Source organism: Aeromonas sp. WP2-W18-CRE-05, from assembly GCF_014168615.1.
In the GTDB taxonomy this organism is placed as follows: Bacteria; Pseudomonadota; Gammaproteobacteria; order Enterobacterales; family Aeromonadaceae; genus Aeromonas; species Aeromonas caviae.
In genome coordinates this window covers 2893700-3124385 of record NZ_AP021917.1, presented here as the reverse complement: position 1 = coordinate 3124385, position 230686 = coordinate 2893700, and the positions used below count along the sequence as shown (strand labels likewise).

At 60.6% G+C, this 230686-nt stretch carries 202 protein-coding genes, 3 tRNA genes, 2 other RNA genes and 4 pseudogenes (1 of these 211 only partly in view); 133 read left to right on the top strand and 78 right to left on the bottom strand.

What is annotated here, in order from left to right:
* The 12 genes from H7R73_RS14535 to H7R73_RS14485 all read right to left on the bottom strand — a co-directional run.
* A protein-coding gene (locus H7R73_RS14535; protein ID WP_182951300.1) for a YncE family protein crosses the window boundary here: on the bottom strand, positions 1-1527 show its 5' portion. Its footprint begins 1434 nt before the window's first position; the window shows 1527 of its 2961 coding nt (coding positions 1-1527); its start codon is at positions 1525-1527; the stop codon falls past the left edge of the window.
* A gap of 4 nt (positions 1528-1531) precedes the next feature.
* Positions 1532-1981 carry a hypothetical protein gene (locus tag H7R73_RS14530; protein ID WP_039038940.1) on the bottom strand — a complete coding sequence of 150 codons (450 nt, stop codon included), beginning with the start codon at positions 1979-1981 and terminating at the stop codon, positions 1532-1534.
* 118 nt (positions 1982-2099) lie between these two features.
* Positions 2100-2585 (bottom strand): YqhA family protein, encoded by a 486-nt coding sequence (locus tag H7R73_RS14525; protein ID WP_010674393.1) that lies wholly within the window; start codon positions 2583-2585, stop codon positions 2100-2102.
* Between the two features lie 82 nt (positions 2586-2667).
* Positions 2668-3369: a peptidase gene (locus H7R73_RS14520; RefSeq protein WP_039038939.1), complete on the bottom strand. Its 702-nt coding sequence runs from the start codon at positions 3367-3369 to the stop codon at positions 2668-2670.
* 31 nt (positions 3370-3400) lie between these two features.
* The gene (locus H7R73_RS14515) at positions 3401-4201 is read right to left on the bottom strand and encodes a transglutaminase family protein (RefSeq protein ID WP_103259930.1); all 801 of its coding nucleotides are present in this window, start codon (positions 4199-4201) and stop codon (positions 3401-3403) included.
* The gene (locus H7R73_RS14510) at positions 4198-5124 is read right to left on the bottom strand and encodes an alpha-E domain-containing protein (protein ID WP_103259931.1); all 927 of its coding nucleotides are present in this window, start codon (positions 5122-5124) and stop codon (positions 4198-4200) included. The genes H7R73_RS14515 and H7R73_RS14510 overlap by 4 nt, the downstream gene beginning before the upstream one ends.
* Positions 5118-6554, bottom strand: coding sequence for a circularly permuted type 2 ATP-grasp protein (locus H7R73_RS14505; protein WP_103259932.1), 1437 nt, complete (start codon positions 6552-6554; stop codon positions 5118-5120). The genes H7R73_RS14510 and H7R73_RS14505 overlap by 7 nt, the downstream gene beginning before the upstream one ends.
* 351 nt (positions 6555-6905) lie before the next feature.
* On the bottom strand, positions 6906-7745 hold the full coding sequence (locus H7R73_RS14500) for an oxidoreductase (RefSeq protein WP_103259933.1): 840 nt from the start codon (positions 7743-7745) through the stop codon (positions 6906-6908).
* Positions 7742-7876, bottom strand: a complete 135-nt coding sequence (locus H7R73_RS24410; protein WP_257707510.1) for a hypothetical protein — start codon at positions 7874-7876, stop codon at positions 7742-7744. The genes H7R73_RS14500 and H7R73_RS24410 overlap by 4 nt, the downstream gene beginning before the upstream one ends.
* Before the next feature lie 178 nt (positions 7877-8054).
* Positions 8055-9065 carry an AraC family transcriptional regulator gene (locus H7R73_RS14495; RefSeq protein WP_182951299.1) on the bottom strand — a complete coding sequence of 337 codons (1011 nt, stop codon included), beginning with the start codon at positions 9063-9065 and terminating at the stop codon, positions 8055-8057.
* A gap of 173 nt (positions 9066-9238) precedes the next feature.
* Positions 9239-9314, bottom strand: a tRNA-Asn gene (locus H7R73_RS14490).
* Positions 9315-9316: 2 nt separating this feature from the next.
* Positions 9317-9392, bottom strand: a tRNA-Asn gene (locus H7R73_RS14485).
* A 675-nt stretch (positions 9393-10067) separates the two neighbouring features.
* On the opposite strand from H7R73_RS14485, the gene dauA reads away from it, so the two are divergent.
* The 5 genes from dauA to H7R73_RS14460 all read left to right on the top strand — a co-directional run bounded on the left by dauA (position 10068) and on the right by H7R73_RS14460 (position 16459).
* Positions 10068-11804 carry a C4-dicarboxylic acid transporter DauA gene (gene dauA / locus H7R73_RS14480; RefSeq protein WP_103259936.1) on the top strand — a complete coding sequence of 579 codons (1737 nt, stop codon included), beginning with the start codon at positions 10068-10070 and terminating at the stop codon, positions 11802-11804.
* 270 nt (positions 11805-12074) lie between these two features.
* Positions 12075-12162: transfer RNA gene (locus H7R73_RS14475), tRNA-Ser, on the top strand.
* Positions 12163-12245: 83 nt separating this feature from the next.
* A complete protein-coding gene (locus tag H7R73_RS14470) occupies positions 12246-13553 on the top strand; it encodes a site-specific integrase (RefSeq protein ID WP_223953347.1) in 1308 nt (435 codons plus the stop codon).
* Positions 13554-14264: 711 nt separating this feature from the next.
* On the top strand, positions 14265-15461 hold the full coding sequence (locus tag H7R73_RS14465; RefSeq protein WP_232092697.1) for a tyrosine-type recombinase/integrase: 1197 nt from the start codon (positions 14265-14267) through the stop codon (positions 15459-15461).
* A gap of 137 nt (positions 15462-15598) precedes the next feature.
* The gene (locus H7R73_RS14460; RefSeq protein ID WP_182951297.1) at positions 15599-16459 is read left to right on the top strand and encodes a site-specific integrase; all 861 of its coding nucleotides are present in this window, start codon (positions 15599-15601) and stop codon (positions 16457-16459) included.
* On the opposite strand, the gene H7R73_RS14455 is transcribed toward H7R73_RS14460, so the two are convergent.
* Positions 16440-17714, bottom strand: coding sequence for an IS4-like element ISApu2 family transposase (locus H7R73_RS14455; RefSeq protein WP_011191341.1), 1275 nt, complete (start codon positions 17712-17714; stop codon positions 16440-16442). The genes H7R73_RS14460 and H7R73_RS14455 overlap by 20 nt on opposite strands.
* Positions 17715-18015: 301 nt before the next feature.
* A pseudogene (locus tag H7R73_RS14450) lies at positions 18016-19289 on the bottom strand (IS4-like element ISApu2 family transposase).
* Positions 19290-19445: 156 nt separating this feature from the next.
* On the opposite strand from H7R73_RS14450, the gene H7R73_RS14445 reads away from it, so the two are divergent.
* Together H7R73_RS14445 and H7R73_RS14440 are read left to right on the top strand one after the other, a co-directional pair.
* Positions 19446-19817: a hypothetical protein gene (locus H7R73_RS14445; RefSeq protein WP_004099020.1), complete on the top strand. Its 372-nt coding sequence runs from the start codon at positions 19446-19448 to the stop codon at positions 19815-19817.
* Between the two features lie 317 nt (positions 19818-20134).
* On the top strand, positions 20135-21403 hold the full coding sequence (locus tag H7R73_RS14440) for an IS4-like element ISApu1 family transposase (RefSeq protein ID WP_011191342.1): 1269 nt from the start codon (positions 20135-20137) through the stop codon (positions 21401-21403).
* A gap of 279 nt (positions 21404-21682) precedes the next feature.
* Here H7R73_RS14440 and H7R73_RS14430 read toward each other — a convergent pair whose 3' ends face one another.
* Together H7R73_RS14430 and H7R73_RS14425 are read right to left on the bottom strand one after the other, a co-directional pair.
* A complete protein-coding gene (locus H7R73_RS14430) occupies positions 21683-23206 on the bottom strand; it encodes a type I restriction-modification system subunit M (protein WP_182951295.1) in 1524 nt (507 codons plus the stop codon).
* 50 nt (positions 23207-23256) lie between these two features.
* On the bottom strand, positions 23257-23847 hold the full coding sequence (locus H7R73_RS14425; protein WP_182951294.1) for a restriction endonuclease subunit S: 591 nt from the start codon (positions 23845-23847) through the stop codon (positions 23257-23259).
* A gap of 702 nt (positions 23848-24549) precedes the next feature.
* Between H7R73_RS14425 and H7R73_RS14420 the strand changes: the two genes are divergently transcribed.
* The 8 genes and pseudogenes from H7R73_RS14420 to H7R73_RS14385 all read left to right on the top strand — a co-directional run.
* A non-coding RNA gene (locus H7R73_RS14420) (RtT sRNA) lies at positions 24550-24679 on the top strand.
* A gap of 200 nt (positions 24680-24879) precedes the next feature.
* Positions 24880-25008, top strand: a non-coding RNA gene (locus tag H7R73_RS14415) — RtT sRNA.
* Between the two features lie 368 nt (positions 25009-25376).
* The gene (gene hcp1 / locus H7R73_RS14410; protein WP_042015720.1) at positions 25377-25895 is read left to right on the top strand and encodes a type VI secretion system effector Hcp1; all 519 of its coding nucleotides are present in this window, start codon (positions 25377-25379) and stop codon (positions 25893-25895) included.
* Between the two features lie 283 nt (positions 25896-26178).
* Complete coding sequence (locus tag H7R73_RS14405; protein ID WP_182951293.1) at positions 26179-28224, top strand: type VI secretion system Vgr family protein; 2046 nt, start codon at positions 26179-26181, stop codon at positions 28222-28224.
* Positions 28214-28942: a DUF4123 domain-containing protein gene (locus tag H7R73_RS14400; protein ID WP_048207456.1), complete on the top strand. Its 729-nt coding sequence runs from the start codon at positions 28214-28216 to the stop codon at positions 28940-28942. Before H7R73_RS14405 ends, H7R73_RS14400 begins: the two co-directional genes overlap by 11 nt.
* Complete coding sequence (locus H7R73_RS14395) at positions 28939-33807, top strand: RHS repeat-associated core domain-containing protein (protein WP_182951292.1); 4869 nt, start codon at positions 28939-28941, stop codon at positions 33805-33807. The genes H7R73_RS14400 and H7R73_RS14395 overlap by 4 nt, the downstream gene beginning before the upstream one ends.
* A gap of 2 nt (positions 33808-33809) precedes the next feature.
* Positions 33810-34166, top strand: a complete 357-nt coding sequence (locus tag H7R73_RS14390; RefSeq protein ID WP_158657311.1) for a hypothetical protein — start codon at positions 33810-33812, stop codon at positions 34164-34166.
* Between the two features lie 297 nt (positions 34167-34463).
* Positions 34464-34712: pseudogene (locus tag H7R73_RS14385) on the top strand (helix-turn-helix domain-containing protein); the annotation flags it as partial.
* On the opposite strand, the gene H7R73_RS14380 reads toward H7R73_RS14385, so the two are convergent.
* Complete coding sequence (locus tag H7R73_RS14380; protein ID WP_011191341.1) at positions 34712-35986, bottom strand: IS4-like element ISApu2 family transposase; 1275 nt, start codon at positions 35984-35986, stop codon at positions 34712-34714. The pseudogene H7R73_RS14385 and the gene H7R73_RS14380 overlap by 1 nt on opposite strands.
* 101 nt (positions 35987-36087) lie before the next feature.
* Between H7R73_RS14380 and H7R73_RS14375 the strand changes: the two are divergent.
* From H7R73_RS14375 to H7R73_RS14215, 33 genes and pseudogenes are all read left to right on the top strand, one after another.
* A pseudogene (locus H7R73_RS14375) lies at positions 36088-36912 on the top strand (integrase core domain-containing protein); the annotation flags it as partial.
* 92 nt (positions 36913-37004) lie between these two features.
* Complete coding sequence (locus H7R73_RS14370; protein WP_103259947.1) at positions 37005-37388, top strand: hypothetical protein; 384 nt, start codon at positions 37005-37007, stop codon at positions 37386-37388.
* Positions 37389-37611: 223 nt separating this feature from the next.
* A complete protein-coding gene (locus H7R73_RS14365; protein WP_232092696.1) occupies positions 37612-38973 on the top strand; it encodes a tetratricopeptide repeat protein in 1362 nt (453 codons plus the stop codon).
* 662 nt (positions 38974-39635) lie between these two features.
* Positions 39636-40139: a type VI secretion system contractile sheath small subunit gene (gene tssB, locus H7R73_RS14360; protein WP_041215379.1), complete on the top strand. Its 504-nt coding sequence runs from the start codon at positions 39636-39638 to the stop codon at positions 40137-40139.
* Between the two features lie 36 nt (positions 40140-40175).
* Positions 40176-41654: a type VI secretion system contractile sheath large subunit gene (gene tssC, locus H7R73_RS14355; RefSeq protein WP_042015701.1), complete on the top strand. Its 1479-nt coding sequence runs from the start codon at positions 40176-40178 to the stop codon at positions 41652-41654.
* A gap of 6 nt (positions 41655-41660) precedes the next feature.
* Complete coding sequence (tssE, locus tag H7R73_RS14350) at positions 41661-42092, top strand: type VI secretion system baseplate subunit TssE (protein WP_042015698.1); 432 nt, start codon at positions 41661-41663, stop codon at positions 42090-42092.
* A 3-nt stretch (positions 42093-42095) separates the two neighbouring features.
* Entirely contained in the window at positions 42096-43862 is a 1767-nt protein-coding gene (gene tssF, locus H7R73_RS14345; RefSeq protein WP_103259949.1) for a type VI secretion system baseplate subunit TssF, read from the top strand.
* On the top strand, positions 43826-44824 hold the full coding sequence (gene tssG / locus H7R73_RS14340) for a type VI secretion system baseplate subunit TssG (protein WP_103261119.1): 999 nt from the start codon (positions 43826-43828) through the stop codon (positions 44822-44824). Before tssF ends, tssG begins: the two co-directional genes overlap by 37 nt.
* A 56-nt stretch (positions 44825-44880) precedes the next feature.
* Positions 44881-46134 (top strand): type VI secretion system-associated FHA domain protein TagH, encoded by a 1254-nt coding sequence (gene tagH, locus H7R73_RS14335; RefSeq protein ID WP_103259950.1) that lies wholly within the window; start codon positions 44881-44883, stop codon positions 46132-46134.
* On the top strand, positions 46131-46646 hold the full coding sequence (tssJ, locus tag H7R73_RS14330) for a type VI secretion system lipoprotein TssJ (protein WP_041215374.1): 516 nt from the start codon (positions 46131-46133) through the stop codon (positions 46644-46646). Before tagH ends, tssJ begins: the two co-directional genes overlap by 4 nt.
* Before the next feature lie 2 nt (positions 46647-46648).
* Positions 46649-47983, top strand: a complete 1335-nt coding sequence (tssK, locus tag H7R73_RS14325) for a type VI secretion system baseplate subunit TssK (protein ID WP_029301183.1) — start codon at positions 46649-46651, stop codon at positions 47981-47983.
* A 22-nt stretch (positions 47984-48005) separates the two neighbouring features.
* Positions 48006-48785 carry a type IVB secretion system protein IcmH/DotU gene (icmH, locus tag H7R73_RS14320; protein ID WP_010634228.1) on the top strand — a complete coding sequence of 260 codons (780 nt, stop codon included), beginning with the start codon at positions 48006-48008 and terminating at the stop codon, positions 48783-48785.
* A 20-nt stretch (positions 48786-48805) separates the two neighbouring features.
* A complete protein-coding gene (tssH, locus tag H7R73_RS14315) occupies positions 48806-51448 on the top strand; it encodes a type VI secretion system ATPase TssH (protein WP_103259951.1) in 2643 nt (880 codons plus the stop codon).
* 2 nt (positions 51449-51450) lie between these two features.
* A complete protein-coding gene (vasH, locus tag H7R73_RS14310) occupies positions 51451-52989 on the top strand; it encodes a sigma-54-dependent transcriptional regulator VasH (protein WP_103259952.1) in 1539 nt (512 codons plus the stop codon).
* Positions 52989-53594: a type VI secretion system-associated protein VasI gene (gene vasI, locus H7R73_RS14305; RefSeq protein WP_042015688.1), complete on the top strand. Its 606-nt coding sequence runs from the start codon at positions 52989-52991 to the stop codon at positions 53592-53594. Before vasH ends, vasI begins: the two co-directional genes overlap by 1 nt.
* Before the next feature lie 8 nt (positions 53595-53602).
* Complete coding sequence (gene tssA, locus H7R73_RS14300) at positions 53603-55048, top strand: type VI secretion system protein TssA (RefSeq protein WP_103259953.1); 1446 nt, start codon at positions 53603-53605, stop codon at positions 55046-55048.
* Positions 55049-55089: 41 nt separating this feature from the next.
* The gene (tssM, locus tag H7R73_RS14295; RefSeq protein WP_103259954.1) at positions 55090-58575 is read left to right on the top strand and encodes a type VI secretion system membrane subunit TssM; all 3486 of its coding nucleotides are present in this window, start codon (positions 55090-55092) and stop codon (positions 58573-58575) included.
* 46 nt (positions 58576-58621) lie between these two features.
* Complete coding sequence (locus H7R73_RS14290; RefSeq protein ID WP_103259955.1) at positions 58622-60052, top strand: VasL domain-containing protein; 1431 nt, start codon at positions 58622-58624, stop codon at positions 60050-60052.
* A gap of 257 nt (positions 60053-60309) precedes the next feature.
* The gene (locus H7R73_RS14285) at positions 60310-60597 is read left to right on the top strand and encodes a type VI secretion system PAAR protein (protein WP_005300007.1); all 288 of its coding nucleotides are present in this window, start codon (positions 60310-60312) and stop codon (positions 60595-60597) included.
* A gap of 10 nt (positions 60598-60607) precedes the next feature.
* Positions 60608-62653, top strand: coding sequence for a type VI secretion system Vgr family protein (gene tssI / locus H7R73_RS14280; RefSeq protein WP_103259956.1), 2046 nt, complete (start codon positions 60608-60610; stop codon positions 62651-62653).
* Positions 62654-62662: 9 nt separating this feature from the next.
* Positions 62663-65254, top strand: a complete 2592-nt coding sequence (locus H7R73_RS14275; protein ID WP_182951291.1) for a hypothetical protein — start codon at positions 62663-62665, stop codon at positions 65252-65254.
* Positions 65247-66059 carry a hypothetical protein gene (locus tag H7R73_RS14270; protein ID WP_182951289.1) on the top strand — a complete coding sequence of 271 codons (813 nt, stop codon included), beginning with the start codon at positions 65247-65249 and terminating at the stop codon, positions 66057-66059. The genes H7R73_RS14275 and H7R73_RS14270 overlap by 8 nt, the downstream gene beginning before the upstream one ends.
* 620 nt (positions 66060-66679) lie before the next feature.
* Positions 66680-67813 (top strand): hydrogenase 2 small subunit, encoded by a 1134-nt coding sequence (gene hybO, locus H7R73_RS14265; RefSeq protein WP_042008183.1) that lies wholly within the window; start codon positions 66680-66682, stop codon positions 67811-67813.
* 2 nt (positions 67814-67815) lie between these two features.
* Positions 67816-68841 (top strand): hydrogenase 2 operon protein HybA, encoded by a 1026-nt coding sequence (gene hybA / locus H7R73_RS14260; RefSeq protein WP_103259958.1) that lies wholly within the window; start codon positions 67816-67818, stop codon positions 68839-68841.
* Positions 68834-70021, top strand: a complete 1188-nt coding sequence (hybB, locus tag H7R73_RS14255) for a Ni/Fe-hydrogenase cytochrome b subunit (RefSeq protein ID WP_182951287.1) — start codon at positions 68834-68836, stop codon at positions 70019-70021. The genes hybA and hybB overlap by 8 nt, the downstream gene beginning before the upstream one ends.
* Positions 70018-71721 carry a hydrogenase 2 large subunit gene (gene hybC, locus H7R73_RS14250; RefSeq protein WP_103259959.1) on the top strand — a complete coding sequence of 568 codons (1704 nt, stop codon included), beginning with the start codon at positions 70018-70020 and terminating at the stop codon, positions 71719-71721. The genes hybB and hybC overlap by 4 nt, the downstream gene beginning before the upstream one ends.
* Complete coding sequence (locus H7R73_RS14245) at positions 71721-72251, top strand: HyaD/HybD family hydrogenase maturation endopeptidase (RefSeq protein WP_103259960.1); 531 nt, start codon at positions 71721-71723, stop codon at positions 72249-72251. The genes hybC and H7R73_RS14245 overlap by 1 nt, the downstream gene beginning before the upstream one ends.
* A complete protein-coding gene (gene hybE / locus H7R73_RS14240) occupies positions 72233-72769 on the top strand; it encodes a hydrogenase-2 assembly chaperone (RefSeq protein ID WP_103259961.1) in 537 nt (178 codons plus the stop codon). The genes H7R73_RS14245 and hybE overlap by 19 nt, the downstream gene beginning before the upstream one ends.
* Positions 72770-72890: 121 nt before the next feature.
* Positions 72891-74510 (top strand): ABC transporter substrate-binding protein, encoded by a 1620-nt coding sequence (locus tag H7R73_RS14235; protein ID WP_103259962.1) that lies wholly within the window; start codon positions 72891-72893, stop codon positions 74508-74510.
* Positions 74495-75505: an ABC transporter permease gene (locus H7R73_RS14230; protein ID WP_103259963.1), complete on the top strand. Its 1011-nt coding sequence runs from the start codon at positions 74495-74497 to the stop codon at positions 75503-75505. Before H7R73_RS14235 ends, H7R73_RS14230 begins: the two co-directional genes overlap by 16 nt.
* Complete coding sequence (locus tag H7R73_RS14225; RefSeq protein ID WP_103259964.1) at positions 75495-76307, top strand: ABC transporter permease; 813 nt, start codon at positions 75495-75497, stop codon at positions 76305-76307. Before H7R73_RS14230 ends, H7R73_RS14225 begins: the two co-directional genes overlap by 11 nt.
* Positions 76301-77089 carry an ATP-binding cassette domain-containing protein gene (locus H7R73_RS14220; RefSeq protein ID WP_103259965.1) on the top strand — a complete coding sequence of 263 codons (789 nt, stop codon included), beginning with the start codon at positions 76301-76303 and terminating at the stop codon, positions 77087-77089. The genes H7R73_RS14225 and H7R73_RS14220 overlap by 7 nt, the downstream gene beginning before the upstream one ends.
* Entirely contained in the window at positions 77089-77730 is a 642-nt protein-coding gene (locus H7R73_RS14215) for an ATP-binding cassette domain-containing protein (protein ID WP_103259966.1), read from the top strand. The genes H7R73_RS14220 and H7R73_RS14215 overlap by 1 nt, the downstream gene beginning before the upstream one ends.
* Before the next feature lie 335 nt (positions 77731-78065).
* Here the strand turns inward: H7R73_RS14215 and hypB are convergent, their stop codons facing one another.
* Positions 78066-78938: a hydrogenase nickel incorporation protein HypB gene (gene hypB, locus H7R73_RS14210; protein ID WP_197971195.1), complete on the bottom strand. Its 873-nt coding sequence runs from the start codon at positions 78936-78938 to the stop codon at positions 78066-78068.
* On the opposite strand from hypB, the gene H7R73_RS24205 reads away from it, so the two are divergent.
* Positions 78825-79199, top strand: coding sequence for a hypothetical protein (locus H7R73_RS24205; protein WP_235621348.1), 375 nt, complete (start codon positions 78825-78827; stop codon positions 79197-79199). The two genes, hypB and H7R73_RS24205, sit on opposite strands and share 114 nt — an antisense overlap.
* On the opposite strand, the gene hypA is transcribed toward H7R73_RS24205, so the two are convergent.
* From hypA to H7R73_RS14175, 7 genes are all read right to left on the bottom strand, one after another.
* Positions 79177-79518, bottom strand: a complete 342-nt coding sequence (hypA, locus tag H7R73_RS14205; protein WP_103259968.1) for a hydrogenase maturation nickel metallochaperone HypA — start codon at positions 79516-79518, stop codon at positions 79177-79179. The two genes, H7R73_RS24205 and hypA, sit on opposite strands and share 23 nt — an antisense overlap.
* A gap of 69 nt (positions 79519-79587) precedes the next feature.
* Positions 79588-80592 carry a hydrogenase expression/formation protein HypE gene (gene hypE / locus H7R73_RS14200; protein WP_103259969.1) on the bottom strand — a complete coding sequence of 335 codons (1005 nt, stop codon included), beginning with the start codon at positions 80590-80592 and terminating at the stop codon, positions 79588-79590.
* A gap of 85 nt (positions 80593-80677) precedes the next feature.
* A complete protein-coding gene (hypD, locus tag H7R73_RS14195; RefSeq protein WP_182951283.1) occupies positions 80678-81790 on the bottom strand; it encodes a hydrogenase formation protein HypD in 1113 nt (370 codons plus the stop codon).
* Positions 81784-82035, bottom strand: coding sequence for a HypC/HybG/HupF family hydrogenase formation chaperone (locus H7R73_RS14190; RefSeq protein ID WP_042648489.1), 252 nt, complete (start codon positions 82033-82035; stop codon positions 81784-81786). The genes hypD and H7R73_RS14190 overlap by 7 nt, the downstream gene beginning before the upstream one ends.
* 5 nt (positions 82036-82040) lie before the next feature.
* Positions 82041-84440, bottom strand: coding sequence for a carbamoyltransferase HypF (gene hypF, locus H7R73_RS14185; RefSeq protein ID WP_103259971.1), 2400 nt, complete (start codon positions 84438-84440; stop codon positions 82041-82043).
* A gap of 472 nt (positions 84441-84912) precedes the next feature.
* Complete coding sequence (gene kup / locus H7R73_RS14180; protein ID WP_103259973.1) at positions 84913-86781, bottom strand: low affinity potassium transporter Kup; 1869 nt, start codon at positions 86779-86781, stop codon at positions 84913-84915.
* Positions 86782-87377: 596 nt separating this feature from the next.
* The gene (locus H7R73_RS14175; RefSeq protein WP_158657314.1) at positions 87378-88457 is read right to left on the bottom strand and encodes a phospholipase D family protein; all 1080 of its coding nucleotides are present in this window, start codon (positions 88455-88457) and stop codon (positions 87378-87380) included.
* 658 nt (positions 88458-89115) lie between these two features.
* Here H7R73_RS14175 and recR point away from each other — a divergent pair.
* The 9 genes from recR (at position 89116) to H7R73_RS14130 (ending at position 99045) form a co-directional block, all read left to right on the top strand.
* Positions 89116-89718 (top strand): recombination mediator RecR, encoded by a 603-nt coding sequence (recR, locus tag H7R73_RS14170; protein WP_103259974.1) that lies wholly within the window; start codon positions 89116-89118, stop codon positions 89716-89718.
* A 580-nt stretch (positions 89719-90298) separates the two neighbouring features.
* Positions 90299-92212 (top strand): molecular chaperone HtpG, encoded by a 1914-nt coding sequence (htpG, locus tag H7R73_RS14165; protein WP_069784832.1) that lies wholly within the window; start codon positions 90299-90301, stop codon positions 92210-92212.
* Positions 92213-92450: 238 nt separating this feature from the next.
* A complete protein-coding gene (adk, locus tag H7R73_RS14160) occupies positions 92451-93095 on the top strand; it encodes an adenylate kinase (RefSeq protein ID WP_010674422.1) in 645 nt (214 codons plus the stop codon).
* Between the two features lie 119 nt (positions 93096-93214).
* Positions 93215-94189: a ferrochelatase gene (gene hemH, locus H7R73_RS14155; RefSeq protein WP_042882436.1), complete on the top strand. Its 975-nt coding sequence runs from the start codon at positions 93215-93217 to the stop codon at positions 94187-94189.
* A 64-nt stretch (positions 94190-94253) separates the two neighbouring features.
* The gene (locus H7R73_RS14150) at positions 94254-94646 is read left to right on the top strand and encodes an MAPEG family protein (protein WP_010674424.1); all 393 of its coding nucleotides are present in this window, start codon (positions 94254-94256) and stop codon (positions 94644-94646) included.
* 175 nt (positions 94647-94821) lie between these two features.
* A complete protein-coding gene (locus tag H7R73_RS14145) occupies positions 94822-96126 on the top strand; it encodes an inosine/guanosine kinase (RefSeq protein WP_010674425.1) in 1305 nt (434 codons plus the stop codon).
* 162 nt (positions 96127-96288) lie between these two features.
* The gene (locus H7R73_RS14140) at positions 96289-97917 is read left to right on the top strand and encodes a methyl-accepting chemotaxis protein (RefSeq protein ID WP_039038910.1); all 1629 of its coding nucleotides are present in this window, start codon (positions 96289-96291) and stop codon (positions 97915-97917) included.
* Positions 97918-98040: 123 nt separating this feature from the next.
* Positions 98041-98403: a DUF2750 domain-containing protein gene (locus tag H7R73_RS14135; RefSeq protein ID WP_010674427.1), complete on the top strand. Its 363-nt coding sequence runs from the start codon at positions 98041-98043 to the stop codon at positions 98401-98403.
* 147 nt (positions 98404-98550) lie between these two features.
* Positions 98551-99045, top strand: coding sequence for a hypothetical protein (locus H7R73_RS14130; RefSeq protein ID WP_010674428.1), 495 nt, complete (start codon positions 98551-98553; stop codon positions 99043-99045).
* Here the strand turns inward: H7R73_RS14130 and H7R73_RS14125 are convergent.
* The gene (locus tag H7R73_RS14125) at positions 99008-100645 is read right to left on the bottom strand and encodes an EAL domain-containing protein (RefSeq protein WP_103254841.1); all 1638 of its coding nucleotides are present in this window, start codon (positions 100643-100645) and stop codon (positions 99008-99010) included. The two genes, H7R73_RS14130 and H7R73_RS14125, sit on opposite strands and share 38 nt — an antisense overlap.
* 189 nt (positions 100646-100834) lie before the next feature.
* On the opposite strand from H7R73_RS14125, the gene glgC reads away from it, so the two are divergent.
* Positions 100835-102109: a glucose-1-phosphate adenylyltransferase gene (glgC, locus tag H7R73_RS14120; protein ID WP_039038908.1), complete on the top strand. Its 1275-nt coding sequence runs from the start codon at positions 100835-100837 to the stop codon at positions 102107-102109.
* A gap of 58 nt (positions 102110-102167) precedes the next feature.
* Here the strand turns inward: glgC and H7R73_RS14115 are convergent, their stop codons facing one another.
* Together H7R73_RS14115 and H7R73_RS14110 are read right to left on the bottom strand one after the other, a co-directional pair.
* On the bottom strand, positions 102168-104168 hold the full coding sequence (locus tag H7R73_RS14115) for a hypothetical protein (protein WP_042863724.1): 2001 nt from the start codon (positions 104166-104168) through the stop codon (positions 102168-102170).
* Between the two features lie 146 nt (positions 104169-104314).
* Positions 104315-104866: a lipoprotein gene (locus H7R73_RS14110; protein WP_039038906.1), complete on the bottom strand. Its 552-nt coding sequence runs from the start codon at positions 104864-104866 to the stop codon at positions 104315-104317.
* Between the two features lie 320 nt (positions 104867-105186).
* On the opposite strand from H7R73_RS14110, the gene H7R73_RS14105 reads away from it, so the two are divergent.
* From H7R73_RS14105 to amoH, 7 genes are read left to right on the top strand one after another with little or no spacing between them, the layout of a single operon-like run.
* A complete protein-coding gene (locus tag H7R73_RS14105; RefSeq protein ID WP_103259975.1) occupies positions 105187-106380 on the top strand; it encodes an isochorismate synthase in 1194 nt (397 codons plus the stop codon).
* Complete coding sequence (locus H7R73_RS14100) at positions 106377-108056, top strand: (2,3-dihydroxybenzoyl)adenylate synthase (protein WP_103259976.1); 1680 nt, start codon at positions 106377-106379, stop codon at positions 108054-108056. Before H7R73_RS14105 ends, H7R73_RS14100 begins: the two co-directional genes overlap by 4 nt.
* 17 nt (positions 108057-108073) lie before the next feature.
* Entirely contained in the window at positions 108074-108982 is a 909-nt protein-coding gene (gene amoB, locus H7R73_RS14095; RefSeq protein WP_041212928.1) for an amonabactin biosynthesis bifunctional protein AmoB, read from the top strand.
* The gene (amoF, locus tag H7R73_RS14090) at positions 108979-112080 is read left to right on the top strand and encodes an amonabactin biosynthesis non-ribosomal peptide synthetase AmoF (RefSeq protein ID WP_103259977.1); all 3102 of its coding nucleotides are present in this window, start codon (positions 108979-108981) and stop codon (positions 112078-112080) included. The genes amoB and amoF overlap by 4 nt, the downstream gene beginning before the upstream one ends.
* A 20-nt stretch (positions 112081-112100) precedes the next feature.
* Positions 112101-112850 carry an amonabactin biosynthesis protein AmoA gene (gene amoA, locus H7R73_RS14085; RefSeq protein ID WP_103259978.1) on the top strand — a complete coding sequence of 250 codons (750 nt, stop codon included), beginning with the start codon at positions 112101-112103 and terminating at the stop codon, positions 112848-112850.
* A 14-nt stretch (positions 112851-112864) separates the two neighbouring features.
* Positions 112865-119128 carry an amonabactin biosynthesis non-ribosomal peptide synthetase AmoG gene (gene amoG, locus H7R73_RS14080; protein WP_182951281.1) on the top strand — a complete coding sequence of 2088 codons (6264 nt, stop codon included), beginning with the start codon at positions 112865-112867 and terminating at the stop codon, positions 119126-119128.
* Complete coding sequence (gene amoH, locus H7R73_RS14075) at positions 119125-120669, top strand: amonabactin biosynthesis glycine adenylation protein AmoH (protein WP_103259979.1); 1545 nt, start codon at positions 119125-119127, stop codon at positions 120667-120669. The genes amoG and amoH overlap by 4 nt, the downstream gene beginning before the upstream one ends.
* A 205-nt stretch (positions 120670-120874) precedes the next feature.
* Here amoH and H7R73_RS14070 read toward each other — a convergent pair whose 3' ends face one another.
* Positions 120875-121813 carry an ABC transporter substrate-binding protein gene (locus tag H7R73_RS14070; protein ID WP_182951279.1) on the bottom strand — a complete coding sequence of 313 codons (939 nt, stop codon included), beginning with the start codon at positions 121811-121813 and terminating at the stop codon, positions 120875-120877.
* A 185-nt stretch (positions 121814-121998) separates the two neighbouring features.
* Here H7R73_RS14070 and H7R73_RS14065 point away from each other — a divergent pair, with 185 nt between their 5' ends.
* A complete protein-coding gene (locus H7R73_RS14065; RefSeq protein ID WP_103259981.1) occupies positions 121999-122730 on the top strand; it encodes a 4'-phosphopantetheinyl transferase family protein in 732 nt (243 codons plus the stop codon).
* Positions 122731-122820: 90 nt separating this feature from the next.
* Here the strand turns inward: H7R73_RS14065 and H7R73_RS14060 are convergent, their stop codons facing one another.
* The 5 genes from H7R73_RS14060 to H7R73_RS14040 all read right to left on the bottom strand — a co-directional run bounded on the left by H7R73_RS14060 (position 122821) and on the right by H7R73_RS14040 (position 129109).
* Complete coding sequence (locus tag H7R73_RS14060; protein ID WP_103259982.1) at positions 122821-123639, bottom strand: amonabactin ABC transporter ATP-binding protein; 819 nt, start codon at positions 123637-123639, stop codon at positions 122821-122823.
* A 43-nt stretch (positions 123640-123682) separates the two neighbouring features.
* Positions 123683-124732: an amonabactin ABC transporter permease subunit 1 gene (locus tag H7R73_RS14055; protein WP_182951277.1), complete on the bottom strand. Its 1050-nt coding sequence runs from the start codon at positions 124730-124732 to the stop codon at positions 123683-123685.
* 12 nt (positions 124733-124744) lie between these two features.
* Entirely contained in the window at positions 124745-125761 is a 1017-nt protein-coding gene (locus H7R73_RS14050; RefSeq protein ID WP_103259984.1) for an amonabactin ABC transporter permease subunit 2, read from the bottom strand.
* A 78-nt stretch (positions 125762-125839) separates the two neighbouring features.
* Positions 125840-127813 (bottom strand): siderophore amonabactin TonB-dependent receptor, encoded by a 1974-nt coding sequence (locus tag H7R73_RS14045; protein WP_010674445.1) that lies wholly within the window; start codon positions 127811-127813, stop codon positions 125840-125842.
* A gap of 60 nt (positions 127814-127873) precedes the next feature.
* Positions 127874-129109 (bottom strand): MFS transporter, encoded by a 1236-nt coding sequence (locus H7R73_RS14040; protein WP_103259985.1) that lies wholly within the window; start codon positions 129107-129109, stop codon positions 127874-127876.
* A gap of 215 nt (positions 129110-129324) precedes the next feature.
* On the opposite strand from H7R73_RS14040, the gene H7R73_RS14035 reads away from it, so the two are divergent.
* Entirely contained in the window at positions 129325-130074 is a 750-nt protein-coding gene (locus H7R73_RS14035) for a hypothetical protein (RefSeq protein ID WP_103259986.1), read from the top strand.
* Positions 130075-130083: 9 nt separating this feature from the next.
* Here H7R73_RS14035 and H7R73_RS14030 read toward each other — a convergent pair whose 3' ends face one another.
* From H7R73_RS14030 to H7R73_RS14020, 3 genes are all read right to left on the bottom strand, one after another.
* Positions 130084-130545 carry a DUF2919 domain-containing protein gene (locus H7R73_RS14030; protein ID WP_041215334.1) on the bottom strand — a complete coding sequence of 154 codons (462 nt, stop codon included), beginning with the start codon at positions 130543-130545 and terminating at the stop codon, positions 130084-130086.
* A gap of 144 nt (positions 130546-130689) precedes the next feature.
* The gene (gene corA, locus H7R73_RS14025; protein ID WP_005301617.1) at positions 130690-131637 is read right to left on the bottom strand and encodes a magnesium/cobalt transporter CorA; all 948 of its coding nucleotides are present in this window, start codon (positions 131635-131637) and stop codon (positions 130690-130692) included.
* Between the two features lie 415 nt (positions 131638-132052).
* Entirely contained in the window at positions 132053-133696 is a 1644-nt protein-coding gene (locus tag H7R73_RS14020) for an electron transfer flavoprotein-ubiquinone oxidoreductase (protein ID WP_103259987.1), read from the bottom strand.
* A gap of 126 nt (positions 133697-133822) precedes the next feature.
* Here H7R73_RS14020 and H7R73_RS14015 point away from each other — a divergent pair, with 126 nt between their 5' ends.
* The 5 genes from H7R73_RS14015 (at position 133823) to aroG (ending at position 139622) form a co-directional block, all read left to right on the top strand.
* Positions 133823-134572, top strand: coding sequence for an electron transfer flavoprotein subunit beta/FixA family protein (locus H7R73_RS14015; RefSeq protein WP_182951275.1), 750 nt, complete (start codon positions 133823-133825; stop codon positions 134570-134572).
* 103 nt (positions 134573-134675) lie between these two features.
* Entirely contained in the window at positions 134676-135605 is a 930-nt protein-coding gene (locus tag H7R73_RS14010; RefSeq protein WP_103259989.1) for an electron transfer flavoprotein subunit alpha/FixB family protein, read from the top strand.
* A gap of 224 nt (positions 135606-135829) precedes the next feature.
* Positions 135830-136918 carry a 3-phosphoserine/phosphohydroxythreonine transaminase gene (gene serC / locus H7R73_RS14005; protein ID WP_010674452.1) on the top strand — a complete coding sequence of 363 codons (1089 nt, stop codon included), beginning with the start codon at positions 135830-135832 and terminating at the stop codon, positions 136916-136918.
* Positions 136919-137088: 170 nt separating this feature from the next.
* Positions 137089-138369 carry a 3-phosphoshikimate 1-carboxyvinyltransferase gene (aroA, locus tag H7R73_RS14000; protein WP_041212941.1) on the top strand — a complete coding sequence of 427 codons (1281 nt, stop codon included), beginning with the start codon at positions 137089-137091 and terminating at the stop codon, positions 138367-138369.
* A gap of 197 nt (positions 138370-138566) precedes the next feature.
* The gene (gene aroG, locus H7R73_RS13995) at positions 138567-139622 is read left to right on the top strand and encodes a 3-deoxy-7-phosphoheptulonate synthase AroG (protein ID WP_041212942.1); all 1056 of its coding nucleotides are present in this window, start codon (positions 138567-138569) and stop codon (positions 139620-139622) included.
* An 86-nt stretch (positions 139623-139708) separates the two neighbouring features.
* On the opposite strand, the gene H7R73_RS13990 is transcribed toward aroG, so the two are convergent.
* Positions 139709-140431, bottom strand: a complete 723-nt coding sequence (locus H7R73_RS13990) for a TerC family protein (RefSeq protein ID WP_103259990.1) — start codon at positions 140429-140431, stop codon at positions 139709-139711.
* 117 nt (positions 140432-140548) lie between these two features.
* Between H7R73_RS13990 and H7R73_RS13985 the strand changes: the two genes are divergently transcribed.
* The 3 genes from H7R73_RS13985 to H7R73_RS13975 all read left to right on the top strand — a co-directional run bounded on the left by H7R73_RS13985 (position 140549) and on the right by H7R73_RS13975 (position 143814).
* Positions 140549-141664 (top strand): ATP-NAD kinase family protein, encoded by a 1116-nt coding sequence (locus tag H7R73_RS13985; RefSeq protein WP_042881832.1) that lies wholly within the window; start codon positions 140549-140551, stop codon positions 141662-141664.
* A 107-nt stretch (positions 141665-141771) separates the two neighbouring features.
* Positions 141772-142050, top strand: a complete 279-nt coding sequence (locus H7R73_RS13980) for a YfcL family protein (protein WP_010674457.1) — start codon at positions 141772-141774, stop codon at positions 142048-142050.
* Between the two features lie 99 nt (positions 142051-142149).
* The gene (locus H7R73_RS13975) at positions 142150-143814 is read left to right on the top strand and encodes an AMP-binding protein (RefSeq protein WP_182951272.1); all 1665 of its coding nucleotides are present in this window, start codon (positions 142150-142152) and stop codon (positions 143812-143814) included.
* Positions 143815-144593: 779 nt separating this feature from the next.
* On the opposite strand, the gene cdd is transcribed toward H7R73_RS13975, so the two are convergent.
* The 3 genes from cdd to H7R73_RS13960 form a co-directional block, all read right to left on the bottom strand.
* Positions 144594-145475, bottom strand: coding sequence for a cytidine deaminase (gene cdd, locus H7R73_RS13970; RefSeq protein WP_010674459.1), 882 nt, complete (start codon positions 145473-145475; stop codon positions 144594-144596).
* A 226-nt stretch (positions 145476-145701) separates the two neighbouring features.
* Positions 145702-146388 carry an LrgB family protein gene (locus tag H7R73_RS13965; RefSeq protein ID WP_041212945.1) on the bottom strand — a complete coding sequence of 229 codons (687 nt, stop codon included), beginning with the start codon at positions 146386-146388 and terminating at the stop codon, positions 145702-145704.
* A complete protein-coding gene (locus H7R73_RS13960) occupies positions 146385-146744 on the bottom strand; it encodes a CidA/LrgA family protein (protein WP_103259992.1) in 360 nt (119 codons plus the stop codon). Before H7R73_RS13960 ends, H7R73_RS13965 begins: the two co-directional genes overlap by 4 nt.
* 130 nt (positions 146745-146874) lie before the next feature.
* Here H7R73_RS13960 and H7R73_RS13955 point away from each other — a divergent pair, with 130 nt between their 5' ends.
* Positions 146875-148590, top strand: a complete 1716-nt coding sequence (locus tag H7R73_RS13955; RefSeq protein ID WP_103259993.1) for a glycoside hydrolase family 36 protein — start codon at positions 146875-146877, stop codon at positions 148588-148590.
* Positions 148591-148647: 57 nt separating this feature from the next.
* On the opposite strand, the gene H7R73_RS13950 is transcribed toward H7R73_RS13955, so the two are convergent.
* Together H7R73_RS13950 and sbcB are read right to left on the bottom strand one after the other, a co-directional pair.
* On the bottom strand, positions 148648-149154 hold the full coding sequence (locus H7R73_RS13950) for a hypothetical protein (RefSeq protein WP_039038881.1): 507 nt from the start codon (positions 149152-149154) through the stop codon (positions 148648-148650).
* A gap of 148 nt (positions 149155-149302) precedes the next feature.
* Entirely contained in the window at positions 149303-150730 is a 1428-nt protein-coding gene (gene sbcB, locus H7R73_RS13945) for an exodeoxyribonuclease I (RefSeq protein WP_182951270.1), read from the bottom strand.
* 182 nt (positions 150731-150912) lie between these two features.
* Between sbcB and H7R73_RS13940 the strand changes: the two genes are divergently transcribed.
* Complete coding sequence (locus H7R73_RS13940) at positions 150913-152106, top strand: tyrosine-type recombinase/integrase (RefSeq protein ID WP_182951268.1); 1194 nt, start codon at positions 150913-150915, stop codon at positions 152104-152106.
* A gap of 158 nt (positions 152107-152264) precedes the next feature.
* Here H7R73_RS13940 and ssb read toward each other — a convergent pair.
* The 9 genes and pseudogenes from ssb to H7R73_RS13895 form a co-directional block, all read right to left on the bottom strand.
* Positions 152265-152735, bottom strand: a pseudogene (gene ssb, locus H7R73_RS13935) (single-stranded DNA-binding protein).
* Positions 152732-152992 (bottom strand): hypothetical protein, encoded by a 261-nt coding sequence (locus tag H7R73_RS13930; protein ID WP_182951267.1) that lies wholly within the window; start codon positions 152990-152992, stop codon positions 152732-152734. The pseudogene ssb and the gene H7R73_RS13930 overlap by 4 nt, the downstream one beginning before the upstream one ends.
* A 9-nt stretch (positions 152993-153001) precedes the next feature.
* Positions 153002-153421, bottom strand: a complete 420-nt coding sequence (locus tag H7R73_RS13925; protein ID WP_182951265.1) for a hypothetical protein — start codon at positions 153419-153421, stop codon at positions 153002-153004.
* Complete coding sequence (locus tag H7R73_RS13920; RefSeq protein ID WP_182951263.1) at positions 153418-153891, bottom strand: hypothetical protein; 474 nt, start codon at positions 153889-153891, stop codon at positions 153418-153420. The genes H7R73_RS13925 and H7R73_RS13920 overlap by 4 nt, the downstream gene beginning before the upstream one ends.
* Positions 153888-155699 (bottom strand): DNA cytosine methyltransferase, encoded by a 1812-nt coding sequence (locus tag H7R73_RS13915; RefSeq protein ID WP_182951261.1) that lies wholly within the window; start codon positions 155697-155699, stop codon positions 153888-153890. Before H7R73_RS13915 ends, H7R73_RS13920 begins: the two co-directional genes overlap by 4 nt.
* A complete protein-coding gene (locus H7R73_RS24200; protein ID WP_232092694.1) occupies positions 155696-157390 on the bottom strand; it encodes a phage N-6-adenine-methyltransferase in 1695 nt (564 codons plus the stop codon). Before H7R73_RS24200 ends, H7R73_RS13915 begins: the two co-directional genes overlap by 4 nt.
* A complete protein-coding gene (locus H7R73_RS13905; RefSeq protein WP_171275978.1) occupies positions 157387-157629 on the bottom strand; it encodes a helix-turn-helix transcriptional regulator in 243 nt (80 codons plus the stop codon). Before H7R73_RS13905 ends, H7R73_RS24200 begins: the two co-directional genes overlap by 4 nt.
* Positions 157626-158204: a 3'-5' exonuclease gene (locus H7R73_RS13900; RefSeq protein WP_180911631.1), complete on the bottom strand. Its 579-nt coding sequence runs from the start codon at positions 158202-158204 to the stop codon at positions 157626-157628. The genes H7R73_RS13905 and H7R73_RS13900 overlap by 4 nt, the downstream gene beginning before the upstream one ends.
* A complete protein-coding gene (locus tag H7R73_RS13895) occupies positions 158201-158542 on the bottom strand; it encodes a DUF4406 domain-containing protein (RefSeq protein WP_182951258.1) in 342 nt (113 codons plus the stop codon). The genes H7R73_RS13900 and H7R73_RS13895 overlap by 4 nt, the downstream gene beginning before the upstream one ends.
* Positions 158543-158798: 256 nt before the next feature.
* On the opposite strand from H7R73_RS13895, the gene H7R73_RS13890 reads away from it, so the two are divergent.
* Positions 158799-159305, top strand: a complete 507-nt coding sequence (locus H7R73_RS13890) for a hypothetical protein (protein WP_182951255.1) — start codon at positions 158799-158801, stop codon at positions 159303-159305.
* Positions 159306-159360: 55 nt separating this feature from the next.
* Here the strand turns inward: H7R73_RS13890 and H7R73_RS13885 are convergent, their stop codons facing one another.
* The 6 genes from H7R73_RS13885 to H7R73_RS13860 all read right to left on the bottom strand — a co-directional run bounded on the left by H7R73_RS13885 (position 159361) and on the right by H7R73_RS13860 (position 163012).
* Positions 159361-159657: a TM2 domain-containing protein gene (locus H7R73_RS13885; RefSeq protein WP_182951251.1), complete on the bottom strand. Its 297-nt coding sequence runs from the start codon at positions 159655-159657 to the stop codon at positions 159361-159363.
* Positions 159658-159938: 281 nt separating this feature from the next.
* Complete coding sequence (locus H7R73_RS13880) at positions 159939-160256, bottom strand: hypothetical protein (RefSeq protein ID WP_182951248.1); 318 nt, start codon at positions 160254-160256, stop codon at positions 159939-159941.
* Between the two features lie 66 nt (positions 160257-160322).
* The gene (locus H7R73_RS13875; RefSeq protein ID WP_182951246.1) at positions 160323-160688 is read right to left on the bottom strand and encodes a hypothetical protein; all 366 of its coding nucleotides are present in this window, start codon (positions 160686-160688) and stop codon (positions 160323-160325) included.
* Positions 160689-160742: 54 nt separating this feature from the next.
* Positions 160743-161573: a DUF3037 domain-containing protein gene (locus H7R73_RS13870; RefSeq protein WP_182951243.1), complete on the bottom strand. Its 831-nt coding sequence runs from the start codon at positions 161571-161573 to the stop codon at positions 160743-160745.
* Entirely contained in the window at positions 161570-162343 is a 774-nt protein-coding gene (locus tag H7R73_RS13865) for a HipA family kinase (RefSeq protein WP_232092693.1), read from the bottom strand. The genes H7R73_RS13870 and H7R73_RS13865 overlap by 4 nt, the downstream gene beginning before the upstream one ends.
* A gap of 15 nt (positions 162344-162358) precedes the next feature.
* The gene (locus H7R73_RS13860) at positions 162359-163012 is read right to left on the bottom strand and encodes a helix-turn-helix domain-containing protein (protein WP_182951239.1); all 654 of its coding nucleotides are present in this window, start codon (positions 163010-163012) and stop codon (positions 162359-162361) included.
* 97 nt (positions 163013-163109) lie between these two features.
* On the opposite strand from H7R73_RS13860, the gene H7R73_RS13855 reads away from it, so the two are divergent.
* The 42 genes from H7R73_RS13855 to H7R73_RS13650 all read left to right on the top strand — a co-directional run bounded on the left by H7R73_RS13855 (position 163110) and on the right by H7R73_RS13650 (position 195696).
* Positions 163110-163316 (top strand): helix-turn-helix domain-containing protein, encoded by a 207-nt coding sequence (locus tag H7R73_RS13855; RefSeq protein ID WP_182951238.1) that lies wholly within the window; start codon positions 163110-163112, stop codon positions 163314-163316.
* An 18-nt stretch (positions 163317-163334) separates the two neighbouring features.
* Positions 163335-163868, top strand: a complete 534-nt coding sequence (locus H7R73_RS13850; RefSeq protein ID WP_232092691.1) for a phage regulatory CII family protein — start codon at positions 163335-163337, stop codon at positions 163866-163868.
* 77 nt (positions 163869-163945) lie between these two features.
* On the top strand, positions 163946-164158 hold the full coding sequence (locus H7R73_RS13845) for a hypothetical protein (RefSeq protein ID WP_182951237.1): 213 nt from the start codon (positions 163946-163948) through the stop codon (positions 164156-164158).
* On the top strand, positions 164151-165242 hold the full coding sequence (locus tag H7R73_RS13840) for a hypothetical protein (RefSeq protein WP_182951236.1): 1092 nt from the start codon (positions 164151-164153) through the stop codon (positions 165240-165242). The genes H7R73_RS13845 and H7R73_RS13840 overlap by 8 nt, the downstream gene beginning before the upstream one ends.
* Complete coding sequence (locus H7R73_RS13835) at positions 165220-165708, top strand: hypothetical protein (RefSeq protein ID WP_232092690.1); 489 nt, start codon at positions 165220-165222, stop codon at positions 165706-165708. Before H7R73_RS13840 ends, H7R73_RS13835 begins: the two co-directional genes overlap by 23 nt.
* Positions 165708-165989, top strand: coding sequence for a hypothetical protein (locus H7R73_RS13830; RefSeq protein ID WP_182951235.1), 282 nt, complete (start codon positions 165708-165710; stop codon positions 165987-165989). The genes H7R73_RS13835 and H7R73_RS13830 overlap by 1 nt, the downstream gene beginning before the upstream one ends.
* A 76-nt stretch (positions 165990-166065) precedes the next feature.
* On the top strand, positions 166066-166443 hold the full coding sequence (locus tag H7R73_RS13825) for a phage protein NinX family protein (RefSeq protein WP_182951234.1): 378 nt from the start codon (positions 166066-166068) through the stop codon (positions 166441-166443).
* Positions 166440-167162: a phage regulatory protein/antirepressor Ant gene (locus H7R73_RS13820; RefSeq protein WP_182951230.1), complete on the top strand. Its 723-nt coding sequence runs from the start codon at positions 166440-166442 to the stop codon at positions 167160-167162. The genes H7R73_RS13825 and H7R73_RS13820 overlap by 4 nt, the downstream gene beginning before the upstream one ends.
* Positions 167134-167808: a DUF968 domain-containing protein gene (locus tag H7R73_RS13815; protein ID WP_182951749.1), complete on the top strand. Its 675-nt coding sequence runs from the start codon at positions 167134-167136 to the stop codon at positions 167806-167808. Before H7R73_RS13820 ends, H7R73_RS13815 begins: the two co-directional genes overlap by 29 nt.
* A complete protein-coding gene (locus H7R73_RS13810) occupies positions 167795-168181 on the top strand; it encodes a RusA family crossover junction endodeoxyribonuclease (RefSeq protein WP_182951229.1) in 387 nt (128 codons plus the stop codon). The genes H7R73_RS13815 and H7R73_RS13810 overlap by 14 nt, the downstream gene beginning before the upstream one ends.
* Positions 168178-168681, top strand: coding sequence for a hypothetical protein (locus H7R73_RS13805; RefSeq protein ID WP_182951228.1), 504 nt, complete (start codon positions 168178-168180; stop codon positions 168679-168681). The genes H7R73_RS13810 and H7R73_RS13805 overlap by 4 nt, the downstream gene beginning before the upstream one ends.
* Before the next feature lie 56 nt (positions 168682-168737).
* Positions 168738-168998 (top strand): hypothetical protein, encoded by a 261-nt coding sequence (locus H7R73_RS13800; RefSeq protein WP_197971161.1) that lies wholly within the window; start codon positions 168738-168740, stop codon positions 168996-168998.
* On the top strand, positions 168995-169285 hold the full coding sequence (locus H7R73_RS13795; protein WP_182951226.1) for a hypothetical protein: 291 nt from the start codon (positions 168995-168997) through the stop codon (positions 169283-169285). Before H7R73_RS13800 ends, H7R73_RS13795 begins: the two co-directional genes overlap by 4 nt.
* A gap of 5 nt (positions 169286-169290) precedes the next feature.
* Positions 169291-169773: a lysozyme gene (locus tag H7R73_RS13790; protein WP_182951225.1), complete on the top strand. Its 483-nt coding sequence runs from the start codon at positions 169291-169293 to the stop codon at positions 169771-169773.
* Entirely contained in the window at positions 169770-169997 is a 228-nt protein-coding gene (locus tag H7R73_RS13785; RefSeq protein ID WP_182951223.1) for a hypothetical protein, read from the top strand. The genes H7R73_RS13790 and H7R73_RS13785 overlap by 4 nt, the downstream gene beginning before the upstream one ends.
* Positions 169982-170530 (top strand): DUF2514 domain-containing protein, encoded by a 549-nt coding sequence (locus tag H7R73_RS13780; RefSeq protein ID WP_182951218.1) that lies wholly within the window; start codon positions 169982-169984, stop codon positions 170528-170530. The genes H7R73_RS13785 and H7R73_RS13780 overlap by 16 nt, the downstream gene beginning before the upstream one ends.
* Before the next feature lie 127 nt (positions 170531-170657).
* A complete protein-coding gene (locus H7R73_RS13775) occupies positions 170658-171179 on the top strand; it encodes a terminase small subunit (protein ID WP_043851878.1) in 522 nt (173 codons plus the stop codon).
* Entirely contained in the window at positions 171172-173214 is a 2043-nt protein-coding gene (locus H7R73_RS13770; RefSeq protein ID WP_182951217.1) for a phage terminase large subunit family protein, read from the top strand. The genes H7R73_RS13775 and H7R73_RS13770 overlap by 8 nt, the downstream gene beginning before the upstream one ends.
* 122 nt (positions 173215-173336) lie before the next feature.
* Positions 173337-173753 carry a hypothetical protein gene (locus H7R73_RS13765; protein ID WP_182951214.1) on the top strand — a complete coding sequence of 139 codons (417 nt, stop codon included), beginning with the start codon at positions 173337-173339 and terminating at the stop codon, positions 173751-173753.
* Complete coding sequence (locus tag H7R73_RS13760; RefSeq protein WP_182951211.1) at positions 173753-175312, top strand: phage portal protein; 1560 nt, start codon at positions 173753-173755, stop codon at positions 175310-175312. Before H7R73_RS13765 ends, H7R73_RS13760 begins: the two co-directional genes overlap by 1 nt.
* A complete protein-coding gene (locus H7R73_RS13755) occupies positions 175299-177359 on the top strand; it encodes a phage major capsid protein (RefSeq protein ID WP_197971160.1) in 2061 nt (686 codons plus the stop codon). The genes H7R73_RS13760 and H7R73_RS13755 overlap by 14 nt, the downstream gene beginning before the upstream one ends.
* Positions 177360-177420: 61 nt before the next feature.
* On the top strand, positions 177421-177750 hold the full coding sequence (locus tag H7R73_RS13750) for a hypothetical protein (RefSeq protein WP_182951208.1): 330 nt from the start codon (positions 177421-177423) through the stop codon (positions 177748-177750).
* Entirely contained in the window at positions 177751-178107 is a 357-nt protein-coding gene (locus H7R73_RS13745; RefSeq protein ID WP_182951206.1) for a hypothetical protein, read from the top strand.
* Positions 178107-178448 carry a head-tail joining protein gene (locus H7R73_RS13740; RefSeq protein WP_182951204.1) on the top strand — a complete coding sequence of 114 codons (342 nt, stop codon included), beginning with the start codon at positions 178107-178109 and terminating at the stop codon, positions 178446-178448. The genes H7R73_RS13745 and H7R73_RS13740 overlap by 1 nt, the downstream gene beginning before the upstream one ends.
* Positions 178435-178986, top strand: a complete 552-nt coding sequence (locus tag H7R73_RS13735; RefSeq protein WP_182951202.1) for a hypothetical protein — start codon at positions 178435-178437, stop codon at positions 178984-178986. The genes H7R73_RS13740 and H7R73_RS13735 overlap by 14 nt, the downstream gene beginning before the upstream one ends.
* Positions 178983-179576 carry a hypothetical protein gene (locus H7R73_RS13730; protein WP_182951200.1) on the top strand — a complete coding sequence of 198 codons (594 nt, stop codon included), beginning with the start codon at positions 178983-178985 and terminating at the stop codon, positions 179574-179576. Before H7R73_RS13735 ends, H7R73_RS13730 begins: the two co-directional genes overlap by 4 nt.
* Positions 179573-180136, top strand: a complete 564-nt coding sequence (locus H7R73_RS13725; RefSeq protein WP_182951198.1) for a phage baseplate assembly protein V — start codon at positions 179573-179575, stop codon at positions 180134-180136. The genes H7R73_RS13730 and H7R73_RS13725 overlap by 4 nt, the downstream gene beginning before the upstream one ends.
* 17 nt (positions 180137-180153) lie before the next feature.
* The gene (locus tag H7R73_RS13720) at positions 180154-180525 is read left to right on the top strand and encodes a GPW/gp25 family protein (protein ID WP_232092689.1); all 372 of its coding nucleotides are present in this window, start codon (positions 180154-180156) and stop codon (positions 180523-180525) included.
* Positions 180522-181421: a baseplate assembly protein gene (locus tag H7R73_RS13715; RefSeq protein ID WP_182951194.1), complete on the top strand. Its 900-nt coding sequence runs from the start codon at positions 180522-180524 to the stop codon at positions 181419-181421. The genes H7R73_RS13720 and H7R73_RS13715 overlap by 4 nt, the downstream gene beginning before the upstream one ends.
* Positions 181414-181980, top strand: a complete 567-nt coding sequence (locus H7R73_RS13710) for a phage tail protein I (protein WP_182951192.1) — start codon at positions 181414-181416, stop codon at positions 181978-181980. The genes H7R73_RS13715 and H7R73_RS13710 overlap by 8 nt, the downstream gene beginning before the upstream one ends.
* Complete coding sequence (locus H7R73_RS13705) at positions 181980-183101, top strand: phage tail protein (RefSeq protein WP_182951189.1); 1122 nt, start codon at positions 181980-181982, stop codon at positions 183099-183101. The genes H7R73_RS13710 and H7R73_RS13705 overlap by 1 nt, the downstream gene beginning before the upstream one ends.
* Positions 183101-183709: a tail fiber assembly protein gene (locus tag H7R73_RS13700; protein ID WP_182951187.1), complete on the top strand. Its 609-nt coding sequence runs from the start codon at positions 183101-183103 to the stop codon at positions 183707-183709. The genes H7R73_RS13705 and H7R73_RS13700 overlap by 1 nt, the downstream gene beginning before the upstream one ends.
* Positions 183710-183827: 118 nt before the next feature.
* Positions 183828-185261, top strand: a complete 1434-nt coding sequence (locus H7R73_RS13695; protein ID WP_182951185.1) for a phage tail sheath C-terminal domain-containing protein — start codon at positions 183828-183830, stop codon at positions 185259-185261.
* Positions 185262-185768: a phage major tail tube protein gene (locus tag H7R73_RS13690; RefSeq protein ID WP_182951184.1), complete on the top strand. Its 507-nt coding sequence runs from the start codon at positions 185262-185264 to the stop codon at positions 185766-185768.
* Between the two features lie 51 nt (positions 185769-185819).
* A complete protein-coding gene (locus tag H7R73_RS13685; protein WP_182951183.1) occupies positions 185820-186104 on the top strand; it encodes a phage tail assembly protein in 285 nt (94 codons plus the stop codon).
* 123 nt (positions 186105-186227) lie between these two features.
* Positions 186228-188639 carry a phage tail tape measure protein gene (locus H7R73_RS13680; protein ID WP_182951182.1) on the top strand — a complete coding sequence of 804 codons (2412 nt, stop codon included), beginning with the start codon at positions 186228-186230 and terminating at the stop codon, positions 188637-188639.
* Positions 188636-189544, top strand: coding sequence for a phage tail protein (locus tag H7R73_RS13675; RefSeq protein ID WP_197971159.1), 909 nt, complete (start codon positions 188636-188638; stop codon positions 189542-189544). Before H7R73_RS13680 ends, H7R73_RS13675 begins: the two co-directional genes overlap by 4 nt.
* Entirely contained in the window at positions 189541-189753 is a 213-nt protein-coding gene (locus H7R73_RS13670) for a tail protein X (protein WP_442859277.1), read from the top strand. The genes H7R73_RS13675 and H7R73_RS13670 overlap by 4 nt, the downstream gene beginning before the upstream one ends.
* A complete protein-coding gene (locus tag H7R73_RS13665) occupies positions 189744-190787 on the top strand; it encodes a contractile injection system protein, VgrG/Pvc8 family (protein ID WP_197971158.1) in 1044 nt (347 codons plus the stop codon). The genes H7R73_RS13670 and H7R73_RS13665 overlap by 10 nt, the downstream gene beginning before the upstream one ends.
* Before the next feature lie 531 nt (positions 190788-191318).
* Complete coding sequence (locus H7R73_RS13660) at positions 191319-193727, top strand: dynamin family protein (RefSeq protein WP_182951181.1); 2409 nt, start codon at positions 191319-191321, stop codon at positions 193725-193727.
* Positions 193724-194641: a diguanylate cyclase regulator RdcB family protein gene (locus tag H7R73_RS13655; protein ID WP_182951180.1), complete on the top strand. Its 918-nt coding sequence runs from the start codon at positions 193724-193726 to the stop codon at positions 194639-194641. Before H7R73_RS13660 ends, H7R73_RS13655 begins: the two co-directional genes overlap by 4 nt.
* A complete protein-coding gene (locus H7R73_RS13650; protein ID WP_042863747.1) occupies positions 194626-195696 on the top strand; it encodes a patatin-like phospholipase family protein in 1071 nt (356 codons plus the stop codon). Before H7R73_RS13655 ends, H7R73_RS13650 begins: the two co-directional genes overlap by 16 nt.
* Before the next feature lie 104 nt (positions 195697-195800).
* Here H7R73_RS13650 and H7R73_RS13645 read toward each other — a convergent pair whose 3' ends face one another.
* The gene (locus H7R73_RS13645; RefSeq protein WP_042863748.1) at positions 195801-196709 is read right to left on the bottom strand and encodes a WYL domain-containing protein; all 909 of its coding nucleotides are present in this window, start codon (positions 196707-196709) and stop codon (positions 195801-195803) included.
* A 100-nt stretch (positions 196710-196809) separates the two neighbouring features.
* On the opposite strand from H7R73_RS13645, the gene H7R73_RS13640 reads away from it, so the two are divergent.
* Positions 196810-197031 carry a hypothetical protein gene (locus H7R73_RS13640; protein ID WP_042863749.1) on the top strand — a complete coding sequence of 74 codons (222 nt, stop codon included), beginning with the start codon at positions 196810-196812 and terminating at the stop codon, positions 197029-197031.
* A gap of 74 nt (positions 197032-197105) precedes the next feature.
* Positions 197106-197765: an ADP-ribosylglycohydrolase gene (locus H7R73_RS24195; RefSeq protein ID WP_232092688.1), complete on the top strand. Its 660-nt coding sequence runs from the start codon at positions 197106-197108 to the stop codon at positions 197763-197765.
* Between the two features lie 28 nt (positions 197766-197793).
* On the opposite strand, the gene H7R73_RS13630 is transcribed toward H7R73_RS24195, so the two are convergent.
* Positions 197794-198450 (bottom strand): HEPN domain-containing protein, encoded by a 657-nt coding sequence (locus H7R73_RS13630; RefSeq protein WP_042863750.1) that lies wholly within the window; start codon positions 198448-198450, stop codon positions 197794-197796.
* A gap of 499 nt (positions 198451-198949) precedes the next feature.
* Positions 198950-199669: a metallophosphoesterase gene (locus H7R73_RS13625; protein WP_182951179.1), complete on the bottom strand. Its 720-nt coding sequence runs from the start codon at positions 199667-199669 to the stop codon at positions 198950-198952.
* A 219-nt stretch (positions 199670-199888) separates the two neighbouring features.
* On the opposite strand from H7R73_RS13625, the gene mprF reads away from it, so the two are divergent.
* Positions 199889-202444 (top strand): bifunctional lysylphosphatidylglycerol flippase/synthetase MprF, encoded by a 2556-nt coding sequence (gene mprF, locus H7R73_RS13620; RefSeq protein ID WP_182951176.1) that lies wholly within the window; start codon positions 199889-199891, stop codon positions 202442-202444.
* 10 nt (positions 202445-202454) lie between these two features.
* The gene (locus H7R73_RS13615) at positions 202455-203168 is read left to right on the top strand and encodes an AcvB/VirJ family lysyl-phosphatidylglycerol hydrolase (RefSeq protein ID WP_182951174.1); all 714 of its coding nucleotides are present in this window, start codon (positions 202455-202457) and stop codon (positions 203166-203168) included.
* Between the two features lie 92 nt (positions 203169-203260).
* Here the strand turns inward: H7R73_RS13615 and H7R73_RS13610 are convergent, their stop codons facing one another.
* The 3 genes from H7R73_RS13610 to H7R73_RS13600 are packed head-to-tail and all read right to left on the bottom strand — an operon-like array spanning position 203261 to position 206060.
* On the bottom strand, positions 203261-204031 hold the full coding sequence (locus H7R73_RS13610) for an ABC transporter substrate-binding protein (protein ID WP_041211345.1): 771 nt from the start codon (positions 204029-204031) through the stop codon (positions 203261-203263).
* Between the two features lie 53 nt (positions 204032-204084).
* Entirely contained in the window at positions 204085-204900 is an 816-nt protein-coding gene (locus H7R73_RS13605) for a carbon-nitrogen hydrolase family protein (protein ID WP_042865278.1), read from the bottom strand.
* An 8-nt stretch (positions 204901-204908) separates the two neighbouring features.
* Complete coding sequence (locus H7R73_RS13600; RefSeq protein ID WP_103254853.1) at positions 204909-206060, bottom strand: methionine aminotransferase; 1152 nt, start codon at positions 206058-206060, stop codon at positions 204909-204911.
* A gap of 115 nt (positions 206061-206175) precedes the next feature.
* On the opposite strand from H7R73_RS13600, the gene H7R73_RS13595 reads away from it, so the two are divergent.
* Positions 206176-207066 (top strand): LysR family transcriptional regulator, encoded by an 891-nt coding sequence (locus H7R73_RS13595; protein WP_103254854.1) that lies wholly within the window; start codon positions 206176-206178, stop codon positions 207064-207066.
* Positions 207067-207137: 71 nt separating this feature from the next.
* Here H7R73_RS13595 and araA read toward each other — a convergent pair whose 3' ends face one another.
* Genes araA through H7R73_RS13580 form a run of 3 tightly spaced genes read right to left on the bottom strand, consistent with a single transcriptional unit; the run spans position 207138 to position 211023 of the window.
* The gene (gene araA, locus H7R73_RS13590) at positions 207138-208637 is read right to left on the bottom strand and encodes an L-arabinose isomerase (protein ID WP_103254855.1); all 1500 of its coding nucleotides are present in this window, start codon (positions 208635-208637) and stop codon (positions 207138-207140) included.
* 14 nt (positions 208638-208651) lie between these two features.
* Entirely contained in the window at positions 208652-209350 is a 699-nt protein-coding gene (locus H7R73_RS13585) for an L-ribulose-5-phosphate 4-epimerase (RefSeq protein WP_042863753.1), read from the bottom strand.
* Positions 209347-211023, bottom strand: coding sequence for a ribulokinase (locus H7R73_RS13580; protein ID WP_182951172.1), 1677 nt, complete (start codon positions 211021-211023; stop codon positions 209347-209349). The genes H7R73_RS13585 and H7R73_RS13580 overlap by 4 nt, the downstream gene beginning before the upstream one ends.
* A 360-nt stretch (positions 211024-211383) precedes the next feature.
* On the opposite strand from H7R73_RS13580, the gene H7R73_RS13575 reads away from it, so the two are divergent.
* From H7R73_RS13575 to araC, 4 genes are all read left to right on the top strand, one after another.
* Positions 211384-212367: an arabinose ABC transporter substrate-binding protein gene (locus H7R73_RS13575; RefSeq protein ID WP_039040094.1), complete on the top strand. Its 984-nt coding sequence runs from the start codon at positions 211384-211386 to the stop codon at positions 212365-212367.
* Between the two features lie 66 nt (positions 212368-212433).
* On the top strand, positions 212434-213930 hold the full coding sequence (gene araG / locus H7R73_RS13570; RefSeq protein ID WP_182934977.1) for an L-arabinose ABC transporter ATP-binding protein AraG: 1497 nt from the start codon (positions 212434-212436) through the stop codon (positions 213928-213930).
* Between the two features lie 48 nt (positions 213931-213978).
* Positions 213979-214980 carry an L-arabinose ABC transporter permease AraH gene (gene araH / locus H7R73_RS13565; protein ID WP_010674477.1) on the top strand — a complete coding sequence of 334 codons (1002 nt, stop codon included), beginning with the start codon at positions 213979-213981 and terminating at the stop codon, positions 214978-214980.
* A 132-nt stretch (positions 214981-215112) separates the two neighbouring features.
* Positions 215113-216024, top strand: a complete 912-nt coding sequence (araC, locus tag H7R73_RS13560; protein WP_104452871.1) for an arabinose operon transcriptional regulator AraC — start codon at positions 215113-215115, stop codon at positions 216022-216024.
* A 69-nt stretch (positions 216025-216093) separates the two neighbouring features.
* On the opposite strand, the gene ykgO is transcribed toward araC, so the two are convergent.
* Entirely contained in the window at positions 216094-216219 is a 126-nt protein-coding gene (gene ykgO, locus H7R73_RS13555) for a type B 50S ribosomal protein L36 (protein WP_010674479.1), read from the bottom strand.
* On the bottom strand, positions 216216-216485 hold the full coding sequence (locus H7R73_RS13550; RefSeq protein ID WP_039040091.1) for a type B 50S ribosomal protein L31: 270 nt from the start codon (positions 216483-216485) through the stop codon (positions 216216-216218). Before H7R73_RS13550 ends, ykgO begins: the two co-directional genes overlap by 4 nt.
* 225 nt (positions 216486-216710) lie before the next feature.
* Here H7R73_RS13550 and H7R73_RS13545 point away from each other — a divergent pair, with 225 nt between their 5' ends.
* On the top strand, positions 216711-216965 hold the full coding sequence (locus H7R73_RS13545; RefSeq protein WP_010674481.1) for a DinI family protein: 255 nt from the start codon (positions 216711-216713) through the stop codon (positions 216963-216965).
* A 382-nt stretch (positions 216966-217347) separates the two neighbouring features.
* Here the strand turns inward: H7R73_RS13545 and H7R73_RS13540 are convergent, their stop codons facing one another.
* From H7R73_RS13540 to dcuC, 5 genes are all read right to left on the bottom strand, one after another.
* Positions 217348-218097 (bottom strand): DUF2927 domain-containing protein, encoded by a 750-nt coding sequence (locus H7R73_RS13540; RefSeq protein ID WP_103261120.1) that lies wholly within the window; start codon positions 218095-218097, stop codon positions 217348-217350.
* 83 nt (positions 218098-218180) lie between these two features.
* A complete protein-coding gene (locus H7R73_RS13535; protein ID WP_042881073.1) occupies positions 218181-218684 on the bottom strand; it encodes a M48 family metallopeptidase in 504 nt (167 codons plus the stop codon).
* A gap of 132 nt (positions 218685-218816) precedes the next feature.
* Positions 218817-220460, bottom strand: a complete 1644-nt coding sequence (locus H7R73_RS13530; protein WP_103259997.1) for a hypothetical protein — start codon at positions 220458-220460, stop codon at positions 218817-218819.
* Between the two features lie 279 nt (positions 220461-220739).
* Positions 220740-222389, bottom strand: a complete 1650-nt coding sequence (locus H7R73_RS13525) for a bifunctional metallophosphatase/5'-nucleotidase (protein ID WP_103259998.1) — start codon at positions 222387-222389, stop codon at positions 220740-220742.
* Positions 222390-222479: 90 nt separating this feature from the next.
* Positions 222480-223832 (bottom strand): anaerobic C4-dicarboxylate transporter DcuC, encoded by a 1353-nt coding sequence (dcuC, locus tag H7R73_RS13520; RefSeq protein ID WP_182951170.1) that lies wholly within the window; start codon positions 223830-223832, stop codon positions 222480-222482.
* Between the two features lie 323 nt (positions 223833-224155).
* Between dcuC and H7R73_RS13515 the strand changes: the two genes are divergently transcribed.
* Positions 224156-224761: a DUF922 domain-containing protein gene (locus H7R73_RS13515; protein WP_103259999.1), complete on the top strand. Its 606-nt coding sequence runs from the start codon at positions 224156-224158 to the stop codon at positions 224759-224761.
* Positions 224762-224879: 118 nt separating this feature from the next.
* Here the strand turns inward: H7R73_RS13515 and mnmC are convergent, their stop codons facing one another.
* On the bottom strand, positions 224880-226895 hold the full coding sequence (gene mnmC / locus H7R73_RS13510) for a bifunctional tRNA (5-methylaminomethyl-2-thiouridine)(34)-methyltransferase MnmD/FAD-dependent 5-carboxymethylaminomethyl-2-thiouridine(34) oxidoreductase MnmC (RefSeq protein ID WP_182951168.1): 2016 nt from the start codon (positions 226893-226895) through the stop codon (positions 224880-224882).
* Between the two features lie 90 nt (positions 226896-226985).
* On the opposite strand from mnmC, the gene fabB reads away from it, so the two are divergent.
* Positions 226986-228197: a beta-ketoacyl-ACP synthase I gene (fabB, locus tag H7R73_RS13505; protein WP_029314417.1), complete on the top strand. Its 1212-nt coding sequence runs from the start codon at positions 226986-226988 to the stop codon at positions 228195-228197.
* A 69-nt stretch (positions 228198-228266) separates the two neighbouring features.
* Here the strand turns inward: fabB and H7R73_RS13500 are convergent, their stop codons facing one another.
* From H7R73_RS13500 to H7R73_RS13490, 3 genes are all read right to left on the bottom strand, one after another.
* Positions 228267-228791: a GNAT family N-acetyltransferase gene (locus H7R73_RS13500; RefSeq protein WP_052816293.1), complete on the bottom strand. Its 525-nt coding sequence runs from the start codon at positions 228789-228791 to the stop codon at positions 228267-228269.
* Positions 228792-228877: 86 nt separating this feature from the next.
* Positions 228878-229192 (bottom strand): DUF4377 domain-containing protein, encoded by a 315-nt coding sequence (locus tag H7R73_RS13495; RefSeq protein ID WP_103260001.1) that lies wholly within the window; start codon positions 229190-229192, stop codon positions 228878-228880.
* Between the two features lie 93 nt (positions 229193-229285).
* The gene (locus H7R73_RS13490) at positions 229286-230572 is read right to left on the bottom strand and encodes a citrate synthase (RefSeq protein WP_010674492.1); all 1287 of its coding nucleotides are present in this window, start codon (positions 230570-230572) and stop codon (positions 229286-229288) included.
* Positions 230573-230686 lie beyond the last annotated feature (114 nt).

Genomic DNA, 230686 nt, shown 5'->3' with positions numbered 1-230686 from the left:
CAGATCCTCCATCATCGCCTGCACCTCGGGCTGGGGCCTCGCGGGGTCGACCGACTCGGCCCCATCACGGGTGTCATGGCCCATGCCGCCCTGGGTCTGCTGGGTCATGCGCAGGTATTCGCCGATAAAGTCCCCCGCCACCATGTTGGCGAGGTTGGCGTGGCCGTTGATGGCGTTGTCGCCGCTCTGCTGGCGATGGGCCGCCATCAGATAGCGGTTGGTGAAGTTGAACCCGTCCAGATGGCAGGAGTTGCAGCTCATCCAGTTGTCCCCCGCCATGGGGAAGCGGCTATTGGCGGCAGTATTACCCAGGTTGAACAATCGTTCACCGCGCTTGAGGGCTTTGGGGCGGGGATCGGTCTCTACCAGCTTGGCGAAGTGGGGCACATCGACGGTGACCCGGGCAAACGGGCCGCTGCCGCCGCTATTGAGGCGGGTGAGATCCTGCCCCATGGCGTTGTGCACCAGAATGTGGTCACCATCGATCAGCAGATCCCGCGGATTCTGGCCCGGCAGGTGACGCAAGAGCTGGGTCGCCTTGGCGCCCCCCTGAAACTTCTTGCGGCGGTGGCGGTTGCTGTTTTGCTTGCCGCTGCGCGACAGGTCGAACACCAGCAGATCCTCCGAGCCCGCCAGGGTCAGGTAGACCCGCTTGCCATCGGCGGCGAAGCGCGCCGTGAACGGGTTGGAGACGATCTGGCTGCGGTTGCCGACGCTGGGCAGGTTGATCTGCAAGAAGAGCTGTTTTCTTTCATCGACCCGCTCCTTCTCTTCATCGAGATCGATGATGGAGACGGCCGGGAAGACGGTGCTCTGAAACTGGAAGGGGTGATCGAAGCTCCAGAGCACGTGGGGCAGCCAGGCTTCGCTGCCATCGGGGGAGAGGGCGATGCCGTCCAGCAGGCGCGGCAATCCCTGGGAGTCGCTCGGGGTATCGCTGTGGGTTTCCGCCAGGGTGATGAGCTTGGGCTTGGGGAGGGTAGCGCCCTTCTCAAGTTTGGCGAGATCATATATGGCGAGCTGGCCTGTCATGGCGTGGGTGAGCAGCAGGCGATCGTCGTCGGTCAATGCCAGCCCGCGGGGAGTCTCGGCGGTTTTTGCATCCAGCTGGAGGTTGCCCGCCCTGTCATAAGCCTGAAGGCGCCCTCCCTCGAACAGCGTGACCCAGAACCAGCGCCGCTTGGGATCGAAGATAACGCCATAGGGTCTATGGCCGGTGGGGATCGCCTTTTCCTGCTCGAGATCATCATCCAAGAGCAGCAGGCGATCGCCGCTGTAATCGGTGACCAGCAGGGTGCCGTCATCGGCGCGGGCCAGCTGGCGCAGATCGCCCCCCAGTTGTGCCTCTTTAAGTCGCTTGCCGCTATCGCGCTCAAGCAGGGTGACCGAGCCGGCACTCTGGTTGGCGGTGACCAGGCGCGGGGCGCTCCCCTCGTCATAGGCAATCATGGCGGCGCCCATCTCCCGGGCCGAGGCGGTCCCCAGCAGCAGGGCGGCCAACATCAGGGATAACAACAACTTCAACATAAGATCAGGTGCGCCATTTCAAGATGGTCCAGCGCCAGGCGTGGCGCAGCACCAGGGGCGTCAACGCGAGGGCGCTCAGCCAGTGGGCCCAGCTGGCAAGGTTGCCGAGGCTATCCCCCGGGGTGCCGTGCAGCACCAGCACCAGTCCGCTGGCCAGACAGATCAGCAGCAAGGCTTCGATGATGCGCCCGGTGGTGCGCAGAAAAGGCTTGCGGCTCTTGCGCAGCAGGCTGCGATGGGAGAGCCAGAAGGCGCCAAACAGCAAGGGGAACAGGGTGAGCGAGAGGGCGACGTGCAAAAACAGGTTCCAGCGCGCCAGGGACCAGGTCGGCGTCAGGGGTTCCCACAGCAGCAGACCGGAGAAAAACATCAGATAAAGGGCACCCTCGGCCGCCTGATGGTGATAGGCCAGCCACTGCCAGCAGTGTCGTGGTGAGAGGGAAAGACTCGTCATGGGTGCTCCAGCTCCCGGGCGGTTCAGCCCGGGGCGAGCAAGTTTACAATGCAGTAAGGGTAATGAAAAGAGTTATCAATTCGGCTCTTGATGAATAGACCCTGAATGGCGCCGGGCCCTATTTGTGCTCCGCCAGCCGCTCGGTCACCGCATAGATAAGTGCCGCGGTGGAGAAGGCGAGGAAGACGATGACCGACCACTTCATCTCGATCTCGTTGCCGGTGCCGTCGTCGAGGAAGGCTTTGAGCACCTCGATGCCAGCGATGGTCACCAGGGAGTTGATGACGATGAGCTTGAGGGACGCGAAGTTGATCTTGCTGAGCCAGTTATCGCCAAGGGCCGCTCGCTGCTCCGGGGTCTTGATGAACTGCACGTAGCCGCAGATGGCCACCAGGATCAGCATCTGGGCCACCAGCACGAAGTCCACCAGGGTGAGTACCCCCGTGATGAGATCCAGATAGTGGATGTCGATGATGTCGCGGCACAGCACATAGAGCTGCATGGCGAACTTCACCATCAGGAGGGCGACACAGATAAGGATGCAGACATAGAAGGGGAACATCATCAACCGGCTGCCGTTGAGCATGACGTTGAAGCGGCGCATGGGAAACTCCATCGAAAAGGAAGGCAGCCAGAATATCCGGAAAGAAAGGAGCGGGAAAGCGCCTTGGCGCCTCCCGCCCGGCCTAGAGGGGGAAAGTGGGCAGGCCCTGGAACAACTGCTGCAACCCCTCGCCCCAGGCCTTTCGCAGCGCCACGAAATGGGGGTTCTGTTCGGTGATGCGGTGCTGGTTCGTCGCCGAGAAGCTGCCCTCGTGATAGACCAGGGCATCCAGGGGCAAGCCCACCGACAGATTGCTGCGCAGGGTCGAGTCGATGGAGATGAGGGCGCACTGCAATGCGGTCTGAAGCGGCGTCTCATGGCTGATGATGCGATCTATGATGGGCTTGCCGTACTTGCTCTCACCAATCTGGAAATAGGGGGTGTCGGCGCTCGCCTCGATGAAGTTGCCCTCCGGATAGATGTGGAACAGGCGGTGGCGCTCCCCCCGGATCTGCCCCCCCAGCAGGATGTTGCAGCCGAAGTTGATATGGCCCTGCTGCTGACCCCCATCCCGGCTGATGACGGTGCGTATGGTCTGGCCGATGAGGGCGGCAGCCTCGTAGAGGCTGGGGAGGGCAAGGAGCTCCTGCCCCTCCGTCAGCAGGCTGATGACGCTCTGGGTGGTGGCCAGATTGCCCGCGCTTTGCAGCACTATCACCCTGTCCTCCCGGGTGAAGAGGTGCAATTTGCGAAAGGTGGCGATGTGATCCACCCCCGCATTGGTGCGCGAATCGGACGCAAACACCATGCCGTCTTGCAGGCACATGGCGACGCAATAGGTCATGACCGCACTCCCGCCAGGACTCTCCCGGTCTTCATTGCTGCTGTCCATCCAGGCGGGTCACCTGCGCCTGGCTCTGCAACTGTTCGCACCCGCCGCCATAGCGCACGCCGCGCACCGGACAGGCATCCAGATAATCCATGCCGACTGCGAGCTTGAGGTGCTCGCTGGTGGAGCTGGTGAGGTTGGTGACGTCGAACGTGTGCCAGCGCTCCTCGATCCACACCTCGGCCCAGGCGTGCATCGCCACGTGGCTGTTGTCCTGGCTGTAAAGGTAACCGCTCACGTACCGGGCCGGCAGGCCGGCGTGGCGGCAGCAGGTCAGGAAGACATGGGTATGGTCCTGACAGACGCCGCTGCCCGAAGCAAGTGCCTCGTCGGCGCTGAAGGTGGCATCCGTGCTGCCGGGCTGATAGGGCATCAGCACCAGGATGCGTGCCATCAGGCTCTGCAAGTCGGCCAGGGTCGGCGCCTCTGGCAGGCAGGCCTTCGCGAGATCCTGCAGGGCCGGGGTCGGGCGGGTGAGGGGGGTGGGCCTCAGGTAGCTCAGGGGAGAGATGAGGGAGGACTCCTCATCTTCCGGGGCGTCGTCGCAGATCTCCACTTCCCCGTGGGCGCGGATCAGGATCCCCTCGTGGGGGGACTCCAGGCTCAGCACGTGCAGTATGTTGCCGTAACCGTCCGTGGTGCAGGTGGCCTCCCCCGGCAGCTCCAGCTCCCAGGAGAGGATCTGCTGGCGAGCCGTGCTGTGGGGAGTCAGGCGCAGGTACTGGGTGCTGCGGCGCACCACGTCGGCATAGTGGTAGCGGGTCTGGTGATCGATGATGAGTCTCATAATACCTCCAGGTAGGCGGCGTGGATGCTCTGGCCGATGGCGCCGATGTCGCTGAGGAAATCACTCAGGTACGCCTGCATGCCGAGGGCAAAGACATCGTCGATGGCGCCATAGGTCAGATGGGCGTTGAGTATGGTGGTCAGGCGCCGGGGCGTCTGACCGGCGTTGCCCTCGATCTGGGCCAGGATCAGCTCCATCTCGTCGAGACAGGCCCGCAGGGAGCGCGGCACGTCATTGCGCAGGATCAGCAGCTCGGCGATGGAGGCATGGGAGAGCGTCTTGTAGAGGGTCTGGTGGGCCTCGTAAGCGCCCACTGACCGCAACAGGGCGTTCCAGCGGTAGAACTCGCGCACGCTGTCCTCGTCCTCCCGGATCACCTGATACTTCACGGTCAGGATGCGTGCCGTGTTGTCGGCCCGCTCGATGAAGGTACCAAGGCGCAGGAACCAGAGCACGTCACCGCGCATGATGGTGCCATAGGTGGCGCCGCGAAACTGGTGGGAGCGCTCCTTGATCCAGTCGAAGAACTCCTGGGCCTGACCGCTGGAGAGCCCCGCCTGGCGGCGCCGGCGGATCTCTATCCAGGCGGCGTTGATGCTCTCCCACACCTCACCGGGGATCTTGCCCCGCACGGCGTGGGCGTTGTCCCTGGCCATGCGCAGACAGCTGAAGATGCTGCTCGGGTTCTCCTCGTCGAAGCAGAAAAATTGCAGCAGGTTCTCCATGTTCACCTGGCCGTAGCGGGCCAGGAAGGGCTCATGGGTACCGCTGATGGTGAGGGGCGCCACCAGCTCGCTGTGATCGGCGTCGATGGAGGGCATCAGCGACATGGTCTGGGTGACGTCCAGCATGCGCGCCGTGTTCTCCGCCCGCTCCAGGTGGCGGGACATCCAGTAAAGTTCGCTTGCGGTGCGGCTCAGCATGGGCTGCCCTCCATGACCCAGGTGTCCTTGGTGCCACCACCCTGGGAGGAGTTGACCACCAGGGAGCCTTCGGTGAGGGCGACCCGGGTCAGGCCGCCCGGCACCAGGCGCAGCTCCTGCCCCGTGAGGACGAAGGGGCGCAGGTCGATGTGGCGAGGGGCGATGCCGGCGTCGACGAAGGTAGGGCAGGTGGAGAGGGAGAGGGTCGGCTGGGCGATGTAGTTGTCGGGCCGCGCCTTGAGCAGTTCGCGAAAACGGGCCAGCTCCTCGCGACTGGCGCAGGGGCCGATAAGCATGCCGTAGCCGCCGGCGCCATGGACCTCCTTGACCACCAGCTCCTCCAGATTGGCCAGCACGTGGGAGAGGGCAGCCGGCTCGCGGCACTGCCAGGTGGGCACGTTGTTGAGAATGGGATCTTCCCCCAGATAGAAGCGGATCATCTCCGGCACATAGGGGTAGATGGACTTGTCATCCGCCACCCCGGTGCCGATGGCATTGGCCAGCACCACGCCGCCGGCGCGGTAGACCGAGAGCAGCCCGGGCACGCCGATGAGGGAGTCCGGGTTGAAGGCGAGGGGATCGAGGAAGTCGTCGTCGATGCGGCGATAGATGACATCCACCCTTTTCAGCCCCGTGGTGGTGCGCATCAGCACCTGACCATCCTTGACCACCAGATCCGCGCTCTCCACCAGCTCCACCCCCATCTGCTGGGCGAGGAAGCTGTGCTCGAAGTAGGCGCTGTTGAAGCGTCCTGGAGTCATCACCACCACGCAGGGGTTGTCCACCGGGCTGCTCTCGCGCAGGGTCTGGAGCAACAGGGCCGGGTAGCGCTCCACCGGGGCGATGGGCTGGTTGTGAAACAGCTCCGGGAAGAGGCGCATCATCATCTTGCGGTTCTCCAGCATGTAGGAGACCCCGGAGGGGGTGCGCAGGTTGTCCTCCAGCACATAGTACTCACCGTCGTGGTTGCGGATGATGTCGACCCCGGTGATGTGGACATAGGTGTCCCGGTGCAGGTCGACCCCCTGCATGCAGGGCTGGTACTGGGCATTGGTGAGGATCTGGGCAGCCGGGATCACCCCCGCCTTCAGGATGCGCTGATCGTGATAGATGTCGTGCAGAAAGGCATTGAGGGCGGTGACGCGCTGGCGGATCCCCTTGTCCAGATGTTGCCACTCCCGGGCGGGAATGATGCGGGGAATGCTGTCGAACGGGATGAGGCGCTCGGCGCCGTCCCCGTCTCCGTAGACGTTGAAGGTGATGCCGACCCGGCGAAACAGCAGGTCGGCCTCTTCACGCTTGCGCTCTATGCTCTTCTCGTCGGTCTGGTGCAGCCACGCCAGGTAGGCGTGGTAATGATCGCGAAACTGGTTGTCGGTGAGCAGCATCTCGTCGTAACAACCGGGTCCGGGGGGCTTGATGGGCAGCATAGGCAACTCCTTGTGACGTCCCTGCGTACATCACAAAGTGCAAGGGCTGTGCCAGCCAATTGAGTCGCTATCGAGGCCAGTGTCAGTAATTTTTTATTGAAAAATCATATGGATGACTTTTATGTCATCAAGGGGCAAGGCAGGGCGCACCAGAGTGGTACCCCATAGAGGGTAAGCCTGCGCCATCTTGTGGCAACAGGCCATGAGGGCAAGGGACGGGCGCATCGGGATGCGGGGCCGGAAGGCGAGCGCCCTTGCCCCGAGGTGGGGCAGGGGGATAAGAAAGAACCCGACCGATGGCCGGGCTTTCAGGCGCAAGCCTATCCTGGGTGAGGTGTCGGTGGACTGGGGTCAGCCGCGTTGGTGCGGGATCCCTGTAGCAAGGCGCATGAAGCGGTCAAATGCACGATCCGGCAACAAGCGGCGCAGGAAGATCATCGGCCTGGCACCAAAACCAACGGCATAGCGGGTCTTGGGGCGACGGGTCTGGACCGCCTTGGCGATGGTATCCGCGATGAGTTCCGGCGGGGACTGGCGCTGGCGGCTGGCGCGTCCGATCATGGACTCCGCCATGGGGAGGGCCTGGTGACCATAAGGCCCCTCGCCGGAGACCTCGCGCAGTTTTTGCGCGGCAATGTCGGCCCACTCGGTCTTGATGCCACCCGGTTCTACCACTACTACATTGATGCCAAAGGGTTCCACCTCCATGCGAAGGCAATCGCTGATGGCCTCCAGTGCGAACTTGGTTCCGTGGTACCAGGCTCCTAGCGGGGTGTGGATCTTGCCGCCCATGGAGGTGATGTTGACTATGGTGCCAGTCTGTCGGGCGCGCATGTGGGGCAGCACCAGCTGGATGAGGCGAACGGCGCCAAACACATTGACGTCAAACTGGGTGCGACCCTCCTCGAGAGAGACTTCTTCAACCGAGCCGTAGGAGCCATACCCGGCATTGTTGACCAGTACGTCGATCTTGCCGGTTTCGGTGATGATTCTCTCAACTCCTGCCTGCATAGATGCATCCTGGGTCACATCCATGGCGATGACGCGGATCCCCGCGTCTGTCAGGCATTGCATGCGTTCGATGCGCCGCGCTGCGGCATACACGGTGAATCCTAGAGCCTTCAGTTTCATGGCGGTGGCCGCTCCGATACCGGAGGAGGCGCCGGTGACGAGCACAACGTTTGAGTTCATATGGAAGATCCTTGAGCAAAATGAATCGCATGCGAGTCCAGAATCGGCTTGCCTGCGGTATCGATACCATACCCGACCCGTGATGCCATGGTTCTGGCAAACGGCGCCATGACGCCATCGAACTGCGCCATCCCTATTGCTTTCGAGTCAGCCTGTGCGGCGATCACCGTCCTTGACCGCGGCCCTGGCGGCGGCCAGATTGGCCGTGAAGTCGACGGCGCTAAATGCCTCCCGGCTGCCAGCGACGGCGAAGGTGGCCCCGGCGAGCAGCACGCGACGGGATTGATATGGGTGGTCATGAGGCTGACCTCAGTTGAATCGATATGACTGGCGAGTGCTTTCCAGCGTCCGCCCGGTCCAATCCTGGAATGCGCGGTAGAAGGAGTTGGGATCTTCGAAGCCAAGCAGAAAGGCTATCTCCCCTCCAGACAGGGTGGTGTGCTCAAGGTAGTGGCAGGCGAGCCTTCTTCGCGTCTCGCTGACCAGGGCTCGAAAGTTTTCCCCTTCCTCTTCCAGCCGGCGTTGCAGGGTTCTCTTGCTCATGCCCAGGCGACTTGCCGCCACCTCAATGGTGGCCGAGTTGCTTGGCAAGAGCTCGAGCAGAACGGCATGCACCCGCTCCGCCGTGGTGGCGGCAGAGTCCATTTCGCACAACTGGCGACGCAGCTCGGGCTCGAAGGCTCGCCACATCCCCTCGTTGCTCGTGAGAAAGGGGCGCAGCACGTCCACGGCAGAAAACGTAATGCTGGCATGGGTTCCAAGTGTGATGGCGGTGCCGAAGAAGCGCTCGTAGCGCTGCAGTGCCTTTCCAGCAGGGAGCGCAGGCAGTGTCACTCGCACGGCACAGATCGCCTCACGTGTGGCGATCTGTGCCAGTCGGACAAAGAAGGCGAGTTCCACCACCTGCAGGGAGACCGGGACCTCGGTGTGCCCTCCTTGCCAGCGAGGGGAGAGCGTCATATCTCCCCAGGAGCCTACCGAGATCTCGAGGCTCATGGGGGCAACGAGCGCCTTGTATTTGGCCAGCCGCTGGACAGCCCGCATCAGATCCGGGCTGCACAGGGCGGCAAACAAGGGGGGACTGAAGACTTCGCTGGAAACGGTCTCGATGAGCCGCAAGGGAAACAGGAGGTCATTGGCTTCCTGCTCCAGCGCCCGCCAGAAACGGAAATACTCATCGGTGGTCAACCCATGATTCTCGCGCGACAACGTGTCTTCCGGCAGCAGTGCCCTGCGCAAGACATGCCTGGATGGCAGGCCAAGGTCTTTGAGCTGTAGCTGCCATCCGACGTCCAGGGAAAAGTGAGATTTGTGTGCCATGCGTGCGCCTTTGCCGTGCGAGGTGAAGTCAGTGCTAGCGGAATGAGGACCAGTATAGGGGGCAGGGCGAGAGCATTGACATGCAAAAGGCGCCAATGTGGTGGCATTGGATGCCAGAGACAGGCAAAACAAAAAGGCCCGATCTTGCGATCGGGCCTTTGAGGCATGGAATATGGCTCCCTCGACAGGACTTGAACCTGTGACATACGGATTAACAGTCCGCCGTTCTACCGACTGAACTACGAGGGAATTGGCTCCTCCTACTGGACTTGAACCAGTGACATACGGATTAACAGTCCGCCGTTCTACCGACTGAACTAAGGAGGAATTGCCTGTCTCGTCGAGACGCAGCGGATATTAATGATCCCCCGGACGGGTGTCAACCCGCCACTCCACGGAAAAAGGGCTTTTCGGCCCGTTTGCCCAAAACTTGGGCGCTGTGGACTATTTTCAGCACAATCAGCAGCTTGAGATGCTTCCGCCTGCGGCCACGGTCGGGCTGGCGATGAAGGTGCCATCGGCCTGGATAGGGCGAGGCAATGGATAAGCCGATCATGGCGGGAACCGATGAAAATCGGCGATGTCGCCCCTGTCGATGGGCTTGCCTCTGAGGTGGTGGGGGGATGCGAGGGAGGTGACGGTTCGCGATGACCGGGGATCTATTAAGGGAATGGCAGGGAAAATCGGCGATATCCCGGTTGTCGATGGGTTTGCCTCCGAGGTGATGGGCGAGGGATTCGAGGGAGGTGCCGGTTCGCGATGAGCAGAGAGATGAGCAGAGAAATGAAGGGATGGCTGGGAAAATCGGCGATATGCGAGCTATCGATGACAATAATGCGGGGTAATGGCCATTTCTTGATCCTGCCCATCGAATTATCGGGCCGGCTCGGGTATGGTTGCTCTGGATACCATCGCCGCGTCGACAGCTCTGCCGGCCCTTGATGATGATCGGGTGCCGGTTCACCCCGGCCTTTGTCTCCCTCTTCTGGTATTACCCTAGACATGCACAATCAAGCTTCCTTACAAGGCGTGAAGCTGGCCATCGCATTGCGCCAATCCTGCATCGACGAACCCTACAGCGTGGCGCGCTTTGGCCGCGACCTCATCGCTGGCATCACGGTCGGCATCATCGCCATTCCGCTCGCCATGGCGCTGGCCATCGCCAGTGGGGTGCCGCCCCAGCACGGCCTTTACACCGCCATCATCGCCGGCATCGTCATCGCCGTGGCGGGGGGATCCCGCTTCTCCATCTCGGGCCCCACTGCCGCCTTCGTGGTGATCCTCTATCCGGTGGCCCAGCAATTCGGGGTGGGGGGTCTCTTGATGGCGACCCTCATCTCCGGCTGCTTCCTGGTGGCCATGGGGATGGCACGCCTCGGTCGCCTCATCGAATACATTCCGCCCTCTGTGACCCTGGGTTTCACCGGCGGTATCGCCATCGTGATCGCCACCTTGCAGATCAAGGACTTCTTTGGCCTGCAGGTGCCCGAGATGCCGGAGACCTATGTCGGCAAGGTGCAGGCGCTGGTCCATGCCCTGCCGAGCTGGCAGTGGGGTGATACCCTGGTGGGGGTGGCGACCCTGGCGGTGCTGCTGCTCTGGCCCAGATTGCGGCTGCCGGTGCCGGGTCACCTGCCGGCCGTGCTGGTGGGGGTGGGCCTGGCGTTTGGTCTGCACCAGTTCGGGGTGGAGGTGGCCACCATCGGCAGCAAGTTCAGCTATACCCTGGCCGATGGTACCCAGGGCATGGGGATCCCCCCCATAGCCCCGACCCTGGTGATGCCCTGGGCCCTGCCCGGGCCGGACGGCGCCCCCGTGGTCTGGGATCTGGCGGCCATCGAGGGGCTGCTGCCCGCCGCCTTTTCCATGGCCATGCTGGGGGCCATCGAATCCCTGCTCTGCGCCGTGGTGCTGGACGGCATGACGGGGCGCAAGCACAGCTCCAACGGCGAGCTGGTGGGGCAGGGGCTTGGCAACATCCTCGCCCCCTTCTTCGGCGGCATCACGGCGACGGCCGCCATCGCCCGTTCCGCCGCCAACGTGCGGGCCGGTGCCACCTCGCCCATCTCCGGCATAGTCCATGCGCTGGTGGTGCTGGCCGCCATTCTGGTGCTGGCCCCCTGGCTCTCCTGGCTGCCGCTCTCTGCCATGGCCGCCCTGCTGCTGCTGGTGGCCTGGAACATGAGCGAGGCCCACAAGGTGGTGGATCTGGTGCGCCGGGCGCCTAAATCCGATGTACTGGTGCTGCTGGTCTGCCTGTCGCTGACCGTCATCTTCGACATGGTCATCGCCATCACCTTCGGGGTGATCCTGGCCTCTTTGCTGTTCATGCGCGAGATAGCCAAGATGACCAGGCTGCACAACCTGGCGGATCACAAACGCTATGCCAGCGAGGTGTCCCCCTCGACCCTTGTCTACAAGATCAACGGGCCACTGTTCTTTGCCGCCGCCGAGCGGGTCTTTGACGAGTTGCTTGCCCAGGTGAAGGACCACAAGGAGTTGATCCTGCAAATGGAGGCGGTCTCCATCCTGGATGCTGGCGGTCTCACCGCCTTCCAGCAGTTCGCAAAACGCATGGCCAAGGCGGGGATCCGTCTCAAGGTGGCTGAATTGCAATTCCAGCCCCTCAAGACCCTGGCGCGGGCCAAGCTGCGTCCGGTGCCGGGAGAGCTGGAGTTCTACGGTTCGCTGGAAGAGGCAATTCGAGGAGAACATTTGCACGAAGCGGTTGAAAATTGATGGAAAGGGATAGGAAATGGCATATTTTTAGTCACTTGGTTCGCTTATTGAGCAAACAGTGGCAAAAGATAAAAAATTGCATTGACCGCCTCGCGCCTATCCCTTACATTACGCCCCGTTCCAGCGCAACGGCGCAGCGAATTCGTGTTGGCTGAACACGTTAAAGCACAGACCAAAATTGGGTGAGGTGTCCGAGTGGCTGCCCACCGACGAAGTCGGCAAGATGCACGCGCAGCGTGCTCCGAAAGCCACTTCAAGCAGTGAAAATTTGGTGAGGTGTCCGAGTGGCTGAAGGAGCACGCCTGGAAAGTGTGTATACGGCAACGTATCGAGGGTTCGAATCCCTCCCTCACCGCCAAATATAACCCGTTGAATTTCAACGGGTTTTTTCATTTCTAGACTTACGTGATTTTTTTCCTGGATCAACTGGGTGGAACAATCATGTATCTGAGTAAAAATGCCTCCGGCACCTACTACACTCGTCTCCCGCTGCCTAAGTCATTACGTGACCGTGGCTTGCCCTTCGCTATCCGTACTTCCCTTTGCACCAAAGATAGGCAGCTCGCTGTAGACCGAAACCTGGCTGTGGCAGCTCGCACTCGCGCACTGATCGCGGCTACCCCTGCGGATACTGCTCCCCGCAGCTTCTATCGCTGGATCCGCGCCGATCTAGACGCGTTCAAAGCAGCGGGGTTCATCCCTCCTCAAACACCTTCCACACCTCGTGAACCTTCTGTTGATGCCCCAGCTTGCCCCAGCAGTGGGATCATGCTCACCCACGCATTGGCGAGATTCATCGAGACTAAAACCAGTGAGGGGATCCAGCATAGGTCGGTGGGCCAGCTCCAACTTCGGATCAACGCCTTCGTCACCTGGGCCAAAGGGGTTAAAGTCGATGAGGTGACGCCCGCTCTGGCGCAGGAGTACCGCAACAGCTTGCTGCGCAAGACCAACCTCAGTTTCAAAACCAAAGGAGATTACCTCGCCGCCCTGAAACAGTTCTTCCGTTGGTGCGTGGCGCTGGACTATTGCAGCCGTAACCCTTTTGATGGGTTGACGGCAGGCAAGAAGCCGCACAAACGGGCGGATGAGGAGCGAGTGCGCTGGCATCGCCCTCAACTGGCTCAGCTGTTTGCCAGCCTGCGCAGCAAACAATCCCAGAAAGGCAAAAAATTGAGAGTTCAAGACTGGTGGGTGCCCCTGCTGTGCCTGTATGCCGGGCTGCGACCCTCTGAGGCCTGTCAGCTCAAAACTCTGAACGTCAAACAGGTCGAGGGGATTTGGTGTCTGATGGTTGATGCGGGAGAGGTGGATCAGCAGCTCAAGAGTGCCAATGCGTACCGTACCGTGCCGCTACATAGTGCGTTGATCGGACATCAATTCCTGGACTATGTGGAGAGTCGTCGCGGTCAGGGGCAGGTATTTTTGTTCGACGACAAACCATCAGGCAAAGACGACGACTGGGCGCATAACATCACCTGTCGCTTCCAACGCCACCTCAATGAGGCTGGCATCGTAGGTCAGGGCCGTCCCACGCTTTACGGGCTGCGGCATACCTTCATCGATGAGTTACAGCAGGCGGATGTCGCTGAGCATGTTGTAGCCGAACTTGCGGGACACAGTAAAAACGGCCTGACGTTTGGCCGCTATGGCAAACGTGTGAACATTAGGCTGCTGAATGAGAAAATCCAATCCCTTCCTACCGACCTGATACCCCACCACCTGCTGTCAGGGGGAAAATCACCGTAAAGATGACGCATATTTTTTGGGTAACAGGGCTGTCTCCCCCCCATGAAAAAACCAATATGAGGCATTTCTCGGCGGTTTAATGGGGCGGGTATGGCCCTATCTTCATGATTTATAATGATTTTAAGCACATTGGAAAATATTTAAAAAACCTAATAAAAATATGTTGACATTTCTTTTTCTTTGTGGGTTATTTTCATTGACGAGTGGTCCTCAATCGTTGTAGTATGCTGATAAAGCTGCTAACAAGGACATAACAACGACAGTAAACACGAAGGATCGAAACGAAATGAATATGGCGTAGAACACACCGACACGTTTATCTCGTTCAAACAAGGGTTATCACCCCTTCAGATTTAAAAAATACCACCAATATCACAGCTATCTTCGATACGCTGAACGGGTTTTTATTACCCAAATTCGGGTGAAGTGAATAACACATGGTATTTGCTTGATGCAATGTTGAGTAAAAATCTGACGGGAACATTTGATTATATCGATTAAATGACATCAGCTATCGCTAATGTATACTTGGCATTTGACAAATTAACAGGATTTTGAGGTGAAACTTATCTGTTTATAGCGTCACAGAGTAATTTATATCGCTGTTTTTAGGTGCACTATTACCCTCTCGGTATCGATGCGTGAGCATCACGTTTTGCTATTGCTGTTTTTGTAATTGAAGGAGTATTTATAACTGTAATGAGGGTAATTATGAACAAACAAACCAATAAAAGGACCGTTCAAAAACAAAAAACTAAACACAACACTGTGCGTTCAGTCATTGTTGATGAGCATTCACTGGCGGCAGCCATTCGTCAGCACCTGGAAATCAAAAAATACCAGTATGCGCAGACAACCTATGACATTTCGAAGCGTAAAGCAGAACAGTTGATAAAATGGATTGGTGATAAACCGCTGACGTCATATCGTGCGAGTGACATTGAACTACTCGTAGTGAAATTTTGCAACAAAAAATATAAAGGAAATACCATTAACCAATATTTGGATATATTGAGACAAGTCTTTGCACGAGCTGTCAGCGATGGTGTTATTCATACCAGTCCAATGGATGGCATTAAAAAATGTAAATTTGAGGTGGACGAACCTGATCCATTTTATCAATACGAAATTAAGGCATTTCTCGCCCTGAAAAGCACCCATTTGCTGGAGGTGTCACTCATCCAACTCGGTATCTCTACGGGTCTGCGCATCAGTGAGTTAATGGCGGTCAGTGCGGAGGCGGTCAATCTCGACAAGCAGACCTTATTGGCTGACCTTGCGTTGGTTGATGGGCAGTACAAAACGCCCAAAACCAGGGGATCTATTCGCACGATAGAGCTGTCAGAACAGGCTGTTGGATCTCTCAAGACCCTGATGAGGCTAGCGGAGCATCGTAAGGCTAAGAAGATTACGGTCACGAGGTCGGACAATCGCACTCAGATGAGTGAACAACGCACCCTGCTGGCTTACTACAGCGCCAAAAGGCGCAGTTATGCCTCGGTTGATGAGTTCCGTGAGCGGTTTTTCAGGCCGTTCTGTCAGGCTGCTGGGGTGCGTTATCGGGGGCCATCTCAATTTCGGCACACCTATGCAAGCCAACTGCTCTCGGCGGGGATCAGCATCGAGTGGATAGCCCGTCAGATGGGGCACACCGGTACAGAAATGGTGGTACGCCATTATGGCAAGTGGTTGATGGAGGACGCCCCTGATTATAGGGGTAGGGCTGACACGGTATTTAATGCCTGTATGGCTGGTCAGCAGGCTCAAGTTACTGTGCCGAGCTGTAATCAAAAAACTGAAGATAAAAACACAGAAAGCGAATTCGATGTCGACGCATTACTGGCAACTCCTGCTGTCATGCAGAGATTGATGAGTGTTTTAATGCAGCGAATTTCTGTGGCGCAGTAAATCACTGTCTACATCACGCATTCAGCATTAATTTAAAACTAAATCGCACCTTTAATAAAGGGATCCACGTCGTGGGTGGGGAAATCCTGCCCACTATCTAAAGAAGGCGTTATTCAAGCGCTCTGGGAGATGACCGAATGGCTACACAGGCAACGGAAAAGGAATATGAAAGACTGGCAAAAAATCATTATGAAATCCTAAAGGAAAAGGGCCTTAATATCACAGCAAAAAACATTGCGGATGAATTGTTGGCTCGCGCTTCAAAATGCAGTCCTGGCTATTGGCGAAAACTGCGCTGTGCACTGGTATATCATCAACAATTGTTGAATTTTCCCGACGCGGCCGAGCGAATTCAGGCCCTGAGTAGGCCAGATATACCGGTTAAGGCAAAACAAAAAAGAGTTAAAAAGGTCGATAATGATGATCTCGTTGCACTGATTCAGTATTTTAAGGCGCGTAATGACAGCGCTATGTTGGCGGCCATATTGTTGTTTATGCGCGCGGGGATAAGACCTGCTGAACTAGCCACCATAACTGCGCAGGGTAATCGGCTCACCGTTATCGGAGCCAAAAAAAGTCATGATGGCAAACGTGGTGCAGATAGGGTCTTACAGTTTGACACGCTGTCGCCAGAGAAATTGCAACTCATGGTGACCGAGGCAAAGAAAGCAAAAATTGGCTCATTGCAGGACAGGCTGCGTGCGGCGGGCAAAAACCTCTGGCCGGCGCGAAAATCGCTGCCGACCTTTTACAGCTGGCGCCATCAGATGGGCTCTGAGCTCAAAGCGTCTGGGCTCGACCGGCAGCGCATTGCCTACATCATGGGTCATCAGGCAACGTCTTCTGTGGACAAATACGGCAATCGTAAATCCGCTAATGGTAACGTGTTACCCACTTGCCCAGCGGATGCTGACCTGAGCCATATCAGGACAACGCACGCCGAGCTTTCTGTGGATAACAAAACTCATGTACAGAACCTTAAGCGGCAAGCGAATTAATAATACCGTCTAACGTGTTGTTTTGCTTGGATTTTCTCTGCCTACTCTTTTTGCCGTTTTTGGATAAATACACCATTGCCCACTCCAACTTCTCTGTTATTTCCTGCCACGCACCATGGATGATGCTCGCCAATATCGGCATTAACCAAAGCGCGCTGTTTTTGGCAATCTTCAGCATCGATAACTCCGCGCTGCCAATCAGCGTCAGCGCCAGCCGACGTTTGACCAGCAAGGCCAGCAAACTAGCCCAGATCAAGCCTTCCGCTATCGCTTTTTGTCGTGTCGCGAACGCCTTCAACCGGTTATGTGATTTCAGCTCTTTGAACAACAGTTCGATCTGCCAACGGCAACGATACAATGCCATCACCTTCTCGGCTGGCCATCGCTCACGCGGAAGATTGGTCATCCATATACAGAACCGTTTTTCCTCTGCAAACCAACGTCTTATGAGTCGATATTTATACTTTCCCGAACTCACATCCAGATCCAGAACCTCGGCTCTGCAGCTTCTCCGATCGATATCCTTGAGCTTTTTTCCGAGTAACTTGGGCATTTCCCTGCCGTCCTGTCGGTAAGCTGCCTGTACTTTGGGATTGAGATTTTGACTCCCTCTGACCAGATAGCTTCCTTTGGCTTTGGTCACATCAGCAAAGTACTCGCGGCTGATGTAACCGGCATCCGCCAATAACAGTTTGTTATTTAACGAATTTGCGGCCGGAAGATGCTTGCGCTCCGATTCGGTATCCGCCGTGATACTCATCGATATCGGCGACTGGTCCAGCAAGGACATGGTCATATGACACTCTACCGCAGCGGGGCTGTGCTTATTGAATCGGCCCGGGAAATGTTCTGCCAATTGCGGATGTAACGCGAATGACGACCCGTCCTGCAGCAGTACCTGCTCAAAGCCTGCCAGTCCGTGGGCGTCCGGTAGACACTCCTTGAGGCGTAAGGCGATGGCTCGTTCAACCAGTGCGCGCATGAACAAGGGAAAACCCTGCTTGCGTAACTGGTTGTGAAAGGGTTTATACGCTATTTGGTCAGTATCATGGAGCTGCAACGCATTGAAATGGCGATGCAAACCAGCAATACCATCCACCTTGTCGCAACCAAGCCCTGAGAGCAGAGCCGGGAGTAGTCTCGCAGGCTGGATATCCCGGAGTCGCTGACAAAAACCGGTAAATTTACCGATCCGGTTGAGTTCAGAAGAGCTAAGAAGTTGCTTGAGGTACTGGGTTGCATTGATAATAGTCATGGCTTCGGGCGTGTCGGTTTTTTTTTGCGATTAAATCAGATCACAAACGAAGCCTTTTTTCTATCTATTTCAATTGGTTGTAGCTAAAGATCCTGTACATGTAACAAAACTCATCGCCAGGTAGCTACACCCACAACAGTGGCTGAGCCTTCGCCGAGCGCAGATTCAACTGCCCCAACAACGCCGAGAGGCATGGCGGCATTCATCAATCGGCATCGCGATGCCGATGACGACTTATCCCGATAAGGGAGCGGCTACAGGGGGACAGCCTTGCTGCTATCACTGCATCATGTACAGAACCTTAAGCGGCAAGCGAATTAATAATACCGTCTAACGTGTTGTTTTGCTTGGATTTTCTCTGCCTACTCTTTTTGCCGTTTTTGGATAAATACACCATTGCCCACTCCAACTTCTCTGTTATTTCCTGCCACGCACCATGGATGATGCTCGCCAATATCGGCATTAACCAAAGCGCGCTGTTTTTGGCAATCTTCAGCATCGATAACTCCGCGCTGCCAATCAGCGTCAGCGCCAGCCGACGTTTGACCAGCAAGGCCAGCAAACTAGCCCAGATCAAGCCTTCCGCTATCGCTTTTTGTCGTGTCGCGAACGCCTTCAACCGGTTATGTGATTTCAGCTCTTTGAACAACAGTTCGATCTGCCAACGGCAACGATACAATGCCATCACCTTCTCGGCTGGCCATCGCTCACGCGGAAGATTGGTCATCCATATACAGAACCGTTTTTCCTCTGCAAACCAACGTCTTATGAGTCGATATTTATACTTTCCCGAACTCACATCCAGATCCAGAACCTCGGCTCTGCAGCTTCTCCGATCGATATCCTTGAGCTTTTTTCCGAGTAACTTGGGCATTTCCCTGCCGTCCTGTCGGTAAGCTGCCTGTACTTTGGGATTGAGATTTTGACTCCCTCTGACCAGATAGCTTCCTTTGGCTTTGGTCACATCAGCAAAGTACTCGCGGCTGATGTAACCGGCATCCGCCAATAACAGTTTGTTATTTAACGAATTTGCGGCCGGAAGATGCTTGCGCTCCGATTCGGTATCCGCCGTGATACTCATCGATATCGGCGACTGGTCCAGCAAGGACATGGTCATATGACACTCTACCGCAGCGGGGCTGTGCTTATTGAATCGGCCCGGGAAATGTTCTGCCAATTGCGGATGTAACGCGAATGACGACCCGTCCTGCAGCAGTACCTGCTCAAAGCCTGCCAGTCCGTGGGCGTCCGGTAGACACTCCTTGAGGCGTAAGGCGATGGCTCGTTCAACCAGTGCGCGCATGAACAAGGGAAAACCCTGCTTGCGTAACTGGTTGTGAAAGGGTTTATACGCTATTTGGTCAGTATCATGGAGCTGCAACGCATTGAAATGGCGATGCAAACCAGCAATACCATCCACCTTGTCGCAACCAAGCCCTGAGAGCAGAGCCGGGAGTAGTCTCGCAGGCTGGATATCCCGGAGTCGCTGACAAAACCGGTAAATTTACCGATCCGGTTGAGTTCAGAAGAGCTAAGAAGTTGCTTGAGGTACTGGGTTGCATTGATAATAGTCATGGCTTCGGGCGTGTCGGTTTTTTTTTGCGATTAAATCAGATCACAAACGAAGCCTTTTTTCTATCTATTTCAATTGGTTGTAGCTAAAGATCCTGTACATGACAGGTCACTGCAGCGGCCAAACTGTTGCCACATCTCAGTTCAGGAGGAAACGCAATGACTCAGGAAAGGATCCAGACCCGCTACCCACTCGGCGGCCCCTTCGCCACCCAGGCTGAGCTGGAGCAGGCCATCACCCAGGCCATAACGACCCACAGACAAGATTTCTTCCCTCTGCTGGAACGGCTGGTGGACGTGGGGGACACCCGGGTCAACCTCAGTCAGGAGAACCCGCTGCGGGTGCTCAGCATCGAACTCGCTGACGGCCGTGAAGGAGTGGCCCATATCAACTACGAGTCCAACTTCGCCGAGAGCTGCCTGATTATCAACGAATACGACCAGCACCAGACCAGCCTGGCCTTTCGCCTCGACGGGGATGCACTTATCTTCGACGTCGAACTGCCGATCGCGTGGAATTTCAATAACTGAAGATTCAGCGGTGTAATGCCGCCTGGTTGCTACACCCGGTCAGCCAGCTCCCCTCACCCTAACCCTCTCCCAAAGGGAGAGGGGATCAGCCCGTGCCAACCTCCAGCCGTGGTAGTCACTCCATACTCTGCTGTTATTTCAGGCGCCTGTAATCTTCCCCATATGGCTGTCATCTGAATAGCAATATCCAGCATATAGCCACCATAACCCTCACTCATGTACAGGATCTTTAGCGGCAACCAATTGAAATAGATATAAAAAAGGCTTCGTTTGTGATCTGATTTTATCGCCAAACAAAATCAACACGCGCGAAGCCTATGACTATTATCAACGCTAATTACTATCTGGAGCAACTCTTGGCTCCCGCCGCACTCGAGCGCATTGCTCGGCTCTGCAAGTTTTGTCTGCGTCAGCGTGCCATTACCCCAGCCATGCTCGTACCTGCACTGCTGCGGGCCATGGGAGGCGACCAGGTCAATGACATTGCCGGTTTACACCGCCATTTCAATGCCTTGCAACTGGTAAACACCCATCAGGTTTCTTACAAACCGTTTCACAATCAGCTGCGCAAAGAGAGCTTTGCCCTGTTTATGAAAGCCCTGGTCGAGCGGGCCATCGCCTTGCGTATCGACCATCAACTCAAAGCAGCCTCCCTCGGCGCGTTCAAGCAGGTGTTACTGCACGATGGCACCTCCTTTGCGGTGCATCGGCGCCTTGCTGCTGATTTTCCCGGCCGGTTCAAGACCATCAGTCCGGCAGCTATCGAGTGCCATATGACCATGTCACTGTCGGAGCAGAGCCCGTTGTGCATGAGTGTGTCTGCCGATACCGCAGGGGAACGGCAATTTCTGCCTGAAGCCCACACGCTGACCAACTGCCTGCTGCTGGCTGACGCAGGTTACATTGACAGGGCTTGGTTTGAGCAGGTGAACGACGCTGGCGGATTTTATCTGGTGCGCGGCACGAAAAGCCTGAACCCCAAGATAATCCAAGCCTGGCGCGGTGATGGACGGGAAGTACCCAAGCTGGCGGGACTATCTCTGAGAGAGGCCGGACGGCGACGCTGTCGGGCCGAGGTACTGGATATGGTGGTGAAGTCCGGCCAGGTCGAGTACCGGTTGATCCGGCGCTGGTTTGCTGAGGAAAAGCGGTTCTGTCTGTGGATGACGAACCTACCGCGAGCAGCATGGTCAGCAGAGCAGGTGATGAGCCTGTATCGCTGCCGTTGGCAGGTGGAGTTGTTATTTAAAGAGTGGAAATCGCACAACCGGCTCAAGGGGTTTGTGACGGGCGAGAAAGCGATTGCCGAGGGGTTGGTGTGGACGAGCCTGCTGTCGCTGGTGATGAAGAGACGGGTCGCGCAGAGTGTGATGAGTGGGGCGCTATCGATGCTGAAAGCGTCGAAGAACAGTGCGACGTGGTGGCTACCGCTATTGGAAGCAGTGGCCCATAGGGCGCTGACAGAAATAAGGGAAAGATTGGAATGGGCTGCCGATTATTTGGCCAAGAACGCCTGCCGAACCAAGCAGAGAAAGTCGATACAGAACAGGACCTTGGAAGGCGTTTTAAATGGACTCGCCGCTTAAGGTCCTGTACATGTAACAGCTTTACCTACCATTGAGTCCAAGAGATGTGGCCGTGAACCCACGGTAGAAAGAAGTATGTCGTTTTCACCTAGAATGTATTGCTCCAAGCCAAGAGCGTCTTGTTCACATAAATAGACTGGATTTTCAGAATGAATTGAGTTTCGAGTTGTATCCGAAATCCGCACAATACGTATACCCTGATTCTTGTAAGAACCAGAGTTAAAAGCAAAACCCTTCTTGTGGCTAACTACATCCCCCAAGTGAATCTCTTGCCATCCCTTAGGCACCATAACCGAGCTCCTCAAGATAGTTGGCCATCTCGCTTTCCAGCGCGGCAAGTTGGGTTTTCAGTTGTTCGCGCTCGGCACGCACAGCCAGCAGATCGATCTCCTCCTCTTCTTCGAAGGTATCCACATAGCGGGGGATATTGAGGTTGTAGTCGTTCTCCTTGATCTCTTTGAGCGAGGCAAGGTAGGCGTATTTATCAACATTGCCGCCATTGCGATAGGTGGCAACGATCTTGGCGATATTGTCCGCACTTAGCAGGTTCTGGTTTTTACCCGCCTTGAACTCGCGGCTGGCGTCGATAAACAGCACATTGTCATCCACCTTCTGCTTTTTAAAGATCAGGATGGCGGCGGGGATGCCGGTGCCGTAGAAGAGTTTCTCCGGCAGGCCGATCACCGCATCGAGCAGGTTCTCGTCGATCAACTGCTGACGAATCTTGCCCTCGCTGGAACCCCGGAATAACACGCCGTGGGGCACCACGACCCCCATGCGGCCGCTCTTGGGTTTCAGGGTCTCAATCATATGGAGGATAAAGGCGTAATCCCCCTTGGTTTTGGGCGGGATCCCGCGCTTGAAGCGACCGAACTTATCGTTGCCCGCCTCCTCATAACCCCATTTATCCAGCGAAAAGGGCGGGTTGGCGGTCACGATATCGAAGCGCATCAGATCGCCGTTTTTATCGAGCAACTTGGGGTTGCGGATGGTATCGCCCCACTCAATCTTGTGGTTGTCTTCCCCGTGCAGGAACATGTTCATCTTGGCCAGCGACCAGGTCGAACCGATGGCCTCCTGCCCGTAGAGGGCGTAGTGCTTCTCGCCATGGTTTGCCACCACCTTGCGGCCGCACTTCATCAACAGTGACCCGGAGCCACAGGCCGGATCGCAGATGGTGTCGCCCGGCATCGGCTCCAGCAACTCGGCGATAAGATCGGAAACTTCGGGCGGGGTATAGAACTCCCCCGCCTTCTGGCCGCCGCTGGCGGCGAAGTTCTTGATGAGATACTCGTAGGCGTTGCCGATCACATCCAGGGTGCCGACCCGGCTCGGTTTGAGGTTGAGCTCATCCTTGGCAAAGTCTTCCATCAAATGGCGCAGTATGGTGTTCTTCTGCTTCTCTTCGCCGAGGCGGTCGGTGTTGAAGCTGATGTCCTGAAACACGCTCTTGCCCGCGTCTTTGAGCTTGGTGCCATTGGCCTCTTCGATGGCGTGCAGCGCCTGATCGATCCGCTCGCCGTTGCCCGGCTCGTGACGACGCTCGAACAGGCTGTAGAAGCTGGCCTGTTTGGGCAGCACGAAGCGCTCGTTTTTGAGCATCTCTTCAATGAGCTCCGGCTCATCGCCATATTCGGCCTTGTAGCCATCGTAGTGATCCTGCCAGACATCGGAGATGTATTTCAGGAACAGCATGGTGAGCACGAAATCTTTATAGGTATCGGCACTGATGGTGCCCCGGAAGGTATCACAGGCAGACCAGAGGGCCTTGTTGATATCGTCCTGGTTTATCGAGGTAGTCATAAGTCACAATTCCTTGGGTATTTCTTGGAAAAATGGGCTGCTCAGCGAAACTATTTCGCTGGCTGATCGGATTGTTCGAGCAGGTTGGCAGCGATGGCCTGCATCATCTGCTCGCCGTTACGTTGCAGTTGTTGCATCAGGCTCCGTTCTTCACGCAGGCTGTGGGCCAGCTTCATGATGGCGGCCTGTCTCGCAAGAGATGGGATGCCGATAGGGGCCTCCTCCAACACCTGACGGCGAATACTTTTTGCCGCGCTGCCTTCGGCGTGCAGTTCGAAGTAGCGTTGGCAAGGGGACTGATTGAGCTGCCAGGCCAGAAATTCGGGACTGAGCGCCTCGCTATGCAACCGCACCACATAGAAGTGGGGGGCGGCTACGGCGGGCAATGATGCAAGCCCGGTATCAACCAGCACGGCATAGTTAGTACTGCCACGGGCAGCCACCAAGATATCGCCGGTTTGCAGCCAGTCAGGCTCCTTCTTGCTGGTAGGCTCAGAACGAAGGCAGGCAGACCAGTCAACCCCCCCTTCTGGCGAGGCATCTCTCATCTGCACCACGGCCATGCAGCCGGAATCGATCTCCGGGATCTTGCCGCGATAGGGGTGCCCAGCACTGATGGTGGCAATTTGGTTCAGCTTCACAAAAATCTCTTCATCGTTAATGATGCAGTTACAGTGTGTCGCATCTGACGCTACTGAGTCAATATCAATGCCCGTCATTTTGCATCAATAGGAATGATGCTTTTATGTGTGCCATTGACAAGAGGTAGACCCTGACCTGCCTGAAAGATCCAACCGAGATCATTTTGTAATTTAATTACAGTTAATCACCGCAAAAAATAAAAAGGCCCTGCTGTTGCAGGGCCGTTGAGTTTCCAACTCAATTGTCGGTTTCCAACTTAATTGTCCGTGATCAACAACGCAGTGAATTGCCACAACCTATGTGGTTGACATTTAATTAATTTTCTATATAAAAGTACAATAAGTCTCATAGCAATTACCTGAGACAATTACATAGCTTTTATAGCTACCGATAATTGCGTAAGTTATTGAAATTGAAGGTTATATTTGTGCTGCAACATGTGAGAATGAGGGTTCGAATCCCTCCCTCACCGCCAAATAAAACAAAAAGCCCCGTCGAAAGACGGGGCTTTTTGTTTTATCCGGTGACGGGCGGCTTGGTTCGGGCCCTGGTTCGACAGGCGGGCAGGATAGCCCGCATGGACGGCCAGAGGCCGCCCGCAGGGCGAGCGCCAGGGACGGCGCGAGTCAATCCCGACCCATCCTCAGATGTTAAAACCGACCTCATGGTCGGTTTTTTGCTTTGGGGAAGCGTCATCAGCTCATCTCGAAGAGGGGGGGGGGGTGAGAATCCTCGCCGGGTTCGAGCAGAGCAGCTTGCCGGGATGAACGGCCGCAGGCCGCCCCGAAGGGGTGAGCCACGCAGTGGCGAATCATCCCTCCCTCACCGCCAAATAAAACAAAAGGCCCCGTCGAAAGACGGGGCCTTTTGTTTTATCCGGTGATGGGCGGCTCGGTTCGGGCCCTGGTTCGACAGGCGGGCAGGATAGCCCGCAGGGCGATCGCCAGGGATGGCGCGAGTCAATCCCGACCCATTCTCAGATGTCAGAACCGGCCAGATGGTCGGTTTTTTGCTTTGGGGAAAAGTCATCAGCTCATGTCGAAGAGGGAAGGTGAGAATCCTTGCCTGGTTCAAGCAGAGCAGCTTGCTGCGATGAACGGCCGCAGGCCGCCCCGAAGGGGTGAGCCACGCAGCGGTGAATCATCCCGCCCATACAGCCAACTAAAACAAAAGGGCCGTCGCGAGACAGGCCCTTTTGTTTTAGTTGCCGACAATCTGATCTTGCCTGTGATGGGGGTGGCTCGCAGGCGAAGCGGAGATGCCGCTGGTCTGGTTTGGGGAAGCAGCTTGGAGGCAGAGATAAACTCCGCCACGCGCAATATGTTGCATTCATACCAGTCATTTATGCTGCATGTGCAAGGTTTAATGGGTAAATGCATTGATTGCGCAACTTGTTGCGTCATGGTGTAGGTGCGCGAATCGGTTTTCTATTCAACTATTTGTTTTAAAACAAAAAAATGTATTGGCATGGTCACTGCTAACGGATTCGGACGAGTGTCATAACCGTTCAACCATCAGGAGCAATTCCATGCCAACTCCATGTTATATCAGCATCGAAGGTCAAACCCAGGGCAACATCACTGCCGGTGCTTTCACCTCCGATTCCGTCGGCAACATCTTCGTGCAGGGCCATGAAGACGAGATGCTGGTACAAGAGTTCCAGCACGTCGTCACCGTACCGACCGATCCGCAATCCGGCCAGCCGGCGGGTCAACGTGTCCACAAGCCGTTCAAGTTCACCGTTGCCCTGAACAAGGCCGTGCCGCTGATGTACAACTCCCTGGCCTCCGGCGAGATGCTGCCGAAAGTGACCCTGAAGTGGTACCGCACCTCCGTCGAGGGCAAGCAGGAGCACTTCTTCAGCACTGTGCTGACCGATGCCACCATCGTCGACATCGACTGCCAGATGCCCCACTGCCAGGATCCGGCGAAGTCCGACTTCACCCAGCTGATCCAGGTCTCCATGGCCTACCGCAAGATCGACTGGGAGCACACCGTTGCCGGCACCTCTGGTGCGGATGACTGGCGTGCGCCGATCGAAGCGTAATTCCGAGCCAAAGGGCACTGCTTGCGGTGCCCTTTTATCGTCTCTGCAAGGACAACCTGCCCGGAGACCGTATTTCCGATTTTTCAACCCACGCATTTTTTCTTCTGTCCGTTTGCCTGGTGTGAGCGGGTGCAAGAAAAAATCCGAGTTTACGTCTTGCCGCACGCCGTCAAGGGCGTGCGGCAGCCATGGTGAAAGAAAAATCCAGGCGATGGCGAAGCTCTCACACGGCTTGATGTGCCCCACCTGATGGGGCCGCACGATATTTCAGGGGCGCGCAGCGATGGCAGACAGCACAGGATTACAATTTACCGTCAAGGTGGGGGCCCTGCCCGAGAGCACCTTCGTGGTGGCCGAGTTTGCGCTGGATGAAGCGCTCAACCGGCCGTTCAATCTGCGCCTGGAGCTGGCGAGTGCCCAGCCCGACATCGACGTTGGCGCCGTGCTGGACCAGCCGTGCGAGCTGATGGTGTGGTACAACGGCGAGCTGCAGCGCCGGGTGTGCGGGGTGGTGAGTGACTTAGCGCAGGGTGACAGCGGCTTTCGCCGCACCCGCTATCAGCTCATGGTGCAACCGGCCCTGTGGCGTCTGTCACTTCGCCAGAACTCCCGCATCTTCCAGGCACAAAAGCCCGATGAAATCCTCAGTATTCTTTTGCAAGAGCATGGCATCACCGACTATGCCTTTGCGCTCAAAAACGAGCATGCCCAGCGGGAATACTGTGTTCAGTACCGGGAAACCGACCTCGACTTTGTGAACCGCCTCGCCGCCGAAGAGGGGATGTTCTACTTCCACGAGTTTGAAGCGGGCAAGCACCGTATCGTGTTTGCAGACGACGCGGCTGCCCTGACTGCCGGCCCCGAGCTCTTCTTCAACCTCGGCAACCGCTCGCTGGAGCAGGGCCCCTATGTGCGCCAGTTCCACTACCGCGAAGCGGTGCGTCCCTCGGATGTGGAGCTCAAGGACTACAGCTTCAAGACCCCGGCCTATGGTCTCTCTCACAAGAAGCAGGGCACAGAGCTCGAGCACCAACGGGATACCTACCAGCACTTCGATTTCCCGGGCCGCTACAAACAGGATGGCAGCGGCAAGGCCTTTGCCCAGCATCGGCTCGATGCCCTGCGCAACGATGCTGTGGAGGGCCAGGCTAAGTCCAACTGCGCGGCCTTGCAGCCGGGGCAGACCTTCTCGCTCACCGAGCACCCTAACGGCAGCCTCCACACCGACTGGCAAATCGTGCGCATCCAGCACACCGGCTTGCAGCCGCAGGCGCTGGAAGAGGAGGGGGGCAGCGGCCCCACCGTCTATCACAACGAATTCGGCGTAGTGAAAGCCAGCACTACCTGGCGGGCACGCATCGGCAGCCCGGAGGCCCCTCACAAGCCGATGGTGGACGGCCCGCAAATCGCCATGGTGGTGGGTCCCGAGGGGGAGGAGATTTACTGCGACGAGCACGGCCGGGTGAAGCTGCAATTCCCGTGGGACAGATATGGCAGCTCCAACGACCAGAGTTCCTGCTGGGTGCGCGTATCCCAGGGCTGGGCCGGCGGTCAGTACGGCATGATGGCCATCCCGCGTATCGGCCACGAAGTTATCGTCTCATTCCTGGAGGGGGACCCCGACCAACCCATCGTGACCGGTCGCACCTATCACGCCACCAACCGGCCGCCATACGAGTTGCCTGCCAACAAGACCCGCACCGTGCTGCGCACCGAGACCCACCAGGGGGAGGGTTTCAACGAGCTGCGTTTTGAAGACCAGGCGGGTCAGGAAGAGATTTATATCCACGGTCAGAAAGACCTGAACGTGCTTATCGAGAACGACGCCGCCTGGCACATCAAGCACGACGAACACAGGGACATCGACAATGAGCGGGTGACCCGCATCAAGGCCAATGATCACCTCACTGTGAACGGTGAAAAACGGGATCACATCAAGGGGGACTACTCACTCGGCGTTGACACCTCCATGCATCAAAAACTCGGTCAGCGCTGGCTCACCCAGGCGGGGCAGGAAGTGCACGTCAAAGCCGGTGCCAAGGTGGTGCTGGAGGCGGGCTCAGACATTACCGTCAAGGTGGGCGGCTGCTTCATCAGGGTCGATGGCGGCGGCGTCACCCTGGTGGGGCCCACCATCAAGATGAACTCGGGCGGCAGCCCGGGTGCCGGCTCGGGATGGGGCGGCAAGTCACCATTGGGCCCTCTGGGTGTCAGTGTTCCCCCCAAACCCAAGGTACCGCTCACGCCTGCCCAACTGGCCACCATGAAGAGTGCCGCCCCTTTCTGTGAAGAGTGTGAAAAATGCAAGGAGGGTGGCTGTGAGATTTGAGAGCACACCGCTGGAAGCGTGGATACAGAGGCAATCAGCCCCTCTTTATGCCGTGCTGGCGGGGGCCTGCGATGCGGCTCCCTTGCAGCACTACTACCAGCTCGATGGCCGCGAAACGCCACGCGGGCTCTATCTCGGCACCCCTTATGAAGACTGGCATCCCGTCATGCCCTATCTGGTGGCCCTCGACAAGGAGAGCCCCTTTATCGAGTGGGCGCAGGGCGCCGAGGCGAGAGACTGGGGCTGGATAGTGGCGAGCGAGCAGCCTGTCGATGCCCTCTATGCCCATCTGCAGGGGCTGACCCAGATCTGGCACCAGGGGGAGGCGGTCTTCTTCCGTTACTGGGATGGCGTGTATCTGAAACGCATTCTGGTCCAGCTGGGAGAGGGCTTCACCGCCCTGCTGCCTGGAGTGAACGGGATCTGGGTCGGGGGGGACGGCTTCGAATGGGCTGCGTCAGAAGCCGCAGCATCACGCGCATTCCCCTGGTGGGAGCTGCCCCCTGCCATTGCCGCGACCTTGGCGAGACAGGATCCCGCCCCTCTTATCAACAACCTGATGCAGCAGTTGGCGGATCACAACGGTCAGCTCTACTGGGCGTTTCCCGAGGCGAACCTGCGCTGCAAGGTCGCCCGCTTTGTTTCCCGTCATCCATCCCCCGATATCGATCTGTTTCCGGCGCTGGAAGCGGCGCTGATCAATGAGGTTCAAGCATGAGCAATGTCGGCCAGGCCGTCTTCAACGAAGTGATCGCCGATTATCGCAACGTCCTAAGTGCCTATCGCAAGGATGCCGAGAGTTTCTTCCTGGGTGACATGCTCAGCATGGACATGGAGCAGACCATCAAGGTGGGCGACAAGACCATCACGGCATCGTCCGGCAGCAAGAAGGCGCAGTCCGTGGTGACGCAGTGCCCGCTAAGCGGCACGCTGCGGTTGGTTCATCTGTTCGAATCCGTCAGGTTTATTCCCATCGGCAATACCCCGTACAAGGTGGAGGCGGGGAAACTGGTGCGCGGACGTTTTGTCAGCGAGGCGGTAGCCAAGGAGGGAACCCTGGATGCCAAGGGTATTGCCGAGGTTGGTAAGCTGACCCCGGGCAAGTCCTATCGGGTGACCTTCTACCCCAATGTGAAGAAGAGCGACCTGGATACGCTGTTTGCCTCTTATGCCCCGGTTCAAAAAGATCTGGAGGCATGGCTTACCAAGGAGTGGAACAGTGAGCACAAGGCGGCCTGGGCCCGTTACAGCGGCACTGGTGGCGGGTTTGGCGGCCATGCGCTGGCGGCGGCAAGCGGTATCGGCAAGGCACTGGTCGGGGTGTGGGACGATCTTAAAACCATCTACAACCTGCTGGCCGATCCGGTAGGCAACGCCAAAAAGCTGGCCGAGTTCGGCGTGGACGCAGCGGCCATGGCCAAGGCCGGAGCCTCCCAGATGGAAGCTGCCATGCTGGTACTGCAAGATGAGGCGCTGCTTTATCTTTATGCCTATGCCCTGGTGTGCTGGGTCAAGATGCTGCCCCCGGATCAGCAGACCGAGTTTGGTGCTCAGGTAATTTCGTCGGTACTGATTGACGTGATCATCGGGGTGGTGCTGACCGGCGGGGCAGGCCTGGCTGCACGCTATGGTGCCAAGGCTGCCACCATGGCCAAGAACAGTGACCGTGTCATGCGACTGGTCACCTCCCTGGTCAATCTCTCCAAAAAGCACAATTTGGCCCTGCACGCCCAGCAGGCGAAGAAGGTGCTGGTCGCCGGGGCTGCACCGTTGAGCCCGGCCAAAAAAGCGGATCTCAAGCTGGTCGATGGCAATGCCAACACGCTGGTGGAAAAAGGCACGGCGGCCAAACGCCGATTCCAGGGGCACACCGAGATCAAACAGGTGAACAAGACACCTGATGCCTCCAAGCAAGCAGTTACCCCGAATAACCGGCCCCATCAACCGGAAGCCAGCACCTGCAAGAACAACTGCCCGGTCTCCATGGTGACGGGGGAAGAGTTGCTGGCACTGCAAGATGGCGAACTGCCGGGTCTGCTTCCCTTTGTCTTCGGGCGCCTCTATCGCACCTCTGCCGTCGCGCAATCCTGCGGCATGGGGCTTGGCTGGACGCATGCCCTTGCGCACCGACTTGAACGTCACGGCGATACCCTGACCTGGTGGGATGAGGAGTCCCTGGCAACGGAACTGCCGTTGCCATCAGCCGCCAGACCCATGGTGACCAATCTGCTGTCGGAGGCGGCGGTCTACCTCGGTGACGAGGCTGATGAAGTGATCCTGGCCAAGGCCGGTTCGCCATTCCTGCATTTTACCTGGCATGGCGAGATTGGACGGCTGACCGGTTTTTCCGATCCCTACGGCAATCGACTGACAGTGCGTTCTGACCGTCAAGGGCGCCCCGCCTGGGTTGAAAATGACGCTGGGCTGGCCCTTCGTCTCGCTTACGAGGGCGACCACATCATGGCGCTCGAGTTGCAGCGCTTTGATGGCATTGCCTGGCAGCCCCAGGCCACGCTGCAACGCTACCACTACGATGACCATGGTCACCTGGTGGCGGCCGAGAATGGGGCCGGGGAGTGCGAGCGGTATCGCTATCGTGATGATGGGGTCATTGTTGAGCGCCGTCTGGCTGGCGGTGCCTGTTTCTTCTGGGAGTGGGAAGGGGAAGGCAAGGCTGCCCGCGCCATCCGCCACTGGAGCGATGTGGCGGGTTTTGATGTCACCTATGGCTGGGATGATGACAAGGGCGAGGTGACGGTACTCAATGCCGATGGCAGTCAGGAGGTGTATCAGCACGACAGCCAGGCACGTCTTGTCCGCCAGCAGGATCCGGATGGGGCTATAACCGAGTTTACCTACAACGACAAGGGTCAGAAAGTACTGGCCCGTGATCCGCTGGGGGCCGAGACCCATTATCACTACGACGAAGAGGGGATGTTGGCCCTCGAAGTGGCTCCCGACGGCAGTCAGACTGCCTATCACTACTGGGATGGCCGGGTTCGCAAGGTAGTGCAGGGGGAGCGCGAATGGCGCTTTGAGCACAATCCGCAAGGGGATCTGATTGCCAGGCGGGATCCCCTGGGGAACGAAACCCGTTATGGCTATACCCCTCAGGGCAAGCTGTGCTCTGTGGTTCACCCGGACAGCACCCGCACCGAATTGGTATGGAACCGCCTTGGCCAACTGATCGAAGAAAAAGGGGTCGATGGCGGGATAAGCCGCTGGCGCTATGACGAGCGGGGCCGCCAGACCGTGCGGCAAGACCCGCGTGGCGCAATCACACGCTATGAATGGGACGCGGCAGATCGCCTCAGTGCCGTCCATTTGCCCGGGGGCGGCGTTCGCCGCTATGAGTACAACGCCTATGGCAAGGTCACGGCGCAGTGGGACGAGCTGGGTCGCGAGACACGTTTCGAATATCACCCCGGCCTGCATCTGGTGAGTCGGCGCATCAACCCCGATGGCAGCGAGCTCAAATACCGCTACGACAACGCCAAGCTCTTTCTCAGCGAGATCGAGAACGAGCATGGTGAACAGCATCGTATCCATTACCATCCCAACGGGCTGGTGGCACGGGAAACCGGCTTTGATGGTCGTACCACCGCCTACCGATATGATCTCAACGGACGCCTGAGCGAAAAAGTGGAGTTCGGCAAGCAGGGGACCGAACTGGTCACCCGCTATGAGCGCGACCCCATGGGGCGCTTGCTGAAAAAATTCCTGCCAGATGGTCGCGAGATCGCCTTCGAGTATGACGGCCACGGTCAGCTCATCCGGGTCGACGATGGTGCCTGGCCCCTGGCATTTGACTACGATGGTGCTGGTCATCTGGTGGCCGAGCATCAGGGGTGGGCCTCAAGCCATTTCCGATACGATGCCATGGGACGGTTGTCACACTGGCAACTGCCCGACGGCAACTGGCTTGGCTATCACTATCAGCACGGCGCGCTTGGCGGCATTGATCTCAACGGCGCCGAACTCACGCGCCACCAGGTGGTGGGTGGGCTTGAGCTGCGCAGGCAGCAAGGGGCACTGACCCAGCAGTACGAATATGACGAGCAGGGGCGCCTCTCGGCACTGCGTCTGCAGCGGGGCAAGCAGGTCGCCCGCGAGCGGCGCTATGGCTATGACAGAACAGGCAACCTGCTGCGCATCGATGACAGCGTGCAGGGGGAGCAGCACTACCGCTACGATCCGCTGGACCGCTTGCTGGAGGTGCGGGGCGAGCTGACCGAGCGCTTCTTGCATGATCCGGCCGGCAACCTCCTGGGTGAGCGTTCGGGTGGTCAGTTCGATGGGGCTCGCACCCAGGGGAATCGGCTGCTGTTGAGTGGCGATCGCCACTTCGAGTACGACGAATTTGGCCGCTTGGCGCTGGAGCGGCGCGGCAAGGGTCAGCAACTGGTGACCCGCTATCACTACGACTGCCAGCACCAGCTGGTGAGGGCCGAACTGCCCGATGGCAACACTGCCTGTTATGACTACGATGCCTTTGGTCGCCGCATTCGCAAGACGGTAAAGGGAGCAAAAGGCGAGCAGGTTACCGAATTCCTGTGGCAGGCCAACAACCTGATTGCCGAGAGCAGCTATCAGCTAGGTGATGATCTGCGCCGTACTGACGAGCGGTACCGCAGTTTTATCTATGAACCCGGCAGTTTCAAACCCCTGGCACAGCTGGAAGGGGAAGGACAGGAGGCCGAGGTATTCCACTACCAGCTTGACCACCTGGGCACTCCCTTGGCACTGACCCGCACAAGCGGGGCCACCGCCTGGCAGGTGCGCTATCGAGCCTATGGCAATGTCTGGCGTGAAGAAATTGCCGAGGTGGCAACGCCCTTGCGTTTCCAGGGGCAGTATTTTGACGCCGAGACGGGGCTTCACTATAACCGCCACCGCTACTACCAGCCCGATACGGGTAGATTTATCACCCCTGACCCGATAGGTTTGGCCGGTGGCCTTAACAATTATCAGTATGCTCCTAACCCGACTGGCTGGGTGGATCCACTGGGGCTAAGCAATGTGCCGGGACAGTGTCCATTGGATACACCTAGAGCTCGGATCCCAGTTGAGCAGCAAGATGTATTCAAACAATTTGAGCAGCATCATACTGGCCAGTTTAACGATGACCATGCATTGGTTAGCGCATTTGAGAATGTGAGGGACAATGAGTCCCCATGGCCTGTTGGGTTTACTCCTAAGACGCGAATTATTCAGCCTGGAGAACGTTTTAATATGATCACTAATGAGGGCAGAGCTCAGTTTCCAGGTCAATTTGGTACTCAAAGTGAGATCCCTAACTCTAGCTTTGGTAGAGCAAATCTCGCAATCAAAGAAGAATGGAAAGGAACACTTGATAGAAGAGTTACCTATGAAGTACAACGTCCATTTGACATAGAATATGGTCCCGTTGGACCACAAATAGAAAAAATGTCTGATGGTTCATACAAGTATTATCCAGGGGGAGGAGAACAGATTAGACTTCTTTACAAAGATTTCGAAAATGCTGTTCCCAGTAAGAAAAATAATTATACAGATAACGCTTACCTAAAAATAATCTCTGATATAGCTTTGCCACAGGAGTGAAAATGAGGGTTGACTTAAATGAGAATGATATTTCTTGGATTTATGATGGTAAAGAAATAAAAGTGATAGGTGATTATGTTGACGCTGCTTATGATAAGAGGTTAGATGGTGTGGCGGCTTTAAATGCCTCTGGCATTAGTTTTTTTGATAAGGAGGGAGATTTACTTTTCATTACCCGTTTTTCATTTAAAGAACCTGGTAGTTGCATATATTGCTTAGCAAACCAATCAGCTTCCGCAGAAAAAACAGTGAGAGTTGTTCTTGCACATGAACCGTCATTTAAAGGTGAGCGTTTTTGGCAACATGATATTAATATTGAAAATGGAACTATTTCAGAGCCACTTGCAAAATGGCGATGAATGAAAGAGTAGCTCCCCTCCGGGGATACATAATGCAAGGATGAGGTGATAGTCGGTTTAAATATAAAGTGCTACTGGTAATGAACCAGGGGCAATTTCTGGTGAGTGGGTTCCTGGCGGGAAAACTAAAGGTGGGGCAAAATAAGCCGCATTGCATGGTGCGGAAAACATAAAACATGATGGATATATTGTATGGAGATGGTATTCACCTGACAGTTGCCCACAAAAGGGAGTGGTCATACGGCTTCAAACCGGATAACAAAACGGTACCCCTACCGTGTTATCTGGAGTCACCGTATGACCACCAACGAGAAAGTAGCACGTCGTAAACTCAGCTTGCTAGAGCTCGCCAAAGAGCTCAATAACGTCAGCACAGCCTGCAAGCTCATCGGCTACAGCCGCCAGCAGTTCTATGAGATTCGCCGTAACTACCAGACCTATGGGGCTGAAGGCTTGCTCGACAAACTCCCCGGCTGTAAAGGGGCGCATCCCAACCGGGTCACTCCCGAGATTGAACAGGCTATCCTCGATTCATGTACAGAACCTTAAGCGGCAAGCGAATTAATAATACCGTCTAACGTGTTGTTTTGCTTGGATTTTCTCTGCCTACTCTTTTTGCCGTTTTTGGATAAATACACCATTGCCCACTCCAACTTCTCTGTTATTTCCTGCCACGCACCATGGATGATGCTCGCCAATATCGGCATTAACCAAAGCGCGCTGTTTTTGGCAATCTTCAGCATCGATAACTCCGCGCTGCCAATCAGCGTCAGCGCCAGCCGACGTTTGACCAGCAAGGCCAGCAAACTAGCCCAGATCAAGCCTTCCGCTATCGCTTTTTGTCGTGTCGCGAACGCCTTCAACCGGTTATGTGATTTCAGCTCTTTGAACAACAGTTCGATCTGCCAACGGCAACGATACAATGCCATCACCTTCTCGGCTGGCCATCGCTCACGCGGAAGATTGGTCATCCATATACAGAACCGTTTTTCCTCTGCAAACCAACGTCTTATGAGTCGATATTTATACTTTCCCGAACTCACATCCAGATCCAGAACCTCGGCTCTGCAGCTTCTCCGATCGATATCCTTGAGCTTTTTTCCGAGTAACTTGGGCATTTCCCTGCCGTCCTGTCGGTAAGCTGCCTGTACTTTGGGATTGAGATTTTGACTCCCTCTGACCAGATAGCTTCCTTTGGCTTTGGTCACATCAGCAAAGTACTCGCGGCTGATGTAACCGGCATCCGCCAATAACAGTTTGTTATTTAACGAATTTGCGGCCGGAAGATGCTTGCGCTCCGATTCGGTATCCGCCGTGATACTCATCGATATCGGCGACTGGTCCAGCAAGGACATGGTCATATGACACTCTACCGCAGCGGGGCTGTGCTTATTGAATCGGCCCGGGAAATGTTCTGCCAATTGCGGATGTAACGCGAATGACGACCCGTCCTGCAGCAGTACCTGCTCAAAGCCTGCCAGTCCGTGGGCGTCCGGTAGACACTCCTTGAGGCGTAAGGCGATGGCTCGTTCAACCAGTGCGCGCATGAACAAGGGAAAACCCTGCTTGCGTAACTGGTTGTGAAAGGGTTTATACGCTATTTGGTCAGTATCATGGAGCTGCAACGCATTGAAATGGCGATGCAAACCAGCAATACCATCCACCTTGTCGCAACCAAGCCCTGAGAGCAGAGCCGGGAGTAGTCTCGCAGGCTGGATATCCCGGAGTCGCTGACAAAAACCGGTAAATTTACCGATCCGGTTGAGTTCAGAAGAGCTAAGAAGTTGCTTGAGGTACTGGGTTGCATTGATAATAGTCATGGCTTCGGGCGTGTCGGTTTTTTTTTGCGATTAAATCAGATCACAAACGAAGCCTTTTTTCTATCTATTTCAATTGGTTGTAGCTAAAGATCCTGTACATGATCCTCGATTACTCTCTCACCAGACCAACCCATGGCCCGCAGCGGGTCGCGCAAGAACTGGCTCTGCAAGGCATCAACGTCAGTGCGGGCGGTGTGCGTGGCGTGTGGCAACGTCACGACTTGCTCTCCAAGCATGACCGCTTGTTGCGCCTCGAGAAAACCCACAGGGAACAGACGATTGAGCTCAATGACGAGCAGATCCGCCTGCTCGAGCGCTTCAGCCCCGAGTTCCGAGAACGTCAGATAGAGGTCCACTACACCGGGGAACTGGTGGCGGTCGACACCTTCTTCGTCGGCGCACTCAAGGGGGTGGGCAAGGTGTATCTGCAAACCGTACTGGACTGCTACAGCCGCCACGCCTGGGGACGGCTCTATATCAGCAAGCTGCCGGTGACCTCGGTCCATGTGCTCAACGAAACGGTCCTGCCGTTCTTCGAGGCTCACGAGGCTCACGAGGCGCGGGTCTATACCATCCTGTCGGACAACGGGCGCGAGTTCTGCGGACGCCCTGACCATCACCCCTACGAGCTGTTCCTGCAACTGGAGGGGATTGAGCACCGGACCACCAAGGTACGCAGGCCGCAGAGCAACGGCTTTATCGAGCGGCTACATCGCACCCTGCTGGATGAACATTTCCGTATCAAGGGGAGGACAACCTGGTATGAGTCGGTAGAGCAGATGCAGACAGACCTGGACAGCTATCTGGATCACTACAACACCCAGCGGCCACATCAGGGCAGGATGATGGAAGGACAGACTCCCTACAGCATGTTCAAAAAGGGTCTGAAATTGATACCGAAGGAAGTGCGCACTAAAGTAGCGTAAACAAGACACCGGTTTGAGGCCGGTGTCAGGTGATAACTAGATCTGTACAGATATATCGAAAATCTGCTTAGTTATTTTGATGAAACGATGAGATGGCAATAATGAAGCCATATAGTGAAATTGAGTTCATATCAGAGTTCAAAACAAAACCATGGAATTTCTTTAGAGGAAATGAGGGATTCTTGATTATGGACCGAGATTGGGGAGAGCATGGCCATTATCGTTCAACTGGGCGTCTTCTAACCTATATTGAACGGGGGATTCTATCACTAGAAGATCTTACGAAAGGAATGAATGCGTTTATCGGCACGCTAGATAAAGATAGTAAAGAAGATTTCTTTCAATTTACCGCTAGTGCTTGCTACATCTATTGCTCCATATATGATGTGGATTGTTATCCATATAAAATAGAAGATGACTTTTTTTACCAGGTCATGCTTGCCACAGTATTTCAAAAGAATATATTGATGGTATAACTTTTGACTACCATGTTCAACATTATGCATCTTTGATAAAAAAGGAATGCCCTAAATCAGGCTTGGCAAATCTTTTGCTGTGATACGTTTAATTTTATCTAGATTATAGTTGAGTGTTTTTTATTATGTGCTTTTGGTATTTTGGGTGTCTCTACTAAATTTCTTATTATCCTCTTGTTTAAAACTGCGGGTGTTATAGATGGTATATCGAGCTTTACTATCGATGTTATTAGCTAGTTTGCTTATTGCATGTTCTACAACTACACGACTCACCGAGTCTGAACTCTCCCAAGCCGCCCAGCAGGGCCAGGGCAAGGCGCAATATGAGCTGGCCAACCGTCTGGCGGCCAAGCCGGATTATCCTGAGGCGATGCGCTGGATGAAGCAGGTGGTCGAGCAGACGGGCCCCATGGCGGCAGATGCCGATATTCGGGGCAAGGCTGCACTACAGGTGGGAAGTTGGTATCAGGCGGGGTTGGGAGAGCCCAAAAATCCTGTACTGGCCAGGCAGTGGTGGCAGCGCTCCGCCAAGTTGGGCAATGCGGAGGCCAGCTATCAACTGGGTCAGGAGTGCCGGCAACGGCACAAGGGCAAGCTTACCAGTGAGTGCCTCGACTGGTTCGAGCAGGCCGCCAAGCGGGATCATGGAAATGCCCAACTGGTTCTGGGGCAGTGGTATGCAGGTCAGGCGGGGGCCGATGAAGAGGCCGTCAAGTGGCTGGAGAAAGCCGCTGAACAGGGTAATCGTGATGCACAATTCCAGCTTGGCGCTCGCTATGAGCAAGGGAAAGGGGTGATCAAGCGCGCCGATCTTGCCCTGCGCTGGTATGAGAAAGCCGCAGCCCAGCAACAGCCGGACGCTTTGCTGGTACTGGCGAGCAAGGCGCCCTCTGAAGAGGCATTCAGCCTCTATCAGCGCGCCGCCAATGCAGGGGCTGCTCCTGCCCAGCTGTGGTTGGGGCAGGGCTATCTGAGGGGGGATCTGGTTGCCCAGGATCTGGCGCTTGGCCGTTATTGGCTGGAGATGGCGGCAGGCAATGGTTCCCATGAAGCCGAATATCAATTGAGCCTGCAGCAAAGCGATATCACCGCACGGGAGCACTGGCTGAACCTGGCTGCTGCGGGGGGTGTGAGTCAGGCCCAGCTTGAACTGGCGACCCTGCAACAGGAACGGGGGGAGTTGAAAGCTGCGCGCAAGAGCCTCTCTCTGGCGGCCTCGCAGGGCAATGTCGAGGCTCGATATGCCTACGGCGAGATGCTGCGACTGGGGCAGGGTGGTGAGGCTGATTATACCGAAGCCATGAAACAGTATCGGGCAGCAGCAAACGCCAATCATCGGCAAGCACAATATCGCATGGGCATCATGCGTGAGCAGGGATGGGGAGCCCCCCGCAATAGATTGCATGCTTATGCATGGTATTTATTGGCCGCAACGGATGGCAATATTGATGCAACCGCCGCCAGCCGTGAACTTGAAAAAGGCATGACGGCACAAGAAAAAAGTGCCGGTCAAAAACTGGCGCAGCACTGGTTCATCAGACTGGATAAACACGGTGAAATGGGGCAGACGTCAGAGGACATATGATGTCATTCCCATAACATGAATGAGACATAGTGATAAAAATAACAGTGAGTGGATAAAGCCATTTCCCACTTATTATCGCCATCCAATACCGCCTTGATAATACATCCTGGCGGTTTTTTTGACAAAAATAACATCGGATGTTGTCAGAAAAATCTCTTTTTGTGTTCGGAAAGTGAGCACGGGTTATGGCTTATCATGAGAGGTCATGAAGATTTAAAATCAGATTTTTCCTATTTAACTCTTCACTAAATACAACTTTCCTACACTTCTTGTCTCAAGTTTACATTTTGATGGGTTGATTCTATCTCGTTGTTTTTATTGATATTTGTGCATTTATTTTCATTTTGATACATTTGCATATATATTTGTCGTTGACGTTATCATCATCAAAAATATACCATTCGCTACAAATGGCTCTTAAGCCAGATATGATCTCTAACGAAGAGTAGAGACGTAATCGGATTGTATTGAATAACAAGCTGAATGCTGCCTTTTGGATATCCAGGCTCTCTCCTGGAATATATCGAAAAGGCGTGGTTGGTTGGTGCTTTTTTGTTCATTTTCGTCCTGAGCACGTCAACTGTCATTTTTTACAGTTGCCGACAAAAGCATTGGCTATAAGCTTTTGGGTCTTCATGGATCCTCAACTTGGTATCTAGAGCATGGGAAAAGGGATTGATGGCGCCACTGTTGCGCCCAAAGAACGTATCAATATCAAATATGTGCCGGCAACCGGTGGCCAACAGGCGGAAATAGAGCTTCCGTTGACCATGATGGTGGTCGGAAATATGAAAGGGCGCTCTGAAGAAACCCCCATCGAGGAGCGTCAGACCGTCTCTATCGACAAGAATAATTTTTCTTCCGTCATGAAAGAATCTGCACTGGAGCTGAATTTTTCGGTTCCCAACCGCCTGGAGGAGAACAGCCAGGACGAGTTGCCCGTGTCGATCAAAATCCAGTCCCTGGAAGACTTCACCCCTGACAGCGTTGCCCAGCAAGTGCCCGAGCTGCGCAAGCTGCTAGAGCTGCGTGAGGCGCTGGTTGCCCTGAAGGGGCCGCTTGGCAATATCCCCGCCTTCCGCAACCGTCTGCAGGATCTGCTGTCCAGTGACGACGCTCGCGAGCAATTGCTCAAGGAGCTGGATTTGATTAAGCCTGCCGAGTGATCAGCAGATTAATTGACTGACTTATAAGGAAAAATTATGTCTCTGGTCGAAGAACAGGTTCAAGCGGGGGCGAGTGCAGCCTCCTCGTCCCTGCTGGACGAAATCATGGCGCAGGCCCGCATCACCCCGGTGGATGAGGGTTATAGCGTCGCCAAGCAGGGCGTTGCAGCCCTGATTGCCAACATTCTGGACAGCGGCACCACCACAGAGCCGGTGAACAAGGCGCTGGTGGACAGCATGATCGTCGAGCTCGACAAGAAGCTCGGCAAGCAGATGGACGTCATCCTGCACGCCAAGGAGCTGCAAGAGCTGGAGTCCTCCTGGCGCTCCCTGAAGCTCCTGGTGGATCGCACCGATTTTCGCGAGAACATCAAGATCCAGGTGCTGCACGCCACTAAGGAAGAGCTGCTGGAAGATTTTGAATTTTCTCCTGAAATCACCCAGTCCGGCCTCTACAAGCACGTCTATTCCAGCGGTTATGGCCAGTTTGGCGGACAGCCGGTCGGCGCCGTGATTGGTGACTACGCCTTCACCCACAGCTCCCCTGACATCAAGCTGATGCAGTATGTCAGTGCAGTGGGCGCCATGGCCCATGCCCCCTTCATCTCTTCCGTCGCCCCCGCCTTCTTCGGGGTCGACAGCTTCACCGATCTGCCCTCCATCAAGGACCTGAAATCGGTATTCGAAGGGCCGGCCTACACCAAGTGGCGCTCCCTGCGCGAGTCGGAAGATGCCCGCTATCTGGGTCTGACTGCACCGCGCTTCCTGGCGCGTCTGCCCTATGATCCGACCGAAAACCCCATCAAGGGCTTCAACTATCAGGAAGAGATCAGCTCGAACCATGATCACTACCTGTGGGGCAACACCGCCTATCTGATGGGCACCTCCCTGACCGACAGTTTCGCCAAGTACCGCTGGTGCCCGAACATCATTGGTCCGCAGAGTGGTGGCGCCATTCACGACCTGCCGGTGCACGTCTATGAGGCCATGGGTCAGTTGCAGGCGAAGATCCCGACCGAAGTGCTCATCACGGATCGTCGTGAATACGAGCTGTCGGAAGAGGGCTTCATCACCCTGACCATGCGCAAGGACAGCGACAACGCCGCCTTCTTCTCCGCCAACTCGGTGCAAAAGCCCAAGGTGTTCCCGAACACCAAGGAAGGCAAGGAAGCGGAGACCAACTACAAGCTGGGTACCCAGCTGCCCTACATGTTCATCATCAACCGCCTGGCCCACTACATCAAAGTGCTGCAGCGCGAGCAGATCGGTTCCTGGAAGGAACGCCAGGATCTGGAACGGGAACTCAACAACTGGATCCGTCAGTTCGTGGCCGACCAGGAGAACCCCCCTGCGGACGTGCGCAGCCGTCGTCCCCTGCGTGCCGCCCAGATCAAGGTGCTGGACGTGGAAGGGGAGCCGGGCTGGTATCAGGTCGCCATGGCCGTGCGCCCGCACTTCAAGTACATGGGAGCGAGCTTCGAGCTCTCTCTGGTAGGTCGTCTGGACAAGGAATAAAGCCCGATGCCGCATCTCTCATCCTGGGATAGAGGCAATGCGGCCAGTCTGTTTGATCGCATCCGGGGGGAGGGGCTTGGCTCCTCCCCCCGTTCGGAAGTGGATGAACTGGTGGACTCTGTCAAACGGCAGCTCGATCAGATCCTCAACACCCGTCCCGGCAACTGTCGCAGTGCCCCCGAACTTGGCGTCATCGATCTCAATGACGCCACCCAGGGGAGTGCCGACATCAAGGGGCGGATCCGGGAGGCGATCCGGCAATGCATCCGCCGCTATGAGCCGCGGATCGTGCATGTGGAAGTCCGTTCACCCGACTATCAGGCGAGCCCGCTTGAGATGACGTTTCAGGTGACGGCCCACGTGCGGCTGGAGCAGCTCGAGCAAGTTACCTCGTTCAACGTCCACATGGACAGTCACCGTCACTACCGCATGGTCTGATCAATGTCGCTGGAACATTACTTCAGGGATGAGCTGGCTTTTTTGCGCCTGCAAGGGCGCGAATTTGCCGACGCCTATCCCGAGCTCACCCGCTTTCTGTCGGAGCAGAACACCGATCCGGACGTGGAGCGCCTGCTGGAGGGGTTCGCCTTTCTCACGGGCAACCTGCGCGCCAAGATTGAGGATGAGTTTCCCGAGCTGACCCATGGTCTGCTCAACATGCTCTGGCCCAACTACCTGCGTCCCGTGCCCAGCATGACCATCATGCAGTTTTCGGTCATTCCGGGGGCCATCGCCCAGCCGGCGCTGGTCAGTCAAGGTTGTCAGCTCGACAGTCTGCCCCTGGACGAGGTGACCTGTCATTTCCAGACCTGTCACGATACCTGGGTCTATCCGGCCGATATCCGCCACATCGCCGCCCAGAGCGGTAACGACCTCTCCACCATCTCGCTGGATATCGCCCTGCATGCCCCTCTGCCGCTTAGCGAGCTGCAGCTGGACAAGCTGCGCTTCTTCCTTGGTGGTGACAGCTACACCGCCTATGAGCTCTACTTCTGGCTCTCCAACCAGCTCTCCCATATCGAGCTGGAGATCGACGGCAAGCGCTTTCGCCAGGAGGCCAAGGCCCTCAAACCGGTCGGCTTCGAGCGCGGCGATGCGCTCTTGCCCTACCCGAACAACGTCTATTCCGGCTACCGGATCCTGCAGGAGTACTTCTGCTTCCCGGAAAGCTTTCTCTTCTTTGATCTCTCCGGTGGCGACTGGCCCAAGCAGCCGTTGCCGGTGAACGAATTCAAGGTGCACTTCTGCTTCGATCGGCCGTTGCCGGCGGAGCTCAAGATCCGTCCCGACTCCTTCATGCTCAACTGCGTGCCGGCCATCAACCTGTTCCAGCACGACAGCGAGCCGGTCAACCTCAATGGCCGTCAGGCGGAGTATCCCCTCAAGGCAAGTTATCGCCACGCCGACAGCTTCGAGATCTTCTCGGTGGATCAAGTGGAAGGCTGGGTCGAGGGGAACCTCGGTCGCTCCCGCGGCACGCCGCGCATCTATCAGCCATTCGAGAGCTTTCAGCACCAGATCGAGCGGGCCAAGCAGCGGCTGGCGCTCTACTACCGGGTGCGGGTCAAGGAGGCGGTGAGCGGGGATGGTTTCGAACACAGCCTCTCGTTCGTGCGTGGGGATGAAACCACAACGGTCGAACTGGATGAATCCATTTCGGTGACGCTCACCTGCACCAACCGCTCCCGCGCCGCCCGCCTCAAGGTGGGCAGCGTCTGCGTACCCACCGGCAGCTCGCCCTCGTTTGCCACCTTTCGCAACCTGATCCGGCCGACTCGGCCGCTGCGCCCGGCCCTGGACGGCAGTCTGCACTGGACGCTGATATCCAACCTGTCGCTCAACTATGTCTCCCTGCTGCGCCGCGATGCCCTGGTGCAGGTGCTGCGCACCTACGATTTTCCGGCGCTGCACGACAAGCAGGCGGAGCAGGCCTCGCGCAAGCGGCTGGCGGGGATCGAGGAGATCGAAACCAGTCCGGTGGACCGGCTGGTGCGCGGCATGCCGGTGCGGGGGCTCAAGTCGGTGCTCTCCATCCGCCAGTCCGCCTTTGGCAGCGAAGGGGAGCTCTATCTGTTCAGTACCGTGCTGGCCCACTTCTTCTCGCTCTATGCCAGCGTCAACGCCTTCCACCTGCTTGAGGTGGTCAATCTCGACAACAAGGAGCGCTACCAATGGCCAGTCCAGATCGGTCAGCACTCCCTGATGTGAGCGCCGCCCGGGAGGCGCCCCGTTTCAACTTCTTCCAGCTGGTTGAGCTGCTCAACCGGCTCGATGGCGCCGATCAGGAGCGAGGGCTCGACTACCTCCCCGGTGACGAGAACATCCGCTTCAAGGCGACCGCCTCCTTGGGGTTTCCCACCAGCGACGTGCTGCAGATTGGCCGGGACGGGCAGGGGCGCCACGAGCTGGAGGTGGCCTTCCTCGGCCTGCACGGCAGCCAGTCGCCGATGCCCGGTTATTACCTCGATTCGTTGGCGTGGGAGTACGCCCAGGGGGAGCAGAAGCTCGGCCTGTTTCTGGACTTCTTCCACCACCGTCTGCTGACCCTGCTGCACCGGATCTGGCGCAAGTATCGCTACCACGTGCGGTTTCAGGACAACGGCGAGGATGGTTTCTCCCGCCTGATGTTCGCCCTGGTGGGGCTCGGCAATGAGTCGGTCTGCCAGAGCCTGCCGGTCAACCGGGCCAAGATGCTCTCTTATGCGGGCATGCTGGCCAGCCCCAGCCGCTCCCCCGAGGTGGTGGCCGGTCTGGTGGCCCACTGCTTCGATCTGGCCGACGTGCAGGTGAGCGCCTGGCAGTGGCGCAAGGTGCCTATTCATGAGGATCAGCAAAATCGCCTCGGCGGCGCCTGCGCCACCTTGGGGAGCGATTTTGTCATCGGTGACAAGGTGAATGACTGTGCCGGCAAGTTCTTGTTGAAGATCAACAACCTGAGCTTTGGCCAGTTTCTCGGCTTTCTGCCGAACGGGGAGCACTTCCAGGCTTTGGTGACCTTCGTCTCCTTCATCCTGCGCGATCAGCTGGCCTGGGATCTGCGCCTGGGTTTCGGCCAGGAGCAGGCGAGGGGACTGAGGCTCGGTGAAGAGCAGAGTGCCCGCCTGGGGTGGAGTACCTTTCTCGGCCAGCCGCCGAGTGATCCGTTCGTGACCATCTGCGTGCAGGAATAAGTGCAGAGATCAGCAGCGCAGAAAATTTAACTACAGGAATCAGTGCAGGAGTAACTGTGGACGATTTTAACCAGCAACTTTCCCTGGTGGTGCTCAACAGCGAACAGCTCGATGGCAGCCAGCAGGTGCAGTACCGCTTCGACGAGATGGGGGGGACCCTGGGGGCCTCCGAACAGGATGACTGGCAGCTGCGCGACAGGCTGGGGGCCGTCATGCCCGCCCACGCCCGCATCGAGCTCAACGACGGTCGCTTCTGCCTGTGCGATCTGAGCGGCCAGACCTATATCAACGGTGCCACCTCGCCCATCGGGCGGGCCCGCAAGGTGCATCTGGAGCAGGGGGACGAGCTCGTGGTCGGCCCGTTCCGGCTGCGCGCCTACCTGGGGGCCATCACCCCCGAGCAGAGCCTGCAACAGGTGCTGGGCAACCGCCCCACCGAGCAGCTTGACGAGTGGCTGACCAGCGATGAGCCCGTTGCGCCCGCAGACGATCCGCGCACCCTGGCGGCCGATCCCTTGCTGGCATTGCAGCAGGAGCGCAGGGCGCCCAATCCGTTGATGGATGGCCCGCTGGCGGACGGTCGCCTGCAGGCTTCACTGCGTTCACAACCGGATGTGGACGCCCCCCCTCTTGCCCCTTTTTCTGCTGTCGAGAACACCATGAACCAAGAATTTCTGGATATGCCCGCCATCGAGAACCATCCCGATTATCAGCTGTCGCTGGACGGCGTCGATCACGTCGCCCTGACCCCGCTGATGCGTGGCCTAGGTCAACCCTTGCAATTGCAGGACACCCAGCAGGCCCACGACATGCTCGAAGAGATGGGCAAGACGGTGCGAGCCATGGTGGAGGGGCTGCTGCAGTTGCAAAACGAACAGGCGGCGCTGGCGGACAAGCACCTGCGTCCCATCGAGGACAACCCGCTGCGCCTGGGCCTTGATTATGACGAGACCCTGGCGGTGCTATTTGCCGAGCAGAAGAGCCCGGTCCACCTGAGTGCGCCGGCGGCGGTGGCCGAGAGCCTGCACAACGTGCGCATCCACCATGTGGCGAACCAGCAGGCCATCGGCGCGGCGCTTGACAGCATCCTGCAGGCGTTTTCGCCGCAGGCGCTGCTGGGGCGCTTCGAGCAATACCGCCGCAGCGGTGCACCGGGCACGGCCGACGAAGGCTGGGCCTGGGACATGTACCAGCACTACTACCGCGAGCTCACCTCCGCCCGTCAGCAGGGGTTCGACAAGCTGTTCCACCAGGTGTATGCCCAGGCCTATGACCAGGCCGTGCGTCAGCAACAGGGACTGATTGGATGATACGAGCGCTGATGCTGGGCGCCGCGCTGCTGGCCCTGGCAGGTTGTACCACCATGGGCAAGATGGCCGATGTGGCCATGAACCCGGATATCCAGGTGGGCAGCAACAATGATCAGCCCTCTACCCTGGGGCTGAGTCTGCTGGCGGAGCCTGACGTCAACCCCAACGAGAGCGGGGAGGCGGCGCCCATCGAGTTTCAGGTGGTGCTGCTGGCGGAAGATTCCAAGCTGCTCGCCACCGACTATGACCAGGTGACTGCGGACGTGGAGAAGGCCCTTGGCAAGAACTACCTGGACCATCAGGACTACACCCTGCTGCCGGGCCAGTTCAAATACCTGCCCCCCATCAAGCTCGACGAGAAGACCCGTTACATCGGGGTGATCGCACGCTACGCCGACCCCGACAGCGCCGAGTGGCGCAAGGTCATCAAGATCAAGAGCAAGGGAACGGCTTATCAAATCCTGGTGCACCTGCGCCTGGATGAAGTGGAACTGCAAAAAGAAGAAGAATAACCATGTCGAGTCGAAATCGGGTTATCTGGCGTGAGGGGCTGTTCATCAAGCCCCAGCACTTCCAGCAACAACAAAGACATTCGGATTACGCGCTGCACGCTCGCCTGAGCGCGCTGTCCGACTATTTCTATGGCTTGCAGTCGCTCGCCATCAACGAGGACTACCTGGGGTTTGGTCGCATCGCCCTGGTGGGGGCCACCGGCATCCTGCCGGACGGTACCGTATTCAACATCCCCAATGACGACGTGCTACCGACCCCGCTGGAAGTCACCGACGCCTCGGTGGCCAACCAGAAGGTCTATCTGGCGCTGCCGCTCTCGGTGAGCGGCGTCAACGAGGTCAATCAGGGCGGTCAGGTGGCCACCCGGTTGCAGGCCCATCGCCACGACGTGCGCGATCTGCACAGCGAAGGGGGGGACGTGGTCTCCCTCGAAGTGGGGCGGGTCAGCCTGCGGCTGATGCTGGAGCGGGAAGATCGCAGTGCTTATGCCTCTTTGGCGATTGCCCGCATTCTGGACAAGCGTCCGGATGGCGGCCTGGTGCTGGATCCCAACTTCATGCCCTGCAGCATCAGCGTCTCCGCCATCCCGACCCTCAAGCGCTTCCTCGGCGAGTCGGCCGGCCTCGTGGCCGAGCGGGCCCGCAGCCTCTCCCAGCGCATCGCCGCGCCGGGTCAGCAGGGGGTGGCCGACGTGGCCGAGTTCATGATGCTGCAACTGCTCAACCGGGCCCAGCCCCAGCTCTCCCATCTGGCGCGCCTTGGCACCCTGCACCCCGAGCGGCTGCATGAGGCGCTGGTGCAGCTGTGCGGCGAGCTGATGACCTTTACCGACGAGTCCCGCCTGCCGCCCGAGTTCCCCGCCTATCGCCACGACGATCAGCAGGTGAGCTTCGAGCCGGTGATGCTGGCCCTGCGCCAGGCGCTCAGCACAGTGCTGTCGCCGCGCGCCGTCTCCATCCAGCTGCGCAAGCACCAGTACGGCATCATGGTGGCCATGGTCAACGAGAGCGAGCTGATGACAAGTGCCGACTTCGTGCTGGCGGTGCGTGCCCGCATGCCGCAGGAGCAGCTGCGCAAACAGCTGCTGCAGCAGACCAAGGTGGCCTCCAGCGACAAGATCCGCGAGCTCATCAGCCTGCAACTGCCCGGCATTCCGCTGCTGCCGCTGCCGGTGGCGCCGCGCCAGCTGCCCTACCACGCCGGTTACAGCTACTTCCAGCTCGACCGGCAGAGCCCGGCCTGGCAGATGCTGGCGGTGGGCAACACCCTTGCCTTCCACATCGCCGGCGACTTCCCCGAGCTCGACATGCAGCTCTGGGCCATTCGCAGCCAGTGATCGCACCAAGGAATAAGCAGAGATGACCACGGACATTATCAAGAACGAGCAACTCAGCGACCTGCTGTTCGATCATGCCGAGCAGCTGGACATGGATTCGGACTACTGGTTCCGCCTGCGCGGCCAGAGCATCAACCCGATGATCGATGCGGTGACCCCCTTGCTGGGGCTGGTGCAGCGGGTGCGCCTGCTGTCCCGTTACGACCGGGTGCCCGAGCTCTACCAGCGGGTGGTGACCGAGATCCAGGCGATCGAACAGGAGCTGATGGCCCAGGGCTACGAGAACGGGGTGGTGCTGTCGTTTCGCTACATCCTCTGCACCTTCATCGACGAGGCCGTGATGGGCCGCGACTGGGGCAGCCAGAGCGAATGGTCCGAGCACTCCCTGCTGACCCGCTTTCACAACGAGACCTGGGGCGGCGAGAAGGTGTTCGTGCTGCTGGCCCGCCTGCAGGAAGACCCGGTGCGTTATCGCGACATTCTGGAGTTCATCTACCTCTGTCTGTGCCTCGGTTTCGAGGGGCGTTACAAGGTGATGAGCAAGGGACAAGGGGAGTTCGAGCGCATCGTGCGCCAGCTGCACAAGCAGTTGGCCCCCGAGGCCGGTGGCGAGGCGCCCAGCGTGTTTCACCTCGATCTGGGCCAGCAGGCCTCCCGCTACCAGCTGCGCAAGCAGGTCTCCCTGCGCAGCCTGTTCATGGGCGGCGCGCTGATCCTGGCGCTGATCTTTGGCCTCTATCACCACCAACTCAATAACCAGACCCAGGACGTACTGCGTCAACTGGGCGAATTATTAAAATAAATACCTAAGGAGAGCACGCCTTGATTCGTATAGAGCTACCGGTACTGGTGGAAAGACTCAACCCCATCTGCCGTCACATGCTGGAGGAGGCCGCGGCCCTCTGTGTCAATCACCAGGGAGCTGAGATCCGCATCGAGCACCTGCTGCTCAAGATGCTGGAGACCCCGCTGAGCGACGTGCGCCAGATCCTGAAGGTGGCCGAGGTGGAGGTGGAAGAGCTCAAGACCCTGCTGCAACCGTCCGCTGCCGACGGCAGCTATGGCCAGGGTTACCCCTCCTTCTCGCCCATGCTGGTGGAGTGGCTGCAAGACAGCTGGCTGCTCGCCTCTGCCGAGCTGCAACACGCCCAGCTGCGCAGCGGCGTCATGCTGCTGGTGCTGCTGATGACCCCCCAGCGCTATTTGCCGGGCTCGGTGACCCGCCTGCTCGCCAAGGTCAATCGCGAGCTGCTGCGCCAGCAGTTTGACGAGTGGGTCAAGGAGTCTGCCGAGACACAAGTCACCACTACCCCCGGCGGCAAGACGGCCCAGGCCTCGCTGCCGGCCGATGCCAGTCTGCTGGCCCGCTTTACCGTCAATGTGACTGAACAGGCCCGCCAGGGCAGCCTGGATCCCGTGCTCTGCCGGGATCACGAGATCGATCTGATGATCGACATCCTCTCCCGTCGTCGCAAGAACAACCCCATAGTCGTGGGGGAGGCCGGTGTCGGCAAGAGCGCCCTCATCGAGGGGCTGGCTCTGCGCATGGTGGCGGGCCAGGTGCCCGAAAAGCTGCGCGGGGTCGAGCTGATGACCCTGGATCTGGGTGCCATGCAGGCCGGCGCCTCGGTCAAGGGGGAGTTCGAGAAGCGCTTCAAGGGGGTGATGCAGGAGGTCAAGGACGCCGTGCAACCGGTCATCCTGTTCATCGACGAGGCGCACACCCTGATCGGGGCCGGCAACCAGGCCGGCGGACTGGATGTTTCAAACCTCATCAAGCCGGCGCTGGCCCGGGGCGAGCTGCGCACCATCGCCGCCACCACCTGGGGCGAGTACAAGAAATACGTGGAAAAAGACGCGGCCCTGTCGCGCCGCTTCCAGCTGGTGAAGGTCGGTGAACCCGATGCCGACGAGGCCACCGTGATCCTGCGCGGCCTGCGCAGCATCTACGAGAAGGCCCACGGGGTGCTGATCGATGAGGAGGCGCTGCAGGCTGCCGCCCAGCTCTCCGCCCGTTACATCTCCGGCCGTCAGCTGCCGGACAAGGCGATTGACGTGCTCGATACCGCCTGTGCCCGGGTGGCCATCAACCTCACCACGCCGCCGCGCGCGGTCAGCCACCTGCAAAATGCGCTGCGCCAGCGCGAGCTGGAGATCCGCCAGCTGGAGCGCCAGAGCCTGATTGGTCTTGGTGACAACGCAGAGCGCCTGGCCGAGTTGCAGGCGGCCCAGCAGGCTTGCCGTGAAGAGCTGGCCGAGCAGGAGGCCCGGTGGCAGCAACAGCAAGGGTTGGTGCACCAGATTGTCGAGCTGCGCGCAGCTCTCTTGGCCGATCAGCAGGATGAGATGCTGGCCAGAGAGGCGCTGGATCTCGCCGATGCGCCCCTCGATCCGCAGGCCGCTGCCGAGCAGCTGGCTACCCTCGAGCGCGAGCTGGCCGAGCTGCAGCAAGGAGAAGTGCTGGTCTCCGCCCACGTCGACAAGACCCAGATTGCCGCCGTCATCGCCGAGTGGACTGGGGTGCCCCTCAATCGCATCTCCCAGGGGGAGCTCGATGTGGTGACCCGTCTGCCGGAGTATCTCGGCGAGCTCATCAAGGGGCAGGATGTGGCGGTGGCCCACCTGCACAAGCACCTGCTCACCGCCCGCGCCGATCTGCGTCGTCCCGGCCGTCCGCTGGGGGCCTTCCTGCTGGTGGGCCCGAGCGGGGTCGGCAAGACTGAAACCGTGCTGCAGATTGCCGAGCTGATGTTCGGTGGTCGCCAGTACCTGACCACCATCAACATGTCCGAGTATCAGGAGAAGCACACCGTCTCCCGCCTGATCGGCTCGCCGCCCGGCTACGTCGGTTTCGGCGAGGGGGGCGTGCTGACAGAAGCCATTCGCCAGAAGCCCTACTCGGTGGTGCTGCTGGATGAAGTGGAAAAAGCGCACCCGGATGTGCTCAACCTCTTCTATCAGGCGTTCGACAAGGGCGAGCTGGCGGATGGGGAAGGGCGCATCATCGACTGCAAGAACGTGGTCTTCTTCCTCACTTCCAACCTCGGTTTCCAGACCATCGTCGACCATGCCGAGCAGCCCGACGTGCTGCTCGATGCCCTCTATCCGGAGCTCGCCGCTTTCTTCAAACCGGCCCTGCTGGCGCGCATGGAGGTGATCCCCTATCTGCCGCTGGGTCACGACACGCTAGTACAGATTGTGGGCGGCAAGCTCAACCGGCTGGTCAAGCTGCTCAAGGAGCGCTTTGGCGCCGAGGTGGTGCTGGACGACGAGGTGGCCGAGGAGATCCTGCTGCGGGCCAATCGCAGCGAGAACGGCGCCCGCATGCTCGAATCCGTCATCGACGGCGCCCTGCTGCCGCCGGTCTCCCTGCAACTGCTGCAGCGCCTCTCGGCCGGTGACCCCATCAAGCGCGTCCACTTTTCCGTGGCCGATCACCAGTTCGTGGCCGAGGTGGGGGCTTGAGTATGGAGCAAGCCCTCGCATTTGCCCTGGCCCTCACCGCTCAGCGCGATGAGCTGCACCTGTGCCACTGGTGGAGCTCGACCCTTCATGCCAGCTTCCAGCCCAAGGGGCTGCTGCTCGGCATGCTGGATGTGAGCGGCCGTCAGCTGGAGTGCCAAGGCTGGGTCAGGGGGAAGGAGGTGGCGCTGGGGCTGGCGGTGGACGATTTTTCCCACCCCCTTGCCTATGTGCTGCACAAGGCCCAGTCCCGCACCTGGGACTCCCTCTACGGCGGTGCCCGCATCGAGCACGCCGGCTTTCGCGCACTGCTGGCCAACCTTGGCCAGCAGTGCGGGCTGCACGCGTATCCGCTGCTGGATGGCAACGGCAAGCCGTTTGCCGTGCTGGCCCTGATGGATGAAGGGGAGGTGCTGCGGGCCTGGGCCGACGGCCCCGAGCTGGCCCAGCTCTCCCAGGTCTTTTGCAACCAGCTCACCCTCATTCGCGATCTCGGTCGCAGCCGGCGGGATCAGGGTGTACTGCGCGACTCCCTGCGCCAGATAAAGGGGGAGGGGGAGCGGCTGCGTCAACACGAGAAGCTGCTCGGCGATCAGCTGGTCGGCCAGTCGGCGGTGATCCGCGGGCTGCGCGAGCAGATAAGCCAAGCCGGCCAACACAAGCTGACCGTGCTGATCCAGGGGGAAACCGGCAGTGGCAAGGAGGTGGTGGCCCGGCTGGTGCACCAGTGTTCCGATCGCGCCAACAAGCCCTTTGTGGCCATCAACTGCGCCGCCATTCCGGAGAACCTCATCGAGAGCGAGCTGTTCGGTTACCAGAAAGGAGCCTTCTCCGGCGCCCTTGCCAACAAGACCGGGCTGGTGGCCCAGGCCAACGGCGGCACCCTGTTTCTGGACGAGGTGGGGGACATGCCCGCCGCCATGCAGGCCAAGCTGCTGCGGGTGCTGGAAACCCGCAGTTACCGGCCGCTTGGGGCCGAGCAGGAGTATCACTCCGATTTTCGCCTCATCGCCGCTACCCATCAGCCGCTCACCCGCCATGTGGAGGAGGGGCAGTTTCGGGCGGACCTCTATCACCGCCTCTGTCAGTGCCTGCTGCTGATCGCCCCCCTGCGCGAGCACATGGATGACGTGCCGCTGCTCTGTCAGCACTTCATGGCCCAGTTTGCCGCCCAGGATGGCAAGACGCTCGCCGGCTTACAGCGCAAGTTCTTGAAACAGCTGCAGACCTATGACTTTCCCGGCAACGTGCGCGAGCTGCGCAACCTGCTGGAGGTGGCCTGTGCCCATACCCGTCACGGGGAAGAGGTGGTGCTGGAGGCGCTGCCGCCGGAGCTGCGCGAGCGGGTCTGCGTCGAGTTGCCCAGCACCATGGACGATTACAACCACATCCGCGATCTGCGCCGGGCCATGCAGCAGTACGAGGCCTCGGTCATCGAGGCGCGGCTGCGCCACTTCCAGGGCAATCGGATGCTGGTGGCCGAGAGCCTCAACATTCCCAAGCGCACCCTGGATCACAAGTGCCAGAAACTGGAGGTGAACTGATGAGCATCCTCGGCTTGTTACCGCTGCTGCTGGCCACCAGTGCGGCCGAGGTCCCGCTGGACATGGCGCGCTGGCAGGTCTGCCGGCAGGAACCCTCACCGCTGGTGCGGCTCGCCTGCTACGACGCCATCGGCAATGGCGCGGCCAGTGTCGCCGAGGGAACTGCCCCCAAGTCGGCGGCCTGGCAGGCCATCTGGGCTCAGGAGCAGGCCCGCACGCCAGCGAGCGCCCCCTTCCTGCTGCAGAGCGACGCTGGCCGTGGCAGTGAAACCCTGACCCGCCCGGCACTGCGCGGGGCGACCCTCTCCATCGGCTGCGTCGACAGCATCACCCATATCCGGCTGCGGCTGGATCAGCCCTGGAGTGGCGAGAAAGTGCAGGTCGAGCTGGATGGTCAGCCGAGTGCCGGCTCCCAGAGCTGGTTTATCCGGGATCAGGGTCTGTTGCTGGAATATGGCCGCGGTCTGCCCGCCATCGAGGAGCTCAAGCGCTGGCTGGGCCATCGCGAGCTGCAGGTGCGGGCCGACAACGGCGCCCTCTTGCGGGTTGACTTGAGCGGCCTGAAAGAGGCGCTGGCACCGCTGCGTCAGCAGTGCCGCTGGTAGGGGGGACGATGAGCTATCAACACCCCTGGTGTGCACGCCTGCTCACCAGCCTGCCGGATGAACAGATAAGAGGCGCGGTGCTGGCTGACGAGCCGCGCTGGGACTACGTGGAGACCGAGCTGGTCAAGCTGGGATCCCTCGCTCACAGCCAGGTGGATCTCAATGCGGTAGCCGAGGCCTGCCTCGGCTTGCTGGAGAGCCGCACCAAGGACATGCGGGTGCTGGCCCAGCTGCTGCGCTGCCTGCAGCACCCGGCCAAGGCGACCCCGCTGGGGGCGGCGATCAGCCTGCTGGAGGCCTGGATCCAGGCTTACTGGCTGCTGGCCTGGCCCGGCAATGCCAGCCAGAAACAGCGGCTGATGGTGCAGATCGTCAGGCGCTTTGAAGGGGCCCTGCCGCGCATTTGCGAGAGCGCCTCGGCGGCCGAGCTGGCCCAACTGCTGGCCCAGGCAGAGCAACTGGAGCGGGTCTGGCTGGCCCAGTGTCCCGACAAGGGGGAGCTGCTCGACCCGCTGGTGATGGGTCTGAAGCGGGCCCAGCGCCAGCAGGTGGCACAGGCCGAGGCCAATGCCGCCGGGCAGCCCCAGAGCAGCGGTGCGGCGGCAGCGGGCTCCCCGGCCTCGGTGGCGTCGACCGCCAGCGGTGCCGGCGCCATGGTGCTCAGCGGCGGTGGCAGCAGTGCCGGCGTCGACATCGACAGTTCCAACGATCGCGCTTGGCGCCAGACCCAGCTCAAGGTGGCGGAGCTCCTGATCGAGCGTCAGCCTGATGCCGCGGTTGGCTATCGGCTGCGCCGTCACGCCGTCTGGGCCGGGATCACGGCGGTCCCCATGAGCGGGGCGGGCAATAAAACCCCGCTGGCACCCATGTCGGCGGACATGGTGGACGAGTACCGCGCCGCCATGAACGCCCCTGATCAGGGGCTCTGGCAGCGCATCGAGCAGAGCCTGACCCTGGCGCCTTACTGGTTTGAAGGACACAGGCTCTCGGCCGAGGTGGCCCAGAAGCTCGGCTTTGGGGCGGTGGCCCAGGCGATCGCCGAGGAGCTCGGCGCTTTTCTGCAGCGTCTGCCGGCCCTGCGGGACCTCGCTTTTAGCGACGGCTCGCCGTTTCTCTCCCCCGAGTGCAGCTGCTGGCTGCAACCGGCCAAGGGCGGCAGTGCCGGCAGTGGCGAGGCGGGGCTGGCCGAGGAGGTAGCCCAGCGCCACGGCGAGCAGGGGGTCGCGGCGGCACTTGCCCTGCTCGATGAGCGGATTGCGCAGTTGAAAGAGCCAAGAGATCGCTTCCACGCCTTGCTGGTGCAGGCGGAGCTGTTGGCGCAGGAAGGCATGGAGGCGCTTGCGCGCCAGCACTATCAACACTTGTGGCAAGAGGCCAGTCGCCTTGGGTTGTCGCACTGGGAGCCCGGGCTGGTCAACCGCCTGGAGAGCCTGGCGGCGCCGTTGTCGAAATGAGTGCCGAAATGAGTCATTGAGTCGGAGTTGGATCACATTTTATGTTCAAAACCATTTTTACTTTTCTGCGGCAACAGCTGCCGAAATTGAAACCCTCCTGGCCCCTGCTCGGTGCTGTGCTCTGGGTGCTCGCTCTCATCCTGGTGTGGTGGCTGGCCCCTCGTCTCGAGCTGCGCGGCGCCAAGCCGTTCGCGCCGCTGTGGGGGCGGGTGGTGTTCACCCTGCTCTGGCTCTGGCTGCTGCTGGGAGTGGTCTCCTGGCGGGTGTGGCGCAAGATGCAGCAGCTCAAGGCCGAGCGCCAGCACGAGGTGGTGCTGGAGCAGGATCCGGTCAAGGGGCTCATCGACAGGCAGGCGCTGTTCCTCGATCGCTGGCTGCAGGCGTTGAATACCCATCTGGGCAAGGGGGCGCTCTACGCCATGCCCTGGTATCTGGTACTGGGCCTGCCCGGCAGCGGCAAGAGCAGCCTCATTCACCGCGCCAACCCGGCCAACAAGCTCAACCCGAGACTCGATACCGAGCTGCGGGACGTGGCGCAGGATCAGCTGGTGGATTGCTGGCTGGGGGAACAGGCGGTGATGCTGGATCCCGCCGGTGTGCTGCTCTCCCAGAGCGAAGCCGAACTGGATCCGCAGGCGCGCAAGCATGAGCGGCTCTGGCTGCATCTGCTTGGCTGGCTCAATGAACACCGTCGTCGCCAGCCCCTCAACGGCCTGGTGCTGACCGTGGATCTGGCCTGGCTCTCCCACGCCAGCGTGGCCGAGCGCAAGGCTTATGCCCAGCTGATGCGCTCACGCCTGCAGGAGGTGTCGGCCACCATGAATACCCGGTTGCCGCTCTATGTCACCTTCACCAAGCTCGATCTGCTGCGCGGCTTTGAGGTGATCTACCAGCAGCTCGACAAGGAGGCCCGGGAGGCCGTGCTGGGGGTGACCTTCAAGCCGGGCGCCGACTGGCAGCAGGATCTGGCCCTGTTCTGGGATCAGTGGGTGGACAACCTCAACCAGAATCTGCCCGAACTGATGCTGAGCCGGCTCGATGCCGCCCAGCGCAACGCGCTGTTCTCGTTCGTGCGCCAGCTGGCGGGCCTCAAGGATTACGTGACCAGCCTGCTGGCCGAGACCCTGGCCATCGAGGAGAGCAAGCCACTATTGGTGCGCGGGGTCTATGTCAGCTCCGTCTATCAGCAAGGGGTGCCGTTCGATGCGTTTGCCCAGGCGGCCTCCCGTCGCTACAACCTGCCAGAGCCCATCCACTCGGCCCTGCGCGGGGAGTCCAACACCTATTTCGTGCGCCAGCTTTTCTCCTCCATCATCTTCCCGGAGGCCCATCTGGCTGGCGAAAACCGGCTGCACACCCTCTATCGCCGGCGCCGCATGGCCATCGGCCTCAGCTGCCTGTCGCTCTTCTCGGCCGCCCTCATCGGTGGCTGGCACTACTTCTACCGGGTCAACGAGGAGGCGGGCCGCAACGTATTGACCAAGGCCCAGGCCTTCATGGAGACCAACGAGGTGGCCGATGCCCACGCCTTCGGGGTGAGCCAGCTGCCGCGCCTCAACCTCATTCGCGAGGCGACCCTCTCCTTTGGCAACTACCGCGAGCGGATGCCGCTGGTGGCGGACCTCGGCCTCTACCAGGGGGACCAGATTGGTCCTTATGTGGAAGGCTCCTACCTGCAACTGTTGAGCCTGCGCTTCCTGCCGGCCCAGATGCAGGGGTTGCTTGAGGATCTCAACCAGGCACCTGCCGGCAGCGAGGAGAAGCTTGCCATCCTGCGGGTGATGCGGATGCTGGACGATGCGTCCGGTCGCAACAAGGAGCTGGTGGCGCAGTACATGGCGAGCCGCTGGCAGAAGGCCTTCCCGGGGCAGGGGGCGGTGCAGGAGCAGCTGATGGGGCACCTGGACTATGCCCTCGACCACACCAACTGGTATGGCGCCAGGGCCGAGCGGGATCAGGCCGCCATCACCGCCTTCGTGCCGTTCAAGGAGCCGGTTTACGGTGCCCAGCGCGAGCTCGGCAAGCTGCCCATGTATCAGCGGGTCTACCAGAATCTGGTGGTGAAGGCCGGTGATGTGTTGCCGCCGGATCTCAACGTCCGTGACGAGGTGGGCCCCACCTTCGACACAGTGTTTGCCCTGCGCAGCGACAACGCCGGCCAGGTGCCGCGGCTGCTCACCTGGCCCGGTTTCAACGACTTCTTCCTGAAACAGGACAAGGCGCTCATCGATCTCACCGCGATGGATGCCTGGGTGCTGGGCCAGCGCAAGCTGAGCCAGCTGAGCGAGGCGGATCGCAAGGAGATCACCCGTCAGGTCAACGACCGTTACGTCACCGATTACGTCAACCAGTGGCAAAAACTGCTGACCAATCTGGACGTGCAGACCCTGGAGAGCCCGGTGCAGGCGCTGGACGTGCTCGCCGCCATCACCGGCAACGATCAGCCGTTCCAGCGGGTGCTGGCCTCGCTGGATGACAACACCCGCATTCGCAAGATCTCCGATGTGGAAGGGGACCCGGCCCAGGCCATCAGCGCCCGCATCGGTCGTCCCTTTATGGCCACGAATGGAGTATTGGCTGGACGTGGTGAGCAGGGGCCGCTCATTCAGGAGGTCAACCAGAAGCTGGTGGAGCTGCAGCACTATCTCGAGCTCATCGTCAACGCCACCGAGCCGGGCCAGTCCGCCTTGAAAGCGGTGCAGCTGCGCATGACCAACAAGTACGCCGATCCGGTGTTCGCCCTGCAGCAATATGCCCGCAGTCTGCCGGCCCCGCTCGATCGCTGGGTGGGTCAGCTCTCCGAGCAGAGCTCGCGACTGGTGATCGACCTGGCTATGTCCTCCCTCAACCAGGAGTGGCAGGACAAGGTGCTGACCCCCTTCAACAGCCAGCTGGCCGGCCGTTATCCGTTTGATCCAAGCTCGAACAAGGACGTGCCCCTCTCCGAGATGGAGCGTTTCTTCGCACCCAATGGGACGCTGGACAGCTTCTATCAGGTCAACCTCAAACCCATGGTGGAGAGCGGCCTGATGGAAGGGGAGTTCAGCTCGCCCATCCAGGCCGAGCTGGTGAAGCAACTGGACCGTGCTGCCCGCATCCGTCAGATCTTCTTCAGTCAGCAGGGCAACCTGGAGGTACAGTTCGCCCTCGAGCCCATCGAGCTCACCGCCAACAAGCGGCGCAGTGTGCTGAACCTGGACGGCCAGCTGCTGGAGTACGCCCATGGCCGCCGTACCAAGATCCCGTTGGTGTGGCCCAACACCATGCGCGACGGGGCCGAGAGCAAGATCACCCTGGTGCCGGCCGCCCGCGAGCGCTCACCGCGCAGCGAAGGCTTCGTCGGCCCCTGGGCCATGTTCCGCCTGATGGACAAGGGGGAGCTGACCCAGGTCAATGACGCCACTTTCGATGTGCGCTTCCCGGTGGATCAGGGGGCCATGACCTATCGCGTCTACACCGACAGCGCGCAAAACCCCTTCACCGGCGGCCTGTTCAGTCAGTTCAGACTGCCCGAATCCCTCTATTGATCGCGTCGGGGGCACGTTGTGCCCCCTTCCTGCGTTGGAAGTTCATATGTCACAGAATCAGCAAGGTCAGCAGGCCCTGAAAGTGGGGCGCGACCCCAGGATGTTGCCGGAGTACGAGGCGCTGCGGGCCGAGATCAACAAGCTCAGCCACGCTTCGCGCCCCGAGGTGGACTGGCAGCGGATCCATCAGCTTGCCAGCCTTATCTTCGAAAAACACGGGGTGGATCTGCAGACCGCCATCTACTTCACCCTGGCCCGTTCGCGCCTGCAGGGGCTGAGCGGTTTTACCGAAGGGTGCGAGTTTCTCGCCAACCTTATCGTCACCCAGTGGGAGAGCTTCTGGCCGCCGGTCCATCAGGAGCGGGCCCGCATCGAGATGCTCGACTGGTTCATTGCCCGCATCAGCGACGTCATTCGCCAGTACCAGATCAGCCACGAGGACAAGCGGCTGATCTATCGCTGCGAGCGGGCGCTGCAGCTCATCAGCGAGAAGCTGCACAACGCGGATCTGAGCCGCATTCCCCGGGTCGAGAATCTGGTGCACTTCATCGAGGGGTATACCCACCTGTTCGATGAGACCGAGATCGTCATCGTCTCCGACGAGCCGGGCCTCAAGGAGGATCTGCAGATCCCGCCCATGGTGTTCTTCAAGTCAGACATGGAGAGTGATCACGGCGGCACGGTTTCGGCATCGACCCCGCACCTGCCCCAGGGCAGCATTCTGGTGGGGCGCGAGAAGGGGCAGGTCAAGCCCACCGTGCTGAAGATTGAGCAGCACCGAAGGCAGCGTCCCGCCTGGTTCTGGTTTGGGTGCGGCCTGCTCAGCTGTGCCCTGCCGGTGATGGGCTGGCTCGGCTGGCAGCAACATCAGCAGGAGAAAACCGTGGCGGCCCAGCGTCTGGTGCAGCCGGCCGCCGAGCTGCCCCGAGCCCTCAGCTATGACGACATTCGCCAGGCCCGCATCGTGCTGGGGGAGCAGACCCTGCAGAACATGGAGAGCGATCTGGTGGCCCGCTATCAGAACCAGTTGACCCGGCTCGAGCAGACGTCGCCGCTCTACTGGTATCGCTACGGCGAGGGGCTGCGCAACTCGCTCTTGATGCTCTATCCCGACTCGTTGGCGGTCAAGGCGATGGACAAGCAGTGGCAGGCGCAGCTTGGCGGCCAGCAGGGGGATGTCATCAGCGTGCCCACCTACCTGGATGCCCGCGCCGGGGTGGATGCCCTGCTCGATCAGCTGCTGGAGCTGGAGCGCCAGCGCAAGACGGTGACCATCTCCTACCTCAAATCCCAGCTCTACGAAGTGCAGAAGAACCTGATGCAGAACATCCCGTTCAGTCTGCGCCTCGGTGAACTGGAGGCGAGAAAAGCCTCCCAGGAGCCCATCACGGCTGCCGAGCTCAAGAGCCTGGAAAATGATCTGAAAGCGCTCAATATCCGCCTCTATCAGCTGCAGCAGGGCGCTTCCGGTAGCTGAACGTGCTGCTATGAGCAAAAAATTGCGCAAGACGTGGTGGGTTTGACTGGCAAGGCAAAGTTTGACGGGAAACTTGCCCTGTCTTGCGCAATGGATTGCAGCAGATTGGTCAGGCTCAACGAGATTGAATCGTAATTGACTGATTTTTAATGTGATTGTGGGCGACTTTGCCATGGCATGGAGGCTGCTGGGTCGCCGTTCCAACTGTCTCTGCACCAGGCTGCGCTTGCACCATGGTTGCCCCACGGAGAATCCAGATGTGTCCTTCTATTGCATTGCTCGGTGATATCGGCACCGACCACGAGGGTTTCCACCCATCCCCCGTGATTGCCGCCAGCCCCGATGTGTTCCTCGATGGCAAGCCGGTGGCCCGGCAGGGTGATCCGCTGGCTCCCCACGACAAACCCAACAATCCACCTCATCCGCGCAGCATCTCGGGCGGCGTCGGCTCTGTGCTGGTGAACGGCAAACCCATCGCCGTGACCGGCACCGCCGTCGGCTGCGGCGGCGTGGTGATTGGTTCAGGCAGCGGACAGGCAGGTTAAGGAGCGCTTCATGGCAGACAGCACAGGATTACAATTTACCGTCAAGGTGGAGGCCCTGCCCGAGAGCACCTTCGTGGTGGCCGAGTTTGCGCTGGATGAAGCGCTCAACCGGCCGTTCAACCTGCGCCTGGAGCTGGCAAGCGCTCAGCCCGACATCGACGTTGGCGCCGTGTTGGACCAGCCGTGCGAGCTGCTGGTGTGGTACAACGGCGAGCTGCAGCGTCGGGTGTGCGGGGTGGTCAGTGACTTCGCGCAAGGGGATAGCGGCTTTCGCCGCACCCGCTATCAACTCATGGTGCAGCCGGCCCTGTGGCGGCTGTCACTTCGCCAGAATTCCCGCATCTTCCAGGCGCAGAAGCCCGATGAAATCCTCAGTATTCTTTTGCAAGAGCATGGCATCACCGACTATGCCTTTGCGCTCAAGAATGAGCACGCCAAGCGGGAGTATTGCGTCCAGTATCGGGAAACCGACCTCGATTTCGTGAATCGCCTCGCCGCCGAAGAGGGGATGTTCTACTTCCACGAATTCGAGCAGGGCAAGCACCGCATCGTCTTTGCCGATGACTCAGCCGCCCTGACCGCTGGCCCCGAACTCTTCTTCAACCTCGGCAACCGCTCGCTGGAACAAGGGCCCTATGTGCGCCAGTTCCACTATCGGGAGGCAGTGCGCCCCTCGGATGTAGAGCTCAAGGACTACAGCTTCAAGACTCCCGCTTATGGTCTCTCTCACAAGAAGCAGGGCACAGAGCTCGAACACCAGCGCGATACCTACCAGCACTTCGACTATCCGGGCCGCTACAAAGCGGACCCGAGCGGTAAGGCGTTTGCCCAACATCGGCTGGATGCGCTGCGCAATGACGCGGTGGCGGGCCAGGCTAAGTCCAACTGCGCCGCCTTGCTGCCGGGGCAGAGCTTCTCGCTCACTGAACATCCCAACGGCAGCCTCAACACCGACTGGCAAATCGTGCGTATCCAGCACACCGGCTTGCAGCCCCAGGCGCTGGAAGAGGAGGGGGGCAGCGGCCCCACCATCTACCACAACGAATTTGGGGTGGTGAAAGCGAGCACCACCTGGCGAGCGCGCATCGGCAGCCCGGAAGTCCCTCATAAGCCGATGGTGGATGGCCCGCAAATTGCCATGGTGGTGGGCCCCGACGGTGAGGAGATTTACTGCGACGAGCACGGCCGGGTGAAGCTGCAATTCCCGTGGGACCGCTACGGCAGCTCCAACGACCAGAGCTCCTGCTGGGTGCGGGTCTCCCAAGGCTGGGCCGGCGGTCAGTACGGCATGATGGCCATCCCGCGCATCGGCCACGAGGTCATTGTCTCGTTCCTGGAGGGGGACCCCGACCAGCCCATCGTGACCGGTCGCACCTACCACGCCACCAATCGGCCGCCCTACGAGCTGCCGGCCAACAAGACCCGCACCGTGCTGCGCACCGAAACCCACCAGGGTGAAGGCTTCAACGAGCTGCGCTTTGAAGACCAGGCGGGGCAGGAAGAGATTTACATCCACGGTCAGAAAGACCTGAACGTGCTTATCGAGAACGATGCCGCCTGGCACATCAAGCACGACCTGCACACCGATATCGACAATGAGCGGGTGACCCGCATCAAGGCCAACGACCACCTGACGGTGGAGGGCGAGAAGCGCGACCAGATAAAAGCCGACTACTCGCTGACGGTGGATGCCAGCCTGCACCAAAAGCTGGGGCAGTCCCTGCTGGTGGAAGCCGGTCAGGAAGTGCATATCAAGGTGGGTGACAAACTGGTGCTGGAGGCGGGTTCTGAAATAACCCTCAAGGGAGGCGGCAGCTTTGTGAAAGTGGATCCTAGCGGCATCAAGCTGGTGGGCCCCGCCATCAAACTCAACGCCGGCGGCAGCGCAGGCTCAGGCTCTGGCTGGGGTGGCAAGGCCCCCGTGGTTCCCAAGGGGGTAGAAGTGGTCAAGGCTCCCGAACTGGTTGAACTCATCAAGGCCATTCCCACCGAGAAGGCGATGGAGGCGCTCTTGAAAGAAGAGAAGCCTGGCGCGTTTTACCTCTTTTCTGAATAAGGAAACAGCATGAAGTTTGCATTTCCCATCCTCACTGCCAAAGGGGAAGAGTTCAAGGACGTCAAGGCACTGACGGCGCTGATCAATGGCGAGCAATCGGGTCACTATCTTCTTGGCAATCACAACAAATGGCATGGCGGCATTCATATCAGCGACAAGAGTGCTCCTTGGTGCAAGGATAAGTACCCTGTCAGAGCCATGGCCGATGGCAAGGTGGTGGCCTTCCGGATGATGAAGGATTACCTGACCTCTGAATTTCAGGGGGAGTCCTTGCGTTATTCCAACTGTTTCTGCCTGGTACAGCATGAATATTGTGAAGTGAATGCAGAGACCAAGGCGAAAAATGAGTTCACCTTCTACTCGCTCTATATGCATCTGCTGCCTTGGGATCAGTACCAAAGCACCGAGAAGCTGGTACTGAAGAAGGGGTGGAATGCGCGCAATTCCGTTCCCCATGCCAATCCCGATGCCGAGCAGCAGCGTGTTGATGCCGCCTTGCCGCGCTTCACGCTACCTAAAGATACCGAACTGGAAATGGACAGCAGTGTACCATCCCAAAAGGGGAATGTCGGGGGCAAGGTGTATGACTTCATCAAGGTGATCATCAAGAGTCAGCTGTCCAATACCCAGATGAAAGAGGCTGAGAAGGCCGGTGTTGTGGTCAGTCAAGGGAGTTCGGTCTGGATCGCCAATAGCCCGGAAGCAGTGACCTTTATCAAGCCCAATGTGCCAACCTGGCTATTCGATCAGATAGAGGCGGAACTGCTGACTAATATGGTTGGTCGTGCGGATCCTGTTTTCAATGGGCCTACAGGTCGTCTGAGGGCAGGAGACCGAAGCGTTTCTCTGCCCGCAGGAACAAAAGTGACGTATGATGCCCACCAACTCGAATTCCATTGGGTGGGTGACAAAGCACGCAAGATGGCCAAATGCGAATATGTGACACCGAATGCAGATGGTGCTGCGGGTAGTTGCGGTATGGCCTGGGTGTGCGTCGAAGATGAATTTATCAAGGTAAATGCGCGTACACCTTCTCATCTTGGTGAGCTATATGTGTTGCCATCTCCCGTGGCTATTGCCGCAGGTGAGACCATCGGCTATCTCGGCCTGGTGGAAACGCCTGGCTCTTTGATTGGTGGCAAGAAGAGCAAGCATCAAGTCCATCTTGAAATCTTCACCCAGGATCCCAGACTGGACGAAGTATTGGCCAACAAAGCGGGAACAAAAGGTGGTGCCACCTATGCCAAGGTCCCGGCGGGACTCATCTTGCACGAGAAGAAAAAGCAGGATGGTAAAGATCTCTGGGTGGCAACCGGTGACAAGAGTCTGGAAGCGCTGGTTGAATCACCAACGTTTGAAAAAGATGCCACCAAGCAGGAGTGGGTCAGCATTTCGTCAGGAAAATATGTCAAGAAAGAGCAAGTGGAGCTATTGAGCCAGCATGACTGGCTTAAGATTGGCTTTAAAAAGGTCGATGGTTCAGGATCAGATGGTTATCTGGACCCGGATGCGCCGCCTACTTTCTTTACCGAATTGGTAAACAGTTTCGATACCGACAAGAGCGGTGAACTTAGCAGTGAAGAAATACAGACCGCGCTGCAAAATAGCAGCAATGCAGAGCAACTTCACAAGCTTATTGTCAAGCATCCCAGCGAGTGGTATGAAAAATCGTCGGCCAGCAGTTATCTGTGGCTGGAAAAACTGATGGCTAAAATTGGCTTGCCTGATTTTGACCTGCTGGTGGATCACGAGAAACAGCGTATCGATAAGCTGGAGTGGATGCAGAGTGCAGCGAAGCTAAAGCTTGATAAGGCAGTTTGGCATATTCAGCCATTAACATTATCACGGCTAAATGGCAATCAGTGTTTGTGTGGTCGAGATATTGAACTGAAACATTTAGAAAGTGCAATCGAAGGGAAGGCTTCAGTGGGAAATTTATTTTCACGGTCATCATATGCTGGTATTACAAGTATTTCTGCAGATATCTTCCTCAAAGAGCTTAATGCGGCTATGAATTTCTATGGTGTTTCAACATGCCTTGATAAAATGCATTTCTTGGCACAATGTCTTGTTGAGACTGACTTTTTCAGAACAACGGAAGAATATAAGAATAAAGACGGCACCACTCCATCTAAATGGGACGAATATGGTGGTGGAAGTTTCTATCATGGTCGAGGACTAATACAGATAACACATAAAAAAAATTACGAGAAATATTTGGCGTCAATTGATTTACTGCCTATTGATAGTGATAAGGTCGAGATGCTTGCAAGTAAAATCCATCATGCAGTGTACTCTGCTGTATGGTATTGGGTTTCTGGCTCGGCATGGGGCGATATAAGAGGTTTCACGAAAAATAACGATTTCTTGAAAGTAACTATTGCTGTAAATGGTGGTTTTAATCATGTAAAAGAGCGAAATGAGTCACTGCTGAGATTAAGCAAGAGCATAGATTGTAGAAATGTAGACTTTTCCAAATTGAAATTTAAAAAGTTTGAGTTTTCTGAAAGTGCTCTTAAAGACTCTAAATGGTATAGCGCGTATAAAGATGGTTCAATGGTTAGGAAAGCGAATCAAGATCTGGAGTCTGTTAATGAATAATCCACCTCTCTTTTTTTTATTGACTATTTGTGGTCTTTTACCTTCATGGGTAAACGCTATTGAAGGCTGCTCAGATGAAATATCTCATCAAGTTGAAACTAAAACTGAAAACGGTGAGCCGATTAGCATGCTTTCTATAAAATATAATGAGGAGGTGGAATCATTTACGGTACCTTTTACATCGGAAAATAGTTCATGTAAAAAAGTAAGCGATAATGGAGTTATAAAAATTTCAGTTGTTGCTGATAGGCCTAATGTGAGCGCAGTATATTATTTTGATATTACTGGGAAAATTAATTATATAGGTAGTGCATCTATATTTACAAGCGCTGGCGAGGAGCGAGTAAGTGGTATTGGTGAGATAAATAAAGGTAATGATATTACTAAAATAAATTTGGAAGGGGTGGCAAATGAGGATTCTGCCATCATAAGCAAAATAATAGATGTCCCATATATTCATGTAAATAGTGAAGTGCCTGACTTATACAGTAAAATGCGATATATTGAGATAGATGAACTGTCAGAAAGCACAGGAAGCAAAATTTGTGACAGTGGAGACCGCGTTTTTTATTATTGTAAGACCACGTCAGGGCGTTATTTAAATTTATGTTACTCTCCATTTTCAGGAGATATAACCTATGCTTATGGTAAGCAGAAAAAAGAAATATCTCTCAATGACTACTCCTTAGTTGGTGATAGGTTTATTTTCAAAAATAAAAATACTAGCTACAATGTATCTCCTGAAAAGGGCGAAATTTCAGTCACACAGAATGGAAAAGAATTGGCTGTTATTTCATGCAGGTGAAGATTAATATTAAATTATTATGCGTGACACCGGCTTAAGGCCGGTGCTTTTACAAAATTACAAAAAATCTATTATAACATTACCTCTATTTTTTTCCTGAGACAGGGGGCCGATCTTGGCAGCATTTATCTCCTGAGGGTCATTGGACATGGTGGTAGAAACTCAGTGAAATGTGGTATTTGCAAACGAGGTTGTCGGATGCGATCACCTGCAACTTATGTTCAGTAATCTAGCATGATGATTAATTTTTCATGTCTTGCTACATTTCCGCTTGTTTCCCAAGCAAGCAATGATCATAATTTCATGAGCCGCCTTATCATTCATGGGGTAAGGATTCTGTGACAATGCTTTCATTTTTATAATTTCATGCCGAAAACAAAGACGTAATTTATATGGTGTTAATTAGGTATTTTCTTGAAATACCTCTTTGTGGGGGTTTTCGGGGCTCAGCAAATAATAAATGCATGTGGCATATAGCTTTTTTAATTTCATTCTCCAGTTCGACAGAGGCATTAATAGGGTTCAACTTGATGGAGATCAACATAAAGGGGGAAGGGGAGGCATAGCATTCCCGCAATTAAGCATTTGTCAAACAATGCTCACTGACGGGAATAAGAAGAATGGTCGAGGATACTTTTTTATCGGCTCATGGAATTAATCGCCGTGACTTTATGAAATTGTGCGCCGGGATGGCCGCAACCCTTGGATTAAGCCAACACGCCGTCGCCAAGATGGCCACGGCGCTCACCAGCCCCGAGCGGCCACCGGTGATCTGGATAGGGGCGCAGGAGTGTACCGGTTGCACCGAGTCGCTGCTGCGCGCCACCCACCCCACCATCGAGAACCTGATCCTCAACACCATTTCGCTGGAGTACCACGAGGTGCTCTCGGCGGCCTTCGGCCATCAGGCCGAAGAGAACAAGCACAATGCCATCGAACGCTACAAGGGCAAGTATGTGCTGGTGGTGGACGGATCCATCCCGCTTAAAGATGGCGGCATCTACTGCATGGTGGCGGGGGAACCCATCGTCGACCATATTCGCCGCGCGGCTGCCGATGCGGCTGCCGTCATCGCCATCGGCTCCTGCGCCGCCTGGGGCGGGGTGCCTGCCAGTGGTGGCAACCCGACCGGTGCCGTCAGCCTGGAAGAGGCCCTCGGCAACCTCGGCACGCCGATTATCAATATCCCGGGCTGCCCGCCCAATCCCCACAACTTCCTCACCACGGTCGCCTACTACATCACCTACGGCAAGCTGCCGGCGCTCGATGCCAAAAAGCGGCCGCTGTTTGCCTATGAGCGGCTCATCCACGAAAACTGCGAGCGTCGCCCGCACTTCGACGCCGGCCGTTTCGCCAAGGAGTTTGGCGACGAGGGCCACCGTCAGGGCTGGTGTCTCTACCATCTGGGCTGCAAGGGGCCGGAGACCTACGGCAACTGCTCGACCCTGGAGTTCTGCGACGTGGGCGGCGGCATCTGGCCGGTGGGCATCGGCCATCCCTGCTACGGCTGCAACGAGCAGGGGGTGGGTTTCAGCAAGGGGATCTTCCAGCTCGCCAAGGTGGAGAATCCCACCCCGCGGGTGAACAAGCCCGACGTGGCCATTCAAGAGGGGGGGCACATGTCGCCCACCGCCACCGGCCTTATCGGTGGGGCGCTCGGGGTGCTGGTCGGGGTGAGTCTGATGACGGTGCGCGAGCTCGGTCGCCAGCAGAAGCGCCATGAAGCCGGACAGCACTCATCACGGGAGGAGTGACCGTGAACAGACGCAACTTCCTCAAATTCGCCTCCGTCGGTGCGCTGGCGGCGGGCACCACCGTCTCCGGCACTGCCCTGGCAGCGGCCGAGAACAAGCCGCCCATTCCCGGCGCGCTCGGCATGCTCTACGACTCCACCCTCTGCATCGGCTGCCAGGCCTGTGTGGCGGAGTGTCAGCGCCTCAACGGCAACCCGGCCAATCCGGCCGGGGAAGCGACCTGGTCCAACAACGACAAGCTGAGCCCCTACACCAACAACATCATTCAGGTGTGGAAGAGCGGCACGGGTGAGCACAAGGATCAGCTGGTGGATGGCTATGCCTACATCAAGAAGCAGTGCATGCACTGCGTCGATCCCAACTGCGTCTCCGTCTGCCCGGTGCAGGCGCTGACCAAGGATCCCAGGACCGGCATCGTCCATTACGACCCGGACGTCTGCACCGGCTGCCGCTACTGCATGGTGGGCTGCCCGTTCGACGTGCCCAAATATGACTACGACAACCCGTTCGGGGCGATCCACAAGTGCGAGCTCTGCAACCAGAAGGGGCTTGAGCGGATCGATCAGGGCAAGTTACCTGGTTGTGTACAGGTCTGCCCGACCGGCGCGGTGATTTTTGGTACCCGCGAGGAGCTGATGGCCGAGGCCAAGCGCCGGCTGCTGGCGACCCCGGGCAGCGAATACGCCTACCCGCGCCAGACCTTCAGCGCCAACGATCCCTATCTGCACGAGGTGCCCAACTACCAGCCTTACGTCTATGGCGAGAAGGAGGGGGGCGGCACCCAGGTGCTGGTGCTGGCCGGGGTGCCCTACACCAAGCTAGACATGCCTGACTTGCCGGAGCTCTCCTCCGGGGCGCGCTCCGAGCACACCCAGCACACCCTCTACAAGGGGATGGTGCTGCCGCTGGTGGTGCTGACCGGGCTCTCGGTGCTCATTCGCCGCAACACCAAGGACCATCAGGATGGCGACGATCATGACTCGCACGCGGGCCATGACAAGCAATCGGGAGGCAAGGATCATGAGTAATCACAAGGCACATCCGCTGGGGGGCAGGCTGGTCAGCTGGCCGGTCATGGTGCTGGCGCCGTTCGTCATCCTGTGCGGCATGCTGATCCTCAAACGCCTCATCTTCGGGCTGGGCTCGGTCACCGATCTCAACGGCGGCTACCCTTGGGGGCTCTGGATCTCGTTCGATCTGCTGATCGGCACCGGTTTCGCCTGCGGCGGCTGGGCGCTGGCCTGGGCGGTCTACGTCTTCAACCGGGGGGAGTATCACCCCCTGGTAAGGCCGGCCCTGCTGGCGAGTCTGTTCGGCTATTCGTTGGGCGGCCTCTCCATCACCATCGACGTCGGCCGTTACTGGAACTTACCCTACTTCTACATTCCGGGTTTCTTCAACACCTCCTCGGTGCTGTCCGAGACGGCGGTCTGCATGACTATCTACATCGGGGTGATGGCGCTGGAGTTTGCCCCCGTGCTGCTGGAGAAGTTCGGCTGGAAGGCCTCCATGGCACGACTCAACAAGATCATGTTCTTCATCCTGGCACTGGGGGCCCTGCTGCCCACCATGCACCAATCCTCGATGGGCTCTTTGATGATAGTGGCGGGGGAGAAGATCCATCCGCTCTGGCAAAGCTACGAGCTGCTGCCGGTCTTTTCGCTTCTGACCGCCTTCATCATGGGCTTCTCCATCGTGGTGTTTGAAGGCTCCCTGGTGCAGGCAGGGCTGGCGGGGCGCGGCCCCAACGAGAAGTCGCTGTTCTACAAGCTGACCCAGGTGATCGACATCTTCCTGATCCTGTTCGTGGCGCTGCGCTTTGCCGAGATCGTCATCAACGACAAGTCGGAATATCTCTCCCAGTGGAACCGCTACGCCTTGATGTTCTGGAGCGAGATCGCGCTGATGATCTTCCCGCTGCTGGTGTTCCACTGGGACAAGAGCCGCCGCGATTCGCGCATGTTGTTCCTGGGGGCCCTCAGCATGCTGCTGGGCGCCGCCCTCTGGCGACTGGACTACTCCCTGCTCGCCTTCAACCCCGGCAATGGCTACCACTACTTCCCCTCTGCGGCGGAAGTGCTGATCTCCCTGGGCTTCGTCGCCATCGAGGTGTGTGCCTATTTGCTGCTGATCCGGCTGCTGCCGGTACTGCCATCACTTGAACGTGTTCACCAAGATTATCAGGCCCGAGGGAAAGCCAACGTATGAGCCAACGTATCACCATAGACCCAATCACCCGCATCGAGGGTCACCTGCGTATCGACTGTGAAATCGAAGGCGGCGTCGTCACCAAGGCCTGGTCGTCCGGCACCATGTGGCGCGGGATGGAGGAGATCGTCAAGGGCAACGACCCGCGCGATGCCTGGATGATAGTGCAGCGCATCTGCGGGGTATGTACCTCCATTCACGCCATCGCCTCGGTGCGGGCGGTGGAGAACGCCATCGGCGCCAAGGTGCCGGTCAACGCCCAGTACATCCGCAACCTCATCATCGCGGCCCACAACATCCACGATCACATCGTCCACTTCTACCAGCTCTCCGCGCTGGACTGGGTGGACATCACCGCGGCCCTTGAGGCCAATCCGCAAAAAGCGGCGGACATGCTCAAGGGGGCATCGACCTGGTCCCTCAACAGTGCCGACGAGCTGACCAAGGTGCAGGATAAAATCCGCGCGTTGGTAGCCAGCGGCCAGCTCGGCATCTTTGCCAACGGCTACTGGGGTCACAAGGCGATGAAGCTGAGCCCGGAGGTGAACCTCATCGCCGTGGCCCACTACCTGCAGGCACTGGAGTGCCAGCGCGATGCCAACCGCATCGTCGCCATCCTCGGTGGCAAGACCCCCCACATCCAGAACCTGGCGGTGGGCGGCGTGGCCAACCCCATCAACCTGGATGCACCAAGTGTGCTCAACCTGGAGCGGTTGCTCTACGTGAAGAGCTTTATCGATCGGCTCGGCGAGTTCATCGAGCAGGTCTACAAGGTGGATGCCGCCATCATAGCCGCCCACTACCCCGAGTGGCTGAACCTGGGGCAGGGGGCCAAGCACTACCTGAGCGTGCCGGAGCTGCCCACCGACGGTGACGGCGGCAGCTTCCTGATGCCGGGTGGCTACATCGAGAACGGCGATCTGGCCGGCTATCGTCCCATCGAGAGCCATCAGGATGCCTGGTTGATGGATGGCATCGCCGAGAGCAACAAGCACGCCTGGTACAAGGATGACGCCCCCCTCAAGCCCTGGGAGGGCAAGACCGAGCCCAACTACACCGGCTGGCAGGATGACGGCAAGTACTCCTGGGTCAAATCCCCCACCTTCTACGGCAAGGTGGTGGAGGTGGGGCCGCTTGCCGACTTGCTGGTCAAGCTCGCCGCCAAGCACCCGGAGACGGTGGCGCATTTCGATCAGCTGAACGGTCTCTACAAAACGCTCACCGGTTCAGCCATCAAGACCGAGCAGCTGCACTCCACCCTGGGCCGCATCATCGGCCGGGCGGTGCGCTGTTGCGTGCTCAAAGACACCCTGTCTCACCAGTGGAAGGCGCTGGTGGACAATATCGGCAAGGGGGATGTCAGCGCCTACATCAAGACCGAGATCCCGGCGGACAAGGAGTTTCGCGGGGTGGGCTTTGAAGAGGCGCCGCGCGGCATGCTCTCCCACTGGATCGTCATCAAGGGTGGCAAGATCGAGAATTATCAGGCGGTGGTGCCATCGACCTGGAACTCGGGCCCGCGCAACTTCAACGACGAGCCCGGCCCCTACGAGCAATCTCTGGTAGGCACCCCGGTGGCGGATCCTGCCAAGCCGCTGGAGGTGGTGCGCACCATCCACTCGTTCGACCCCTGCATGTCCTGCGCGGTGCACGTGGTGGATACCCAGAGCGGTGAAACGACTCAAGTGAAGGTGCTGTGATGAACACCCTGATCCTGGGCGTGGGCAACCTGCTCTTGAGTGACGAGGCCGTCGGCGTGCGCATCGTCGAGGGGCTGGAGCGCGACTACCGCTTCGCCCCCGGCATCGAGCTGCTCGATGGCGGCACCGCCGGCATGGAGCTGCTCGAAGCGATGGCCAGTCGCGACCACATCATACTGGCGGACGCGGTGCGCAGCGGCAATCCACCGGGTACCGTGGTGACCCTGAAGGATGAGGCGATCCCGACCCTGTTCGGTCGCAAGATCTCCCCCCATCAGCTGGGGCTGGCGGACGTGCTCTCGGCGCTGCACATGACGGGGGAATCCCCCAGGCGGCTCACCCTGATCGGGGTCGAGCCCGCATCCCTCGAACCCCGCATCGGCCTCACTCCCGTGGTGGCGGCGGCGTTGGGGGAGGCGACGGATCGGATCCTGACCCTGTTGGCCAGTGTCGGTGCCCCAGCCATCCCGCTCTCTGAGCAGGAGAAGGCCGAGCGAGCGCGGGAGGGCCTATGGCGCAATCCATTGTGAATGAGGTAGTGAACAAGACAGTGAACGAAGCCGCGACAGAGCCGGCGCAGGAATTTGCCGGTTTTGCCACCAATCCCGCGCCCCTGCTGGTAGCCCAGTACGAGCGGATCGCTCGCGAAGAGATGCAGGCGTTGCCCTTCTATCACCCGGCCATGCCCATCGTGGCCGAGTGCACCCTGTTTGAAGGGCAGTGGCTTGGCTGCGTGCTCACCCCCTGGATGTTGAGCCTGGTGGTGCTGCCGGGGCCGGATCAGCTCTGGCCGGTGCGCAGCAGCAGCGATCGGCTCGCCCTGCAGCTCCCCTGCGGCAACCTGACCTTTATGGTGGGGGCATTGCCCGAGACGGGGCAGTTGCTGGCCTGCTCGCTCATGTCCCCCATCGACCCGCATCTGGGGGCCGACGAGGGCCGGGCGCTGGTGAGCAGCACCCTCAAGATGCTGCTTTCGCTTCCGGTGCAGCAGGGGGAGGGCGGCGTGGATCTGGGGCGCCGACGACTGTTCGGGGGACGAAAGTCCTGAGACCAAGGCGTGCCGACAACCGGGCGCGTCAGTTTGACACAGGGGCCGGCATGGGCCCCTCACTCGCCTCATTGAGGTGGCGTTGCATCTCTGCGAGTGAATCCTGGGAACAAGGATCATGATGAAGATTGAACATGGCCGTATCGATGGCCTGCTTGGTGCGCCAGTCTTGGTGCGGGCACTACCCCTGCTGGCCCTGCTATCGGGCGGTTTCTCTACCATGGCGCTGGCTGCCCAGCCCGTCCCCGCCGAACTCAAGCTCGCCATCGGCAGTGAGCCCACCGAAGGGTTTGACCCGCTGCTTGGTTGGAGCCACGGCAGCTATCTGCTGCTGCACAGCCCGCTGCTCAAGCAAAACGCCGACCTCAGCTGGCAGAACGTGCTCACCCAATCGGTGACCCCGAGCAAGGATGGCAAGGGGTGGCTTATCCGCCTCAAGCCGGATCTGACATTCTCCAACGGTGCACCGCTTACCGCAGAGGATGTGGCCTTCACCTACAACAGCGCAGCCCAGGGCGGCGGCAAGATCGACATGGGCAACTTTGTCTCGGCCAAGGTGCTCTCGCCCACCGAGGTTGCCATCACCTTGAGTGCTCCCCAGAGCACCTTCGTCAACGTGCTGGGATCTTTGGGGATAGTGTCGAAGCGGGATTACGACGCAAAAGCTTACGCCCAAAAGCCGGTCGGTGCCGGCCCTTACCGGTTGGTGAGCTTCCTGCCCGGCCAGCAACTGGTGGTGGAGGCGAACCCCTATTACGCCGGTGGCAACAATGACTTCAAACGGCTGGTCTTTGTCTTTATCGATGAAGAGAGCGCCTATGCCGCCGCCCAGAGCAGCCAGCTCGATGTGGTGCGCATCGCCCCGTCGCTGGCGCCTACCGTGCCTGCCTCCCTCAAGCTGTGGGTGCGCCCGAGTGTCGAGAACCGCGGTATTGTCTTCCCCATTCCGCCTGCGGGCGGCAAGGATGCCAAGGGCTATCCCATCGGCAACGACGTGACCTCGGATGTTGCGGTGCGCCGCGCCATCAACTACGCCATCGACCGCAAGTTGCTGGCCGACCAGCTGCTGGAGGGGCACGCCATCCCCGCCTACAGCGCGGTAGAAGGCTTGCCCTGGCTGAACAAAGCCACCGCCTTCAAGGATGGGGATGCTGCCCATGCCAACGCCCTGCTCGACGAGGCCGGTTGGAAGATGGGCAGTGACGGCATTCGCCACAAGGGCTCCCTGCGCGCTGCCTTTACCCTCTGGTACACCAGTGGCGACAGCACCCGCCGGGATTTGGCGGAAGCGGTGCGAGCCATGCTGGGGCCCATTGGCCTTGAGGTGAGCCTCAAGTCCGGCAGCTGGGAGCAGGTGGAGCGGGAGATGCACGCCAATCCGGTGCTGATGGGGTGGGGGAGTCTGGATCCCATGGAGCTCTATCACCACTACCAGAGCGGCTCCGGTGGCGTGGAGTTCTACAATCCGGGCTACTACAGCAATCCGGTGGTGGATAGCCACCTCAAGCAGGCGCTGGATGCCCCGAACTGGCAGGCGGCCGTGCCGTTCTGGCAGCAGGTGGAGTGGGATGGCAAGACCGGCGCCGGAGTGCAGGGAGATGCCGCCTGGGCCTGGCTGCTCAACGTGCAGCATACCTATCTCGCCAACCGCTGCATCGACCTTGGCAAGGGGGCGCCGGAAATCCACGGTAGCTGGTCCCTGCTCAACAACCTGCAGGATTGGCGGTGGACGTGCCGTTAAGTTCGCCCTTGAGTCACTCTGGTTATTTGTTGCTAAAAGCCCTGCTGCGTCTGGCAGGGCTGTTATGTCTGGTCTCGGTCGCCACCTTTGTGCTGCTGAGCTACTCCCCTATCGACCCCATCAAGGCCTATATCGGCAACGATCTGCTCCATGTGCCGCCGGAGCAGTACGCCCACATCGCCGCCCGCTGGGGGCTGGATCAGCCGCTCTGGCTGCGTTACTGGCACTGGTTCAGCCAGGTGCTGCAAGGAGATCTCGGTTACTCCATGCTCTACAACGCGCCGGTGAGCGAGGTGATTGGCCAACGCTTTGCCGCCTCCTTCCTGCTGCTGGCGGGGGCCTGGCTGCTCTCCGGCTGTTTCGGGATTTTGCTGGGCCTCTGCGCCGGTCGCTATCTCAATCACTGGCCCGATCGCCTGATTTGCCGCTTTGCCTACCTGCTTGCCTCCCTTCCCACCTTCTGGGTCGGCCTGTTGCTGCTCGCCCTGTTTGCGGTGCACTGGCCTTGGCTTCCGGTCTGCTGCGCCTGGACGCCGGGGCTCGCTGCCGATGAGGCGGATTGGGCCATGCGGTTGCGTCATCTGTTGCTGCCGGTCACAACCCTAGCCCTGCTGGGGCTTGGCAATATCGCCCTGCACACCCGGGCGCGGGTAGCCGAGGTGCTGGCGAGCGACTTTATTCGCTATGCCCGCGCCCAGGGGGATGGCGGCTGGCCCATGCTGCGCTTTCACGTGCTGCGCCATGCCCTGACCCCGGCACTCTGCCTGCAGTTTGCCTCGCTGGGTGAGTTGATTGGCGGATCGCTCTTGGCAGAAAAGGTCTTCTCCTATCCGGGGCTCGGTCAGGCCACCGTGGATGCAGGGCTGCGGGGCGATATCCCCCTGCTGATGGGAATCGTGCTCTTCTGTACCCTGCTGGTCTTTATTGGCAACACGGTGGCGCGGGTGCTGCTGGCCCGCATCAACCGCGGCTGGGAGGGCGATCATGATGTTTAATCCGCTCCCCTCCTTGCTGCGGCTGGGCTTTGCGCTGATCTGCCTGCTGCTGCTGGCCAGCTACGGCTGGAGCCTCTCTCATCAGGATGTGCCGATGGATCTGCTGGCCCGCCAGCAGCCCCCCTCGCTGGTGCACTGGTTCGGGACCGATCAGATGGGACGGGATCTCTGGCTGCGGGCCTTTCAGGGCACCCTCACCAGTCTGGAGCTGGGCATCAGCACGGCCCTGTGCAGTGGCCTGCTGGCCATGGCGGCGGCAAGCGTGTCGCTCATTCATCCCAGGTGCGATGGGGCGGTGCGCCTGGTGATCGACGCCATGCTGGCGCTGCCCCATATGCTGCTGTTGATCCTGATCTGCTTCACCGCAGGGGGCGGCATGCGTGGGGTGATCCTGGCGGTGGCGCTGACCCACTGGCCCAAGCTGGCGCTCATTCTCTGCGCCGAGGCGCGGCGGATCGCCAGCAGCGACTACGTGGTGCTGGCCCGCTGTCAGGGGATGGGAGCGCTGCGCCGCTGGCGCACCCACCTGTTGCCGGGGCTGTTGCCCCAGTGGTTTATCGGCACCCTGCTGATGTTCCCCCATGCGGTGCTGCACAGCGCGGCGCTGAGCTTTCTCGGCTTTGGGCTGGCGGCCCACGAGGCTTCGCTGGGTCTGCTGCTGGCCGATGCCCTGCGTTATCTGGCCGGCGGCGGCTGGTGGCTGGCCCTCTTCCCCGGTCTGATGCTGCTGACCTTGGTTTTACTGTTTGATCAGGCTACCCGTGCCCTGCAACAACTCTGGTTTGGGGGAGAACCATGCTGAGCTTCGACCAGTTGACCATAGAAGCGGCCCACTACTCCTGGCTGGGTCGGCGCAGCTGGCGGCCGCTCTTGACCGATATCAGCCTGCAACTGGCGCCGGGGGAGATAGTGGCGCTGGTGGGGGGGAGCGGCGAGGGCAAGAGCCTGTTGCTGCAAAGTGCCCTGACCCTGCTGCCGGACAACCTGCGGATGCGCGGCACCATCTTCCTCGATGGCGTGCCCCTGTGCGACGCCAGCCGGGCCGGACTGCGCGGCCACACCCTCTGCTATGTGCCGCAGGGGGTGAGCGCTCTCAACCCGCTGCTGACGGTGGAGCGCCAGCTGGGGCGTGCGGCGCGTCTCTGCGGTCAGAGCGGTTCTCGCGAGCGGCTCGGCCAGCAACTGCTGCGCTACCAGTTGCCCGCCACCACCCTGGACAGCTATCCGCGCCAGCTCTCCGGCGGCATGGCCAAGCGTATTCTGGCCTGCACAGCGGCGCTCGGCGGTGCCCGCTACATTCTGGCGGACGAGATCACCGCCTGGCTCGACGAGGGGCTGGCCTGCCAGCTGCTCGGCCAGTTGCGTGAATTGGCCAATCAGGGCAGCGGCATCCTCTGGGTGACCCACGATCTGGCACTGGCGGCCCGTTTTGCCGATCGCATCGTGGCGCTGCATCAGGGGCAGGTGAGCGACACCTTGAGCTGCCACCATCTGCGCCAGGGGCAGGGGAGCGAGATGCTCCGTGCCCACTGGCAGGCGCTGCCGGAGTTCAACGCGCTCTTCTCTGTGCCGGAGGTTTCCTGATGTTGGAAGTACAAAACCTCACTATCGCCCAGGGGGAACGTCCCGTTTGGCAGGGTTTATCGCTGACGGTGAAAGCGGGGGAGCGGCTCGGCATCTCCGCCCCCAGCGGCCATGGTAAGACCACGCTGGGGCGGGTATTGGCCGGTTGGCAACCGGTTGGGGCCGGCGGGCAGATCCTGCTGGATGGGCAGCCGGTGCCTGAACAGGTAAAAGGTTATAACCCTATCCAGCTGGTGCCTCAGCACCCGGAACTCACCTTCAATCCCTATCGCACCACCGGGCAGGCGCTCTGGGACGTATGGCGCCCCGATGACGCCATGCTGGCCCGCTTTATGGTCAAGCCTGAATGGCTCGGTCGTAAACCCGGCCAGCTCTCCGGTGGTGAGCTGGCCCGTATCGCGCTGCTGCGCGCCCTCGATCCTCGCACTCGTCTGCTGATTGCCGACGAGGTGACAGCCCAGCTGGATCCGCAGATTCAGCGCCAGCTCTGGCGGGAGTTGATGATTGAGTGCGAACAGCGCGGGCTTGGTATGCTTGTCTTCAGTCACCAGCAGGCACTGCTGCGCCAGATCTGCCATCGGGTGCTGCGCTTTGGTGAGATGCCTGCGGAGCAGGAGGCGATGGCCCGTAGCGTGGCCTGAGGATTGGCTTCCCCCTCATCCCCAGCCTTTCTCCCGCAAGGGGAGAAGGGAGCAGAAGGTGCCATTTCGCCAGGCTCGGGGTTTAGGGTTTGGAGAACCTCTGGGTTTGAAAATATGGCTGGTTGTTATGCTCGAAGCTCCCCTGAGGGGTTTGAGGGCGTCGTATAGTCGCGGCATCCACGAACCGGTCCCCTCTCCCTGGGGAGAGGGCCAGGGTGAGGGGACGCTGGCTACTCCGAACAGATAGCACGGCCGACAAGGTTCATAGACAAAAGAGAGGGAGGCATCAGCCTCCCTCTCTTGTTTTCTACCGTTATCAGCGGCGTTTAACCGGTTCAGGCACTGGCCAGCCAGTTAAGCCAGGCATCCATCCCTTCACCCGTGGTGGCGCTGACCTGGATCACCTGAATATAGGGGTTGACCCGTTTGGCGTTCTCGATGCAGCGGGCCACGTCAAAGCTGACGTAGGGCAGCAGATCGATCTTGTTGATCACCATCAGCTGGGCGGCGGCGAACATATCCGGATATTTCAGCGGCTTCTCTTCCCCCTCGGTGACAGAGAGGATCGCTACCTTGTACTTCTCGCCGAGATCGAAGCTGGCGGGGCAGACCAGATTGCCCACGTTCTCGATAAAGAGGATGCCCCCTTGATGGGCGGGCAGCTGGTGGCAGGCGTCGTGAACCATTTTGGCGTCCAGATGGCAGCCCTTGCCGGTGTTGATCTGCACGGCAGGGACGCCAGTAGCACGGATGCGATCCGCATCGGCGCTGGTCTGCTGATCCCCTTCGATCACGGCGCAGGGGCGTTTTTCGGCCAGCAGGCGCAGGGTTTCGCACAGCAAAGTGGTCTTGCCTGACCCCGGGCTAGAGACGAGATTGAGCACCAGTTGGTCGGCAGCTGTGAAGTGCTCACGGTTGTGGGCCGCCAGCGCGTTGTTCTTGGTCAGCACATCCATCTCGATGGCGATCAGCTGGCGCTGCCCCATACCGGGCACCGACAACCCCGCTTCCCCTTTGCCGTAGTGCAGATCACCCTGCTGGTGGTCATGGTCATGGTCATGGTCATGGTCATGGTCATGGTCGTGGCTGTGATCATGGGGATGTGCGTGAGAATGGCCGTGGTCATGAGAGTGGACATGATCATGATGATGGTCGTGGGGGTGATCATGGTGGTGCTCATGGGGGTGATCATGCCCCTCATGGCTTATGGGAGCCCGCACCCCGTGGTAGTGGTGATGGACATCCCCCTGATGGTGATAGTGGTGGTGAATGATCAGGGTGCGCGGCGCGCTCTGCTCGTGATCATGATGGTGATGGGCGTCATGAGCATGATGATGGTCGTGTTCATGACCATGTTCATGGTGATGTTCATGTTCGTGATGATGCTCATGATCGTGCTCATGGCCGGCGATCCGCGCCTGGCCGCATCCGCATACGCTACACATATCAACTTACCTCGATGTCGGTGATGCGCAGGCTGTTCCCTTGCGCGACTCGTAATTTGTATCCGCCACACTCGGGGCAGGCTTGCCCGCGCTCGGTGAGGGTGACCGTCTGGTTGCAGTCGTAACACCAGGCCTCTGCCGCCTGGTGCAGGAAGTGAAGTTGGGCGCCTTGGGCCACAGTGCCCTTGGCGGCCGCCTCGAAACAGAAGGCAATGGTGTCCGGGTCGACGCAGGAGAAGCTGCCAACCTCGAGCCAGAGGGCGGTCACCTTGGTAAACCCCCGCTGGGTGGCCTGCTCGGCCGCCAGATCGATGGCTGCCATGGCCAGAGACATTTCGTGCATGGTGGCTCCTTAACCGATATGGGGAGGAGCAGTGACTCCTCCCTGTCATTGACGGAACGGCATGGCCGCTCAGCAGATCCGCGGCAGCAGCTCCCCTTGCGGCAGCTCCAGATAGCGGCGGCTGCCCCAGGGGTTGTTCAGGATCACCTTGTGGCGATCGCTCGCCTGCACCACGCCGATCTGGCTGGCTGAGGGGTTGAATTGCCGCAAGATGCCCAGTGCGTCCTGTGCCTGTTCGGCAGGCAGGGCCAGCACCATGGTTCCCTCGTTGGCGAGATCATGGGGCTCGAAACCGTAGAGCTCGCACAGGCCGCGCACCGGATCGCACACCGGAATGGCGGACTCCTCCAGCTCGATGGCCACTTGGGAGGCACTGCTCCACTCGTTGAGCACGGCGGCAAGGCCACCGCGGGTGGCGTCGCGCAGGGCGTGAGGGGTAATCCCCGCTTTTAGCAGCGCTTCTACCAGCGGCCAGAGGGTGGTGCAGTCGCTCTTGAGATCGGAGCCCAGTTGCAGGGCGTCGCGGGCCATCAGGATGCAGGCGCCGTGGCTGCCGATATCCCGCGACACCAGAATGGCGTCACCGGCTTTGAGGCTCCGCACCGAGATGCCCCGGCTCTGCTCAGGCAGCGGGAAGGTGCCGACCCCGCTGGTGTTGATAAAGATCTTGTCGGCGGCCCCCTTGGGCACCACCTTGGTGTCGCCGCAGACGATGCGGGCACCGCTGTTGGCAAGTTCGGCGGCCATCGACTCGACGATGCGGGCCAGATCGGCGTAGGGAAAGCCCTCCTCGATGATAAAGCTGCAGCTCAGATACTCGGGCTGGGCACCCATCATGGCGAGATCGTTGACCGTACCGGCGATGGCCAGCTTGCCGATATCGCCCCCCTCGAAGAAGAGCGGCGAGACGGTAAAGCTGTCGGTGGTGAAGGCGACGGGGCCCTCTACCGGCAGCAGGGCGGCATCTTCACCGCGCAGCAGGATCTCGTTGCCAAAGTGGCGAAAGAAGAGGTGGCTTATCAGCTGGTTCATTTCCACGCCGCCGCCACCGTGGCTAAGTTGGATTTCTCTCATCGTGATTGGATCTCCACAAGGTTGCCGAAGCAGACTGATTCATCTCCACTCATCACCCGACCACCGTGGCTTAACTGAATTTCTCTCATTGGATCCCCATATATCGGTAGTAGGCATTGCAGGCCCCTTCGGAGCTGACCATGCAGCTGCCCATGGGCTGGGTCGGGGTGCAGCCCCGGCCAAAGACGTTGCACTGGTTCGGCTTGGCCAGCCCACGCAGGATATCGGCGCACTGGCACGCCTTGTGGTCATCGATGGGAGTCTGATTGAGTTGAAAGTGACGTTCCGCATCGCGCTTGGCAAAGGTATCGCGCAGGCGCAGGGCCGAGGCGTTGATGTCCCCAAGGCCTCGCCAGCGAAAGTGCTCGCGGGTCTCGAAAAAGCGCTCGACCAGCCGCTGAGCGGCTTTATTGCCACAGGCGGTGACGGCGCGGCTGTATTGCACCTCCAGCGCGTAGCGACCCTCCACCTTCTGGCGCACCATCATCAAGAGCGCCTCCATCACATCCACTGGCTCGAAGCCGCTCACCACCACCGGCACCTGATAACGATCGACGATGGGCAGGTAGATATCGGCGCCAGTGATGACGCTGACGTGGGAGGGGCCGATAAAGGCGTTCACCTTGGCCACTCCGTCGGCCATCACCGCATGAATGGCGGGGGGCACCAGCACATGGTTGATATGAAACAGCAGATTCTCGACCTCTTGCTCTTCAGCGGCAGCCAGCAAGGCGGCCGTCATGGGGGTGGAGGTCTCGAAACCGATGGCGAAGAAGACCACGGTTTTCTCAGGGTTCTCACGGGCGATACGCAGGGCGTCGAGGGGGTCATAGACCGGGCGGATATCGCTCCCCTTGGCCCGTTGCTGGGCCAGCGTGCCCCTGGAGCCCGGCACCCGGATCATGTCCCCCAGGGTGACCAGAATGACGTTCGGTTGGCGGGCGAGCTCAATGGCCTGATCGATGCGCTCTTTGGGCATGATGCAGACCGGGCAGCCGGGGCCGTGGACAAACTCGATGCTGGCCGGCAGCAGCTGGTGCAGGCCGTATTTCATGATGGTGTGGGTATGGCCGCCACACACCTCCATCACCCGCAGCGGCTCGGGGAGTAATTTGGCCTGTTCGGTGATCTGGGCGGCGAGGGCGCGGATAACCTCGGGCTGGCGAAAGCCCTGAAAGAGATCATTCAAGGTCAGCATGGCAAGATATCCTGCGCAGGGATAAGGGCCACCATCTGGCGGAAGCTCTCGAGGCTGGCCTGCGCCTCCTCTTCGTCAATCTTGCTCATCACAAAGCCGATATGGAGCAGCACATAGTCGCCCACCTGGAGAGGCTCTTCGAGCAGCATGCAGCTGACGCGCCGCTGCACTCCCAGGGTGTCGACGGTGACGCAGTTATCTTCGGGGTGCAGCTGCACCACCTGAGAGGGGATGGATAGACACATGAATTTCAGGACTCCGACAAGGTGGCACAACCGGTGGTGACAGGCTGGTGTGTGGCAAGATGGTGGATGGCAAACCAGAGCTGACCGGCGGCGATGCCACCGTCATTGAGCGGCAGGGTTTCAGAGGTGAGTACCTGCCGGCCGGCGGCTTCGAGAGCGGGCACCAGCTGGTCCATCTGCACCCGGTTTTGAAAAACGCCGCCCCCGAGCGCCACCGGATAGCCGGGGAAGCGCTCGGCCAGGGCAACCACCAGATTGCTGATGGCGCGGATAAAACCGGCGGCCAGGCGGGCGGTGGAGGTGCCTTTGCGCCGCTCGCTGACAAGGGTATTGATGAGCTCTGCCCACTGGATCTGCAGTGGTCCCTCTGTTGCTTGGCTGAGATCAAAGGCAAGGGGGAAGGGATGTTCATCGGGGGTCAGCTGCAAGGCGGCTGCCTCCAGCAATAGCCCCGCTTCGCCCTCGTAATCGGGGGTGTCGATCACTCCCAAGAGCGCCGCCACCGCATCGAACAGCCGGCCGATGGAGCTGGTGTAAGGGGCGTTGCGACCCAACTGCCAGAGCTGGTGCAGGTTGCTGATCCGCTCAGCGGGCAGTTGTTTGATCGCCGGAATATCGAGGGCGCTGATCTCCTCCACGCCATAGGATTCAAACAGTAGCCCCAGCAGCTGGCGCACCGGCTCGCGAATGGCCGCTTCGCCGCCGATCAGCTTGAAGGGGGCAAGGTGGGCAACCCGCTCAAATCCCTGAACGTCTGCGATCAGCAGCTCGCCGCCCCAGAGGGTGCCGTCATCGCCAAGGCCGGTGCCATCGAAGGCAACCCCCAGCACCGGGCCCGTGATGTCATGTTCGGTCATCACTGCCAGCAGGTGGGCGTGATGGTGCTGCACCTCGAGGTGGGTGGCACCCTGATGGCGGCAATAGCTTTTGGCCCACTGGTGGCTGAGATAGCCCGGGTGGCGATCCGACACCAGCACTTCGGGCTTGAGATCGTAGAGATCGCGAAAGGTCGCCAGGGTCTGCTCGAAGTGCTCCTGCATCGGCAGGCTGTGCAGAGCGCCGATATAGGGGCTGTAGATGCGCTGGCGGCCGAAAGCCAGCGCCAGCTGGTTCTTCTGCTGCGCCCCGACCGCCAAGAGCGGCACCCTGACCGCCTCTTGCAGGCTGGGGGTGCAGGGGGCATAGCCCCGGGCCAGCCGCAAAGTCTGGCGTCGCCCACCGGCCCACTGCACCAGACTGTCGTCGCACGGGTGCAGTATGGGGCGGTTGTGATCCAGGATGCCGTCAATCTCGCTGCCGAGTTCCCTGACTACTGCCTCGCACTCGATCAGGATCGGGCTGCCGCGACCATTGGCGCTGGTGGCTACCAGCGGCATGGCGCAGGCGTCCAGCAGCAGCTGGTGGAGCGGGGTATAGGGGAGCATGACGCCAAGGTAGGGGATGCCGGGGGCGATCCCCTCGGCCAGCGGCGCGGTTGTCAGTTGGGATTCTGAGTGCCGATCATCGTTCTTTCGCTTGCGCAGCAAGGTGATGGGTCTGGCCTGAGAGGCGAGCAGTTGCCACTCGTCTTCGCTGCCGGTGACATACAGTTTGGCCTCGGCAAGGGAGCCCATCATCACCGCCAGCGGCTTGCGCGCGCGTCGCTTGAGCTGGCGAAGCCGCGCCACGGCGGACTCACAGCGGGCATCACATATCAGGTGATACCCCCCCATCCCCTTGACCGCAATCAGGGCCCCCGCTTGCAGGGCGCGAGCAGCTGCTTGCAAGGCATCCTCGCGCTCGGCCAGGGCATCGCCGTGGCCGCTGCGCCAGGTCAGATGGGGCCCGCACTCGGGGCAGCTCACCGGCTGGGCGTGGTAGCGTCTGTCCAGCGGGTTTTCATAGGCCGCAGCGCAGGTCGGGCACATGGCAAAGCCCGCCATGGCGGTATGGGGTCTGTCGTAGGGGAGGCGGCGGATGATGGTGTAGCGCGGGCCGCAGTGGGTGCAGTTGGTAAAGGGGTAGCGATGGTGGCGATCGTTGGGGTTGGCCACATCGTTGGCACATGCCTCGCACATTCCCTGATCCGGCGAGATGGCGACCGTGGCGGCGCTCTGCTGCTGGCTCGCTTTAATTCGAAACTGGCCATCGAAGTCGGGATCCTGATCTCGGGGCAGTTCCCGCTCGCTGACATGATCGATACGGCTCAAGGGCGGCGCCAGTTCCCGCAGTTGGCGGGCAAAGCTGGCCAGCTGCTCAGGGGATCCTTCGGCACCGATGGTGACGCCGCTCGCGTCGTTCAACACATAACCGGCAAGGCTGTGGCGCAGCGCCAGCCCATAGACGAAGGGGCGAAAGCCGACCCCCTGCACGATACCGTCGATATGAAATTCCCGGCGCAGTCGAAGGCGTGTCGACGTGGTCATGGCGCCATCCAAAGAGGGGCCAGCGCCCCTCCCTGATAAACGGGGGGCAGGGAACCCTCCCTCATGACAGGGGGGCTGGGGAGGGCCGACAGGGGCGGCCATCCGGCGATCATCCTGGGGGATGTCATGCGATATCGAACTCCCATCTGCTGGCCTGCCGCCACGGCATGGGCCATCGGGTGCAACGAACGGGGGGCAACGGGCTGCGTCGCGATAGAAGGGGCGTAGCCTTGACAGGCAGAGGAGGCCCTCGCCCTGTCACGGGGGCCAAGTTTACCGGGGCCCCGGTCCCCAATACCTTGATCTCGCCCCGGTTTGAGTGCCAGATGCGGCGCTTCTTTGCGATCCTGTGAGGGGCGCCACGTCTCCTGGCGGCTCGAGATCCCGTGGGAAAACCCAGGCTTCCAGACACGCAAGAGGGAGGCGGTTGCCTCCCTCTTGCGTTCCATGACCTTGGGCCCAGCGCCCGCCATCAGATATCCACCTGGGATCCCAGCTCGATGACCCGGTTGGGCGGGATCTCGAACTGATCCGGCGCCCGCAGGGCGTTGCGCTGCAGCAGCATGAAGAGCTTGCCCCGCAGATAGAGGTACCAGGGGCGCTCCTTCATGATGAGGGACTCGTGGGCCATGAAGAAGGAGGTCTCCATCATACGGCAGCTCAGCCCCTCGGCGTTGCAGCGGTGGAAGATCTCCTCCACGTTGGGGGTCTCGCGCCAACCGTAGCTCGCCACCACCCGCCAGAAGGTGGGGGAGAGCTGCTCGATGCAGACCCGACGCACGTTGTGGACATAGGGCACATCCTCCACCTTCAGGGTGAGCAGGATGACGCGCTCGTGCAGCACCTTGTTGTGCTTGAGGTTGTGCAAGAGCGCATGGGGGATGACGTTGACCACCCGCGACAGATAGACGGCGGTGCCCGCCACCCGGGTCGGCGGGGATTTTTCGAGGGACGCTATCATGGGCTCCAGGGAGTTGCCGTGCTCGTTGAGGCGGCGAATAAGCTGGAAGCGCTCGCTCTTCCAGCTGGTCATCAGGGTGAACATGACGGCCCCCAGGGTGAGCGGCAGCCAGCCGCCGGAGAAGATCTTGGCGAGGTTGGCGGCAAACAGCGGGACGTCGATGGCGAGCAGCAGGGCGAAGAGGGTGGCCACCAGCGGCTTGCGCCAGTGCCAGCTGTGGCGGGCCACCGAGCACGACAGTATGGAGGTGAGCACCATGGTGCCGGTGACGGCGATGCCATAGGCCGCCGCCAGGTTGCTGGAGTGCTCGAAGCTCATGATGACGATCACCACAGAGAGATAGAGCAGCCAGTTGATGACCGGAATATAGATCTGGCCGGACTCCTGCTCCGAGGTGTGCACGATGCGGATGGGGGAGAGATAGCCGAGCCGCACCGCCTGCCGGGTGAGGGAGAAGACCCCGGAGATGACCGCCTGGGAGGCGATGACGGTGGCGAGCGTCGCGAGCAGCAAGAGCGGTAGCAACGCCCACTTGGGCGCGAGCAGGAAGAAGGGATTGGCGATGGCCTCGGGATTGCCGAGCAGCAAGGCCCCCTGACCGAAGTAGTTGAGCACTAGCGATGGCAGCACCACCATGAACCAGGCGCGGCGAATGGGGCTCTTGCCAAAATGGCCCATGTCCGCATAGAGCGCCTCCACCCCCGTGATGGCCAGCACCACGGCGCCCAGGGCAAAGAAGGAGGCGCTCTGATAGGTCATGAAGAAGCGCAGCGCCCAGACCGGGTTGAGCGCCCCCAGCACCTCGGGGTGCTGGAGGATGCTATTCAGGCCAAGCACCGCCAGGGTCAGGAACCAGATCAGCATGATGGGGGCAAACAGCTTGCCCACGGCGGCGGTGCCGTGTTTCTGGATGGCAAACAGCAGGGTCAGCACCAGCACCGAGAGCGGCACTATGTAGGCGTCCAGGGAAGGCGCCACTATCTTCAGGCCCTCGATGGCCGACATCACCGACATGGCCGGGGTGATCACCACCTCGCCATAGAAGAAGCTGCCGCCAATCAGCCCCAGGATGATCAGCACCGGCGTCCATTTTTCCGGGGTGTTGCGGGTCGCGAGCGACATCAGGGTGAGTATGCCCCCTTCGCCCGCGTTGTCCGCCCGCATCACGAAGGAGAGGTACTTGACCGAGACCACCAGGATCAGCAGCCAGAAGATAAGCGAAAGAAAGCCCAGGATGGAGGCGGGCTCCACCCCGAAACCGAACTGGCCGGAGAGGCACTCGCGCAGGGTATAGAGCGGGCTGGTGCCGATGTCGCCATAGACCACGCCGATCGCCGCCAGCATGACGCCGGACAGGGCGGGTTTGTTAGTACAGTTCATGAAATTATCTTGTCAGATTGCCGGTGGCATGGCTGCCAACACAGGGGCCCCGTACTACCGGGAGTTCACGGATAGTCGTTCGGGAGGATCTTCAGGATTGCGATGGGAGCGGGGGTTAGCTGGATATAAATAGGAGGCTCATCATGGACACAGTCTGTTTATCTGCGATTCAGCTTATGATGACACAGAGTCTGTGGGAGTATGTTCAGGTATAAATAATCAAAAAAGACTTTTGAACGAGGTTATTAATTACTCCTTGATTGAAATAGACCCCCGTGCAGCGAGCAAGTGTTTGTTTTTGCTAAGCAGCCATTTTTAGCCAGTTTTTTCAATCAAACGGGTTGAAAAACGAGCGATAAAATGTTGACCAATAAATTATCGGCAGGAGCGACAGAGAGGGAAGGCTTGGGTAGCAATGGAGTCTTTATTTCATCGGCTGGATGGAGAATGGTCGGGAAGAGAAGTGACCGCAGTAAAGACAGCCACTATAAAGTGAGGGCATAAATAGAGGGTGGGAATGTAGGGGGCAATGAACGAAGTGAAATGCACCATTATTAGCGCTGAAATGAAATTCACTTATTACACTCCCAAAAACATCAATTATTATACTCTTCAATCTTAGATATCAAGAATTTTGCAAATACTTCAGAAAGCTGAACCTTATCACTACCCATGTTAATAGTTCCAAGAGTTAATCCTCCAGCGTAAGTTACAGACTTTCCTGGGTATTTATCATGGAATTCGGATAACATATCTTGTCTTCTTAAATTATACTCCCACCATTTTCTTCCAAAATTAACGCTGTTGTTTTTCCCCTCTAGGTACCATGGCCAGCGTTCCATCCATGGATTAATTTTAACCTGAGAGTCAGTTACACTTTGCAAGCCGCTAGTAACTTTAAAATAGGACAATAATGATCCAGCTCCGATAGCTGTTGTAATGATGACATCACCTTTCTTTATTCCTTTGGGTTTCTTTTTTGAAAAGTGTAAATTTTGATGTAAATCTGAAAAATCACGTCTGTCATCCAACGTGATTGGGGAATCTTTATGGCCGATAGGTTTCAGATAGTATTTTGTTTCGTAGTTATTTGAATCGGAATCTGAGTATACAGAGCTTAATATATCATAGCTAATACTATCTTTTTCTATCCAATGAGGATTGTTTCCTAAATACACATCTGCAAATTGGCATGCTCGTTCAACTTGGAAACGAGTAACATCGGGGTATTCAATCAAATCGAATACTTGGTTCAATGCGTCTTCTATTAGGCTAGCATCTTTAATAAGCACTCCCCATTCATGGTTGTTAAATATACCGTTAGTGGTGAAGTTTCCTGATGTTAGTATTAGTTCTTTATTTATGCCAAGTGAAAAATATAATTTACCATGTAGATTGTTATCAATATGTACTTTGCAGGTAATATTCGGATGTTTCTCATCGAAAAAACTATAGAAGTCTCTTAGTTGAAATGGTTTTTTTATTTGTTCGATATCTCTTGGCTTGAATGTGGTTATTAATTCTATTTTTTTGGTTGATGAAAAATCAAAATGGTTGAGAAATGACTTCATGTCATCTGCAAGATATGGCGAAACGATAATAACTCGGTCACCACAGTTTTGAATGATACGTTTTAGATGCTCCGCTTGAAGATTATTTGTATTTGATAACAGCAATTTTCGTTTCCTTATTAAATATTTTTAATGGTTGTATATTATGAAGAAAGGAAGTAATGATGGTGTCCAATTTTTACTATTGCTCCTAAGTTCATTCCCACAGCCCGCGCCTTTAGTCTGCACTGCAAAATCTTGCCGTTCCCTAGTAACGGCCTCAACGGAGCTGGTTGTCGTGTGAGTCATACTAATCGGCCGGTGAAAAAACAGAAGGGGGAGCCGTTGAAAACCGGCGCAACGTCATAAATCGGGACCTCAAGAGGGCATTTATTGTTTGGTTTTGTTAAACGATAACTGGTTTTTCGAATAGAAAAACCAAACAATGTGGGCCTGGTTTCTGGCCGTGCTGGCTTGTCTGGAGGCTGGTGGGGAGTGAGTTGGGGCAATCTGGGAGGGTTTCCCGGTTTCCCCGGAATTGGTTTGGCAATCATGGCGTGATCTGGGTTGTGGGAAGAGGGGAAAGGGAGGTTGCCGCTCAGTGCTGCGCCCCGACCGGGGTGATGTTGGGCCGTCAGGCACTGTGGCGGGATCGGCCATTGGCGCCCGGGGCCGGCTCGGGTATAGTCCTGCGCCAACAAGATAGGTTCGGATGGAGGAGTCGGTACCGCTTCAGGCAAGCGGGCCGAATCACTCCTTCGGCGCGGCGTTAAAGGATATCCCCATGAAATTCAGTCCCCTGCTCGATGAGATGATGAAGGCGCTGCAGGTCTTGCCGGGCGTGGGCCCGAAATCGGCCCAGCGCATGGCGTTCACCCTGCTGGAGCGCGAGCGCAGCGGCGGTCTGCGTCTGGCCTCCCTGCTCAACCGGGCGCTCACCGAAATAGGTCATTGCAGCCACTGCCGCACCTTTACCGAGAACGATCGCTGCGATATTTGCGCCAATCCCAAGCGAGAGGAGAACGGCCTGCTCTGCGTGGTGGAGAGTCCCGCGGACGTGGCCGCCATCGAGCAGACCGGCCAGTTCTCCGGCCGTTATTTCGTGCTGATGGGCCACCTGTCGCCCCTTGACGGTATCGGCCCCGAGGAGCTGGGGCTCGATATCCTGGAGCGCCGCCTGCAAGAGGAGCAGATCAAGGAGCTGATCCTCGCCACCAACCCCACCATCGAGGGGGATGCCACCGCCTGGTACATCGCCGACATGGCCCGCACCGCCGGGGTGGAGGTGAGCCGCATCGCCCACGGTGTGCCGGTGGGCGGGGAGCTGGAGCTGGTGGATGGCACCACGCTCTCCCACTCCCTGATGGGGCGCCAGCGTCTGAGCTAAAGAGGCCACGGACCCCACCCCGGCCCTCCCCTTGGCAGGGGAGGGAGCAATGGATCTTGCCCCACTCCTCCCTTTGGCAGGGGAGAAAGCAAGAACCCCACCCCGGCCCTCCCTTTGATAGGGGAGGGAGCAATGGATCTTGCCCCACTCCTCCCTTTGGCAAGGGAGAAAGCAACGAACCCCACCCCGGCCCTCCCCTTGGCAGGGGAGGGAGCAATGGATCTTGCCCCACTCCTCCCTTTGGCAGGGAAGAAAGCAACGAACCCACCCCGGCCCTCCCCTTGGCAGGGGAGGGATCAATGGACCCCACCCCAGCCCTCCCCTTGGCAGGGGAGAGCAAGGCTGACCCCGCTATATGTCACCCCTCTTGATTCCAGTCTGACCCCTTCGCCAGACAGGGGATGGCAGTGCACCTCCCCCTTGTGAAGGGGGAGGCCGGGAGGGGGTTGCCTGTGTGGGCCAAGCGAGGGGCCGGTGTGCAAATTTGCTCTCAAGTTTGCACGCAAGCCCCTTGATATTTGAAAGGCCAACCCCATCTAGCTTGGGAATCTGTTCAACCCGACGTTTTGAGGACTGGTCGATGACCCAAAGTGTTCACGCCGAAACCCACGGCTTTCAGACTGAAGTCAAACAACTGCTGAGCCTGATGGCTCACAGCCTCTACTCCAACAAAGAAGTATTCCTGCGCGAGCTGATCTCCAACGCCTCCGATGCGGCGGACAAGCTGCGCTTCAAGGCGCTTTCCGATGCCTCTTTGTTCGAAAACGACGGCCAGTTGCGCGTGCGCCTGGTGGTGGACAAAGAGAACAAGACCCTGACCATTTCGGACAACGGCATCGGCATGACCCGTGACCAGGTGATCGAGCACCTGGGCACCATCGCCAAGTCCGGCACCGCCGAGTTCTTCAAGAACCTCTCCGGTGACCAGGGCAAGGATTCCCAGCTGATCGGCCAGTTCGGGGTGGGCTTCTACTCCGCCTTCATCGTGGCCGACAAGGTGACCGTGGTCTCCCGCGCCGCCGGCACCGCGCCGGAGCAGGGCGTGCAGTGGGAATCACAAGGGGAAGGCTCCTTCACCGTGGCTGACGTGACCAAAGCCGGTCGCGGCACCGACGTCATCCTGCACCTGCGCAGCGATGAAGAGGAGTTCCTGGACGACTGGCGCCTGCGCTCCGTGGTCAGCAAATATTCCGACCACATCAGCGTGCCGGTGGAGATGTTCAAGGAGGGCACGCCGGATCGGGAAGAAGACGGTGAAACCATCGTCGGCACCCCGGGGGAGTGGGAGCAGGTCAACCGCGCCACCGCGCTCTGGACCCGCAACCCGAAGGACATCAAGGACGAGGAGTACCAGGAGTTCTACAAGCACGTCGCCCACGACTTCGAAGATCCGCTCCTGTGGGGTCACAACCGGGTGGAAGGGGCCCAGGAGTACACCAGCCTGCTCTACATCCCGGCCCGCGCGCCGTTCGATCTCTACAACCGCGAACAGAAGCACGGCCTGAAACTCTATGTGCAGCGCGTCTTCATCATGGACGACGCCGAGCAGTTCATGCCGACCTACCTGCGCTTCGTGAAAGGGGTGCTGGACTCCAATGATCTGCCGCTCAACGTCAGCCGTGAAATTCTGCAGGACAACAAGGTGACCGCCTCCCTGCGCAAGGCCTGCTCCAAGCGCGTGCTCACCATGCTCAACAAGCTGGCGAAAGAGGATGGCGAGAAGTACGCCAAGTTCTGGAGCGAGTTCGGCAATGTGCTCAAAGAGGGCCCGGCCGAGGATTACGCCAACCGGGAAGAGATCGCGAAGCTCTTGCGCTTTGCCAGCACCGCCGGCGAGGGCGAAGCCCAGACCGTGTCGCTGGAGGATTACGTTGGCCGCATGAAGGAAGGTCAGCAGAAGATTTACTACATCACCGCCGACTCTTATGCCGCTGCCAAGAACAGCCCGCACCTCGAGATCTTCCGCAAGAAGGGCGTCGAAGTGCTGCTGATGTGGGAGCGGGTGGACGAGTGGCTGATGAGCCACCTGACCGAGTTCGACGGCAAGCAGCTGGTCTCCGTCACCCGTGGCGAACTGGATCTCGGGGATCTGGAAGACGACGCCTCCAAGCAGGCGCAAGAAGAGGCCGAAAAAGCCAACGCCGGTCTGGTTGAGCGGGTCAAGAAGAGCCTCGGGGAGGCGGTGAAAGAGGTGCGCGTCACCCACCGTCTGACCGACTCGCCGTCCTGCATCGTCACCGACGCCCACGGCATGAGCACCCAGATGATCAAGCTGATGCGCGCCGCCGGTCAGCCGGTGCCGGAGCAGAAGTACATCCTGGAGCTCAACCCCGACCATGCCCTGGTGAAGAAGCTCGGCACCATCGAGGATGAGAGCCTGTTTGGCGAGTGGGTCTCCCTCCTGCACGAGCAGGCCCAGCTGGCGGAGCAGGGTGGCCTCAATGATCCGGCGAGCTTCGTCTCCCGTATCAACCGTCTGCTACTCCAGGCGTGATGTGATTGTGATTGGCCCACTGCATGACAGTGGGCTTTTTTTTGGCCGTTCCCCTCTGGTGCGCTGCTGCATTTTCAATCATTTTTCGTGGTCGTCGTCTGCGTCTTTGGTCGCAGAGACGGGGCGGGAGTGTGGTGATAATCTGGCCACTCACACGGGGCGAGCTTGTTAATACGGGCGAAAACGTGTAGTTTTTTGCCTTCTCAAGAATTGAATAACCAATCAACTAGGAGCGTGTATGCGCATTGTTCTGTTGGGAGCTCCGGGCGCCGGCAAGGGTACCCAGGCTCAGTTCATCATGGAAAAACACGGTATTCCGCAGATCTCCACCGGCGACATGCTGCGTGCGGCGATCAAGGCGGGTACCGAGCTGGGCCTCAAGGCCAAAGCCGTGATGGACGCAGGTCAGCTCGTCTCCGACGACATCATCATCGGCCTGGTCAAAGAACGCATCGCGCAACCGGATTGCGCCAACGGCTTCCTGCTGGACGGCTTCCCCCGCACCATTCCCCAGGCGCAAGCCATGAAGGATGCCGGTGTGACCGTGGACTTCGTGCTGGAGTTCGACGTGCCGGACGAAGAGATCGTCAAGCGCATGAGCGGCCGCCGCGTGCACTCCGGCTCCGGCCGTACCTACCACGTGGTGTTCAACCCGCCGAAAGTGGAAGGCAAGGATGACGTGACCGGCGAGGATCTGGTGATCCGTGCCGACGACGAAGAGACCACAGTGCGCAAGCGTCTGGATGTCTACCATCAGCAGACCGCGCCGCTTATCGGTTTCTACGGCAAGGAAGCGGAAGCGGGCAACACCCGTTACGTCAAGATCGACGGCACCCAGCCGGTGGATCTGGTCAGCCAGCAACTGGCCGCCATTCTCGGTTAAGCCATTCAGGGCCGGCAGGACGCAGCCGTTCGCCGGCTGGCTACGAGAGTGAGAAAAGGGTCCATACCGGGCCCTTTCTTGCATTCCATTCCCACGACACAGAACGACAGGATGCTAACGTGACCACGAAAACCGGGATCTTGCTGGTCAATCTGGGTACCCCGGCCGCGCCGACCACGGCGGCGGTCAAGGCGTTTCTCAGCCAGTTTCTGCACGATCAGCGGGTCGTCGACCTGCCGCGCTACCTCTGGTGCCCCCTGCTTCACTTCATCATCCTGCCGACCCGCTCCCCCAAGGTGGCCAAGCTCTATCAGCAGGTATGGACCGAGCAGGGCTCCCCCCTGATGGTCATCAGCCAGCAGCAGCGCGCGGCCCTGGAGCACGAGCTCAAGCGGGAAGGGGTCGAAGTGCCGGTGGCGCTCGCCATGACCTATGGCGCTCCGTCGCTGGCCGATGGCTGGCAGGCCCTCAAGGCCCAGGGGGTCAACCGGGTGATCCTGCTGCCGCTCTATCCCCAGTATTCGGTCAGTACCACCGCCTCGGTGTTCGACGCCTGGGCCAGGGCGATGAAAACCGAGCGCAATCTGCCGGTGGTGCGGCTCATCCGCGATTACCATGCCCACCCGGAGTACATCCAGGCGCTGGCCATGAGCGTGCGTCGCCACTGGGAGCAGCACGGCCAGGGGGAACATCTGCTGATGTCCTTCCACGGCATTCCCGAGCGCTACGAGCGGGAAGGGGATCCTTATGGTCATCAGTGCAGGCGCACCGCCGCCCTGCTGGCGGAGGCGCTGGGGCTGGCCCCGGAGCAGTGGACCGCGAGCTTCCAGTCCCGCTTTGGCAAGGAGGAGTGGCTCAAGCCCTACACGGACCTGACCGTGGGCGACTTGCCCTCTCGCGGCGTCAAGCGGCTCGATGTGATCTGCCCGGCCTTCTCGGCGGATTGCCTCGAGACCCTGGAGGAGATCCAGGTGCAGAACCGGGAGATCTTCATGGCCGCCGGTGGCGAGCAGTTTGAATACATCCCGGCCCTCAACAGCGATCAGGCCCATATCCGCATGATGGTTTCCCTCATCTGTCGCGAGCTGGCATGATGGCCGTTCTCATCCGGTGCCCGACGTGGCGGACGTTCGGATTCAACGATAAAGGAGTGTCCTGATGATGCATATCACGCTGATTTACGCCGGCCTGCTCGGGCTCTTGTTCCTGCTGCTCTCCTTCTGGGTGGTCAAGCGTCGCGCCCAGTTCAGGGTGATGATAGGGGAGGGGGAAGCCCCCGAGATGCTGGCCGCGATCCGCGCCCACGGCAACTTTGCCGAGTACGTGCCCCTCACTCTGCTGCTGATGGCCCTGTGCGAACTGGCGGGGGTCGGGGCGCTCTGGCTGCACCTGGGCGGTGTGCTGCTGCTGGTGGGGCGCATCCTGCATGCCATCGGCATCCAGATCCCCAGGGCTCCCAACATGCCGCGCCTCTTCGGCACCCTCTTCTTCTGGCTGTCGCTGGGGATTTTCTCGGTGCTGGCCCTGGTGCAGGGGCTCTCGGCAAGCTGAATGTCATCCCGCAACACCACCCCGCCAAGGGGTGGTTTTTTATGGCAGACAAGTCAAACGTTTTCCTCGCAAACCCTTGTCTATACTGACCTCAAAATTCAATCGTGCGACTTTTCGGCGTGGTGGATTGTGTTAAAATCCCGCCCCTCTTTTCCCCAGAGCACAGAAGATTGCCATGAAATTTCCCGGTCAGCGCAAGTCCAAACACTACTTCCCGGTCGACAGACGTGATCCCCTGATCCCGCAGAATTCCCAGCTCACCGAACTGGGCAAGGCCTATGTAGTGGGCATCGATCAGACTCTGGTGGATATCGAAGCCCATGTGGACGAAGACTTCCTGAACCGGTACGGCCTGAGCAAGGGCCACTCCATGCTCATCTCCGACGAGGTGGCGGAGCTGGTCTACGACGAGCTCAAGGCCAACAACATGGTGGTGAGCGAATTTGCCGGCGGCACCATCGGTAACACCATGCACAACTACTCCGTGCTGGCGGACTCCCACTCCATCCTGCTTGGCGTCATGAGCCAGGACATCCGCATCGGCAGCTATGCCTACCGCTATCTGTGCAACACCTCCTCCCGGGTCAACCTCGACTACCTGCAGCCGGTGGACGGCCCGGTCGGGCGCTGCTTCACCTTCATCACCGAAGGGGGAGAGCGCAGCTTTGGCATCAACGCCGGCAAGATGGATCACCTGGATGTGGACCACATCCCCGAGACCATCATCAAGGAGGCCTCGGCCCTGGTGATCACCGCCTACCTGGTGCGCGGCGCCGACGGCACCCCCATGAAGGAGGCCGCCATGGCCGCGGTGCGCTATGCCCGCGAGGCCGGGGTGCCTGTGGTGCTGACCCTGGGCACCCGCTTCGTCATCGACGAGAATCCCCAGTGGTGGCGCGATTTCATCAGCGAGAACGTGACCGTGCTCGCCATGAACGAGGACGAGGCGGAGGCCCTGACCGGGATAAAGGATCCCCTCGGCGCGGCCGACAAGGCGCTGGACTGGGCGGACATGGTGCTCTGCACCGCCGGCCCCATCGGCCTCTACATGGCGAGCTACACCGACGAGGACTACAAGCGCGAGACCACCCACACCCTGCTGCCCGGCGTCATCCCCGAGTTCAACATGTACGAGTTCAGCCGCCCCATGGCCCGGGACAAGTGCCGCAAGCCTGCGCGTATCTACTCCCACATCTCCCCCTACATGGGCGGCCCGGAGAAGATCAAGAACACCAACGGGGCAGGGGACGGGGCGCTGTCCGCCGTGCTGCACGACATGGTGGCGAACGCCTACCACCGCATGAACGTGCCGAACTCCGCCAAGCATCTCTCGGAATTCCTGACCTACTCCTCTCTGGCCCAGGTGTGCAAGTACGCCAACCGGGTGAGCTACGAGGTGCTGGCCCAGAGCAGCCCGCGCCTCTCCCGCGGGTTGCCGGAGAAGGAAGACAGCCTGGAAGAGGTGTACTGGGAGCGGTGATACCTCTTCCTGTCGACCACAAGAAAGGGTGCCACTGGGCACCCTTTCTTGTTTTTAGGGCTGGATCATGTTTTTGGCATCGCTTTTGCTGACATCGTGGACAGCCCGCGTCGCGGCGGCATACCTTGTGTTAAGGATATGTAGCTGCTGCGGGGCGAGGGTATGTTGAGACAATGGAGTATCGGTCGGCGTCTGTCGCTGGTGACCCTGATGGTGCTGGCGCTGCTGGGACTGCTGCTGTTCTTCTGCCTGCAGATCTATCAGCAGGGGCTGATGGGTGAGAAGAGCCGCCAGACCCAGGCCCAGGTGGAGACCGCCTACAGCCTGGTGGCGGGGCTGGAAGCCAGGGTGCGCAAGGGGGAGCTGGACGAGGCGAGCGCCAAGGCCGAGGCGCTGGCGCTGATCAAGGGGTTGCGTTACGGCAACGATGACTACTTCTGGATCAACGACAGCCACCCCACCATGGTGATGCACCCCATGAAACCCGAGCTGGACGGCAAGGATCTCTCCGGGGTGGAGGACAAGCAGGGGCTCAGGCTGTTCGTCGCCTTTGCCGATCTGGCCCGGGCCCAGGGCGCGGGGGAGGTGGCCTACTACTGGCCCAAGCCGGGGGTGGACGAACCGGTACGCAAGATCTCCTACATCAAGCGCTTCGCCCCCTGGGACTGGATCATCGGCACCGGCGTCTATGTGGACGACGTCGAGGCCCAGTACCGGGAGGTGCTGCACACCCTGCTGGGGATCGGGCTGGTGCTGGCCCTCCTGCTGTTTGCCGTGGTTGGCCTCATTGTGCGCAGCATCGTCGTGCCCCTCTCCCGCTCGGTCTCGGCCCTTGGCAACATCGCCAGGGGGGAGGGTGATCTGCGGGTACGTCTGCCGGAGTCGGGGCGTGACGAGCTGAGCCAGCTCAGCATCAACTTCAACCTCTTCGCCAGCCAGATGGCGCAGCTGGTGGCCCGCAGCCAGCAGATAGCGGATCAGAACCGGGTGCATGCCCACCAGCTGGCCGAGGTGGTGGAGCGTACCGGCGCCATCGTCACCGGCCAGGAGCAGGATACCCTGCGGGTGGCCAGCGCCATGGAGCAGATGACGGTGAGCAGCCGCGAAGTGGGCCAGCACGCGGCCCAGGCCGCCGACGCGGCGGACTCGGCCCTCAATCTGGCCCAGCATGGCCGCGAGGTGGTGGTCCAGACCCGGGAGTCCATCAGCCAGTTGGCGGACGAGATGGTGGAGACTGTGCAGGCGGTGAGCCGCCTCGAGCAGGAGACTCAGCAGATTGGCTCCGTGCTCGACGTCATTCGCGGGGTGGCGGAGCAGACCAACCTGCTGGCCCTCAACGCCGCCATTGAAGCGGCACGGGCCGGGGAGCAGGGGCGCGGCTTTGCGGTGGTCGCCGACGAGGTGCGTACCCTGGCGACCCGCACCCACAGCTCCACCGACGAGATCCGGCAGATGATCCAGCGGCTGCAGGAGGGGGCCGGCAAGGTGGTCAGCGGCATCAGCCAGTTGCAGCAGCTCTCCCGCGCGACGGCGGACAGGGCCGGCGATGCGGATGTCGCCATCAATGCCATCGATGGATCCGTCCACACCATTACTGCTATGAATGGGCAGATTGCCACGGCGGCGGCGGAGCAGAGCCGGGCGGCGGAGGAGATCAACCAGCGGCTGGTGGCCATCACCCAGCTGGCGGCGGATGCCCTGGCCCAGAACCGGCTGACCGAGCAGGCATCCGGGCAACTGGCGCTGGCCTGCGACGAGCTGGGGGCCCTGGTGGCGAAATATCGCATCTGACGGCCTTTATCCCCGCTTTTTCGGGATAAGGCTTGAGTCTGGGGGGCTTTTGGGACACCATCTGCCCCATTCTCGGCCAGCCCTGGCCGACAGCCTGCCATTGCTTTGCAAGAGAGAGACCCCATGAGCAAACTAACTGACAATCTTGACGCCAATTTCCAGCTGTTCATCGAAGAAGTCCGCGAGTCGGGTCAGGTGTGGGGTCTGCGCTACGGTGAAGACTGGGTGGTGTGCCGCTCCGCCGAGTTCGAAGATGCGGACGTGATGCCGCTCTGGTCTGCCGAAGGGGATGCCCGCCTGCACTGCGTGGACGAGTGGGCGGATTACGAGCCGGAAGTGATCGAGCTCGAAGAGTTCCTGGACATCTGGATCAACGATCTGGACGAGGACGACGTGCTGGTCGGCCCGAACTGGAACGCCGATCTGGAAGGCCAGGAGCTCGAGCCCATCGAGCTGGCCAAGGCGCTGGTGGAACTGGACGCCTGAGTCTGCCGTCCTGCCGGATTGTGATGAACCGGCCCCCTTCGGGGGGCCGGTTTTTTTATGGCCGCCATGGGCCATGAAAAGGCGATTTGCCTTTGCACCCGTCCCGGGGATGGGTCATCATCAACCCTTTGCCGATCGGGAGGTGCCATGTTTGTCTTTGACGTGACCACGAAGGCGGGGGCGCAGGGGAGGATCCAGGTGCAGGCGCTGGACTGGAGCCAGAGCGGCCCGGTGAGCTTTCAGTGTGACAGCGACGAGCTGGCCCTGGTGCTGCTGAGCGGGTGCCGCTGCGATGCCGTGGGGTACTTCAATCTACTGGGGGGCTGCAAGCCGCTTTACGTGGAGCAGTGGCTCACCTATTTGCAGGAGCGTGGCCAGCTGGAGAAGGTCACGGCCCGCCAGGAGAGCCCGTCCCAACCCGATTACCTGACCCGGGCCGGGCTGGCGGACGACGAGCTCAATGCCCTGCTCGGCCAGATCTACAAGGTGGCCGGGTTCAACCGCCTGCAGATCAACCGCTACCTCAAGCATCGCCACAACCCGACCATGCTGGCGACCCGTTACGATCAGAAGGAGCTGGAGCGCTATCGCCAGCTCAACGACATCATTCTGACCCTGTTGAAGCTGAAACCGTCTCCGTGAAGATCCCCATCTGACCGATCTCCGGCCCCAGCTCCTGGGGCCGGGCGATGAGGTAGCCCTGCAAGCCGTCCACATACATGCTCTGCAGCATCTGCTTCTGGCCTATCTGTTCCACCCCTTCCGCGATCACCAGGCAGCCCATGCGATGGGAGACGTCGACGATCATCCGCACGAACTGCTGATTGGTGAGATCCTGCTCCAGCTCGGTGATGAGACCGGGGTCCAGCTTGATGTAGTCGGGTTTGAGCTCGCGAAACAGGCTGAAGGAGCCGATCCCCTTGCCGAAGTTGCAGATGGCCGAGCGGCTGCCGTGGCGCCTGAGCAGCTCGAACAGCCGCCTGGACCCGGTCAGGTTGCGCTCCAGGTGCTCCTCGTCGAGCTCGAACACCAGATTGGCCCCGATGTCGGGGTCTTTTTGCAACTGGTGATCCAGCCAGATGAGAAAGGCGCTGTTTTGCAGCAGGGAGCCCGGCAGATTGAGACCCCATCGGCTGTTGTGGCCTCCGAAGGCGCGGTATTGGCGGATGACATGGCGGATCACCATCTGGGTCAGGCGCAGTACCATGTCCAGCCGCTGCGCCATGGCGAGCAGGGTATCGCTTGGCAGCACGGTGCCGTCGCTGCTGCTGAAACGGGGATAGATCTCGTGGTAGGCGAGCATGCCGCGATGCAGGGGCTGGATGGGCTGGCAGGTGAAGCTGATGCTCTCCTGCTCCAGCAGATCGGTCAGCACCTGGGTCCAGTGACGCTGACCCTGCACCTCGACCACCTCGTCGTTCTGCTGGATGGCCCAGCCATTGACCACCTCTGTCTGGGCACGGGCCAGCGCGAGATCCGCCCGGGCCAGAATGGCCTCTATCTTCTGCTCGCTGCTTAAGCGGGTCATGCCCGAGTAGGCGGCACTCTCGAGCTCGTGATCGTGCTGATAGCGATCGAAGGCGAGCTTCAGATCCCGTCCCAGCAGATGGGGCGGGATCTGGGCCAGGGGGGGCAGCAGGACGGCAAAATCGGCCCCCGAGATGCGATAGACCCGGTGGCCCGGGAAGCGGCTGACGGTGTGGCTGATGAGGGCGGCGATGTCCCGGATGTAGGCATCCCCGGACTGGAAGCCGCGCTGGGCGTTGAGGGTCCCGAGCTCGGTGGCGCGGATGAGCACCAGGATGGCGGTCTGGGTATTTTCCTGTTGCAGCAGCTCGGTCAGATCGCGCCGGAAGGCGTGGCGGTTGCCAAGGCCCGTCATCTCGTCCCGGGTCGCCTGATTGTGCAATTCGGTGATCTGGCGGTGGGCATCGATCTCGGCCTCATTGAAGGACGCAAGGAGCTGGCGCAGAGCCGTTTGTGCCTGTACGCTGTCGAGCATGGCGGGATCCCGCTGCTGCAGCGCCAGCAGCCAGCGTTGCTCCTGCCTTGCCTTTTCCCCACGGCGCACGCTGTGGGTGAGAAAGAGCAGCAGGGCGAATCCCGTCAGGGTGGTCATCAGGACCAGCAGCAGGGTGAGCGGTGAGGCGGGGGGGGCGAGCAGCACTCCCTGCAACAGCAGCATGGGAATGCAGACCAGTGCGCTGACCAGCAGCAGGTTTCCCTCATGTTTATTCAACATCGTTTCATCCTTGATGATGTTCATGATGTAGAAATTCTAACCAAGTCGCTGGCGCAAAACATGAGTACTCACGCAACTCCACGATAAAGCGCCGGCGGAATGCAACTAAATGTGAGTGAAAACACTTTCATGGTCTGTAAAAAAAAGCGAAGATGGGTTGAAAACAGCCCCAACAGAGCAGAGGTAGATATGTTGCTAGAACCCGTAGACACCGCCAAAGCACGGCAACTATTGAATCAGAGTATGGCCTTGGTGCTCGCAGGGGGACGGGGCAGCCGCCTGAAGCAGTTGACCGATAACCGCGCCAAGCCCGCCGTCCACTTTGGCGGCAAATTCCGTATCATCGACTTCGTGCTCTCCAACTGCATCAACTCCGGCATCCGCCGGGTGGGTGTGGTGACCCAGTACAAGTCCCACAGCCTGTTGCGCCACCTGCAATCGGGCTGGTCTTTCCTGCGCTACCAGATGAACGAGTTCATCGACTTGCTGCCCGCCCAGCAGCGGGTGGACGAGGTGCACTGGTATCGCGGCACCGCAGACGCCATCTACCAGAACGTCGACATCATCCGTGACTACGGTCCCAAGTACATCGTGGTGCTGGCAGGGGATCACATCTACAAGATGGACTACGCCGCCATGCTGCTGGATCACGTGCGCCTCGGTGCCAAGGTGACGGTGGCCTGTATCGAGGTACCGCGCTGCGAGGCATCGGCCTTCGGCGTGATGGACATCGACGAGCAACGCAAGATCCGCGCCTTCGTGGAGAAACCGGCCAATCCGCCCGCCATGCCGGGCTGTGAGGATCGCTCGCTGGCCTCCATGGGCATCTACATCTTCGAGGCGGAGTACCTCTACCAGTTGCTGGAAGAGGACATCCACAACCAGGAGTCCAAGCACGACTTCGGCATGGACGTGATCCCGCGCATCGTGGGGGAGGGCAAGGCCTTTGCCCACCCGTTCAACATGTCCTGTGTCGGGGCCAAGGAGGGGCAAAAACCCTACTGGCGCGACGTGGGGACCCTGGATTCGTTCTGGGAGGCGAACATGGACCTGGCCTCCGTGGTGCCCGAGCTCGACATCTATGACGAGAACTGGCCCATCTGGACCAGCCAGAACATGTCGCCCCCGGCCAAGTTCGTGCAGGACAGAAACGGCCAGCACGGTATGACCATCAACTCCATGTTCGCGGGGGGCTCCATCGTGAGCGGCTCCTTCGTGCTCAACTCGGTGCTGTTCACCAACGTGCGGGTGCACTCCTTCTGTACCCTGGATCAGGCGGTGATCTTCCCCGGGGTCGAGATCGGGGCTGGTTGCCGCTTGCGCCGGGTGGTGGTGGACAAGGGGTGCAAGCTGCCAGACGGCCTGGTGGTGGGGGAGAACGCGGACGAGGATGCACGCCGCTTCTACCGCTCCGAGCAGGGCATCGTGCTGGTGACCAAGCCGATGCTGGCCAAGCTCGGCTAACCTTGTCGACACAGACAAAAAAAGGGAGCCCTGGGCTCCCTTTCTATTGGTGGTCGATTTATTTCTCGCTGACCAGGGCCTTGCCGGCCATCACCATGGCGGTGCCATGCTTGCCACCGGCGGCGGTCACTTGCGGGACGCCATCTTCGTCGGTGTCGCTGCCGGCACCCTCGATGACGTTCTCGCCGGAGTCGCCGATCCACTCGGCCATCTGCATGCCGCCGTTGACGGTGCCGCGGAACCAGCTCACGTAGCGCTGGGTCAGCTGGGCCAGCTCCAGCTCGGGTGCCTTCTCGGCCCCTTCGTTGCGCAGGTTCAGCATGGCAGAGCGCAGGGCGCCGGAGATGGCGGCCTGGGTCCAGGGGGTGTATTCACCCTGCTTGCCGGCGAGCCAGGTTCCGGCCTTGGCATTGAAGTAGGCCTTGTCGGCGGCGATGAAGAGCTCGCGCGCCGCGGTGCGGTACTTGGCATCCGAGGTGGCCAGGAAGGCGGCGGTCAAGCCGCGGATGGCGGCGAACTGCGCGTCGATGGACTGACCGGCGTCAAGCTTGCCGCCCAGGGTCAGACCGTCATGGACCAGGCCATTCTTGCCCTTGAGGTTGGCGAGGATGAAATCGGCCTGCTTGCGGACCAGTGCGATCGCCTGCTCACCCTGTGGGGTCTTGAGGTTCAGCTCGCCATTGTCACCGGCGGCGTAACCCACCGGCAGCGCATCCTGGGCGCGCTGGAAGATCTGCAGGGCGACCAGGGCGTAGGCGGCGTCGAAGGTAGTGACGTGCCCGGCCTGTTTGCCAGCTTGCCAGCTGTCGACCAGGGTGCCGGCCTTGGGCTCGAAGTGCAGGGCCTGCAGGTTTTTGAAGGTGAGGTTGGAGAGGTTCAGGGCCAGGGAGAAGGCATCGCTGCCCGCCACCGCCTTGCCCAGATCGTTGGTCTGGTTGGCAGCCGGAGCGGCGGCGAACGGAGCACCGTCAAACACGGCGTGGAAGGCCGGGTTCTGATTGGTGTTGGCCGTGCGCTGATCGCTGAAGGCGTAGAACTCGGAGAGGGGCCACAGCAGCATCCAGGCGTCGCGCAACTGGGCGGAGCCGTCCACGACCTCCAGCTTGCCGATGGCACCGGCGTCGTTCTTGCTGGTCTCGGTCACCTTCACCTGATGAGGGAAGTAGACAACCCCCTTGGCCGGATCGTACTGCGGGGTGATTTTGGCGCCCAGGGTCTTGCCGTCAAAGCCGAGCTGACCCTGCAGGATGGCGAGCTTGTCGATGGACTGCTCGGTCAGCATCATGCCGTTGAAGCCGTCGGCGGCAGAAACCCCCAGCTTGTGCTTGCCGTCCTGATCCATGGTGGCGGACGCGGCTTCCACCTCTTCATCGGTCTCGGCCACGTGCATGCCCCCCAGGAAATCCTGGGACCACATCACTTCCTTGAGCAGGATGCCGCCCACGGCGGCCGGGACCAGCAGGTTGTCACTGCCGCTCCAGCGCAGGGTGGCGTAGTCGCGGAAGTAGGCGGGGACCTGGGTCTTGACGCTCTTCTCGTTGCCCTTGGCGGTCTTGATGGTGATCTGGTCACCGTTGACCGGGGTGGCGTTCACGGCCTGGGCGAACTCCGGGTTGGCGGAGGCGTAGGGCAGGGAGAGGGGATACATGCCCTGGGGAATTTCATCGGCGGGGAAGCCGACGGCCTCGGCCATGGCCAGTACCCGTTTGCCCAGGTCGGCCAGGGTGCCGCCACGGGCCTGGTTTTGCGGCCCGTTGACCAGATGGGGGCCCATGCCGGACTGGTAGTTGAGGGCGTACATTGCCTCTTCGGAGTATTCATAGGATTCGATGCCGGCGGCGAAGTCGAACGGGGTCGGCTCGTCGGCGCGGTTGGCGTCCAGCACATCCAGATCCAGACCGAGGGCCTCGGCCAGCGGCTCGCCGGAGAGCTCGAATTCGGTGTAGGCCAGCATGTTGGCGGCGGTGTTGAACGTCTTGTCCTCCACCTTGACGGCAGCCTGTGCGGCGCTGCTGAGGAGTGCGCAGGCGATCGCCTGCACCAGTACGGTTTTTCTCATGTCCTTCTCACCATATTGTTGATTTTATTATGACGCTTCTCATGAATCTAAATGAGAATGGTGTGCATTATGGGGCAAAGGGCGGGGCTTGAGAAGAAAAAAACCGCGCCCCGGTGGGGTGAAGAGGAGAAGCGCGGCGGCAGGTGTCACATCAGTTTGAAGGGGATGACCAGTCGGCCCGGCTCCACCTTGAGGGCTTCGACCTTCTCCTTGATCCGCGCCTCGTTCTGGCGGCTGCCATCGAGCCGGTAGACGGGGGTCTGGGAGAGGAACAGGGAGAGGGACTGGTTGAAGGTGGGCAAGAGCGGGGAGAGGGCGGTGCCCACGTCCGCCGGCTCGGTCTTGACGGAGAGCAGCTCGAGATCGCGCAGATAGATGGCGCCTTGCTCCGCCACATAGTCCGGGCGTGCCCGCAGGGAGAGGCGGATCTTCATCTGCTGGCTGCCAAGGGGGCTCGCCACCTGCAGCTCGCCGGCGGCATCCAGCTCGACCTTGTCGGCCTGGCTGCGGCCGATGCGGCTTTGCATGTCATCGAGTCGGATCTTGCTCGACATGATGCCGGGGATCCCCAGCTGTTTCTCGAAGGCGACTCGCTCCTTGAGGTACTGGTTGATCTCCCCTTCGCTGACGCTGTACTGGGTCAGCGAGCAGGCCGCCAGCAGCAGGGCGAAGGGAAGCAGAAGCAGGTGTTTCAACATGGGAGGGTTCCATTTTCGGGGCTGTCACAAGAGGTGGCGCCATCTTAGAGGCAAAGCGGGTTGGCCGCCAGTGGGGCCGCCCTGACCGGTTTCTGTCGCATCCCCCATATGGGGATGGCAATCCGTTTTCATTCGAGTAGCTATTTCCCTTCACCGCCAGCAGGCCCGCCCTGGCGTCATCCCCGACATACCCACAGACAAGCTCCTGTTTTAACGATGCAAAATCCCATTGACCCCGCGATTTCAAAGCGAGTATTTTACCGCCGCACAAAGTCAAACTGATAATCATTATCATTTTGAATCTTTTTTGAGGGTGTTACGTGAAGACTCGAGTAATGGACAATGGCACACCTGCCGAGGCGAAGATGTCGCCTGATTTCTTGTTTACCTCGTGTCAGGGCACGATCAGTGCCACTGACCTGGGGCAACCCATCACCACCCCCGCCTGCGAGTGGCCCCTGCTGGCACAGCAGATAACCCTGGCCCTCGATGCCGCCAGGGCTGCCGGCCAGACCAACCCTCTGCTGATCGGTGCTTTTGCGTTCGACCCGGCAGAGGCTTCCTGCCTCTATGTGCCCGGCCACTATGAGCGGGGCGATCGCCCCATCCCGGCAGCACAGGCGCCGGCGACAGCGGCGATGGCAGAGCAGGCCGTCGAGGCCAACCGGGTCATCTCGGTGCAGAGCACCCCGCCGGCCAGCGAATTCCAGGCCTCGGTCAGTGCGGCGCTGGATGCGTTTGCACAAGGTCGTCTCGCCAAGGTGGTGTTGTCGCGCAAACTCACCCTTACCCTGCACCAGCCTGCCGACCCTAAGCAGGTGATGGCCCGTTTGATGGCCCAGAATCCCCACGCCTTCCACTTCTCTCTACCGCTCGGCCAGGACCGCCGCCTGCTGGGCGCCAGTCCGGAGCTGCTGCTGCGGGTCAGCGGGGGAGAGGTGTTCACCCACCCGCTGGCGGGCTCCGCCAGACGGGCGAGCGAGCCGGCGCAAGACGAGATGGTGGCTCGGGATCTGCTGGCCTCTCGCAAGGATCAGCATGAACACAAGTTGGTGATCGACGAGATCCGCCGGGTGCTGACCCCCCACTGCCGCGAGCTGGCGATCCCCGCTCATCCCTCGCTGATGAGCACGGATACCCTCTGGCATCTGGGCACCCCCATCGCCGGGCGGCTCAATGGCGGCGAGGCATCGGTGCTCTCCTTGGCCTGCCAGCTTCATCCCACCCCGGCCCTGTGCGGCTATCCCACCGAACTCGCCCGCCAGTTTATTCGCGAGCAGGAGCCCTTCCGGCGCGCCCTGTTCAGCGGCATCGTCGGCTGGTGCGACAGCCAGGGCAACGGCGAGTGGGCCGTGGTGATCCGTTGTGGCGTGCTCGATGGCCATCAAGTGGAGCTGTTTGCCGGCGCCGGCATCGTCGCGGGCTCGGATCCCGCCATGGAGTGGGCCGAGACCGGCACCAAGCTGGGCACCATGCTCAAAGCTCTGGGCCTGGATTTGGAGGTGGCGCAATGAGCGATACCAACCGCTTCCTGCCCTATACCCGCTGGCCCGACGAATTGGCCCAGCAGTACCGCGCCAAGGGCTATTGGCGCGGCGAGCCGCTGACCGCCATGCTGGCGCGTCAGTGCGAGCTGGCCCCCGACGCCGAGGCCATTCTCTGCGGCGGGCGTCGCTTCAGTTATGGCGAGCTGGACGCCGCCTCGAGCCGGCTGGCCGCAAATCTGGCCCGCCACGGCCTGGGGGTGGGGGATACCGCGCTGGTGCAGCTCCCCAATGTGGCCGAGTTCTATCTGGTGTTCTTTGCCCTGCTCAAGGCTGGCATTGCGCCGGTCAACGCGCTCTTTAGCCACAACCGACTGGAGCTCCTCTCTTATGCCGAGCAGATCACACCGCGCCTCTTTATCGGCTCGCTGGCTCATCCGCTGTTTGCGAGCAAGGGACGCGAGAGCGAGCTGCTGACAAGCATCGGCACCGAGCTGGTGCTGCTGGATGGTGACGCGGGGGGGCTGGGGCTGACCCGCTGGCTTGGCGAGGGGGATGAGGGGGATGAGGGGGTCACCCCATCCGTCTCCTTTGCCCCGACTCCGGCAGACGAGGTGGCCTTCTTCCAGCTCTCCGGCGGCAGCACCGGCACTCCCAAGCTTATCCCGCGCACCCATGACGACTATTACTACAGCGTGCGCCGCAGCAATGAGATCTGTGGCCTCGGCTCCCATACCCGCTATCTGTGCGCCCTGCCGGCGCCCCACAACTTCCCCCTGAGCTCCCCGGGCGCCCTGGGGGTGTTCGAGGCGGGCGGTACCGTGGTGCTGGCGCCCGATCCCAGCCCCATCAGCTGTTTCCCGCTGATTGCCCGCCACCGGGTCAATCTCACCTCGCTGGTGCCGCCGGCGGTCTCCCTCTGGCTGCAGGCCGCGGAAGCGGATCCCACAGCGCGCACCCAGCTCGAGAGCCTCGACTTGCTGCAAGTGGGCGGCGCCAAGCTGGGGGAGGCGGTGGCCAGCAAGATTGGGCCGCTGCTCGGTTGCCGGCTGCAGCAGGTGTTCGGCATGGCGGAAGGGCTGGTCAACTACACCCGGCTGGACGACCCCGACGAGAAGGTGATCCATACCCAGGGCCGCCCCATGAGCCCGGACGACGAGGTGCGCATCCTCGATGAGGCGGGCAATCCGGTTGCCCCCGGCGAGCCTGGCGCCCTGCACACCCGTGGCCCCTATACCTTCCGCGGTTACTACCAGAGCCCGGCCCACAACGCCCGGGTGTTCGATGTCGAGGGTTTCTACTGTTCCGGCGATCTGGTGGTACAGGATGCCGATGGTTACCTCACCGTGGTGGGGCGACAGAAGGATCAGATCAACCGGGGCGGCGAGAAGATCGCGGCGGAAGAGGTGGAAAACCAGCTGCTGCACCATCCGGCCATTACCCATGCGGCCCTGGTCTCCATGCCCGACAGCGCCATGGGGGAGAAGAGCTGCGCCTTCATCGTCAGCACGGATCCCGCCTTGAAGCCGCTGGCCTTGCGCAAGTTTCTGCGCGAGCGCGGGGTGGCGGACTTCAAGCTGCCCGACCGCTTCGAAACCCTGGACGCCCTGCCCATGACGGCGGTGGGCAAGATTGACAAGCAGGGGCTGCGGGCACGCATTGCGCACGCCATCGCCGCCAACCAGCCTCTACAGCATAAAAACTAGTAAGGAATCATGACGTTATGGCTATCCCAACCCTGAACAATTACGCCATGCCCAGCCAGTGGAAGGCCAACAAGGTCAACTGGTCTCTGGATCCCAAACGTGCCGCCCTGCTGATCCACGACATGCAGGAGTACTTCACCGCCTTCTATGGCGAAAACAGCCCGCTGATCGCGGCGCTCACCGAGCGCCTGGCCGCCGTGCGCAAGCAGTGCAAGGCCCTCGGCATCCCGGTCTTCTACACCGCCCAGCCCAAGGATCAATCCCCTGAGGATCGCGCCCTGCTCAACGACATGTGGGGCCCGGGGCTCAACAAACGGCCCGAGCAGCAGCAGGTGGTGGCAGCCCTGCGCCCGGAGCGGGACGACACCGTGCTGGTCAAGTGGCGCTACAGCGCCTTCCAGCGCTCCGAGCTCGAGCAGATGCTCAAAGCGCTGGGGCGGGATCAGCTGATCATCGGCGGCATCTACGGCCATATCGGTTGCATGATGACCGCCTGCGACGCCTTCATGCGCGACATCCAGCCCTTCTTCCTGGCGGACGGGGTGGCGGACTTCTCCCTGGCCGACCACCAGATGGCGCTCGACTACGTGGCGACCCGCTGCGGCAAGGTGATCCGCTGCGAGGAGGTGCTGGCCCTTGCGCCGGTTGCCGCTTCTGCCGTCCAGAGCAATCCGTTGCTGACGTATGAGGGGCTCAAGGCGCGGCTGCTGAGTCATATCGACGAGGACGAAGATGAGTTTGACCCCGATGAGAACCTCATCGACTACGGTCTGGATTCGGTGCGGATCATGGCCCTGCTCACCGAGTGGCGCGCCGCCGGGGTCGAGCTCGGCTTCGTGGATCTCGCCAAGTTGCCGACCCTCAACGGCTGGTGGCGCCTGATCGAGGCCAGGCTGGCAGCCCAGGCGCTGGAGGTGACCCCATGAACCGCTTCCCCTTGACCATACCTCAGCAGGGGCTCTGGTCCGGACATCTGCTCAACGACGACAAGGCGATGTTCAACACCGCCGAGTGCATCGCCTTCGACGGCAAGGTCGAGGCGGCCGTGCTGGCCGCGGCCCTTGCCAAGGCGGTAGGGGAGTGCGAGGCGCTCAAGGGCCACTTCGAAGACGATAAGGAGGCGGTCTGCTTCGTCTCGCATGAGCTGCCCCTGGCCTATGAAGAAATCTCCCTCGAGCACGATGACGAGACGCTGGCCCGCGCCTGGGCCTGGGCCGATCTGCGCCGCCCGTTCGAGCTGACCCAAGAGGCACCCTGCCGTTTCGCCCTGCTGCGCGGCCCCGGCCGCGATTATCTCTACAGCTGCGTGCACCACATCGCCCTCGACGGCTTTGGCACCACCTTGCTGTTCCAGCGCATCGCCGAACTGTATGCAGAGGGGCTGGCCGGTGAGATGAACTCCCCATCCCCCTTCGGCTCGTTGGCTGAAGTGCTGGCAGAAGAGGCGAGCCGCGAGCAGAGCGGCAAGAACGACGCCGCCCGCGCCTTCTGGCAGGAGCAGCTGCAAGGCTGGCCCGAGGTGAAGTCCTTTGGCGAGACCCGCGCACCCATCGCGGCCGAATTTATCCGCGAGAGCCGCCCACTGCCGGCGGCGCTCTGGCAATCCCTGACCGGCTTTGCCGACGAGCACAAGCTGGGTTGGCCCGATCTGCTGCTGGCCGGTATCTCTGCCCAGCTGTCGCTGTCGAGCGGCCAGGATAAGACCCTGCTCGGCCTGATGATGATGAACCGCATCGGTTCGGCGTCGCTGACCGTGCCCTGCATGCAGATGAACATCACCCCCCTTGCTCTGGAACTCGAAGAGGGGTTGAGTCTGGCGGGGGCCGCCGGCGCCGTGGCCAAGGCCAAGCGCGGGGTGCGCAAACACCAGCACTACCGCTACGAGCTGTTGCGCCGCGACCTTGGCCTGGTGGGGGGCGACAAACGCCTGTTCGGCCCGCTGGTCAACATCATGCCGTTCGATCACGCTCGCCGCTTCGGGCCGCTATCTGCCCATATTCTCAACATCAGCGCCGGCCCGGTGGAGGATCTCACCATCGAAGTGCAGGTCGGCGTCGATGGCCAGCCCAGACTGGATCTGGACGCCAACCCCGGCTGCTACCAGCAGGGAGAGCTGGCGGTCATCGCCGATACCCTGTTTGCCCTGCTGGGCCGCTGGCTGGCCGAGCCTGCTCAGACCCTGGGAACGCTCAAGGCCGACTGGCTGGCCGAGCAGCGAGCCAGGGCCCTGATCGCCGGCCCCTCCCATGAAGTGATCAAGGCACGGCCTGTGCTGGAGGCGATCTGCCACTTCGCCGCCCAGACACCGGACAAGATTGCCTTGATTCAGAGCACGGCGCAGGGAGAGGCCCGCTTCAGCTACGAGGCGCTGCTGGCCAGATCCGAACAGATGGCGGCTGCCCTGCAGGCCGCAGGCGTCGCCCCCGGCGACAAGGTGGGGGTCATGCTGGCCCGCACCCCCCAGGCCATCTTCGCCCAGCTGGCTGTGCTGCTGGCGGGCGCCGTCTATGTGCCGCTCGATCCCGAGCAGCCGCTGGAGCGCCAGGGCCATATCCTGCGACTGGGGGAGGTCAAGACCCTGATCACCCAGGCCGAGTACCGCCACAAGCTGGCCAGCCTGTTTGAGGGGCGCACCCTGCTGGCGGGGGATCTGGTGAGCGGTGATCGGCTCAACCAGCCGGCCGCCGGCCGCGCCGTCGCCTACCTGATGTTCACCTCGGGCTCGACCGGTCTGCCCAAAGGGGTGGCGGTGAGCCACGGCGCGCTGGATCACTTCGCCGCCGCCGCCCGCTGCCGTTATCACCTGGATGAAGAGGCGCGGATGCTGCAATTCGCCCCCTTCAACTTCGACGCCAGCATCGAGGAGGTGTTCGCTACCTTGAGCGCCGGCGCCACCCTGGTACTGCGCACCGACGCCCTGCTCGAATCCATGCCCGCCTTTGCGGCCGGGGTGGAGCAGATGGGGATCACCCACCTCGACCTGCCCACCGCGTTCTGGAACGAGTGGGTGGTGGCGCTGACGGCGGGTCAGGCCCACATTCCTGCCGAGCTTACCACTGTCATCATCGGCGGCGAGGCGGTCTATCCCGAGCAGCTGGCCCAGTGGCAGCGTCAGGGCCGCTCCGATGTGCGCCTGTTCAACACCTACGGCCCCACCGAGACCACAGTGGTGGTGACCACTCAGGAGCTGCAGCAGGAAGATCCGAGCCAGGCCCAGCTACCCATCGGCCTGCCGCTGCCCGGCATGCAGGCGCTCATTCTGGGGGCGGGGGAGCAACCCGCCAACGAGGGGGAGCTGGTGCTGCTCGGCCCGCAGCTGGCCAATGGCTATGTAAGGGGCGTGCAAGGGAGCTTTGGCACCCTGCGGGTTGGCGCGGAGCTGATGCCCGTCTATCGCACCGGCGATCGGGTGCGCCTGGTGGATGGCCGGCTGGTCTATCTGGGTCGGCGCGACAACGAGTTCAAGATAAGTGGCTATCGCATCCAGCCCGGCGAAGTGGAGGCCCAGCTGCTGGCCCTGCCGGGGGTGGACGAGGCCTGCGTGCAGGGGGTGAGCATCGGCAGCGTGCGCCGGCTGGTGGCCTTCGTGGCGGGGCCGGAGCGCGACAGCAGGGTCATCAAGGCGCAGCTGGCCAGGGTGCTGCCTGCCGCCATGATCCCCACCGACTATCGCCACTATGACCAGCTGCCCCGCACCGGCTCCAACAAGCTGGATCGCAAGGCCCTGCTGGCCGCCTACCAGGCGGGCGGCGAAGCCCTGACCCTGGGCAGCGAGACCGAGAACCGGGTCGGCGCTATCTGGCAGCAGATCCTGGGGCTCGCCACCATGGCGCCCACGGACAACTTCTTCGAACTGGGGGGCCAGTCCCTGCAGACCATCCAGATAGTCAACCGGCTCGGCGCCGAGTTCGGGGTGCAGGTCAAGGTCTCCGACGTGTTCGATCACCCGCGCCTGGATGATTTCTGCCGCTTCCTCGACGGCCTGCTTGCCGAGGACGAAGAGAGCGTGGAGATGGTGTGGTGATGGATAAGGAGCAACAAGCAATGGCCTTTGATTTCACTGGCAAGCGGGTCTGGGTGACCGGGGCCGGGCGCGGTATCGGCCGCGAGGTGGCGACGCAGTTCGTGGCGGCCGGTGCATCCGTGGTGGGGCTGGATCTGGCGTTTCCCGAAGCCGACTACCCCTATGCCACCCGGCGGCTCGATATCGGCGACTCGAAGGCGGTCAACGCCTGCTGCGCAGCGCTGCTGGCGGACGGCGGGCTCGATGTGCTGGTGAACGGGGCCGGAGTGCTGCGCCTCGGCCCCACCGAGACCTTAAGCGATGATGACTGGCACGACTGCATGACGGTCAACGCCAGCGGCGTCTTCTATCTGCTGCGGGCCCTGGTGCCCCACTTCAAGGGGCAGCGGCGCGGCGCCATCGTCACCATAGGCTCCAACGCGGCCCATGTGCCGCGCATGCAGATGGCGGCCTATTGCGCCTCCAAGGCGGCGGTCACCAGCCTGACCCAGACAGTGGGGCTGGAGCTGGCCCCCTTCGGCGTGCGCGCCAACCTGGTGTCGCCGGGCTCGACGGATACCCCCATGCTGCGCGGCATGCTGCCAAGCGAGGAGGCCATGGCCCGCACCATTGCCGGGTTGCCGGAGCAGTTCAAGCTCGGTATCCCCCTGCGCAAGGTCGCCACCCCGGCGGAGATCGCCCATACCGTCCTCTTCCTGGCCTCGGATCTGGCCAGCCACATCACGCTGCAGGATCTGGTCGTCGACGGCGGCGCCACCCTGAGTGCCTGAGGCTTGAGATACAGATGAACAATATGATTTTGCTGTTGAAACAGCTGGAACGGCAGGGAGTGAAGCTGGCTTTGAACGAGAAAGGCCAGCTTATCTCCCAGTCGAGCAAGGAGGCGGTGACGCCGTCCATCGGCGCCACCATCAAGGCCCACAAGGATGAGCTGGTGCGCTGCCTGGCGGCCCGTGCCGCCTTTGAGGCCCCTATCGCCTCAGAGGGGGCCTTGCAGGGGCCGCTCTCGTCGTCCCAGAGCGGACTCTGGTTTATCGAGCAATACGAGGAGGCCTCCCACCTCTACAACATGCCGGTCTATTTTCGCGTCAAGGGAGAGCTGGACACGGCGGCACTGGAGTTTGCCTTCGACCACCTGTTTGCCCGCCACCCGAGCATGCGCACCCGCTTCATCAAGGACGAGGCGGGCAGGGGGGCCCAGGAGATCCTGCCCCACACGCCCTTCAAGCTGCAGATAGAGGATGTCAGCGCAGAGCCCATTGCTGAGCGCGAGGCCTATGTGGCTCGCCGGGTGCGCGAGGAGATTGGACGTCCCTTCTCCCTGACCCAGGGGGATCTGAGCCGAGTGCATCTTATTCGGCTGGGCAGCCGCGAGCACGTGCTGCTGATCACCCAGCACCACATCATCTCCGACGGCTGGTCGGTCAAGAACATGTTTGCGGATCTCAAGCGCGCCTTTCTTGCCCATCAGAACCGCGAGCCCTTGCAGGTGAGCGAGCTGCCGCTCACCTACATCGACTATGCCCGCTGGTTCAACTCACCGCGTTTTCTCGATTATCACGCCGAGTTCAAGCCGTTCTGGGTCGACCGGCTCGGTGGCAGCCCCGAGGTGCACGGTCTGCCGCTCGACAAGCCGCGCCCGGCCCATCAGGACAGCGGCGGCGAGCTGGTCTTCTCCACCATCGAGAGCGATCTGTGGGAGAGCTTCAAGCGCCTCTGCCAGCGCCACAGCACCTCCAACTTCATCGGTCTGCACGCCCTGTTTGCCCTGCTGATGGTGCGCCAGAGCGGCGAGAAGGAAGTGGTGATCGGCACCCCGCTCGCCTATCGCGAGCGCCACGAGATCGAGTCGCTGGTGGGCTTTTTCGTCAATACGCTTGTGCTGCGCACTCAACTCAGCGGCAAGCCCAGCTTTGTCGACTATCTGCAGCAGTGCCGGGAGGAGGATCTGGCGGCCTTCGATCACCAGCTCTACCGCTTCGAGGCGCTGGCCGAGGCCATCGGCGCGGATCGCACCACCGCCATCAACCCCATCTTCCAGATCATGCTGGTCTATCAGGCCAAGGTGGACTTCAACGATCTCATCCCCGGCTGCCAGCTGGTGGAGGAGACCTCGCCTGTGTTGCCGGCCAAGACCGACATCTCGGTCAAGGTGACCGAGCTGATGGATTCGGTCAGGGTGGACTGGCTGTTTGCCACCGCCCTGTTCGAGCGAGAGACCATCCAGGCTTATGCCGATCGCCTGCTGCACCTGATGCGCGCCGTGGTGGCGGCCCCCGAGACCGACATCTGGCAACTGCCGCTGGAGGCGGGCACCGACCAGGCCGCCCTGGCCGCCGAGCTTGCCGACTTGCCGCCTGACTACCCGAGCCGCGACACCCTGCTCTGTCATATCGAGCGGCGCGCGATTCAGTTGCCGGACGCGCTGGCGGTGAGCGACGGCGCGCAATCGTTGACCTATGGCGAGCTGGAGGTGCGTGCCAATCGGTTGGCTCACTGGCTGCTGGCTCAGGGCGTTACCCCGGGCGCCGCCATCGGCATCCAGGCCAGACGGGATGTCGCCTTCGTGGTTGCCCTGCTCGCCTGCTGGAAGGCGGGGGCGGCCTACGTACCGCTGGATCCTGCCTATCCCGCCGAGCGGCTGGCCCATATCCTGGGCGATGCATCCATCAGCCTGGTGCTGGGCGGCGTGCCGGACCCGCGCCTTGGCGAGGCCCTGGCGGGCACGACGGCCGCGTATCACGATCTGCACGGGCTTGCGCTGGACAAGATGCCAGCCAGCACGCCCGCACTGCTCCGGGACGCCGCCATGCTGGCGCAGATCATCTACACCTCCGGCAGCACCGGCCTGCCCAAGGGGGTCATGGTGGAGCAGGGCAGCCTGGTCAACCTGATGGCGGATCACGGCGAGCGCATCGCCCTTGGGAAGGGTGGCGCCATGTTCAACTGCATGTCCCTCTCGTTCGATGCAGGCAACATGACCAGCTTGCTGCCGCTCTACTGCGGCGCGGCCCTGCACTTCGGCGAGCCGGGCGAGGGGGCGATCGGTGCCGCGATCGCTCGGGGCGCCAGCCACATGATTTTGCCGACCGCCTTGCTGGCGAACCTGCTGCCACCGGCGGATCTCGGCTCCCTCAAGGCCATCGGTTTTGGCGGTGAGGCGTGCCCGAGCAGCCTGGTGGAGCGTTGGGGGGAGCGGGTGGCGCTGTTCAACATGTACGGCCCGACCGAGTGCACCGTCACCGCGCTCTGCGCGCGGCTCACCCCGGGGGCGCCCATCACCATAGGTCGTCCCGTCAACCACCTGAAGGCGCTGATCCTGGACGAGGCGGGCAACCTCTGCCCGGTGGGGGTGCCCGGCGAGCTCTGCCTGGCGGGGCTGGGGCTGGCCCGCGGCTACCTCAATCTGCCGGAGCGCACTCAGGAGGCCTTTATCGAGCTGGCGCTGGCGGCACGAACCCATCGCCTCTATCGCACCGGCGATCGGGCCCTGCTGCGCCGCGATGGCAACATCCAGTATCTGGGTCGGATAGACGAGCAGATCAAGCTGCGCGGCTATCGCATCGAGCCGGGGGAGATAGAGACCCGGCTTGCCGAATTGTGCCCGGCTATTCGCCAGATCAAGGTGGTGGTGCAGGAGGGGCGCCTGCTCGCTTACGCCTGTTTGCAGGCCGGGGCAAGGGAGCCCGACGGCGATGCCCTGCTGCAGCGGGCCGGCGAGTGCCTGCCCGAATACATGGTGCCGGCGCGCCTGTGCTGGCTGCCCGAGATGCCACTCACCCCCAACGGCAAGCTGGACTTGCGCCGACTGCCCGCCATCGTCTGGCAGCAGAGCAAGGGCGAGCCACAAAACGAACTGGAGCAGACCGTGCTCGCCATCTGGCAAGGGGTGCTCAAGCAGCCCCTCGGGGTGGAGGATGATTTCTTCCGGTTGGGCGGTGACTCCATCCTCAGCATCCAGCTCACCACCCGGTTGCGGGATGCGGGATTGCACTGCAGCGTGAAGGACGTGTTCGAAGCCAAGACGGTGCGCCGCCTCTGCCGCCAGCTCGGCCAGCAGCAGGCGGTCAGCCACAGGAGCGAGCAGGGCAGCCTGACCGGCGAGTTCCCGCTCCACCCCATCCAGCACTGGTTCTTCGAGCAGGGCTTTGCCAAATCCGGTCACTGGAACCAGGGGGTGATCCTGCGCCTGCCGGCCGGGGTGGACGATGAGGACCTGCGCGGCTGGCTGAATGCCCTGCGCCAGCACCACGATGCCCTGCGCTTGGCGGTGACCCCGACCGGCCAGCGCTACCTGGCCGAACTGCCATTGCCGCCGCTGCCGACCCTGGATGCCGCCAATCTCGATGAGGCTGAGCTGCAAGCCCGCCTGACCGAGCTGCAGGGAGATCTGGATCCTGCCAGCGGCCACACCCTGGCCTGGGCCCGCCTGCGCAATCTCTCCTTGGAGGGGGATCGGGAGGGCGAGACGGTGGAGGGGCTCTTCCTTGCCTTCCACCACCTGGTCATCGATGCGGTCTCCTGGCGCATCCTGGCCGAGGATCTGGCCCGGGTGAGCAGGGGTGAGCCGCTGCCCGCCAAGGGCAGCAGCTATCGCCAGTGGGGTGAGGGGCTCGCGGCCTACGCCAAACGGGAAGAGGATCAGCTTGGCTTCTGGCTGGCGCAGGGGGAAGGCAGCCAGGGTCACCTGCTGATCGCTGCGCGCGCCACCGATGGCCGTGCCGCCGCCAGCCTGCTGCAACTGAGTCAGGAGACCACGGCTCGTCTTATCGACGCCGCCAACCAGGCCTACTTTACCCGGGTGCCCGACCTGCTGCTGGCGGCCCTGACCCGTACCCTGAGCGAGCTGGGTTACGGCAGCCGTCACTGCGTGATGCTGGAAGGACACGGCCGCGAGGCCATCGATGCTGAACTGGACGTGAGCCGTACCCTCGGCTGGTTTACCAGCACCTACCCGCTGGCGCTGGCGGATGCCAAGGAGTGGGATGCGCTGGTGTGCGCCACCAAGGAACAGCTGCGCGCCGTGCCGGACAAGGGGGTGGGCTTCAACGCCCTGCGACTGCACCACCCCCGTGGTTGGGCACTGCCCGAAGCCCTGATCGTCTTCAACTACCTGGGGGTCAGCCATCAGGGCGAGGCCGCTCAGCCCTGGCAGCCCCTGCCGCTGGCGCCGGGGGCACCTACGTCCCCTGACAACCTGCCGCGGGAACTGGTCAGTCTGCATGGGGGCGTGTTTGATGGCCGCCTCACCCTGCGCCAGGTGGGCGCCCTCAACCAGCAAGGGAGCGACGCTCTGATGGCGCGGCTGGCGGACAACCTGACGGCGCTGGTGGAGCACTGCTGCAACCTGAAGGCGCCGCGCCATACCCCGAGCGACTTCCCGGGGCTTGACCTCTCGCAAGCTGGGCTCGATCGGGTGCTGGCCAGGCGCGAGGTGGAGACCCTGCTGCCCATGACCTCGCTTCAGCAGAGCATGTTCCATCACAGGGCGCTGCTGCCCCGGGATCACGCCTATCACCTGCAGACCGAAATCGACTATCACCAGCCGCTGGACGTGGCGGTCTACCGTCAGGCCTGGCAGGGGCAGATTGCCCGCTGGCCGGCCCTTCGCAGCGAACTGGTACTGGCGGACGGGGTGGCGCTGCAGCGCATTCTCAAGCACGCCGAGTTGCCATTCCACTATGAGGACTTGTCCGAGGTGGGAAATGCAGAGACACGGGTCCAGGCATACCGCGAGCAGGATCTGGCCCGCCCGATCCCGCTGGAGCAGGCCCCCCTGCTGCGCCTTGCCTGTTTCAAATTGGCCCCCGATCACCACAAGGTGATCTTCAGCGCCCATCACGGCGTGCTGGATGGCTGGAGCGGTCCCGTGTTGCTGGGCTCCCTGCATCGCGCCTATCAGGCGCTGATGAACGGCCTGCTGCCACAAGCCGAGCCGGATACCGCCTGGCTCGAATTTGGCGGCCATATCGCCAGCCAAGCCCGCAGCGCCGAGGCTTACTGGCAGGGGCGTGGCGAGCTGCTAACAAAGCCTAACGATCTCGCCTGCCTGTTCGGGGTGACGCTGGACGCTCGCGCAAGCGGGCGCCATACCCAGCAGCGACCGGCGGTGTGCGCCACGGCGTTGTCGGCCGAGGTGGCGACCTTGCTCGCGCGCCGTGCCCGCGACCTTGGCGTGACTGCAGGCCTGTTGGCCCAATATGCCTGGCACCGTCTGCTGGCACGCCGCTCTGGCGATGCCGTCACCCTGGTGGGCAACGTGACCCCGGGCCGGGATTACCCCATCGAGGGGATCACCGCGAGCGTCGGGCTCTATATCAACAGCCTGCCGTTGGCCCTGGCGTGGCGCACCGAGCTGACCCTGGCCGAGCATATCGCCCGGTTGCAGGCCGATCTGATGGCACTCAACGAGCACGGCACCCAGTCGCTGGCGGCACTGACCAAAGGCCGGGCGCGTCTGTTTCAGAGTCTGTTCGTGTTCGAGAACTACCCCATACCGGCGGCCCCTGTCGCCCCCGAACCCCACCAGCTGGTGCCACGCTTTGGCACCGTGGTGGAGAAGGTGGAGCTGCCGCTCTCCTTGGTGGTCAGCAGCCGGGGTGAGACGCTCCAGCTGCGCCTCGAGTTCGATGGCGAGCAGATCCCCGAGGCACGGGCAGAGGCGGTGCTGGCTGACTGGCTGGTCGAGCTCGGCTGGCTGGCGCAGGCGGATCTGAGCCAACCGGCCAGTGTGGTGGCGACGGCACTGCCCCCGGTGATGCCGCAGGTGGCCGCCACCAGGGCGGAGCCCAGCCTGGCTCAGCCGCCGGCCGAGGCCCGCGTGCTGGTGGCTCTGTGGGAGCGTCTGTGCGGCGTGCCCGGCATCTGGCAGCAGACCCTGTGTGAACTCGGGGTGGATTCGGTGCAGCAGCTCGCCCTGCTGGCGGCCCTCAACGAGGCGTTTGGCCAGGAGCGGGCGCCGCTCACCCTGCAGATGCTCAAGGCCCATCCATCCCCCAGCCGGCTCTACCGACACTGGCTGGTGCGCCAAACGGAGGCCGCGCTATGACCGTGACCATCAAGCATAAGGCTCCGCTCGTGCAAACCCGGCCTGCCCCCCGTGAGGGGGCGGCCAACCTGGGGGCGCGGCTGGCGGCCTGTCTGGCCGCCAGCCCGCTGGCCCCCGCCACCCGTATGGGCGGGGAGGGCATCAGTGAGGGTGGATCAGATGAGCAGTGGCTCAGCTACGGCGCGCTCAATGCCAGGGTCGGCGAGATTGCCGCCCGCTTGCAGGGGCTGGCTGTAGGGGAGCGGGTCGGCCTCTATCTTTCCCGCAGCCCCGATCTGGTGGCCAGCCTGCTGGCCTGCCTGCGGCTCGGCCTCACCTTCGTGCCCCTTGAGCCGGACTTTCCGGTGGAGCGGCTGCAGGGGATCGCCCGCCAGGCGCGCCTGTCGGCGGTGATCTGCGACGGCGACAGGCCGGCTCCCGCCTTCGGCTGTCCGCTGCGTACCCTCGATGGCCCGGCAGCGGCAGGGCTCGTCTCCTGGCCCCAGGTGGATGATGCCCTGGCCGCCTACATGATGTTCACCTCGGGCTCCACCGGCGAGCCCAAGGGGGTGGTCATCAGCCGGCGGGCCCTGCTCTGCTTCCTCGACGGGATCCGCGAGCGGCTCGGGCTTTCACCTGGCTGCCACTGGCTCTTCATCACCACCCCGGCCTTCGACATCTCCCTGCTGGAGATGCTGGGGCCGCTCTGGGGCGGTGGCCGGCTGACGGTGGCCGGCGGTGAGCACAACAAGGATCCCCTGGGGATGCTGGCCCTGCTCGAGGCCGACCCCTCCATCAACTGGCTGCAGGCCACCCCGGCCTGCTGGCGCATGCTGCTCAAGGCGGGCTGGCAGGGGCGCAATACCCTCACCGCCCTGTGCGGTGGCGAGGCGCTGGACCCAGGTCTGGCCGAGCAGCTCTGTGCCCGCACCCGGCGGCTGTGGAACTGCTACGGGCCGACCGAGGCCACCGTCTGGTCCCTGGTGAGCGAGGTGCGCTGGCCGCCGGTTGGCGGGCAGATCACCATCAGCCACAGCCTGCCCGGCTATCGTCACTGGGTGCTGGACGAGGCGGGGCAGCGGGTGGCAGAGGGGGAGTGCGGCGAGCTCTGCATCGAGAGCCCGGCCCTGTGCGAGGGGTACTGGCGCAAGCCGGCCTTGACCAGCGCCGCCTTCCTGCGCCTTGCCACCCATCGCCTCTATCGCACTGGCGATCGGGTGCGCCTCCTTGGGGCGGACCGCTTCCTCTATCTGGGACGGCGCGACGATCAGATCAAGCTGCGGGGCTTTCGCATCGAGCTCGGCGAAGTGGAGGCGGGACTGCGCCGCCAGGCCGGGGTGCAGGAGGCGGCGGTGCGTCTGGTGGGCGAGGGGGACGAGGCCATGCTGGTGGGCTACGTGGAGGCGAAAAGCGGGGTGACCCTCAATCGCCTCGCTCTGCGCAAGGGGCTGCAGGCGACGCTGCCACACTACATGGTGCCGGCGCGGCTCATCCTGCTGGATGCCCTGCCCAAGACTGGCAGCGGCAAGCTCGACAGAAAGGCGCTGCCATTACCGGGGTGACAAAGGGCTTGCAGGCTCGATGCCTCAATAACAGGGTGCTGGCACGGATCCTCTTGCTGGATGCCCTGCCAAAGACTGGCAGCGGCAAACTGGACAGAAAGGCGCTGCCATTGCCCGAGTAGTCGCCTTGCCGGATGGTAAGAGCGATGGATAAAAAGAAGCCCGCATCATGCGGGCTTCTTGTTGGCCGTAAACCGAGGGGGGATTAGTGAGCGATGGGGGCGGCATCCGGTTTGGTCAGCAGGCGCTCGACGTCGTCGATCACCTTGAGGGCCGCCTGGGGACCGCCGGTGGAGGTCCAGAGCGACCCGTCCACGGCGCCGAAGCGCTTGCTCTTGATGGCGCCGAGCTGCTGGAAGGCCGGGGTCTGCTCGGCTTGCTTCATGGCATCCACCGCATCCCCGCTGGTGCTGAGGGTGCCGATCACCAGCCAGTCACCGTCCAGCAGGTTCAGGGATTCGAGGCTCAGGGCCGGGGAGTGGGGGCTCTTGTCGCCAATCTGGTGGGAGGGGCGGGTGAGCCCCATCTCGGTGACCACGCTGCTGGCAAAGGTGCCGCCGTGCATGTAGCTCGGCCCCTTGGGGTTCCAGCGCACTATGCTCATCTGTTCCCCCTGATGCTGGGCGAGCTTGCTGCGGGCCTCTGCCAGGCGGGCCTCATACCGGGTGAGGAACGCCTTGGCCTCGGCCCCCCGGTTCATCGCGTCGGCACTGCGACCGAACACGGTTTTCCAGGGCTCGCCCCAGTTGCCGGTGACGACGGTGGGGGCGATCTCCTTGAGCAGGGCGAGCAGCTCGGGCTTGGTCTGGCCGGTGAGGATGAGGTCCGGCTCCAGATCGATGAGGGTCTCCAGATTGGGGTTGTCCAGATCCCCGACCACGGCGATCTCCTTGCCCGCCTTGTCCAGCAGATAGCGGGGCAGGGTGGACTGGCCGCGCCCATTGACGGTGCCCACCGGCTGCACCCCCAGAGTCAGGGCGCTGTCGAGATCGAGTTCGCTCAACACGACGACCCGCCGGGGCGCATCGGGGACGCTCTGGGGCTGGCCGTTGGCATCGATGACCTGGCGGCTGCCCGCCTGGGCCTGGAAGCCCGTCAGGCTGGCCAGCATGAGCAAGGTGGCCAGCGGGGAGAAGATCTTCATGGTGACATCCTTATGGGTGAAATCGGTGGGCCGGAGTCTTTGGAAAGTGCCTGAGAGCCGCCCGGCCAGCCCCGAATGGGCGGGGACATGCTACCACAAAGCAAGTGAGAAGCGTTGTCATTTGTATTTGTGGCATGGCCTCGGCTTGCTTTGGTACCATCGCAGGCCCCTGTCAGGAGCCTTGCATGTTGCCTCGTTGTCCCTCACTCGATGGATCCTTTGTCCGTCAATTCGATGCCTTGTACCTGCCGGGCCTGGAGACGCTGCCTCTTCATCGGGTCTGTTTTGAGCCCGCCGCCTTCTCGCCGGAGTGCTTTGGGGCCCAGGGCATCATCCTGCCTGCTTCATTGCAGGGGGCTGCCCCCAAGCGCCTCGGGGAGTTTCTGGCAGGGCGTCTCGCAGCCCGTGAGGCCCTGCGTCCCTTCGGTCTTGCAGGATGCAGCGTGGCCATCGGAGCGGCCCGGGAGCCACTCTGGCCTGAGGGGGTGGAGGGGAGCATCAGCCACAGCCGGCTGGCGGGAGAGGGGGTGGCCCTGTGTGCGGTGCGTCCGGGCCAGGAGGGAATAGGGCTGGATCTGGAGGCCTGGCTCGATGGCGACCAAGGGGCGCAGCTCTGGCCCGGCATCATGGATGGGGAGGAGTGGGGACGGCTGGAGGCTGGGGCTCACGACGCCCAGCTGAGCCTGGCAGAGGGACTGACTCTGGTGTTTTCCGCCAAGGAGAGCCTCTTCAAGGGGCTCTATCCCCGGGTGGGGCGCTACTTTGACTTTCTCGATGCCCGCTGGCTCGCCATGACGGCGCAGACTCTCACTCTGGAGCTCAAATGCCCGCTGACGCCGACCCTGCCCGCCGGCTGGCGCGCCACCCTGCACTGGCAAGCCCTGCCGGGGGGCGTGCTTACCGTCTTGCTGCTGTGAGCACGATACCAGCGCCCGGATAACGCCAACGCAAAGCCCAGAGAAAGAAACCGCCATCAGGCGGTTTCTTTCTCTGGCACAGGGTCTTGCTCAGGCCGACACGTCATGGTCGGTGCGCAGGCGGGGCACTTCGTCAGCGCGTCGGCGGGGCACGATGACAGGGGCCCCGTCGCCGGGGGCGTGCAGTATGTCCACATCGGTCTGGTAGAGGCGATCGATGAGGGGCTTGGTCACCACCTCCCGGGCCGGGCCCATGGCCTGGATGGCGCCATCCCCCAGGGCAATCAGCTCGTCGCAGTAGCGGGCGGCGGTGGCGAGATCGTGGATGACGATAAGCACCGTCTTGCCCTCGGCGGCGACCCGATGGATGGCCTCCATCACCTCGGTCTGGTGGCCGATGTCCAGCGCGCTGGTGGGCTCGTCCAGCAAGATGATGTCCGCATCCTGGGCCAGCACCATGGCGAGCCACACCCGCTGGGCCTGACCGCCGGACAGCGAACTGGCGCTCTGGTGCCAGATGGCATCGAGCTGCATCCGCTCCCGGGCCCAGTCCACCATGCGGGCATCTTCCTCGCTCCACTGATTGAACCAGCCCTGATGGGGATGGCGGCCATATTGCACCAGCTGCTCCACCAGGATACCGGGGGGGACCAGGGGACGTTGGGGCAGATAGGCGAGCTCCCGAGCCAGGGCTCTGGCGCCATAGGCACCGAGTGGCTTCTCCTTGAGCAGGATCTCCCCGGACCGGGGTTGCTCCTGTCCCGCAAGGAGCTTGAGCAGCGTGGATTTGCCACCGCCGTTGGGGCCGACGATCCCCACCAGCTTGCCCCGGGGGAGGGAGAAGGAGATCTCCTTGAAGATGGTCTTTTGCGGGTAGCCGAACTGGAGTCGGTTCACGGTGAGCGTCATCGGGCGGCCCTCGGTCTGTATTGAAAATGGATGAATGCCATGGTCAGTCGGCCTTCTGGCGATCTTTGAGCAGGATGAAGAGCAGCAGCAGGCCGCCGAGAATGCGGGTCATGATGCCGGTAGCCACTTCGTGGGGGCTGGCCAGCACCCGCACCAGGGTGTCGCTTGCGAGCAGCATCAGGGCGCCGCACAGGGCGGCAATCCAGAGCGGCACGATGCGATCCCGGCTGAGCCAGGAGGCAAGGATGGGGGCCGCCATGGCGATGAAAACCACGGGGCCGCCGATGGCGGTGCCAAGGGCTGCGACGATGATGGCCTGGGCCAGCACCCCGAGCTGCACCCGGTTCACGTTCACCCCGAGAGTTCGGGCGGTGACCGGTCCCAGGCGCAGCACGCCAAGGGAGCGGGAGAGACAGACGGTCCAGGGACAGATGAGCAGGAGCAGCAGGCTCACCGGTAGCAGGGTGCCATAGCCCTGACCGACGAAGTTGCCCATGTTCCACAGATAGAGGCTGGTGAGGTGCACCAGGGACTGGGTGGACATGACGAACTGGCCGAGGGCGTTCATCAGCTCCGAGACCCCGATGCCGATCACCACGAACAGGTAGCCCTGCTCCCCCGGCTTGTTGCACAGGACATAGAGCACGGCGGCGGCAAACAGGGCGCCGAAGGGGGCGGCCCACCAGGGCCAGGTACCCAGGGTCAGATAGAGGGAGAAGATGATGATGGCCAGGGATGCCCCCTCGTTGACCCCGATCATGTCCGGGGTGGCGAGGCGGTTTCGCACCAGGGTCTGCACCAGGCAGCCCGAGAGTCCCATGGCGGCGCCAGCCACCAGCACCGCCAACAGGCGCGGCAGTCGGATCTTGAAGACGGTCACCTGATCGAGTCGGCTTCCCTCCCCGAGCAGGGTCTGGATCACCCCCATCATGGTGATCTTGCCGGAACCCAGGGTGAGGGCCAGCAGGGAGAGCAGGGTGAGGGCGACCAGGAGCCCCAGGGTGATGAGCCAGGCGCGGCGGTGCAGCAACAGGGTGCGGCTGCCAAGGCGAAGGCAGAGGGTGCCGCTCGGGAGTGAGAGAGAGTTCTTCATGGGCGTGGCACCTTATTTGACGGCCAGCAGGGAGCGGAAGCCGCCGCTGCGCACCACCAGGATGAGCACGGGCGCCCCGATGAGCGCCAGAATGACGCCGTTGGGCAGCTCGTAGGGCTGGATCAGCCAGCGGGCCAGCACATCGGCACCGAGCAGAAAGAGCACCCCGAACAGGGCGGAGAAACGCACCTGGATGGCGAGGCGAACTGGCTCCACCAGGCGGGCGCAGTAGGCGGCGAGGAAGCCGACAAAGCCGATGGGACCGGCGATGGCGATGGCGCAGGCGGTGAAGAGCGTTGCGGCCAGGAGCACGCCGATCCGCACCCGGGTGGGGCGGATGCCGAGGGCCCTGGACTGGTGATCCCCCATCTGCATCAGGGTGAGAGGGCGACAGAGCGCCAGGGTCAGCAGCAGGGCGGCCAGGGCGAAGGGGACCACGGTGAGTACCGCTTCCAGACTGGAGGCGGCAAGGGACCCTAAGTTCCAGAAGCGGAATTGCTCCAGCACCACCCGGTTGGAGAGCAACAGGAAGTTGGAAAGACCGCCGAAGGTGGCGGAGAGGGCGACCCCTACCAGGATGAGCTTGAGGGGGTTGGAGCGCCCCACCATGAGGCCGAGGCCCAGCACGATGAGGTTGCCGAGCAGGGCCCCCATGCCGGACCAGAGCAGATACCCGTAGGCGGATTCGACGCCAAACCAGGTGAGGCCGATCACCAGAGCAAAGACGGCGCCGGCATTGACCCCGAGCAGGCCGGGTTCGGCCAGAGGGTTGCGGGTGGCACTTTGCAGCATGGAAGCCGCCAGGGAGAGTGACGCCCCCACCACCAGGGCTGCCAGGGTGCGGGGCAGGCGCAGGGTATGGACTATCATGGCGAGCTTTTCATCGGCCACAAAGGCGGGATCGCCCAACAGGAAACCGGCGACCTCGCGGCCACCATAGACACCGGCCCCGGTGGCCAGTGACAGACAAATCAGCAGGAAGAGGAGCAGCACGCCGAGCCAGAACAGCTGAGCTTGGTATCTGAGCACTCAATGACTCCTTGAATTCGGGGAGGCAGAAACGCAAAAAGGGAGCCCCGCGACCGGGGCTCCCGCATACAGGATGGATTACAGCTTGTAATCGACCCCTGCGTAGACGGTGCGACCTTCCAGGATGAAGTCGGCGTCGGTCGCCACCTCGTCACGCTGGGTGTTGGTGAGGTTGGTGATGCCGAGCTTGAAGTCCAGGGCCGGCGTGACGGTCCACTTGGTGTTCACGTCCAGGGTCTGGTAGTGCTTGGAGGTGAATGCCTGGGCGTTGCGGGCCGGCACCTTGATCACCTGGCTGCCGACATACTGCCAGGCCAGGTTGGCGCTGACGACGTCGCTCGCCTTCCAGTCCAGGCCGATGTTGCCGGTGTGATCCGGGGTCTTGGCCAGATCGTCACCCGTGCTCTTGTCTTCGGAGTCCAGCAGGGTCAGGTTGCCGGTCAGCTGCACGTTGTCCAGCACGTCGAACCAGCCGGTCAGCTCCAGCCCCTTGATGCGGGCCTTCTTGACGTTGAGGTAGGTCATGACGGTCGGACGGTAGCCCGGGCCCCACTGATCGCTCTGGATCAGATCCTCGATCTCGTTGTGGAAGCCGGTCACCCCTGCGCCGAAGCGATCGGCGTTGTAGGCGGTGCCAAGCTCGTAGCTGACGGAGGTTTCCGGCTTCAGATCCGGGTTGCCTATCACCTTGCAGGCGCCGCGGCAGGCGGTGGTGGCGAACCCTTCGCTGGACTGGGCCAGGGTCGGGGCCTTGAACGCCTTGCCGGCGCCGCCCTTGATCACCCACTCGTCACTCAGGGAGTAGAGGGCGTAGGCACGGGGGCTGAACTCGTTGCCATAGGTCTCGTGGTGATCCAGACGGCCGGAGAGCGTCAGGGCCAGATCCCCAAAGCCGAACTCGTCTTGCAGGTAGAGAGCGCTCTGGCTCGCATCCACGCTGCCGTTCTGGATGCTGCGGCTGTGCTCCAGCTCGGTCTTGCGGAACTCTGCACCTGAGGTCAGCAGGTGATCCCCGAGGTAGCCGCTCAACTGGCCATCCACCGTGTTGTTGGTCTGGGTGATGTCGGCGGCGCCACCGTTGAGCTGGGAGTCATCCATCAGATCGGTCTGCTCGAAGTAGTAACGAGCGCGGCTGTCGAAGTGTTCCCAACGGCCGTTGTGGGTCAGCCCCAGACTCAGGCGATCGAGTTTCTGCACGTTGTGGGGAGTGGCCGGTGCGGTCGGGGCACGGGGCACGTTGTTGAAGTAGCTGTCCATGTCGTTCTGGTTGTAACCCAGATCGAAGTCGATGTCCTGGTTGTCGGCCACCAGCCACTTCAGGCTGGAGAGCACGTTGACCACTTCCCGTTTCTCCAGGGCGTCGGCATCCGGGTTGTTGGACTGCTCGCTCTTCCAGCGATCCCGCTGATAGCCTTCCACCACCACGCTGCCCAGCAGCTTGTTGTCGATGAGGGCGCCGGAGACGAAGGCGCTACCCTGGTTGGCATCCCCGCCATCCCCCTTGGTGGGCATGGTGTGGGTGTAGCCGACGGCCGCTTCGGTGTTCTCCTTGGCCTGGCGCAGGATCACGTTGACCACGCCGCCGAGGGCATCGGCCCCGTACAGGGAGGAGACGGGACCGCGGATCACTTCGATGCGCTCGATGGCGGCCATGGGGATGGAGCTTAAGTCGAAGTCGTTGCCAAAGGAGCTGCCCAGGGTCTCGCGGGCGTTGACCCGCTTGCCGTTGACCAGCAGCAGGGTGTAGTCACCGCCCATGCCGCGGATCTTGATCTCGTTGCGACCCGTGGGGTTGGTGCCGATGATGTTGACACCGGGAACGTGCTTGAGGGCATCGCCGATGTTGTTGACGTTCATCTTGTCCAGATCGGCGCGGGTGACCACGGAGACGCTGGCCGGGGCGGTCAGCTCGGTGTGCTTGGTCTGGGTGGCGGTGACCACCACCGTCTCGTTGGCCTTGACGGACTCGGCCTGGGCCAGGCCCGGTACGGCCAGCAGACCGAGGGAGAGCAGAATGGGGTTCAGTTTAAAGAGGCCGTGCTGCAACTGCATTGTCAAAAACTCCATGGATATAACTGAGGTTATGGGGTCCGGATTCTTCTGATCCGGTGCTCACTGACTTCCTTGTCTGGCGGTGCCAGAGGCAGGATTATTGTTATCTCTTGTGCTCTTCAGGCCCCGGATGAGGAACCAGACACCGGCGCAGGCCACCAGGGTGCACGCAATGTTGATCCAGGCCAGGGTGGGGAAACCGTGCAGGGCGCCCCCCTCGTCGGAGACCAGATATCTGGCGGAGAACAGGCTGCCGAGGCCCGCCGCCACATTGGTGACCGAGCCCTGGAAAGACATGAAGGCGGCGCGCTGATGGGGGGCCGGAATGGCCGCCGTGACCGCGAGGGTGGTGCTGGCACGGGCGGAGCTCAGGGCCATGAAAAGGGTGAACAGCAGATAGAGAGGCAGGCCTGCCGGCAAGGCAAAGCCCACCAGGGTGATCAGGGCCAGGGCCAGGCTGGTGAGCAGGATGGCGCCCTGGGCGCGGCCCTGATCGATCCAGCCGCCGCACAGGCGCATGGTGGCCATGCTGGCAAGGCCGCCGCACAGATAGAGGCTGGCGATCTGCTCGCGCGGGAAACCCAGGTTGAACTGGAAGTAGTTGGCAAAGTGCGGAATGAGCAGGAAGTGGCCGAACATCTGCAGGCAGAGGATGAAGAGGGCTCCCTGGCAGAGCGGTGACCCCAGCAACTGGCGCATCCCCTGGCCTGCCGGGGCCCGGTTGACCGGCAGGGACGGCAGCCAGATGGCACACAGCAGGGCCAGCAGCAGGCCGCCAGCACCAAACAAGAGGAAGGGGCTCTGCCAGCCAGACCACTGGGCCAGCACGAGGGCCGCGGGCACGATCAGAATGGCGGCCAGGGAAAACGCCATGCCCACGTAAGCGAGACGGCGGCCCCGCTCGGCGGGCGGTACCAGATCCAGCACCGCCGCCATCAGGATGGCCCCCAGGGGGCCGGCGACGCAGCCGGACAGGATAAAGAGCAGCAGCAGGGTCTGGCTATCCTCGGCCAGGGCGCAAGCCATCAAGAGCAGGAAGCGCAGGACCAGCAGTACCAGCAGGGCGGGTTTGCGGTTGACCCGATCGAGCCAGGGGGCGGCCAGGAGGCCCAGCAGGGCGGCTCCCAGGGTGGCGCCGCCGCTGAAGTAACCTGTCTGCTCCGGCAGCATCCCCAGGCGGGTTACCAGTTCCGGGCCAAGGGGCATCACCATCATCATGCAGCCCATGGAGAGCATGTTGATGAGCAGCGCCAGGTGGATGGCGGCAGGGGTGGATGCGACGGATTCTGGCTTCATCAGAGGCTGACTCGAAAAAATGAGTCCGAATTGTATCCGAGGGTTTTTGTTGTGACAACAAATGATAACCATTTTTATTTGTATTGATTGGTATCTTAACGAGTCTTTATCAGGTGCCTCTGTGTGGGGTTGCATACTAGGCCCGTTGCAATCGGGGCGCCATGGACCATGATGGCAGGAAGCGAGAGGGTGGCGGTGAACGCCGGGAGGAGAAGATGCGCGCTGGATCAGGGTATTGGGGGCTGGGGTGCTGCCTGTTGCTGGCATTGCCCCTGAGGGCCGAAGTGAAGGTCATACCGGTATTCGAGGCGGATGCCGCGGTGCAGACGCTCAAGGAGATCTACCCGGATCTCGGGGTGAGCGCCATGGGCAACCAGCTGGTACTGAGCGGAACCCCCGCCCAGTTGCAGGAGGCCGAGCGTACCCTGGCGCAAGTGAACCAGCCGCCCCAAAGCCTGCTCATCGAGTGGCGGGTGGATGGCGCCTCCAGCCGTCAGCAGGCCGGAGTGGGGCTGGGCCTGGATGCCAAACGGCAGTGGCTGCTGGAGGGGGATGCCCGGCACTATGAACGCAGCCAGAGTGACAACTGGCAGGTGCGTGGCCTCTCCGGGCGGCCCGTGTTGTTGCAGATGGGGTCCTATCAGCCGGTCACCTTTTACCAGTGGCAGGGGGGAAGGGTGGTGGGCATGATGCCGCTGATGAACGGTCTCTACGCCACCGCGACCCTGATAGGGGACAGGGTGCAGGTGGCCCTCAGCAGTGAACAGGCAAGAGTGGAGCGAGGCAACATACACACCGGCCAGAGTGCCACCGAGGTGAGCGGCGCCCCGGGCCAGTGGCTGACGGTGGGGGAGCTTTCCACAACCCAAGGCAGCCGGGAGGCCGCGATCGCCAATCCATCAGGCATGGGCGGGGCCAGCGGCAGCGAACGCCAGACTCTGCAGATCCGGGTCACGCGCCAGTGAACCAGCCTGTCAGTGGGGCTGATCCAGGGCGTAATCCCGCAACTGGCGGCTTCTTAGCAGATACCAGAGCGCCCAGAGGCTGGCGATGAGCACCAGGGCGGTGGACCAGTTGAACGACCACTGCTGCAGATTGAGGCTGTGCAGTTGCATCAGCAGGCCACTGACGGCAGAGCAGAGCAGCAGCAAGGGGCTGTGGCGTCTGAGCCAGGCTCTGGCACTGTGGGTCTGGCGATGGGTGCCGCCGCAGGCGAGCAGCGCCAGCATGGCGGGCACGTCCGTCAGCAGGCTGATATAGAGGGTGAGCTTGTCCGGGTAGAAGAGGGTCAGAATGGCGCTGCCACTCTCCCGGGTGACCCCCGCCATCAGAAACAGCCAGACCGAGCGGGTCAGCAAGAGGGCGATGGGCCAGAACCAGAGCGGGGGGCGCAACTGGCCGTGATCGTCGTAACGGTGTTCGGGGTAGAGGGTCATGGTGGCCCGGTATCCATTCATGCAGTGCGAGTGATGAAGGGGATATGGGGCACCGGGCAGGCCATTGCAAGGCCGGCAACGGCCGGGAATTAATCGGGGGGCCATGCCCCCCAATCCGCAGTCTTTAGTTGCCGGGTTCCGGCGTCACAGCCAGCCTTTTCGCTTGAAGAAGAGACCGGTGCCCAGCGATGACATCACCATCAGCACCAGGGAGAGGGGGTAGCCGTATTCCCAGGCGAGCTCTGGCATGCGGCCAAAGTTCATGCCGTAGATGCTGGCGATAAGGGTCGGCGGCAGGAAGATCACCGCGGCTACCGAGAAGATCTTGATCACCTTGTTCTGCTCCAGATTGGTCACCCCCATGGAGGCCTCCAGCTGGAAGTTGATCTTGTCGAACAGGAACTGGGTATGGGGCAGCAGGGATTCCACGTCGTGCAGCATCTCGTCGATCCACTTGTTCTGCTCCCCCGTCATGCGCTGGCGCAGACTGCGTTTGAGAAAGCGCAGGGCGCGGCGGGTATCGTGCAGGGAGAGACGGATCTGGCCGTTGGCCTCTTCCTGGGCCATCAGCTCCTTGAGCATGGGGTTGATCTGGTCCGGCTCGAAGATCTGATCGGCGGTGTTCTCCAGGGTCTTGTAGCCATCCTCGATGAGATCCGAGAGATACTCCACCTTGAGGTTCTGCACCTCCAGCAGGATGTCGAGGGCGTCTTCGACCTCCAGCCTGTCCTGGCGCATGTAGTGGCGCAGCAGACGCACCAGGCCGATGTCATCCTCGCGGATGCTGATCAGCAGGTTGTTGCGCAGGGTAAAAGAGACGTGCACACCCTTGGTGTCGCGACCGATGCGCTGGGGAAACAGGGAGTGGATGTGCAGACCGTCGGTGTCCCAGTAGAAGCGGGCGGATGCCTCGATGTCATCGAGCTCCTCCTTGTCCGGCACCTCCTCCAGGAACAGGCCCGTCAACCATTCTCGCTCCGCTGTGTCCGGCTTGTAGGCATCCAGCCAGACGGTGTTGTCGGGAACGATGTCATCCGGCCCGAGCGTGACTATGTCCAGCACCTTGTTGTTGAGAATGTAGGCGGTGATCATCTGTCCCCCCTTAAGAAGTCATGGGTAATCAGGGATGGTTGCACAGGTTCATGCGGCCTTAGATCGCACGGAAAGCGATCCCATGAAATAGCATAACGAGGCCGATGGACAACCTGAATGCGGCGAACTATACAGGGGCGGGACCCGCTTGTCAGGGCCTATTCATCAGGGGTTCAGCCTGTTCGCTCAAAAAAGCGGCGAGGTCGGATCAGCCGTGGCGACCCCGATGCGGGCGATCCCGGCGTCGCCTCCTTTGTTCGCCCTGGAGTGGGGGAGGGCCCGGGCTCACCGGCGGGAATGGCGGGTTGCTGGTCGCCCTGCGACAGCCCCCGGCCAAGCGCAGGAAACGGTCTCCGGGCGGTGTTCCGGGGCTGCGTCTCCTTGTTATCTGCTCTGGTGTGCGTGGGCAAGCCTGTTACAGATTGGGGTAGTTGGGGCCCGAGCCGCCCTGGGGCGGCGTCCAGACGATATTCTGGCTGGGATCCTTGATGTCGCAGGTTTTGCAGTGAATGCAGTTGGCGGCGTTGATCTGCAGCCTGGGCCGGGTATCCCCATCGAGGATCTCGAACACCCCCGCCGGGCAGTAGCGCTGGGCGGGTTCCGCCCAGGTGGGCAGGTTGACCTCGACCGGAATGCGCGCGTCCTGAAGGGTCAGGTGACAGGGTTGATCCTCGTCGTGGCTGGTGCTGGCCAGATAGACGGAAGAGAGCTTGTCGAAGCTGAGCTTGCCGTCGGGTTTGGGGTAGTCGATGGGCTGGCAACGGCTGGCCAGGCGCAGCTGGCGGTAATCCGGTTCCTTGTCCAGCAGAGTAAAAGGAGAGGTCAAGGCAAAGAGTCGCTGCTCCAGCCAGTTGAAAGCGCCGCCGAGCCAGGGGCCGAAGCGGTGCAGGGCGGCCCCAACGTTGCGGGCCCTCTTCAGTTCCCGGGTCAGCCAGCTTTGCTGCAGCGCGTCCTGAAACTCGGCCAGATCCCGTCCCCCTTCATCCCCTCCTCTCAGTGCCATGGCGACCGTCGCGGCCGCCACCATGCCGGACTTCATGGCGGTGTGGATCCCCTTGATGCGGGAGAAGTCCAGGGTGCCCGCGTCACAACCGATGAGCAGGCCGCCGGGAAAGTGCATGCGCGGCAATGAGTGCCAGCCCCCCTTGGTGATGGCCCGTGCGCCGTAGCTGATGCGCTCGCCCCCCTGCAACGTTGCCGCGATGAGGGGGTGGTGCTTGAGACGCTGGAATTCGTCAAAGGGGCTGAGCCAGGGATTCTGGTAGTTGAGATCGACGATAAGGCCAACCGCCACCTGATCCTGGGCCAGATGATAGAGATAAAAGCCCCCCTGACTCTTGTTGCCCTTTCCCTCACCAAGGGGCCAGCCGCTGCCATGGAGCACCCGCCCAGGATGGGATTGTCCCGCAGGCACCTGCCACACCTCCTTGAAGCCGATGGCGTAATGCTGCGGCTGGGCGGTATTTTCCAGATGGAATCGGGCGATCAGCTGTTTGCCGAGGTGGCCGCGCGCCCCTTCGGCAAACAGGGTATAGCGGCCATACAGGGCCATGCCGGGCACGTGATCCGGCTTGGGGTTGCCCTCCTTGTCGAGACCAAGATCGCCGGTCACCACCCCGCGTACCCGGCCCTCCTCCACGATGAGGGTGCTCGCCGCAAAGCCCGGGTAGATCTCGACACCGAGGGCCTCGGCCTGCTTGCCGAGCCAGCGGCAGAGGGTGCCGAGGCTGATGATGTGGCTGCCGTCGTTGTGCATGCGGGGTGGCACCGCCCAGTGGGGCAGCTGCAGGGAGCGGCTGTCGCTTTGCAGCAGATGGACCTGATCATCCGTCACCGGCACGCCGAGGGGGGCCTCCTGCCAGCTCTCTGGCAGCAGCTCCCTGAGGGCGACGGGATCGAGCAGGGCGCCGGAGATGAGGTGGGCGCCGATCTCGGCCCCCTTCTCCAGCAGGCAGACCGAGAGGGCCGGGGCCTGCTGCTTCAATGCGATGGCGGCGCTCAGGCCTGCCGGGCCGCCACCGACGATGACGACATCAAATTCCATTGCTTCGCGTTCCATCTTGCCTCTGCGCTCGACTTGGCCTAGGGTAGTGCTGGTAGTTTACGTAAACGTAAACCACTTTGTCAGCAGAAAAGTGAGTGACGACAAGGTGGACCCACACAACAGGTATGAGGGATGACCGCCATGAAGCTGCTGGTCGCAGTCAAACGGGTCGTTGATTACAACGTCAGGATCCGGGTCAAGGGGGATGGCTCCGATGTGGAGCTCGCCAATGTGAAGATGGGCATCAACCCGTTTTGTGAAATCGCGGTGGAGGAGGGGGTCAGGCTGCGGGAAGCCGGCGTGGCATCCGAGCTGGTGGTGGTGACCTTCGGCCCCGAGGCGGCGGCCGAGCAGTTGCGCCATGCCCTGGCGCTGGGGGCGGATCGGGCGCTGCACTATGTCACCGACGAGACCCTGACCCCGCTCACCGTGGCCCGGGCCCTGCAAACGGTGTGCGGGCAGGAGCAGCCCGACCTGGTGCTGCTCGGAAAACAGTCCATCGATTCTGACAACAATCAGGTAGGGCAGATGCTCGCCGCCCTCAATGACTGGCCGCTTGCCACCTTCGCCTCCGCCATCAGGCTGGTGGAGGGGGAATTGCAGGTGACCCGCGAGATAGACGGTGGCCTCGAGACCCTCGGCATGGCGCTGCCCGCCGTGGTGACCGTGGACTTGCGCCTCAACGAGCCGCGCTTCGCCTCCCTCCCCAACATCATGAAGGCCAAGCGCAAGCCGCTGGAGAGCCAGCCGTTTGCCGCCCTCGGGGTGGTGCCGGCCGACCAGACACGGCAGCTCGGAGTGATGGCGCCACCGGTGCGCAGCGCCGGCATCAGGGTGGGCTCGGTGGACGAGCTGCTGGACAAGCTCAAGCACGAAGCCCGGGTGCTCTGATGGGCAGGGGCATGAGAGGGATGCCTCCCGCAGGCGTGAGCGCCATGCATGGGGCAGCGGCCCAGGGGAGCAAGGGATCAATGGATGACATGAAGGTGCTGCCATGAGCGTACTTGTGATTGCGGAACATCATCAGGGGCGGATCGCCGACAACCTGGCCCAGCTGGTCACGGCGGCGGGGCGCCTGGGGGGCGAGGTGCACCTCTTGCTGCTGGGGCAGGGGCTGACGGAGGCGGGGGAGCAGGCCGCCGCCCTCACGGGGGTAAACCGGGTGCTGCTGGCAGAACATCCCATGCTGGCGGAGGGGCTCAACGACGGGGTCGACAGACTGCTCGCCGAGGTGGCCAGGGACTACCAGCACTGCCTGATGGCGGCCAGCAGCCAGGGCAAGGATCTGCTGCCGCGAGTGGCGGCCAGGCTCGGGGTGGAGATGATCGCCGAGGTGACCGGCATCGAGGGGCCCGACACCTTCCTGCGTCCCATTTATGCGGGCAACGCCATCGCCCGGGTGGCAAGCAGCGCCCCCGTCAAGGTGCTCACCGTGCGGCCCACCGCGTTCGCCAAGGCCGGGTCCGGGGCGGAGCGTGCCGCGATGGAATCGCTGCCGGTGGCTGAGGTGCGCTGCCGTACCCGGCTCATCGAGCGGTGTGCGGTGCGCTCCGCTAGACCCGAGCTTGGGGCGGCCCGGGTGGTGGTCTCCGGCGGGCGGGCGCTCGGCTCGAAAGAGCACTTTGCCCTCATCGACGCCCTGGCGGACAAGCTGGGGGCTGCCGTCGGGGCATCGCGAGCCGCCGTGGATGCGGGTTATGTCTCCAACGACCTGCAGGTGGGGCAGACCGGCAAGGTGGTGGCCCCCGAGCTCTACATCGCGGTGGGCATCTCGGGCGCCATCCAGCATCTGGCGGGGATGAAGGAGTCCAAGGTGATCGTCGCCATCAACAAGGACGCCGAGGCCCCCATCTTCCAGGTGGCGGACTACGGTCTGGTGGGGGATCTCTTCACCCTGCTGCCGGAGCTCACCGCCAAGCTGTAAATTTGCCACAAAGGGGCGAACAAAGCCGTCCGTGCTGTCTCGCCCCCGTTTCCATGCATATTCTCTGCAAGCCCTGGCCCGTTCAGGGCTTTTGTCTGATGGGTGCCCGGTGGCGCCGGGGCAAAAGGTTGCGCTGGATCCCAAAAAGCCTTTGCCCCCACGGGGGGCTGTCGTGTAAAAACGTTCGAGTCACCGATCACACACATCCATTCACGGAAAGCGTCATGAGCAAACAGATTTACAACTTCTGCGCCGGCCCTGCCATGTTGCCGGTTGAAGTCATGGAGCGCGCCCAGCGCGAATTTTGTAATTTCCAGGGGCTGGGAGCCTCGGTCATGGAGCTTTCCCATCGCGGCAAGCCCTATATGGCGGTCGCCGAGAAGGCCGAAGCGGACCTGCGCGACCTGCTGGCGGTGCCGGACAACTACAAGGTGCTCTTCATGCACGGCGGTGGCCGCGGCCAGTTCTCCGCCGTGCCCATGAACCTGCTGGGTGGCGCCAACAAGAAGGCAGATTACCTGGTGACCGGCGTCTGGGCCCAGAGCGCCGTGGATGAAGCCCAGAAATACGGTGACATCCAGACCTTCCAGGGGGTGGCCAAGAACGAGCAGGGGGTCTCCCACCTGCTGCCGACGCCGGCGTTTCGCGCCGATGCCGCCTATGTGCACTACTGCCCGAACGAAACCATCGATGGCATCGAGATGTTCGACATCCCGGCCACCGGCGATGTGCCCCTGGTGGCGGATCTCTCCTCCACCATCCTCTCCCGTCCCCTCGACGTGAGCCGCTTCGGCATCCTCTACGCCGGTGCCCAGAAGAACATAGGCCCCTCTGGTCTGGCCATCGCCATCGTGCGCGACGACCTGCTGAACCAGGCCCGCGCCGATGTGCCGTCCATCTTCGACTACCAGCTCACCGCCAAGAACGACTCCATGTTCAACACGCCCCCCACCTACGCCTGGTACCTGGCCGGTCTGGTGTTCGAGTGGCTCAAGGAGCAGGGTGGCCTGGCGGCGATGGAAGCACGCAACAAGGAGAAGGCCGACTTCCTCTACGGCTACCTCGATCAGTCGAGCTTCTATGGCAACAAGGTGGATGTGGCCTGCCGCTCCCGCATGAACGTGCCCTTCCAGCTGAAAAACGAGGCCCTGGACAAGCTGTTCCTGGCGGAGTCGGAAGCGGCCGGTCTGCTGGCCCTCAAGGGACACCGCATCGTCGGTGGCATGCGCGCCAGCCTCTACAACGCCATGCCCCTGGAAGGGGTCAAGGCCCTGGTCAGCTTTATGGATGACTTTGCCAAACGCCACGGTTGAGGCGTGTCTCCCCATTGCCAGACGCCGGGGACTCCCCGGCGTCTGTTTTTCAGACCCATCCTGACCCAGGCTGCCCTCTCCCGCGGTCGTGCCACTGTCGAACTTGCCGCGGGGGACGCGGGCTGTTAACGTCCGGTCAGGTGATTTAATTGAGATCGAACAGGAAGTCTATGAATTCGTTGCGTTTGGAACCCATTTCTAGCGTGGCCGGGGTGGTCAATCTGCCCGGCTCCAAGAGTGTCTCTAACCGGGCCCTGCTGCTGGCGGCCCTGGCCCGGGGCACCACCCGGCTGACCAACCTGCTCGACAGCGATGACATCCGCCACATGCTGGCGGCGCTGACCCAGCTTGGCGTCAAGTACAAGCTCTCCGCCGACAAGACCGAGTGCACCGTGCATGGTCTGGGTCGCAGCTTCGCGGTCTCGGCGCCGGTCAACCTGTTCCTCGGCAATGCCGGTACTGCCATGCGCCCCCTGTGCGCCGCCCTGTGCCTGGGCTCCGGCGAGTACACCCTGGGCGGCGAGCCGCGCATGGAAGAGCGCCCCATCGGCCACCTGGTGGATGCCCTGCGCGAAGCGGGTGCCCACATCCAGTACCTGAAGAAAGATGGCTATCCGCCCCTGGTGGTGGATGCCAAGGGGCTCTGGGGTGGCGATGTCCACATCGACGGCTCCGTCTCCAGCCAGTTCCTGACGGCGTTCTTGATGGCGGCGCCCATGGCGGCCGGCGACACCCGCATCCACATCAAGGGGGAGCTGGTCTCCAAGCCCTACATCGACATCACCCTGCACATCATGAAGCAGTTCGGGGTGGTCATCGAGCACGACGACTACAAGGTGTTCTACATCAAGGGCAACCAGACCTATGTCAGCCCGGGCGACTTCCTGGTGGAAGGGGATGCCTCCAGCGCCTCCTACTTCCTCGCGGCGGGTGCCATCAAGGGCAAGGTGCGGGTTACCGGCATCGGCAAGCACAGCATCCAGGGGGACATCCACTTCGCCGACGTACTGGAGAAGATGGGGGCTCGCATCACCTGGGGCGATGACTTCATCGAGGCCGAGCAGGGGCCGTTGCACGGCATCGACATGGACATGAACCACATCCCGGATGCGGCCATGACCATCGCCACCACGGCGCTGTTTGCCGAGGGCACCACCACCATCCGCAACATCTACAACTGGCGGGTGAAGGAGACCGACCGCCTGCACGCCATGGCGACCGAGCTGCGCAAGCTGGGCGTGGAAGTGGAGGAGGGGCACGACTTCATCACCGTGATCCCGCCCGCACAGCTGACCCACGCGGCCATCGACACCTACAACGATCACCGCATCGCCATGTGCTTCTCCCTGGTGGCGCTCTCCGATACGCCGGTCACCATCAATGATCCGGGTTGCACCTCCAAGACCTTCCCGGACTACTTCGACAAGCTGGCCAGCGTCAGTCAGGCCTGAGCCCTTTCGGCCCGCTTCGTGCGGGCCTTTTCATCTCTGCCCCCCGCTTTTTTCATGCCTCCTAGCAGCATTATGCAAACTTGCAAGGTGCGATAATAAAATTCCTTGTCGAAGAATGTAATTTTCTATTTACACCGACCCGGCACAGGGCTAGATTGAGATCTCTTTATCGCAGTCATCTAGCAGGAAACTTGGTCATGCAGCATCAAACCGACGACGTTCGTATCAGTGAAATCAAAGAGTTATTGCCCCCGGTTGCGGTGCTTGAGAAGTTTCCGGCGACCGACACCGCCTCGGCCACCGTGTTTGAATCCCGTCAGGCCATCCACAACATCCTGGCCGGCGACGATGATCGCCTGCTGGTGGTGATCGGCCCCTGCTCCATCCACGATCCGGTCGCCGCCCTGGAATACGGCAAACGCCTCAAGGTGCTGCGCGACGAGCTGAAAGATCAGCTGGAGATCGTGATGCGGGTCTACTTCGAAAAACCCCGTACCACAGTGGGCTGGAAGGGGCTGATCAACGACCCCTACCTCGACAACAGCTGCCAGATCAACGACGGCCTGCGCCTGGGTCGCAAGCTCTTGCTGGATCTCAACGACATGGGGCTGCCGACCGCCTCCGAGTTCCTCGACATGATCACCCCGCAATACGTGGCGGATCTGATGAGCTGGGGGGCCATCGGCGCCCGTACCACCGAATCCCAGGTACACCGCGAGCTGGCTTCCGGTCTCTCCTGCCCGGTGGGCTTCAAGAACGGCACCGACGGCACCATCAAGGTGGCCATCGACGCCATCGGCGCCGCCAGCGCCCCGCACCACTTCCTGTCGGTGACCAAGTACGGCCACTCCGCCATCGTCTCGACCGCTGGCAACCCGGACTGTCACATCATCCTGCGCGGTGGCCGCGAGCCCAACTACAGCGCCCGTCACGTGGATGAGGTGGTGAGTGGTCTGGACAAGGCGGGTCTGCCCCAGAAAGTGATGATCGACTTCAGCCACGCCAACAGCAGCAAGCAGTTCAAGAACCAGATGCTGGTGGCCGAGGACGTGGCCGGTCAGCTGCGTGCCGGCAGCAAGGCGGTGTTCGGCGTCATGGTGGAGAGTCACCTGGTGGAAGGGCGTCAGGATCTGGTGGACGGGTGCGAGCTCACCTTCGGCCAGAGCATCACCGACGCCTGCATCGGCTGGGCCGATACCGAGGTGCTGCTGCGCAACCTGGCGGACGCCGTGGCCGCTCGCAACGCCCTCTGAGCCCAAGGCGCCCCGTTGGCGGGACAATAAAAAAGCGCGACCCTGGGTCGCGCTTTTTGTTTGGCCATCTCTCGGCTGGTCGCGGTTTACTTGGCCCGCTCCTGGTGGCTGCGCAGGCGGATGTTGATCATCTCCACCACCAGCGAGAAGGCCATGGCGAAGTAGATGTAACCCTTGGGAATGTGCAGATCCAGCCCTTCGGCCATCAGCGCCACCCCGACCAGAATAAGGAAGGAGAGGGCCAGCATCTTGATGGTGGGGTGGGTATCGACGAAGTCGCCGATGGCCTTGGCGGCAAACATCATGACGCCGACGGCGATGATGATGGCCAGCACCATGACAGGGACATGATCCGCCATGCCCACGGCGGTGATGACGGAGTCCAGGCTGAAGATGATGTCGAGGATGGCGATCTGCACCAGGGTGGACAGGAAGCCCGCGGTCTTGCTCACCACACCCGCCTCTTCGGCGGCCCCTTCCAGGCTCTGGTGGATCTCGTGGGTGCTCTTGGCGATGAGGAACAGACCCCCCACCAGCAGGATGAGATCCCGTCCCGAGATGGCTTCCCCCAGCACGGTGAAGAGGGGCTCGGTGAGGCGCATCACCCAGGCCAGGGAGAGCAGCAGCAGGATGCGGGTGCCCATGGCGAGCCCCAGCCCCAGGATGCGCGCTTTCTGGCGCTGGGCTTCCGGCAGGCGACCCACCAGGATGGAGATGAAAATGATGTTGTCGATGCCGAGCACGATCTCGAGCAGGGTCAGGGTGGCGAGCGCGACCCAGGCGGAGGGGTCAGCAATCCATTCCAGCATGATTGAACCTTGGTTGAACAGTGATTGAGGTAGAAGCCGCGCATTTTAGCAGGGGGTCATGGCTTGTCCCAGTGGCGGGAAAAGATAAAAATGGCGGCGATCCAACAGGAGGGAAACATGTTTCGATTAGGGCTCATCATCAACCCCGTCGCCGGCATCGGCGGGGCCGTCGGTCTCAAGGGCAGTGACGGCATGGTCGCCGAGGCGCTGGCGCGCGGGGCCGTCCCCAAGGCCCGGGAGCGGGCCCGCCAGGCCCTGTTGCCCCTGTGCGAGCTGACCACGTCATTCGAGCTGCTGACGGTGGCCGAAGAGATGGGGGCCGACCTCGCCGCCGAGCTGGGGCTGCCCCATCGCATTGTCCATCGGCCTGCCGGGGCGCAGACGAGCGCCGAGGACACCCGGGCTGCCGCCCTGGCCCTGCGCGATGCCGGGGTGGATCTGCTGCTCTTCGCCGGTGGCGATGGCACCGCCCGTGACATCTGCGCGGCGGTGGGGGAGTCCTGCCATGTGCTCGGCATCCCGGCGGGGTGCAAAATCCACTCCGGGGTCTACGGGGTGACGCCGGCGGCGAGCGGCCGGGTGGCGGCCAGAATGATCGCAGGGGAGCTCCTGAGCCTGGTGGATGCGGAGGTGATGGACATCGACGAGGAGGCGTTTCGCGCCGGCAAGGTGCGCGCCCGCCACTACGGCCAGCTGCTGGTGCCCGGGGATCTGCGCTATGTGCAGGCGGTCAAGCAGGGGGGACGGGAGTCCGAGGAGCTGGTGCTCGCCGATCTTGCCGCCGGTGTGGTGGAGCAGATGGAGCCCGATACCCTCTACCTGATGGGGTCGGGGAGCACGGTGGCCGCCTGCATGGGGGAGCTGGGTCTGGAAAATACCTTGCTCGGTGTGGATCTGGTGGAAAATGGCCGGCTTATCGGGCAGGATCTGTCCGCCGCCGAGATCCTGACCCGGATCCGCGGCCGTCGCTGCCGTCTGATCATCACCCTGATCGGCGGTCAGGGACATCTGTTCGGGCGCGGAAATCAGCAATTGAGTCCAGACGTGATCCGGGCCGTCGGGCGCGAGCATATCCAGGTGCTCGCCACCAAAGCCAAGCTGGCGGCGCTAGAAGGCCGTCCGCTGCTGGTGGACACCGACGATCCGGCACTGAACCGGTCGTTGAGTGGTTATCTGCGCATAACCACGGGATACAAGGATCAGGTCATCTACCCGGTGGCCAACCCGGAATAGGACATCAAGGATGCGGCTGGCCTGGCGCCAGAGAGCCGCGATCAACCGGATCGCGGTTCCACTCCCCGAATTTTTTGCCGGCAACCCCGGAAATGAGGCTGCGTTAAATGACGATTCACGATTTTGAACACAAGTTGTTGGGACTGATCGACGCCATGGTCGCCACGGCCAGCGAAGACGAGCTGTTTGCGGGTGGCTATCTGCGAGGGCACATCTCCCTTGCGGTGGCGCGCGCCGAGCTGGAGGGCAAGACCCTGGTGCGGGACGTCAAGAGCTATGTGCTGCGCAGCCTGAACGAGGCCATCTTGCAGGGTGAGCTCTCCGAGCAGGACGAGGTGCTGGTGCAAGAGATGTGGAAGCGTCTGCAGGCCCAGGCGGAAGCTTGATCCCATTCGCAGTTCAAACACAAGTTTAAGTAATCTGCTTCCCTGAGTGTTATCAAAAGGTTAATAATGAGGCTCGCCTTTTGTTTCAGGGATTAAACCATGGCCTCCACCTCACGCATTGCCACCAGACTGCCGCTCGAGATGCTCTATCACTGGGAGCGGCAGTGTCCCGACCGAATCTATCTGCGTCAGACCATCCACCGCGAATACGTCGACTTCACCTGGGGTGAGGTTGCCGACGAGGCGCGGCGCATGGTGACGGCACTGCGCGCCCTGGGCCTGGTGCCCGGTGACAAGGTGGCGCTGCTCTCCAAGAACTGCGCCCAGTGGTTCATCGCCGATCTGGCGATGCAGATGGGGGGATACGTGAGCGTGCCCATCTACCCCACCGCCAACGTCGACACTATCGAATACGTGCTGCGCCACAGCGAAACCAGGGCGATCTTCGTCGGCAAGCTGGACGACTGGAAGAGCCAGGAGGCGGGGGTGCCCGGGGATCTGCTGCGTATCGCCCTGCCTTACGACACCATGCCGGCCGCCCACCAGTGGGACGATCTGCTGGCGCAATACGACCCCATCCCGGACAGCCCGGTGCAGGCGCCGGATGCCCTGCTGAGCCTGGTCTACACCTCCGGCAGTACCGGCAAGCCCAAGGGGGCCATGCTGAGCGTGGAGCGCTACGCCTGGTCCTGCGAGAAGCTGGTGGAGGCGGTCTCCCTCACCGCCGAGGATCGCGGCTTCTCCTACCTGCCCCTTGCCCACATCACGGAGCGGGTCTACATCTACGGCGGCAGCCTGTTCAGCGGTGCCACCATCACCTTCCCCGAATCCCTGGACACCTTCATCGAGGACGTCAAGCGCTGCCGTCCCACCGTCTTCATCTCGGTGCCGCGGCTCTGGGCCATGTTCCGCATCAAGATCCACGAGAAGCTGCCCCAGAAAAAGCTGGCGCTTCTGCTCAAGATCCCCCTCGTCTCCAGCCTCATCAAGAGCAAGCTGCAAAAGGGGCTGGGGCTGGATCAGGCGCGGGTGCTGGGCTGCGGCTCGGCGCCGGTGGCCCCGGCGCTGCTGGAGTGGTATCACAGCATCGGCATCCATATCACCGAGGCCTGGGGCATGACCGAGAACCACGCCTACTCCACCCTCAACTACCCGTTCCGGGCGGACAAGATAGGCACCGTCGGCAAGGCCGGGCCCGGGGTGACCATCAAGATCTCCGACGAGGGGGAGATCCTCTGTCGCTGCGACGGCATGATGGTGGGCTACTACAAGGATCCCGAGCACAGTGCAGAGGCCATCGACGCCGAGGGCTGGCTGCACACCGGTGACATGGGCAAGCTGGACCGGGAGGGTTACCTCACCATCACCGGCCGCATGAAGGACGTCTTCAAGACCGCCAAGGGCAAGTACGTGGCCCCGGTGCCCATCGAGGGGATGCTCGGGCAGGAGCCCATCATCGAGCAGCTCTGCGTCATCGGCTACGGCATGCCGCAGCCGGTCGCCCTGGTGCAGCTCGCCGAGAGCGCCATGAAGGGGGACAAGGCCGGGGTGGAAGCCCAGCTGGAGGCTGCCCTCAATCGGGTCAACGGCCAGCTCGAGTCTCACGCCCGCCTGCGGGGCATCCTGGTGGTCAAGAGCCCCTGGAACATCGAGAACGGGGTGCTGACCCCCACCATGAAGATCCGCCGCCACCTGCTGGAACAAAAATACGCGGACATCGGCGAGCGCTGGTCCGGCAGCCAGCGCATCCTGTGGGAGTCCTGACAGGGACCGGCGCCGCCATATGGGCCATATCAATGACAGTCGGGGGAGCCAGTGGCTCCCCCGCTGTATTTAAGGGGGAAGCAGCCGACAGGGGCGGGGCTGAGGCATTGACCCCTTACCCGAGGTTTCCCGCCGCCATGCCGCCCCGCGTCGGGGGAATCGGCAGGGAAAGGTATTTGCAAAATCCATGGAGAGGCGGGATCCCAGTGGCTTGGCAAATGCATCTTGGGGTCACACACGGGGGCCGCCAGGGGCGGGGGCGGGCATTGACCCCTTCCCCGACGTTTCTCGCTGCCGCCATACCGCCCCTCATCAAGGGAACAGGCAGGGAAAGGTATTTGCAAAATCCATGGAGAGGCGGGATCCCAGTGGCTTGGTGAATGCATCTCGGGGTCACACACGGGGGCCGCAAGAGGCGAGGGCAGGGCATTGGCCCCTTCCCCGACGTTTCCCGCCGCCGCCATACCGCCCCGCATCGAGAGAACAGGCAGGGAAGGTATTTGCAAAATCCATGGAAAGGCGGGATCCCAGTGGCTTGGCAAATGCATCTTGGGGTCACACACGGGGGCCGCAAGGGGCAGGGGCGGGGTATTGGCCTTTTAACCTGGGCTTCCCGCCACCGCAGAGGAGGTCTGCCAATAAGGTCATCGGAGGGAGACCGCCCTCACATGGGGCAGGGGGCATCTGATGTACGGCGCCAGAGGCGCAGAGAAAGGGGCTGAGGGGCAGAGAGCAAGAAGGGGAGCCGCAGCTCCCCTTCCCGTTGGCGGATGCCGGGGTCAGACGGCTTTGTACTCAAGCTCGACTGAACCCAGCGCCTTCAGGGTGGACTGGGCGGAGTCCCGCTGGCTGATCTGGCCATCCTTGCTCTCCAGCAGCACGGCGCGGCGCACGGTGGCGAGATCCTCGCCACCCAGCACAGCGTGGGCGCAGGCCATCTGCATCGGCGGCAGGCTCGGGTTGAAGGCGGCGTTCTCGGCATAGCGGCCGCAGAAGATGCGCCCGTCCTCGAACTGCAGCGCCACCGCGGCATAGCCCTGGCTATAGGGGGCATAGCTCTGGCGGGCGGCGGCGAGCGCAGCCTGCCACAGGGGGTCGTCGCTCTCGAGCACCAGCTCGTCGTGAGCCTGGGGGCTCATCAGGGCATCGGTGATCTCGAGATCGGCGGGGCCGAAGGAGTGGGGCAGGAAGGATTGCAGCTCGCTGAGATCGTCCGGCAGGGAGACCTTCAGGGTCTTGGCGGTGCTCAGCTCGTTCATGAACTGGCGGCAGTGGCCGCAAGGGGTGTAGTTCACGGTGATCTCGGAGATCCCGGTCTCGCCACCCAGCCAGGCGTTGGAGATGGCGGACTGCTCGGCGTGGACCGAGTGGAACAGCCCCTGGCCCGCGAACTCCATGTTGGCGCCAAAGTACCAGGTGCCGCTCAGGCCGCAGGCGATGGCGCCGACGAAGAACCTGGAGATGGGGGCCACCGAGCAGGCGGCCGCCAGCGGCAGCAAGGCCAGACGCAGGGCCCTGTCATCCAGCCCGGTGGCGGCTTTCAGGGTCGCGACCTGGTCCGGGGTGAAACGGGCCTGGAAATCGTCCCCCAGCATGGGCAGCAGGGCGGCCTGGAGCGGGGCGGAAAGGGTCTCGAATGGCTTGGCAAAGCGGGGATGCATACTGTGTCCTCAAAGGCCAATTGGGGGGCCATTGTAGGGAGCAAGCGCGGCGAATTGTGTGAGCGCGCTCACGCCTTGATGGGCAAAGGGGCGGGGATGGTAAAGGAAACGTTTGTCTTTCGCAATCTGTGCGCCAGCTCCCGGCATCAGGGAGGTGAGGGTATCGGATGGAAACGGTGAAAGGGCACAGAGGCCATGGCCGCAGGGGTGGCCATGGCAGCGGGGATCAGGTCAGCCAGTGGTAGAGGGCGAACAGCAGGGGGGCGATGGCCGCGGTCAGCACGCCGCACACCACCATGGCCAGCGACGAGAAGGCGCCCTGGGTCACCCCCTGCTCGGCGGAGGCGGCGGTGCCGATGGCGTGGGCGCAGGCTCCCATGGCGAGCCCCTGGGCCTCGGGGTCGGTGACCCGCATCAGCTTGAGCAGGGGATAGCCCGCCAGGGCTCCCAGGATCCCCACCACCACCACCACGGCGGCGGCGATGGCGGGAATGCCGCCGAGGGACTGGCTGACGCTCATGGCGAGCGGCGTGGTGATGGACTTGGTGGCGATGGAGGCGAGCAGCGCCGGATCCGCCCCCATCAGGTGGCCGACCCCCAGGGTAGTGCAGACCGAGATGAGCACCGCGGTGAGGGTGCAGGCCAGGATGGGTGTGAGCTTGTCGCGGATCTGGCGCGCCTGCTGGTACAGCGGCAGGGCCAGGGCCACCACGGCGGGTTCCAGCAGGGCGGTCAGGGGCGAGGCCCCCTGCTGGTACTGATCCAGGGGCAGATCGAGCCAGAGCAGCAGGCCGATGATGACGGCAGTGGGGATCAGCACCGGATTGATGACGGGCCAGGGCAGGCGGCGGTAGAGGGCCCGGGTCATGAAATAGAGGGCCAGGGTGAGGGGCAGGGCGAACCAGAGGATCATGGCTTGTTCATCCTTTGATAGAGGTGGCCGACCGCGCCCAGGATGAGCACGATGCCGAGCACGACGCAGAGCATGATGAGACCGAAGGATTGGCGCAGGGGCTCGAGCCAGGCCACCAGGCCCACCGCCACCGGCACGAACAGCACCCCCATGTGGCGCAGCAGCAGGCCGCCCCCCAGCTCGACCCAGGAGAAGCGGACGATCTGCAAGGAGAGCAGCACGAACAGCAGCAGCATGCCGATGATGCTGCCGGGGAAGGTGAAGGGCAGGATGGCCGCCACGGCCTTGCCTGCCAGCAGACAGGCGATGATGACCAGAAAATCACGAAGGTAGCGCAGGGTGCGTTGCAGCAGCACGGGGGCCTCATCTTGGCAAGTGTGAGCGAGGTCGCAGTTTAACAGGCACGGGGGGGAGGGAACAGGGTCAACTGGCCCGCAGGGGATACAATGGCCCCGGCTTCATCCCCATTCACAAGAAGGAGTTCCCATGTCGACCCCCTCTCTCCTGGCCCGGTTGCGCCAACTGCCCGCCGATCCCGCCCTCCCTGACACCCTGCTGCAAACCCGCCAGTGGGAGGGGCCGCTTTGCCGGGTGAGGCTCGACAACACCGGGAGGCAGTCCGAGGCCGTCCACCACTGGCGGCTGTTTGAGGGGGATCTCGGACTTGCGCCCGACGCGGCCATCTACGGGGAGGGGTTCCAGATGCTGGCCCAGACCGGGGGACGCTGGAACGCCCCCGAGCACCTGGGCCGCTGCCCCGATGCGTCTGTCTATCGCATCACCGCCGACCATGGCTACCACACGGTGCACAACCTGCTGCTGGTGGCGCAGGAGGGGGGCTGGCTGCTGCTGGCCTTTGCGAGCTGCCAGCGCTTTGGCGGGGAATTTCGCCTCCATCCCGACGGGCGCCTCGAGATCGTGATGAACACCGAAGGGCGCACCCTGGCGCCGGGTGCGCACTGGCAGAGCGAGGCGCTGATCTGCCTGGAGGGGTCGGACAGGGAGGCCCTGCTCGCGACGCTGGCGCAGCATATCGCCGCCGAGCACGGCTCCCTGGTGGGGGAGGTGCCCACGCGCCCGAGCGGCTGGTGCTCCTGGTATCACTACTACGCGAACGTGAGCGCGGCGGACATTCGCGAGAACCTGGCGGTGCGGGCCGAGCGTTTTCCGGCCCTGCGCTACGTGCAGATAGACGATGGCTATCAGGCCAGGATGGGGGACTGGCTCACCCCTTCCGCCAAGTTCGAGGAGGGGGTGGCGGCCCTGGCAGGGGAGATCCGCGCCGCCGGTTGCGAGCCTGCGCTCTGGGTCGCCCCCTTTATCGCCGAGCCCGGCTCCCGGGTGTTCCAGCAGCACCCTGACTGGTTCGTGAAAGGGGAGGATGGCCTGCCGCTCCCCTCGGAGCGGGTCACCTACGGGGGCTGGCGCTGCACCCCCTGGTACGTGCTGGATGGCACCCACCCCGAGGTGCAGACGCACCTGGAGCAGGTATTTCGCACCCTGCGTACCCAGTGGGGCATTCACTACTTCAAGCTCGATGCCAACTTCTGGGGGGCCATCCACGGTGGTCGCTTCCACGACCCCGCCGCCACCCGGGTGGAGGCCTATCGGCGCGGTATGGCCGCCATCCTGCGCGGCGCCGGGGAGGGGGCCTTCCTGCTCGGCTGCAATGCGCCGCTGTGGCCGAGCCTCGGCCTGGTGCACGGCATGCGGGTGAGCGATGACGTGGAGCGCCAGGGCCCCCGTTTTCGCCAGATAGCGCGAGAAGCCTTCTGCCGCGCCTGGCAGCACGAGCGGCTCTGGGTGCTGGACCCCGACTGCGTCTGCCTGCGGGATATTCCGGGCCAGCACGGGAGCCGCGTCGAGTACGACTTTCACCTGGCCGCCCTGGTGGCGAGCGGTGGCATGGTACTGGCGGGGGACAGATTGCAGGATCTGGACGAGGCGCAAGGGGCGCGCCTTGGCAAGCTGCTGGCCCTGTGCGCCGCGCGCACCCCGGCGGCCCGCTTCGAGGGGATGGCATTCGAGCGCGGGCGGGTGGCGCTGCCCGGGGGCGGCGAGCTGCTCTGCCTGTTCAACTGGGGGGAGCACGCCTGTGAGTTCCCGTTGGCGCCGGGGGGCACGGACTTCTGGGACGAGACGCCCCTGGGGAGCACCCTGGTGCTGCAAGGGTGGCAGGGGGCGGTGATCCGCTACCCCTGATGGCGTTGCACTGCAAAAAGGCTCCCTCGGGAGCCTTTTTGCGTGGCGAAATGGTCTCTAGAAGTGCCACTCCATCCCGATGGCGTAATTGGCGGAGCCATAGCCCGGGATCTCGTTGCTGGAGGCGAGCGCCTTGACGGTGAGGCGGGTTGTCAGGGGGATGCCGAGCCCCATGCCGATGGCGATCTCGTCGCTCTGATCCCCCATCATGTCCACCCGCAGGGTGCGATAGAGAGAGAGATCCTGGCTCATCTGGGCATAGATCTGGGACGACTTGTTGTAGAGCTGGCCGAACACCTCCATCTGGAAGCCGTTTTGCGGCGTGATGGCCAGGGGAATGCCGGCGAAGCGGTAGAGATCCGAGTGGTTGAAATAGCTGTTGGTGATTTGCGGGGTGAAGTCGGTCTGCTGGTAGAGGGTGCTGAAATTGCGCTCGATGAGCCGGTAGGTCTGCTCCGGCAGGCGCAAGAGGTAGTCTGGCACCTCGAACCGGGCGCCAGCGAGGGCGGCCTGGGGCAGCAGGGCACAGGCGACGAGTGTCAAAGCAGGCAGAGCTGAACGCATAAAACGAGAGTTCCCCAACAGTCGAAAGCACGGCATCCATGCCGTCAGCGCATCTAAATATTCACACTATCAGGAGCTTGGGCTCCCTGCCCATTATGTCGCGAGCCGGGGAAACGCATCGGTTTTTAACTGTGAAACGGCTCACATCTCACAGATTTTCAAGGTAGTGATAGAGACTCTTTAGAATCGCAAAGTTCCGTTCGTTCCCCTGGTTCTGTTCCGCCAGGGCTTCCAGGCGCGGCACATAATCCGGCAGGCGGCGGCTGAAGTAGTCACTGCAATGCAGGCGCCAGCGCTTCTGCTCCGCTTCGCTCAAGGTGTGGGGCCAGTTGCGGGCGCGGTAACGGAACAGCATCTCGGGCAGACGGGGATCCGTGAAGGCAAACTCCCGCTCCCCCAGCAGATCCGCCGGAGTGGCGCGCACCAGGTCCATGGTGGACTTGTCGCCGTGGCCGAAGAAGCCGGCGTAGAGCTGGGTGTCGGGGTCGCCGTCGGTGCTGCCGGCAAACTCCTGGTTGAACACCTCCACCAGTTTTTCCCGCACCTCGGGGTGGGCCCGCAGCAGATCCAGGCTCTTGCGGCACTGAGCCCGATTGATGCCCAGCTCGTCCGCCCGCTCCGGCGTCAGGGTGGCGGCCGGGGCCAGCACCGGGCACTTGTTGATGTGCACCAGTTTGACCGGAATGCCGGCCAGATCCCCCAGCTCCTCTTTTTTGGTGTAGAGGCGCTCGCGGATCTCCTCGCAGGAGAGCTCGATGAGCGGAGTCGGGTCACGGGTCAGATCCACCATGATCACCGCGTTCTGGTTGGTGGGGTGCCAGGCGAGCGGCGACACCCAGCTTGCGCACCCCTGCCAGGGGGAGAACATGCCGGAGACGTGCACCAGGGGTTTCATGGTCACCACGTCGATGAGGGCCTTCACCTTGTTCTTGTTGCGAAGATCAAAGAGGTACTCGAAGAGCTTGGGCTGGGCATTTTTCACCAGCCTGGCCATCTCGATGGTGGCCAGCACATCCGAGAGCGCATCGTGGGCGTTGGCGTGGGCCACGCCATTGGCCACGGTGAGCTTCTCCAGCCTGAAGCTCGGCTTGCCCTCGTCGTCAAACGCCCACTCTATCCCCTGCGGGCGCAGGGCGTAGCAGGCCCTCAGCATGTCGAGGATGTCCCAGCGGGAGTTGCCGTTCTGCCAGGCGTAGGCATAGGGGTCATAGAAGTTGCGATAGAGGGTGTAGCGGGTCACTTCGTCATCGAAGCGGATGCTGTTGTAGCCGAGCACGCAGGTGCCCGGGGTGGCGAACTCTGCGTGGATCTGGCGGATGAAGTCCGCCTCGCACAGCCCGTCCTTCATCGCCTTTTGCGGCGTGATGCCGGTGATGAGGCAGGCTTCCGGCTCCGGCAGGTAATCCGCCGGCGGCTTGCAGTAAATCACCAGCGGCTCGCCGATGACGTTGAAATCCGCGTCGGTGCGAATGCCCGCAAACTGCGACGGCCTGTCTTTGGCCGGACTGATGCCGAAGGTCTCGTAGTCGTGGAAGTAGAATGTTGGCTGTGTAACTTGGTTCTTTGATGTGCTCATGCGTTCTTTGTTTTTCGCCCAGTAGCTTGATTTTATGGCTTTTTTAGATGTGTTCAGTCTTGCCTGAGCACTCATAATTCATTTGTTGTTCACAGCTGTCTAGTGTCGTTCACTCGCTCTTTAGTACAGCTTTAAGTACAAAATATGATATTTTATTAGTACAAAATTTTATTGGGTGAGCGATGGCAATTTCAGACAGCTGGCTGCGAGGCATCAATGGTAAACCATACACGGGTCAGAGCGAAGTCACTGACGGCGATGGCCTGGGTGTCAGGGTGTCACCCAAGGGGTTGATCACTTTCCAGGTGCGCCACATGCGTGATGGCAAACAGACCAGGACGTCTATCGGTCGCTACCCAGTTGTGACGCTTCGGGATGCCAGGGTTAAAGCGGCGGAACTCAAAGCCGGCCCCAGGCAAAATGTCGACACCAGCGAAGAGCCCACGCCCGCCGCCCTGTTCGACGAGTGGTTCGAGAAGTACGTGATGCGGGAGTGCCGTGAAGGTACCCAGAAGAACTACCGCTACACATTCGCGTCGGTGAAGAACCGCTTGCCTGATCGGCCGCTAAACCAGATCACCATGGACATGTGGTTGAGCTATTTCGATGCCATCAGTGAGCGGGCCCCGGGGGTCACTCGTTCTGTGATCACTGCACTCAAGGCCTGCTTCAATTGGCATATCCGCCGTGGCTCAATCCAACCTCCCTGCATGATGAGCCTGCGTGCCCGCGATGTGGGAGCTATGCCCAAAACAGGCAGTCGTGTGTTGACGGTTGCTGAGGTTGCCAATATCTGGCGTGCCATTGAGGCCAGCCGGGCAGGCACCGGCAACAAGGTGATTCATCTGCTGTGTCTGGTCTATGGGTGCCGGCTGTCTGAGGCCAGAACGCTCAAGCGCCAGGATCTGGATTTCGAGTCCATGGTCTGGACTGTGCCGGCGGAGATCAGCAAGACCGGCAGGCCTATCCGCCGCCCTATCACTTCAGTGGGTCAGCAGCTGTTCGAACGAGCGGCGATGGCGTCGGTGGACCCGGTCTATCTGTTCCCTGGGCAAGGGGAGGGGAATGGGCCGCTGGAGATCCACTCGTGCAACCGACTGGTGAGCCGGTTGCGCAGCAACTTGGGGATCCCCCATTGGCGGATCCACGATGCTCGGCGGACCTTGTCGACACGTTTATCGGAAATGGGGGTGGCACCCCATATCACCGAAGTGATGCTGGGGCACACCCTGCTTGGCGTGATGGCTGTCTACAACAAACATGACTGGCTGGAGGATCAACGCGCAGCGTATGAGCTGTGGTGGTCAGTCCTCCAGCGTGAGTTAGGAGTGGGTCTGGGTCCTGTTGTGGCTATCAATCCAGGCCATGATGTGTGACTTGATCCAGCGTAGCGGCTGATGGTCGATAGGCTTGGGAAAGGTCGCGTCTTTATTGCGCAAGTGGTAAAGCGCGGTTCGACCTTTTCCCAGCATCACCATCAGTTCTTTCTGCTCAATTTTCTCAATGGGCTCTAACATAAATCCTCCGGTGAATCCTAGAACGGCAGGTCGTCATCGTAATCAAATGGCGGCTCGTTGCTTTGCTGGCCCGCAGATGGGGTGGCGGCAGGCCTGGCTGGTGGCTGGGACTGAGCCTTCTGCGAACTGCCTTGCTGCGGCTTGCCGCCAAGCATCTGCAGTACCCCGGTGAAGCTGTCGACCAGGACCTCGGTCGTGTAGCGTTCCTGGCCGCTCTGATCCCGTCACTTGCGGGTCTGCAGCTTCCCTTCCACATAGACCTGCGCCCCCTTCTTCAGGTGCTGCCCGGCTACCTCGGCCAGCTTTCCCATGAACACCACCCGGTGCCACTCCGTGCGCTCCTTCTGCTCCCCTGTCTGCTTGTCGCGCCAGGTCTCGGAGGTGGCCAAGGTGATGCTGGTGACAGCGTTCCCGCCTGGCATGTAGCGTACTTCCGGATCCTGACCAAGGTTGCCGATCAGGATGACCTTGTTGATGCCTCTGCTCATATGTCCACCCGTTTGAACTCGACGGTCTTGTTGTCGTTGTCATCCAGGTCAACCAGCACCTGGTAAGTCGGTGCCGCCTCGCCAAGCTCGATCACATCAAATGTCGGATGCTCGGCGGTGTAGGTGGCCTTGTCGCGGTAGAGGTTGTGCTGAATGTCCAGCACCACCATGTCCTTCTGGATGGCGCGCATCAGTTCGTAATCCGCGTCTCTAAACCTGCCGCCATCGACTTCAAATTGCCCGATCCTTTTACCCATGGTGTCCTCCTAGCTATTCTGCTCTGTTGCGGCGGCCACCCATCGGTAGCCGCGGTGATGTTTCTGCTCGCCACGCAAGCAGCGGCGGATGCAATCCCCGATGAACCCGCCGACAAGCGACGCCTGGCGGATGCTGTCAAACCGGACAGTTCGGTTATCGCGGCAGTAGGTCCCCAGCACGGGCTGGCACTCCCACTGACTTGGCGCAACAGTGTCCACGTATATCCGTCGTACCGTTATTGCTCTGCCTGCCGCATCCATACCCTGGGCGTATTCGAACCTGGTGCTGAAGCGTGGCTCTCGTTGAATCGAACCAATGACCATGCTGGCCCGGGTGGTGCTGAGGGAGAATGCTGCAGCCACGTCGGCGCTGATGGCACCTTCCGGTCTGGCATGCACCCACTCGGCAACGTCCTGCACGATGCTCATGCTGCCCTACCTTCACCCTTGATAGCTGCCTCGAGCATGGCGCTTCCAGTCTCAGTTACCTCGTAATAACCAGCAGAGCGATGATGCAGCGCCCCCTTGCGGGCCAACTTGATCATCATTTCCTTGTCTACGTCATAACCCTGGCCATCCTCGCAACACTGTTTGAAGCTTGCCAGGGCTGCGTGCTCTTCATTGCTGAGCCGGGGAAGGGCAGGCTTCGGCAGCTTGCCAGCCAGCACGGCAGGGTCTGCCCCTCGCTGGTGGAGCATCATCGCCAGGTTGGCAATGTCCTCAAAATTGCCTGGGTTCCCCTTGCCAATGTGTCCGATCAATAGCTCGGCAAGGTGTTCGACTGAGCAGGAGGCCGGGTCATCCCAACCACCCCGGCCTTTGGCCCGTGCATCAGCCAGTTTCTCCTTCATCGCTATGGTGAATCGTTCAATAGCGTAGTCATCAGTGTGCTTGGTCATGCTGCCCTCCTGGCCTGCAGGTGCTTGTACGGATTGTTGGCTCTGGCAATGGCCGCCATCGGCGGCGGGCTGACGCTGTTGCCCACCATCAGCACCTGATCGGTGATGGAGAGTGGGGTGCCGTCGTGGCCACGGTCATGGATGTAGTGACGAGGCATGCCCTGGCAGCCATAGAGCTCCTTCGGTACCAGCATGCGCAGGCCGATATCCACGATCACCCAGGTGTTGCCGCACCATGTCACGGTCACCAGTGCCAGCCTGTCTTTGGTGGTGATTGTGTGCATCGGGTCGGTGACGGATCCCCACTGCCCGCCGCTCGAGTAGTAGCGCATCAGGAAGGCACTGACCCGCAGGGCCCCGGCCTCTTGCTCCGGGGTCAGGCCGAACTCACCCGGGCTCGCCATTACGGTCTGCACCAGGGCGTGGTGCTGGCCCGCTGAAACGATGGTGGGGAGCTGGCTTTCCGGAGTGCTCGGCGGCAGGTTCTTGCGCAGATGCACCATGAATGCGGAGGTCAGTTGCTGCTGGCTGCCGCTCGATGTGATGGTGCTGCATGGGTCAGCCACGGATCTGGCTGGCACGGTGTTGAATCCGCCATTGGCCTGCACCATCAAAGGGGCCGCCAGCATGGACTTGCCACCGCCGCCGGCCATGATGGCCGCAGCAGGTTCATCCACCCCGTGCTCACCTCCTTTACCGAAGTGGCGTACCACCAGAGGGGCCAGGCTCGGGTTGCAGACGGCGAACGCACCCCCCTTGGGCCAGCCGGTAATAGTGCGCAGCGGGGCATCAACCGAATCGACACCGCGCCCTGACCAGTTTGCCAGCTCGATGATGAAGGGCTTGGGATTGGTCAGCACCTCGCGGATCACCCCGATAGCCACACGCTCCAGGGTGGCATCGGCCAGCGGGCGTTTGATGTTGAGCCCCTGTGCCCGGGCTTCTTCCTTGGTGAGGAAAATGCTGGGGGTGGGGATCGACCAGTCGATGTGATCCGCCGTTACCCGATACGGCATGAGTCCGCTCCCTGGTGCTGGTGCCTTGCAATGGGTCGGAGCGGGCCAGCAAACTGACTCCCCGTCCCGGCGGGCAACGAGGTAGAGGCGCTGGCGGCTGGTGGCCGCTCCGTAATCGGCTGCATTCTTGACTGCATGATCCACCACATATCCCATGCGTTCGATGCTGGCCAGAAAGCGGCGCCAGGTCTGGCCTGCCCGCTTGGGATCCGGCACCAGGTATTGCTGCTGGCGTGGCACCCGCTCCCCGGGTTCGGCGATATGCTGTTCGATCTTGGTCTTCTTGCCGCGCTGAACTTCGACCAGCTTGATCACCCGGCCGGTTGCCTTGTCCCGCTTGGCGACAAGGGGCCCCCATGTGCGCATCTGCTTGACGTTCTCCATGGAGAGCACGGCAGGTTTGCCCAGCGCCAACCACTTTGCGATCACCCAGGCTAGGCTGCGGATCTCCTGCTTGCGCGGCTGACCGCCGGCGGCCTGTGAGTGGTGGGTGCAATCCGGGCTTGCATGCAGCCAGCCGATCGAGCGCCCCGCCAGTACCGCAACAGGGTCCACGGCCCAGATATCCTCCGGCAGGTGCAGGGCTTCTGGGTGGTTTGCCTGGTGCATGGAGAGTGCCTTGGGGTTGTGGTTGATGGCGATGTGAACCGGGCGCCCCAGACCGCGTTCGATCCCCGTGCTGGCGCCACCGCCGCCGGCGAACAGGTCCACGTTGATGGCAGAGTCCAGGTTGAGCGGGGCCCCTTTGACCTTGGCCCTGACAGCGCGGGAGCGGCGAAGTGTGTTGCTCATGCTGCCACCTCATTCACTCGATTAATGGCGTTGATCATCACACTCTTTTGCGTGACGGGGCTGAGGGTCGGCTCGTTATGCAGGGCGTTCATAAAGGCGATGACGGCCTCCTGGCGGTGCAGGTCGAGCATGGTGAAGGCCTCTGTGAAGTTGTATCCCTCAACCTGCTTCAGATTGGAGACAGCCTTGCGCAACAGCGCCTTGGTTTCCTCGTCCAAAGTGGTGTATTCGTCCATGAGCTGCTCGTCGCTGACCGAGATGGCGATCGCTACCTCCCGGGCGGTGTAGTGCTCCTTGGCGCCGTAGAGCACGGTCAGCACGGCGACAAAGCACGACCACTCGGCGCCGCCCAAATTGAGCTCGTTGTTCTGGTAGTCGAAGGCCCATTCCTCGAGCAGCTTGGTGCTGGCTTCCTCGGTTGGGTGGTGGGCATCCAGCAGCTCGAGCTGCCGCTCTGCATGGTTTGGCTCTGGGCTGGTGGCTTCGACACTCTGCACCAACAGCTCGGCGGCCTTGGCGGTGGCCAGTTCCAGCAGATCGCCTGGGGCCGTCAGGTTGTCGATGATCCAGGCGGCCAGCTCGGCGGTCCTGGCCGGGGTCAGGATGTCCGCATCGTCGATCTGGTAGATAACCCCCTTCACTGCGGGGTGGCGTTGCCAGTGGGGCAGGGTGGGGGAACGACTCTCTTCTGCGACAAAGCCCTGATGGATAGGCTCGCCGGCCAGCAGGTTGGCGACGGCCAGATCGAGCCGATAGAAGATCTCGGAGAGTGGATAAGGCTCGTCCAGCCAGCCTTGCACATAACCCCTGACCGTATCCTGTTGCTCTTCGCCGAGATCAACGCATTCAATTTGCTTGGCCATGATGCTGCTGGCATCGGCATAGCCCAGTTCGGCCGCCGCAGCGGCGCTGGCCTCGTTATCGTCGGCTGCTGGTGGTTCCCCCGCGGCCGGTTCTGTTTCGGCGGGTTGCTTCTGGGTGACCACGGGGGTCAGCTTGGGGTCGGCGTTACGGATAACGTGATCGGCGGCCAGGGTGAGCTCCACCGCTTGCCGGTGGATCATGTCGAGGATGATGGTGCCGGTGGTGATGAGATCGTCACGGCGCAGGCGTGCCTCGGGGCGGCGTTCGCCCTGCCAGCCGGCGTCGAAGATCACCACGGCTGAGGCAAAGCCGCTGGAGCTGGGCTTGTCCTTCTTCGGGTCGCGGGGCACGTACCAGCTCGGTACCTCAAAGCCGATGCGCCCGCTGATGAACTGGATGAAGTCGGCATCTTCCGGCCACCAGGTTTCGCTGGTGGCGGCCTTGATGAGCAACATGATCTTGGCGCCCAGCGCCCGTTGCTCGCGGCAGTAGTTGAGGATGGCCTCCATCCCGGTGATGGGGTTCCCCTCGCTATCCGTGCAGGGGCGCGAGTAGGGCGGGTTGGCGTAAGCTGCTCCACCGAGGCGGCGCAGGTCGGCGGCTAGCTCCTGGGTGAGGGCGTTGTCTTCGGCATCGTAGTAGTGCGGCACCAGGTGGTTGCAGTCGTCGGCGAACATGTCGAGCACCACCGGCCCCAGGGTGGGGGCGAACTGGTGGAACAGGCCCCAGGCCAGCGCCTTTGGGGTTTGCCATTGGTCGCCTATCTGCTTGAGCTCGTGGTCAGGCTGGGTCTGCAGTTCGGTCAGCGCTTGGGCGTAGTGGTTCATTGGGGTTTCACCTGATAGATGACGACGTTGGCTTGGCGTGGGTAGCAGCCGATGCTGCCCCGCACCTGACGGCGCGCACTGCGTCTGGCGAGCTGGCCTGCATTCAGCAACTGGTTGAGGTGGTAGCGGGCGTTGTAGTTGTTGCAGGTGCAGCAGATCTGGCCCAGCCCTTTCGTCATGGCCTCGCTGACGGTCATGGGACCATGCTCGGCAAACAGCGCGATGATGTCGGCGTTCATGCTGTGCTCCTTTCCTGAGTGGGCTTGCCCGCCAACTGCTGAATGATGGCGCTGACGTAGCGGGCTTGGTGCTTGGCATCGTCCAGGGCGCAATGGCGAACTCCCTCGAAGGGCATCTCCTTCTTGGGGTTGAAGCCGAGCAGGGTACGACCGAGGTCAACGATGGTGCGCACATCACGGTCGTTCCAGTGTTTCCAAGGCACGATGAGGCCGCACGCCACATAGGCACTGCGCAGGATCACATTGTCAAAACCCGCTCCATTGCCCCACATCTGCACATCACGATCAGGGCAGCAGGCGACGATCCAGCGGTAAAAGTTGCAGAGGGCATCGGGCAGCTGGAACTGCTCCCCCTTGATGAGGCCTGCTCTTGCTTCCTCTCCTTGACCCAACCACCACAGCACGGTATCGGGGTCGATCTCCCCGGACTTGGCGCTGCTGCGCAGATCGATGGCAGCCTCGAACTCTGCGCCCAACTCGCCGGTCAGCGGGTCAAAGAACACGGCCCCTATGCTGACAATGGCCGCACGCGGGCCATTGCCCATAGTTTCCAGATCCAACATGACGTGCTTCATGCTGCTTCTCCTTCAGTGGTGGGATACCAGGCAAAGCCATCTTCGGCCTGGCGGATGACCTTGCCGCACTTCATGGCGAGGTTGAATTCGGCGGTGGCGCCTTGGGAGTTAATCCAGGCAGGCAGCATGATCACCTCATCGGCCATCATCACCATGGGGCAGCAGAGTTGCATGTATTGCTGCTGGGTGAGGCCGTCCGGCAGGGTTGCCGGGTTGAGTACGACGTGGCCTTTTTGCTGCTGGTGGAGCGCTTCGGTGTTGAAGGCAGGGCGGTTGTATTCCGGCAGGCCAGACATTGGCCCTGCGATGTAGACGATTTTGCGTTGTTGGTTCGACATGGTTCATCCCGTTTACTGGTGTAACTGGGATAAAGATATGCGCTGCACGCAAATGCGTCAAGCGCATATTTGCGGGTGTGAAAAATCCTACCGTGCTGGTGGGATGGGCCTCCGCCAGTAGAGTCATTTCGAGTCAGAATTGGCGGCTAGGTAAATACGTGATCTGCAGAGCATCTGCCACAAACCGTGCTGTCTGTTGTATCAGCAAGGTGATAGTGTTTAGGTTTTAACTGAGACCTTTATTGCGGGGGTGGGTATGGTTCGTTTGATGGCTGCTGCCATTGCATTATCTTTGTCTATGGGTGCATGGGCTGTTGATGGCTACAAGGATCTCAAGTTCAACATGTCGAAGGCAGAGGTGAAGCAGGCAAAGATCTGTTCGTTCAAAGAGGAAGAGCCGGAGTCATGGCAATGCAACGACATGAAATTTGGCAATAAAAAGACAGTCGCGTTTGCCTATTTCGTTGATAACAAATTCAAAAGAATTGGCATCCTAATCGACTTTAATAGCGTGATGGGTGTGGCTAACGGCCTTAAGGATAAGTACGGACCGGTATCGTCAATGTCAGAGCAAGCCGAGTGGAACGCGGTAGATACAACGCCTGGAGCGGCCGCCTACATGCGATTTGATGACGACACCGTCATTATCAAAGTTATGAAGCACGAGACACTCGGGCCGGTAGCCATGTTGATTTATACCACCCCTGATTATGAGGAGCAGGTAAGGAAAAGACAGGGCGCTGCGGTTTCTGAAGACCTTTAAATCCAGAAGCAAAAAGCCCACCGATTTGGTGGGCTTATCTTTTGGTGGTTACCGGCTACGCCTTGGCGTACTTCTCGGCAAACTTCTCATCAGACATGCAGATGTACATGATGAACTCGATGAAGGCGATAACGGCCGGGATAAACGTCCAGCAGAAGATCAGGTAGAGAAAACCCTGCAGGGCCTTACCAAGGTAAAACTTGTGAATGCCAAGCCCACCAAGGAAGAAAGCGAGTAGGGCCGCCGTGATCCGGCTCTTGCTCGCACCATACACCGCACCGCAATGAGGGCAAGACACAGCTGTTTTGTGAATTTCTTTACCGCACCCGCGACAAAAAACCATCTCTGACATATTAACTCCTTGTTGGTTTGACGATCTTGCTACTCATTCGCTGAGTGATTTTCTTCACGTTTGCGTCCTTGACGAAATCAAACTGCATTATCCCAAGGCTTGAGGTCTAGATCATAAACTCTGAAGCCAGCTAGAATGTTCCAGCACTTTCCACTGTGAATACAGTGGCTTTTGAATATGGCAGTTTAAAAAACTCAGCTTTTTAACCAGTTATCACTTGGCTATCGATAGAAATCAGGCGGCGATCAGTAGGTACGCCGTGAGGCGACAACGAATTGTTTTTATCGATCGTAGGTCTTGCCGCCAGTCGAAATACTGTAGAGCCATGAACTGTAAGGAAGCCGCCCCAAAATCGTGGCATTTTTCCCAACTGCAGCAATTGTCATTCCCCTGCATAGGAGGCTAACCCCACCTTGCATTCTCTCACACATAGCATCCGGGCTGTCGATGAACTCTGTCTTGTTCAGGCGAATGATAATAGCGGTCTGACCTTTCGGTATAGCTCCAATTGGTGGTATGACAAACAGGGTAAGTTGCGTGTAGCAAACGATTGTTGTCACTGCGAGAATTACTAGACCTGTGAGTGTTATTTTTTTCATCCTTGATTTCTCCTTTTCGCCAATTCCTAGATCAACTACTTATTGGCACTACGGCTTATGAAACGGCTACCAGCTCAGCTCTTCACTGCTGGCCTTCAGGTTTTCTTGGTACATCATCCAGAGGGTGTTGTAATTGCACATATCAATGCCGCCATCACAGTAGTCCAGAATCACTCGGTCCATGATGTCACGGTTTTTGGCTTGGGTGGCTTGCTTGAAGTCGGCGAGGTTCTGCTGTTCCATCATGCGCAGGGTGGTGGGCTGGCACATATCGAGCTGGCCGTCGCAGTAGTCGTGCTTGACACGATCCTTGATATAAGCGATCACCTCCTTTTTCTGGGCCTCGGTACCGTCGAAGTCCATGGGGTGGATAAATCCCGCCTGGGCAAGCAGCGGCACGCTGGCGATCAGCAAGGTGGCAAGTCGTTTCATGTATTTCTCCCATAAAAAAGCCCGACATGTCGGGCTATAGTAAGTTGTTTGTCATTATAATTGTGAGGCGAAGGTCAAAATCCTATCTTCATCATTTGCCGATACCGTCATAATATCATTTTGTTTGAAAATGCTATTTGCCATATTAATTGCCGTATCAATGCCTCTATCAATGCTCTCTTGGGGAAGCTCAAGCGGCATTATCACGTTTCGAGGCTCAAGTATGCCGGCTCCGAATAATCTATGAAGGCGGCTGGCCCATTGCTCGGCGGTCTCAACGATCTTGTTGGGGGCGCCGCTAGTCAAGCTAAGAGGGCGAATCGCCTTCATGGTTTTGCCATTTTTCTGGTGAGTGAACGGAATACTGGCTTTTACCAGCCCCATGTCATCTTCCAAGCTACGTTGTTGGTAGTGCTTGCGTAGATCGTGCTGCTCCAGCAGAGTTCGCATTGTTCTCTCCAACTGCTCGGTTGCCGAGGGGTGCTTGGAAAAGCTGTGGTGAACGTAGTGTTGGTACAGGCCGTCCAGCGCATCTTGCAGTTCGCCATCCATGATGGCCGGCCTGACATGGCTGTAGTAGATGAGCCCTTCCTTAACCTTGGTCACCTCCTGGAACAGCGACCGCATGCCTTCCGGTGTATAGCCACGCACAGTCATCGTCTTGACGCGTTCAAGCTCGCTGGCGATGTAGCTAGTCGCCCGGTTTGGCAGTTGGCGATCCAGGTCGCTGAAAAAAGATCTTACTCTTGAAAAACTTTTAGTTTCAATACGATAGTCAAAGAATCCCACTTTGGGGGCGCACATCACCACCCCTACGTTGGCAAACTCTTCAGTTTCTCGGTAGGGGCGGAACTGCACAGTGGCATAGAGAACTTCATGCTTCATGGCGTAATCCAGCTCCAAAAATCGGGGTCATTATACTTTCTCAGTATGGGGGAGATGACATCGTTGATCACCTCTTTTCCATCGCGTCTACTGCTGTTGGCTTCCTCAATCCAGCTCTCTGGGATGGTGGCGATGATGTGAGGCAACAGCTCCATACAGCGCTGTATTCGTGTTTCATACTCCGCTTTAGTCACCATATCATCTAGGCTAACCCCCGCATTTTCACCACAAAAAACATGGTGCGTCGCCAACTTTGCAAGATCTTCATCAGGGTTTAGCGCAAGGTTGTGATCAAAAACCCAAAGTTGCTGCGGATTGAGAATGTCTTGAAGCAGATTCACGTTACCGCCTTGCCCAGACAGGGTGCGGTCACCATTTTTTATCCAAGCATCGAAAACCAGAATATCCGTTTTGAGCTGAGGTAGAACTGATAAAGAGGCTTGCCTCGTTAATGTCACAGAGGTTTCTTGATAGAGGGATGCGAAGCCAACTGTATCATCGGGCTCGTTACAAATATCGCCGTTCTGTTTGATCAGACGCGGCATATCGATCACCAGTCTGCAAGGGGGAACCGGGAGACCGAAGGCGATGGCCAGATGACCACAAATCCATTCGGCAATTAGCTCATAAGGAGGTACTTCCCCTAGCGTCTTGATGACATAGTCTTTGCCGTCACTGCATCTGCATAACCTGGCTCCGGTTCTGCCGTCGTCCATCACACGATGAATGCGGATAGCCGAATAGTGATATGTATCTATTGCCAGTTCCAATATCGTCACTCGCTGTTAACGACGCTTTCTACGGCGGCGGTGTTCCACCATGGTGCCGATGATTTGAATGGGCTGGCGGTCTGATCGCATGGTGGCGTAGTCGTCATTGAGCGGGGCCAGCTCGAAGATCTCTTTGCCGTCTTCGCTGTAGCCGCGGGGGCGGTACTTCTTGAAGGTGGCCTCTTCTTCGCCGTTCTTGGCAACCACGAAGTCGCCAGGGTGGAGCGGTTCGTCCGGGTCAATCAGCACCAGATCACCCTCGGTGAATTCAGGCTCCATGGAGTTACCCCGGATCACGATGGCAAATGCCCGCGCACCAAGATCGAGATCGGTGGTGATGTAGGCCATATTGCCGTCGCACTCACGGATTTCGTTCGGTGCTGTCCATACCCCTGCCTGTACATAGCTGATCACCGGGATTCGGTGTATGTCCGGCTGGGCTATTTCCATGTTTTGGTGGGAAGAGACAGGCGAATCGTCAGAAAACAGCTCTGAAACAGGCACGCCGAGTGCGTCCGCGATCTTGGATAGCAGCTGTGGGCTGAAGCCCTGCAGGTCGCGCTCCAATCGAGAAATATTTCCAACGTCGCTGTCCACCTGGATGGCCAGCTCGTTGATAGTCATTTTGCGCTCTTTTCGAAGCGCTCTGATTTTGGCTCCAACTTTCATTTGTCCATGATGGCAATTTATATGCGGAGCGCGCAAAGCGTGACACGCATAGTTTTGTGTGCTTGAATATGCGTGTAGCGCATATAAGGGGGCGTTCATGCTTACACCTCTTCGTAAGTTGCGAGAGCAGCAGAAGGTAACGATCAATCAGCTGAGTCAGGCGGTAGGGATTGACGTTGGCAACCTGAGCCGCATTGAGCGCGGCCTTCAAAAGGCATCGTTAGAGCGAGCCCAACGGATTGCTGATTTTTTCTCTCAAGAAATCAGCGTCATGGAAATCATCTACCCAGAGCATCGCCAGTGATTTCAGCCCGGTAACTCTATGGAAACCATCATGACAGAAGCCAAAAAAACAACCACGAGAGTCAAGCGGGATCACTCCCACGCATCTGACCCTATTGACGCCGCTTATCAGTTAAGCCGCCGGTACAACATCACCGAGCGGGCCAAGCTGATGGGCAACAAGCGCCCGACCACCCTGAACAACAAGTTCAACCCGCAGTGCGAAGACCATCACCTGACCCTGTCTGAGGCCATGGCCGTTACCGAACTGACCGGTGACAACGCCATTCTGCAAGCCTGGGCGCTGTCTCGTGGCCATGTGCTGGTGGCTCTGCCGGATAGCACGGTGAGCGAGGAAGAGTTGGCCGACCAGGTGATGACTGTCACCTCAGTGGTGGGGGCGGTGTTCGGTGAGCTGCATCTGGCGCGTCAGGACGGGGTGATTGACCCGATCGAGCGTCAGGCGATTACGGCGGCAGTGCATCGCGCCATCAGGGAGCTGTTGAGTTTGGAAGAGTCAGTGGCAAGTCAGGTTCGCCCGTTGCCAGTGGCTGTGCAAGGAGGAGCGAAGTGATGAATGGAGTTCAAAAAGATTGGGCCGGCGCTGCGGTAACAGCCCGACCCGCGGTCAATTTTCTTGGAGAAAACAACATGGATAAGCGTACCGAAGCTGGCGCCAAAGCGCAAGGCAAGCGCCGCAACGTGATCCCGGCTGTGATCCCGCGTCTGGTGGAGAGTCAGGGCCAGTCCTATCTGGTCTATGGCGGTCTGCTGCGCGGCATCAAGATCCCGGCAACCAAAGAGCAGGCAAAACGTCACCTGAGCTGCCTGATGCAGCACCTGCAGGAGGTGGCTCATGGGTAACGTCGTTCGCCTGGCACCGGCCAGCGCACCCACCACACAGCGAGGCTGCAACGTGAACGAGAACCGCCGCAGCGGGTTTGTGCTGCTGTACAAGAGCATCAAGGATGCCACGTTTTACCGTGACCCTGCTCGCAAGTCCCTGTGGCTGCACCTGCTGCTCGAGGTCACCCATGAGCGCACCGAGGATACCTTCAACGGCAACCGCGTCACCCTGAACCGTGGCCAGCTGGTTGGCTCTGCTCGTTCACTGGGTGAGGCTTGTGGCATCTCCGAAGATAGCGCCCGCCGCTCCCTGGAAGCATTCGAGCGTGACGGGATGATCACCCGCACCAGCAAGCAGGGCACCAAGGGTTACACGTTGATAACTGTTCTCAATTACGACCAGTATCAGCGCGGAGTTTCAGAACACGATGGCGCGGAGTTAGGCGCGGAGTTCAAAGCCGCATCGGATATGGGGTTGCAGGTGGTATCGCAATCTGATTGCGCGGAGTTAGGCGCGGAGTTTCACGCCGAAGATCTAAACAATATAAACAATCAAACAAGTAATGATCTTAAAGACTTTTCGTCGCAACTCGCTGACGCGAATTTCGACAAGCAGAGTGAGCAGGGCACTGGCGATGAGCTGGTCGCTGCTGAACCAGCCACCACAGGGCCGGCATCCCCCCGGCAGAAGACCCGCACCATTGCTGGCGCCGCCGTCCAGACCCCGAACGGTAAAGCGTGGGGCACCGATGAAGACCTGGAAACCGCTCAGTGGATGTTCAAGCGGGTGCTGAAACTCAACCCGACCGCGCAGGAGCCCAACTGGCCACAGTGGGCCAACGTGGTGCGCCTGATGCGCGAGCTGGACAAGCGCACCCACCGGGAGTTCTGCGAGCTGTACGACTGGGTGAGCCGGGATCCGTTCTGGTGTGCCAACGTGCTTTCCCCGCAGAAGCTGCGCGAGAAGTGGGATCAACTCGTTGCCAAGCGCAGCGCCCCATCAGCCAAGCCGCAGCACCTCTCCAACCTGATGCAGGCCCAGAAGCAGGCGCAAGCCCTGCGCGAACAGGGGGTGACCTATGACCGCAACACTCCCCTGTAACCAGGCTGGCCTTCCCGCCACCCAGGAGCCGCTGCAGGTGAGCCCCGGCATGACCATGTTCTTGGCTGACGAGTTGCTCCCGCTGATGGCCGGCCTGTGGCCAGCCAGTGCCAACCAGCTGGACGGCAATGCCCGCGGGGTGGCGATGGCCTGGGGCCTGCAGCTGCGGGGTATGACCGCCGAGCAGATCTCGGAAGCGGTGATGGCGCTGGCCAACGATACCGACCGCCAGTTCGCCCCAAGGCCGGCAGAGGTCAGGGCAGCCGCGATGGCCCTGCTGGCGCCCGTCCAGTCAGCGGTACCGATCGGGCAAACCATTTCAGTCAGGGCCTGCGAGATGATCGCCGAGGCCAGGGTATTTATGCGCTGCGGGGCCGTACTGCCCGGCCAGCTGCAAGGCGAGATCGCCGCCGTCATGGGCGAGATGCGCCAGCGTGGCGCGGTGATCAGCGGGAGGGTGATGTGATGGCAGTGACATTCAGTGAAGCCTGCGAGCGGGATATCAAGGCTGCCAAGCATGTGCGGGTCGCGGTGTACCCAGAGGTGAAGGATTGGCTGCCGGTACAGGTGCGCCTTGAGGTGTCGGATTGCCCGCGCCAGCTGGGGTTCACCTCTGCACAACACCGTGCCGGGCACTACCTGGTGCAGGATGCCGATCTCGGCGAGTTAGTGACGGCGGTAAACGCCCTGCGCGGCCAGCAACAGCGGCCTGCCACGTTGAAGATGATCAAATGCGCGATTTCATGAAGAGCACCCTGATGGTGGTGGTGATGATTGGCCTGGCTGTGTATCTGGCCGCGAATGTGTCGATGGGGGTGAAGTGATGGCTAGTGAGATCTTGGTAAAAACCGAAGAGCTTGATGGTCACGCTCTTGATTGGGCTGTAGCAGTTGCGAACGGTCTTACCGCAGAAGAAAACGGATTGCGCTATGACCTTCGCGGTCGCCCAACAGTGGCAGGCGACTTCGCTGTTTATTACCAGCCGTCAAAAAACTGGGCGCAGTGTGGCCCACTGATCCAGAAGTACAACATCTGGGTCTCAGCGCAAGGCGAGCCAACTGAATGGTCAGCATCTGTTGGGCGCAGCACTGACGAAATGTTCGGTAAAACCCCAATGGTAGCCATATGCAGAGCTCTGGTGGCTGAAAAGATTGGCGATGAAGTCATGGTGCCAGCACTTCTGGTTGGAGGTGCCGCATGAACATGACCGCACTGACCAATCCGGTGATGAGCAGCCTCGAGATCGCCGATCTGACCGGCAAAGAGCACAAGAACGTGATGGCCGATATCCGCCGGATGCTGGTGGAAATTCAATCGGCTGAAAAGTTAGCTGATTACAAGGATGGCCTTGGCCGCACCCAGCCATGCCTGTTGTTGGACAAGGAGGAGACTATTTGCCTGGTCTCCGGCTACAGCGCCGCGCTGCGGATCCGCATCATTCGCCGCTGGCAGGAGCTGGAGCAGCAGGTCCACCAGCCCGCCATGATGATCCCCCAGACGCTGCCGGAGGCGCTGCGGCTGGCTGCCGAGCTGGCAGAGCAGAAGATGGCGCTGGAGCGCAAGATGGCGCTGGAGCGCAAGGTGGCGCTGGATGCCCCGGCCGTGGAGTTTGCTAAGCAGATCGCCAGCATCGAGAAGGGGATCACCCTGTCGGCATTCGCCAAGACCGTTGGCCTGGGACCCACCAAGCTGTTCGGCATGCTGCGCGAGCGCAAGATCCTGATGAGTTGCCGGGGGGAGCGCTGGAACCTGCCGATGCAGGAGTTCGTGGACCGTGGTTACTTCGCCACCCGGGAGAGCACCTTTGAATCGAACGGGGAGAAGCGGATCAGCTTTACCCCGCTGATTACCGGCAAGGGCCAGCAGTGGCTGGTGGAGCGGTTGATCCGTGATGGCGTACTGCGCGGGGTGGCGGCATGACATCAGAGCGAAAAGTTATCGCCTTGGTTGGCTGCAGAAGGTGGCGGGCTGGTGCGGGGTGTCTCAGCTCGATCTGGGTGTGCGGGATCTCTGTTGGTGGGCGACCGTCTACAAGGTGCAGCACTGCCTGCCAACCGCCGTGCTGCGCGATGCCTGCCGCTTGCCGCCGCTGGAGCCTGAGCGCGTGCTGGTGCCTGGGCGTGGCTACAAGGAGACCGATGCCCGCTATCGCGTCAACAAGGCCGATCTGCTGGCTGATGACCCGCTGGCCGATCTGCGCCCCCGCATCAAGGCCAAACCGGCCGTTCGCCATATCAACCCTGAACCCGACGCCCTGTTTATTGGCAAGCCTAAGCGCAAGCGCTGGGAGTGCGAGCCCTATCTTGCCTTTGTGCGTCAGTTGCCCTGTGTGATTACCGGAAGCCGCGAGGGGGTGGAGGCGCACCACGTAGTGGGCCACGGCATGAGTGTGATGGGCAGCAAGGCCCATGACCTGATGGTGTTCCCGCTCGCCCACCAGCCGCACATGGAGTTGCATCAGGTCGGTTGGAAGGCCTGGGAGGCCAAGCACGGTTCGCAGCTGCAGCATGTCATCAACACACTGGAGCTGGCCTGCTCCTTGGGAGTGTTCAATGAAAAAGCCTGAGTCATTCACCGTCACCCTGCCGTGGCCACCTTCAACCAACCGGATCTGGCGCAATGTGGCGGTGAAGGGCAAGCCGCGCACCCTGCTCAGTGAGGAGGGGCGCCGGTACCGCACCAATGCGGCCCAGATGTGCATGCTGGGCGGGGTCAATAACCGCCAGCTGGCCGGCCGCCTTGCGGTGTCGCTGGTTGCCTGCCCGCCCGATCGCCGGGCGCGGGATCTCGATAACGTGCTCAAGGCTACTCTGGACGCCATGACCCATGCCGGGGTGTGGCTGGATGACAGCCAGATCGATCTGTTGAGCGTGGAGCGTGCCCAGGTGGTGAAGGGTGGCGAACTGCGGGTGACCATTTCAGTGAGGGAGGCGGCATGAGGAGCGCGCTGGCCGAGTTGCCCCGCAGCGTGCGGGAGATCGCAGAGGTGATCGGGGTGGAGCAGGCGCTTTATCTGGTTGGCCAGTTGCCGCGCTGCTATGAGCGTGATCACCGCTACCCTGGTGCCAAGCGCTCTTGCGTGATCCTCTACGTGCCCAAGACCCTGCGCCCCGATCACCCGCTGGTGACCATTCTCGGCTGGCCGGATGCTGACAAGCTGGTGAAGGAGTTCGGCGGCGAGATCCTGCAGCCCGGCAACTGCATGGACATCTACCGCCGGTTTCGGGATCAGGCCATCGTGAAGATGCTCAAGGATGGCACCCCCTCTGCCTATATCGCTGAAATCATGGGGCTGTCTGAGCGTCAGATAAGAAATCTGGCGCGGGCAGAAATCCCCCAAGAGGATAGCAAAGCTGCAATTGGCAACACTCAGAGAGGTAAGAGCACCGGAGCTATACCAATGAAAAACAACATGTGGGCCCGCACAGCATGGGCCTGATAGAGCGAATCCTCACAAATGCCGAGTGGGCCCTCGCGGGCCTTATCGGCGCCTTGGTGGCCGTCCCTTTCCATGAAGAACTGCGCACCTGGAAGGGGCGCGTGGTCTTTATCGGTACCGGTGCGGCTTGCGCCTACTTCACCACGCCCCTGGCCATCAGCATGTACAGCATCGATCCCGGCCTCGCCGGTGGGGTCGGCTTTTTGCTGGGCGCCTTTGGCGGCTCACTGCTGGCGGCCGGCCTGCGCACCATCAAAGGGCTGGACCTGATTGAGCTGGTGAAAGAGCGCTTCAGTCGAACAGGAGGCGGTCAATGATGTTCCTCAACTCCATCGCCGTGACGGTCATTGTGCTGTGGGCCTTCTGGTGCTGGTTGTCGCCAGATATCCACGATGGGCTCATCGGCAAGGTGTTGTGCTTGCTGTTGATGCTGGCGGCGCTGGGGGTGCTGAGCAATCCCGGGCAAGAAGCTGAGGCGCTGCTGAATCTGTCGGTGGCTTCTCTGGCGATCCGCCATTGGTGGATGAAGACCTATTTCCCACGGGTACGTGATTTTGTCCTGCGTCAGCTCAGGTGCAAAGACTGCCCCAATAAGCCGGAGTGAGCATCATGAGACTGTCACAGCACGGCGTCGCCGTGGCCCATTACTTCGAGCAGTGCAAGCTGAAGGCATACCCTGACCCTGGCAGCGAGAACGGCGAGCCCTGGACGATTGGCTGGGGGCATACCGGCCCCGAGGTGAAGCCGGGGTTGGTGTGGACGCAGGAACAGGCCGATGCCGCGTTCTTGATCGACGTGACCCGCTTCGAGCGTGATGTGGTGGCGCTGGTCAAAGTGCCACTGACCCAGGGCCAGTTTGATGCCCTGGTGTTGTTCGCCTACAACGTCGGCCGCAAGGCGCTGGCAGGCTCCACTCTGCTGCGCATGCTCAACGCCGGCGCCTATGATGCTGCAGCGCTCCAGTTCCGCCGCTGGAACAAGAACGACGGCCGGGTAATGCGCGGGCTTATCCGTCGCCGTGCTGCCGAGGAATGCCTGTTCCGTGGCATGGGCGGCGCTGCTGCCATTCAGAAGGGAGTGGCGGCAGCATGATGGAGATACTGAAACACCTACTGGACCTGCTGGTGCAGCGCTTCATCACCGAAGACGTGGCGCTTGAGCTGTTGGAAGACGGTTGTCACCCGGTGTGCAGCATGGAAGACGTGCGCCCTGGTGAGGAGTTCGACGGCATCGTTGCCATGCGTTCGTTCACGTGGCTGAACGTGGCCTCTTTTCCCCGCATCGTCGGTGAGGTGCGGCCATGGGCAGCGAGATGATGCGCCGCGCCCTTCCATATCTCCTGGCGATCGCCGGTGTGCTGGCCTGTCTGTGGTGGGCCTACAGCCATGGTGTCAGCGTCACCACCACCGAGTGGCAGGGCAAGTGGGACAAGCAGGCGCGGGAGTTGGCCGAGGCGAAGACAAAGGCCCTGGAGCTGGTGCACGAGGAAGAACAGCGCCGGCAGAGAGCCATTGATGAGGTGAGACAACATGCAGAACAACAGATTGCCCGGGCTGAAGCTGATGCTGCTGCTGCCGATGCTGCTGCTGACAGCATGCGCGACACAGCCGAGCGCCTGGCAGCAAGAGCAGGTAAGTGCCCCAGTAATTCCGCCACTGCCCAGTCAGGCGCGCCAGCAGCCGAGCCCAGCGTGGTGCTCGCCGACGTGCTCGGCAGGGCTGACGCGAGAGCGGGGGAGCTGGCAGCAGCTTATGACCGCTCAAGAGCCGCAGGGTTAGCCTGTGAGCGGGCCTACGACACGCTGCGCAACCAAACCAAGGGGCTTCGACGTGCTGCATCAGGGCAGTGACGTGCCACAAAGGTACTTCCTCCGGGGGGCTCCCCTGCGGGGGCATAGTCTCCGCGGTATTTGATATCTGCGTGGGCCGCAAGATAAGAATTTCTAATTATAACTAAAGCCTCGATAAGGGTTCGTTATGGCAGTCAAGAACGCCGGCCAGAATGTCAACAAGTCAGAGCTGTGCGTGATCATGGGGGTTAGCCCCCCGACTGTTGACGGATGGGTGCGCAACGGCTGCCCGATCACTCAGAAAGGATCCCGCGGGGTTGCCGCCACTTTCAATACTGCCGATGTGATGAAGTGGCTACGCGACAAAGCCCGGGATGAAGGCCGCGGCACGGCGCAGGCGTCTGAGGAAGAGCTCAAGCTGCGCAAGCTGGCGGCGGAGGCTGAGAAGGCCGAACTGGAGCTGGCGAAGGCAAAGGGGGAGGTCGCCCCCGTCCGTGAGTTCGAGCGGGCCACCGCGGCATTGATGGCGGTGATCCGGCAGAACGTGATGCAGGTGCCAGGCCGCGCGGTGATGCAGCTGATCGGCTGCAGCGATGAAACCGAGTTCAAAACCAAGCTGAGAGCAGAGCTGGTGCTGGCGCTGGAGACTGCGGCAGAAGATGACCAACTGCTCGATGATGACGAGGAGCAAGACGGGGACGATGACTAAGGCGCACCAGTTCAGCAATCCGGTTGCTGTTGCCGAGGCGCTGCGCCGTGCGACGGTAAACCTGATCCCACCTGCGGATGTGCTGCCAAGCGTTTGGGCAGAGGATAACGTCCGCATCCCGGTCGGTAACGCCAAGCCAGGCCCGATCCGGTTTGATAACGCCCCGCCACAGCGCGGAATGATCGATGTCATCAAGCAACCCGGGATCCGCCGCGTCACCTACAAGCTGGGTGCCCAGATGGGCAAGACCACCATTCAGCAGTGCATTGCTGCCTACTTCATCAAGCACGAGCCGAAATCCCAGATCTTCGCCCAACCATCTCAGGGCGACATCCAGACATTTCAGGAGACAAAGCTGCGCCCGATGCTGGACGCCAACCCTGAGCTTTCCAGCGTCATGGCCAAGCAGCGCGGGCGGGAAGGGGTCAACAACAGCCGGATGATCTCCTATATCGGCGGCTGGCTGATGTTCTGCTGGTCAGGCTCACCGAAAACAGCCCGCGGCCGCTCTGCTCCTGTGATCCATCAGGACGAGATCGACGGCTATGATCCACTGCCAGAGGGGGATTTCAGTGAGCTGCTGGCCCAGCGGGCGGCATCGTTCGGGGATGAAGCGCTGCGCACCGAGTCAAGCACCCCCACCATTGAAGGCTCTAGCCGGATCTCCATCGCCTACGAAGAGGGTGATCAGCGCCGCTTCTATGTGCCGTGCCCGCACTGCGGCCACGCCCAGGTATTGAAGTGGGAAAACGTCACCTGGCAAGGCCGCCTATCCACTGGCATTGATGATGCAGAGGAGGATATCGGCAAGGAGCACCTGCCGGAGACGGCTGGCTATGCCTGCGAGGGATGCGGTGCTATCTGGACGGATGGCGAGCGCATAGCATCGATACGGGATGCCGAAAAGAACGGGGGAGGGTGGCGCGCAGCCAAACCATTCAGGGGGCATGCCTCATTCCACGGCCCAGAGATGTTGAGCACCTTCCGCAAGATGCGGGATATCGTCCAGTCCTACCTAGACAAGCTGTCAGTTGGCGACATGCAATCCTTCGTCAACGTCTCGCTGGCAGAGGTCTATGCCGAGAAGGGCGAGAAGGCTGATCCGTCCGGGCTGCAACTGCGCGCTGAAGAGTATCGCGCCGATGTACCGATGGGCGGCCTGTACCTGACCGCCGGGATCGATATGCAGATGGACCGCCTCGAGTGCGAAATCGTGGCATGGGGCGAGGCAGATGAAAGCTGGTCTATCGCCTACTACGTGCTGTGGGGTGACCCGCTGCAGCAGGATGTCTGGGACGATCTGGATGATGTGCTGGCAGGCACTTATCAGCACGAATCCGGCGCGATAATGTCGATCAGCTCGGCTTGTCTTGATACTGGCGGTACCAACGGTATGACCCAGGCGGCCTATGACTATGCCAAGGGAAAGACCGGTCGCCGCCTGTTCGCCATCAAGGGGATCCCGGGGTGGGGCCGCCCCATCGTTGAAAAGCCGCAGCGCAAGCAGTCAGGCAAGAACTCCCGCAAGGTCGATTTGTTCAGGGTAGGCGTTGATGAGGGCAAGCTGATCGTGATGCGCCGTCTGGCCGCTACGGTCGGAGCTGGCGAGAGAACAAGCGGCCCAGGCTACTGCCACACACCGACAGTTCGGGATGCCGAGTGGTACAAGCAGATCACCGCCGAAAAACTGGTCACCAAGTACGTGAAGGGTCAGCCATACAGGGAGTGGCACAAACCGGATCGGGCCCGCAACGAGGCGCTGGATTGCCGGGTGTATGCCTATGCTGCACTCAAGATAATGAATCCTTCATTCAAGCGGCTGGCCGAGCGTTTCGCCAATCCTGATGAAGACGCGGCGCCAACCCATAAACCAACCGCCAAGCGGCCAGCGCAGGGGGGCCACATCAAGCCGGAAGGGCAGAAGGAAATCCCCCAAGAGGAAGCAAAACCCACGCAAACCCAGACTAAACCCACGATCAAGCGCTCCAAATCCGTCTCGGGGCGCAATAAAGGCGGATGGGTGAGGGGCTGGTGAGCTGCAATTTTCCTGCAAAAATCGGAGCCGGGTTAACGTTTAACCTGTTGCTGACATTAACCGCATACCCTGCTCCCGCGTGGAGCGTCTTTGTCTCCCTGCGCGGCCCCGGAGCGATGACCATGACCGCCACCTCGGAAGGGTCTCAGCATCGCTTTCGTGCCGAAGTCACCGAAACTTCGGGCTGGGTTCCCGGTGATTACTGGTACACCCTGCGCGCCGTTGATGCCGCGACCAGTGAAATGGTCGAGGTGGAGTGTGGGCAAGTCACCATCACCCCGGATCTGATCAATGCCCCAGTCGGTTTTGATGGCCGGACGCCAAACCAGATCGCCCTCGATGCCATCGAGGCTGTGATCGCCCAGCGGGCCACGCTGGATCAGGAGCGGTACCGCATCAACAACCGCGAGCTCTATCGCACCTCTATCCCCGATCTGCTCAAGCTGCGCGACCACTATGTTCGACTGGTCAAGCGTGAGCAGGATCTCGCCTGCGGCCGTAACCCGTTTGGCAACACCGTCAGAGTGAGGCTCCGCTGATGTTCGCATGGTTCAAGCGTAAATTCGCCAAAAGCGAAGCTGCCCCGGCACAGCAAGAGCGCCACTTTATGCGCAACCGCACCGGCGCCCGCATGTTTGCAGCCGCCCGGCAAGACCGGCTCGGTACCGCATGGGGTGGCACCCCGCTCACCGCCGATGAAATTGTTGATCGCAATCAGGTTGTGCTGGTGGCCCGCTCCCGCGAGCAGTCAGCCAATAACGATTACGGTCGCTCCTTCCTGCGCATGTGTCGGCAAAACATCGTCGGCCCGAAAGGGGTAATGCTACAGGCCCAGAGCATGACCGCGCGCGGCAAGCTCGACAACGCCGCCAACCAGGCGATCGAAGATAGCTGGCTGGAGTGGGGCAAGCGCCAGAACTGCGATGTGACCGGCCGCCGCTCATGGCGCGCCATTCAGAACAACTGCATCACCAGCGCCGCCAAAGATGGCGAGTTCATGGTGCGGCTGGTGTTCGGTGCCGATGGCGGGCCGTGGGGATTTGCCCTGCAAGTGCTGGATCCGCAGCGCTGCCCAATCAACCTGAACGACCAGCGCCCGCGCACTGGTGCCTTTATCCGGCAAGGGATTGAGTTCAACCGCTACGGCCGCCCGCTTGCTTACTACTTCACTACCACCGACGAAAGCGAAGCCGATTACCACTGGGGCGGCAAAAGATATGTGCGGATCCCGGCGGAAGAGATCGTTCACGGCTTTCTCGAGGATATGGTGGGCCAGAAGCGCGGCCTGCCGTGGATGGCGACCGCCCTGTTCCGTATGCGCCAGCTCGGCGCCATGGAAGAGGCGGCCATCATCAAGGCCCGCACCGGCGCCAACCAGATGGGCTTTATCGAGTGGGATGATGGTTTTGGCCCAGAGACAAAAGAGAAAGACGATGAAGAGCTGACTATCGAGAGCGAGCCAGGCGAATGGCGAGTGCTGCCGTCCGGTGCCCGCGTTAAAGAGAGCAATCCGCAATACCCGACCGGTGAGTATGCCCCCTTCTACAAGCAAGCCCTGCGCGGCATGGCCGCCGGATTCGGGGTGCTTTACAACAACCTCGCCAGCGATCTGGAAGGGGTCAACTTCTCCAGCATCCGGCAGGGCACCCTCGATGAGCGCGAGCACTGGAAGGATCTGCAGGAGTGGCTGATCGAAAGCCTGATCGAACCTGTGTTCGAGGCATGGCTGCCCCGCGCACTGCTGGCTGGCTTGATCAAGGTCAAAGGCAAACCTCTTCCAGCAGAGCGCCTCGATCAATATCGAGTCGTTGAGTGGCAAGCCCGCCGCTGGCAGTGGATCGACCCGCGCGCCGATGTGAACTCCGCCGTCGAGGCCAAGAACAACATGTTGACCAGCCCGGGCAAGATTATCCGCGAGCAGGGTCAAGACCCGCAAACCGTCTGGCAAGAGTCGGCCCGCGATGTCGCCGCGATGATCGAGGCCTACAAATCGGAAGGGATCGACGAAGCCACCGCCAAAGAACTGGTATTGCTCTCCATGGGCAGGCCACAACCGAAAGTTGCACCCACCGGAGGGAACACCAATGAAGCCGCGTAGCCTGAGTAGCCTGATCGGCGCATACATGACCCGCGATGGCGGCCAAGGCAAGGCACTGCCTGACTTCAACGCCAAAGGCTCCATGCACCGCGACATGGAGGTTGACAGCTTTGACGTTGATAAACGCACCGTGTCGCTGGCTTTCTCTTCCGAGCTTCCCGTTGAACGCTGGTTTGGCTTTGAGGTGCTGGATCACTCTCCGAGCAGCATCCGTCTTGACCGCCTGCGTGATGGCGCTCCGCTGCTGCTTAATCACGACTGGGATGACCAGATCGGCGTGATTGAGTCGGTAACTATCGGAGATGACCGCCGGGGCCGCGCCATCGTCAGATTCAGCCGCAACAAGGATGCCGACGAGATTTTTCAGGATGTGATGGACGGCATCCGCCGCCATGTGTCCGTGGGGTACCGGATCCTGGCCGCGAAGCTAGAAGAGATCGAAGGTGGGGATGATACCTATCGGATTATCGATTGGGAGCCCTACGAAATTTCCATCGTCAGCGTTCCGGCAGATCCCTCTGTTGGCGTGGGCCGCTCACTGGAAATCCCCCAAGAGGATGGGAAACGGCACATTGGTGAAACTGCAATCACTGAAAGTGGCGCGACCGCTAAAGACTCAACTACTGAGGAAGTCAGAAAGATGGAAAAAACACTGCGTGACGGCAAGGGCAATCTGGTACGCGCCCTGGTTGATGCCGAAGGCAAGATCCTCGAAGTGCTCGAGGTACTGGAAGAGGCTGGCGCAGATGTTCGTGCGGCCCAAAACAACGCGGCCAAGGCCGAGCGCGAGCGTACCGCATCCATTCTGCAGATGGGCACCCAATACGACTGCCGAGAACTGGCCGAAAAAGCCGTTGCCGCAGGCGATACCGTAGACGTCTTCCGCGCTGCGGTGCTGGATCACATCAATACCCGCGGCGCCAAGAAGCCAGCAGGCCAACCGGCCCAGCCTTCCCAGCGCTCCGGCACTCCGCTTTCCGAGATGCAAAGCGCCGATATCGGCCTGACCGATCAGGAAGTGCGCAATTACAGCATCTTCCGTGCAGTGCGCGCTCTGCAACCCAACGCAACCCGGGCTGACCGCGAGGCGGCTGCATTCGAACTCGAGTGCTCCGAGACCGCCCAGCGTCAACTCGGCAAGACCGCCCAAGGCATCCTGATCCCGCAGGACGTACTGAACTCCCGCGCCTTCAATGCTGGCGGTGCAGCCAATACCCCGAACGGTGCGCAGTCCGGCCAGAATCTGGTCGATACCACCTTTATGGGTGGCAGCTTTATCGACATGCTGCGCAACCGCACCACCATCATGCGCCTGGCCACCACCATGGGTGGACTGGTTGGCAACGTGGATATCCCCCGTCAAACCGGTGGCGCGACCGCCTACTGGCTGGGTGAAGGTGAAGATGCGCAAGAAGGAACCCCGAACATCGGTCAGCTCGAGCTGTCTCCCAAGACCTTGGGTGCTTACACCGATATCACCCGCCGTCTGCTGATGCAGTCCAGCATTGATGCCGAAGGCATCGTGCGCCGTGATCTGGTCAATGCCATGGCGCAGGCCATCGACTTTGCCGGTTACTACGGCAGCGGAGCTGGCAACCAGCCGCGCGGCATCAAGAACTACACCGGGATCAACGCCGTTGACTTTGCTGCGCTGTGGCCTACCTATGCCGAGCTGGTGGCGATGGAATCCGAGATCGCGGCTGACAACGCCGATATCGGCCAGATGGGTTACATCGGTAACGCCCGTTTCCGCGGAAACTGCAAGTCAAGCGCCAAGTTTGGCACCGGCACCGAGGCAACAATCTGGGAGCCTGGTAACACCGTCAACGGATACCAATGCGAGATCAGCAACCAGATCGCCCAAGGCGATGTGTTCTTCGGCAACTTCGCCGACATGCTGATCGGTATGTGGGGCGGTCTGGATCTGACCGTTGACCCGTACAGCCTGAGCAAATCCGGCGGCCTGCGCATCGTGGTGTTCCAGGACGTTGACTTTGTCCTGCGCCGTGTTGAGTCGTTCTGCTGGGGCAGCCAGAACGTCGCGTAATTAAGGGGTGGCCGCCTTCCATTCAAGATGGCGGCCATCTTCCATCCAAGAGGGTGACCGGATGAAAAGTTATGTATTGAAACTGACCTGTGCGATCGCCATCGATGGCCAGATCCACAAGGCTGGTTCACTGGTGGAAGTGAGCGAGGCGGAGGCCAAAAACTTCCTTCATCGCGGCAAGGCGGTATTGGCCACCGAAGAAGATGGCGTGGAGCTGCAGGAAGAGCAGACCGGCACGGATTATTCCAGCTGGACCAAACCTGCCCTGCTCGAGTACGCCAAGACGCGCGGTCTGGAAGTGGCCAGCGGCATGACCAAGGATCAGATCATCGATGTTATCGAGGCAGCGCCTGCTGCTGGTGATGACACCGATCAGAAAGAGGGCGAGTAAATGCGCGGTGTAACCCGAATCGTACTGGCCGTATCGGCCTCCATCACCTCCTCCGGTAACGGCGCGGCGGTCAACGTCAGTGATTTTCAAGGCATCTGCCAGATCATCATGAACTCTGGCCCCACCAACGCTGGCACCAGCACCACCAAGCTGCAGCACAGCGATGATGGCTCTACCAACTGGACTGATGTGCCCAACGGCGCATTCCCGGCTGTCGGTACCACTGCCGCCGCCCCGTCGATCACCATGAACGCCGACGCACTGAAAAAGTTCGTGCGGGTGGTGGATACCCTGGCTGGCGGCGCCAACGCCGTGGTGCGCGGGGTGTCGCTGGTCGGCCGTAAGCAGTATACCTGATGCGCGGGCCGTCCTGGGAGAACCTGGACGCCTTCCTGCAATTGGATAGTAGCGGCGGGTTTGCAACACCCGCCGTTGTTCATTTTGGGGATGGCAGTACCAGAACCATTTCGGTGATCTTCGATGATCCCTACCTCAACGCCCAGCTTGGCGAGTATGAGGCCGACACCAGCGAGCCGCGCATCAGTGGCAAAGAGGTTGATATGGTAGGCATCAGCCGGGGTGATGAGGTGGTGGTGGCCGGAGAGCGGTTTGATGTGATGACCAGCCCGCAGGCAGACGGAACCGGCTGGGCGCTGGTGACGATGGCACGGCAGGGGCCACAGCATGCTGCACTTTGATATTGATTGGCAAGACCTGCTGCGCATTGGTGAAGATCTGCAGGCCAGCGACAAGCAAATCAAATTCGCGCTATCCAGAGCGCTGCGCCGAACAGAAGCAAGTTTGCGCAAACTCTCATCAAAAGGCTTGCCGAAAGTGCTTGGCTTGCGAGTGGCAGCGGCTCTGCGCAAGCGGTTACGCTCCATCAAGCTGAGGGCAACACCGGGATCTGATGGCGTGGCTCTCTGGTATGGGCTTAATCCACTGCCTGTCAGCAGCTTCAAGGGGCGAATTCAGCAGGACGACGGCGGGGCATGGAAGAAGGATTATTACTTTGATGATGCCTTTGTTGCCAAGAGCAGCAAGAAAGGCCAGAACACCATCTTCAAGCGCAAAGGAAAGGATCGACTGCCTATCGTTGAGCAGTCGATAACCATTGAAGATGCCGCATTTGTCTATATCGAGGATGAGGTTTTCGAGCAGACCCTCGATATTTTTTGGCGCCACTTTATGCGCGACCTCAAGGCCCGCGTCAAATTCCAGATAGGTGAGCGATGAACGCCAATACCAATATCGATCTTTCCGTTGTTCACGATGCCATCGTGGCCGATATCAAGGCCGCTTTCCCCAACCTGCAAACGGTCGAGTTCTACCGCGAAGATCGCAAATCACTGGTCACCCCGGCCTGTCTATTGGAGCTGACCGAACTGGAGGCCGATCCCGATAACGACCCCGGAACCGAGCAGCTGGCCGTGCTGGCAAAGTTCGAGGCGGAGCTGGTGATCGGGTTTCGGGCGCAGGCTGGTAGCATGGCCAAGGCCAAGCTCTCCATCCGGATGCTGGCTGCCGCATTGGAGGCGTGGCTGCGGATGCGCAGATGGACCAACCCTGCCGACCAAGCCAAGAAGCTGCCAACCGGCGAGGCGATGGTGATAGGCGCCTATCAGGATGACTTCTCGGTGATGGGCCGCCGGCAGGATCAGGATCTCTCACAGTTCGAGGTATGGCGGGTCGAGTGGCAGCAGCGGCTGCACCTTGGCGAAACCGTCTGGACTGATGAAGGCATCACACCTACCACCATTTTCAGCGGTGTTGCACCGGATATCGGCCTTGGCAACGAAGATAAATACACCCAGGTGGCACCATGAACGATTACAGCATTGGTGAGCTGTCGCGCCAGATTGCCAACCTGATCAGGGTAGGGGAGGTCATAGATAAAGATTTCTCAGACCCTGATGCGCCTCGAGTCAAGGTGGCCGTCTCCGGCTTCGAATCTGATTGGCTGCCGTTCGGTGCAGATCGGGCAGGGCACACCAAGACTTGGAGCCCGCTCAGCGTTGGCGAGCAGGTGCTTATCCTGTCACCGTATGGCGATCTTGGGCAGGCTGTCATCGTCTGCAGCTTGTACTCGGAGAGTAACCCCGCTCCGTCCAGCGGAGACAACGTTGAAAAGACGGTATTTCATGATGGCAGCACCGTCAGTTATGACAGCGTCAGCCACACCCTGAACGCCATTATCGACGGCACCACCATCGCCGCCGATCGCGGACGTATTGCCCTTGGCGTTGGCGGAGTGACCTTCGTCATCACCGCTGGCGGGCTTGATATTCAAGGTGGGCAGGTGACCCACAACGGCAAGAATATCGGGTCAGATCACGCCCACAGCGGCATTCAGCGCGGAAACCAGAACTCAGACGGACCAGTCTGACGGAAATCCCCCAAGAGGTGCTGAACGTGGTGGCTGGCAACAATGCAACCATGAACGGCACCAACTCACTCACAGGCAAGCGCCTGAGCGGGATCCAGCACCTGCGCCAAAGCATCACCGACATATTGGGTACCCGTATCGGCACCCGAGTGATGCGCCGCACCTATGGCAGCCGGATCCCCAGCCTGATTGATGCCCCCATGAATCGCGCCATGCTGATCGACATCTACGCCGCCACGGCGGAGGCGCTGCAGCAATGGGAACCCCGCTTCAGCCTTGAGCAGGTGCAGGCCGTTGCCGCATCCCCCGGTTATATCGAGCTGGATCTGTATGGCGAGTATCTGCCAGACGGTCAGAAGGTAACCATCGATGGAGTCGTTATCAAATGACCAGTGCATTTACTGCCGTGAATTTGTCACAGTTACCGCCGCCGGTGGTGGTGGAGCAATTGGACTTCGAAACCATTTTTGCCGAGATGCTGGCCGATCTGCAGAGCCGGGACCCGGTGTTCTCCGCGCTGGTGGAGAGCGACCCCGCATACAAGATCCTGGAAGTCGCCGCCTATCGCGAGGTGCTGCTGCGCCAACGGGTCAATGAATCCGCCAAGGCGGTGATGCTGGCCTTTGCGCAAGGGGCTGATCTTGACCAGATCGGCGGTAACTATAACGTTGCCCGGTTGGTGCTGGTGCCCGGCGATCCAGATGCCATCCCGCCCACCGATGATGTGATGGAGGCTGACGATGACTATCGCCTGCGCATCATCTTGTCCCTCGAGGGGTACACCACGGCGGGCTCCATCGGCAGCTATGTCTATCACGCCCTCAGTGCCAGCGGTGACGTGCTGGATGTGGGGGTAGATAGCCTGGTGCCGGGGCTGGTAAACATCGCAGTGCTCTCGCGCACCGGCACCGGCGTGCCGCCACAGGCAACGCTGGATGCAGTGATTGCAGCCACCAACGCCGAGACAGTGCGGCCGCTGTGCGACACAGTGGCTGTGTCTGCCGCCGACGTGGTGAACTTTCAGATCAATGCCGTGCTCGACTTCTTCCCCGGGGTGGGGCAACAGCAGGTGCTTGATGCTGCCACTACCAGCGCGCAAGCCTATGCCACCGAGATGCACAAGTTAGGGATGGATATCACCCTCGATGGAGTATATGCCGCTCTGCGCCGCCCGGGGGTGCAGAAGGTTAATCTCTCTTCACCGGCTGCTGATATCCCTATCCAGTGGAATCAGGCCCCTCACTGCACCGCCATCAATATCACCGCCGGGGTGATCCGTGAGTAGCTCATCACTGCTGCCATCAAGCTCCAGCGCCCAAGAGGTTGCACTGGCGCTGACCGTCCCCCGCCTGTCTGATGTGCCGATCCGCACCCGCGAGATATGGAGCCCTGACAACTGCCCGTCAGATCTGCTGCCGTGGCTGGCGTGGGCGTTCGGTTGCGATGAGTGGTCACCGGATTGGTCTGATGAGGCAAAACGCCAGACCATCCGCGAGGCGGTATCGGTACAGCGCCGCAAGGGGTCCGTGTGGTCTGTTCGCCGCGCCCTTGCCAATGCCGGTTACGGCACTGCGCAGATCATCGAGGGGATTTACGGGGCAACCTATAACGGCGCTCTCAAGTATGACGGCCTATCAACCTTTGGCTCTCCGGATGAGTGGGCCAAGTACCGTGTCATTCTTGACCGACCGATCACCAACAAACAGGCAGAGCAGGTGCGCCGCATCCTGAAATATACCGCGCCGGCACGCTGCCACCTGGTTGCATTGATTTACACCGAGGTTGCCAACCTGTATGACGGGGCACTTCGTTATGACGGCACCTATAACTACGGGACTGCATAATGGCAAACGTAACAGAGACCCCCAGCTATGATGCTGGCATCTATCAAATAGAAACCACGGATCCGGTGCTAGGCGGCCCTAATGGCATTGCCAACGTCCAGGCGAAAGGGCTGGCAAACCGAACCGCATTTCTGAAACAGCAGATCGATCAGCTCAATTCAGGCCAGTTAACCCCGGCATGGATCGCATCGCAAGACTATGTGCAGGAACAGTTGCAGAAGCTTGACGCCAAGCAGAGCGTGCGTGCTGCTACCACAGCCAATATCACCCTCTCTGGCGTCCAGACCATAGACGGTGTGACACTGACGGTTGGCGATAGAGTGTTAGTAAAAGACCAGACGGCTGCTGCGAAGAACGGTATTTATCTGGTAGCTGCTCAGGGATGGACGCGAGCTACCGACGCAGATAATGGCACCAAGCTGACCAGCGGCGCCCGTGTCTATATCGAAGAGGGCGCAGCCAACGGCGCGCGGGTGTGGTATCTGGCCACGGCGGGGGCAATCACCCTCGACACCACCATTTTGCAATTCAAGGACGAACACCCAGTGGCTAGTCAGCAGCTTGCTGGGGTGTCGCGCTTTGCGACGGAATCCGAGGCTATCTCAGGGATTCTCAGTAATATTTCCGTTGCCCCCAAAGAGATGAAAGCGGCGATGGAAGCGCTGCTCGATATCGTGGCCCCCATCGGCGTGCCCATCCCCTGGGTGGCTGCCACCCCGCCCAACAGCCGATTTCTTATCGCCCAGGGGCAGATCTTCGACAAAGCCGCCTACCCCAAGCTGGCGGCGCTATGGCCAGCTGGCGTGATCCCGTTCGATATGCGGGGTGAGTTCCCTCGAGGGTGGGATAATGGGCGGGGAATTGATGTCGAACGAGCAATTTTGAGTCATCAAGGCTCTCATGTGGGGTATATCAAATTCACATTGGGCACATATGGCGGATCATTCGAGCCTGGGACAGTTTTCGTGTCTGATGATCTCACCATCGCCGGCCAAAACCAAACTGGTTCCCCATACCAAATAAACAACGCTAATTCCCCTGCCGGTGGGGACGTTTATGTTGTGCCTCATGATAACCGTCCAACAAACATCGCGTTTAACTACATCATAAGGGCCGCCTAATGAACCAACCGAGAGCAATTTTGGGCCAAAACGGCTTTGCCGAGGCCGATGGCTGGGCGCAAGCCTACTGCGTCGATCACATCACGAGCGAATATCTGGGTGCCATGGATGCGTGGGTATCAACCGGCACCGGTCTTCCTGTCGGCGCCCATCTCGACCCCCCGCCCGCGCGCCAGCCGGGCAAGGCCATCATCCGTGCGGCGGGTGACTGGCAGCTTGTCGATGACTATCGCGGCCAAGCCGCCTACATCAAGCTCACCGGCGCAAAAACCGAGATCACCGAGCTCGGCGAAATCCCTCTCTCGCTCACCCTGCTCGCCCCCTCATCGCCATATGACATCTGGGATGACGAGGCCGGGGCGTGGATCAAAGATGAGGCCGCCGAAGCGGATGCGGCGATCGCCCAAGCCCAGGCTGCCCGCGCCGCACGGGTCAGCGAAGCCGCGCAGCACATCGCCATCCTCGATGACGCCGTCGATCTCGGCATCGCCACCGAGGCCGAACAGGCCGCCCACACCGCCTGGCGACAATATCGCGTCCTGCTGACTCGCCTCGATCTCAGCCAGCAGCCAATTGCGTGGCCTCCCAAGCCAGCCACTGCTAGCTGACCAACCACCCCGCCCCGTGCGGGGTGTTTGGCACTGGAAATCCCCCAAGAGGATGGGAATGCACCGCAAAGCCATGATGACGGCACGATCATAAACCGTGTCCATCGAGGCCAAGCACATGTCTGAACTGTTCCTTCATGGTATCGAGGTCATCGATATTGACTCCGGTCCCCGTCCTATCACCACCGTTCGCTCCAGCGTTATTGGCCTGATCGGTACCGCACCAAACGCGGATGTGACCAAGTTCCCGCTCAACACCCCTGTGCTGATCGCGGGCAGTCGTCGTGAAGCGGCTGGCCTGGATACGCTGGGCACCGGCGAAGGGACGCTACCGGCGGCCATCGACTCCATCTTTGACCAGTGCGGCGCGGTGATCATCGTGGTGCGGGTTGAGAAGGGCACCAGCGACACTGACACGCTTGCCAACATCCTTGGCGGCGTCAATGCGACGACCGGCAACTATGAGGGGGTTCACGCCTTCCTGGGTGCGAAATCCGCTGTTGGCTTCTCGCCGAAGATACTGATCGCCCCCGGCTTCACCGATAAGCGGGTCACCGGTGGCGTGACCGCCATCACTGTGACCACTCAGGGTCAGAACTACACCAGCGCCCCGACTGTCACCCTCTCAGGTGGCGGCTCCGGCACTGGCGCCAAAGCCAAGGCGGTACTCGGTACCGGTACCGATGCTGGCAAGGTGGTCTCTGTCATCGTGGAAGATGCCGGCAGCGGTTACACCGCCGCACCGACAGTTGCCTTCTCTGGCGGTGGCGGCACTGGCGCAGCCGCGACTGCCTCTTATGGCACCGTTGGCAACGCCGTAGTGGCCGAGCTGATCGGCATCGCCGAGAAGATGCGCGCGGTCATCATTGCTGATGGCCCCAACACCACCGACGCCGATGCTATCGCCTACGCTGGCGACTTTGGCAGCAAGCGGGTGTTCCTGGTTGATCCCAAGGTCATCAAGACCGACGAAGACGGCAACAACGTCACCGAATGGGCATCACCCTGCGTTGCGGGGCTTATCGCAAAGAGTGATAACGAGCGAGGATTCTGGTGGTCACCGTCGAACCAGAACATCAACGGCATCATCGGTACGGCTCGCCCCATCGATTTCACCCTGGGCGACACCAGTAGCCGGGCCAACCTGCTCAACGAGAAGAAGGTCGCCACCATCATCCGCGAGGGTGGCTATCTCCTGTGGGGTAACCGCACCCTGTCGAGCGATCAGAAATGGGCATTCCTCTGCGTGGTGCGTACCGCTGACATGATCAACGAGTCCATTCTGGTGAATCACCTGTGGGCAGTGGATCGCGGCATCACCAAGAACTACGTCACAGATGTGACCGAGGGGGTTAACGCCTACCTGCGCAGCCTGGTTAACAAGGGTGCCATTCTCGGTGGTGAGTGCTGGATTGACCCTGACCTGAACACTGCAGACCAGATCGCCCAAGGTAAAATCTATTTCGACTTTGATTTTACTCCGGTGTACCCGGCTGAGCACATCACGTTCCGCAGCCATCTGGTGAACGACTACATCACGGAGATCTTCTAAATGGCAGCCCGCGACATTCGCAAGAATTTTAACGCCTTCGTCGATGGCCGCGGCTATGCCGGGCAGGTCGATGAATTCAACGCCCCCAAGCTGACCCTGCAGACCGAAGAGTTTCGGGCCGGCGGGATGGATGTGCCCATTGATGTGACCATGGGCATGGAAAAGATGGTGACCGATTTCAGCCTGATGGCTTATGACCGCAACGTGCTGGCCTTGTTCGGCGTTACCGAAGGCGCCCGGGTGCCGTTGGTGCTGCGTGAACAGCTCGAGTCGTTCGATGGCACCACCACCGCAGTGGTACACACCATGCGCGGCAAGATCACAGAACTCGACCCCGGCACCAGCAAGCCTGGCAGCCTGCCGCCGCTCAAGGTGGCCATGAGCCTGACCTATTACAAGATGCAGCACGGCGATCAGGTGGTGCACGAGATCGACGCCGAGAACATGGTGCGCATCATCAACGGCGTAGACATTCTGGCCGCTGCCCGCAACGCGCTGGGCATCTAACCCTGCTGGCAGGCCAGCCCTGCCAGTTCATCCATTCAAACCGGTGAGACCATGGAAAAAGAACTCCCTGAATACCTGAAATTCAACGATGACGGCAGCGCCGATATCACCCTGTCACGCCCGGCAAGCATTAGCGGCACCAAAGTTGACGTGCTGCGCATGCGCGAGCCGACCGTTGGCGATCAAGAGATCGCTTTCCAGATGAGCGGAAGCGATGCAGCCAAAGAGATCACCTTGTTCGCCAACCTGTGTGGTGTTGCACCTGAAGATGTGCGCAAGTTCCCGCTGCGTGACTACGGCCGCCTGCAGAAGGCTTACGGCGTTTTTACCGACTAACACCTGACGAGTTCCGCCACTCGGTGTTAGCTCTGGCCTCCCACACAGGCTGGTCACTGGCGGAAATCAGCGCCCTGCGCACGTCACGGTTTATCTGGTGGATAAAGGGGCTGCCCAAAGACGATGGCTAATAAAAAACTCTCGGCAACCATCACCATCGGCGGGGCGGTTGCCTCCAGTCTCAAATCTGCATTTGGTTCGGTAAAGGGCGGGGTCGCCGAGGTTGGCTCCGCCATTCGCAATGCCGAACGGCAGCAAAAGCTCCTATCTCAGTCAATCCAGACATTCGGCAAGCAAGGCCGCAATGTTGACGGCATGCGCGAGCGTTACGCCCAGCTAACCCAGCAGATCGACAAGATGCGGGCAGCTCAGCAGCGCCTGAATCAGGTGCAGCAGGCACAGAAGGCCAACCTTGACGCCCGCGATAAATATCGCGGACAAATCCTCGATACCGTCGCGCTTGGCGCAACAGTCGCCTCTCCGGTGGTCATGGCCGCCAGATTTGAAACGGCCATGCTGGGTGTAGCCAAGCAGGTTGACGGAGCCCGCGACTCAAGCGGCAAACTCACCTCTGTCTATTACGAGATGGGCAAGCAGATCCAGCAACTCGGCCGCGACATCCCGCTCGCCACCAATGAGATTGCCGACATGGTCACCGCAGGTTCCCGTATGGGGGTTGCGCGCGACCAACTGATCGACTTCACCCGCACCTCGGCCATGATGGCTGACGCCTTCGAGCTGCCAGCGGGTGAACTGGCCGACAATATGGGCAAGATTGCCGGTCTGTTCAAGATCCCGATCCCGGTGATCGGCGAGCTGGCAGACTCCATCAACTACCTGGACGATAACGCCATCAGTAAAGGTGGCGATATCATCGAGTTTCTGACCCGCACCGGTGGCGTGGCCTCGGCCGTCAAGGTGACTGGGCAGGAGATGGCCGCCCTTGGCTCGACCCTGCTTACCCTTGGTGAGCGCACTGAAACGGCAGGCACCGCAGCCAATGCGATGTTCCAGAAGTTTGCCGCTGCTGACAAGGGCGCCAAGAAATTCAAATCAGCTCTGAAAGAAATTGGGATCTCAGCTGCGGAAGTTCAGAAGGGGATGCAGCAAGACGCCACCGGCACCATGATGAAGGTTATGGATGCGATCGGTAAGCTGCCGAAAGAGAAACAGCTTGGCGTCATGGTTGAGCTGGTGGGCCTTGAGCACTCCGACACCCTGGCCAAACTCGCCAACAACACCGAAGAGTGGCGCCGCCAGCTGGCGCTGGCCAATAGCGAAGCGGCCAAAGGCAGCATGTCGCGCGAGTTCGCAGCCCGCCTGCAGACCACCAACGCCCAGTGGACGCTGATGAAGAACCGCACATCAGAGGTAGCGGTCAATCTCGGGTCTGTGCTGCTGCCTGTAATCAATGATATTTTTGAGGCTGTTTCACCAATGGTTGGCGCTATTGCCGACTTCGCAAGGGAAAACAAAGAAGTAACAAAGGCCATTATTGGCACCGCTGCCGCATTTACAACACTAAAGGTTGGCACTTTAGCTGCAAAGTATGCATTCACGTTTTTTAAGGAGGGCGCGTTAGATGTTGTAGCCGTTTTAGCAAAGCTAAAGGCCGGATCTGTAATTTCTGATATTGCTGATTCTGCACCCGAGGCGGCATCTGGATTTAGCCTGTTTACGAGCGTAATTGGTGATACAAAAGAAAAATTTGATGAAGTAAAAGAAAGTTTCGAAAACTTTACTGGTGTGGTTGAGGCTGGAAAACAGGTTTGGAATTCCTCAATGGCAGGGTGGTCTTCTGGTGTCGGAGTTCTAGGTAGAATAAGGGGTGCAGCCCGCGGTGCAGCATCATCATTACCATTGGTTGGAGCAGCCTTTCGTGGTGTTAGTCTCGCCTTTGCTGCAACTGGGATAGGCGCCCTAATAGCTGGATTGGCTCTTGCTGGTCTTGAAATTTACAAACACTGGGATGGCGTCTCAGCTTTCATGGGGGGCGTATTCGACGGCATCAAAGTCGGACTGGAACCAGTCATTAATGCATGGAAGGGCCTTGGCGATGCGCTTGGCATTACTGACAAGGTAACCGCGCTATGGGAAGGGTTCAAAAAACTGCTTGAACCGGTTACCTACACCAAGGATGAGCTGGGCAAGGCCAGTGCGGCTGGCAAGAATTTTGGCATAGTGCTCGGCAAGGCGATTGACTCGCTGTATACACCAATCAGGTGGCTGATCGAGAGCATTACGTGGGTCATCAACAACATGAGCTCTATCGGATCAGTTCTTGGCTTTGCCAGCGACACATCAGGTCTGGCAACTCCTCGCCTTGACAATCTCGCTCCTGCATTGCCATCACTACCAGCAATGGCTTCTGCTCGTGGTGGAAACTCTTACACCGAGGGCAGCCATGTATTCAACATCACGCAGCGCCCAGGCGAGAGCCAGCAGGATTTGGCAAAGCGAATTCTTGACGAGCAAGAGCGCCGCCGTGGCGTTCGCCAGCGAAGCATGATGACAGACGGAGTTATCGCCCAATGATCGGCCTTTCCATTGGCCCCAGCGTGATGATGCAGCTCGGGGCCTTCCAGTTCAGCATCAGCACCGCAGCCTATCAGGAGTTGACCCGCCGCAGCGAATACCGCTGGGCATCACAGGATCGCTTCGGCAAGCAGCCAAACCTGCAATACACCGGCCCAGCCAGCGAGGCGATCTTGCTGGTGGGCGTCATCTATCCGGATTACAAGGGTGGTGGTGGCCAGCTCGACAAGATGCGCCAGCTCGCCGGAGGCGGTCAGCCGCTCAATCTGGTAGGTGGGGCAGGGCAGATGATGGGGCGCTGGGTGATCGAGAGCCTGGAAGAGAAGCAGGGCACCTTTGCCGCCGCAGGGGCCCCGCGCAAGCAGGAGTTCACCATTGCGCTCAAGCGGTTCCCTGATTCGGCTACCAACCAGATCGACGCGCTCGGCAAGCTGGCCAGCGGTACCACCGCCAGCTCAGGCCTTGGCAGCTTCGCAGATGGGGCCATTGCCACGGTCGGATCGGCGATCAGCTCGATGACCAGCGCCCTCGATGCTGTGCAGGCCAAAGCCGCCGAGATCGGCAATGCGGTTGGGCCGGTCATTGCCACGGTGCAAAACAGCATCCGCACCGCCCGGGATCTGCAAAGTCAGGTTAGCAACCTCAAGGAGGCCAGCAAAAATCTGAACTCACTGGAGAACGTGCAATCCGCTATCTATGGCGTGATGTCGGCGGCCTCTGCGGCATCCAATGCCGGTGCGGTGGCATCCGGCGCGGCCACCTTGCTATCCAGCACCATGACCACCACCGATCTGGAGGCGATCACCGCCGTTCGCAGCTGCACCAGCTCTTGCAGCCGGTCGGCCGTTGAGTCAACCCGGGTGCATGCCGAAACATCCAACTTTAATCAGACGCTGGGGGCATGATGCAGACCTATCGCACCAGTGACGGCGACACCCTGGACTACATCGCGTGGAAGTTTTACGAAACGCTCGAGGGGCGGGTGGTCGAGCAACTGCTCGATGCTAACCCCGGCATTGCCGATCTCGGCCCTGTTCTGCCAGCCGGTGTACTGGTCAAAATGCCTGACATCGCCCCGCAGCAGCAGGAGCAGGGAGTCAGGCTGTGGAGCTGACAGACCGCATCGCGCCGACATGGCAGATCATTGCCAACAAGTCAGACATCACAGCTCAGATAAGCGAGCACTTTGTCAGCCTGACCCTGACCGATGCGGTCGGGCTGGAGTCAGACATGCTGGATATCACCCTGGACGACTCCGATCCGGACAAGCCGTTGCTGATCCCTCCGGAAGGGGCAGAGCTTGAGCTCTACCTAGGCTATGACGGGGTAAACCAGTACATGGGGCTGTTTGTGTTCGATGAGGCAGAGCTGGCAGGCTGGCCGTCTCAGCTGATCATCAGAGCCCGCGCCGCAACATACGACAAGAGCAAGGGTGGCAAGACCAACCTGCAGACCCAGAAAAACCGCAGTTGGAAGAAGGGCACCACCCTGGGTGACATGGTCAAGACCATCGCCACCGAACACGGCATGGAGGCAGCTGTGGCGCCGTCACTGGCCGCTATTGCGCTGCCACACACCGATCAATCAGACGAGTCAGATATCAACCTGCTGGTGCGCATGGCCAAGCGCTATGACGCCATCATCAAGCCAGCCGCTGGCAAGCTGATCCTATCCAAGCGAGGGGAGTCCCGTTCCGTCAGCGGCAAGCCGCTGCCACCGGTGACCATCACCGCCGGAGACTGCTCGAGTTACCGCCTGGTGAAGTCGAAGCGGGAAATAGCCGGGATGGTGGTCGCCTACTGGCATGCTGTGAAGAACTCCAAGCGCAACGAGGTCAAGGTGGGGCAGGGGGAGCCAGTGCGCCGCCTGCGCCAATACTACCCGACCGAAGAGATGGCCTTGTCCGCCGCCCGCGCCGAGCTGTCGCGTAGGGAGCGGGCACAGGAGACACTGGCACTGTCAGCAGTCGGCGACCCCGGCTATCTGGCAGAAGCACCGCTGACCACCACAGGATTTCGGCCAGACATCGACAGCCAATGGCTGATCTCCCGCGTCACCCATTCGCTCGACTGCACTGGCGGCTACACCTGCGACATCGAGGCCGAGAAGCCGAACAGTGGTGATGTGCCAGAGGTAGAATTGGTGTAATCAGCGCCGAAAGAAGAAACAGAAAGCCCACATATCAGAATTAGTACAAAACCAAGTACAGATTAAAACGAATCCTTTTATTTTATATTTAAATCAAAGGCTTTTTGCTGTGTCTCATAAACGTGGAAGTAGAACGTGGGCCCGCTGGCCGGGTGCGCTGATGTGCTCATGTTGCTCGAAAGGAGTATCCGATGACGGCGGCGCCTGGCGCCTGGGTGGGGGTGCCATGCACCGCAATTGCCTGCATGGTAAACCATCGCGCTGGCAGAGCGAAGTCCGGGCGCCCTGGCTGCCGGTTTATTGGGCGGAAAGTGATATGTGGTGGGTTCAGGTCTGGTATGCATGGTTCATGCTGATATGTGCTTGAAAATGTGACATGTGAGTCTGTACAGTACTTAAAATCCAGATTACCAATCTATATCATCAGACCATCACAGATTTGGCATGTTCGTTCGTCCAAGAGCGAATGCGTAAGAAAATGTTATCAGAGTGTGTTTTTTGCATTAAAAATGAGCAAAATAAGGAAGAATAATGCACGAGAATAATATCGAGTTGTTGTGTCATGAAGCCGAAAGATTGTTAGAACTTAACATAGACTTGCTGCAAAAAATGCTCACAGAACCGAAAGTTCTGGGCGATAGCAATGCTCAATTGTTTGATCGCAGTAAAGCTGAAAAGAGAATTGAAGAGTTGCAGGGGGAGCAAAAAAAAATTCTCGGGAAAGAAATGGTCCTTGCAGTTGTGGGTACTATGAAAGCGGGTAAATCCACGACCATTAACGCGATTGTCGGCAAAGAGATCCTACCCAACCGCAATCGCCCGATGACATCGATTCCAACCTTGATTCGTCATGTGCCGCGTAAAATAATACCAGAGTTGCGACTCGATAATATTGAGCCTATCCAGAAACTGTTCGTGACGTTGCAGAAGAAAATCGATACTGAAGATGGTAAAAAACTACTCACTGAGCTGAAAAAAGATCAGGCACTATGGAAGTTGCTAGATATTATTGCTGATAATACATGGATTAAAGGCAATTACTATGGTGAAGAGGATATATTTTCTTGTCTCGCTTCGCTTAACGACTTGGTTCGTTTGGCTACAGCGTTACGTGTGGATTTCCCTTTTTCTGCCTACGAAGAAGTCCATAAACTCCCAGTAATTGAGGTAGAGTTTAGCCACCTTGTCGGAATGGATGATAGCCAAGGTACGCTGACACTCTTAGATACACCTGGCCCTAATGAGGCAGGTCAACCTCAGCTACAAGCAATGATGCGCGATCAGCTACAAAAAGCCTCCGCTGTTCTTGCGGTGCTAGATTACACCCAGCTGAAATCAGAGGCGGATCAGCAAGTACGTAAAGAATTAAACGCTATTGCAGAGGTTGCTGCTGGTCGCCTATTTGTACTGGTCAATAAATTCGATCAAAAAAACGCTAATAGCGACAACGCTGAGACCGTTAAACAGGCAATTCCCGCCATGCTAGATAGCGGCGCACTAAACAGTGATCGTGTTTACCCTGGTTCATCTCTTCGAGCTTATTTGGCAAACCGAGCGCGCAGTGTAGTAGATCAAGCAGGTAAACTCTCTGTCAGCGAAGAATGGGTTGATGATTTTGCCAAAATGGCATTTGGTCTCGACTGGAGAGAAGAGGAAGATGATGTTCTTGCTGATGTGGGCGTTGTGCTCAAAAAGGCAAACACAATCTGGCGTACATCACTATTTGAGAAACTGATTACTGAAGTGATCCAAGCTGCTCATGCGAAAGCCGCAGCGCTAGCAGTTGACTCTGCTGCAGCTAAGCTGGTACAGAATGCTGAAAATATCGACGAATATCTGTCGTTACGTCATCAGGGGTTGCAAGCTAGTATCCATACCTTACAGACACAAATTAAAGGCCTTATCAACGACATTGAGGAGGTTGCGGCTTGTCAGCAAGAAGTTGATAAGGAGGTGGAGTGTGTCATGGGGGAAATCACCCATGAAACTAAAAACTTGTTAAATAACGCTGAAAGCAAGTTGGAAAAAGAACTGGATAAGTACTTCCAAGAAGGGAAGCGCCAAGAAGAAGCGCTGAACAAGGAATTTGAACGTCATTCAAAACATGGCAAAAATAACAGTGGAGAAAGTGATAAACGAGGGGTTTTCGGCACTTTATTTGGGGCCTTGGCTGGAAGTGTTGGGCAGCAAACTCGTGATTTTGATCCAGAAAATCCAGAAGTTAAATTTTCTGAACATACTGAAGCAATGCAGTTTATTAAAAAGATTGAAGAGTCAGTGATTAGTATTTTAGCTGAAAAAGAAAAAGAAATTAAACCAATGTTGACCAAAATTGTGGGGGGCATTGAAGGCAGCTTTCATTCTAAAACAATGTTAGCAGTTGATAAGATTGCAAGCCAAATTAACTCACGTCTGGAGGAAGATGGTTTTACTGTGAAAATATCTTTCCCGAAAGTCAGTGAGTTGAAGACTCATCTTGCCACCGACACTCGTATAGCTAATCTGCTAGAGCAGAAAACATTTAGCGAAACACGGCATCGTCGATCCAGTGGCGTGTGGGGAACGTTATGCGGTTGGTTTAACACAGATGATTGGGGCTGGGAAACTTATAAAGAAGATGTCACCCGTAGTGTGGTGAATATTAATACAATTAAGAATGCTGTCAGAAATCAGACCAAAGAGCATTTTGAAAAACTGAATAACGCTATTGATCAGCAAGTCAACGCCCCAATTCTCAAAGAGATTGAAAGCTTCTTCATTACATTCAAAGGCAAGGTGGAGCAGCTTCGACATACTCTGATCCAGAGCACAGAAGATCATAAAAGTAGCCAGCAAGAACAAGAACAATTGACTGAGCGCCTTAGTGTTCTGAGAAAGCTAACACCGGAGATGATCAGTGACAGTAAGATACTCAAGAAAGAGTTGGAGCCGATGCTGTGATATCATCATTTACTGCAACATTTCCTAATAGTGAGGCATGCCAAATTCTGGCATGCCTGCCAGAGAAATTTATTGTTGACTTCGCCAATGGGATAGACGTGGTTCACGACCATGTGCGTCAACAAACGGATCAATCCTTTTTTCGGCGCATTAAAGAGGGATTCAGTGGACGATCATCCCAACGTCAACAAGCCATCAATGCATCGTTGCTAGATGGGGTGGAGGCCTCTCTCAATTGGCTTACCGAGTTAACGTCATCACTTGCTACCACTAACTATGCGCTTGCACAGGTGAACGATAGGGTCAGTTCGTTGATGCAGGATACCGCTACCATTGCGCACTATTCTGCAGACACTCGCGAACAGTTGAACATGTTGGCGACACAAGTTAATAAACAGTTACATCATCTGGAACAACAACTTCGTAGTGTCGATCGGCTGCAACGCGGCCAGCTGCATTTGGAACAAATATTTTCCATTTGGAAAGCAGGTCGATATTCACTCCTACCTCTGGCTGGACGTTGCTATGTTGCACTGGAAGAGCTGCGTTGGGGGGCATTTGGTGAAGTGATCCGCCATGGTGAACCGCAACAGGCAAAACAGTTACTGGATATTCTAAGAAATCGAGCAGTGGTTCAGCTTGCAGAAGACCATAACAGTCCAACATCGATGTGCCACGACACGCGTAGTTGGTTAACCTGGCAGGGTGAGCATGAGCAACACAGTGACTGGTCCGCAGCCATTAACTGGTTGGCGGACTGGTGTAATGAAGATACTCATCCCATCATCTGGTCTACTACACAGTCATACAGTGCTCTGCCTATACGTATGCCACGGTTGTGTTCTGCAGAACGCATTGCTGGTGCGATGGTCGATGAAATCTTCAGCAAGGAGTTAGTATGGATCAGCCGATGAAAGTAGGGCTGGCGCTTTCCGGTGGGGGGGCCATAGGTGCTTATGAGGTTGGTGTGGTCAGAGCCTTGGCTGAATCCGGTACAGATGTTCATGTTGTTTCTGGTGCTAGTATCGGTGCATTCAATGGGGCTATTTTGGCCTCTTCAGATACTTTGGCTCAGGCTGCGGAAAGGATGGCGGAAATTTGGTCGCATCTTGGCAATAGCAAGGTGCTAGCGATAAACAAATCTATCTATTTCTCACTACTGACACAGTTTGGCTTAGGGTTCGGCACACCAGTACTAAGCAAAGCGGGAGGCATTATATTCGAGGCTCTCAGTCGTGCTGCATTGGTTACGGGGGGGGTAGGGCAGCAAAGTGACTCGTTGTTATCTGATCAGCCACTTATCGACTTGATGAACCGCTATCTGGATATCGATGCCTTATCTTCTGGGTTGCCATTGTACGTTTCCTTATATCCTACAGAAGGTGGCATGAAAGATATTCTTAATTGCATAGCCACCGAGTTTGGGGTCGGATCGACTCGTATTTCGGAGTTCCATCACGTACAAAGTTTACCTGTCAATCAACAGAAAGAGGCGTTGCTAGCCTCTGCCGCGTTACCCTTATTGTTTAAATCACGCGAAATTAATGGTGTGCTTTACAGTGACGGTGGAATGGGAGGCTGGCATACAATGCAGGGCAACACACCAGTAAAACCTTTGGTTGACGCTGGTTGCAATATGGTGATTGTCACCCACCTGAGCGATGGCTCGCCGTGGGACCGCCACAATTTCCCAGACACTACTGTGTTGGAAATTCGCCCGCAAAGTTCCTTAAAACGTCATGATGGTTTATTTGGAGGTGGAAAGGATCTGCTAGGCTTTACTGCCCAGTATATCGGTTCATGGATTGAGCAGGGTTACCATGACACAATGAGTGTAATAGAGCGAATCCAGAAACCTCTTCAAGCTCGGCAGTCACTTCGTACTTCGGAAGTGATCGTTTCAGACAGCCAAGACAGGAATATTCAAACTGGTATGGCGATAAAAAGCGCTATGGATAGGTTGAAATAAACGCAAAAAGTTAATGTCGTTGAACTCAGGTAAATTGGGTCATAGCCCTACGACATTAAGACTAAAAATGTGAGAGGCGTCATGCCTCTCTTTTTTTGCCGTGGTTAATAATCTACATTTTTGAGCTTGAAGGTGCATCCTTGCTGAATTAGCTCCTCCCGGTTGGCCAGCACCAGCGGGTAAAGTAGGGGATGGTGCTCATGCTCGCCGTTGTAGCTAACCTGCATTCGCTCCAGTGCGTAGTGCATCAAGGGGATGCGCTGGCTGATCAACAGCTGGTTACCGGTCATGGCATAGTCTTTGGCGATGATGGCTTGCTGCCCTTCGCTGAGGCTAGGATTGGGGGTGACTAGGGCGGTGACCAGGGTGTTCCACTCCAGATCCTGATCCCGGCCGTGAGGGGAGGCATCCAACAGTTCCGGCTCTCCGCGAAAGCGGCTCATCACAAAATCCAGATATTCCCCTTTCTTTTCGCAATAAGCCCGTACATGCCAGCGGATCCCATCATAGACCAGGGTGTGGGGCACGATATTGCGACCGCTCTGCTCCTCTGAGCTCAGCGATACATAGTCCACATCCACCCGTAATTGGCCCCGAGCCGCTTGCACCAAACCACGTACGATCTTCGGATCGATATGGCGGTTTGGCACATCCAGGATCTCTATGTGACCGTAGCGCAGATCCATCAAGGGTAGGGTGAGAACCCCTGATTCGTGCTGGCGTTGATATTGCTTCTCCCGGTGCAGCAGCATCAGGTACTCGTCCACCTTGCCTTCACTAAAGTGGGGCACAAATTGCTCGGTGGGTTTGTATCCCTTCAGACTTTTGTCATAGACCAGTCCCTCTGGCGAGTAGCAGGTCAGGTAGTGGTTGATATCCCGCGAGGCCTGTTGGCGGCCAATATTGAAGGCTTTCATCAGGTGATTGGTAGTCAGCCTCCCCTCCCACTGCAGCACGATCTCCAGCAGGCGAAAACGCAGGGTTTGATCCCAGGTGAGTTCTTTGGGTGTCATATGTGCTCCAAAATGCGACATGTGTATGTAACCAGTATCGTCATGAGTATACAGGCTACATATAATGAGTCCATCTAAAGCGGCGTCAAGAGAGTATGTCATGAACGGCAAGCTGGTTTTCACCTACCACTGTCAAGCCTTGTGCCATATGCCATTGAGGGGGATTGTCGCTACAGCCATAGGCTCTTTGCTCATGCTTGGCAGGGGCAAGTATTACAGGGAGCAAAAAGTGCTTTACCTCAAGCATTTCGCGTTCAGGAAACCGCAAGCAGGAGGTGATCTGATACTCCAAAGTGCTAACACCCGCATCGCCACTACCTGATTTGGTCAGATAGCGACATCGTTACCATCAGCAACCACATCACTTATTCCAAACACCATCGTCACTGAGGTTCTATGAATTCAACGCTGATATTGGATCAGGCGGCAATGCCGCTGATCATGGGTATCTGTTGCCTGCTGCCAGCCGAGCAGGTCGGCGAAGTTGTGACTGTGATTGCAGAAGAAGAGGGTCGATTGGGCGTTATGTCATTGACGGAGGCCGAGGTAACTCCTCACTGTATTGAGCTGCGCAGATTGACGCGTTTGGCTTTGCATATTGATCGGCATCGGTTGGATCGTACTGTTCTGCCCATCTATCAAGGGCGGGAGCAACTGATGGCAGGGGCTGCTGCATTGTTGGATGACGATGTGACGCTTGCATGTGTTGATGCCATGCGGTTATTGGCATTGCAGCTCGACAAGCTGTTGAGGGGAGGTCGTGGCAGTACACAGGCCAAACTGGACGGGTTAACCCTCAGTGTGATGGAGCAAAGAGCGCTGGCCGCCCAGTCCCCCAACACCGGTGCTGTGGTGCGGGGGAGCTGGCGCCGAAAAACACGTAATCAGCTTGGCCGAGGCAATTGGCTCGATGTGGTCGAAGCGGCGCTCTGGTGTTTTTGGCATAGCGACACCCTGCAAGATGGCGAAGCCCTGCTTGGTGCACTGCTGGGCGCAGATATCCGAGTGCGCGTTGTCTATGGCATGTTGGCGGGGGCCTTTTACCTAGAGGATTAGGCCAAGCTACGTAACCCCTTGTGACGGACTAACTCGTCATTTCCACCACTGGATAACAGGCGTCCCCCCACAGGGTTTGTGGATGGGCCATCATCAGCGCGATGATCACCGGGATAAGCTTGCCTAACAGGTTTGCACAATCTTTAAGTTGCTTGCGATTGACCGAACTATTCCAGGTGGCGCCGCCATGCATTAGTTGATTTCGCAGAGTATAGAGACGGTTAAATACGACACCCAGCAACTGCGGTGTATTGCTGTTTGCCAGTGCTTGGGATGCCATTTTCTTGCCCTGTGCTAGTCGTTCCTTCCACAGTGTTTCGCTTATCTTGCCACTGTGAAAATCCCAGAAGCCTTGGAGTACAAAAGGGGTATCCAACAAAATACGGATACGCCCAGAAAATTCCTGCCATACGAGCTGCTCGATCTGCCTGTGCTCATCCAGCTCGCACAGTTTTTCCAGAAAGCCTTTGAAGGTTTCCTGCTCTGACAAGCGGCGATTGTCATCGATTTCGGTGGCATAGGCAGCGTTGAACGCAATCCAGAGAAAAATGAAGCGGCCATCTTCATCTTCTGCCATCTCTGCCCGCTGCAGCCAGCTCAATGCGCGATGCACACGCAAATTTAGGTTGGCAGGTGAGTGTTCACGTATTTCACGGTGACGATTTTTCAGTTGTTCGAAATTCAACAATGATCTCCTTCTCCATCGGGTGAATAGTCAGAATTCGAGGCCCTAAATTTGCTAACGGTATTGCGGGTGGGCCGTCTGACATGGGGCGAATCGGTTGGAATGGCAAACTTGAAATCAGGCTTACTTTCGGGCTGCATCCCGTATCTTGGCCATCGCCAGCTCCATCATAGTGGCAGGTGCTCTTTCAAGTGGTGAGTGACTGCATTTGGGGCATACCTCGAACCAGGAGAGGCCACACACAAGCGCGTCACTCTTGGGGACAACCGTCTTTTGCCAGCCGCATTGGGGGCAATGAAAGGTAAATGGAGGTACAGGCATGACATTCCCCAAAGAGGTTCCTTTGGGCCTAGCCTACCACGGTTCGATATTGATGGTCGCAGCCTTGGTCACAGACTTTCAGCGATATCTGCATCTTGAAGTGTGCTCATCATCCCGGACTGAATCGCCGCGGCTCCAATCAGTAGAAAGATCAACCCCTGATACAAAGGATCTCTGCTCAGGGGGAACCACTGGGTGGGAGAGCCGGCATCAGGGTGTGGAGGTCCAGCAGGGTGAAGTAGCCGCCCTCCTCGGGATACCAGCCGCCGGTGTCGATGTAGTGGACGTTGCCAAGGCGCACCGGCACCCTCACCGGGGTGTGGCCCACCACCAGGGCGGCGAGATCCGCGACCCCGCCCTCGTCCAGCCGTTCGATACGGCGCCTTGACCAGAGGCAGACGTTCTTGATGGCCCGAAGCTGTCCGCCGCTCACCCCGGCATCGAGTTGGTCCAGCAGCCCCTGCCAGGAGGAGAAGGGGCAATCGGCGTGAAGCAGCCCGACGGGTCCCTGGCTGGTCTGCACCTCGATGGCCAGGGGCAGGCTGCGGTAGTGGACGGCGAACGCCGCCTGCTCGGCAGGGGTCAGCTGCTGAAACCAGCCGCCGCCGTTTCGGATCCAGTTCTCCCGATCGCAGCTCTCGTAACGGCAGACGTAGTCGTCGTGATTGCCGCAGACCGGGTGAAACCAGGGCCTGGCCAACCAGTGGATCACCTCGCTGCACTCGGGCCCGCGATCCGCCAGATCCCCGACGCTGAAGAGACGGTCCCGGGCGGGATCAAAATCCAGGGTGTCGAGGGCCTGCTGCAACAGGGCGAAGTGGCCGTGGATGTCGCCGACGGCCAGATCGCGCCCCTGGGCGTTTTGGGGGAAGCGTCTTATCAGGGGGGAGGGTGTCATGGCGTCTCCTGCCTCTATTCCGGACGGGGATGTTTTGTCTGCCTGTACATAAGGTTACAGAAGAAAAGTGGCGAGCTGGCAGGGCCTGGTAAATCATAGGATTGCCCCCGTGAACGTGCGGCGTCACGCGCTGCTTGTGGGGGAGTCACTCCGGGAGGGCGCCTTGTCCGCCCGCTTTCGGAGCCTCTCTTTCTCCACGCTTTTTGACAGGAATCTTGAATGCGGCGTCAGCTGTTGATCTGGATAGGCCCCCTGTGCAGCCTGCTGCTGCTGGGGGCGGCCTTGACCGTCCTCTATCATTTGACCCACCTGTGGCACTGGCACGACATCCGCCAGGCCATCTGGTCACAACCCTTGCCGCAGTTGGGGGGCGCCCTGCTGCTCACCCTGCTCAGCTATGGCTGCCTCTGCTGCTATGATCTGCTGGCCCTGAAGGTGCTGGAAAAACGCCTGCCCTGGCAGCAGGTGGGGATGACCTCCTTCATCGCCTACACCTTCTCCAACACCCTGGGCTTTGCGCTGCTCACCGGCTCCTCGGTACGCTACCGGCTCTACTCCTCCCTGGGGCTTGGCACCGGGGAGGTGGCCAGGGTGATCCTCTTTTGCTCCATCACCTTCTTCCTCGGTCTGCTGGGCTGGGGGGGCAGTGCCCTGCTGCTGGGGCAGGGGGCGGCCCTGCTGATGGACTGGCCCCGCTGGGCGACCGGGTTGTTGCAACTGGCGGGGGGCCTGGCCCTGCTGACGGTGCTGGCATATCTGGTGTGGCCGGGGGCAGCCCTGGTCTGGCGCGGACACCCGCTGTTCCTGCCGCGCATCAGATACCGCCTGCTGCAACTGCTCATCGCCCTGCTCGACTGGATGGCCGCCGCCGCCGTGCTCTATGTGCTGCTGCCATCGGGCAGTGTGCCCTATCCGGTGCTGCTCAGTGCCTTCGTGCTCTCCAGCCTGCTCGGGGTGCTGGCCCATGTGCCGGGGGGCATCGGGGTCTTCGAGGCGAGCATGAGCCTGCTGCTCACCCACTATCTGCCGGTGGACAAGCTGCTCGCCTCCCTGCTTATCTACCGCTGCACCTACTACTTCCTGCCCTTCCTCTGTGCCCTGCTGCTGTTCGCAGGTCAGGAGCTGCTGCAACAGCGGGCCCGCCTGCACCGGCTGCAGGGGGTCATGATGGCGACCCGGGAGTTTGTGCCCGCCCTGGTGAGCATGGGTACCTTCGCGGCGGGCACCCTGCTGCTCTGCTCCGGGATGATCCCCACCATGAAGGGGCGGATCGAAGCCTTCCTGGAGGTGCTGCCCCTGCACTTGCTGGAGCTCTCCCATGTGCTCGGCAGCGTCAGCGGCGTGTTGCTGCTGTTGCTGGCCCACAGCCTCTATCGCCGTCATGACGGGGCATTCAGGATCACCCAGTGGCTGCTGGGGCTTGGCATGCTGTTCTCCCTGTGCAAGGGGTTTGACTGGGAGTCGGCCCTGCTGCTCGGGGGCTTCTTGCTCATCATCACCCCCTGCCGCCCTCTCTTTTATCGCAAGGGTTCCCTGCTTCACGCCCGGTTCACCCCTTCCTGGCTGATGTCGGTGGGGGCCGTGCTGCTGGGGGCCTTGTGGTCGCTGCTCTTCTCCTACCGCCATGTGGAGTACGACCCCTCCCTCTGGCTGCACGTCTCGGCCCACGGGCCCGGGGCCGCCTCCCGCGCCCTGCGCGCCATGGGGAGCGTCATCGGCGTGCTGGCGGTGGTCGGGGTGGCCCATCTGTTGGCCCCCTTGCGCCTCGCCGTCTGCAAGCCGGATGCCGAGGTGCTCTCCCGTGCCCATGGGCTGGTGATGCGGGCAGGGGGAGGCCACGGCTACCTGGCCCAGCTCGGGGACAAATCCCTGCTGTTCCACCCAAGCGGCGAGGCCTTCCTCATGTACGGGGCCGAGGGCAGCAGCTGGATAGTGATGGGGGATCCCGTCGGCCAGCCCTCCCTGGTGGAGGAGCTGCTCTGGCAGTTTCGTGAGCGCTGTGACGAGCACGACGTCAGCCCGGTCTTCTACCAGGTGTCGGCCCGTTATCTGCCTGTCTATCTGGATCTCGGGCTCATCCCCTTCAAGCTGGGGGAGGAGGCCATCGTGGATCTGCCGAGCTTCGATCTCGCCGGCAGTCGCCTGCGCAACCTGCGCCAGAGTCACGCCAAGGGCAAGCGGGAAGGGCTGCGCTTCGAGGTGGTGGCCCCCGGTGAGATTGCCGCCTTGCTACCCGAGTTGAAGGGGATCTCCGACAGCTGGCTGCACAGCAAGCAGGGCAGGGAGAAGGGCTTCTCCGTGGGCAGTTTCGATCCTGCCTACCTCACCCTCAACCCGATGGCGCTGGTGCGGCGGGAGGGGCAGATCGTCGGGTTTGCCAACCTCTGGACCAGCGACAACAAGGAGAGCCTCTCCATCGATCTGATGCGCTACAGCCTGGACACAGGGGCGGCGCCGGTCATGGATTTCCTGTTTGTCGAGCTCCTGCTGTGGGGCAAGCAGGAGGGGTATGCCAGCTTCAACCTGGGGATGGCCCCCATGTCGGGCTTCAACGACAACCCCCTCGGCGGTTACTGGGCCCGCCTTGGCAACACCCTGTTCACCCGGGGCAGCCGTTTCTACAACTTCCAGGGATTGCGGCGTTACAAGGAGAAGTTCGGCCCAAGGTGGGAGCCCCGCTACCTGCTCTGTACCGGCCATCTGGTGCTGCCCCGCACCCTGACCCACCTCGTCTCCCTCATCAGTCGCGGCCCCTTCGGGCTCATGAAGAAATAGGAGTTGGCCCATGAGAGCCATGTTGTTGCTGTTGATTTGCTGTTTCGTCTCCTCGTTCACCTTGCCGGCGGTGGCCGCCCAGCCGGGCCGGGTCGGCGCGGATCTGGGGCTGGTGGAGTTGCCCGTGGCGCAAGCCTCGTCTTCCCCCATGGTGGTCTTCATGAGCGGGGATGGCGGCTGGGCGGCGCTGGACAAGGGGCTCAGCGCCCAGTTGCAGGCCCACGGCATGCCGGTGGTGGGCTGGAGCTCGCTCTCCTATTACTGGAAGAAGAAGACGCCGGAGCAGACGACGGCGGATCTGGTGCGCATCCTCACCGAGTACCAGTCCCGTTGGGGGCGCCAGCGCTGGTTGCTGGTGGGTTTCTCCTTTGGTGCCGAGATAGTGCCCTTCGTCATCAATCGTCTGCCGCCAGCCTATCGCGACAGCCTGGCGGGCGCCGTGATGCTCTCCCCCTCGACGGCGTCGGATTTCGAGATCCACGTCAGCGACATGGTGGTGCACGACAAGGGGGGCCGCTATCCCACCCTGCCGGAGGTGACACGGATCCAGACTCTGCCGCTGCTCTGCGTGCAGGGGGCGGAGGATGACTCCCCGGTCAAACTCTGTCCGCGCTTGCAGCAGCCGAACGTGACGACGGTGACCCTGCCGGGCTCCCACCACTTCGACGACAACTACCAGACCCTGTACCAGCAGATTGCCGGGCACCTGGGCCTGGCCCAATAACGGCGAGAGGCCGGGAAAACGACACAGGGCGGCCAATGGCCGCCCTGTTGCCATGGCCCCTTGCAACTGTCCAGGGGGTTGGCATGCCGGGATCAGAGCAGATCTTCGAGCTGGTACTTCTTGAGCAGGGTGTTGAAGGTGCCGTCGGCCTTGACGCTCTCGATGGCGGCATCGAAGCGGGCCTTGAGCTTGTCATCGTGTTTGCGAAGGGCCACCGCCACCCCTTCTCCCAGGATCTTGTCCTGGGTGCCGTTGAACTGGGGACCGACGAAGGCGAACTGCTTGCCCATCTCCTTGTCGAGGAAGCCCACCTTCAACTGCACCATGTTGCCGAAGGTGTAGTCGGCGCGGCCGGACTGCAGATCCAGCATGGGAGACTGGGCGTTGACGTAGCGCTTGATCTTGGCCACCTCGCCATAGCGGGCGGTGACGAAGTTGTCCTGGGGAGTGCCCTCCTGCACCGCGATCACCTTGCCCTTGAAGTGGGCCGGATCGTCTGCAAAGTCGGCGGCCTTGTCGCTGCGCCCCACGAAGCGGTTCTGCATCATGTAGTAGACCTGGCTGAAGTCCACTTTCTGGCGCCGCTCGTCCGTGATGTTCATGGAGGACATGATGGCGTCGTACTTGCGCACCTGCAGGCCGGGCAGCAGGGCATCCCAGGGCTGGTTGATCACCTCGCACTCGGTCTTCATGGCCGCGCACAGGGCATAGGCGAGATCGACCTCGAAGCCGCCGAGCTGGCCGTTGCTGTCGACCATCTCGAAGGGGGGATAGGTGGCATCGGTGGCGATCACCAGGGGTTTGGCGGCGGCCTGGCCGGCGGTGGCAAGTGCCATCAGCATCATCAGTGTGTTGAGTTTCATGGTCAGTCCCTTGAAGTGTGGTGTCATTCCTAGCGTGCTAAAGGGTGCCGGCCTCAAGGGCCGACGGCTATCTTGCGATGGGTGAGGGCCGGCAACTGGCTGCGCACCGTGCGCTGTGCTGCCAGATCCAGGGTGGCGATGGCCATGCCCTGACCCTCCTCTACCTGGGCCAGTATCCGGCCCCAGGGATCGATGATCATGCTGTGGCCGAAGGTGCGCCGCCCACCGGGGTGGTGTCCCCCCTGGGCACTGGCAAACACGAAAGCCAGGTTCTCTACCGCCCGGGCCCGCAGCAGCAGCGCCCAGTGCGCGAGCCCGGTGGTGTGGGTGAAGGCCGCGGGCAGGGCGATGAAATCGGGGGCGGGCCCCAGGCGAAACAGCTCCGGGAAGCGCAGGTCGTAGCAGATCCCGAGGCGCAGCACGCCCCAGGGCAGGGGATGGCTCACCACCTCCCGGCCCGGGGTCATGGTCGCGGCCTCGTCATACTGCTCCTGCCCGGTGCAAAAGCCAAACAGGTGCAGCTTGTCGTAGCGGCTTGCGAGCTGCCCTTGCGGGTCGATGAGCAGGCTGCTGTTGTGCATCTTGCCGGGCTCGTGGCTGGCAAGCGGCAATGTGCCGGCCAGGATCCAGAGCCCGAGCTCCAGGGCCAGCCCCTGTACCCAGGCAAGCAGGGGGTGATCGTCAACGGGGGCGGCCAGGGCTACTCGCGCCCGCTCATCGACCGGCATCAGGTAGAAATATTCGGGCAGCAGGGCCAGCTCTGCCCCCTCGGCTGCGGCCTGACGCAGCAACGCTTCGGCCTGGGCCAGGTTGTGGTCAAGGTCATCCCCGGAGACCATCTGGAGGACGGCAACGCGCAGTGAATCCATGGTGCCCCCTAGACGGCGCACAGGCGCTCGGCGCCCGCCAGCAGGGTGTCGTCATCCTTGGAGAAGGAGAGGCGGATGACTCTTTGATCCGTGCCGTCGTGATAGAAGGCGGAGACCGGAATGGTGGCGACCCCGTGATCGCGGATGAGCCGTTGCACGAAGAGGCTGTCGGGCTCGTCGCTTACCCGCTCGTAGCTCGCCAGCATGAAGAAGCTGCCCGCCGAGGGGAGCAGGGTCAGGCGCGAATCCGCCAGGGCCGAGGCGAGCAGGTCACGCTTGCGCTGGTAGAAGGCCGCCAGCCCCTGATAGTGGGCCGGTTGCTGCAACAGGTGGGCGAAGCCGTACTGCATGGGGGTGTCGGCGGCGAACATGGCGAACTGGTGCACCTTGCGGATCTCCTCCATCAGGGGACGGGGCGCCACGCAGTAGCCCACCCGCCAGCCGGTGACGTGGAAGGTCTTGCCGAAGGAGAAGACGGCGACGGAGCGCTCCACCAGCTCCGGATAGCGGATGACGCTCTGGTGCAGGGCGCCGTCGAACACCACGTGCTCGTACACCTCGTCCGAGAGGATCAGGATGTCGGTGCCGCGCACCAGGCGGGCGAGGCGCTCCTGATCCCCTGCCTGCCAGACGGTGCCGGTGGGGTTGTGGGGGGTGTTGAGCACTATCATGCGGGTGCGGGGGGTGATGCGGGCGGCCACCTCGTCCCAGGGGATGGCGAAATGGGGGGCCTTGAGGGCGATCACCACAGGGGTGGCTCCCTGCAACTGGATCATGGGGCGGTAGCTGTCAAACGCCGGCTCGAACATGATCACCTCGTCGCCGGGGTGAACCAGGGCGGTGATGGCGCAGAACAGGGCTTCGCTGGCGCTGGCGGTGATGGTGATCTCCTCGCCCGCGTCATAGTGATGGCCGTAGCTGGCTGCAATCTTGGCTACCAGTTGTTCGCGCAGGGCAGGCAGCCCCGTCATGGGGGCGTACTGGTTTTCACCGGCCAGCATGGCCTCGTGGGTCACCCGGATGAGCTCGGGATCGCAGGGGAAGCTCGGCGCCCCCTGGGAGAGGTTGATGCTGGGGTGGCGGGCGGCCAGATCCCCGATCACGGTGAAGATGGTGGTGCCCACCTGGGGCAGTTTGCTGGAAACCTGGGGGATGGACATGGGGCCGTCACCTGCGTGTGTGAAAGAGGTCCCTTTTTAGCCCCCCCAAGGCTTGCCGGACAACGGATTATTCGGCATGGTACGCATGAGTTTTTCTCAAGCATGGAGGCTTGTCATGTTGTCTACCCAGCCGCGTACTCAGTTGCCTCTCTATGGCCTGCAGGTCTTCGAGTGTTCTGCCCGCCACCTGAGCTTTACCCTGGCTGCCGACGAGCTGTGCGTGAGCCAGGGGGCGGTGAGCAAGCAGATCGCCCAGCTGGAGGCGCGCCTGGGCCACCTGCTGTTCGTGCGCGGCACCCGTTGCCTCACCTTGACCCCCGCCGCCGAGCGGCTGCTGCCTTTCGTTCGTGAAGGGCTGGCCCGCATGGGGGAGGGGCTCAGCGCCTTGCAGGCCCTGCCCCACGAACAGGCGATCAGCATCAAGGTGCCCTCCTGCGCCAGCCGCTGGCTGCTGCGGCGGTTGCAGGCGTTCGAGGGGGAGGCGGTGGAGGTGCGTGGCAGCCACAGCCATGGCATCGACTTCTCCCGGGAGCCCTTCGATCTCGCCATCGTCTACCAGCCCTGCCTGGGGCGCTATCCCCACAGCCAGCCCCTGTTTCGGGAACGGCTGACCCCGGTCTGCGCCCCGGCGTTTGCTGCCAAGCATCGTCTGTTCGAGCGCGACCTGAACGAGCTGCCCCTGCTGCCCCTCATCCATGCCAGCGCCGATAGGCGGGACTGGCGCAACTGGTTTGCCGCCTTCCTCGACATCCCCTGGCAGCCCCAGGGGGGGCAGCTGTTCGATACCCTGGACTTGGCGATGAATGCCGCCTTGCAGGGGTTTGGCCTCTCTCTCGGGGATCCCACCATAGTGGCCGAGGAGCTGGAGAGCGGCGCCCTGGTCGCTCCCTTCGCCCCTGTGCTGGAGACGGATCACGAATACGCCCTGATCGCCCGGCCCGACAGCCAGCGCCACGGGGTACAGCGAGTCTGTCACTGGCTGCTGGAGGGGGAGGGTCATCCCTGAGGGGACGCGAAATGAAACAGCCCCGCGGGCGGGGCTGTTGTCATGGTGATGGCCGCTGGCCGATTAAAGGGTCACTGGCAGATCTTGTAGTAGACCTCGTTCCAGCGCAGTTGCTCCTTGAGCGCGGGGATGCGGGTGTGCTCGTCGATGACCACAAACTCGATACCCATGATGTCGGCGAAGGTGCGCAGCTGCTCGATGTCCACCGCCTGGGTGAACACCGAGTGGTGGGCGGCGCCCGCCAGGATCCAGGCCTCGGCGCTGGTCTGCAGGTCCGGCAGGGGTTTCCACAGGGCGCTGGCCACCGGGAGTTTCGGCATGGCCTCTGGCAGGTCCACCACCTCCAGCTGATTGACCACCAGGCGGAAGCGGTTGCCGAGATCGATGAGGCTGGCGTTGACCGCCTTGCCCGCCGGGGCCGCGAACAGCAGGCGGGCCGGATCGGCCTTCTTGCCTATGCCTAAGTGCTGGGCGTCCAGCACGGGTTTGCCTGCGGCGATGGAGGGGCAGACCTCCAGCATGTGGGCCCCCAGCACCAGGTTGTTGCCCGCTTCCAGATGGTAGGTGTAGTCCTCCATGAAGGAGGCGCCCCCCGCAAGGCCATATCCCATCACTTTCAGGGTGCGCAAGAGGGCCGCGGTCTTCCAGTCCCCTTCTGCCCCAAAACCGAAGCCTTGCTCCATCAGGCGCTGGCAGGCGAGGCCCGGCAGCTGGTGCAGACCATAGAGATCTTCGAAGGTGGTGGTGAAAGCGCCAAAGCCGCCGTCGGTGAGGAACTTCTTCATCCCCAGCTCCTGGCGCGCCGCCTCATACAGGGAGGCACGAAGCCCCCCGCCCGCCTGCACCGCCTCGGTCAGGGTGTAGGTCGCCTCATACTCGGCCAGCAGCGCCTCGATGTCGCTCTCGGGCACGGCGTCGATCACCTTGACCAGATCGCCGACCGGGTGGTAGTTCACCTGATAGCCGAACTGGATCTGGGCCTCAATCTTGTCGCCCTCGGTGACCGCCACGTTGCGCATGTTGTCGCCAAAACGGGCGATTTTGAGGTGGCGGCTGTCGTGGATGGCGGCGGCAACCCGCATCCAGTTGCCAATCTTCTGTCTGGCCTCTTCATCTTGCCAGTGACCCACCACCACGGTGCGGGGCAGCCGCAGGCGGGCCCCCATGAAGCCGAACTCGCGCCCGCCGTGGGCGGTCTGGTTCAGGTTCATGAAGTCCATGTCGATCTCGCTCCAGGGGAGATCCCGGTTGAACTGGGTGTGGAACTGCAACAGGGGCTTTTGCAACTGGCTCAGCGCCGGGATCCACATCTTGGCGGGGGAGAAGGTGTGCATCCACACCATGAGCCCGGCGCAGCGCTCGTCGTGGTTGGCATCCCGGGCCACCGCGCTGATTTCATCCAGGGTGGTACCGGTGGGTTTGAGCACTATCTTGAGGGGCAGGTTCGCCCCCTCGTTGAGCTGGCTGGCGATGGTGTGGGCGTGATCGGCCACCTGCTTCAATGTGGTGGCGCCATACAGGTGCTGGCTGCCGACCAGGAACCACACTTCCAGCTGTTTCATCAATTCCATGAGTTTGTCCTCTTTTAGGCTTTTGTCTGGCCGTAATAGGCGTGTTTGCCATGCTTGCGCTGGTAGTGCTTCTCCAGCAGGTAATCGGGCAGGGGGCGGGCCCCCGGGTTGATCTGGCCGGTGAGCCAGGCCATGCGGGCCACCTCTTCCAGCACCACGGCGTTGTGCACTGCGTCCTCGGCGCTCTTGCCCCAGCTGAAGGGGCCGTGGTTGGCCACCAGCACCCCCGGCATGGTGAGGATGGGGGTCTGCTTGAGGGTTTCGACGATGAGATGACCGGTCAGCCCCTCGTAGTCCTCCTCCACTTCGCCCGGGGTGAGCAGGCGGGAGCAGGGGATCTCGCCGTGGAAGTAGTCGGCCTGGGTGGTGCCGAAAATGGGGATGGGGCGCCCCGCCTGGGCCCAGGCGGTGGCATGGGTGGAGTGGGTGTGCACCACGCCGCCAAGCTCCGGATAGGCGCGATAGAGCACCAGGTGGGTGGCGGTGTCGGAGGAGGGGCGCAAGGCGCCCTCCACCTGCTTGCCCGCCAGATCCAGCACCACCATGTCCTCGACCCGCATCCGCTCATAGCTGACGCCGCTTGGCTTTATCACCACCAGATTGCGCTCTCGGTCGATGCCGCTCACGTTGCCCCAGGTGAAGGTCACCAGGCCATGGCGCGGCAGATCCAGGTTGGCGGCGAGCACCTGCTCCTTGAGGGTCTTGAGGTTCATGCCGGTACCCCCCGGTTGTAGAGGGGTTCGGCGGCGGCGCCCCAGGCGAGGTAGCGCTGGTAGAGGCGTTCATACTCGGCGACTCGCTCGGGGTGTGGCTGGTGGGTGCGCTCCACGGCGCTCGCCATGTGGCGCTGGGCCTTGGCCACATCGGCGTGGATCCCGGCCGCCACGGCGGCAAAGATGGCCGCCCCCAGGGCGCAGCACTGATCCGAGGCCACCACCTGGATGGGCCTGTTCATCACGTCGGCGCAGGTCTGCATCACGGTGGCCGACTTGCGGGCGATGCCGCCAAGGGCGATCACCTGTTCCACCGGCACCTGCTGACTGGTCATGCACTCCATGATGCTGCGAGCCCCGAAGGCGGTGGAGGCGACCAGGGCACCGAACAGATCGGGGGCATCGGTGCCGAGGTTGATCCCCGTGAGGGTACCCTGCAGGCGCTGGTTGGCATAGGGGGTGCGCCGGCCGTTGAACCAGTCGAGCACCACCGGCAGGTGCGCCAGGTCGCGCTGCTGATCCCAGGCGGCGGCGAGGCTGGGTAACAGGGCCTGCTTGTGGCGCTCGATGGCGGTGCGAAGCTCCGGATACTGGGCGGCGAGGTTGTCAAGGGGCCAGCCGAGCTGGCGCTGATACCAGGCATAGATGTCACCGAACGCGGACTGTCCCGCCTCCAGCCCCACCATGCCCGGCACCACGCTGCCGTCCACCTGGCCGCAGATCCCGGCAATGGCCCGATCACCTATGGTGGCCTCGTCGGCGATCAGGATGTCGCAGGTGGAGGTGCCGATCACCTTCACCAGCGCATTGTTGCCGGCCCCGGCTCCCACCGCCCCCATGTGGCAGTCAAAGGCGCCGCCGGCGATCACCACCTCGCAGGAGAGGTGCAGCCGCTCCGCCCACTCCGGGGTCAGGGTGCCGACCGGGAGATCGGCGGTCCAGCTGTCGGTAAAGAGGGGGAAATCGAGATCCTCCGTCAGCAGGGGATCCAGGGCATTGAGGAAGTCGGCGGGGGGCAGGCCGCCCCAGCTCGGGTGCCAGAGGGACTTGTGGCCGGCGGCACAGCGCCCGCGTTTGAGGGTGGCCGGGGCCTGGGTGCCGCTCAGGATGGCGGGTACCCAGTCACACAGCTCGACCCAGTTGCAGGCGGCGGCGCGCACGGCGGCATCGGCTCGGGAGACGTGCAGGATCTTGGCCCAGAACCACTCGGAGGAGTAAATGCCGCCGATGTAGCGGCTGTAGTCGGGGAACTGGCCGCCGTGGCACAGGGCGGTGATGGCCTCCGCCTCCTCGATGGCGGTGTGATCCTTCCACAGCACGAACATGGCATTGGGGTTGTCGGCAAACTCCGGACGCAGGGCCAGCACGCGCCCCTCTCTGTCGATGGGGGCGGGGGTGGAGCCGGTGCTGTCCACCCCGATGCCGCGCACGGCGGTACGCTGACTCGGCGTGAGCTGGCTCACCACCGCCACCACTGCCTGCTCCATGGACTCCAGATAGTCGAGGGGGTGGTGGCGGAACTGGTTGTTGACCGGTTGGCAGTAGTGGCCTGCCTGCCAGCGCGGGTAATAGACGACATGGGTCGCCAGCTCGGCGCCGTCCTGGCAGCGCACGGCGAGTGCCCTGACCGAGTCGCTGCCGAAATCGAGTCCGATGACGATGTGCTCAGACATAAGTGCTCCTGACCATCAATGAGGGGTGACTGGGGGGAACCATAGGAGATGGGCAGGAGGGGCGGTTAGCCATTGGCTGCTGGAAATATGGATTTTAACGCTGTCAGTGCGACAGGGTGACGGCTCTCTAAAATTCAATATGTGACGAAATTGCTAATTATATAGACGAAATGGCTGCAATCTCATGGCGTGATCCTGCTCTCCATTTTTAATTGTGAAAACGATTACAACTTGGTTCGCTCAACCAGCAACAACAATAACGTCCTGTTTAAGCATGTTTTTATATGGCTGCGACTTGATTGACTCAACGAGCAGCACTGCGTGGATACATGGATTGATAGAACCGTTGGAGACATTCGCATGAACAAAATCGTTAAAGGCATGATCGCGATGGGGTTCGCCCTTGGTATGGCAAATTCTGCTTTCTCGGCCGAAGCGCTGAAGCTGGGCTACCTGGTCAAGCAGCCGGAAGAGCCCTGGTTCCAGACCGAGTGGAACTTCGCCGACAAGGCGGGCAAGGATCTGGGCTTCGAGGTGATCAAGATAGCCGTCCCCGACGGGGAGAAGACCCTCAATGCCATCGACAGTCTGGCGGCGAATGGCGCCAAGGGCTTCGTCATCTGTACCCCTGATCCCAAACTCGGTGCCGCCATCATGGCCAAGGCCAACAGCATGGATCTGAAGGTCATCACGGTGGATGACCAGTTCGTCAACGCCAAGGGCCAGCCCATGGAGCAAGTGCCCCTGGTGATGATGGCCGCCACCAAGATTGGCGAGCGTCAGGGTCAGGAGCTCTACAAGGAGATGCAAAAGCGCCAGTGGGACGTAAAGGCGACCGGGGTGCTCGCCATCACCGCCGACGAGCTCGACACCGCCCGTCGCCGGGTCGAGGGCTCCCTGGGCGCGCTCAAGGCCGCCGGTTTCCCCGAGGGCCAGATCTTCCGCGCGCCCACCAAGAGCAACGACATTCCGGGGGCGCTGGATGCCGCCAACTCCATGCTGGTGCAACACCCCGAGGTCAAGAACTGGCTCATCGTCGGCATGAATGACAACACGGTGCTCGGCGGCGTGCGCGCCACCGAAGGGCAGGGCTTCAAGGCGGAGAACGTCATCGGCATCGGTATCAACGGGGTGGATGCGGTGAACGAGCTCTCCAAGTCCAGCGCCACCGGCTTCCTCGGCTCCCTGCTGCCCAGCCCGGACGTACACGGCTACAAGAGCATCCAGATGCTCCATGACTGGGTCGTCAACGGCGCCGAGCCTGCCAAGTTCACCGAGGTGACCGACGTGGTGCTCATCACCCGCGACAACTTCAAGGCCGAGCTGCAAAAGAAAGGGCTGTGATCCCCATCCCTTGATACCCATGCCGGCATGGCGGAGTGCGCCGTGCCGGCTGGCTGGAGTCATCTCATGAATCAAGTTCCATATCTGGAGTTTTGCGGCATCAGCAAGGAGTTTCCCGGCGTCAAGGCGCTGCAGAACGTCTCCTTCGCCTGCCAGCAGGGCACGGTACACGCGCTGATGGGAGAGAACGGGGCCGGCAAGTCCACCCTGCTCAAGATCCTGAGCGGTTTTCAGGCGCCCACCCGCGGGGTGGTGAAGCTGGCGGGTCAGGAGAAAGTGTTCCAAAACACGGTCGATGCCCTTGAGAGCGGGATTGCCATCATCTATCAGGAGCTGCACCTGGTCCCTGAAATGAGCGTGGCGGAGAACATCTACCTGGGGCAGTTGCCGACCCGGCGCGGCGTCATCGATCGGGAGAAGCTCTATCAGGATGCAGCCAGGCAGCTGGCACGCCTCGGGATGGATGTCTCCCCCGAGACGCCGCTCAAGTACCTGTCCCTGGGTCAGTGGCAGATGGTGGAGATCGCCAAGGCCCTGACCCGGGACGCCAGCGTCATCGCCTTCGACGAGCCGACCAGCAGCCTCTCGTCCCGCGAGATTGAGCAGCTGTTTCGGGTCATCCGCCAGTTGCGGGACGAGGGCAAGGTCATTCTCTACGTCTCCCACCGCATGGACGAGATCTTCGCCCTGTGCGATGCCATCACGGTGTTCAAGGATGGCCAATTCGTGCGCACCTTCGCTTCCATGGCCGAGGTGGACCGGGACCTGCTGGTCAAGACCATGGTGGGGCGCGAACTGACCGACATCTATGGTTACAGCCCAAGGCCGCTTGGCGAGGCGGGCCTCAAGGTGGAGCACCTGATGGGACCCGGCCTCAAGGCGCCGGTGTCGCTCGAGGTGAAACGCGGGGAGATCCTCGGCATCTTCGGGCTGGTGGGGGCCGGGCGCAGCGAGCTGATGAAGCTTATCTTCGGTGCCGAGACACCTCGAGGGGGCGAGATATCGGTGTTTGGCAAACAGGTGGTCATTCAGAGCCCCATCGACGCCATTCGCAGCGGCATCATGCTCTGCACCGAAGACAGGAAGGCGCTCGGCATCATCCCCATCCATTCGGTGCAGGAGAACATCAACATCAGCGCCCGCCGCCACCACGCGTGGGGAGGCTTCTGGATCAACCAGCAGTGGGAGGACGAGAACGCGAGGCTGCGGATCCGCGACATGCGGGTCAAGACCCCGTCTCCCCAGCAGGCCATCATGAACCTCTCCGGCGGCAACCAGCAGAAGGCCATTCTGGGGCGCTGGCTGTCGGAAGACATGAAAGTGATCCTGCTCGATGAACCGACCCGGGGCATCGACGTCGGGGCGAAGAACGAGATTTACAACGTGATTTACGATCTGGCCAAGGTGGGCATCGCCGTGGTGGTGGTCTCGAGCGAGCTGCCGGAGGTGCTGGGCATCGCGGATCGGATCCTGGTCATGCGGGAGGGGGAGATCGCTGGAGAGCTTTCCCACGACGAGGCCAACGAGGTCAAGGCGCTCAATCTGGCCATGCCGGCCCGTTGATCTGCTGACCGCAACGAGGTAGCACCCGGAATTTTCAGGAGAAATACCATGACAACAACGACCTCGGTCGGCCAAGCCGCCAACGACACCGCGGCGAGCGGTACCCGCCTGCAACTGACCCGCATCTGGGATCAGTACGGCATGCTGGTGATCTTCGCCATCCTGTTCCTGCTCGCCTGCGTGCTGGTCCCCAACTTCGCCAGCCTTATCAACATGCGGGGGCTCGGGCTTGCCGTCTCCATGTCGGGCATGGTGGCCTGCGGCATGCTGTTCTGCCTTGCCTCCGGCGAGTTCGACATGTCGGTGGGCTCAGTGGTGGCCTGCTCCGGGGTTGCCTGCGCGGTGGGCATCAACGCCACCGAGAGCATCCCCCTCGGCATTCTGGCCGGTCTCTCGGTGGGCCTTGTCTTTGGCCTCATCAACGGTATCGTCGTGGCCAAATTCAAGATCAACGCCCTCATCACCACCCTTGCCACCATGCAGATGGCGCGCGGGGTGGGCTACATCATCTCCGACGGCAAGGCGGTGGGCATCGTGGAGGAGGGCTTCTTCGAGCTTGGCAACTCCGCCCTGCTCGGCATCCCGACGCCCATCTGGCTGACGGCGGTCTGCTTCGTGTTGTTCGGTCTGCTGCTCAACAAGACCACCTTCGGGCGCAATACCCTGGCCATGGGTGGCAACGAGGAGGCGGCACGTCTGGCCGGGGTCAACGTGGTGCGCACCAAGATCATCATCTTCACCATGACCGGGCTCATCGCCTCGCTCGCCGGCATCATCCTCGCATCCCGCATGACCTCGGGTCAGCCCATGACCTCCATCGGCTTCGAGCTGGTGGTGATCTCCGCCTGCGTGCTGGGTGGGGTCTCCATGAAGGGGGGGATCGGCAAGATCTCCTACATCATCGCCGGGGTGCTGATCCTGGGGCTGATGGAGAACGCCATGAACCTGCTCAACATCTCCCCGTTTGCCCAGTACGTGGTGCGTGGCCTCATCCTGCTCGCCGCCGTGCTGTTCGACCGCTACAAGCAGGTGCGCAAAGCCCGTATCTGAGCGATGTGTTTCCTCGTCACCGGGCCGGCCTCGCGCCGGCCCGGTGTTTTCCCCGGCAAGCTGTGAGCCAGTTCAACAATTTCACAACGAACAGCTTGCGAACATAGGGGGTTCCTACGCCGGATCTCTACAATGGCCCATGTCGACTTTTTTACCGAAACCCTGTTTTCCGCCATGTCCTCGATGCAAAAAGAGAAGCCGAAACAACTCAATCCCCTGCTGCCCGGCTACGCCTTCGACGTCTTCCTGGTCTCGGGGATGACTCCCATCGAGCAGGGGAGCGCGCTGGATTTCACCATCGACAGGCCCCACGGCATGAAGGGGTTCATCGTCAATCTGACCATCAAGGGCAAGGGGCAGATCTTTCAGGGGGACAAGGCCTTCACCGTGGAGCCCGGGGACCTGCTGCTCTTTCCACCCGCGGCGGTGCACCATTACGGCCGGGCGCCGGATGCCCGAGAGTGGTATCACCGCTGGGTCTATTTCCGTCCGCGGGCCTATTGGGCTGACTGGCTCAAGTGGCCCCAGGTGACGGAGCAGGTGGGGCGACTGCAACTGGCGGACAACCAGCTGCTCACCGAATTCGACGCCCTCTTCCTCGACATCGAGGAAACCCACAAGCAGCTGCGGCCCATGTCGGAGCAGCTCGCCATGAACCTCTTGGAGCGGTTGCTCATCCGCTGCTACGAGGCATCGTCCCAGAATGCCTATCCCGCCATCGATCACCGGGTCCACGAGGCGTGCCAGATCCTGAGCGAGTCCCTCTCGGCCGAGATCTCGGTGGAAGCGCTGGCGGAGCAGGTGTTCTTGTCCCCCTCGCGCCTCGCGCACCTGTTTCGCGAGCAGGTGGGGGTGAGCATAGTGCGCTGGCGTGAGGATCAGCGCATCATGCGGGCCAAGCTGCTGCTGCAGACCACGCCGCTGTCGGTCTCCACCATAGGCCAGCAGGTGGGCTATGACGATCAGCTCTACTTCTCGCGGGTGTTCCGAAAGCGGGTAGGGGTCAGCCCCACCGAATACCGCAAGTGCGCCACCCCGCTGTGAGCAGAGCCCAGAGATGACAAAGCCCTCATGACGAGGGCTTTTGTTATCCATGAGGGGGCGGATGCGCAATCAGCCCTGACGAGCCTTGAACCTGGGATTGCTCTTGCAGATGACGAACAGCTTGCCGCGTCGACGCACGATCTGGCAGTCCGGGTGACGCGACTTGGCGGATTTCAGGGAGGCGAGGACTTTCATTGTTTCTCTTTTCCTTTGCTGAAGAACTGACCGAATCGCTGGCCGAAGCGAGCGACCTGACCTTCCTTGCCGACCTGCTTCTGTTTGCCGGTATAGAAGGGGTGGGACGCGCTGGAGACATCCAGCGTCACATAGGGGTAGGTGTTGCCATCTTCCCACTCTCTGGTGCGATCGGTGGCCAGCGTGGAGCCGATCAGAAAGTAGGTATTGCTGGCGAGATCGTGGAACAGAACCTTGCGGTATTCAGGGTGAATATGGGGGCGCATGATTGCCTCTGTTGTTATGTTATAACACGCCATTAATAATGCGATGGATGAGAATCAATATCAACTGTTTTTTCCATGATGACAGCGATGGGGGAAAATCGGGGCCGTTCGGCTGCACATCGTCAGCAAGAAGGCATGGGCGGTGAGGGCCTATGTGCAGCCACCATCTTTACTTTTTAAAATTACTGTATAAAAATACAGTAAACTATCATGGAGACGTACCCTATGCGCCTGGAAATCATCATCGACAGAAAACACCAGATCCCCACCTCGACCATGGAGGCCTTGCGCCAGGAGCTGCTCAAGCAACTGGGTGAGCGCTTTCCCGATCTGCATGTGCGGGTGGCACCGGGTAGTGCCATGGCTCTGACGGTCAGTCGCGCCAGCAAGGAAGACAAGGAGCTGGCCGAAGCCATGGTGCAGGAGGTGTGGGAAAACGCCGATAGCTGGATGCCGGAAGAAGAGGCTCTGGAGGCCTGAAGATAAGCTCTCAGCGGCAAACATCGTCGTGATCCACCAGGGCGCGAGGAGGAACCTCCAGTCGGGTGATGATCCCTGTATCGGCTTTGCCGAACCGCTCATCAAAACACGCAGCCTCGGGCTGCGTGTTGCGTTGATGGGGTAAGCGCATGACCATGAAGGCGAAAGGCGAAAGGCGAAAGGCGAAAGGCGAAAGGCGAAAGGCGAAAGGCGAAAGGCGAAAGGCGAAAGGCGAAAGGCGAAAGGCGAAAGGCGAAAGGCGAAAGGCGAAAGGCGAAAGGCGAAAGGCGAAAGGCGAAAGGCGAAAGGCGAAAGGCGAAAGGCGAAAGGCGAAAGGCGAAAGGCGAAAGAGTCGAAGAGTAGAAGAGTGACGGCGCTGCGTTCAGAGTCCCGCCCAGCGCTTGAGGCTGTCGACCTGCACCCGTTGGGTGGCCTGTGCGATGTCGCCATTGGCACGCAGTGCCTTGAGGGCCGCGGGGAGCGCTGCGCGCACCTCGTCCGCCGTCATCCCCGGTTGCAATGCCGGGTGGTAGGCAAGCTTGAGCAACACGTAATCGAGCCCGGTCAGAAAGCTGTCGATGCTGCTGTCATTGAAGATGGAGGGGAACACCTTGTCCGAGTCGTTGGGCAGCCCCATCACCTGGCTCAACTCTTCCACTACGCAATCCAGAAAACGGCCCTTTGCCCGGCTGTAATCCACCGGAATGATGATGGTGGCACGGGTGATCTCGTAGCGAGCGTTGGTGGCGAAATTGGCCAGGCAGATCCCCTCCTTGAGGGCGATGCGCACCGACTCGTCCTGGCGCATGGTGCGTGCAGCCCAGCTCGCCATCTGTTTGTGCCGGGTCATGATGAGGGTGAGATTGGGGTTGTCGCTGACAATCTCGATGGGGTGACCGGTGATCCTGCTCAGGTGACGGGTCTGTACCTTGACGACCTCGGCCTGTAGCGGCTTGTCGCCGAATTCGTTGACGAGCTTGAGACGCACGGGGCCCGGCCAGCGGGAGAAGTGCTCCTGTTGTTCATGGCCATACTCCCGTTTCATGGCGATTTCCATGAAGCTCTGGACAAGGTAGTCATCACGCTGCCAGCGTTCGGTGGCCGACAGCGGCAGGGAGAAGAGCCAGAGCATCAGCCCCAGGAGCAACCAGTGCCCATGGCGAACGGGCTGGACAGGTGTGTGCCATGGGCGCATCTTGCCTCCTTGCAAGGGGATCAGCGGGTGGTACGCTCGATATCACGCCAGGTGAGCCAGAGCCTGAGATCGAACTCCAGTTGATGATAGTCCGGTTCCATGTGCTGGCAGAGCTGGTAGAAAGCCTTGTTGTGATCCTTCTCCTTCAGATGGGCCAGCTCGTGTACCACTATCATCTTGAGAAAGGCGGGATGGGCCTCCTTGAACAGGGCGGCGATGCGGATCTCGTTCTTGGCCTTGAGCTTGCTGCCCTGCACCCGGCTGACATAGGTGTGCAGTCCCAGGGCATCCTTGATCACGTTGATCTTGCCGTCGAAGATCACCTTGGAAAGTGGCGCCGAGCTTTTCAGGTAGCGGTTCTTCAGCTCCATGGTATAGGCGAGCAGCGCCTTGTCGCTCTGGACGAGGTGGGTTTGCGGGTAGCGCTTGGCCAGCATCTCGCCGAGTTTGCCCGCCGCAATCAACTGCTGTACCTGAGCCTTGAGTGGCTCCGGATAGCCCCCCAGATAAGTCAGCTCCGCCATGATTCTTCCCTCTGCCGCAAAAAAGAGCGCCATTGTAGTCAGGATGGGGCCCCTTGAACATGGTCGGCCCCCCTCTTTAATGACGACAACGAAAAGGGGCCATCACCAGGATGGCCCCTTCTGTGTGCCTGATTAGCGGCGCCGGTACAGGCCCGGGTCCACCTCTTCATACTGGGCTGCCAGATACTGGTAGAAGGCAAGGTGGGAGGGGGAGGTCGGAGTCTTGAGCTCCTGTGCCACCCGCTCCGGTTTGGCGATGATGAATTTGGGTTGTTGGCGCTGGATGTCAGCCAGCACCCGCTCGCGCACATCGTAGGGCGGGTTGACGTTGGCAAAAAACAGATAGGCGGAAGCCGGCTGGCGATCGGTCCAGAGGTAGTATTGCGGCTGGATGCCATCGACCCAGATCTTGTCGGTAGGCGCCGTCTCGGCGAGGATACGGTCAACCCTGACCTGGGCGGGGGGATTGAACGGCCTGCCCTTGAGATTGCCTTCCCAGGCGTTGTTGACCAGCAGCGCCAGCATGGCCAGCGAGGCGAGCCAGGGGGTGGCGCTTCGCACATCCCAGGCGCGCCAGAGCGGGACCAGAATGAGCACGGGCAAGGCCCACAGCAGGCTGTTGCCGAGCACCTCGCGCACCCGCTCCAGAGACCACTCCTTGGTGCTCCAGCCATAGCCGAGCTGCTGGGCCAGCAACCAGCTGGCGGTCAGTACCACCAGGGAGATGCAAAGCAGCCCCAGTGCATCGGATCGCTGTTCGCTTCTATCCAGCAGGCAGGCGAGCGGCAGCAGGCCAAGCTGCAGATAGAGCACGTCATAGTGATCGAACACATGACCGGAGACCGAGTTGGCGATCAGGGTGAACAGCACACCCAGGAGGGTGGCGCACAGCGCGGGGAGATACCACTCCTGGCGGCGCCCGAGCATCAGGACGAGGAAGGCGGGCAACAGCATGATGAGGCCGGTGCGCAGCAGACCGACGGCGCCCACCTCAGGAGAGAAGCCGTTGCCGTAGCTCCCTTCGAAGAAGATGCCGAAGGCGTAGTATTTGAACTCGGCCAGCACGTCGTGGTGCTGGAAGTAGGCATAGAGCGGGCCGCCGACGAGGGCCAGTCCAAGCAGGCTGGAAAAGAGCAGGGCAAAGGCGCAGCGCCACTGCTCGCGCAGGCACCAGTGACAGAAGAGCACCAGATACCAGGCACCCCAGAAGGCGCCGTTGTTGGTGCGCATCCAGGCCACGATGGTGAAGGTGAGTGCGGCGACCAGGGCCGGTCCCCAGCTGAATCGCTTGTCCAGCAGCATGGTGATGAAAGCCCACTGGGCGATGAGGGCCAGATGGAATGTCCAGTCCTCTGTCATGTTGCCGTAGTAGTAGCGAGTGCTGTAGAGCGCCAGCAGGGCCAGCATGCTGCCAAGTCGCGCCCGCACCGAGAGCCCGAGCTGCGAAAAAGCCTGCCAGCTCGCCATGAGGCCCAGCCAGCAGAGCACCCACTCCAGCAGCCAGATCCCGAAGAAGCCACCAAGGCCATAGCCCAGTGCATCGAGGGCGAAGATCATGGGACCCTTGATGTCGATCATGTCCCGATAGAGTACGCCCCCCTCGCTCCACATCTTGCCCATCACCGCAAACAGGGAGGCATCAAATCCCGGGGCCATGCCGTGGAACAACGGATTGCGCAGACAGAACAGCAGAGCCATCAGGGCGGTGAGCAAGATGACCGACGGCCTGATCCCGGGATTGTGGCGGTGCGGGGTAAAGCGGATGGCATGATTCATGGGTGACCTGTTCCTGCGGGAAAGACTGAAAAAGCGGGCTTATCTTGCCGAGCCGGGCTGCACGATGCAATGGAAGAAGTGTAGGCACCTGAAATAATTCGTAAAAGTATCGTTTTCACACCTCTGGCTGCACTGGCAGGCCCCATCACAAGACAGGGCCGGCGCAGTCGGGCGTCACAGCCTGGGGTTGCATGGTAGGGGGCCTGCGCCTGGGAGCGGATCAGGATTCCCCTATGCGGGGGAAAGGCGGCACCGACCCGGGATGGGTCGGTGCCAGATTCACTGGCCGTGATACTCCACCAGGGCCGGCAGGGGGCTGAGTTCCGGCAGGTGGCGTGCCCAGCGCAGGAAGGCATCCGCCAGGGTGATGCCGAGCTCCTGATTGTGCTGGGTCAGGGTGCGGGCAAGGGCCGTGTAGCCCTCCTTGCCGGAGGCGGTATAGGCACTGGAGACCCCGCGATAGATGGCATCCGGCTCGACGTGCTGCCACTGACCCGGGCTGGCTTCCCATTCCAGGCGAGTGATCCTCTCCCCTTTGGGTCTGTCGGCCTGATAGCAGAAGCGCACCCCGGCGGTATAGGGGAAGCTGCCGCTGCCATTGCCCGTCACCCCGTTGTTGGTGGCGTTGTCGATGGCCCCCTCCAGCGCCTCGGCCAGTTCATGGCCGTGCACCCGGTAGAGGGTGAGGGGAATGGCAAAGGGCAGCAGGCGTCCGGCAACGTCTGCTTCGGTCAGGGGGCCGGGCTCGAGGGAGCAGCGTACGCCCCCGGCATTGTGCAAGGCAAAGTCCACCTGACCCACCTGTTCGCGGGCACTGGCCAGCATGGCACTCGCTACCAGGGGGGCGACCTGGCTGCCGGCGGGCAGGCTGGCATCGGGCAGGCGCTGGTGATGGAGCGGATCGGCGAGCCGGGTCACTACGCGCCGGGTCATGGTTTCGAGCTCGGGGCGATAGCGTCTGGCCAGATGCTGCTCGAGCTCGGGGGCCGGTTCGCAGAAGTGCAGCCCCGCAGGAGGCGGGGAAGCAAAGGGCCAGGGATCCCAGGGTAACCACTCCAGCTGGCCGCGGCTTTGGCACACGCGTCCCTGCTCGTCGAAGGTGAGTTCGCACACCCCGAGACAGAGGGCGCTGTGGGCGGCATGCAGGATGGCCACCCCGTTCACCATGAGGGGATAGCTGCCTTCGCTGTCGAGCCCGAGCGGCGCCAGATCCCCCAGCAGGCTATGGGTGTGCCCGCCGACGATGAGGCTGAGCTCGGGGAAGCGGGTCGCCAGTCGCTTGTCCTGCGCCAGACCCAGGTGGCTGAGCAGGATAATGTGCTGGATGCCGGCGGCCTTGATCTCGCCGAGGGCACGGCTCAAGGTCTCTTCGATACCGTGGAAACGGGTGTGTGGATCGGGGCTCGCGATGGCGGCCATCTGCGGCAGCGTGATGCCGAGCAGGGCGAAGGGCACGTCGTCGATGACGCGCTTGTGCCAGGGGCGGCTTGCGTCAAACAGCTGCGGCAGTCCCTGTAGCCGCAGCGGGGCATCGGCGGGCTCCTGACGGTTGTCGATGTTGGCGGCGAGCACCGGGAAATCGAGCTGGCGCAAAAACTCCACCAGCGGCCCGTTGCCCAGATCGAATTCGTGGTTGCCGATTACCATGGCATCCGGTCGCAAGAGGGCCAGCAGGTCCGCATTGGCCCGCCCTTTGAAGCGGTTGAAGTAAAGTGACCCCTGGAAGGTATCGCCGCCATGCAGCAGCAGGCAGGTCTGGCCGGCTGCCTCGGCCTGTTGGCGCAGGGCGGTGAGCCGGGTCAGGATGCGGCCATAGCCGCCGCACTGGGTACGCCATTCGGACTCGCCATTGGGGGAGAAGCGCATGGGGGCGCCATCGAAATGGGAGTGGCAGTCGCTGAAGTGGGCAAGTTGAACCGTCATACTCAAGGCTCGGTCCTCCTTAGGAAAAAAGAGCAACGAGTCTACTGCATGGGGTGGGGGGGATACCAGCCCGGCGGCAGCCGGGCCGGTAAAGAGTCAGGCGGGAACCATGATCTGGGTGACGAGGATCACTACCAGCAGCCCGACGGCCACCGGCAGCGAGGTACGTTTGACCACCTCGAACGGCGAGAGATTGCCCATGCCCGCACAGGCGACCACCACCCCGGAGACCGGCGAGATGGTGCGGCCGAGGTTGGATGCCTGCAGCATGGGGATCACCAGATAGGCCGGGTTGACGCCGAGGCTGGTGGCCAAATGGGGAATGAGCTCCACGAAGGCGTAGAAGGGGGCGTTGCCGGAACCCGTGGTGAAGGCCGCCAGGGTGGTGATGACCACCAGCACCAGCATGATGACGATGCCGCCGGTACCGAAGCTCTGGGCCAGATCAAGGAGGTTGGCGATGAAACCGAGCCCCATCAGACCCTGGGCAAAGACCCCGGCACCCACCAGCAGCATCACCACGCCGGCGAAGGCGTCGGCCATGTTGCGCCAGCACACCTGCAGCCCGTCCAGCAGCTCGCGGCCGTTGCGCTTGCGCACCAGCTCCAGCAGGGCGGCCAGCACCAGGCAGATGACGATGATGGTGACGATATCGAGCTTGGGCCCCAGTTTGCCGTCAAACAGCAGCACACCGATGATGGGGGTGAAGGGCAGGATGGCGTAGAAACCGGGGGCGTCGGTGACGAGATCGCTCGGGGCGACCGCGGCGTTGTGCTCCCCGGCCTTCTGATCCAGATAACGCTGCCAGAAGAAGTGGGTCACCGCCATGGCGGCGATGGCCACCAGGGAAATGGGCAGGGTCAGCTTGAAGGCAAACTCGATGAGCTCCATGTTCGCGGCCTGGGCGGCCATCACCACGTCCCCCGAGGTGGGGGAGAGGATGATGGCGGCCGGCGAGGCGCACACCGCCGCTGCCGCGCCACGGGAGATCCCCATGTTGACCATCAGCGGGAAGAGGGTGGCCATCAGCAGAACCCCGAGGCCGGTTGCGGAGCTCACCGCCAGCGACATGGCGCAGGCGACCAGATAGGCGGCCACCAGCAGGATGTAGGGGGACTTGATGACACCGAGGGGTTTGCTCGCGAGCTTCACCAGTATGGTGTTGGCGCCGATGTGGCTCATGTAGCCGGCAAAGCCGCACAGCACCATGATGAGCATGCCGAGGCCACCCCCCCTGTCGACCAGCAGGAAGCGCACGTATTCGAAGATGTCGGTGGCCATGTGGCCGGTGGAGGGGACGCTCGCCGGCAGCACCGCCTTGCCCATCAGGGCGGTGATCGCCAGCAGCAGCAGGCCGCCGCTGAGCAGTACCCCGGTGGCGGAGTAGCCCTTGAAGATGTAGCGACCCACGGCCAGGGTGACCAGGGTGCCGATCAGGAGTTCTATCATAAAATCTTCCCAAGAGTTGAAGTGAGGGGGTGGCCTGCCAGGGCTCACCAGAGGGTTGCGCTGGACTATCCGGCATCGGCCAACAAAAACACTGCGGATATTACCCACTAAGGAGTATTTCACCATCCGTTCGATGGCAGCTTGTGATCTCGACTGCAAATCCCCGCCTGAGCCGGGGTGATGACTCGCACGTTTGCAGCAACCGGGTGCCAAGAGCGGATGACAGGGGGCTGGATCAGGGGTAATCTCCCAATCGGGTTATTAATTCATTGATTATTAATTGAAATTAAGCCGGGACTCATAAGGAGCAAAGCCGCGGACAGATGGGACTCTTCAGCAAGACAGGGGTGACGGTGGCCCTCATTTATGCCGCCTCAATCGGTGCTGTACCTTCCCACTATGCCGGTGTGAAGGTCGCCCCCGATATCAAGGTCGACTTCCAGTTCTATCGGGTCTCCGGGGCCGATGTGGGGGCCGTGATGCGCCAGATCACCGCCTTGTCGCCCACCCAGGCGGACGGGCACATCGGCAAGGCCAGTTATCAGCTCTCCTGGCAGTTGCAGACGAAGGCGACGGCGACACGCTGCGAGCTGGAGCAGGCCAGCGTTCGTGCGCGCATCCAGGTCAGGGTACCCAACTGGATGGACAAGGCCAGTGCGCCCGCGAAGGAGCGCCAGAAGTGGGACAAGCTGGTGGCCGCCATGTTTGACTACGAGAGTCGTCACAAGGATATCCTGCTGGAGAGCGTGAGCCAGCTTGGCACGCGCCTCGCCCAGTTGCCGGTGACCCGGGATTGCCCAACCCTGGAGCATCAGGGCTGGCAGGCAGGGCAGGCGGTGCTGGACGCCACCCGGGCGCGGTTCGACACCCTGGCCAGCCAGACCGATCAGGGTCGCAAGCTGGGGGTCGTCTGGCCCAGGGCTGGCTGATAACACGTGTACAGGCCCATGGCCGCTCATGGGAAACATAAAAAACGGGCTGATTGAGCCCTTTTTTTTGTTGGTGCGCCCAATGGCGTGGAGGTGGGCAGCCCCGGCTCCTGGGTGGCTAGTCTCGCAGTGGCTTGCCCCTGCGCAGTCTTCGCACCCAGTAGCGTGCGGGGTGGAGCGCCTCCAGCAGATCGGCCGCCAGCGGCAGGGGATCGCCGCAGATCTCGCTGGCGACCAGCTCGCCGCACAGGGGCGCCGAGCACAGACCCCGGGAGCCGAGCGCCCCCAGCACGTAGAGGCCGGCGTGCAGGGGCAGTGCGATCTGCTGATCCGCGGGGGCGTTGACGTCATGATCCGCCAGCGCCGCCAACCGGGCGACGGGCCCGGCGACCGGCTGGTGATCCCGGCTGGCGCAGCGCACCCCGGTGCGGGCCTGAGCACCGCTCACATCCACCTCGGCAGGCCAGTGCTGATGGGGCACACAGGCTTGCAGCCGCGCCCTGTTCTGCTCCTGCTCGTCGGTGCGGTAGGCAAGGTCGGTCTGGTTGCGGCCATAGCTCGCCCCGATGCAGTGCACGCCATTGTGGGCCGGTGTGAGGTAGCCATCGTAGCAGAGCACGGTCTTGAGCTGGCTCAAGCCAGCCGTGGTCGGCACATGGTTCACCTGGCCGCGCACCGGATAGAGCGGCAGCTCGGCAAAGGGGAGAAGGGCTGGCAACTGATGCCCGGCTGCCACCACCAGATTGGGGGCGTGCCACTGGCGGCCATCCCGGCTCTCCAGGTGCCAGCCATCGGCCTCTTCGGCAATGCGGGTTACAGCGGCATTGAACACCACTTCCAGCCGCCCGCTGGCCTGCGCCTCCCTGATGGCGGCGCGGGTGAGATCCGCCGGACAGAGCCAGCCCCCCAGGGGATAGCTCACACCATCCGCATCGCAGGGCAGGCCGACCACCTGCTCAACCTCCGCTGCCGAGAGTGGGTGCATCAGCTCGGGGGGGAAGGGGCCCAGGCTCATCTTGGCAAGCTTGGCGGCGGATTTGTCGTCGTAGCCGAGTTGGGTGACGCCACACAGCGAGAAGGCGACGGGGTGGTGCTTTGCCAGGGCCAGCAGCCGGTTTCTGGCAAAGCCAAAGGCCAGCGAATAGAAGCGCGACAGGGCATCGTGCTCGCCGTTGAGCAGGGGGTAGAGGGCTCCTTGTCGATTGCCGGAGGCGCCGCTGGCCGGTTCGCCATCTTCGCAAAGCAAGGTGACGTGCCGACCCCGCTCCACCAGAGAGAGCGCCGTCATGGCGGAAGCGATGCCGCCACCGATGATGAGCACCTCTCCCTCCCGCCCTGCGGGGCGGGCATACCAGGGGGCGATGCTCTGCTGCGGCACTTTGCCTTCCCGAACACCCGCCAGCATCTCCCGCTTGCTGCCGTGGCCCTTCACCTTCTTCATGGCAAAGCCGGCGGCAATCAGCCCCCGTCGCACGAAACCGGCGCAGGTAAAGGTCGAGAGGGTGGCATCGGGGCGGGCGAGGCGAGCGAGATCGTCGAAGAGATCCTGGGTCCACATCTCTGGGTTCTTGGCAGGGGAGAAACCGTCCAGATACCAGGCGTCCACCAGACCGGTTGCAGGATGGGGCACCTGGGGCAGCATCTCCTTGATGTCGCCAAACCAGAGATCGAGGCGGATGCGGCCATCGGCAAAGAGCAGGCGATGGCAGCCGGAGACCGGCAACGGCCACTGGTCGATGAGAGGCTGGCTCAAGGGGGCAAGCTCGGGCCAGGCGGCCAGGGCCTTGCGCAGATCGGCCTGGGTAAGGGGGTATTTCTCGACGCTGATGAAGTGCAGCCGGGATCCGTTGCCGGACAGGGGGGCCTGTTCCAGAAAGGCGGCCATTGTGGCCAGAAAGTTAAGTCCTGTACCGAAACCTGTTTCACCAATCACGAAACTGTCACTATCGTGGTGCGAAAATCGCTCTGGCAGTCGATTTTGCTGCAAAAAGACGTAGCGGGTTTCACTTAGACCGTTATCATTGGAAAAGTACACATCCCCGAACTCACTGGAGACTGGAGTTCCCGCTTCGTTCCAGTCCAATCGGGCATGATGTAAGGATGTTTGACTCACGTTTTCCTCGGCTCGCGTCACAAAATCGCGGGCATTCTACGTGAAAGCAGACCAGTTTGGCAGCCGAAAGCGGGTAGACTCGGTGCCAGTTTTTCCAGACGAGATGAATTAATGAGAAGAGCAGTGATCACCGGTATCGGCGTCATCTCCAGTATCGGCAACAACAAGGAAGAGGTGCTGGCCTCCCTGAAAGCAGGTAAATCCGGCATCACCTATTCCGAGCAGTTCGAGCAGTACAACCTGCGCAGCCGTGTCTGGGGTAACATCAAACTCGATCCGTCTGAACTGATCGACCGTAAAGTCATGCGTTTCATGGGTGACGCCGCGGCCTACGCCTACCTCTCCATGCAGCAGGCCATCGAAGATGCCGGCCTGCCGGAAGAGATGGTCTCCAACGAGCGCACCGGCATCGTGACCGGTTCCGGCGGCGCCTCCGGCAAGAACACCTCCGAATCTGCCGATATCGCCCGTGAAAAGGGCGTCAAGCGGGTGGGTCCCTACATGGTGCCGCGTACCATGTCCTCCACCACCTCCGCCTGTCTTGCCACCCCGTTCAAGATCAAGGGTGTCAACTACACCATCAGCTCCGCCTGTGCGACCTCTGCCCACTGCATCGGTCACGCCCTGGAACTGATCCAGCTTGGCAAGCAGGACATCATCTTTGCCGGTGGCGGCGAGGAGCTGGACTGGTCTTCCACCATCCAGTTCGACGCCATGGGCGCGCTCTCCACCAAGTACAACGACAACCCGGAAAAAGCGTCCCGCACCTATGATGCGGACCGCGACGGCTTCGTCATCTCCGGTGGTGGCGGCATTCTGGTGGTCGAGGAGCTGGAACACGCCCTGGCCCGTGGTGCCCACATCTACGCCGAAATCACCGGTTACGGTGCGACCTCCGACGGCTACGACATGGTGGCCCCGAGCGGTGAAGGCGCCGTGCGTTGCATGAAGATGGCGATGCAGGGTGTCGGCAAGGTGGACTACATCAACACTCACGGTACCTCTACTCCGGTTGGTGACACCAAGGAGCTGGAAGCCATTCAGACCCTGTTTGGCAGCAATGCACCCAAGCTCTCCGCCACCAAGGCGATGACCGGCCATGCCCTGGGCGCCGCTGGCGTGCATGAGGCCGTCTACTCCCTGCTGATGATGGAACACGGCTTCATCGCCCCCAGCATCAACATCGAGAACCTGGACGAGAAAGCCGTGGGCCTGCCCATCGTGCGTGAATACGAAGCGGCCGATCTCAATACCGTCATGTCCAACAGCTTCGGCTTTGGCGGTACCAACGCCTCTCTGGTGTTCAGCAAGTTCAAGGCTTGATCTCCCCGTGGGGAGCGCAACGCGAAATAGAAAAAGGCGCCGAAAGGTGCCTTTTTTATTGAATTCTTTTTATTGAACTCTGCTGATGGTTCCCGGTTTGGGACCGCTGTCTGCCAGGGGCAACCGCATATAGACTGCCCCGTCACCATACTCCACCAGCGATTTGCCGGTGTCGGCGGGCACAAACCCCTGCTTGCGCCAGAAGGCGGGGGCATCCTGAACCGCCACCAGGCCTGCATGGCGATATCCTGCATGGCTCGCGAAAGTGAGCGCCCTTGCCAGCAGTCGCTGTCCGACACCCAGGCCGCGTGCCTTGCTCGAGACAGCGAGATCGTGCAGATAGAACTCGTCGTGACCGGCCAGCGCCTTCATCGGCACCGAGAGGGGCGGGGGCTGGTGGGCACGCCAGGGGTGGCAGAGCAGGTAACCCAGCACCTTGCCCTGACGCTCGGCCACCCAGCAGGAGGCGGGGGCCAGCTCGGTCTTGTTCTGCATCACCTCGAGGGGCTCGGGTTCGAACTGGTGATAACACTCGTGCTGGATGGCCATGATGGCGGGCCAGTCTGGCGTGCGGATGGTGCGGATGGTGATCATGATGCGGGTCGGGTCCGTACTCAAACCGTGGCAAAAAGGGGTGACAGCATACCCCAGAGAGCACACAAACGGAACCGGGTCACCTGTCAGCGAACCGGTTCCTTGCTCACGATCTTGACCAGCTGGTAGCGCAAGGAAGGGGCATCGGCCGGCACATCGGCAAGTTGCTCCTTGCTCACTTCGAGTTGATAGCGAAAGCCCGGTTCAAAGGTGAAGCCTTCGATCTGCTGATAGAAGAGGCTCCAACTCTCGCCCGGTTGACTGCGTACCTGCATGCACTTCATGGGGGCGACACCGACGCAGTCTGCCAGCTTGTCCTGGATATAGAGGGTTTCGGTGGTCGGGGCGCTCTGGCAGGCGCTGAGCAGGATGGCGGAGCTGAGGAGCAGGGGAGATTTCATGATGAGTGTCCTTGGCGTAAAAGGGCGCGATTAAACCTGCAAAAGAAAAGGCGGTCAATGACCGCCTTTGTAACAAACCATGACAGATTGGGCTCAGCGCTGGTCGAGGGGCACGAACTCGCGCAGGGGCTGACCGGTGTAGAGCTGACGGGGACGGCCGATCTTCTGATCCGGGTCCGAGTGCATCTCGTTCCAGTGGGCAATCCAGCCGATGGTACGGGAGATGGCGAAGATCACGGTGAACATGGACATGGGGATACCGATGGCCTTCATGATGATGCCGGAGTAGAAGTCCACGTTCGGGTAGAGCTTCTTCTCGATGAAGTAGGGGTCGGAAAGCGCGATGCGCTCCAGCTCCATGGCCACGTCCAGCAGCGGATCCTTGATCTGCAGCTCGGTAAGCACCTCGTGGCAGGTTTCGCGCATCACGGTGGCACGGGGATCGTGGTTCTTGTAGACCCGGTGACCGAAGCCCATCAGACGGAACGGATCGTTCTTGTCCTTGGCGCGGCCGATGTACTCGGGAATGCGATCCACGGAGCCAATCTCTTCGAGCATCTTGAGGCAGGCTTCGTTGGCACCACCGTGGGCCGGGCCCCACAGGGAGGCGATCCCCGCAGCGATACAGGCAAACGGGTTGGCACCGGAAGAACCGGCCAGACGCACGGTAGAGGTGGAGGCGTTTTGCTCATGGTCCGCATGCAGGGTGAAGATGCGATCCATGGCGCGCTCGACGATGGGGTTGACCTTGTACTCTTCGGTCGGCACGCCAAACATCATGTGCAGGAAGTTGCCTGCATAGGAGAGGGCGTTGCGCGGCTGCATGAAGGGCTGGCCGATGGAGTACTTGTAACACATGGCGGCCAGGGTCGGCATCTTGGAGAGCAGACGGAAGGCACAGATCTCGCGATGCTCCTCGTTGTTGATGTCGAGGGCGTCGTGATAGAAGGCGGACAGTGCGCTGACCACGCCGCACATGACGGCCATGGGGTGGGCGTCGCGGCGGAAGCCACGGAAGAAGAAGGCGATCTGCTCGTGCACCATGGTGTGGCGGGTGACCAGACGTTCAAATTCCGCATATTGGGTCTTGGTGGGGGCCTCGCCGTACAGCAGGATGTAGCAGACTTCGAGGTAGCTGGCCTGGGTGGCCAACTGGGCGATGGGGTAACCGCGGTGCAGCAAGACACCCTGGTCGCCATCGATGTAGGTGATGGAAGATTTGCAAGAACCGGTGGCCATGAAGCCGGGGTCGAAGGTGAAATATCCTTGCGTGCCCAGCTTTCTGACATCGATCACATCGGGTCCAACGGTACCGGAGAGGATCGGCAATTCAACCGGCTCTTTTCCGGGCAGATGTAGGGTGGCTATCTTATCAGCCATAGCACGTCTCCTTTGCTCTTTTATAATTTGGTTCCAGCCCTACTTTATTACGACTATTATGACGCTGGCAAAGGTTCTTACCCGTACCACGGCGGCTGGAGCGCCTTATTTGAA

What these genes read in the sequence shown, in the direction of transcription:
- H7R73_RS14530 (WP_039038940.1), bottom strand. Translation starts at nt 1,981, where the DNA reads ATGACGAGTCTTTCCCTCTCACCACGACACTGCTGGCAGTGGCTGGCC.
- H7R73_RS14525 (WP_010674393.1), bottom strand. Translation starts at nt 2,585, where the DNA reads ATGCGCCGCTTCAACGTCATGCTCAACGGCAGCCGGTTGATGATGTTC.
- H7R73_RS14520 (WP_039038939.1), bottom strand. Translation starts at nt 3,369, where the DNA reads ATGACCTATTGCGTCGCCATGTGCCTGCAAGACGGCATGGTGTTTGCG.
- H7R73_RS14515 (WP_103259930.1), bottom strand. Translation starts at nt 4,201, where the DNA reads ATGAGACTCATCATCGATCACCAGACCCGCTACCACTATGCCGACGTG.
- H7R73_RS14510 (WP_103259931.1), bottom strand. Translation starts at nt 5,124, where the DNA reads ATGCTGAGCCGCACCGCAAGCGAACTTTACTGGATGTCCCGCCACCTG.
- H7R73_RS14505 (WP_103259932.1), bottom strand. Translation starts at nt 6,554, where the DNA reads ATGCTGCCCATCAAGCCCCCCGGACCCGGTTGTTACGACGAGATGCTG.
- H7R73_RS14500 (WP_103259933.1), bottom strand. Translation starts at nt 7,745, where the DNA reads ATGAACTCAAACGTTGTGCTCGTCACCGGCGCCTCCTCCGGTATCGGA.
- H7R73_RS24410 (WP_257707510.1), bottom strand. Translation starts at nt 7,876, where the DNA reads ATGGCGCAGTTCGATGGCGTCATGGCGCCGTTTGCCAGAACCATGGCA.
- H7R73_RS14495 (WP_182951299.1), bottom strand. Translation starts at nt 9,065, where the DNA reads ATGGCACACAAATCTCACTTTTCCCTGGACGTCGGATGGCAGCTACAG.
- dauA (WP_103259936.1), top strand. Translation starts at nt 10,068, where the DNA reads ATGCACAATCAAGCTTCCTTACAAGGCGTGAAGCTGGCCATCGCATTG.
- H7R73_RS14470 (WP_223953347.1), top strand. Translation starts at nt 12,246, where the DNA reads ATGTATCTGAGTAAAAATGCCTCCGGCACCTACTACACTCGTCTCCCG.
- H7R73_RS14465 (WP_232092697.1), top strand. Translation starts at nt 14,265, where the DNA reads ATGAACAAACAAACCAATAAAAGGACCGTTCAAAAACAAAAAACTAAA.
- H7R73_RS14460 (WP_182951297.1), top strand. Translation starts at nt 15,599, where the DNA reads ATGGCTACACAGGCAACGGAAAAGGAATATGAAAGACTGGCAAAAAAT.
- H7R73_RS14455 (WP_011191341.1), bottom strand. Translation starts at nt 17,714, where the DNA reads ATGACTATTATCAATGCAACCCAGTACCTCAAGCAACTTCTTAGCTCT.
- H7R73_RS14445 (WP_004099020.1), top strand. Translation starts at nt 19,446, where the DNA reads ATGACTCAGGAAAGGATCCAGACCCGCTACCCACTCGGCGGCCCCTTC.
- H7R73_RS14440 (WP_011191342.1), top strand. Translation starts at nt 20,135, where the DNA reads ATGACTATTATCAACGCTAATTACTATCTGGAGCAACTCTTGGCTCCC.
- H7R73_RS14430 (WP_182951295.1), bottom strand. Translation starts at nt 23,206, where the DNA reads ATGACTACCTCGATAAACCAGGACGATATCAACAAGGCCCTCTGGTCT.
- hcp1 (WP_042015720.1), top strand. Translation starts at nt 25,377, where the DNA reads ATGCCAACTCCATGTTATATCAGCATCGAAGGTCAAACCCAGGGCAAC.
- H7R73_RS14405 (WP_182951293.1), top strand. Translation starts at nt 26,179, where the DNA reads ATGGCAGACAGCACAGGATTACAATTTACCGTCAAGGTGGGGGCCCTG.
- H7R73_RS14395 (WP_182951292.1), top strand. Translation starts at nt 28,939, where the DNA reads ATGAGCAATGTCGGCCAGGCCGTCTTCAACGAAGTGATCGCCGATTAT.
- H7R73_RS14390 (WP_158657311.1), top strand. Translation starts at nt 33,810, where the DNA reads ATGAGGGTTGACTTAAATGAGAATGATATTTCTTGGATTTATGATGGT.
- H7R73_RS14380 (WP_011191341.1), bottom strand. Translation starts at nt 35,986, where the DNA reads ATGACTATTATCAATGCAACCCAGTACCTCAAGCAACTTCTTAGCTCT.
- H7R73_RS14370 (WP_103259947.1), top strand. Translation starts at nt 37,005, where the DNA reads ATGGCAATAATGAAGCCATATAGTGAAATTGAGTTCATATCAGAGTTC.
- H7R73_RS14365 (WP_232092696.1), top strand. Translation starts at nt 37,612, where the DNA reads ATGTTATTAGCTAGTTTGCTTATTGCATGTTCTACAACTACACGACTC.
- tssB (WP_041215379.1), top strand. Translation starts at nt 39,636, where the DNA reads ATGGGAAAAGGGATTGATGGCGCCACTGTTGCGCCCAAAGAACGTATC.
- tssC (WP_042015701.1), top strand. Translation starts at nt 40,176, where the DNA reads ATGTCTCTGGTCGAAGAACAGGTTCAAGCGGGGGCGAGTGCAGCCTCC.
- tssE (WP_042015698.1), top strand. Translation starts at nt 41,661, where the DNA reads ATGCCGCATCTCTCATCCTGGGATAGAGGCAATGCGGCCAGTCTGTTT.
- tssF (WP_103259949.1), top strand. Translation starts at nt 42,096, where the DNA reads ATGTCGCTGGAACATTACTTCAGGGATGAGCTGGCTTTTTTGCGCCTG.
- tssG (WP_103261119.1), top strand. Translation starts at nt 43,826, where the DNA reads ATGGCCAGTCCAGATCGGTCAGCACTCCCTGATGTGAGCGCCGCCCGG.
- tssJ (WP_041215374.1), top strand. Translation starts at nt 46,131, where the DNA reads ATGATACGAGCGCTGATGCTGGGCGCCGCGCTGCTGGCCCTGGCAGGT.
- tssK (WP_029301183.1), top strand. Translation starts at nt 46,649, where the DNA reads ATGTCGAGTCGAAATCGGGTTATCTGGCGTGAGGGGCTGTTCATCAAG.
- icmH (WP_010634228.1), top strand. Translation starts at nt 48,006, where the DNA reads ATGACCACGGACATTATCAAGAACGAGCAACTCAGCGACCTGCTGTTC.
- vasH (WP_103259952.1), top strand. Translation starts at nt 51,451, where the DNA reads ATGGAGCAAGCCCTCGCATTTGCCCTGGCCCTCACCGCTCAGCGCGAT.
- vasI (WP_042015688.1), top strand. Translation starts at nt 52,989, where the DNA reads ATGAGCATCCTCGGCTTGTTACCGCTGCTGCTGGCCACCAGTGCGGCC.
- tssA (WP_103259953.1), top strand. Translation starts at nt 53,603, where the DNA reads ATGAGCTATCAACACCCCTGGTGTGCACGCCTGCTCACCAGCCTGCCG.
- tssM (WP_103259954.1), top strand. Translation starts at nt 55,090, where the DNA reads ATGTTCAAAACCATTTTTACTTTTCTGCGGCAACAGCTGCCGAAATTG.
- H7R73_RS14290 (WP_103259955.1), top strand. Translation starts at nt 58,622, where the DNA reads ATGTCACAGAATCAGCAAGGTCAGCAGGCCCTGAAAGTGGGGCGCGAC.
- H7R73_RS14285 (WP_005300007.1), top strand. Translation starts at nt 60,310, where the DNA reads ATGTGTCCTTCTATTGCATTGCTCGGTGATATCGGCACCGACCACGAG.
- tssI (WP_103259956.1), top strand. Translation starts at nt 60,608, where the DNA reads ATGGCAGACAGCACAGGATTACAATTTACCGTCAAGGTGGAGGCCCTG.
- H7R73_RS14275 (WP_182951291.1), top strand. Translation starts at nt 62,663, where the DNA reads ATGAAGTTTGCATTTCCCATCCTCACTGCCAAAGGGGAAGAGTTCAAG.
- H7R73_RS14270 (WP_182951289.1), top strand. Translation starts at nt 65,247, where the DNA reads ATGAATAATCCACCTCTCTTTTTTTTATTGACTATTTGTGGTCTTTTA.
- hybO (WP_042008183.1), top strand. Translation starts at nt 66,680, where the DNA reads ATGGTCGAGGATACTTTTTTATCGGCTCATGGAATTAATCGCCGTGAC.
- hybB (WP_182951287.1), top strand. Translation starts at nt 68,834, where the DNA reads ATGAGTAATCACAAGGCACATCCGCTGGGGGGCAGGCTGGTCAGCTGG.
- hybC (WP_103259959.1), top strand. Translation starts at nt 70,018, where the DNA reads ATGAGCCAACGTATCACCATAGACCCAATCACCCGCATCGAGGGTCAC.
- H7R73_RS14245 (WP_103259960.1), top strand. Translation starts at nt 71,721, where the DNA reads ATGAACACCCTGATCCTGGGCGTGGGCAACCTGCTCTTGAGTGACGAG.
- hybE (WP_103259961.1), top strand. Translation starts at nt 72,233, where the DNA reads ATGGCGCAATCCATTGTGAATGAGGTAGTGAACAAGACAGTGAACGAA.
- H7R73_RS14235 (WP_103259962.1), top strand. Translation starts at nt 72,891, where the DNA reads ATGAAGATTGAACATGGCCGTATCGATGGCCTGCTTGGTGCGCCAGTC.
- H7R73_RS14225 (WP_103259964.1), top strand. Translation starts at nt 75,495, where the DNA reads ATGATGTTTAATCCGCTCCCCTCCTTGCTGCGGCTGGGCTTTGCGCTG.
- H7R73_RS14220 (WP_103259965.1), top strand. Translation starts at nt 76,301, where the DNA reads ATGCTGAGCTTCGACCAGTTGACCATAGAAGCGGCCCACTACTCCTGG.
- H7R73_RS14215 (WP_103259966.1), top strand. Translation starts at nt 77,089, where the DNA reads ATGTTGGAAGTACAAAACCTCACTATCGCCCAGGGGGAACGTCCCGTT.
- H7R73_RS24205 (WP_235621348.1), top strand. Translation starts at nt 78,825, where the DNA reads ATGGGGATGTGCGTGAGAATGGCCGTGGTCATGAGAGTGGACATGATC.
- hypA (WP_103259968.1), bottom strand. Translation starts at nt 79,518, where the DNA reads ATGCACGAAATGTCTCTGGCCATGGCAGCCATCGATCTGGCGGCCGAG.
- hypE (WP_103259969.1), bottom strand. Translation starts at nt 80,592, where the DNA reads ATGAGAGAAATCCAACTTAGCCACGGTGGCGGCGGCGTGGAAATGAAC.
- hypD (WP_182951283.1), bottom strand. Translation starts at nt 81,790, where the DNA reads ATGCTGACCTTGAATGATCTCTTTCAGGGCTTTCGCCAGCCCGAGGTT.
- H7R73_RS14190 (WP_042648489.1), bottom strand. Translation starts at nt 82,035, where the DNA reads ATGTGTCTATCCATCCCCTCTCAGGTGGTGCAGCTGCACCCCGAAGAT.
- hypF (WP_103259971.1), bottom strand. Translation starts at nt 84,440, where the DNA reads ATGACCACGTCGACACGCCTTCGACTGCGCCGGGAATTTCATATCGAC.
- kup (WP_103259973.1), bottom strand. Translation starts at nt 86,781, where the DNA reads ATGAACTGTACTAACAAACCCGCCCTGTCCGGCGTCATGCTGGCGGCG.
- recR (WP_103259974.1), top strand. Translation starts at nt 89,116, where the DNA reads ATGAAATTCAGTCCCCTGCTCGATGAGATGATGAAGGCGCTGCAGGTC.
- htpG (WP_069784832.1), top strand. Translation starts at nt 90,299, where the DNA reads ATGACCCAAAGTGTTCACGCCGAAACCCACGGCTTTCAGACTGAAGTC.
- adk (WP_010674422.1), top strand. Translation starts at nt 92,451, where the DNA reads ATGCGCATTGTTCTGTTGGGAGCTCCGGGCGCCGGCAAGGGTACCCAG.
- H7R73_RS14150 (WP_010674424.1), top strand. Translation starts at nt 94,254, where the DNA reads ATGATGCATATCACGCTGATTTACGCCGGCCTGCTCGGGCTCTTGTTC.
- H7R73_RS14145 (WP_010674425.1), top strand. Translation starts at nt 94,822, where the DNA reads ATGAAATTTCCCGGTCAGCGCAAGTCCAAACACTACTTCCCGGTCGAC.
- H7R73_RS14140 (WP_039038910.1), top strand. Translation starts at nt 96,289, where the DNA reads ATGTTGAGACAATGGAGTATCGGTCGGCGTCTGTCGCTGGTGACCCTG.
- H7R73_RS14135 (WP_010674427.1), top strand. Translation starts at nt 98,041, where the DNA reads ATGAGCAAACTAACTGACAATCTTGACGCCAATTTCCAGCTGTTCATC.
- H7R73_RS14130 (WP_010674428.1), top strand. Translation starts at nt 98,551, where the DNA reads ATGTTTGTCTTTGACGTGACCACGAAGGCGGGGGCGCAGGGGAGGATC.
- H7R73_RS14125 (WP_103254841.1), bottom strand. Translation starts at nt 100,645, where the DNA reads ATGTTGAATAAACATGAGGGAAACCTGCTGCTGGTCAGCGCACTGGTC.
- glgC (WP_039038908.1), top strand. Translation starts at nt 100,835, where the DNA reads ATGTTGCTAGAACCCGTAGACACCGCCAAAGCACGGCAACTATTGAAT.
- H7R73_RS14115 (WP_042863724.1), bottom strand. Translation starts at nt 104,168, where the DNA reads ATGAGAAAAACCGTACTGGTGCAGGCGATCGCCTGCGCACTCCTCAGC.
- H7R73_RS14110 (WP_039038906.1), bottom strand. Translation starts at nt 104,866, where the DNA reads ATGTTGAAACACCTGCTTCTGCTTCCCTTCGCCCTGCTGCTGGCGGCC.
- H7R73_RS14100 (WP_103259976.1), top strand. Translation starts at nt 106,377, where the DNA reads ATGAGCGATACCAACCGCTTCCTGCCCTATACCCGCTGGCCCGACGAA.
- amoB (WP_041212928.1), top strand. Translation starts at nt 108,074, where the DNA reads ATGGCTATCCCAACCCTGAACAATTACGCCATGCCCAGCCAGTGGAAG.
- amoF (WP_103259977.1), top strand. Translation starts at nt 108,979, where the DNA reads ATGAACCGCTTCCCCTTGACCATACCTCAGCAGGGGCTCTGGTCCGGA.
- amoA (WP_103259978.1), top strand. Translation starts at nt 112,101, where the DNA reads ATGGCCTTTGATTTCACTGGCAAGCGGGTCTGGGTGACCGGGGCCGGG.
- amoG (WP_182951281.1), top strand. Translation starts at nt 112,865, where the DNA reads ATGAACAATATGATTTTGCTGTTGAAACAGCTGGAACGGCAGGGAGTG.
- amoH (WP_103259979.1), top strand. Translation starts at nt 119,125, where the DNA reads ATGACCGTGACCATCAAGCATAAGGCTCCGCTCGTGCAAACCCGGCCT.
- H7R73_RS14070 (WP_182951279.1), bottom strand. Translation starts at nt 121,813, where the DNA reads ATGAAGATCTTCTCCCCGCTGGCCACCTTGCTCATGCTGGCCAGCCTG.
- H7R73_RS14065 (WP_103259981.1), top strand. Translation starts at nt 121,999, where the DNA reads ATGTTGCCTCGTTGTCCCTCACTCGATGGATCCTTTGTCCGTCAATTC.
- H7R73_RS14060 (WP_103259982.1), bottom strand. Translation starts at nt 123,639, where the DNA reads ATGACGCTCACCGTGAACCGACTCCAGTTCGGCTACCCGCAAAAGACC.
- H7R73_RS14055 (WP_182951277.1), bottom strand. Translation starts at nt 124,732, where the DNA reads ATGAAGAACTCTCTCTCACTCCCGAGCGGCACCCTCTGCCTTCGCCTT.
- H7R73_RS14045 (WP_010674445.1), bottom strand. Translation starts at nt 127,813, where the DNA reads ATGCAGTTGCAGCACGGCCTCTTTAAACTGAACCCCATTCTGCTCTCC.
- H7R73_RS14040 (WP_103259985.1), bottom strand. Translation starts at nt 129,109, where the DNA reads ATGAAGCCAGAATCCGTCGCATCCACCCCTGCCGCCATCCACCTGGCG.
- H7R73_RS14035 (WP_103259986.1), top strand. Translation starts at nt 129,325, where the DNA reads ATGCGCGCTGGATCAGGGTATTGGGGGCTGGGGTGCTGCCTGTTGCTG.
- H7R73_RS14030 (WP_041215334.1), bottom strand. Translation starts at nt 130,545, where the DNA reads ATGACCCTCTACCCCGAACACCGTTACGACGATCACGGCCAGTTGCGC.
- corA (WP_005301617.1), bottom strand. Translation starts at nt 131,637, where the DNA reads ATGATCACCGCCTACATTCTCAACAACAAGGTGCTGGACATAGTCACG.
- H7R73_RS14020 (WP_103259987.1), bottom strand. Translation starts at nt 133,696, where the DNA reads ATGGAACGCGAAGCAATGGAATTTGATGTCGTCATCGTCGGTGGCGGC.
- H7R73_RS14015 (WP_182951275.1), top strand. Translation starts at nt 133,823, where the DNA reads ATGAAGCTGCTGGTCGCAGTCAAACGGGTCGTTGATTACAACGTCAGG.
- H7R73_RS14010 (WP_103259989.1), top strand. Translation starts at nt 134,676, where the DNA reads ATGAGCGTACTTGTGATTGCGGAACATCATCAGGGGCGGATCGCCGAC.
- serC (WP_010674452.1), top strand. Translation starts at nt 135,830, where the DNA reads ATGAGCAAACAGATTTACAACTTCTGCGCCGGCCCTGCCATGTTGCCG.
- aroA (WP_041212941.1), top strand. Translation starts at nt 137,089, where the DNA reads ATGAATTCGTTGCGTTTGGAACCCATTTCTAGCGTGGCCGGGGTGGTC.
- aroG (WP_041212942.1), top strand. Translation starts at nt 138,567, where the DNA reads ATGCAGCATCAAACCGACGACGTTCGTATCAGTGAAATCAAAGAGTTA.
- H7R73_RS13990 (WP_103259990.1), bottom strand. Translation starts at nt 140,431, where the DNA reads ATGCTGGAATGGATTGCTGACCCCTCCGCCTGGGTCGCGCTCGCCACC.
- H7R73_RS13985 (WP_042881832.1), top strand. Translation starts at nt 140,549, where the DNA reads ATGTTTCGATTAGGGCTCATCATCAACCCCGTCGCCGGCATCGGCGGG.
- H7R73_RS13980 (WP_010674457.1), top strand. Translation starts at nt 141,772, where the DNA reads ATGACGATTCACGATTTTGAACACAAGTTGTTGGGACTGATCGACGCC.
- H7R73_RS13975 (WP_182951272.1), top strand. Translation starts at nt 142,150, where the DNA reads ATGGCCTCCACCTCACGCATTGCCACCAGACTGCCGCTCGAGATGCTC.
- cdd (WP_010674459.1), bottom strand. Translation starts at nt 145,475, where the DNA reads ATGCATCCCCGCTTTGCCAAGCCATTCGAGACCCTTTCCGCCCCGCTC.
- H7R73_RS13965 (WP_041212945.1), bottom strand. Translation starts at nt 146,388, where the DNA reads ATGATCCTCTGGTTCGCCCTGCCCCTCACCCTGGCCCTCTATTTCATG.
- H7R73_RS13955 (WP_103259993.1), top strand. Translation starts at nt 146,875, where the DNA reads ATGTCGACCCCCTCTCTCCTGGCCCGGTTGCGCCAACTGCCCGCCGAT.
- H7R73_RS13950 (WP_039038881.1), bottom strand. Translation starts at nt 149,154, where the DNA reads ATGCGTTCAGCTCTGCCTGCTTTGACACTCGTCGCCTGTGCCCTGCTG.
- sbcB (WP_182951270.1), bottom strand. Translation starts at nt 150,730, where the DNA reads ATGAGCACATCAAAGAACCAAGTTACACAGCCAACATTCTACTTCCAC.
- H7R73_RS13940 (WP_182951268.1), top strand. Translation starts at nt 150,913, where the DNA reads ATGGCAATTTCAGACAGCTGGCTGCGAGGCATCAATGGTAAACCATAC.
- H7R73_RS13930 (WP_182951267.1), bottom strand. Translation starts at nt 152,992, where the DNA reads ATGGGTAAAAGGATCGGGCAATTTGAAGTCGATGGCGGCAGGTTTAGA.
- H7R73_RS13925 (WP_182951265.1), bottom strand. Translation starts at nt 153,421, where the DNA reads ATGAGCATCGTGCAGGACGTTGCCGAGTGGGTGCATGCCAGACCGGAA.
- H7R73_RS13920 (WP_182951263.1), bottom strand. Translation starts at nt 153,891, where the DNA reads ATGACCAAGCACACTGATGACTACGCTATTGAACGATTCACCATAGCG.
- H7R73_RS13915 (WP_182951261.1), bottom strand. Translation starts at nt 155,699, where the DNA reads ATGAGCAACACACTTCGCCGCTCCCGCGCTGTCAGGGCCAAGGTCAAA.
- H7R73_RS24200 (WP_232092694.1), bottom strand. Translation starts at nt 157,390, where the DNA reads ATGAACCACTACGCCCAAGCGCTGACCGAACTGCAGACCCAGCCTGAC.
- H7R73_RS13905 (WP_171275978.1), bottom strand. Translation starts at nt 157,629, where the DNA reads ATGAACGCCGACATCATCGCGCTGTTTGCCGAGCATGGTCCCATGACC.
- H7R73_RS13900 (WP_180911631.1), bottom strand. Translation starts at nt 158,204, where the DNA reads ATGAAGCACGTCATGTTGGATCTGGAAACTATGGGCAATGGCCCGCGT.
- H7R73_RS13895 (WP_182951258.1), bottom strand. Translation starts at nt 158,542, where the DNA reads ATGTCGAACCAACAACGCAAAATCGTCTACATCGCAGGGCCAATGTCT.
- H7R73_RS13890 (WP_182951255.1), top strand. Translation starts at nt 158,799, where the DNA reads ATGGTTCGTTTGATGGCTGCTGCCATTGCATTATCTTTGTCTATGGGT.
- H7R73_RS13885 (WP_182951251.1), bottom strand. Translation starts at nt 159,657, where the DNA reads ATGTCAGAGATGGTTTTTTGTCGCGGGTGCGGTAAAGAAATTCACAAA.
- H7R73_RS13880 (WP_182951248.1), bottom strand. Translation starts at nt 160,256, where the DNA reads ATGAAAAAAATAACACTCACAGGTCTAGTAATTCTCGCAGTGACAACA.
- H7R73_RS13875 (WP_182951246.1), bottom strand. Translation starts at nt 160,688, where the DNA reads ATGAAACGACTTGCCACCTTGCTGATCGCCAGCGTGCCGCTGCTTGCC.
- H7R73_RS13870 (WP_182951243.1), bottom strand. Translation starts at nt 161,573, where the DNA reads ATGAAGCATGAAGTTCTCTATGCCACTGTGCAGTTCCGCCCCTACCGA.
- H7R73_RS13860 (WP_182951239.1), bottom strand. Translation starts at nt 163,012, where the DNA reads ATGAAAGTTGGAGCCAAAATCAGAGCGCTTCGAAAAGAGCGCAAAATG.
- H7R73_RS13855 (WP_182951238.1), top strand. Translation starts at nt 163,110, where the DNA reads ATGCTTACACCTCTTCGTAAGTTGCGAGAGCAGCAGAAGGTAACGATC.
- H7R73_RS13850 (WP_232092691.1), top strand. Translation starts at nt 163,335, where the DNA reads ATGGAAACCATCATGACAGAAGCCAAAAAAACAACCACGAGAGTCAAG.
- H7R73_RS13845 (WP_182951237.1), top strand. Translation starts at nt 163,946, where the DNA reads ATGGATAAGCGTACCGAAGCTGGCGCCAAAGCGCAAGGCAAGCGCCGC.
- H7R73_RS13840 (WP_182951236.1), top strand. Translation starts at nt 164,151, where the DNA reads ATGGGTAACGTCGTTCGCCTGGCACCGGCCAGCGCACCCACCACACAG.
- H7R73_RS13835 (WP_232092690.1), top strand. Translation starts at nt 165,220, where the DNA reads ATGACCGCAACACTCCCCTGTAACCAGGCTGGCCTTCCCGCCACCCAG.
- H7R73_RS13830 (WP_182951235.1), top strand. Translation starts at nt 165,708, where the DNA reads ATGGCAGTGACATTCAGTGAAGCCTGCGAGCGGGATATCAAGGCTGCC.
- H7R73_RS13825 (WP_182951234.1), top strand. Translation starts at nt 166,066, where the DNA reads ATGGCTAGTGAGATCTTGGTAAAAACCGAAGAGCTTGATGGTCACGCT.
- H7R73_RS13820 (WP_182951230.1), top strand. Translation starts at nt 166,440, where the DNA reads ATGAACATGACCGCACTGACCAATCCGGTGATGAGCAGCCTCGAGATC.
- H7R73_RS13815 (WP_182951749.1), top strand. Translation starts at nt 167,134, where the DNA reads ATGGCGTACTGCGCGGGGTGGCGGCATGACATCAGAGCGAAAAGTTAT.
- H7R73_RS13810 (WP_182951229.1), top strand. Translation starts at nt 167,795, where the DNA reads ATGAAAAAGCCTGAGTCATTCACCGTCACCCTGCCGTGGCCACCTTCA.
- H7R73_RS13805 (WP_182951228.1), top strand. Translation starts at nt 168,178, where the DNA reads ATGAGGAGCGCGCTGGCCGAGTTGCCCCGCAGCGTGCGGGAGATCGCA.
- H7R73_RS13795 (WP_182951226.1), top strand. Translation starts at nt 168,995, where the DNA reads ATGATGTTCCTCAACTCCATCGCCGTGACGGTCATTGTGCTGTGGGCC.
- H7R73_RS13790 (WP_182951225.1), top strand. Translation starts at nt 169,291, where the DNA reads ATGAGACTGTCACAGCACGGCGTCGCCGTGGCCCATTACTTCGAGCAG.
- H7R73_RS13785 (WP_182951223.1), top strand. Translation starts at nt 169,770, where the DNA reads ATGATGGAGATACTGAAACACCTACTGGACCTGCTGGTGCAGCGCTTC.
- H7R73_RS13780 (WP_182951218.1), top strand. Translation starts at nt 169,982, where the DNA reads ATGGGCAGCGAGATGATGCGCCGCGCCCTTCCATATCTCCTGGCGATC.
- H7R73_RS13775 (WP_043851878.1), top strand. Translation starts at nt 170,658, where the DNA reads ATGGCAGTCAAGAACGCCGGCCAGAATGTCAACAAGTCAGAGCTGTGC.
- H7R73_RS13770 (WP_182951217.1), top strand. Translation starts at nt 171,172, where the DNA reads ATGACTAAGGCGCACCAGTTCAGCAATCCGGTTGCTGTTGCCGAGGCG.
- H7R73_RS13765 (WP_182951214.1), top strand. Translation starts at nt 173,337, where the DNA reads ATGACCGCCACCTCGGAAGGGTCTCAGCATCGCTTTCGTGCCGAAGTC.
- H7R73_RS13760 (WP_182951211.1), top strand. Translation starts at nt 173,753, where the DNA reads ATGTTCGCATGGTTCAAGCGTAAATTCGCCAAAAGCGAAGCTGCCCCG.
- H7R73_RS13755 (WP_197971160.1), top strand. Translation starts at nt 175,299, where the DNA reads ATGAAGCCGCGTAGCCTGAGTAGCCTGATCGGCGCATACATGACCCGC.
- H7R73_RS13750 (WP_182951208.1), top strand. Translation starts at nt 177,421, where the DNA reads ATGAAAAGTTATGTATTGAAACTGACCTGTGCGATCGCCATCGATGGC.
- H7R73_RS13745 (WP_182951206.1), top strand. Translation starts at nt 177,751, where the DNA reads ATGCGCGGTGTAACCCGAATCGTACTGGCCGTATCGGCCTCCATCACC.
- H7R73_RS13740 (WP_182951204.1), top strand. Translation starts at nt 178,107, where the DNA reads ATGCGCGGGCCGTCCTGGGAGAACCTGGACGCCTTCCTGCAATTGGAT.
- H7R73_RS13735 (WP_182951202.1), top strand. Translation starts at nt 178,435, where the DNA reads ATGCTGCACTTTGATATTGATTGGCAAGACCTGCTGCGCATTGGTGAA.
- H7R73_RS13730 (WP_182951200.1), top strand. Translation starts at nt 178,983, where the DNA reads ATGAACGCCAATACCAATATCGATCTTTCCGTTGTTCACGATGCCATC.
- H7R73_RS13725 (WP_182951198.1), top strand. Translation starts at nt 179,573, where the DNA reads ATGAACGATTACAGCATTGGTGAGCTGTCGCGCCAGATTGCCAACCTG.
- H7R73_RS13715 (WP_182951194.1), top strand. Translation starts at nt 180,522, where the DNA reads ATGACCAGTGCATTTACTGCCGTGAATTTGTCACAGTTACCGCCGCCG.
- H7R73_RS13705 (WP_182951189.1), top strand. Translation starts at nt 181,980, where the DNA reads ATGGCAAACGTAACAGAGACCCCCAGCTATGATGCTGGCATCTATCAA.
- H7R73_RS13700 (WP_182951187.1), top strand. Translation starts at nt 183,101, where the DNA reads ATGAACCAACCGAGAGCAATTTTGGGCCAAAACGGCTTTGCCGAGGCC.
- H7R73_RS13695 (WP_182951185.1), top strand. Translation starts at nt 183,828, where the DNA reads ATGTCTGAACTGTTCCTTCATGGTATCGAGGTCATCGATATTGACTCC.
- H7R73_RS13690 (WP_182951184.1), top strand. Translation starts at nt 185,262, where the DNA reads ATGGCAGCCCGCGACATTCGCAAGAATTTTAACGCCTTCGTCGATGGC.
- H7R73_RS13685 (WP_182951183.1), top strand. Translation starts at nt 185,820, where the DNA reads ATGGAAAAAGAACTCCCTGAATACCTGAAATTCAACGATGACGGCAGC.
- H7R73_RS13680 (WP_182951182.1), top strand. Translation starts at nt 186,228, where the DNA reads ATGGCTAATAAAAAACTCTCGGCAACCATCACCATCGGCGGGGCGGTT.
- H7R73_RS13675 (WP_197971159.1), top strand. Translation starts at nt 188,636, where the DNA reads ATGATCGGCCTTTCCATTGGCCCCAGCGTGATGATGCAGCTCGGGGCC.
- H7R73_RS13670 (WP_442859277.1), top strand. Translation starts at nt 189,541, where the DNA reads ATGATGCAGACCTATCGCACCAGTGACGGCGACACCCTGGACTACATC.
- H7R73_RS13660 (WP_182951181.1), top strand. Translation starts at nt 191,319, where the DNA reads ATGCACGAGAATAATATCGAGTTGTTGTGTCATGAAGCCGAAAGATTG.
- H7R73_RS13650 (WP_042863747.1), top strand. Translation starts at nt 194,626, where the DNA reads ATGGATCAGCCGATGAAAGTAGGGCTGGCGCTTTCCGGTGGGGGGGCC.
- H7R73_RS13645 (WP_042863748.1), bottom strand. Translation starts at nt 196,709, where the DNA reads ATGACACCCAAAGAACTCACCTGGGATCAAACCCTGCGTTTTCGCCTG.
- H7R73_RS13640 (WP_042863749.1), top strand. Translation starts at nt 196,810, where the DNA reads ATGAACGGCAAGCTGGTTTTCACCTACCACTGTCAAGCCTTGTGCCAT.
- H7R73_RS24195 (WP_232092688.1), top strand. Translation starts at nt 197,106, where the DNA reads ATGAATTCAACGCTGATATTGGATCAGGCGGCAATGCCGCTGATCATG.
- H7R73_RS13625 (WP_182951179.1), bottom strand. Translation starts at nt 199,669, where the DNA reads ATGACACCCTCCCCCCTGATAAGACGCTTCCCCCAAAACGCCCAGGGG.
- mprF (WP_182951176.1), top strand. Translation starts at nt 199,889, where the DNA reads ATGCGGCGTCAGCTGTTGATCTGGATAGGCCCCCTGTGCAGCCTGCTG.
- H7R73_RS13615 (WP_182951174.1), top strand. Translation starts at nt 202,455, where the DNA reads ATGAGAGCCATGTTGTTGCTGTTGATTTGCTGTTTCGTCTCCTCGTTC.
- H7R73_RS13610 (WP_041211345.1), bottom strand. Translation starts at nt 204,031, where the DNA reads ATGAAACTCAACACACTGATGATGCTGATGGCACTTGCCACCGCCGGC.
- H7R73_RS13605 (WP_042865278.1), bottom strand. Translation starts at nt 204,900, where the DNA reads ATGGATTCACTGCGCGTTGCCGTCCTCCAGATGGTCTCCGGGGATGAC.
- H7R73_RS13600 (WP_103254853.1), bottom strand. Translation starts at nt 206,060, where the DNA reads ATGTCCATCCCCCAGGTTTCCAGCAAACTGCCCCAGGTGGGCACCACC.
- H7R73_RS13595 (WP_103254854.1), top strand. Translation starts at nt 206,176, where the DNA reads ATGTTGTCTACCCAGCCGCGTACTCAGTTGCCTCTCTATGGCCTGCAG.
- araA (WP_103254855.1), bottom strand. Translation starts at nt 208,637, where the DNA reads ATGGAATTGATGAAACAGCTGGAAGTGTGGTTCCTGGTCGGCAGCCAG.
- H7R73_RS13585 (WP_042863753.1), bottom strand. Translation starts at nt 209,350, where the DNA reads ATGAACCTCAAGACCCTCAAGGAGCAGGTGCTCGCCGCCAACCTGGAT.
- H7R73_RS13580 (WP_182951172.1), bottom strand. Translation starts at nt 211,023, where the DNA reads ATGTCTGAGCACATCGTCATCGGACTCGATTTCGGCAGCGACTCGGTC.
- H7R73_RS13575 (WP_039040094.1), top strand. Translation starts at nt 211,384, where the DNA reads ATGAACAAAATCGTTAAAGGCATGATCGCGATGGGGTTCGCCCTTGGT.
- araG (WP_182934977.1), top strand. Translation starts at nt 212,434, where the DNA reads ATGAATCAAGTTCCATATCTGGAGTTTTGCGGCATCAGCAAGGAGTTT.
- araH (WP_010674477.1), top strand. Translation starts at nt 213,979, where the DNA reads ATGACAACAACGACCTCGGTCGGCCAAGCCGCCAACGACACCGCGGCG.
- araC (WP_104452871.1), top strand. Translation starts at nt 215,113, where the DNA reads ATGGCCCATGTCGACTTTTTTACCGAAACCCTGTTTTCCGCCATGTCC.
- ykgO (WP_010674479.1), bottom strand. Translation starts at nt 216,219, where the DNA reads ATGAAAGTCCTCGCCTCCCTGAAATCCGCCAAGTCGCGTCACCCGGAC.
- H7R73_RS13550 (WP_039040091.1), bottom strand. Translation starts at nt 216,485, where the DNA reads ATGCGCCCCCATATTCACCCTGAATACCGCAAGGTTCTGTTCCACGAT.
- H7R73_RS13545 (WP_010674481.1), top strand. Translation starts at nt 216,711, where the DNA reads ATGCGCCTGGAAATCATCATCGACAGAAAACACCAGATCCCCACCTCG.
- H7R73_RS13540 (WP_103261120.1), bottom strand. Translation starts at nt 218,097, where the DNA reads ATGCTCTGGCTCTTCTCCCTGCCGCTGTCGGCCACCGAACGCTGGCAG.
- H7R73_RS13535 (WP_042881073.1), bottom strand. Translation starts at nt 218,684, where the DNA reads ATGGCGGAGCTGACTTATCTGGGGGGCTATCCGGAGCCACTCAAGGCT.
- H7R73_RS13530 (WP_103259997.1), bottom strand. Translation starts at nt 220,460, where the DNA reads ATGAATCATGCCATCCGCTTTACCCCGCACCGCCACAATCCCGGGATC.
- dcuC (WP_182951170.1), bottom strand. Translation starts at nt 223,832, where the DNA reads ATGATAGAACTCCTGATCGGCACCCTGGTCACCCTGGCCGTGGGTCGC.
- H7R73_RS13515 (WP_103259999.1), top strand. Translation starts at nt 224,156, where the DNA reads ATGGGACTCTTCAGCAAGACAGGGGTGACGGTGGCCCTCATTTATGCC.
- fabB (WP_029314417.1), top strand. Translation starts at nt 226,986, where the DNA reads ATGAGAAGAGCAGTGATCACCGGTATCGGCGTCATCTCCAGTATCGGC.
- H7R73_RS13500 (WP_052816293.1), bottom strand. Translation starts at nt 228,791, where the DNA reads ATGATCACCATCCGCACCATCCGCACGCCAGACTGGCCCGCCATCATG.
- H7R73_RS13495 (WP_103260001.1), bottom strand. Translation starts at nt 229,192, where the DNA reads ATGAAATCTCCCCTGCTCCTCAGCTCCGCCATCCTGCTCAGCGCCTGC.
- H7R73_RS13490 (WP_010674492.1), bottom strand. Translation starts at nt 230,572, where the DNA reads ATGGCTGATAAGATAGCCACCCTACATCTGCCCGGAAAAGAGCCGGTT.